General features: G+C 58.0%; 188 protein-coding genes, 5 tRNA genes, 5 pseudogenes and 1 riboswitch. Of the genes and pseudogenes, 66 read left to right on the top strand and 132 right to left on the bottom strand.

Annotated features, from left to right (window positions below; translation table 11 throughout):
- Positions 1-27 precede the first annotated feature (27 nt).
- Both AC4PS7_RS10175 and rlmKL read right to left on the bottom strand, forming a co-directional pair.
- A complete protein-coding gene (locus AC4PS7_RS10175; RefSeq protein ID WP_042571953.1) occupies positions 28-2,427 on the bottom strand; it encodes a sensor domain-containing diguanylate cyclase in 2,400 nt (799 codons plus the stop codon).
- Between the two features lie 199 nt (positions 2,428-2,626).
- Positions 2,627-4,891 carry a bifunctional 23S rRNA (guanine(2069)-N(7))-methyltransferase RlmK/23S rRNA (guanine(2445)-N(2))-methyltransferase RlmL gene (rlmKL, locus tag AC4PS7_RS10170; RefSeq protein WP_042571954.1) on the bottom strand — a complete coding sequence of 755 codons (2,265 nt, stop codon included), beginning with the start codon at positions 4,889-4,891 and terminating at the stop codon, positions 2,627-2,629.
- Between the two features lie 533 nt (positions 4,892-5,424).
- On the opposite strand from rlmKL, the gene rmf reads away from it, so the two are divergent.
- A complete protein-coding gene (gene rmf, locus AC4PS7_RS10165; RefSeq protein WP_002553055.1) occupies positions 5,425-5,640 on the top strand; it encodes a ribosome modulation factor in 216 nt (71 codons plus the stop codon).
- A gap of 227 nt (positions 5,641-5,867) precedes the next feature.
- On the opposite strand, the gene AC4PS7_RS10160 is transcribed toward rmf, so the two are convergent.
- The 5 genes from AC4PS7_RS10160 to sctC all read right to left on the bottom strand — a co-directional run bounded on the left by AC4PS7_RS10160 (position 5,868) and on the right by sctC (position 9,668).
- The gene (locus tag AC4PS7_RS10160; protein WP_010208511.1) at positions 5,868-6,887 is read right to left on the bottom strand and encodes a quinone-dependent dihydroorotate dehydrogenase; all 1,020 of its coding nucleotides are present in this window, start codon (positions 6,885-6,887) and stop codon (positions 5,868-5,870) included.
- A gap of 84 nt (positions 6,888-6,971) precedes the next feature.
- Positions 6,972-7,433, bottom strand: coding sequence for a transglycosylase SLT domain-containing protein (locus AC4PS7_RS10155; RefSeq protein ID WP_106119796.1), 462 nt, complete (start codon positions 7,431-7,433; stop codon positions 6,972-6,974).
- Positions 7,426-7,821, bottom strand: a complete 396-nt coding sequence (locus AC4PS7_RS10150) for a winged helix-turn-helix domain-containing protein (RefSeq protein WP_187517041.1) — start codon at positions 7,819-7,821, stop codon at positions 7,426-7,428. The genes AC4PS7_RS10155 and AC4PS7_RS10150 overlap by 8 nt, the downstream gene beginning before the upstream one ends.
- Before the next feature lie 155 nt (positions 7,822-7,976).
- Positions 7,977-8,201, bottom strand: a complete 225-nt coding sequence (locus AC4PS7_RS10145; RefSeq protein WP_010208506.1) for a FliM/FliN family flagellar motor switch protein — start codon at positions 8,199-8,201, stop codon at positions 7,977-7,979.
- Positions 8,202-8,216: 15 nt separating this feature from the next.
- Complete coding sequence (sctC, locus tag AC4PS7_RS10140; RefSeq protein ID WP_492179391.1) at positions 8,217-9,668, bottom strand: type III secretion system outer membrane ring subunit SctC; 1,452 nt, start codon at positions 9,666-9,668, stop codon at positions 8,217-8,219.
- Between the two features lie 251 nt (positions 9,669-9,919).
- Here sctC and AC4PS7_RS10135 point away from each other — a divergent pair, with 251 nt between their 5' ends.
- The 5 genes from AC4PS7_RS10135 to cobA all read left to right on the top strand — a co-directional run bounded on the left by AC4PS7_RS10135 (position 9,920) and on the right by cobA (position 15,544).
- The gene (locus AC4PS7_RS10135; protein WP_492179390.1) at positions 9,920-11,146 is read left to right on the top strand and encodes a CmpA/NrtA family ABC transporter substrate-binding protein; all 1,227 of its coding nucleotides are present in this window, start codon (positions 9,920-9,922) and stop codon (positions 11,144-11,146) included.
- A gap of 13 nt (positions 11,147-11,159) precedes the next feature.
- Positions 11,160-11,735 carry an ANTAR domain-containing response regulator gene (locus AC4PS7_RS10130; protein WP_457244136.1) on the top strand — a complete coding sequence of 192 codons (576 nt, stop codon included), beginning with the start codon at positions 11,160-11,162 and terminating at the stop codon, positions 11,733-11,735.
- Between the two features lie 157 nt (positions 11,736-11,892).
- Positions 11,893-13,104 (top strand): nitrate/nitrite transporter, encoded by a 1,212-nt coding sequence (locus tag AC4PS7_RS10125; RefSeq protein WP_010208500.1) that lies wholly within the window; start codon positions 11,893-11,895, stop codon positions 13,102-13,104.
- Positions 13,104-14,774: a bifunctional protein-serine/threonine kinase/phosphatase gene (locus tag AC4PS7_RS10120; RefSeq protein WP_457244137.1), complete on the top strand. Its 1,671-nt coding sequence runs from the start codon at positions 13,104-13,106 to the stop codon at positions 14,772-14,774. The genes AC4PS7_RS10125 and AC4PS7_RS10120 overlap by 1 nt, the downstream gene beginning before the upstream one ends.
- A 26-nt stretch (positions 14,775-14,800) precedes the next feature.
- The gene (gene cobA, locus AC4PS7_RS10115; protein ID WP_010208497.1) at positions 14,801-15,544 is read left to right on the top strand and encodes a uroporphyrinogen-III C-methyltransferase; all 744 of its coding nucleotides are present in this window, start codon (positions 14,801-14,803) and stop codon (positions 15,542-15,544) included.
- Positions 15,545-15,605: 61 nt separating this feature from the next.
- On the opposite strand, the gene AC4PS7_RS10110 is transcribed toward cobA, so the two are convergent.
- The 8 genes from AC4PS7_RS10110 to ppsA form a co-directional block, all read right to left on the bottom strand.
- The gene (locus AC4PS7_RS10110) at positions 15,606-16,586 is read right to left on the bottom strand and encodes an OmpA family protein (protein ID WP_010208496.1); all 981 of its coding nucleotides are present in this window, start codon (positions 16,584-16,586) and stop codon (positions 15,606-15,608) included.
- 107 nt (positions 16,587-16,693) lie between these two features.
- Positions 16,694-17,284, bottom strand: coding sequence for an RNA polymerase sigma factor SigX (sigX, locus tag AC4PS7_RS10105; RefSeq protein WP_010208495.1), 591 nt, complete (start codon positions 17,282-17,284; stop codon positions 16,694-16,696).
- 87 nt (positions 17,285-17,371) lie between these two features.
- Complete coding sequence (locus tag AC4PS7_RS10100; protein ID WP_003175519.1) at positions 17,372-18,196, bottom strand: mechanosensitive ion channel family protein; 825 nt, start codon at positions 18,194-18,196, stop codon at positions 17,372-17,374.
- A 2-nt stretch (positions 18,197-18,198) separates the two neighbouring features.
- Positions 18,199-18,444, bottom strand: a complete 246-nt coding sequence (locus AC4PS7_RS10095; protein ID WP_010208493.1) for a hypothetical protein — start codon at positions 18,442-18,444, stop codon at positions 18,199-18,201.
- An 86-nt stretch (positions 18,445-18,530) separates the two neighbouring features.
- Positions 18,531-19,526 carry a zinc transporter ZntB gene (locus AC4PS7_RS10090; protein WP_010208492.1) on the bottom strand — a complete coding sequence of 332 codons (996 nt, stop codon included), beginning with the start codon at positions 19,524-19,526 and terminating at the stop codon, positions 18,531-18,533.
- A 13-nt stretch (positions 19,527-19,539) separates the two neighbouring features.
- Positions 19,540-20,031 carry a ribonuclease E activity regulator RraA gene (rraA, locus tag AC4PS7_RS10085; protein WP_010208490.1) on the bottom strand — a complete coding sequence of 164 codons (492 nt, stop codon included), beginning with the start codon at positions 20,029-20,031 and terminating at the stop codon, positions 19,540-19,542.
- A gap of 188 nt (positions 20,032-20,219) precedes the next feature.
- Positions 20,220-21,209 (bottom strand): alpha/beta fold hydrolase, encoded by a 990-nt coding sequence (locus AC4PS7_RS10080; RefSeq protein ID WP_492179389.1) that lies wholly within the window; start codon positions 21,207-21,209, stop codon positions 20,220-20,222.
- Between the two features lie 106 nt (positions 21,210-21,315).
- Complete coding sequence (gene ppsA, locus AC4PS7_RS10075; protein WP_021491524.1) at positions 21,316-23,691, bottom strand: phosphoenolpyruvate synthase; 2,376 nt, start codon at positions 23,689-23,691, stop codon at positions 21,316-21,318.
- 178 nt (positions 23,692-23,869) lie between these two features.
- Between ppsA and ppsR the strand changes: the two genes are divergently transcribed.
- Positions 23,870-24,688 carry a posphoenolpyruvate synthetase regulatory kinase/phosphorylase PpsR gene (gene ppsR, locus AC4PS7_RS10070; protein WP_003193298.1) on the top strand — a complete coding sequence of 273 codons (819 nt, stop codon included), beginning with the start codon at positions 23,870-23,872 and terminating at the stop codon, positions 24,686-24,688.
- A 114-nt stretch (positions 24,689-24,802) separates the two neighbouring features.
- On the opposite strand, the gene AC4PS7_RS10065 is transcribed toward ppsR, so the two are convergent.
- The gene (locus AC4PS7_RS10065; RefSeq protein ID WP_021491523.1) at positions 24,803-26,227 is read right to left on the bottom strand and encodes an aminotransferase-like domain-containing protein; all 1,425 of its coding nucleotides are present in this window, start codon (positions 26,225-26,227) and stop codon (positions 24,803-24,805) included.
- Between the two features lie 160 nt (positions 26,228-26,387).
- On the opposite strand from AC4PS7_RS10065, the gene AC4PS7_RS10060 reads away from it, so the two are divergent.
- From AC4PS7_RS10060 to AC4PS7_RS10040, 5 genes are read left to right on the top strand one after another with little or no spacing between them, the layout of a single operon-like run.
- Positions 26,388-27,281: a DMT family transporter gene (locus AC4PS7_RS10060; RefSeq protein WP_162098521.1), complete on the top strand. Its 894-nt coding sequence runs from the start codon at positions 26,388-26,390 to the stop codon at positions 27,279-27,281.
- Positions 27,282-27,307: 26 nt separating this feature from the next.
- Entirely contained in the window at positions 27,308-29,170 is a 1,863-nt protein-coding gene (moeB, locus tag AC4PS7_RS10055; RefSeq protein WP_154974156.1) for a molybdopterin-synthase adenylyltransferase MoeB, read from the top strand.
- A 15-nt stretch (positions 29,171-29,185) separates the two neighbouring features.
- Positions 29,186-30,100 carry a PLP-dependent cysteine synthase family protein gene (locus AC4PS7_RS10050; RefSeq protein ID WP_029529061.1) on the top strand — a complete coding sequence of 305 codons (915 nt, stop codon included), beginning with the start codon at positions 29,186-29,188 and terminating at the stop codon, positions 30,098-30,100.
- A gap of 37 nt (positions 30,101-30,137) precedes the next feature.
- Positions 30,138-31,130 (top strand): serine O-acetyltransferase, encoded by a 993-nt coding sequence (locus AC4PS7_RS10045; protein WP_010208483.1) that lies wholly within the window; start codon positions 30,138-30,140, stop codon positions 31,128-31,130.
- A gap of 2 nt (positions 31,131-31,132) precedes the next feature.
- Positions 31,133-31,861, top strand: a complete 729-nt coding sequence (locus tag AC4PS7_RS10040; RefSeq protein WP_010208482.1) for an alanyl-tRNA editing protein — start codon at positions 31,133-31,135, stop codon at positions 31,859-31,861.
- Between the two features lie 136 nt (positions 31,862-31,997).
- On the opposite strand, the gene prpD is transcribed toward AC4PS7_RS10040, so the two are convergent.
- From prpD to AC4PS7_RS10010, 6 genes are all read right to left on the bottom strand, one after another.
- A complete protein-coding gene (gene prpD, locus AC4PS7_RS10035; RefSeq protein WP_021491519.1) occupies positions 31,998-33,482 on the bottom strand; it encodes a 2-methylcitrate dehydratase in 1,485 nt (494 codons plus the stop codon).
- 119 nt (positions 33,483-33,601) lie between these two features.
- A complete protein-coding gene (gene prpF / locus AC4PS7_RS10030) occupies positions 33,602-34,792 on the bottom strand; it encodes a 2-methylaconitate cis-trans isomerase PrpF (RefSeq protein WP_010208477.1) in 1,191 nt (396 codons plus the stop codon).
- A gap of 9 nt (positions 34,793-34,801) precedes the next feature.
- Complete coding sequence (gene acnD, locus AC4PS7_RS10025) at positions 34,802-37,396, bottom strand: Fe/S-dependent 2-methylisocitrate dehydratase AcnD (RefSeq protein ID WP_010208475.1); 2,595 nt, start codon at positions 37,394-37,396, stop codon at positions 34,802-34,804.
- Between the two features lie 196 nt (positions 37,397-37,592).
- Entirely contained in the window at positions 37,593-38,720 is a 1,128-nt protein-coding gene (prpC, locus tag AC4PS7_RS10020) for a bifunctional 2-methylcitrate synthase/citrate synthase (RefSeq protein ID WP_305375291.1), read from the bottom strand.
- Positions 38,721-38,760: 40 nt separating this feature from the next.
- Positions 38,761-39,654, bottom strand: a complete 894-nt coding sequence (prpB, locus tag AC4PS7_RS10015) for a methylisocitrate lyase (protein WP_021491517.1) — start codon at positions 39,652-39,654, stop codon at positions 38,761-38,763.
- The gene (locus AC4PS7_RS10010; RefSeq protein ID WP_021491516.1) at positions 39,654-40,364 is read right to left on the bottom strand and encodes a GntR family transcriptional regulator; all 711 of its coding nucleotides are present in this window, start codon (positions 40,362-40,364) and stop codon (positions 39,654-39,656) included. Before AC4PS7_RS10010 ends, prpB begins: the two co-directional genes overlap by 1 nt.
- Positions 40,365-40,636: 272 nt before the next feature.
- Here AC4PS7_RS10010 and rloA point away from each other — a divergent pair, with 272 nt between their 5' ends.
- From rloA to AC4PS7_RS09980, 6 genes are all read left to right on the top strand, one after another.
- Positions 40,637-41,173, top strand: coding sequence for a retropepsin-like aspartic peptidase RloA (gene rloA / locus AC4PS7_RS10005; protein ID WP_021491515.1), 537 nt, complete (start codon positions 40,637-40,639; stop codon positions 41,171-41,173).
- 5 nt (positions 41,174-41,178) lie between these two features.
- Complete coding sequence (gene rloB, locus AC4PS7_RS10000) at positions 41,179-42,711, top strand: osmotic stress tolerance membrane protein RloB (RefSeq protein ID WP_010208469.1); 1,533 nt, start codon at positions 41,179-41,181, stop codon at positions 42,709-42,711.
- Entirely contained in the window at positions 42,711-43,697 is a 987-nt protein-coding gene (locus AC4PS7_RS09995) for an alpha-L-glutamate ligase-like protein (RefSeq protein WP_010208468.1), read from the top strand. The genes rloB and AC4PS7_RS09995 overlap by 1 nt, the downstream gene beginning before the upstream one ends.
- Before the next feature lie 99 nt (positions 43,698-43,796).
- The gene (pabB, locus tag AC4PS7_RS09990) at positions 43,797-45,140 is read left to right on the top strand and encodes an aminodeoxychorismate synthase component I (protein ID WP_010208466.1); all 1,344 of its coding nucleotides are present in this window, start codon (positions 43,797-43,799) and stop codon (positions 45,138-45,140) included.
- A 229-nt stretch (positions 45,141-45,369) separates the two neighbouring features.
- Complete coding sequence (locus AC4PS7_RS09985) at positions 45,370-45,672, top strand: type II toxin-antitoxin system HigB family toxin (RefSeq protein WP_047540280.1); 303 nt, start codon at positions 45,370-45,372, stop codon at positions 45,670-45,672.
- Entirely contained in the window at positions 45,672-46,028 is a 357-nt protein-coding gene (locus tag AC4PS7_RS09980) for a helix-turn-helix domain-containing protein (RefSeq protein ID WP_010208463.1), read from the top strand. Before AC4PS7_RS09985 ends, AC4PS7_RS09980 begins: the two co-directional genes overlap by 1 nt.
- Positions 46,029-46,150: 122 nt before the next feature.
- Here AC4PS7_RS09980 and thrH read toward each other — a convergent pair whose 3' ends face one another.
- On the bottom strand, positions 46,151-46,768 hold the full coding sequence (thrH, locus tag AC4PS7_RS09975; RefSeq protein ID WP_010208462.1) for a bifunctional phosphoserine phosphatase/homoserine phosphotransferase ThrH: 618 nt from the start codon (positions 46,766-46,768) through the stop codon (positions 46,151-46,153).
- 152 nt (positions 46,769-46,920) lie between these two features.
- Between thrH and AC4PS7_RS09970 the strand changes: the two genes are divergently transcribed.
- The 3 genes from AC4PS7_RS09970 (at position 46,921) to AC4PS7_RS09960 (ending at position 50,388) form a co-directional block, all read left to right on the top strand.
- Complete coding sequence (locus AC4PS7_RS09970; protein WP_010208461.1) at positions 46,921-47,655, top strand: phosphoadenylyl-sulfate reductase; 735 nt, start codon at positions 46,921-46,923, stop codon at positions 47,653-47,655.
- 473 nt (positions 47,656-48,128) lie between these two features.
- Positions 48,129-49,658: an NCS1 family nucleobase:cation symporter-1 gene (locus tag AC4PS7_RS09965; RefSeq protein WP_047540275.1), complete on the top strand. Its 1,530-nt coding sequence runs from the start codon at positions 48,129-48,131 to the stop codon at positions 49,656-49,658.
- A gap of 13 nt (positions 49,659-49,671) precedes the next feature.
- Entirely contained in the window at positions 49,672-50,388 is a 717-nt protein-coding gene (locus AC4PS7_RS09960) for an aspartate/glutamate racemase family protein (RefSeq protein ID WP_021491510.1), read from the top strand.
- Here the strand turns inward: AC4PS7_RS09960 and AC4PS7_RS09955 are convergent.
- A complete protein-coding gene (locus AC4PS7_RS09955; RefSeq protein ID WP_044287679.1) occupies positions 50,369-51,298 on the bottom strand; it encodes a LysR family transcriptional regulator in 930 nt (309 codons plus the stop codon). The genes AC4PS7_RS09960 and AC4PS7_RS09955 overlap by 20 nt on opposite strands.
- A 126-nt stretch (positions 51,299-51,424) precedes the next feature.
- Between AC4PS7_RS09955 and AC4PS7_RS09950 the strand changes: the two genes are divergently transcribed.
- Entirely contained in the window at positions 51,425-52,171 is a 747-nt protein-coding gene (locus tag AC4PS7_RS09950) for a 3-oxoacyl-ACP reductase family protein (protein WP_069673242.1), read from the top strand.
- A 132-nt stretch (positions 52,172-52,303) separates the two neighbouring features.
- On the opposite strand, the gene AC4PS7_RS09945 is transcribed toward AC4PS7_RS09950, so the two are convergent.
- Positions 52,304-52,993: an HAD-IA family hydrolase gene (locus AC4PS7_RS09945; RefSeq protein ID WP_010208454.1), complete on the bottom strand. Its 690-nt coding sequence runs from the start codon at positions 52,991-52,993 to the stop codon at positions 52,304-52,306.
- Positions 52,994-53,100: 107 nt separating this feature from the next.
- On the opposite strand from AC4PS7_RS09945, the gene AC4PS7_RS09940 reads away from it, so the two are divergent.
- Positions 53,101-53,484: a DUF2784 domain-containing protein gene (locus AC4PS7_RS09940; protein WP_010208452.1), complete on the top strand. Its 384-nt coding sequence runs from the start codon at positions 53,101-53,103 to the stop codon at positions 53,482-53,484.
- On the opposite strand, the gene AC4PS7_RS09935 is transcribed toward AC4PS7_RS09940, so the two are convergent.
- Positions 53,444-54,412, bottom strand: coding sequence for an NAD-dependent epimerase/dehydratase family protein (locus AC4PS7_RS09935; protein WP_047540268.1), 969 nt, complete (start codon positions 54,410-54,412; stop codon positions 53,444-53,446). The two genes, AC4PS7_RS09940 and AC4PS7_RS09935, sit on opposite strands and share 41 nt — an antisense overlap.
- Positions 54,413-54,505: 93 nt before the next feature.
- On the opposite strand from AC4PS7_RS09935, the gene AC4PS7_RS09930 reads away from it, so the two are divergent.
- The 4 genes from AC4PS7_RS09930 (at position 54,506) to AC4PS7_RS09915 (ending at position 57,434) form a co-directional block, all read left to right on the top strand.
- Positions 54,506-55,390: a LysR family transcriptional regulator gene (locus tag AC4PS7_RS09930; protein ID WP_198831722.1), complete on the top strand. Its 885-nt coding sequence runs from the start codon at positions 54,506-54,508 to the stop codon at positions 55,388-55,390.
- Between the two features lie 54 nt (positions 55,391-55,444).
- Positions 55,445-56,023 carry a DUF4337 domain-containing protein gene (locus AC4PS7_RS09925; RefSeq protein WP_010208449.1) on the top strand — a complete coding sequence of 193 codons (579 nt, stop codon included), beginning with the start codon at positions 55,445-55,447 and terminating at the stop codon, positions 56,021-56,023.
- A 119-nt stretch (positions 56,024-56,142) separates the two neighbouring features.
- On the top strand, positions 56,143-56,775 hold the full coding sequence (locus AC4PS7_RS09920; protein ID WP_010208448.1) for a hypothetical protein: 633 nt from the start codon (positions 56,143-56,145) through the stop codon (positions 56,773-56,775).
- A gap of 389 nt (positions 56,776-57,164) precedes the next feature.
- Positions 57,165-57,434 (top strand): hypothetical protein, encoded by a 270-nt coding sequence (locus tag AC4PS7_RS09915; RefSeq protein WP_010208447.1) that lies wholly within the window; start codon positions 57,165-57,167, stop codon positions 57,432-57,434.
- 263 nt (positions 57,435-57,697) lie between these two features.
- On the opposite strand, the gene AC4PS7_RS09910 is transcribed toward AC4PS7_RS09915, so the two are convergent.
- Complete coding sequence (locus tag AC4PS7_RS09910) at positions 57,698-58,174, bottom strand: hypothetical protein (RefSeq protein WP_078734300.1); 477 nt, start codon at positions 58,172-58,174, stop codon at positions 57,698-57,700.
- Between the two features lie 314 nt (positions 58,175-58,488).
- Positions 58,489-58,578 (bottom strand) — tRNA-Ser (locus AC4PS7_RS09905).
- Between the two features lie 336 nt (positions 58,579-58,914).
- Here AC4PS7_RS09905 and AC4PS7_RS09900 point away from each other — a divergent pair.
- The 3 genes from AC4PS7_RS09900 to AC4PS7_RS09890 all read left to right on the top strand — a co-directional run bounded on the left by AC4PS7_RS09900 (position 58,915) and on the right by AC4PS7_RS09890 (position 61,658).
- Positions 58,915-59,607, top strand: a complete 693-nt coding sequence (locus tag AC4PS7_RS09900; protein WP_010208444.1) for a crotonase/enoyl-CoA hydratase family protein — start codon at positions 58,915-58,917, stop codon at positions 59,605-59,607.
- 212 nt (positions 59,608-59,819) lie between these two features.
- Entirely contained in the window at positions 59,820-60,548 is a 729-nt protein-coding gene (locus AC4PS7_RS09895; RefSeq protein ID WP_485621173.1) for a 1-acylglycerol-3-phosphate O-acyltransferase, read from the top strand.
- A gap of 138 nt (positions 60,549-60,686) precedes the next feature.
- The gene (locus tag AC4PS7_RS09890) at positions 60,687-61,658 is read left to right on the top strand and encodes a magnesium and cobalt transport protein CorA (RefSeq protein WP_010208441.1); all 972 of its coding nucleotides are present in this window, start codon (positions 60,687-60,689) and stop codon (positions 61,656-61,658) included.
- Here the strand turns inward: AC4PS7_RS09890 and AC4PS7_RS09885 are convergent.
- From AC4PS7_RS09885 to AC4PS7_RS09875, 3 genes are all read right to left on the bottom strand, one after another.
- On the bottom strand, positions 61,655-62,380 hold the full coding sequence (locus tag AC4PS7_RS09885) for an amidotransferase (protein WP_010208438.1): 726 nt from the start codon (positions 62,378-62,380) through the stop codon (positions 61,655-61,657). The genes AC4PS7_RS09890 and AC4PS7_RS09885 overlap by 4 nt on opposite strands.
- Positions 62,381-62,463: 83 nt before the next feature.
- Positions 62,464-64,611, bottom strand: coding sequence for a 3-hydroxyacyl-CoA dehydrogenase NAD-binding domain-containing protein (locus tag AC4PS7_RS09880; protein ID WP_045791727.1), 2,148 nt, complete (start codon positions 64,609-64,611; stop codon positions 62,464-62,466).
- A 16-nt stretch (positions 64,612-64,627) separates the two neighbouring features.
- Entirely contained in the window at positions 64,628-65,833 is a 1,206-nt protein-coding gene (locus tag AC4PS7_RS09875; protein ID WP_010208436.1) for an acetyl-CoA C-acetyltransferase, read from the bottom strand.
- Positions 65,834-66,479: 646 nt separating this feature from the next.
- On the opposite strand from AC4PS7_RS09875, the gene AC4PS7_RS09870 reads away from it, so the two are divergent.
- Positions 66,480-67,283 (top strand): c-type cytochrome, encoded by an 804-nt coding sequence (locus AC4PS7_RS09870; RefSeq protein WP_047540250.1) that lies wholly within the window; start codon positions 66,480-66,482, stop codon positions 67,281-67,283.
- A 132-nt stretch (positions 67,284-67,415) separates the two neighbouring features.
- Here the strand turns inward: AC4PS7_RS09870 and AC4PS7_RS09865 are convergent, their stop codons facing one another.
- The 14 genes from AC4PS7_RS09865 to AC4PS7_RS09800 form a co-directional block, all read right to left on the bottom strand.
- The gene (locus AC4PS7_RS09865) at positions 67,416-68,219 is read right to left on the bottom strand and encodes a transglutaminase family protein (RefSeq protein ID WP_010208433.1); all 804 of its coding nucleotides are present in this window, start codon (positions 68,217-68,219) and stop codon (positions 67,416-67,418) included.
- Positions 68,216-69,166 (bottom strand): alpha-E domain-containing protein, encoded by a 951-nt coding sequence (locus tag AC4PS7_RS09860; protein WP_010208431.1) that lies wholly within the window; start codon positions 69,164-69,166, stop codon positions 68,216-68,218. The genes AC4PS7_RS09865 and AC4PS7_RS09860 overlap by 4 nt, the downstream gene beginning before the upstream one ends.
- Positions 69,167-69,170: 4 nt before the next feature.
- A complete protein-coding gene (locus AC4PS7_RS09855) occupies positions 69,171-70,580 on the bottom strand; it encodes a circularly permuted type 2 ATP-grasp protein (RefSeq protein ID WP_021491497.1) in 1,410 nt (469 codons plus the stop codon).
- Positions 70,581-70,992: 412 nt separating this feature from the next.
- A complete protein-coding gene (locus AC4PS7_RS09850; RefSeq protein ID WP_010208429.1) occupies positions 70,993-71,334 on the bottom strand; it encodes a ribonuclease E inhibitor RraB in 342 nt (113 codons plus the stop codon).
- A gap of 213 nt (positions 71,335-71,547) precedes the next feature.
- Positions 71,548-71,784 (bottom strand): hypothetical protein, encoded by a 237-nt coding sequence (locus tag AC4PS7_RS09845; RefSeq protein WP_010208428.1) that lies wholly within the window; start codon positions 71,782-71,784, stop codon positions 71,548-71,550.
- Between the two features lie 103 nt (positions 71,785-71,887).
- Positions 71,888-72,493, bottom strand: coding sequence for an START domain-containing protein (locus AC4PS7_RS09840; RefSeq protein ID WP_010208426.1), 606 nt, complete (start codon positions 72,491-72,493; stop codon positions 71,888-71,890).
- A 41-nt stretch (positions 72,494-72,534) separates the two neighbouring features.
- Positions 72,535-72,789 (bottom strand): YkgJ family cysteine cluster protein, encoded by a 255-nt coding sequence (locus AC4PS7_RS09835; protein ID WP_183702613.1) that lies wholly within the window; start codon positions 72,787-72,789, stop codon positions 72,535-72,537.
- A 162-nt stretch (positions 72,790-72,951) separates the two neighbouring features.
- Complete coding sequence (locus AC4PS7_RS09830; protein WP_045791723.1) at positions 72,952-73,437, bottom strand: hypothetical protein; 486 nt, start codon at positions 73,435-73,437, stop codon at positions 72,952-72,954.
- Between the two features lie 104 nt (positions 73,438-73,541).
- A complete protein-coding gene (locus AC4PS7_RS09825; RefSeq protein WP_010208423.1) occupies positions 73,542-74,981 on the bottom strand; it encodes an aminotransferase-like domain-containing protein in 1,440 nt (479 codons plus the stop codon).
- Positions 74,982-75,251: 270 nt separating this feature from the next.
- On the bottom strand, positions 75,252-76,067 hold the full coding sequence (locus AC4PS7_RS09820) for an OmpA family protein (protein WP_010208422.1): 816 nt from the start codon (positions 76,065-76,067) through the stop codon (positions 75,252-75,254).
- A complete protein-coding gene (locus AC4PS7_RS09815; RefSeq protein WP_010208421.1) occupies positions 76,064-76,426 on the bottom strand; it encodes a DUF4398 domain-containing protein in 363 nt (120 codons plus the stop codon). Before AC4PS7_RS09815 ends, AC4PS7_RS09820 begins: the two co-directional genes overlap by 4 nt.
- 9 nt (positions 76,427-76,435) lie before the next feature.
- Entirely contained in the window at positions 76,436-77,251 is an 816-nt protein-coding gene (locus AC4PS7_RS09810; RefSeq protein ID WP_010208420.1) for a substrate-binding periplasmic protein, read from the bottom strand.
- Positions 77,252-77,321: 70 nt separating this feature from the next.
- Positions 77,322-78,251 (bottom strand): electron transfer flavoprotein subunit alpha/FixB family protein, encoded by a 930-nt coding sequence (locus AC4PS7_RS09805; protein WP_010208418.1) that lies wholly within the window; start codon positions 78,249-78,251, stop codon positions 77,322-77,324.
- Between the two features lie 2 nt (positions 78,252-78,253).
- Positions 78,254-79,003 carry an electron transfer flavoprotein subunit beta/FixA family protein gene (locus AC4PS7_RS09800; protein ID WP_010208417.1) on the bottom strand — a complete coding sequence of 250 codons (750 nt, stop codon included), beginning with the start codon at positions 79,001-79,003 and terminating at the stop codon, positions 78,254-78,256.
- A gap of 507 nt (positions 79,004-79,510) precedes the next feature.
- Between AC4PS7_RS09800 and AC4PS7_RS09795 the strand changes: the two genes are divergently transcribed.
- On the top strand, positions 79,511-81,175 hold the full coding sequence (locus AC4PS7_RS09795) for an electron transfer flavoprotein-ubiquinone oxidoreductase (RefSeq protein WP_492179388.1): 1,665 nt from the start codon (positions 79,511-79,513) through the stop codon (positions 81,173-81,175).
- Between the two features lie 177 nt (positions 81,176-81,352).
- On the opposite strand, the gene AC4PS7_RS09790 is transcribed toward AC4PS7_RS09795, so the two are convergent.
- Positions 81,353-82,246 carry an AraC family transcriptional regulator gene (locus AC4PS7_RS09790; RefSeq protein ID WP_010208414.1) on the bottom strand — a complete coding sequence of 298 codons (894 nt, stop codon included), beginning with the start codon at positions 82,244-82,246 and terminating at the stop codon, positions 81,353-81,355.
- Positions 82,247-82,428: 182 nt separating this feature from the next.
- Here AC4PS7_RS09790 and AC4PS7_RS09785 point away from each other — a divergent pair, with 182 nt between their 5' ends.
- The gene (locus tag AC4PS7_RS09785; protein ID WP_021491492.1) at positions 82,429-83,481 is read left to right on the top strand and encodes an NAD(P)-dependent alcohol dehydrogenase; all 1,053 of its coding nucleotides are present in this window, start codon (positions 82,429-82,431) and stop codon (positions 83,479-83,481) included.
- On the opposite strand, the gene AC4PS7_RS09780 is transcribed toward AC4PS7_RS09785, so the two are convergent.
- From AC4PS7_RS09780 to AC4PS7_RS09755, 6 genes are all read right to left on the bottom strand, one after another.
- Entirely contained in the window at positions 83,482-84,285 is an 804-nt protein-coding gene (locus AC4PS7_RS09780) for an IclR family transcriptional regulator (protein WP_010208412.1), read from the bottom strand.
- A 180-nt stretch (positions 84,286-84,465) separates the two neighbouring features.
- The gene (gene araH, locus AC4PS7_RS09775; RefSeq protein WP_029529058.1) at positions 84,466-85,431 is read right to left on the bottom strand and encodes an L-arabinose ABC transporter permease AraH; all 966 of its coding nucleotides are present in this window, start codon (positions 85,429-85,431) and stop codon (positions 84,466-84,468) included.
- A gap of 17 nt (positions 85,432-85,448) precedes the next feature.
- Positions 85,449-86,948, bottom strand: coding sequence for an L-arabinose ABC transporter ATP-binding protein AraG (gene araG, locus AC4PS7_RS09770; RefSeq protein ID WP_029529057.1), 1,500 nt, complete (start codon positions 86,946-86,948; stop codon positions 85,449-85,451).
- Positions 86,945-87,925: a substrate-binding domain-containing protein gene (locus tag AC4PS7_RS09765; protein WP_038453667.1), complete on the bottom strand. Its 981-nt coding sequence runs from the start codon at positions 87,923-87,925 to the stop codon at positions 86,945-86,947. The genes araG and AC4PS7_RS09765 overlap by 4 nt, the downstream gene beginning before the upstream one ends.
- 32 nt (positions 87,926-87,957) lie before the next feature.
- On the bottom strand, positions 87,958-88,779 hold the full coding sequence (locus AC4PS7_RS09760; RefSeq protein ID WP_010208408.1) for an SDR family oxidoreductase: 822 nt from the start codon (positions 88,777-88,779) through the stop codon (positions 87,958-87,960).
- Positions 88,780-89,048: 269 nt separating this feature from the next.
- Positions 89,049-89,528, bottom strand: a complete 480-nt coding sequence (locus tag AC4PS7_RS09755; protein ID WP_010208407.1) for a GNAT family N-acetyltransferase — start codon at positions 89,526-89,528, stop codon at positions 89,049-89,051.
- 190 nt (positions 89,529-89,718) lie between these two features.
- Between AC4PS7_RS09755 and AC4PS7_RS09750 the strand changes: the two genes are divergently transcribed.
- The 3 genes from AC4PS7_RS09750 to AC4PS7_RS09740 are packed head-to-tail and all read left to right on the top strand — an operon-like array spanning position 89,719 to position 90,800.
- Positions 89,719-90,051, top strand: a complete 333-nt coding sequence (locus AC4PS7_RS09750) for a hypothetical protein (RefSeq protein ID WP_010208406.1) — start codon at positions 89,719-89,721, stop codon at positions 90,049-90,051.
- A 50-nt stretch (positions 90,052-90,101) separates the two neighbouring features.
- A complete protein-coding gene (locus AC4PS7_RS09745; RefSeq protein WP_010208405.1) occupies positions 90,102-90,368 on the top strand; it encodes a hypothetical protein in 267 nt (88 codons plus the stop codon).
- 51 nt (positions 90,369-90,419) lie between these two features.
- Complete coding sequence (locus tag AC4PS7_RS09740; protein WP_010208403.1) at positions 90,420-90,800, top strand: termination factor Rho; 381 nt, start codon at positions 90,420-90,422, stop codon at positions 90,798-90,800.
- A 51-nt stretch (positions 90,801-90,851) separates the two neighbouring features.
- Here AC4PS7_RS09740 and AC4PS7_RS09735 read toward each other — a convergent pair whose 3' ends face one another.
- From AC4PS7_RS09735 to AC4PS7_RS09640, 20 genes are all read right to left on the bottom strand, one after another.
- The gene (locus AC4PS7_RS09735; protein WP_042571976.1) at positions 90,852-91,769 is read right to left on the bottom strand and encodes a PfkB family carbohydrate kinase; all 918 of its coding nucleotides are present in this window, start codon (positions 91,767-91,769) and stop codon (positions 90,852-90,854) included.
- Positions 91,762-93,228: a purine-cytosine permease family protein gene (locus tag AC4PS7_RS09730; RefSeq protein WP_010208400.1), complete on the bottom strand. Its 1,467-nt coding sequence runs from the start codon at positions 93,226-93,228 to the stop codon at positions 91,762-91,764. The genes AC4PS7_RS09735 and AC4PS7_RS09730 overlap by 8 nt, the downstream gene beginning before the upstream one ends.
- 190 nt (positions 93,229-93,418) lie before the next feature.
- Entirely contained in the window at positions 93,419-94,420 is a 1,002-nt protein-coding gene (locus AC4PS7_RS09725) for an ADP-ribosylglycohydrolase family protein (protein WP_010208399.1), read from the bottom strand.
- A complete protein-coding gene (locus AC4PS7_RS09720) occupies positions 94,417-95,130 on the bottom strand; it encodes a GntR family transcriptional regulator (RefSeq protein ID WP_021491488.1) in 714 nt (237 codons plus the stop codon). Before AC4PS7_RS09720 ends, AC4PS7_RS09725 begins: the two co-directional genes overlap by 4 nt.
- Positions 95,131-95,200: 70 nt before the next feature.
- Positions 95,201-95,761 carry a DUF1285 domain-containing protein gene (locus tag AC4PS7_RS09715; RefSeq protein ID WP_042571979.1) on the bottom strand — a complete coding sequence of 187 codons (561 nt, stop codon included), beginning with the start codon at positions 95,759-95,761 and terminating at the stop codon, positions 95,201-95,203.
- 16 nt (positions 95,762-95,777) lie between these two features.
- Positions 95,778-96,383, bottom strand: coding sequence for a DUF4823 domain-containing protein (locus AC4PS7_RS09710; RefSeq protein WP_010208396.1), 606 nt, complete (start codon positions 96,381-96,383; stop codon positions 95,778-95,780).
- A gap of 75 nt (positions 96,384-96,458) precedes the next feature.
- Entirely contained in the window at positions 96,459-97,427 is a 969-nt protein-coding gene (locus AC4PS7_RS09705) for a GTP 3',8-cyclase MoaA (RefSeq protein WP_010208395.1), read from the bottom strand.
- 115 nt (positions 97,428-97,542) lie between these two features.
- Positions 97,543-98,196, bottom strand: a complete 654-nt coding sequence (locus tag AC4PS7_RS09700) for a TetR/AcrR family transcriptional regulator (protein ID WP_010208394.1) — start codon at positions 98,194-98,196, stop codon at positions 97,543-97,545.
- A 445-nt stretch (positions 98,197-98,641) separates the two neighbouring features.
- Positions 98,642-99,427: a TatD family hydrolase gene (locus tag AC4PS7_RS09695; protein ID WP_044287709.1), complete on the bottom strand. Its 786-nt coding sequence runs from the start codon at positions 99,425-99,427 to the stop codon at positions 98,642-98,644.
- 63 nt (positions 99,428-99,490) lie between these two features.
- The gene (locus AC4PS7_RS09690) at positions 99,491-100,480 is read right to left on the bottom strand and encodes a DNA polymerase III subunit delta' (RefSeq protein ID WP_010208392.1); all 990 of its coding nucleotides are present in this window, start codon (positions 100,478-100,480) and stop codon (positions 99,491-99,493) included.
- Complete coding sequence (gene tmk, locus AC4PS7_RS09685) at positions 100,473-101,105, bottom strand: dTMP kinase (RefSeq protein WP_069673248.1); 633 nt, start codon at positions 101,103-101,105, stop codon at positions 100,473-100,475. The genes AC4PS7_RS09690 and tmk overlap by 8 nt, the downstream gene beginning before the upstream one ends.
- Before the next feature lie 19 nt (positions 101,106-101,124).
- Positions 101,125-102,270 carry an endolytic transglycosylase MltG gene (gene mltG, locus AC4PS7_RS09680; RefSeq protein ID WP_010208389.1) on the bottom strand — a complete coding sequence of 382 codons (1,146 nt, stop codon included), beginning with the start codon at positions 102,268-102,270 and terminating at the stop codon, positions 101,125-101,127.
- 1 nt (position 102,271) lies between these two features.
- Positions 102,272-103,087: an aminodeoxychorismate lyase gene (gene pabC, locus AC4PS7_RS09675; RefSeq protein WP_010208387.1), complete on the bottom strand. Its 816-nt coding sequence runs from the start codon at positions 103,085-103,087 to the stop codon at positions 102,272-102,274.
- On the bottom strand, positions 103,087-104,331 hold the full coding sequence (gene fabF, locus AC4PS7_RS09670) for a beta-ketoacyl-ACP synthase II (protein WP_010208386.1): 1,245 nt from the start codon (positions 104,329-104,331) through the stop codon (positions 103,087-103,089). Before fabF ends, pabC begins: the two co-directional genes overlap by 1 nt.
- Before the next feature lie 128 nt (positions 104,332-104,459).
- Positions 104,460-104,696 carry an acyl carrier protein gene (acpP, locus tag AC4PS7_RS09665; RefSeq protein ID WP_003175607.1) on the bottom strand — a complete coding sequence of 79 codons (237 nt, stop codon included), beginning with the start codon at positions 104,694-104,696 and terminating at the stop codon, positions 104,460-104,462.
- A gap of 191 nt (positions 104,697-104,887) precedes the next feature.
- Positions 104,888-105,631, bottom strand: a complete 744-nt coding sequence (gene fabG, locus AC4PS7_RS09660; RefSeq protein WP_005790544.1) for a 3-oxoacyl-ACP reductase FabG — start codon at positions 105,629-105,631, stop codon at positions 104,888-104,890.
- A gap of 24 nt (positions 105,632-105,655) precedes the next feature.
- Positions 105,656-106,594 (bottom strand): ACP S-malonyltransferase, encoded by a 939-nt coding sequence (fabD, locus tag AC4PS7_RS09655; RefSeq protein ID WP_021491483.1) that lies wholly within the window; start codon positions 106,592-106,594, stop codon positions 105,656-105,658.
- 126 nt (positions 106,595-106,720) lie between these two features.
- Positions 106,721-107,731 carry a phosphate acyltransferase PlsX gene (plsX, locus tag AC4PS7_RS09650; RefSeq protein WP_021491482.1) on the bottom strand — a complete coding sequence of 337 codons (1,011 nt, stop codon included), beginning with the start codon at positions 107,729-107,731 and terminating at the stop codon, positions 106,721-106,723.
- Positions 107,732-107,735: 4 nt separating this feature from the next.
- Positions 107,736-107,918, bottom strand: coding sequence for a 50S ribosomal protein L32 (rpmF, locus tag AC4PS7_RS09645; RefSeq protein WP_003179396.1), 183 nt, complete (start codon positions 107,916-107,918; stop codon positions 107,736-107,738).
- A gap of 13 nt (positions 107,919-107,931) precedes the next feature.
- Entirely contained in the window at positions 107,932-108,462 is a 531-nt protein-coding gene (locus tag AC4PS7_RS09640; RefSeq protein ID WP_010208374.1) for a YceD family protein, read from the bottom strand.
- A 105-nt stretch (positions 108,463-108,567) separates the two neighbouring features.
- On the opposite strand from AC4PS7_RS09640, the gene AC4PS7_RS09635 reads away from it, so the two are divergent.
- A complete protein-coding gene (locus AC4PS7_RS09635) occupies positions 108,568-109,146 on the top strand; it encodes a Maf family protein (RefSeq protein ID WP_010208372.1) in 579 nt (192 codons plus the stop codon).
- Between the two features lie 133 nt (positions 109,147-109,279).
- Here the strand turns inward: AC4PS7_RS09635 and AC4PS7_RS09630 are convergent, their stop codons facing one another.
- From AC4PS7_RS09630 to rluC, 3 genes are read right to left on the bottom strand one after another with little or no spacing between them, the layout of a single operon-like run.
- Positions 109,280-110,263: a S49 family peptidase gene (locus AC4PS7_RS09630; protein ID WP_010208371.1), complete on the bottom strand. Its 984-nt coding sequence runs from the start codon at positions 110,261-110,263 to the stop codon at positions 109,280-109,282.
- Between the two features lie 21 nt (positions 110,264-110,284).
- Positions 110,285-110,947 carry an HAD-IA family hydrolase gene (locus AC4PS7_RS09625; protein WP_042571981.1) on the bottom strand — a complete coding sequence of 221 codons (663 nt, stop codon included), beginning with the start codon at positions 110,945-110,947 and terminating at the stop codon, positions 110,285-110,287.
- Positions 110,934-111,893 carry a 23S rRNA pseudouridine(955/2504/2580) synthase RluC gene (rluC, locus tag AC4PS7_RS09620; protein WP_010208368.1) on the bottom strand — a complete coding sequence of 320 codons (960 nt, stop codon included), beginning with the start codon at positions 111,891-111,893 and terminating at the stop codon, positions 110,934-110,936. The genes AC4PS7_RS09625 and rluC overlap by 14 nt, the downstream gene beginning before the upstream one ends.
- 759 nt (positions 111,894-112,652) lie before the next feature.
- Between rluC and rne the strand changes: the two genes are divergently transcribed.
- Entirely contained in the window at positions 112,653-115,808 is a 3,156-nt protein-coding gene (gene rne / locus AC4PS7_RS09615; RefSeq protein ID WP_492179387.1) for a ribonuclease E, read from the top strand.
- 171 nt (positions 115,809-115,979) lie between these two features.
- On the opposite strand, the gene AC4PS7_RS09610 is transcribed toward rne, so the two are convergent.
- The 3 genes from AC4PS7_RS09610 to AC4PS7_RS09600 all read right to left on the bottom strand — a co-directional run bounded on the left by AC4PS7_RS09610 (position 115,980) and on the right by AC4PS7_RS09600 (position 119,025).
- Complete coding sequence (locus AC4PS7_RS09610) at positions 115,980-116,570, bottom strand: nucleotidyltransferase family protein (RefSeq protein ID WP_021491479.1); 591 nt, start codon at positions 116,568-116,570, stop codon at positions 115,980-115,982.
- Complete coding sequence (locus AC4PS7_RS09605) at positions 116,567-117,553, bottom strand: XdhC family protein (RefSeq protein ID WP_492179386.1); 987 nt, start codon at positions 117,551-117,553, stop codon at positions 116,567-116,569. Before AC4PS7_RS09605 ends, AC4PS7_RS09610 begins: the two co-directional genes overlap by 4 nt.
- 140 nt (positions 117,554-117,693) lie before the next feature.
- Positions 117,694-119,025 (bottom strand): dicarboxylate/amino acid:cation symporter, encoded by a 1,332-nt coding sequence (locus AC4PS7_RS09600; protein ID WP_010208364.1) that lies wholly within the window; start codon positions 119,023-119,025, stop codon positions 117,694-117,696.
- 339 nt (positions 119,026-119,364) lie between these two features.
- Between AC4PS7_RS09600 and AC4PS7_RS09595 the strand changes: the two genes are divergently transcribed.
- Positions 119,365-120,363 (top strand): AraC family transcriptional regulator, encoded by a 999-nt coding sequence (locus AC4PS7_RS09595; RefSeq protein ID WP_010208362.1) that lies wholly within the window; start codon positions 119,365-119,367, stop codon positions 120,361-120,363.
- A gap of 136 nt (positions 120,364-120,499) precedes the next feature.
- Here AC4PS7_RS09595 and AC4PS7_RS09590 read toward each other — a convergent pair whose 3' ends face one another.
- The 3 genes from AC4PS7_RS09590 to AC4PS7_RS09580 are packed head-to-tail and all read right to left on the bottom strand — an operon-like array spanning position 120,500 to position 122,847.
- The gene (locus tag AC4PS7_RS09590; protein WP_010208360.1) at positions 120,500-121,846 is read right to left on the bottom strand and encodes an ATP-binding protein; all 1,347 of its coding nucleotides are present in this window, start codon (positions 121,844-121,846) and stop codon (positions 120,500-120,502) included.
- Complete coding sequence (locus AC4PS7_RS09585; protein ID WP_010208358.1) at positions 121,843-122,520, bottom strand: response regulator; 678 nt, start codon at positions 122,518-122,520, stop codon at positions 121,843-121,845. The genes AC4PS7_RS09590 and AC4PS7_RS09585 overlap by 4 nt, the downstream gene beginning before the upstream one ends.
- 18 nt (positions 122,521-122,538) lie before the next feature.
- Complete coding sequence (locus AC4PS7_RS09580) at positions 122,539-122,847, bottom strand: hypothetical protein (protein ID WP_021491477.1); 309 nt, start codon at positions 122,845-122,847, stop codon at positions 122,539-122,541.
- Between the two features lie 146 nt (positions 122,848-122,993).
- On the opposite strand from AC4PS7_RS09580, the gene AC4PS7_RS09575 reads away from it, so the two are divergent.
- Positions 122,994-123,710: a 4'-phosphopantetheinyl transferase family protein gene (locus tag AC4PS7_RS09575; RefSeq protein ID WP_021491476.1), complete on the top strand. Its 717-nt coding sequence runs from the start codon at positions 122,994-122,996 to the stop codon at positions 123,708-123,710.
- On the opposite strand, the gene AC4PS7_RS09570 is transcribed toward AC4PS7_RS09575, so the two are convergent.
- Together AC4PS7_RS09570 and AC4PS7_RS09565 are read right to left on the bottom strand one after the other, a co-directional pair.
- On the bottom strand, positions 123,707-125,317 hold the full coding sequence (locus AC4PS7_RS09570; RefSeq protein ID WP_021491475.1) for an ATP-binding protein: 1,611 nt from the start codon (positions 125,315-125,317) through the stop codon (positions 123,707-123,709). The two genes, AC4PS7_RS09575 and AC4PS7_RS09570, sit on opposite strands and share 4 nt — an antisense overlap.
- Positions 125,314-126,039 (bottom strand): response regulator, encoded by a 726-nt coding sequence (locus tag AC4PS7_RS09565; RefSeq protein ID WP_010208352.1) that lies wholly within the window; start codon positions 126,037-126,039, stop codon positions 125,314-125,316. The genes AC4PS7_RS09570 and AC4PS7_RS09565 overlap by 4 nt, the downstream gene beginning before the upstream one ends.
- Before the next feature lie 553 nt (positions 126,040-126,592).
- Here AC4PS7_RS09565 and AC4PS7_RS09560 point away from each other — a divergent pair.
- Positions 126,593-129,490, top strand: coding sequence for a ribonucleoside-diphosphate reductase subunit alpha (locus AC4PS7_RS09560; protein ID WP_010208351.1), 2,898 nt, complete (start codon positions 126,593-126,595; stop codon positions 129,488-129,490).
- A 110-nt stretch (positions 129,491-129,600) separates the two neighbouring features.
- On the opposite strand, the gene AC4PS7_RS09555 is transcribed toward AC4PS7_RS09560, so the two are convergent.
- The 7 genes from AC4PS7_RS09555 to AC4PS7_RS09525 all read right to left on the bottom strand — a co-directional run bounded on the left by AC4PS7_RS09555 (position 129,601) and on the right by AC4PS7_RS09525 (position 135,910).
- Positions 129,601-130,677 carry a hypothetical protein gene (locus AC4PS7_RS09555; protein ID WP_044287725.1) on the bottom strand — a complete coding sequence of 359 codons (1,077 nt, stop codon included), beginning with the start codon at positions 130,675-130,677 and terminating at the stop codon, positions 129,601-129,603.
- A 182-nt stretch (positions 130,678-130,859) separates the two neighbouring features.
- Entirely contained in the window at positions 130,860-132,170 is a 1,311-nt protein-coding gene (gene flgE, locus AC4PS7_RS09550) for a flagellar hook protein FlgE (RefSeq protein ID WP_010208349.1), read from the bottom strand.
- 31 nt (positions 132,171-132,201) lie between these two features.
- On the bottom strand, positions 132,202-132,927 hold the full coding sequence (gene flgD, locus AC4PS7_RS09545) for a flagellar hook assembly protein FlgD (RefSeq protein WP_010208348.1): 726 nt from the start codon (positions 132,925-132,927) through the stop codon (positions 132,202-132,204).
- Between the two features lie 16 nt (positions 132,928-132,943).
- Complete coding sequence (gene flgC / locus AC4PS7_RS09540) at positions 132,944-133,387, bottom strand: flagellar basal body rod protein FlgC (protein WP_010208347.1); 444 nt, start codon at positions 133,385-133,387, stop codon at positions 132,944-132,946.
- A gap of 3 nt (positions 133,388-133,390) precedes the next feature.
- Positions 133,391-133,798: a flagellar basal body rod protein FlgB gene (gene flgB, locus AC4PS7_RS09535; protein ID WP_010208346.1), complete on the bottom strand. Its 408-nt coding sequence runs from the start codon at positions 133,796-133,798 to the stop codon at positions 133,391-133,393.
- Between the two features lie 307 nt (positions 133,799-134,105).
- Positions 134,106-134,933: a protein-glutamate O-methyltransferase CheR gene (gene cheR, locus AC4PS7_RS09530; protein ID WP_010208345.1), complete on the bottom strand. Its 828-nt coding sequence runs from the start codon at positions 134,931-134,933 to the stop codon at positions 134,106-134,108.
- Between the two features lie 44 nt (positions 134,934-134,977).
- Positions 134,978-135,910 carry a chemotaxis protein CheV gene (locus tag AC4PS7_RS09525; RefSeq protein WP_010208344.1) on the bottom strand — a complete coding sequence of 311 codons (933 nt, stop codon included), beginning with the start codon at positions 135,908-135,910 and terminating at the stop codon, positions 134,978-134,980.
- Between the two features lie 92 nt (positions 135,911-136,002).
- On the opposite strand from AC4PS7_RS09525, the gene flgA reads away from it, so the two are divergent.
- The 4 genes from flgA to AC4PS7_RS09505 all read left to right on the top strand — a co-directional run bounded on the left by flgA (position 136,003) and on the right by AC4PS7_RS09505 (position 138,597).
- A complete protein-coding gene (flgA, locus tag AC4PS7_RS09520) occupies positions 136,003-136,767 on the top strand; it encodes a flagellar basal body P-ring formation chaperone FlgA (RefSeq protein ID WP_032882708.1) in 765 nt (254 codons plus the stop codon).
- Positions 136,768-136,908: 141 nt separating this feature from the next.
- A complete protein-coding gene (flgM, locus tag AC4PS7_RS09515; protein WP_010208340.1) occupies positions 136,909-137,232 on the top strand; it encodes a flagellar biosynthesis anti-sigma factor FlgM in 324 nt (107 codons plus the stop codon).
- A 48-nt stretch (positions 137,233-137,280) separates the two neighbouring features.
- Positions 137,281-137,751, top strand: coding sequence for a flagella synthesis protein FlgN (locus AC4PS7_RS09510; protein WP_010208339.1), 471 nt, complete (start codon positions 137,281-137,283; stop codon positions 137,749-137,751).
- 96 nt (positions 137,752-137,847) lie between these two features.
- On the top strand, positions 137,848-138,597 hold the full coding sequence (locus AC4PS7_RS09505; protein WP_010208338.1) for a flagellar brake protein: 750 nt from the start codon (positions 137,848-137,850) through the stop codon (positions 138,595-138,597).
- A gap of 60 nt (positions 138,598-138,657) precedes the next feature.
- Here the strand turns inward: AC4PS7_RS09505 and AC4PS7_RS09500 are convergent, their stop codons facing one another.
- Positions 138,658-140,043: an MFS transporter gene (locus AC4PS7_RS09500; protein ID WP_305469407.1), complete on the bottom strand. Its 1,386-nt coding sequence runs from the start codon at positions 140,041-140,043 to the stop codon at positions 138,658-138,660.
- A gap of 438 nt (positions 140,044-140,481) precedes the next feature.
- Between AC4PS7_RS09500 and AC4PS7_RS09495 the strand changes: the two genes are divergently transcribed.
- On the top strand, positions 140,482-141,693 hold the full coding sequence (locus AC4PS7_RS09495) for a site-specific integrase (protein WP_492179385.1): 1,212 nt from the start codon (positions 140,482-140,484) through the stop codon (positions 141,691-141,693).
- Between the two features lie 11 nt (positions 141,694-141,704).
- Here AC4PS7_RS09495 and AC4PS7_RS09490 read toward each other — a convergent pair whose 3' ends face one another.
- Positions 141,705-142,247, bottom strand: coding sequence for a hypothetical protein (locus tag AC4PS7_RS09490; protein ID WP_492179384.1), 543 nt, complete (start codon positions 142,245-142,247; stop codon positions 141,705-141,707).
- A gap of 153 nt (positions 142,248-142,400) precedes the next feature.
- On the opposite strand from AC4PS7_RS09490, the gene AC4PS7_RS09485 reads away from it, so the two are divergent.
- Positions 142,401-142,601: a helix-turn-helix domain-containing protein gene (locus AC4PS7_RS09485; protein ID WP_141155825.1), complete on the top strand. Its 201-nt coding sequence runs from the start codon at positions 142,401-142,403 to the stop codon at positions 142,599-142,601.
- A 267-nt stretch (positions 142,602-142,868) separates the two neighbouring features.
- Here AC4PS7_RS09485 and AC4PS7_RS09480 read toward each other — a convergent pair.
- A protein-coding gene (locus tag AC4PS7_RS09480; protein ID WP_492179383.1) for an IS3 family transposase occupies positions 142,869-144,019 on the bottom strand; the annotation gives its coding sequence in 2 pieces (ribosomal slippage) (positions 142,869-143,776 and positions 143,776-144,019; 1,152 coding nt in all).
- Positions 144,020-144,710: 691 nt separating this feature from the next.
- On the opposite strand from AC4PS7_RS09480, the gene AC4PS7_RS09475 reads away from it, so the two are divergent.
- Positions 144,711-145,088 carry a transposase gene (locus tag AC4PS7_RS09475; RefSeq protein ID WP_492179382.1) on the top strand — a complete coding sequence of 126 codons (378 nt, stop codon included), beginning with the start codon at positions 144,711-144,713 and terminating at the stop codon, positions 145,086-145,088.
- Positions 145,089-145,591: 503 nt separating this feature from the next.
- Complete coding sequence (locus tag AC4PS7_RS09470; RefSeq protein WP_492179381.1) at positions 145,592-149,326, top strand: autotransporter domain-containing protein; 3,735 nt, start codon at positions 145,592-145,594, stop codon at positions 149,324-149,326.
- 883 nt (positions 149,327-150,209) lie between these two features.
- Here AC4PS7_RS09470 and AC4PS7_RS09465 read toward each other — a convergent pair.
- The 5 genes from AC4PS7_RS09465 to AC4PS7_RS09445 all read right to left on the bottom strand — a co-directional run bounded on the left by AC4PS7_RS09465 (position 150,210) and on the right by AC4PS7_RS09445 (position 159,114).
- Complete coding sequence (locus tag AC4PS7_RS09465) at positions 150,210-153,791, bottom strand: autotransporter domain-containing protein (RefSeq protein ID WP_492179380.1); 3,582 nt, start codon at positions 153,789-153,791, stop codon at positions 150,210-150,212.
- Between the two features lie 47 nt (positions 153,792-153,838).
- Positions 153,839-154,903 carry a fimbrial protein gene (locus AC4PS7_RS09460; protein ID WP_492179379.1) on the bottom strand — a complete coding sequence of 355 codons (1,065 nt, stop codon included), beginning with the start codon at positions 154,901-154,903 and terminating at the stop codon, positions 153,839-153,841.
- Between the two features lie 216 nt (positions 154,904-155,119).
- Positions 155,120-157,729 (bottom strand): fimbria/pilus outer membrane usher protein, encoded by a 2,610-nt coding sequence (locus AC4PS7_RS09455; protein ID WP_492179378.1) that lies wholly within the window; start codon positions 157,727-157,729, stop codon positions 155,120-155,122.
- A gap of 30 nt (positions 157,730-157,759) precedes the next feature.
- A complete protein-coding gene (locus AC4PS7_RS09450; protein ID WP_492179377.1) occupies positions 157,760-158,509 on the bottom strand; it encodes a fimbrial biogenesis chaperone in 750 nt (249 codons plus the stop codon).
- A gap of 68 nt (positions 158,510-158,577) precedes the next feature.
- Positions 158,578-159,114: a fimbrial protein gene (locus AC4PS7_RS09445; RefSeq protein ID WP_492179376.1), complete on the bottom strand. Its 537-nt coding sequence runs from the start codon at positions 159,112-159,114 to the stop codon at positions 158,578-158,580.
- A 473-nt stretch (positions 159,115-159,587) separates the two neighbouring features.
- Here AC4PS7_RS09445 and AC4PS7_RS09440 point away from each other — a divergent pair.
- Positions 159,588-160,206, top strand: a pseudogene (locus AC4PS7_RS09440) (IS66 family transposase); the annotation flags it as partial.
- Positions 160,207-160,291: 85 nt separating this feature from the next.
- Here the strand turns inward: AC4PS7_RS09440 and AC4PS7_RS09435 are convergent.
- The 5 genes from AC4PS7_RS09435 to AC4PS7_RS09415 form a co-directional block, all read right to left on the bottom strand.
- Positions 160,292-160,483, bottom strand: coding sequence for a hypothetical protein (locus AC4PS7_RS09435; protein WP_492179375.1), 192 nt, complete (start codon positions 160,481-160,483; stop codon positions 160,292-160,294).
- 508 nt (positions 160,484-160,991) lie between these two features.
- Positions 160,992-163,298, bottom strand: coding sequence for an ATP-binding protein (locus AC4PS7_RS09430; protein ID WP_492179374.1), 2,307 nt, complete (start codon positions 163,296-163,298; stop codon positions 160,992-160,994).
- An 80-nt stretch (positions 163,299-163,378) separates the two neighbouring features.
- Positions 163,379-165,763: an ATP-binding protein gene (locus AC4PS7_RS09425; protein WP_492179373.1), complete on the bottom strand. Its 2,385-nt coding sequence runs from the start codon at positions 165,761-165,763 to the stop codon at positions 163,379-163,381.
- 8 nt (positions 165,764-165,771) lie between these two features.
- Complete coding sequence (locus AC4PS7_RS09420; RefSeq protein ID WP_492179372.1) at positions 165,772-166,437, bottom strand: response regulator; 666 nt, start codon at positions 166,435-166,437, stop codon at positions 165,772-165,774.
- A 459-nt stretch (positions 166,438-166,896) separates the two neighbouring features.
- On the bottom strand, positions 166,897-168,315 hold the full coding sequence (locus tag AC4PS7_RS09415) for an EAL domain-containing protein (protein ID WP_492179371.1): 1,419 nt from the start codon (positions 168,313-168,315) through the stop codon (positions 166,897-166,899).
- A gap of 721 nt (positions 168,316-169,036) precedes the next feature.
- Here AC4PS7_RS09415 and AC4PS7_RS09410 point away from each other — a divergent pair.
- From AC4PS7_RS09410 to istB, 3 genes and pseudogenes are all read left to right on the top strand, one after another.
- Positions 169,037-169,165 (top strand): annotated as a pseudogene (locus tag AC4PS7_RS09410) (transposase); the annotation flags it as partial.
- Positions 169,166-169,308: 143 nt separating this feature from the next.
- Positions 169,309-170,813 (top strand): annotated as a pseudogene (istA, locus tag AC4PS7_RS09405) (IS21 family transposase).
- Entirely contained in the window at positions 170,806-171,609 is an 804-nt protein-coding gene (gene istB, locus AC4PS7_RS09400) for an IS21-like element ISPsy20 family helper ATPase IstB (protein WP_492179370.1), read from the top strand. The pseudogene istA and the gene istB overlap by 8 nt, the downstream one beginning before the upstream one ends.
- A gap of 1,562 nt (positions 171,610-173,171) precedes the next feature.
- Here the strand turns inward: istB and AC4PS7_RS09395 are convergent.
- Positions 173,172-173,579, bottom strand: coding sequence for a hypothetical protein (locus tag AC4PS7_RS09395; protein WP_492179369.1), 408 nt, complete (start codon positions 173,577-173,579; stop codon positions 173,172-173,174).
- 289 nt (positions 173,580-173,868) lie between these two features.
- Here AC4PS7_RS09395 and AC4PS7_RS09390 point away from each other — a divergent pair.
- Positions 173,869-175,003: pseudogene (locus AC4PS7_RS09390) on the top strand (IS3 family transposase).
- Between the two features lie 55 nt (positions 175,004-175,058).
- On the opposite strand, the gene AC4PS7_RS09385 reads toward AC4PS7_RS09390, so the two are convergent.
- The 4 genes from AC4PS7_RS09385 to AC4PS7_RS09370 form a co-directional block, all read right to left on the bottom strand.
- On the bottom strand, positions 175,059-175,721 hold the full coding sequence (locus AC4PS7_RS09385; RefSeq protein ID WP_492179368.1) for a recombinase family protein: 663 nt from the start codon (positions 175,719-175,721) through the stop codon (positions 175,059-175,061).
- A 258-nt stretch (positions 175,722-175,979) separates the two neighbouring features.
- Complete coding sequence (locus tag AC4PS7_RS09380) at positions 175,980-179,645, bottom strand: ATP-binding protein (RefSeq protein WP_492179367.1); 3,666 nt, start codon at positions 179,643-179,645, stop codon at positions 175,980-175,982.
- Positions 179,646-180,597: 952 nt separating this feature from the next.
- On the bottom strand, positions 180,598-181,650 hold the full coding sequence (locus AC4PS7_RS09375; protein WP_492179366.1) for a hypothetical protein: 1,053 nt from the start codon (positions 181,648-181,650) through the stop codon (positions 180,598-180,600).
- A 266-nt stretch (positions 181,651-181,916) separates the two neighbouring features.
- On the bottom strand, positions 181,917-182,135 hold the full coding sequence (locus AC4PS7_RS09370) for a helix-turn-helix domain-containing protein (RefSeq protein WP_219022576.1): 219 nt from the start codon (positions 182,133-182,135) through the stop codon (positions 181,917-181,919).
- A gap of 266 nt (positions 182,136-182,401) precedes the next feature.
- Here AC4PS7_RS09370 and AC4PS7_RS09365 point away from each other — a divergent pair, with 266 nt between their 5' ends.
- Positions 182,402-183,223 (top strand): hypothetical protein, encoded by an 822-nt coding sequence (locus AC4PS7_RS09365; protein WP_492179365.1) that lies wholly within the window; start codon positions 182,402-182,404, stop codon positions 183,221-183,223.
- Positions 183,224-183,365: 142 nt separating this feature from the next.
- A complete protein-coding gene (locus tag AC4PS7_RS09360) occupies positions 183,366-183,860 on the top strand; it encodes a hypothetical protein (RefSeq protein WP_492179364.1) in 495 nt (164 codons plus the stop codon).
- A 291-nt stretch (positions 183,861-184,151) separates the two neighbouring features.
- On the opposite strand, the gene AC4PS7_RS09355 is transcribed toward AC4PS7_RS09360, so the two are convergent.
- Entirely contained in the window at positions 184,152-186,803 is a 2,652-nt protein-coding gene (locus tag AC4PS7_RS09355) for an AAA family ATPase (RefSeq protein ID WP_492179363.1), read from the bottom strand.
- Between the two features lie 608 nt (positions 186,804-187,411).
- On the opposite strand from AC4PS7_RS09355, the gene AC4PS7_RS09350 reads away from it, so the two are divergent.
- Both AC4PS7_RS09350 and AC4PS7_RS09345 read left to right on the top strand, forming a co-directional pair.
- Positions 187,412-189,916, top strand: coding sequence for a hypothetical protein (locus tag AC4PS7_RS09350; protein WP_492179362.1), 2,505 nt, complete (start codon positions 187,412-187,414; stop codon positions 189,914-189,916).
- A gap of 994 nt (positions 189,917-190,910) precedes the next feature.
- Positions 190,911-191,204 carry a hypothetical protein gene (locus tag AC4PS7_RS09345; RefSeq protein ID WP_492179361.1) on the top strand — a complete coding sequence of 98 codons (294 nt, stop codon included), beginning with the start codon at positions 190,911-190,913 and terminating at the stop codon, positions 191,202-191,204.
- Between the two features lie 272 nt (positions 191,205-191,476).
- Here AC4PS7_RS09345 and AC4PS7_RS09340 read toward each other — a convergent pair.
- A tRNA-Arg gene (locus tag AC4PS7_RS09340) sits at positions 191,477-191,553 on the bottom strand.
- A gap of 325 nt (positions 191,554-191,878) precedes the next feature.
- Here AC4PS7_RS09340 and AC4PS7_RS09335 point away from each other — a divergent pair.
- From AC4PS7_RS09335 to AC4PS7_RS09325, 3 genes are all read left to right on the top strand, one after another.
- Positions 191,879-192,106, top strand: a complete 228-nt coding sequence (locus tag AC4PS7_RS09335) for a hypothetical protein (protein ID WP_010208335.1) — start codon at positions 191,879-191,881, stop codon at positions 192,104-192,106.
- Positions 192,107-192,116: 10 nt separating this feature from the next.
- Positions 192,117-192,296: a PA3371 family protein gene (locus tag AC4PS7_RS09330; protein WP_021491470.1), complete on the top strand. Its 180-nt coding sequence runs from the start codon at positions 192,117-192,119 to the stop codon at positions 192,294-192,296.
- 386 nt (positions 192,297-192,682) lie between these two features.
- Positions 192,683-193,009 (top strand): Arc family DNA-binding protein, encoded by a 327-nt coding sequence (locus AC4PS7_RS09325; protein WP_003175643.1) that lies wholly within the window; start codon positions 192,683-192,685, stop codon positions 193,007-193,009.
- 102 nt (positions 193,010-193,111) lie between these two features.
- Here AC4PS7_RS09325 and mgtE read toward each other — a convergent pair whose 3' ends face one another.
- From mgtE to ltaE, 8 genes are all read right to left on the bottom strand, one after another.
- Positions 193,112-194,554 (bottom strand): magnesium transporter, encoded by a 1,443-nt coding sequence (gene mgtE / locus AC4PS7_RS09320; RefSeq protein WP_010208332.1) that lies wholly within the window; start codon positions 194,552-194,554, stop codon positions 193,112-193,114.
- A 340-nt stretch (positions 194,555-194,894) separates the two neighbouring features.
- Positions 194,895-194,971, bottom strand: a tRNA-Arg gene (locus tag AC4PS7_RS09315).
- Positions 194,972-195,043: 72 nt separating this feature from the next.
- Positions 195,044-195,120 (bottom strand) — tRNA-Arg (locus tag AC4PS7_RS09310).
- Positions 195,121-195,228: 108 nt separating this feature from the next.
- Positions 195,229-195,319, bottom strand: a tRNA-Ser gene (locus AC4PS7_RS09305).
- 62 nt (positions 195,320-195,381) lie between these two features.
- Positions 195,382-195,570 carry a carbon storage regulator CsrA gene (csrA, locus tag AC4PS7_RS09300; protein ID WP_003175645.1) on the bottom strand — a complete coding sequence of 63 codons (189 nt, stop codon included), beginning with the start codon at positions 195,568-195,570 and terminating at the stop codon, positions 195,382-195,384.
- Between the two features lie 174 nt (positions 195,571-195,744).
- On the bottom strand, positions 195,745-196,986 hold the full coding sequence (locus tag AC4PS7_RS09295) for an aspartate kinase (RefSeq protein WP_010208327.1): 1,242 nt from the start codon (positions 196,984-196,986) through the stop codon (positions 195,745-195,747).
- 95 nt (positions 196,987-197,081) lie between these two features.
- Complete coding sequence (gene alaS, locus AC4PS7_RS09290) at positions 197,082-199,700, bottom strand: alanine--tRNA ligase (RefSeq protein ID WP_021491469.1); 2,619 nt, start codon at positions 199,698-199,700, stop codon at positions 197,082-197,084.
- Between the two features lie 146 nt (positions 199,701-199,846).
- Positions 199,847-200,851, bottom strand: a complete 1,005-nt coding sequence (ltaE, locus tag AC4PS7_RS09285) for a low-specificity L-threonine aldolase (RefSeq protein WP_029529053.1) — start codon at positions 200,849-200,851, stop codon at positions 199,847-199,849.
- A 189-nt stretch (positions 200,852-201,040) separates the two neighbouring features.
- Positions 201,041-201,210: riboswitch (FMN riboswitch) on the top strand.
- Positions 201,211-201,306: 96 nt separating this feature from the next.
- Here ltaE and AC4PS7_RS09280 point away from each other — a divergent pair.
- The gene (locus AC4PS7_RS09280) at positions 201,307-201,813 is read left to right on the top strand and encodes a 6,7-dimethyl-8-ribityllumazine synthase (protein WP_010208324.1); all 507 of its coding nucleotides are present in this window, start codon (positions 201,307-201,309) and stop codon (positions 201,811-201,813) included.
- A gap of 171 nt (positions 201,814-201,984) precedes the next feature.
- Entirely contained in the window at positions 201,985-203,529 is a 1,545-nt protein-coding gene (locus AC4PS7_RS09275; RefSeq protein ID WP_021491467.1) for a M91 family zinc metallopeptidase, read from the top strand.
- Between the two features lie 29 nt (positions 203,530-203,558).
- Here AC4PS7_RS09275 and astE read toward each other — a convergent pair whose 3' ends face one another.
- From astE to AC4PS7_RS09240, 7 genes are all read right to left on the bottom strand, one after another.
- Positions 203,559-204,563 carry a succinylglutamate desuccinylase gene (gene astE / locus AC4PS7_RS09270; protein WP_010208321.1) on the bottom strand — a complete coding sequence of 335 codons (1,005 nt, stop codon included), beginning with the start codon at positions 204,561-204,563 and terminating at the stop codon, positions 203,559-203,561.
- A gap of 11 nt (positions 204,564-204,574) precedes the next feature.
- Positions 204,575-204,865, bottom strand: a complete 291-nt coding sequence (locus AC4PS7_RS09265) for a hypothetical protein (RefSeq protein WP_003214319.1) — start codon at positions 204,863-204,865, stop codon at positions 204,575-204,577.
- Between the two features lie 39 nt (positions 204,866-204,904).
- The gene (astB, locus tag AC4PS7_RS09260) at positions 204,905-206,251 is read right to left on the bottom strand and encodes an N-succinylarginine dihydrolase (protein WP_010208320.1); all 1,347 of its coding nucleotides are present in this window, start codon (positions 206,249-206,251) and stop codon (positions 204,905-204,907) included.
- A gap of 152 nt (positions 206,252-206,403) precedes the next feature.
- Positions 206,404-207,873, bottom strand: coding sequence for a succinylglutamate-semialdehyde dehydrogenase (gene astD / locus AC4PS7_RS09255; protein ID WP_162483030.1), 1,470 nt, complete (start codon positions 207,871-207,873; stop codon positions 206,404-206,406).
- Positions 207,870-208,895: an arginine N-succinyltransferase gene (astA, locus tag AC4PS7_RS09250; protein ID WP_010208317.1), complete on the bottom strand. Its 1,026-nt coding sequence runs from the start codon at positions 208,893-208,895 to the stop codon at positions 207,870-207,872. Before astA ends, astD begins: the two co-directional genes overlap by 4 nt.
- Before the next feature lie 51 nt (positions 208,896-208,946).
- Positions 208,947-209,966 (bottom strand): arginine/ornithine succinyltransferase subunit alpha, encoded by a 1,020-nt coding sequence (gene aruF, locus AC4PS7_RS09245; RefSeq protein ID WP_003175655.1) that lies wholly within the window; start codon positions 209,964-209,966, stop codon positions 208,947-208,949.
- Between the two features lie 240 nt (positions 209,967-210,206).
- Positions 210,207-211,427: an aspartate aminotransferase family protein gene (locus AC4PS7_RS09240; protein WP_021491465.1), complete on the bottom strand. Its 1,221-nt coding sequence runs from the start codon at positions 211,425-211,427 to the stop codon at positions 210,207-210,209.
- 309 nt (positions 211,428-211,736) lie between these two features.
- Here AC4PS7_RS09240 and AC4PS7_RS09235 point away from each other — a divergent pair, with 309 nt between their 5' ends.
- On the top strand, positions 211,737-217,655 hold the full coding sequence (locus tag AC4PS7_RS09235; RefSeq protein WP_492179360.1) for a dermonecrotic toxin domain-containing protein: 5,919 nt from the start codon (positions 211,737-211,739) through the stop codon (positions 217,653-217,655).
- A gap of 14 nt (positions 217,656-217,669) precedes the next feature.
- Here AC4PS7_RS09235 and AC4PS7_RS09230 read toward each other — a convergent pair whose 3' ends face one another.
- The 7 genes from AC4PS7_RS09230 to acs form a co-directional block, all read right to left on the bottom strand.
- Positions 217,670-218,650 (bottom strand): GlxA family transcriptional regulator, encoded by a 981-nt coding sequence (locus tag AC4PS7_RS09230; RefSeq protein WP_010208312.1) that lies wholly within the window; start codon positions 218,648-218,650, stop codon positions 217,670-217,672.
- 245 nt (positions 218,651-218,895) lie between these two features.
- Complete coding sequence (locus tag AC4PS7_RS09225) at positions 218,896-219,660, bottom strand: ABC transporter ATP-binding protein (RefSeq protein WP_010208310.1); 765 nt, start codon at positions 219,658-219,660, stop codon at positions 218,896-218,898.
- Positions 219,661-219,687: 27 nt separating this feature from the next.
- On the bottom strand, positions 219,688-220,800 hold the full coding sequence (locus AC4PS7_RS09220) for a succinylglutamate desuccinylase/aspartoacylase family protein (RefSeq protein WP_021491462.1): 1,113 nt from the start codon (positions 220,798-220,800) through the stop codon (positions 219,688-219,690).
- A 1-nt stretch (position 220,801) separates the two neighbouring features.
- The gene (locus AC4PS7_RS09215) at positions 220,802-221,500 is read right to left on the bottom strand and encodes an ABC transporter permease (protein ID WP_010208307.1); all 699 of its coding nucleotides are present in this window, start codon (positions 221,498-221,500) and stop codon (positions 220,802-220,804) included.
- Complete coding sequence (locus AC4PS7_RS09210) at positions 221,497-222,186, bottom strand: ABC transporter permease (RefSeq protein WP_010208305.1); 690 nt, start codon at positions 222,184-222,186, stop codon at positions 221,497-221,499. Before AC4PS7_RS09210 ends, AC4PS7_RS09215 begins: the two co-directional genes overlap by 4 nt.
- A 91-nt stretch (positions 222,187-222,277) precedes the next feature.
- Positions 222,278-223,063 carry an ABC transporter substrate-binding protein gene (locus AC4PS7_RS09205; protein ID WP_010208303.1) on the bottom strand — a complete coding sequence of 262 codons (786 nt, stop codon included), beginning with the start codon at positions 223,061-223,063 and terminating at the stop codon, positions 222,278-222,280.
- A 695-nt stretch (positions 223,064-223,758) separates the two neighbouring features.
- Entirely contained in the window at positions 223,759-225,714 is a 1,956-nt protein-coding gene (gene acs / locus AC4PS7_RS09200; protein ID WP_010208301.1) for an acetate--CoA ligase, read from the bottom strand.
- 396 nt (positions 225,715-226,110) lie between these two features.
- Between acs and AC4PS7_RS09195 the strand changes: the two genes are divergently transcribed.
- Positions 226,111-226,380: a DUF2790 domain-containing protein gene (locus AC4PS7_RS09195; protein WP_021491461.1), complete on the top strand. Its 270-nt coding sequence runs from the start codon at positions 226,111-226,113 to the stop codon at positions 226,378-226,380.
- Positions 226,381-226,864: 484 nt separating this feature from the next.
- Positions 226,865-227,087, top strand: a pseudogene (locus AC4PS7_RS09190) (ribonucleotide-diphosphate reductase subunit beta); the annotation flags it as partial.

Below are 227,087 nucleotides of genomic sequence, written 5' to 3'. Positions count from 1 at the left end.
CCGCTCCCACATTGGCCTGCGGCGGTCTCAAGCACGCAAGCGCTCGGCTTCCACCCGGTCCCTGCCCGCCAGCTTGGCGACGTACACGGCCGAGTCGGCGCGCAACAGCAGCCCGTCGATGCCTTCATCGACCCGCCAACTGGCCACGCCAAAGCTGGCAGTGACGATACCGACTGGGTCCATCGGCGCACTGCGCAGCGACGCCCATAATTCCATGGCCAGGCTGTAGGCCTGTTCGCCATCGGTGTGCGGGCACAGCACCATGAATTCCTCGCCGCCCAGGCGACAGAACACGTCGGTGCGGCGCAGGCGCTGGCTGATGCGCCTGCACAGTTCCTGCAATACGCCATCGCCGACGGCGTGCCCGTGCTGGTCGTTGATGCGTTTGAAGTGATCGATATCAAGCATGATCACCGACAAGTTTCCCGAAGTGCGGTTGAGCCTCACCATCTCCGCCTTGAGACGATCCTGGAAGTAGCGTCGGTTATGGATTCCGGTCAGGGAGTCGGTGATGGAGAGCGCACGCAGTTCTTCTTCCACCCGCTTGAGATCGGAAATATCCGACACGTACCCATGCCACAACGTACCGCCTGTAGGTAACTCTTCCGGGGTCGCTTCACCCCGAATCCAACGCAGGCCCCGCTGCGGCAACACCACGCGGTATTCCTCGCGCCAATGGCTCAACTGCAACGCTGACAAGCGGATCGAAGCACGCACCCGCTCCGCATCCAACGGATGGATACGCTCGAAGACCCGCTTCGCATCCTGCTGCAATATATTGGGTTCGATTTCATAGATGTCGCGCATGCCGTCGCTGGCATAGATGAATTTCCAGTTGTCCTGGGGTTCCAGGGTGAACTGGAAGATCCCTCCGGGCACATGGGCGCTGAGTTTTTTGAGCAGGCGGTCGCGGGCCGCCAATGCCTCGTAGGCACGTTTCTGTTCGGTGATGTCCAGGTAAATTGCCAGGTGGCCGATCCATAAACCATGGTCGTCCAGCAACACCGTGGCCAGCATGTTGACGGTCAACTGGCTGCCATCCTCGCGGATCAGGGTCCACTCGTGGGCTTCATGCAGGTTGTCAGGGCTTTCCACCAGCATGGCTTGGCTCGCCGGGATGCGCTTGCCCAACGCCATACTCAGGCTCGCCGAGCGCGCTTCCAGCTCCGCCGCCACGTGCAGGCTTTCCAGGGTGTGCGTGCCCACCACTTGCTCGGCCTTGAAGCCCAGCATCTGCTCGGCACCGGCGTTGAAGGTATTGATGACGCCGCGCAGGTCGGTGGCAATGATCGCCACCTGGGTCGCGGCATTCAGCACGCTGCGCAATTGGCCATGGGCGCCGCGCAACTCCTGCTCGCGCAGGCGCAACTGGGCAGTGCGCTGCTCCACCAGCTTCAATGCGCGCTGACGCTGGCTCACCAGCACATAGAGCAAAGCACTGAGGAGCAGGCTGAGCAGGCCGCCCATGAACAGGATCGTGTTCAGCGAGGAGTGGTTGGCATGGTCGAATACCTGGCTCGGGCGCAGATTCAGGGCATACACGTGGTCACCCAGCGTCAGACGACGTGCGCCGACAAGGTCGCTGTCGCCCACCACATTGCTGGACTCGAAGAGCACGCGCTTCTGCAGGTCGGACGTGTCGATGATCTGCATCACCAGGTTGTCCCGGTCGGGCTTGGGCAAACCGTCTGCCACCAGCTGGCGCATGCTGATCACGGCCATCACATAACCAAAGGGCTCGTGCTGGGACTGATCAGAAGTGCCCAGGTGGCTGACCGGCGCCACCAGTAAAACCCCAGTGGCATAGACCGGCTCCACCCCCACCAATTGCATGGGCTGGGACACCGCCAGCCTGCCGGTCTTTTGTGCACGCTCAAGGGTTGAACGCCGCAGGGGCTGGGCCAGAAGATCAAAGCCGAAGGGCGCGCCCAACAAGCTTTGAGTCTGGCTGTACAACACCGGTACGTATTCGTCGCGCTCGGGCGCTGGGGCCAGCTCACCGGCCGAATTCAACTCACGGATGACAAAGGGTGTGCCGAGCTGGCTGGATACGTCTTGCTCGAACTGGCTGCGCTGTTCGCGATACACCCGTGGCGCCCAGGAGTAAGCGCGGGCACGCAGCAACAGGGGCTGGGCAAACCCGTCGAATTCTTCGCGGGACACAGTGTCGGAGTTGACGAAGAAGCGCCGCAGGCTGTTCAGCCGTTGCTCCTGGTCTTCGAAACGCTCCTGCAGGCGGGTGTAGCGCTCATTGACCAGCAACTGAAAGCGCTGGCGCACCTGCTGCTGATAGAGGTCGGAAGCTGCCCAGGCGACAATCGCCGTCAAGGTAAACCCTGCCAGTAACACCACTATTGCCACCAGCCAAGCCGACGCCTGCTCACTGATAAAGCCTAGGATTTTCGGGCGGACGGCTTGCAACGGCATAGGCAACACTCACAACGCCAGCGTGCGGGGGTGTCACTTTGGCTGGACCTTAAGTTATAGCCATCAGCCCCGTATTTGACCAGCCAAAAGAACTGTAGGAGCGAGCTTGCTCGCGAATAACTTGAAGACGCCGCGTTTATTCATGAAAACGCGTCGACAGTGAGTTTTTCGCGAGCAAGCTCGCTCCTACAGGGGGCGATCAGCGTGCGGTGATTTTCCATGCCCGATGGATCTTCGCATTGCGCGCAAAATCCGGGTCGATGGTCTTGTCGCTGATTTCCTCGACCGCATAACGTTCGCTGAGGTTGTCCTCCAGCGCGAACTTGCGGAAGTTGTTCGAGAAATACAGCACGCCGCCCGGTGCCAGGCGGGCCATGGCCAGGTCGAGCAACTGCACGTGGTCTCGTTGCACGTCGAAGATGCCTTCCATGCGCTTGGAGTTGGAGAAGGTCGGCGGGTCGATGAAGATCAGGTCGAACTCATCGCGGCTGGCCTCCAGCCACGCCATCACGTCACCCTGCTCCAGGCGGTTCTTGTCGGAGAAACCGTTGAGAGAGAAGTTGCGACGCGCCCAGTCCAGGTAGGTCTTGGACAGGTCGACACTGGTGGTGCTGCGTGCACCGCCCTTGGCCGCGTGCACACTGGCGGTCGCGGTGTAGCAGTACAGGTTGAGGAAACGCTTGCCGGCCGCTTCTTTCTGGATGCGCAGGCGCATCGGACGGTGGTCGAGGAACAGGCCGGTGTCCAGGTAGTCGGTGAGGTTGACCAGCAACTTCACGCCGCCTTCGCTGACTTCAGTGAACTTGCCCTGCGCACTCTGACGCTCGTACTGCTTGGTACCGCTCTGACGCTCGCGACGCTTGACCACCACGCGGCTCTTGTCGATGTTCAGCGCTTGGGGAATCGCCGCCAAGGCATCGAACATGCGCGCGGAGGCTTTTTCCGGATCGATGGATTTCGGCGCCGCGTATTCCTGCACGTGCACCCAATCGTGGTACAGGTCGATCGCCATGGAGTATTCCGGCATGTCGGCGTCGTACACACGGTAGCAATCCACACCTTCGCGCTTGGCCCACTTGCCTAGCAGCTTCAGATTTTTTTGCAGCCGGTTGGCAAACATCTGCCCGCCCTCGCTCAGGCGCGCCTGCTCGACGACAGGGGCCGGTGCGGGTTTGATCGGGTTGCCGTTCTTGTTGTACTGGCGCTCCTGCGGCTCAGCCGGGGCTTGATCGTAAGCGGCTTGCTCACGCTCAGCCTGGCGCTGCTCCGGGGTGCGACGCTCGCCGGTGACGAATTGGTCCGGATTGACCTTGATCAGCAGCAGCTTGCACGGCAACGCGCCGTTCCAGAACGAATACTGTTTGTGGCTGCGAATGCCCATGCGCTTGCCCAGGTCCGGCGCGCCAGTGAACACCGCCGCCTCCCAGCCCATGCACGCCTGGCGCAGACGCTCGCCGAGGTTCTGGTAGAGGTACAACAGGCTGGCTTCGTCACCCAGACGCTCGCCATAAGGCGGGTTACAGATGACCAGGCCTTTCTGGTTCTGGTCCGGGCGTGGCTCGAAGGTGCCGACTTCGCCCTGGTACACCTTGATCCAATGGCTTAAGCCTGCGCGCTCGATGTTGTTGCGCGCAGGTTGGATCAGCCGTGGGTCGGCTTCGTAGCCACGGATCCACAGCGGCGGCTTGTTCATGCCGACGGCGGCGCGTTCAGCCGCTTCCGCGTGCAGTTTCTTCCACAGCGCCGGGACGTGCCCAAGCCAGGTGGTGAAGCCCCACAGTTCACGATTCAGGTTGGGCGCCATGTCGGCGGCGATCATTGCGCCTTCCACCAGGAAGGTGCCCACGCCGCACATCGGGTCGCTCAGCGCGCCGCCTTCAGCAGCAATGCGCGGCCAGCCGGCACGGATCAGGATCGCGGCCGCCAGGTTTTCCTTCAACGGTGCAGCACCCTGCTGCAAACGATAACCACGCTGGTGCAGGCTGTGGCCGGACAGGTCGAGGGACAGGATCGCTTCGCCACGGTCCAGGCGCAGGTGGATGCGCAGGTCCGGGTTGATCTTGTCGATGGACGGGCGTTCGCCGGTCGGCGTACGCAGCTTGTCGACGATCGCATCCTTGACCTTCAGCGCGCCGAAGTGGGTGTTGTCGATGCCCGAGCCGTGGCCGCTGAATTCAACCGCCAGGGTACCGTCCGGCACCATATGGTCGGCCCACTCGATGTCCAGGACGCCGTGGTAGAGGTCTTCGGCGTCCTTCATCGGGAAGCGCTTGAGTACCAGCAGCACGCGGTTGGCAAGGCGCGACCAGAGGCACAGGCGGTAGGCGGTTTCCATGTCGGCCATGCCGCGCACGGCCGAGGTGTGCTCACGGGCTTCCTCAAGGCCAAGCCCGACGGCTTCCTCGATCAGCAGGCCTTCGAGGCCCTTGGGGCAGGTGAGGAAGAGTTCAAAACGGTCCGACATGGGGCATTCCAGGCTTTTCAGCAATAAATGAACGGGCGACGCATCGCCGGCTCGGTTTTCAATCAAGCACTTTTCTTGAAGAGTGCTCGCGTGGCACGAATGTGCCGTCCCACCCCTTTCCAACAGGCGCTTGGGCCTTTATTGACGGGGCAGATAAACAATTAGCCGTAACAAAAAGAAATATTCCGACCCTTCGTCGAATAATAACCGACTGCAACGGGCGGGTATTCTCACTAAAGGATTAAACCCATCCTCTATGCAGGGTGCATCATAGCTGGCTTTGCCCAACAAATGGGGCGAAAAGCCATCCCAGCTTATGGCTATAGCATCGTTATCGTTACGTGCTTATGACAAAACGATCATTGAATCCATGTGACCTATTGGTTAGAACTCAACACAGGTTGGCGCCGTAACGACGCCGACACTCAGGCTCGCCACGCCGGCAGCGAGCCCACCAACGGCAGAAAAACTCTGCCCGGCCTCAGACGAGGCCGAAGGATATCAAGACAGTCAACAAGTGAGGGAAACACCCTATGAGAAGACTTAAGCGTGATCCGTTGGAAAGAGCATTTTTACGCGGATATCAATATGGCGTTCATGGCAAATCCCGTGAGCTTTGCCCATTTACTCTACCGTCGGTACGCCAAGCCTGGATCAACGGCTGGCGAGAAGGACGCGGCGACAACTGGGACGGTATGACTGGCACTGCGGGCATCCACAGACTCAACGAACTTCACGCCGTCGGCTAATCAAGGGCAATTAATTCCGACATCACCATTTCTGAATATGTAACGACTTACCATGCACGCCCCATCCGGGCGGCGGGCTTCGGCCCAGGGGGCTCCTTAATGGAGCCCTTTTTATTGGCTGGAGAATAATCTGTGTGGGAGCGGGCTCACGAAAGCGGTAGGTCAGCCAGCCTATCTGTTACTGAATCACCGCTTTCGCGAACACGACCACTCCGACATGAGAAGCATCAGCGCAGGGCGGCAATCGCATCCACCGACTGGCGGATCAGGGCCGGCCCTTTGTAAATGAAACCGGAGTACAACTGCACCAGGCTGGCACCCGCGGCGATCTTCTCGGCCGCGTGCCTACCTTCGGTGATGCCACCGGCGGCGATGATCGGCAAGCGTCCAGCCAGTTCGGCGGCCAGCACCTTGACGATATGAGTGCTTTGCTCGCGCACCGGAGCACCCGACAGACCGCCCGCCTCGTCACCATGGGCCAGGCCTTCGACACCTACGCGGCTGAGGGTAGTGTTGGTCGCAATCACCGCGTCCATGCCCGAATCCACCAGGGCCTGGGCGACCAATACGGTTTCTTCGTCGCTCATGTCCGGGGCAATCTTGATGGCCAGCGGCACGCGCTTGCCATGGCGCACGGCCAGGTCTTCCTGGCGCTGACGCAGGGCTTCGAGCAGTTGCTTGAGCGAGTCCCCGAACTGCAGGCTGCGCAGGCCCGGGGTGTTGGGCGAGCTGACGTTGACCGTGACGTAGCTGGCGTGGGCGTAGACTTTGTCCAGGCAGATCAGGTAATCGTCGACGGCACGCTCGACCGGCGTATCGAAGTTCTTGCCGATATTGATACCGAGGATGCCCTTGTACTTCGCCGCCTGAACCCGCGACAGCAGATGATCAACGCCCAGGTTGTTGAAGCCCATGCGGTTGATGATCGCCTCGGCTTCCGGCAGGCGGAAAATGCGCGGCTTGGGGTTGCCCGGCTGCGGTCGCGGGGTCACGGTGCCGATTTCGACGAAACCGAAACCCAGCTGTGCAAAGCCATCGATGGCCGCGCCGTTTTTATCCAGGCCAGCCGCCAACCCGACCGGGTTGGGGAAATCGAGCCCCATCACCGAGACCGGCATTTTCGCCGGTGCCTTGCATACCAGGCCATTGAGCCCCAGGCGTCCACCGGCACCGATCAGGTCCAGGGACAGATCGTGGGAAGTTTCCGGGGAGAGTTTGAACAACAGCTGGCGGGCCAGGGTATACATGGGTGGGCTAGACTCGAAGGCGGCGAAAGGTGGCGGCGATTATAGCCGGGGTGACAGGGCACGCGCGAGGCGTGAACCTCAATGTCAGTAACGGTGCGCGACCAACTGCTCGTAATACGCCCAGATTTTCTGTGCATATTGCAGGCGCAGCGCCTCACGCTCGGGCCCGCCGCCTGTTCCCACGTTATAGGAACCCACAGCTGTCCAGTTGTAACCAAAACGCTGAATGAACTCGGCCAGGATCGAAGCCCCCACCTCAACCGACAAGCATGGCTCATTGATCAAGCGGTCCTCGGTAATACCTTGCTTGAGCAGACGTGGCAGATGAATGCTGTTGATCTGCATCAGCCCGATGTCCCGGGTGCCATTACGGTTGGCATGATTCATCGCTTGCGCACGATTACCCGACTCCACGACGGCGATTGCTTGCAGCAACTCCGGCTCGATTTGGTAGTGGCTGGCGGCCTCCTCCCAGCAGTAGGCCAACGCCTGATTACTGACCATCACAGCGCCCAGCAACAAGCCCTTCCTCCAGAACCTAGCCACGTTTCAACACACCCTGGCTGACGTGGCCGCAGGCCGAACACACTTGTTCCGCACAACCCGACACTGTGCTCACCGGACAGATAAAGCGATACCCCCGGCCGTAGATCGTCTTGATAAACCCCTTGTCGGCACCGAGGTACTTGCGCAGCGAATAAATGCAGCGCGTCAACGACTCCTCGGCAACCTCCCCCTGCGGCCAGCCCAGTTCCAGCAAGCGATCCTTGGTCATCAAGGCACCACCAGACACCAACAATAGCCGCAACACCTGCCATTCCTTAGGGGGTAACTGCACATCCGACCCTTCACCCGTCAGGCGACCGTGGTCATGCAGCTTCCAACGCGCAAAAACCAGGGTAATCGTCGCCCCTCCATCATCCTTGACAGCCATTGCTACCCCGACCTCCGACTAATGACATTGACGTCCTCATTCCAATCACTGGCCCATGTGCCCATGTCACCACTGTAAAAACCTGCCTCATGGCTCGCCCTAGGAAAAAACCCATACATCAGGCGGCGTTTGAAAAAGCACTGTAGGAGGTTTCGCTACCCTGCTCCTCCAGGCAGCCACGTCTGATACACCTCATGCAGTTCAACCCCTAGCCGGTCCTCTAACTGCACCAACTCGCCCAACGCCAGTAATTGCCCATTCACCCGAACCTCCACGCAGTGGATGATCTCTGGCATCAACGGCAACACCTTTCCGGGCGCAAAGGCTGCCAGGCGCCTGCGGCTGATCAGTTGTTCCTGTAGAAGAATTTCCAGATGCATGGGTTAACACCTTGTTTACGGTGAGACATCGCGCTGCGGCCTTACAAACGCACGCTGGACACGCTCATATTGCGCCGCAGTCATGGGCGGTGGTCCTCCCGCCTCTTCCAGCCCCTTCGACTCACTACCCACCGCCGTGGCCTGGATCACAAACAGGCGCGCCTGGGCCGGACGACCAGCCCCCCGCCCTTCTGATTCCCGTTGAAACGCCCCCAGCCACAGGCGCCTGGCCTGAGGCACTCGGACCACGCTGTTGATGCCGACTTGCCTCACCGCCGCGTTTTTCTCACGCTGGCTCGCCTCACTCATCAGGCGCCCTTCTTCCACCTCAAGACGCATCTCGATCTGGTTAGCCTCGACAAAACGCGGCAGTACGCTGACCTGGGTGCCATAACGCAGCGGTTTCCAGTCAGCGCGATCATCTCCGCGGGGTGGCAGGTAAAACGTATGGTTGTCCTGGAACACCGCCGGCACATTCTCCTGAGTGAGGATCACCGGCAGGGTCGTTACCTTCGCTCGTCGACGGCTCTCCAATGCACCGACCTTTGCCATAAGGTGGCTATCGTCCAAAGGAGCCAGGACTCGCGTGGTCGATGCCTTCGTTTCTTCGTCCCAGGCCAGGCCCAGCTTCTTCAATTCTTCGCGCTCAACATCCACCAGCCACAGCGAGACCTCGATCGCTCGCTTGGGGATGTCGAGTTCCGCCACCAGTTTCTGGATGAAGTTCACCTGGGCCGGCTTGCCCTTGATCAACAGACTGTTGCTATCCGGGTAAGCGATCACGCCGAGGCTCTTGTCCGAGAGCAACCCCTTGTGTTCGCCGGCCAGGAAGGTTTCGATCATCGACGCCATCCCCGGCACGGTGACCGGGTTAGCGCGCGTACCGTACTGCCGGTCTGCCACATCGGTATTGAGCACCTGGACGACGGCAAAGGACTGAGCGCCTACCCGCAACTCCGCTCTTTGCCGGTCCATCAACTGGGCCAGACGCAGCACCTGATCGATGTAATTCGGTGGACCGGACACATAGAACGTGCGCGCTCCGCTTTCCCGCAAGGGATAGCGTGACTCATCGAGGCCCGAGCGGCGCATGAGGCTACGCAGCCTGTCGACGGAAATGTGTCGCAAGGTGACCGCAGAGTTTTTGGCTTCGCCCGCGTCATAGACGTACAGCGCCTGCCCGTCGCTGTACCAGATCAACCCTTGTTGAAGTGCAAGCGCCTCCAGGGTCTGTTGTGGCGCATTGAAATCCAGGGCGGCGCTGAGACGTTTGCGTGCGACTTCGCGACTGACGACGATGGGTAACCCCAGTGGCTCCGAGAGTGCGGTGAGCACCGTGTACAGACTTTCGTCCTGAGCCTGGTAAAGCGTGCCCCAGGCCAGCGCACTTCCCAGCAACAGCGCAGAAAACAGCATCCAACGGCAGTACCGGCGGAAGGAAATCGTCGCGAGAAAGTCGGCGTGCACCGTGGGGAGTTCCTGGGTGATCGGGCATTGAAGGTGTGGCCATACTGAGAGCCCGCCCGCTTTCAATCTTGATGAAAAGTTGATGACTTTCCAGGCCCACTCACCCGTGGCATGTGCCTTGCTATGAACTCTGTATCAGAGCACGCGCCAATGGCGGAGCGAGCTTACGGACAAAGGCGTCGTTACCCGCATTGGCTTACACCGCCATCTGAGGGAACGACGCTTTTTTTTGAAAGAAAAGGTAGGTGTTGATGAACGATTCGGATGGCAACAGCCCGATGAACGACCCGCTGGCCTGGGTCAACGGCAGTGATGCACCGGAAAAAAGCAGTCTCGACCTGGGCTTCATGGCTTTGAGCGACTGCGCCTCAATGGTGGTGGCAGCCACCCAGGGCTTCGCTCAACCCTACGGCCTGACCTTGAACCTCAAGCGCCAAACGTCCTGGGCCAACCTGCGCGACAAACTGGTCAGCGGCGAGCTGGACGCCGCCCACAGCCTGTACGGGCTGATCTACGCCGTGCACTTGGGCATCGGCGGTGTCGCCCCCACCGACATGGCCGTGCTGATGGGGCTCAACCAGAACGGCCAGAGCATCAACCTGTCCCGCGGCTTGCAGCAACAAGGGGTGATCACTCCTGAGGCACTGGATCGCCACGTGCACCAAAGCCGAACAAAACTGACCTTCGCCCAGACGTTTCCCACAGGCACCCACGCCATGTGGTTGTATTACTGGCTGGCGAGCCAGGGCATTCACCCGTTGCAGGACGTGGACAGCGTGGTGGTCCCGCCGCCGCAAATGGTTGCGCACTTGCAAGCCGGACGCATCGATGGTTTTTGTGTCGGCGAGCCCTGGTGCGCCAGCGCGGTAAAGCAGAACCAAGGGTTTACCCTGGCGACGACCCAGGCGATCTGGCCGGATCATCCGGAAAAGGTGCTCGGCTGCACTCAGGCTTTCGTGGACCAGTATCCCAACACTGCACGCGTGCTGGTGATGGCGATCCTGGAGGCCAGCCGCTTTATCGAAGAAAGCAGCGAAAACCGCCGCTCCACCGCACAATTGCTCAGTGGCCGCGAATACCTCGACGCCCCGCTTGACTGCATCGAGCCGCGCCTGCTGGGGGCCTATGACGACGGCCTGGGCAATCACTGGCAGGATCCCCACGCGCTGCGATTTTTTGCCGACGGTGAAGTGAACCTGCCCTACCTCTCTGATGGCATGTGGTTCATGACCCAGTTCCGGCGGTGGGGTCTGTTGCGCGAAGACCCCGACTACCTCGGCGTTGCGCGCCAGGTGCAGCAACTGCCGCTGTATCGCCAGGCCGCCGATGCGCTGGGTATCGCCACAAAACACCCGGACATGCGCAGCAGCCAACTGATCGACGGCAAAGTCTGGGACGGCTCCGACCCCGCCGACTATGCCCGCAGTTTCCGCCTGCACGCCCTGGCCGATACCACCCACCGCCAAGCCTTGCGCTGACAGGAGGACGTCCATGCTGCGAATCCTGCTGATCAACGACACGCCGCGCAAAGTAGGCCGACTCAGGACTGCGCTGATCGAAGCCGGTTTTGACGTCATCGATGAGTCGGGCCTGACCATCGACCTGCCCGCGCGCGTCGAAACGGTGCGCCCGGATGTGATCCTGATCGATACCGAGTCACCGGGCCGCGATGTAATGGAGCAAGTGGTGCTGGTCAGTCGTGACCAACCCCGGCCCATCGTGATGTTCACCGACGAACACGACCCGAACGTGATGCGCCAGGCGATCAAGTCCGGCGTCAGCGCCTATATCGTCGAAGGCATCCAGGCCCAGCGCCTGCAGCCGATCCTTGACGTGGCCATGGCCCGATTCGAAAGCGATCAGGCCTTGCGCGCGCAGCTCCACGCGCGGGACCAACAGTTGGCCGAGCGCAAGCGCATCGAGTTGGCCAAGGGCATGTTGATGAAAATGAAGGACTGCAATGAGGAAGAGGCCTACACCCTGATGCGCCGCCAAGCCATGAGCCGCCAGCAGAAACTGATTCAGGTGGCAGAGCAGATTATCGCCATGAGTGAGCTGCTTGGCTGATGTGGCGCAGCTCTTGCTAAGGATTGATCACAGGTAGCCAACGGCGGTTGCCCCTCCACGACAAAGACGTCGCACACCCGGTTTGCTCACGCGAACCCGGTGGCGGCGTTTTTTCGTTTTGGCCTTCTTACAAGACTCCCAACCGTTGAGGTGCGTGATGAAATCAAGCTTCTGGAAATCCGGGCACACCCCGACCCTGTTTGCCGCGTTCCTGTATTTCGACCTGAGCTTTATGGTCTGGTACCTGCTGGGCCCACTGGCCGTGCAGATTGCCGCCGACCTGCACCTGACCACTCAACAACGCGGCCTGGTGGTCGCTACACCGATTCTCGCGGGCGCGGTGTTGCGCTTTCTGATGGGCATGCTGGCGGATAAGCTGTCGCCGAAGACGGCCGGCCTGATTGGCCAGGTGATTGTCATCTGCGCCCTGTTCGGCGCCTGGAAACTTGGGATCCACAGCTACGAACAAGCGCTGTTGCTGGGCTTGTTTCTCGGCATGGCCGGTGCATCGTTTGCGGTCGCACTGCCGCTAGCCTCCCAATGGTATCCGGCGGAACACCAGGGCAAAGCCATGGGCATCGCGGGCGCGGGCAACTCCGGCACGGTGTTCGCCGCGTTGCTGGCACCGGTATTGGCGGCCGCCTTTGGCTGGAGCAACGTGTTCGGCTTCGCGCTGATCCCCTTGGTGCTGACCCTGATTGTCTTTGCCTGGCTGGCGCGCAATGCACCAGAACGGCCGAAGGCCAAGTCCATGGCCGACTACTTCAAGGCCCTGGGCGACCGTGACAGCTGGTGGTTCATGTTTTTCTACAGCGTTACCTTTGGGGGCTTTATCGGCCTGGCCAGCGCCCTGCCCGGTTATTTCAACGACCAATACGGCCTGAGCCCGGTGACCGCTGGTTACTACACCGCCGCCTGTGTGTTTGGCGGTAGCCTGATGCGCCCACTGGGCGGCGCGCTGGCGGACCGCTTCGGCGGGATCCGTACGCTGCTGGGCATGTACAGCGTGGCGGCGATCTGTATCGCAGCGGTGGGTTTCAACCTACCGAGTCCCGTTGCTGCGCTCGCGCTCTTCGTCTGCACCATGCTGGGTCTCGGCGCAGGAAACGGCGCAGTGTTCCAACTCGTACCGCAGCGTTTCCGCCGTGAAATCGGCGTGATGACCGGCCTGATCGGCATGGCCGGCGGTATCGGCGGCTTTGCCTTGGCGGCGGGCATGGGTGCAATCAAGCAAAGCACCGGCAGCTATCAGCTGGCGTTGTGGTTGTTCGCCAGCCTGGGCGTGCTGGCCTGGTTCGGCCTGCACGGCGTGAAGCGTCGCTGGAGAACCACCTGGGGCTCGGCTGCCGTCACGGCTGCGCGGGTCTGATGAGCCTGCAACTGAGCGTCGCCCAGGCCAGTGTCATCGGCCCACGGACGGAAAATCAGGACGCGCTGCGGGTGGTCACGCCTGTGGCCGAACTGGCGGCGAGCAAAGGCTACTTATGTGCCATCGCCGATGGGGTGAGCCAGTGCGCCGACGGCGGCCTGGCTGCGCGCTCGACCTTGCAGGCGCTGGCCCTGGACTACTACGCCACGCCGCAAACCTGGGGCGTGGCCCAGGCCCTGGAGCGGTTGCTACTGGCACAGAATCGCTGGCTGCAAGCCAATGGCGGTGGCCAGCCTCTGTTGACCACCCTGAGTGCGCTGGTGTTTCGCGGCCAGCGTTTTACCCTGGCGCATGTCGGCGATTGTCGGGCGTATCGTTGGTTCGACGGCCAATTGCAGCGCATCACCGAGGATCACGTGTGGGAGCAACCGGGCATGCAGCACGTGCTCAAGCGCGCCCTTGGCCTGGATCAACATCTGGTGGTGGATTTTCTCGACGGTCAGCTGCGTGAAGGCGAATGTTTCCTGTTGGTCAGTGATGGCGTGTGGGCAACCCTGGGTGATCCCTGTATCCAGACGATTTTGCGCGAACAAACAGACATGGAATTGGCGGTCAACACCCTGGTGAATGCCGCGCACCTGGCAGGCAGCCAGGACAATGCCAGCGCGCTGCTCGTGCGTATCGACGCCCTCGGCGCAGCCACCCTCGGCGATGCGCTGGTGCAGTTGCAGCAATGGCCACTGCCGCCCTTGTTGAAAACCGGGCAACACTTTGAAGGCTGGCAGGTGGAAAGCGTATTGGCGCAGAGCCGGCAGTCATTGCTCTACCGCGTGCGCGATGCCCAGCAGCAACCCTGGCTGCTGAAAACCCTGCCCTTGAGCCGCGACGATGATCACGACGCCGGCCAGGCCTTACTGTCGGAGGAATGGTTTCTGCGGCGGGTTGCGGGGCGGGCGTTCCCTGAGGTCCATGCCGGTAGCGGGCGTCAGCATTTGTATTATGTGATGCGTGAGTATTCGGGCGAGACCCTGGCCGAACTGTTCCAGCGTCAAGGCCCACTGCCCTTGGCACAATGGCAGGCAATAGCCGAACGTCTGCTGCGGGCCGTGGGCATTTTGCACCGTCGGCAGATCCTGCATCGCGACCTCAAGCCCGAAAACCTGCTGCTGGGGGAAGACGGCGAATTACGTGTGTTGGATTTCGGCCTGGCGTATTGCCCAGGCCTGTCTGAAGACCACGTCCATGCGCTGCCCGGCACGCCTAGCTTTATTGCACCTGAAGCCTTCAACGGCGAGCGTCCTACGACTCAACAGGACTTATACAGCGTAGGCGTAACCTTGTATTACCTGCTGACCGGACATTACCCCTACGGCGAAATCGAGGCCTTCCAACGGCCCCGGTTCACTCAGCCTGTCAGCGCCAGCCGCTACCGCCCCGACCTGCCGGATTGGCTTCCCCTCAGCCTGGAACGGGCCGTGGCCGCCCATCCAGCCCATCGCTATGAAACCGCCGAAGAGTGGTTGCGCGTGCTGGAACAGGCTGACCGGCAGGAACTGAGTGTTCGCCCCAAGCCATTGCTGGAGCGTGAACCCTTGAAGGTCTGGCGCACGCTGGCGCTGCTTTCGCTGTTGATCAATCTGGTGCTGTTGTACTTACTCTTTCACCGCTGATGTCATCCCTGGACGAGGAACACCCTATGAATGCAAAAGTCTGGCTGGTGGGCGCGGGTCCGGGTGACCCGGAGTTGCTGACCCTCAAGGCGGTACGCGCCCTGCGTGAGGCCGATGTGGTGCTGATCGATGACTTGGTCAACCCGGCCGTGCTGGAACATTGCACGAACGCGCGGGTGGTCACCGTGGGGAAACGCGGTGGCTGCCGGTCGACCCCGCAAGATTTCATCCACCGGCTGATGCTGCGCTATACGCGCCAGGGCAAGTGCGTGGTACGCCTCAAAGGCGGCGACCCGTGCATTTTCGGACGCGGCGGTGAAGAGGCGATGTGGTTGCGTGAACGGGGCGTCGAGGTGGAGTTGGTCAACGGCATTACCGCAGGGTTGGCAGGCGCGACGAATTGCGCGGTGCCACTGACCTTGCGCGGCGTGAGTCGGGGCGTGACGCTGGTCACGGCGCATACCCAGGACGACAGCAGCCTGAATTGGCGTGCGCTGGCAGAAGGTGGGACAACCCTGGTGGTGTACATGGGCGTGGCGAAGCTGGAGGAAATTTGCCAGCAACTGCTGGACGGCGGGATGGCGGCGGATATGCCAGTGGCGATGATCGAGAACGCATCGCTGCCCCAGCAAAGGGAATGTCGCAGCGCGCTGTGGCGTATGCACGAAGATGCACAGGCATTTGCCTTGAAAAGCCCGGCCATCCTGGTGATTGGCCGTGTTGCAGCCCCAGGCCAGGCCGCTTGCCTCGCTCAGGCCGTGAGCGCCTGAGGCAAATCACAGGCGAAAAAAAAGCCCGGCCTAAGCCGGGCTTTTTTCTACCACTCAGTAATTACTGAGCTTGAGCTTCAACCGACGCTTCTACGCGACGGTTAACAGCGCGACCAGCTTCAGTTGCGTTGTCAGCAACTGGGCGGGACTCACCGTAACCTACTGCGGTGATACGGCTAGGAGCAACGCCGTCTTTAACCAAGACTTGCTTAACAGCGTCAGCACGACGCTGGGACAGCTTCTGGTTGTAAGCGTCTGGACCTACGGAGTCAGTGTGACCAGCAACTTCTACGTTGGTAGCTGGGTACTGAGCCATGAAGTCGGCCAGGTTTTTCACGTCGCCGTAGCTGTTAGGCTTAACAACGGATTTGTCGAAGTCGAACTTGACGTCCAGCTCAACACGAACAACCTGAGCAACTGGAGCTTCTGGCTCTGGAGTTGGCTCTGGAGCTGGTGCTGGGGTAGGAGCTGGAGCAACTGCGCCAGCGTTACCGCCGAAGTTCACGCCCAGGCCGACCAGTGCGGAGTAGTCCCACTTGCCGTTGTCCAGACCGTAGTCAGCTTCAACACCGGCACGAGCGTACAGGTTGTTGGTGAAGTAGTACTTCACGCCAGTACCAACGGTAGCGAAGGTAGTCTGGTCGCGACCGCTGTGGCCGTCAGCTTGAACGTTGGTACGGCTCTGGTGGCCGAAACCGCCCTCTACGTATGGACGCAGGCTGTCTACGCCAGCTTGACCGAAGTGATACTGGGCAACCAGGCTGCCGGTATCGCCTTTGATCTTCTGGTTACCAGTACCGTCGTTCGAACGGGTGTGGTTGGTCTTGTCGTAGGACAGGTTCAAGGACAGGTCGTCGGTCAGGAAGTAACCGATGCGAGCGCCAGGATTGAAGCCGTCTTCGATGTGCTTGACGCTATCGTTGTACTGCTTCTTGTAGAACAGCTCGCCTTCAACTGCGCCTTGGCCTTGTGCCAGAACGCCGAAAGAAGTAGCGGCAATAAGAGAACCAATGGCCAAGCCCAAGGTGTTTTTCAGTTTCATCCGTTAAATCCCCATCTGGTGATTGTAAAGCAGTCCCACAAACCGGGGGACAACTCGGCGACAAGTCTAACAGAACTTGCCTACACGTAAGAGATATTTGCCACGCACTAAGTTTCAGTCTCGCCCGCAAATTTCTCACGTAATTTATCAAGAGCACGTTTGTAACGCATTTTTGTAGCACTCAAACCCATGTGCATGATGTCAGCGATTTCCTGGAATTCTAGCTCTGCGACAAATCGTAGCACCAGAATTTCCCGGTCAATCGGGTTCACATACACCAACCAGCGATCAAGTCCACCCTTCTCCTCGGGTGCCGGCGCCTTTTCTTCAGACGCCTCCTCAAGGGGGTCAAGACTCAACGCGTCCATCAAGCGACGCTTTCGCCGTTCCTTCCGATACTGCGTGATGCACTCGTTGTACGTGATGCTGTATAGCCATGTCTTGAACTTCGATTTGCCCTCGAAGTTCTTCAGGCCGTACAGCACCTTGAGCATCACTTCCTGACAGACATCATCCGCATCTCTATCGTTCCCTAAATACCTTGAACAAACGTTGAACAAAGTGCGTTGATATCTGCGCATCAATTCTTCGTACGCGCGAGTTACGTGAAACAGCTCCGTGTGCGAGCGCGCGACCAACTCCTCATCAGAGAGCTCACGGGGGTCATAGCGCGTGGACAACGTTTGGGCTTTATTCAAAACAAGTCGTGCCGACAGTCAGGTCAATGTCCGCCACAACCCGGTCAGCCGGGCCAGCGGCGGCGTACATTAGCAGGGTTTGCCGGTTTAGCGGCTACTGACCTGCTGCTCCAGGAGAATCCGATTGGACAGCGACACCAGGTCTCCGTCATCGGTCAGCACCGTCGTCTTGACCGTACCGATCTCCTCAATTTGCCCTTCGACCTCGCCCACACGCACCTGTTGCCCAACCTGATATAACTCACGCACATAGATTCCCGCAAGAATCTGACCGGCAATTTCCCGGCTTCCCAAGCCCATGGCCAGCGCAACGGCCAGACCAACGGTAATCAAAACGATCACAATCACATGGTTGAGCAGGTCAGTCTTGACCTCCAACTGGCTGATCGCGACCGAAATACTGATGATGATCACCAGTCCCTGGGCGATTCGTCCCAGGCCGGCAGCATAATCCAAACCCACGCCTTCGGCAGCGCCGCGCACCAGCCCATTGGCCAGTTGCGCCAGCAAAACACCTACCAGCAATACCAGCGCGCCGCCGAAAACCTTCGGCAAATACAGCGCCAGCATGTCGAGCGTAGCTGAAACTCGCTCAAGTCCAAGCGATTGAGCCGCAGAAACCAGAAAAATCAGCAAAACAAACCAATAAACGATCTTGCCGATCAAGGTGGAGATCGGCACCTGCAGCCCTGCGCGACCCAGCAGCTTGGTCAGGCCGGTGCCTGCCATCAAGCGATCCAGGCCCAGTTTTGCGAGCAATTTGGACAGCAGGGTGTCAAGCAACTTGGCCACGACAAAGCCCAGCAACACCAGCACCAGGGCACCAAACAGGTTGGGAATGAAATTCGCCACCTTGGTCCACAATGCGGTCATCGCGGTGACCAGGCTCTGGGTCCAGAGATCAAGTTCCATATTCAATCAGCCTTATCAGCAGTGCGAGCAAGAGATTTACGACGGGACACGGGCGATACATGGGCCGAACCATTGTTCAGGGCCATCATCAGCGCCGGCACCCAACGGCCGAGCAGACCGAACAGGTCACCCGCCCCCACCTGACGGTTGGCGGTTTTCAACACGCGGCCCAGGCAAGCATCGTCGTCGCGGTTGGACGGCGAGGCATTGAGCATGTCACGCAAAGACTGTTCGAACGGATCGTGCATAAAAACCTCTCGCAAGTGTTTTAAAAGACGAGGGTAAAATTATTGGGGTCACATACGCCCCTTCCTACGTTCAGGTCATATTCAGCTCAAACCCAGCGCAGTCGTCGAAAAAGCCACCATTGTCCGAGCGCCACCGAGACCATTAACAGGCACGCAACCATGAATCCATAGGGGCTGGAGGAGAACGGAATCCCCCCCACATTGATCCCCAGCAGACCGGTCAAAAAACTCATCGGCAGAAAGATCCCGGTGATGATCCCGAAGCGGTACATGGTGCGATTCATGCGCACGCTCAAACGCCGGTCTTCAGCCTCCAGCACAAGCCCCACGCGCTCTCGGGTCAATTCGAGCTCTTCCAGATAGCGGGTCAGGCTGTTGTTCAATTCGTTCCAGTAGTCGGCATCGTCGTCACAGAACCACGGCAATTTGATCCGCGTGAGCTGGGCAAAAATATCCCGTTGCGGCGCCAAAAATCGCTTCAGCCCTGCGGCTCGTCGACGGATCTGCAGCACGCTGCCATGTTCCGGGGTATACCGTTCGTCGGTATCGAGTTTTTCTTCCTCTGCGTCGACGATTTCAGACAGGTCGGAGACCAAATCCTGCACTTTATTGGTCAGGTACTGCGCCATATAAAGGATGAGTTCCGACGCGGTCTTAGGCCCCTTGCCGTCCGCCAATTGCACCAACAGCTCGTCAGTGGCGCGCAACGGCCGCAGGCGCAGGGAAATAACGCGGCTGGCGGCAGCAAAGATGCGCACCGAGACCATGTCTTCCGGCTCTGCACCGGGGTTGAGGTTGACCCCGCGCAGGAACAGCAGCAATTCGGAGTCCGGCAGCGCCAACAGGCGCGGGCGGGTGTTCTCCTCCAGCAACAAGTCACAGGCAAATTCGCTCAAGCCGCTGGATTTGCGCAGCCAGGTCTGGGTTTGCGGGTGACTGCGATCCCAATGCAGCCACAGGCTTTCCTGGGGCTGCAGTTGCAATTCGTCGAGCTCAGTCCGGGCAATCGAACGCGCACCGCCTTTACCGTCCAGCACCAGGGCATGCACCAGGCCCCATTGCGCGTTTTCTTCCTCGAACATCCTTACCCCTGTCTTATTCAGGCATTTTCAGCGGGCTGGGGGAAACGATCACGCCATTGTTATCGGCGTAGATGTATTCACCCGGACGAAAGGTCACACCTGCGAACGTGACGACCACGTTCAGGTCGCCAATACCGCGCTTGTCAGTCTTCATCGGATGGCTGGCGAGGGCCTGTACGCCCAGATCTGTCTGGGCAATGACGTCAACATCACGGATGCAACCGTAGATCACCAGCCCTTCCCAGCCGTTCTTCGCCGCTTTCTCGGCGATCATATCGCCCAGCAGCGCGCGACGCAGGGAACCACCGCCGTCGACCACCAGCACCTTGCCGGCACCCGGCTGATCGGCTTGTTCCTTGACCAGGGAGTTATCTTCGAAACACTTGATGGTGACGATCTCGCCGCCGAAGGAGTCCCGGCCGCCGAAGTTGCTGAACATCGGTTCGAGCACCTGCACCAGGTCTGGGTAGGCGTCGCACAGGTCGGGGGTCACGTAATGGTTCATTGAAAAATTCCTTTCTGTCAAAGAAGTGTCTTTCGAAAGAAGCGCCAGCCCAAGCAGGTGCGAAACATCCCATCCGCCTCGCCGCAACGCAATAGCCACTGCGCGACTGAATATGACCAGAAGCGTTTAACGCGTCATATCTTAGCCGCAACCACACACAAGCGAAACGCCCTTGGCAGAGCACCGCCTCAAACCGCGGCCTGCACCTCGGCCTGTGCGCCTGACAGCGGTGTGAGCGGATCTTTCAGCCACTGCGCCACCAACGGCCACACTTCGGACTGGGCAGCCTTGCTGACGAGCATCTCCACATGCCCGAAATCCCCGGTAAAGCCTTGTTGTCGGCCCAGGCACAGGTACTGACGGTGCTCGGAGCCCATTTGCTCGAACAGCTTGCGACAGGCCCAGTCGGGGTCTTGATGATCCCCGGCTGCGCTGACGGCCAACAGCGGCACATCGACCTCGGCCAAGCCTTTCCACCAATCATTCTTGCCTTCGCCAAAGCGGCCAAACAGGCCATTCCAGCGCATAGCTTCGATCATCACGCCCGCCGGTTCGTCCTCGGGGCCCCGCTTCAGGCGCGAGCCAGAGACCTCGCCGAAGCGTTTCAACAGCAAGCGGCCTGTCCACTCCACCGGTGGCAGTTTCAACGGCCAATGAGTGCGACTGACCTGGCAGCCAAACAGCGCCACCGACGCCACAGCCGGCGCACCAAGGTGCTGCCCGCCAAGAGCGGCCGCCAAGCTGGTACCGCCCAGCGAATGGCCGATCCAATGGGGAATCTGCCCGCTTTGCTCACGCACGAATGCGCCGATGGCCGGCAAATCGTAACGCGCATAGTCAGCGACGCGGTTGCGCGCGTAGTCATGATTGCGCTTGGACAGGCCATGGCCGCGCATTTCCGGGATCCAGACATCAAACCCCTCGCGCGCCAAGTAAGCGCCCAGGCCGATACCCTTGGGCGAGTACCAGAAACGCCGATTGGAAAAACTGCCATGCAACAAAATGACCGGGATGCCCCGGTTTTCCGGGACATCGGCCAGGCCCAAACGGGTAACCGCCAGCTCGACGGTGCCGTCGGGACTGTTACCGGGTTTGAGCCGGTACACGTCTTCACTCAGGTCGCCACGACGTTCAGCGCTGATCAGGGCGACGGGAAACAGGTTGCTGCTGCTTTGCATAATGCTCTTGCACAAAAAAGGGCGGCGTCCAGAAGGAATTCCGCCCTGCACAGATAAGAATGCCGGTCACCCACAACGGGTGACCGGCACTTTTGACGTGACGGTCTTAGGCGGACGCTTGGCCTTCCGCCAGGAAGAACCAGGTTTCCAGCACGGAATCGGGGTTCAGCGAAACGCTTTCGATGCCCTGCTCCATCAGCCATTTGGCCAGGTCAGGGTGATCGGAAGGGCCTTGGCCGCAGATACCGATGTACTTGCCGGCCTTGTTGCAGGCCTGGATGGCATTGGCCAGCAGCTTCTTGACCGCAGGATTTCGCTCGTCGAACAGGTGCGCAATGATCCCGGAGTCACGGTCCAGGCCCAGGGTGAGCTGGGTCAGGTCGTTGGAGCCGATGGAGAAACCGTCGAAGAATTCCAGGAACTCCTCGGCCAGGATGGCGTTGGACGGCAGTTCACACATCATGATTACGCGCAGGCCGTTTTCGCCACGGGACAGGCCGTTTTCAGCCAGCAAGTCGACCACTTGGCTCGCCTCGCCCAGGGTACGCACGAACGGCACCATGATCTCGACGTTGGTCAGGCCCATCTCGTTGCGCACACGCTTGAGGGCGCGGCATTCCAGTTCGAAGCAGTCGCGGAACGCTTCGCTGATGTAACGCGAGGCGCCACGGAAACCCAGCATCGGGTTTTCTTCTTCCGGCTCATAGAGCTTGCCGCCGATCAGGTTGGCGTATTCGTTGGACTTGAAGTCCGACAGGCGCACGATGACCTTTTTCGGGTAGAACGCCGCCGCGAGGGTGCTGATGCCTTCCACCAGTTTCTCGACGTAGAAACCTACCGGGTCGTTGTAGCCGGCGATGCGCTTGTCGACGCTTTCCTTGATGTCCAGCGGCAGGCCGTCGTAGTTCAACAGGGCCTTGGGGTGCACGCCGATCATGCGATTGATGATGAACTCCAGGCGGGCCAGGCCCACACCGGCGTTCGGCAACTGCGCGAAGTCAAAGGCGCGGTCCGGGTTGCCGACGTTCATCATGATCTTGAACGGCAGGTCCGGCATGGCGTCGATGGAGTTTTGCTTGATATCGAAGCCCAGCTCACCTTCGAAGATGAAACCGGTGTCGCCTTCGGCACAGGAAACGGTGACGCCCTGGCCATCTTTGAGCAGTTGGGTCGCGTTGCCGCAGCCCACGACCGCAGGAATCCCAAGTTCACGGGCGATGATCGCCGCATGGCAGGTACGCCCGCCACGGTTGGTGACGATGGCGCTGGCGCGCTTCATCACCGGTTCCCAGTCCGGGTCGGTCATGTCGGAGACCAGTACGTCGCCTGGCTGGACTTTGTCCATCTCGGACACGTCCTTGATGATCCGCACCTTGCCGGCACCGATACGCTGGCCGATGGCACGGCCTTCCACCAGCACAGTGCCGGTTTCTTTGAGCAGGTAGCGCTCCATGACATTGGCCGAGGTACGGCTCTTCACGGTTTCCGGACGGGCCTGCACGATGTACAGCTTGCCGTCGTCACCGTCTTTGGCCCACTCGATGTCCATCGGGCACTTGTAGTGCTTTTCGATGATCATCGCTTGTTTGGCCAATTCGCTGACTTCAGCGTCGGTCAGGCAGAAACGCGCGCGTTCAGCCTTGTCGACTTCAACGGTTTTCACCGAGCGACCGGCCTTGGCCTCGTCGCCGTAGATCATCTTGATGGCCTTGCTGCCCAGGTTGCGGCGCAGGATGGCCGGGCGGCCCGCTTCGAGGGTGCCCTTGTGTACGTAGAATTCGTCGGGGTTGACCGCGCCTTGTACGACGGTTTCGCCCAGGCCGTAGGCGCCGGTGATGAACACCACATCACGGAAGCCCGATTCGGTATCGAGGGTGAACATCACGCCGGCGGTGCCGGTTTCCGAACGCACCATGCGCTGCACACCGGCAGACAGGGCCACCAGCTTGTGGTCGAAACCCTGGTGTACGCGGTAGGAAATGGCGCGATCGTTGAACAGCGAAGCGAATACTTCCTTGGCCGCGCGGATCACGTTTTCCACGCCGCGGATGTTCAGGAAAGTTTCTTGCTGGCCGGCGAAGGAGGCGTCCGGCAAGTCTTCGGCGGTGGCCGAGGAGCGCACGGCAACGGCGACGTCCGGGTTACCGGCCGACAGCGTGGCGAAGGCGGTGCGAATTTCTTCGTTGAGCTTCTCTGGGAACTCGGCTTCCATGATCCATTGGCGGATCTGGGCACCGGTCTTGGCCAGGGCATTGACGTCATCGACGTCCAGGGCGTCCAGCGCGGCGTGGATCTGAGCATTGAGGCCGCTCAGTTCGAGGAAATCGCGGTAAGCCTGGGCCGTGGTGGCGAAACCACCGGGCACCGACACACCAGCGCCTGCAAGATTACTGATCATCTCGCCGAGGGATGCGTTCTTGCCCCCCACGTGCTCTACATCATGGACGCCGAGCTTATCGAGGGAAACTACGTACTCTACCAAGGTGATCTCTCCACTAACTGTGTTGGAAAAGCTCAGGACGCCGGCTGCTCAGTAGGAGCGAGTACCAGCGCTTGTGGCCTGGACCTGGAAAATAAGTGAGAATGCGGCCCACTGCGGGACGGCAAAATCGCGCCTATCATATCCAAGATTCGCCATCAGCTTAAGGCCCAGGGCTCAAATGAAACGATCTGCTTTCTTTATCTCCGACGGCACGGGCATCACAGCCGAAACATTGGGTCAAAGCCTGCTCGCGCAGTTCGAAAACATTACCTTCGCCAAATTTACGCGGCCGTACATCGACAGCGTGGATAAAGCGCGGGCCATGGTACAACAAATCAATCTGGCGGCTGAAAAAGACGGTTTTCGTCCGATCATTTTCGACACCATCGTCAATCAAGACATTCGTGAGATTCTCGCAACGTCGAATGGTTTCATGATCGACATTTTCTCGACATTCCTGGCGCCACTGGAACAAGAGCTGAGTGAGCATTCGTCGTACTCGGTAGGAAAGTCCCATTCCATTGGGCACAACTCCAACTATATGGAGCGTATCGAGGCGGTGAACTTCGCCCTCGACAACGACGACGGCGCCCGCACCCACTACTACGACAAGGCCGACCTGATCCTGGTGGGCGTGTCCCGCTGCGGCAAAACGCCCACCTGTCTGTACATGGCCATGCAATTCGGCATCCGCGCGGCAAACTACCCGCTGACCGAAGACGACATGGAGCATTTGACGCTGCCGGCCGCCCTGCGTGCGCATTCGCATAAGCTGTTTGGGCTGACCATCGACCCGGACCGGCTGACGGCGATCCGCAATGAGCGCAAGCCCAACAGCCGGTATTCCAGCTATGCACAGTGCGAGTTCGAAGTCCGCGAAGTAGAAAATCTGTTCCGCCGCGAGAATATTGCGCATATCAATTCCACGCATTTTTCGGTGGAAGAGATTTCCGCGAAGATTCTGGTGGAGAAAGGCGTGGAGCGTAGATTCAAATAGTTGTGTCGTCCGGACCGGCCCTTCGCAGGCAAGCCAGCTCCCACATTTGACCGTGCTCCAGCCTACAACGCGGTCGAATGTGGGCGGGCTTGCTCGCGAAGAACGATCACGCAGTTATAGGTGAAACCTTCCACCGCCCTGCCCCAACGCGGTCGCCAGCGCATCAAACCCCGCCCTCAGCAACTGATCATCCCCCGACGTATTGCAGATACTCGCCCGAATGAACTGCGGCACCGCCGTCTGTCCCACGGCGAACGCCTCGGCGGTGGCGATCAGGTAATTATTCTGCTTGAGCTCCGCCTCAATTTCCGACGCTCGCCACGGCTCCGGCACTTCAATCCAGAAATGTGGGCTGTTGAGGTGGGTGCGGTATTCCAGCCCGGTCAGCAAGTCGCGCACCAAGGCTTTGCGTCGGCTGATCTCGTTGATTTGTTGGCGCAACAGGTATTCCGCCGTGCCGTTTTCGATCCACTGGGTAGCCAGTTCCAGGGTGACGGGCGTGGCCATCCAGCAAGTCGAACGCAGCGCCGCCGAAATACGGCTGACCAACGCCGGTGGCGCATGCACATAGCCCACACGCAGCCCGGCTGACACGGCTTTGCTGAGGCTGCTGATCAAAATCGTCCGTTCCGGGGCGAAATGACTGAGGGGCGGCGGCCGGTCTTCGACCAGTACACCGTGGGCTTCGTCTTCAAGAATCAGCAGATTGTGCTCGCGACACACTTTGACCAATGCTTCGCGGCGCGCCACCGAAAGTACCGCCGTGGTGGGGTTCTGAATAGTCGGGGTGCAGTACAGCGCTGAAACCCGGTGATTTCGACAGACTTCGTCCAGCGCACTCGGCAACACGCCTTCTTCGTCCATCTCCAGGCCGATCAACCGGATACCCAGCATCCGCGCAGCGGTGATCAGGCCCGGATACGTCAGTTGCTCGGTGACCACCGTATCGCCGGCCCGCAACAGCGCCATCATCGAGCACAGCAAGCCGTGCTGGCCGCCATTGACGCAAATAACTTGTTCGGGGATCGGGTGAAAATCACGCTGCACCAGCCATTGCGCGCCCGCTTCACGGTAGCGCGGCAGGCCGGCATCCGGGGTGTAGGCACTGATGTCCTGGAGGAATTTGGTGTTGGTCGACAGGGTCTGGAAGCTCTGGGCCAGGAAAACGGTCTCTTGACCCGGAATGTGCATATTGCGGCTCATGTCGAAGTACTGGCGCGGCTCTTCGCTGAAATTGCGAAAGCCTTCGTCGCGCTGGCGCTCCATTCCACGCTTGCGCACGAAGGTGCCGTCACCGACGCGCGCCACAACCAGCCCCAGGCGTTCCAGTTCGCCGTAGGCTCGGCTGATGGTGCCGATCGTCACACCCAGGTTGTCGGACAGCACCCGATGGGGCGGCAGTTTTCGTCCTGGTTCAATCAAGCCTTCAAGGATGCCCCGTTCCATGACATCGGACAGGCGCTTGTACTTCACGCCCTGACCGTTGGACAACCCCTCACGCATAATTGACACCATGTCAATATTTGTTTTGACAGCCATCTTTCGCCCTAATAGTGTGCTTTTACGGGTTCAATCGCCGAATTTTACAACTCATTACAAGCTCAATATAGAGTTCAATTCCGGCTCAGGGAAGCAATAAACGATGCCAATGTCCGCCGTTCTCGAAAACACCGCCAAGACCAAAACCCAAAAACAGTGGTTGGCCGGGCTGATCACCAGCGTGATGTTCCTGATCGTGTGCCTGAGTTGGGGCACCACGTGGCTGGGGATCAAGATCGCGGTGGAGAGCGTGCCGCCACTGACGTCCGCCGGTCTGCGCTTCCTGATCGCCTTCCCGTTGTTCCTGTGTTTTGCCATGGTGCGTCGCGAGCCGATCCTGTTCCCCCGTGAAAGCCGCTGGTTCTTCGTGTTCGTGACCCTGTCCTACTTCAGCGTGCCCTACTACCTGCTCAACTACGGCGAGATGCACGTGTCGTCCGGCCTTACGGCGCTGCTGTTCAGCTGCATGCCGGTGTTCATCCTGATCTTCTCCGCATTGTTCCTGCGCGAGCGCATCTACCTTTCCCAGGTGGTTGGCATCGGCATCGGTTTCGGCAGCCTCTACATGATCATCAAGAGCCAGGGCCTGCACCTGGACCATGCGGAGTTCTTCGGCGTACTGGCAATCCTCACCGCCGCGATCATGCATGCCCTGTGCTACGTGATTACCAAGCAGAAAGGCAGCGCGATCAGTGTGATCACCTACAACACCCTGCCCATCGGCATTGCCGGGCTGATGCTGTTCGTCGCCGGACTGTGGTTTGAAACGCCGACCTTCGAAGCCATCACTCTCCGTTCCTGGGGCGCGCTGTTCTACCTGGGCCTGGTGGCTTCGGTGGGCGGCTTCATCGTTTACTTCATGCTGCTCAAGCGCTTGAGCCCGATCATCCTGTCGTTTGTGTTCATCATCTTTCCGGTGTTCGCGGTCATCATCGGCGCCTGGTACGAAGGCGTATCGATTTCCCGCGACCTGATGCTGTATTCGGCCATCCTGCTGGCCGGTTTTGCGATCACCAAATTGCCGGTAGAAAAACTCCTGGCCAAGAAAAATTGACCCTTCTACAACCCTGCGAGAGAAACATGGACGTCCTCCGCCCAAAAGCCCTGGAACAGATCTACGCCCACGCCAGCCGCAGCTACCCCGAAGAATGCTGTGGCTTCGTCTTCGCCGACGGCAGCGTGTACCTGGGCAGCAATATCCAGAATGAGCTGCACCGCAAGCACCCCGAGATGTACCCGCGCAGCGCGGCCAACGGCTACACGTTTTCGGTGGCCGACACCCTGCTGATGAACAAGGCGTTTCGCAGCGACAACCCAGTGGTGGTGATCTACCACTCGCACCCGGATGTGGGTGCCTATTTCAGCGACGAAGACCAAGACAAGGCGCTGTTCATGGGTGAGCCGATCTACCCCGTCAGCTACCTGGTGGTCGACGTTCGCCGGGGCCAGGCGCTGGGCTCCAAGCTGTTTGCCTGGGATGGCAAGCATTTCGCTCTTCAACCTTTCAACGACCTGCACACGGAGTTGTCCATGAACGCTGTCTCTTTCCCCGACATTCTGGTTCGCGTGGCCAAGCTGCCGGAATCGACCCTTGAGGGCTCCGGATCGACATTGCGCGAAGTCATTGAAAACCTCTGCAGCAGTCACCCGCAGCTGCGCCCCCACCTGTTTCACGAAAAAAACCACCAGCTCAAGGAGCACTTCCTGTTCACTGCCGAGGAAGCATTGATCGGTGCTGATGACCCACTGCCGGAAAAAGCCAAAATCGAAGTGCTCCTGGCCACGTCCGGCGGCATGGACGTCGACGCGCTGAGTAATGAAGAAGTACAACGCTATGTGCGCCACATCACCCTGCCAGGCGTGGGTCGCGAAGGTCAGTTGAACCTCAAGAAAGCCAAGGTGCTGATCATCGGCACCGGCGGTCTGGGTTCGCCCATCAGCCTTTACCTTGCGGCTGCCGGCGTAGGCACCCTGGGACTGGTGGACTTCGATGTGGTCGAAAGCAGCAACCTGCAACGCCAGATCGTCCACGGCAACAGCACCCTCGGCATGCCCAAGGTGGAATCCGCCAGGCAGCGCTTGCAGGACCTGAACCGCCATATTCAGATCAACGCCCACGACACCGCCCTGAACGCCGACAACGCGCTGGAGCTGGTGGGCGCCTACGACCTGGTGATCGACGGCACCGACAATTTCGATACCCGCTACTTGGTCAACGACGCATGCGTGCAACTGGGTAAGCCCTTGGTGTACGGCGCGATCTACCGCTTCGACGGGCAGATCAGCGTGCTCAACTACAAAGGCGGGCCGTGCTACCGCTGCCTGTTCCCCAGCGCACCGCCTGCAGAACTCGCGCCCAATTGCAGTGCCGGTGGGGTGATCGGCGTGCTGCCCGGTGTGGTCGGGATGATCCAGGCCACCGAGGCCATCAAGCTACTGATCGGTATTGGTGAACCGTTATCCGGTCGTCTGATGCGCTTCGACGCGCTGGCGATGAAATTCAGTGAAATCCGCTTCAAGCGCCGCGCCGACTGCCCGTGCTGCTCAGCGCTGCGCCACAGCGAGACCCGGGCACCGGCCGCCTGCGCAGATACCATGCCCAGCCCACCGTCGCTGGCCGAAGAGCGCTATATCAAGCCGCAGGTACTCAAACAAGTACTCGAACACCACAGCAGCGCCGATGTGCTGTTGGATGTGCGCGACGCCAGCGAACTGGAAGTGTGCAAATTGCCGGGCGTGGTGCATATCCCGTTGGCCGAGCTGGACGGCCACCTGGACCGCCTCAGCCGGGACAACACCCACTACCTGATTTGCTACGCCGGCACCCGCGCGGAGCAAGCCGCAAGTACCTTGCTGGCAGCCGGTTTCGCCAATACCAAAGTCCTGCAGGGCGGCATGAAGCACTGGGTTCGCGATGTCGAACCCGACATGCCGTTGTATTGAGGCGAGGGCTGAATGATGTTGCATAACTCCATTCTCGACGTGATCGGCCAAACGCCGATCGTGCGCCTGGCGCAGTTTTCCGAAGACCTCGGCATCGAGGTCTACGCCAAGCTTGAGTCCCTTAACCCCGGTGGCAGCCACAAGGCGCGCATCGCCCTGGGCATGATCCTCGACGCCGAGCGCCGGGGCGTGCTGATCCGCGATTCCGGGCAGACCATCATCGAACCCAGTGGTGGCAACACCGGCATCGGCCTGGTGATGGCCGGCAATGTACTGGGCTACAAAGTGGTGTTGGTGATCCCCGATAACTACAGCCCCGAAAAGCAGAAGCTGCTGCGTTTATATGGGGCCAAGGTGGTGCTGTCGGACAGTCGCCTGGGTAACAATTCCCATGGCGAAAAGTGCATGGAACTGCAGCTGGAAAACCCCAGCTACGTGATGCTCAACCAGCAACGCAATGGCGCAAACCCACAGACCCATCGCGACACCACCGCACCGGAAATCCTGCGTGCCTTTGGCGAGAAACGCGCCGACTACTTTGTCTGCGGCATCGGCACTGGGGGGCATATCACCGGCATCGGCGAAACCCTGAAAACCGCCTGGCCGGAGCTGCGCGTCATGGGCGTGGAACCGGAAGAGTGCGACCTGCTGAAAAACCAGCACGCGCCGCATCACATCCAGGGCCTGTCGATCGGTTTGATCCCGAGCATCCTCAACCTGGACGTGATCGACGGCATGCTCAAGGTCTCGCGCCAGGACTGCATCGACATGATGAAACGCATCATGCGCACCGACGCCATCAGCCTGGGCCTGTCGTCCGCCGCCAACATGGTGGCCATCGCCAGGCTCGCCCCCGAACTTCCACCCGAAACGGTGGTGCTGACCATGGTCTACGACAATGCCGACAGCTACCTGCCCGGTTTCGAATAAACGGGTGTCCAGCCAACCAGAATGCGGGGGTGCCCCCATGGGCGGTTTTATCGACATGCAACAGCTGCACGATGAGTTGCTTACCCACCTCATCAAGACCCTCACACCCGCCCAAATGAAACAACTGGAACCGCACCTGGCCCCGCTGATCCAGAACGCCGCCCAGGCGGTGGCTGAGGACCTGATCGCCTATGCCTACCGTGATCCGGCCTCACGCGGCCGCGGCGATTTAATCCTGGAGTCCTACGCCTCGTTCAAGGCGGTACTGTATTATCGTCTGGCGCACCTGGTGTGGCATTTCCCGAACCAGACCAATAGTGTGTTTTCGCGCATTGCCCTCAAGCTGAGCAACCAGGGCAAGGTGCTTTCCGGTGCCGAGATTCACCCAGCGGCACGCATCGGCCGACGCTTCGTGCTGGACCACGGCTACGGCACGGTGATCGGCGAAACCTGCGAGATCGGCAACGACTGCTACATCCTCTGCGGCGTGACCCTGGGCGCCCGAGGCATCGCCAACAACCCCGACGGCAAGCGCCACCCACGCCTGGGCAACAACGTCGAGGTAGGCTCCGGTGCCCGCGTGCTGGGCTATGTGCTGATCGGCGATAACGTGTTTATAAGCCCGTCCTGCGTGATCACCCAGGACGTCCCCGCCGGCACCAAGGTGAAGGTGGTGAACCAGATCCAGCTGCAAAAAAACGATGAATCGGACCACAGCAACTACCTCGGAGCCTTCGCCCTGGAAGAGCGATTGCATGTGGTGGGCGAGATCAACGCCAGCCATAAGGTGACAGTGCTGGACGCCGACTTCCACCCTTTGCCGGGGCTGATGCTGGAGCCCACGGTGAAGGAGCGCCACCACCTGCAATTTCGCTTGCATCGCGTCGAGTCGGGCAGCCATTTACCGCGCTTGCCGCTGAACCTGAAAGTCTGCGGCCCGGAATTTGAAATTACCCTGCTCTCCCCCCCTGGCTTGAGTGCAATGGTGCGCTCCCTGCTGCAAGCCAGCCCACTGATTGTCGGAGGTTGAACATGTCCGTGCACACCATGGAAACCCTGGCGCTGTTCGACAGCGCGCCCTACCAGAATGCCTTCAGCGCCCGGGTGATTGCCGTCAGCGAACACGGCATCGCCCTGGAGCACACGTTGTTCTACCCCACTGGCGGCGGACAGCCAGGCGACACGGGCCATTTCACACTGGCGGACGGTACGCGAGTCGAGGTCACCGGCACTGTGCGCGATCCGGTACTGCGCTCGATCATCTGGCACCAGGTGGAACACTGCCCCACGCAGTTGACTGCAGGCGTACAAGTAGATGCAGGCCTCGATTGGGACCGGCGCTACCAGCACATGAAGATGCACACCTGCCTGCACCTGCTGTGCTCGATCATCGACGCACCGGTCACCGGCTGCAGCATCAGTGCGGACAAGGGCCGACTGGATTTCGACCTGCCGGAAATGACCCTCGATAAAGACAGCATCACCCGCGACCTCAATGCGCTGATCGAACAGGCCCACCCGGTGAAAACCCTGTCGATGCCGGCTTCCGAATACTCGACTCTGCTACAGATCACCCGCACACAGGCCGTGGCCCCGCCGGTGATTCAGGGGTCGGTAAGGGTGATTGAAATCGCCGGCATTGATATCCAGCCGTGTGGGGGCACCCATGTGATCAACACCGAAGAAATCGGCCGGGTGTTCTGCGAGAAGATCGAGAAGAAGAGCAAGCATAACCGCCGGGTAATCCTGCGATTCGAGTGAACACGGTCAACTGTGGGAGGGGGCTTGCCCCCGATTGCAGTCTGTCAGTTGAGGCAGCGGGCACTGCCCCACTGCTATCGGGGGCAGGCCCCCTCCCACATTCATAGGGTTTACACAGATGAATACGGGGTGTCTGCTAGATCACGAACAGGTCCACGAAGCGGTTCACTGGCGTTGCTTCAAGCCGTGCCTGGTCCTTGCACAGTGCAAAAATCTCGGCACTGCGCTGCCCGGTGAACCGCGTCGCCAGGTTGGCCTTGAACTTGTCTTCCAGCAACGGAATGCCCTCCACCCGACGACGGCGATGGCCAATCGGATATTCCACCGCCACCTGTTCCGTGCAGCTACCGTCCTTGAAAAACACCTGCACCGCATTGGCGATGGAACGCTTGTCGGCCTCCAGGTATTCGCGGCTGTAGCGTGGGTCTTCGACGATGACCATCTTGTCGCGCAACTGATCGATGATCGGATGGGCGGCGTGGAATTCGTCTTCGTACTGCTCGGCCACCAGGTTGCCGAACGCCAACGGCACGGCGGTCATGTATTGCAGGCAATGATCGCGGTCAGCGGCGTTGGCCAGTTGGCCGACCTTGGAGATGATGCGAATCGCCGATTCATGGGTGGTAATCACGATGCGGTCGATTTCATGCAGACGATCTTTCACCCATGGATGCAATGTCACCGCTGCTTCGCAGGCCGTTTGCGCATGGAATTCGGCGGGGAAGCTGATTTTGAACAGTACGTTTTCCATCACATAAGTGCCGTAAGGCTGGGACAGGCTGAACGCGCGTCTATCCTCCGGCTTGAGTGCCAGGTCCTTGTTGGTGTGGCTGAACAGCACGTCGTAGAACCCCCACTGCGGCGCGCTCAGTACGCCAGGAATCCCCATCTCGCCACGCATGGCGATATCCGCCAGACGTACGCCGCGACTCGACGCATCCCCCGCCGCCCAGGATTTTCGCGAGCCGGCATTCGGCGCATGCCGGTAAGTTCGCAATGCCTGCCCATCGACAAACGCATGGGACAAGGCTGCCAGCAATTGCTCACGGTTGGCGCCCATCAGCTTGGCGGTGACAGCCGTGGAGGCGACTTTCACCAGAAGTACATGGTCGAGGCCTACGCGGTTAAAAGAGTTTTCCAGGGCAATTACGCCCTGGATTTCGTGAGCCATGATCATCGCTTCCAGCACCGCGCGCACGGTCAACGGCACGTCGCCATTGGCCACGCGCTTTTGCGACAGATGATCAGCCACAGCGAGGATGCCGCCGAGGTTGTCCGAGGGGTGACCCCATTCGGCAGCGAGCCAGGTGTCGTTGTAGTCAAGCCAACGCACGATGCAGCCGATGTCCCACGCGGCCTTGACCGGATCCAACCGAAACGACGTGCCCGGCACCCGCGCGCCAAACGGCACCACCGTGCCCTCGACGATGGGCCCCAGGTGCTTGGTGCACTCGGGAAAGCGCAGGGCCAACAGGCCACAGCCCAGGGTGTCCATCAAGCAGTTGCGGGCGGTGTCCAGCGCATCCCGGGAGTCGATGCGGTAGTTGAGGACATAGTCAGCAATATCCTGCAGAACCTGGTCGTAGTCCGGGCGGTTGTTCTGGTCGACGTTGGCGCTCATGGCAGTTCTCCAAAAGGTAGGTGGGGTGACAGTCCTCGGGCTAACGGTTGATGGGGTCATGGCCGGTCTGATCGCCAGCCTTGGGATAGAAGCCCCCACTGTGGGAGCAGTATCGAACCTTAGAAAGCGTCGCCGGGAACGCGGACGAAACCTTCCATCAATACGCGCGCGCTGCGGCTCATGATGGCTTTCTTCACCACCCATTCGCCGTTGACCTGAGTGGCTTCAGCGCCCACGCGCAAGGTGCCGGACGGATGCCCGAACCGCACCGCGTTGCGCTCCACACCTCCGGCAGCCAGGTTGACCAAAGTCCCGGAAATCGCCGCCGCTGTGCCAATCGCCACCGCCGCCGTGCCCATCATCGCGTGGTGCAGCTTGCCCATGGACAGTGCGCGCACCAGCAGGTCGACATCCCCGGCATTGATTGCCTTGCCGCTGGACGCCACGTAGTCCGCAGGCTTGGCCACGAACGCCACCTTGGGGGTGTGCTGACGCTGGGCGGCTTCGTCCAGGTGTTTGATCAGGCCCATGCGCAAGGCGCCATACGCCCGCACGGTTTCAAACATGGCCAGGGCTTTCGGGTCGCTGTTGATCGCGCCTTGCAGCTCGGTGCCGGTGTAGCCGAGGTCTTCGGCGTTGATGAAGATCGTCGGGATACCAGCGTTGATCAGCGTGGCCTTGAAGGTGCCGACGCCGGGCACTTCCAGGTCGTCGATCAGATTGCCGGTGGGGAACATCGAACCACCGCCGCCCTCTTCTTCCGCCGCCGGGTCCATGAACTCCAACTGCACTTCGGCGGCCGGGAAGGTCACGCCGTCCAGTTCGAAATCACCGGTTTCCTGCACCGCGCCGTCAGTGATTGGCACGTGGGCAATGATGGTCTTGCCGATATTGGCCTGCCACACCCGCACCACCGCCACGCCGTTGTGGGGGACGCGGGCCGGGTCGACCAGCCCGGCGCTGATGGCAAAGGAACCGACCGCCGCCGACAAGTTGCCGCAGTTGCCGCTCCAGTCCACGAAGGGCTTGTCGATGGAGACCTGGCCGAACAGGTAGTCCACGTCATGATCGGCGCGGGTACTTTTGGCCAGGATCACCGTCTTGCTGGTGCTCGATGTCGCGCCGCCCATGCCGTCGATCTGTTTGTCGTAGGGATCGGGGCTGCCGATCACCCGCAACAGCAAGGCGTCGCGCGCAGCACCCGGCACCTGCGCCGATTCGGGCAGGTCCTGGAGGCTGAAAAACACGCCCTTGCTGGTGCCACCACGCATGTAGGTGGCGGGTATCTTGATTTGCGCTACGTGTGCCATGGTGTCCTCTCAGGCCGTCGCTGCCGATTCCAGGAAGTCCTGGGCAAAACGTTGCAACACGCCGCCCGCTTCGTAGATCGACACTTCTTCGGCGGTGTCCAGGCGGCAGGTCACCGGCACTTCGACACGTTCGCCATTCTTGCGGTTGATTACCAGGGTCAACTGCGCACGCGGAGTGCGTGCCCCCACCACGTCATAGGTTTCGCTGCCGTCGATCTTCAGGGTGTGGCGATCCGTGCCTGGCAGGAACTCCAGCGGCAGCACGCCCATGCCCACCAGGTTGGTGCGGTGGATGCGCTCGAAACCTTCGGCGGCAATCGCTTCCACACCCGCCAGGCGCACGCCCTTGGCCGCCCAGTCACGGGACGAGCCTTGGCCGTAGTCGGCGCCGGCGATGATGATCAGCGGCTGCTTGCGCTCCATGTAGGTTTCGATGGCTTCCCACATCCGCGTGACCTGGCCTTCCGGCTCGATCCGCGCCAGGGAACCCTGCTTGACCTTGCCGTTCTCAACCACCATTTCGTTGAACAGTTTCGGGTTGGCGAAGGTCGCGCGCTGCGCGGTCAAATGGTCGCCACGGTGCGTCGCGTAAGAGTTGAAGTCGACTTCCGGCAGGCCCATTTTCGCCAGGTATTCGCCGGCGGCGCTGTCGAGCATGATCGCATTCGACGGCGACAGATGGTCAGTGGTGATGTTGTCCGGCAGCACCGCCAGCGGGCGCATGCCCTTGAGCGGACGGGCACCGGCCAGCGCGCCTTCCCAGTAAGGCGGGCGACGGATGTAGGTGCTTTGCGGGCGCCAGTCATACAGCGGCGCGACTTTCGGGCCGGTGTCTTCGTGGATGGCAAACATCGGGATATACACCGCGCGGAACTGCTCCGGCTTGACCGAGGCCTTGACCACCGCGTCGATCTCTTCGTCGCTCGGCCAGATATCCTGCAGGCGGATTTCCTTGCCGTTGGCGTCGAGGCCGAGCACGTCTTTTTCGATGTCGAAACGGATGGTGCCGGCAATCGCATAGGCCACTACCAGCGGCGGCGAGGCGAGAAAGGCTTGCTTGGCATAGGGGTGGATACGCCCGTCGAAGTTGCGGTTACCCGAAAGCACGGCGGTGGCATACAGGTCGCGGTCGATGATTTCCTGCTGGATCACGGGGTCGAGCGCACCGGACATGCCGTTGCAGGTGGTGCAGGCAAATGCGACGACACCGAAACCGAGTTTTTCCAGCTCATGACCCAGGCCCGCTTCTTCCAGGTACATGGCCACGGTTTTCGAGCCGGGTGCCAGGGACGATTTGACCCACGGCTTGCGCGTCAGCCCCAGCTTGTTGGCATTGCGCGCCAGCAGGCCGGCGGCAATCACGTTGCGTGGGTTGCTGGTGTTGGTGCAACTGGTGATGGCTGCGATGATCACCGCGCCGTCGGGCATTTGGCCCGGCACTTCATCCCACTGACCGGAAATGCCCTTGGACGCCAGGTCGCTGGTGGCAACGCGGGCATGCGGGTTGCTTGGACCGGCCATGTTGCGCACGACGCTGGACAGGTCGAAAGTGAGGCCGCGCTCGTATTGCGCACCTTTCAGATCATCGGCCCACAGGCCGGTGTGGCGAGCGTATTGCTCCACCAAGGTGACTTGTTCGTCTTCACGGCCAGTGAGCTTGAGGTAGGCGATAGTCTGCTGGTCGATGTAGAACATCGCCGCAGTGGCGCCGTACTCCGGGGCCATGTTGGAAATGGTTGCGCGGTCGCCCAGGGTCAGTGCCGAAGCACCTTCGCCGAAGAACTCCAGCCAGGCACCGACCACTTTCTGTTTACGCAAGAACTCAGTCAGCGCCAGCACCATGTCAGTCGCGGTGATACCCGGCAACAGCTTGCCGGTGAGCTCCACACCAACGCTTTCCGGCAGGCGCATCCATGAGGCGCGGCCGAGCATCACACTTTCCGCTTCCAGGCCGCCGACGCCAATGGCGATCACGCCCAGCGCGTCTACGTGAGGCGTGTGGCTGTCAGTGCCGACGCAGGTGTCCGGGAACGCCACACCGTCGCGCACCTGGATCACCGGGGACATTTTCTCCAGGTTGATCTGGTGCATGATGCCGTTGCCGGGCGGGATCACGTCGACGTTCTTGAACGCCTTCTTGGTCCACTCGATAAAGTGGAAACGGTCTTCGTTGCGACGGTCTTCAATGGCGCGGTTTTTTTCGAACGCGTCCGGGTCGAACCCACCGGCTTCGACGGCCAGGGAGTGGTCGACGATCAGTTGGGTTGGCACCACCGGGTTGACCTGCGCCGGGTCACCGCCTTGCAGGGCAATGGCATCGCGCAGACCGGCGAGGTCGACCAGGGCGGTCTGGCCGAGGATGTCGTGGCACACCACACGCGCCGGGAACCACGGGAAGTCGAGGTCGCGCTTGCGCTCGATCAGTTGGCTCAGGGACGCGTTGAGGGTGGCCGGGTCGCAGCGACGCACCAGGTTTTCCGCGAGCACGCGGGAGGTGTAAGGCAACGTGGCGTAGGCGCCGGGACTGATTGCATCGACCGCCGCGCGGGCGTCGAAGTAATCCAGGCGGCTGCCGGGAAGCGGTTTGCGGAATTCAGTGTTCATCGTCAGGACTCGGTCACGGTGGTTGCAAAAGGAGCCCACGGATCCTGGGAGGCAATGCGATCAAAAGGTGGGAGCGGGCTTGCTCGCGAAGGCGGTTTAACAGTCGCCATGTGTTTGAATGACACACCGCTTTCGCGAGCAAGCCCGCTCCCACATTTTTGATCCGGTTTCACCCCGGGATCAGCGGTTTCTCCATTCAGCGACGTTCGATTGGCACGAACTTGCGCTGCTCTACGCCGGTGTATTCGGCGCTTGGACGGATGATGCGGTTGTTGGCGCGCTGTTCAAATACATGCGCGGCCCAGCCGGTGAGGCGTGAGCAGACGAAGATCGGGGTGAACAGCTTGGTCGGGATACCCATGAAGTGGTATGCCGAGGCATGGTAGAAGTCGGCATTGGGGAACAGTTTTTTCTGTTCCCACATGGTCTTGTCGATGGCTTCAGAGACCGGGAACAGCACCTTGTCACCCACCTCATCAGCGAGTTTTTTCGACCAGCCTTTGATCACTTCATTACGCGGGTCGCTGTCTTTGTAGATCGCGTGGCCGAAGCCCATGATCTTGTCCTTGCGCGCCAGCATGCCGAGAGTGCCTTTGACCGCTTCTTCAGCGGATGAGAAGCGCTCGATCATCTCCATCGCCGCTTCGTTGGCGCCGCCGTGCAGCGGGCCACGCAGGGAGCCGATAGCGGCAGTGACGCAGGAATACAGGTCGGACAGGGTCGAAGCACACACCCGCGCGGTAAAGGTCGAGGCGTTGAATTCGTGTTCCGCGTAGAGGATCAACGACACGTTCATGACCTTGACGTGCAACTCGCTCGGCTTCTTGCCGTGCAGCAGGTGCAGGAAGTGGCCGCCGATGGAAGGCTCGTCGGTCACGCAGTCGATGCGTTTGCCGTCGTGGCTGAAGCGGTACCAGTAGCACATGATCGCCGGGAAAGCGGCCAGCAGGCGGTCGGTGACGTCGCGCTGCACACTGAAGTCTTTCTCAGGTTCGATGTTGCCCAGGAACGAACAACCGGTGCGCATCACGTCCATCGGGTGGGCGTCGGCGGGGATGCGTTCCAGGACTTCCTTCAGCGCTTGCGGCAGGTCGCGCAGCTTGCTCAGCTTGGCGCTGTAGGCGGCCAGTTCGGTCTGGGTCGGCAATTCGCCGTACAGCAGCAAGTAGGCGACTTCCTCAAACTGCGCATCGGCGGCCAGTTCGCGCACGTCATAGCCGCGATAGGTCAGGCCGGCACCGGCCTGGCCCACGGTGGACAATGCGGTCTGCCCGGCCACCTGGCCGCGCAGGCCGGCCCCACTCAATACTTTTGCTTCAGCCATGTCGGTTCTCCAATCTTGAATTTATTAGGGAGGCTGTTTGTTACTTCTTGGCTGCAAACAGCGCGTCGAGCTTTTGCTCGAAGGTGTGGTAATCGATGCGATCGTAAAGCTCCATGCGGGTTTGCATGGTGTCGATCACATTCTGTTGGGTGCCGTCGCGACGGATCGCGGTGTAGACATTTTCGGCGGCCTTGTTCATGGCGCGGAAGGCCGAGAGCGGGTACAGCACGATGGAAACATCGGCAGATTTCAACTGTTCGGTGGTGTACAGCGGCGTGGCGCCGAACTCGGTGATGTTGGCCAGTATCGGCGCTTTCACACGGGACGCGAACAGCTTGTACATCTCAAGTTCAGTGATGGCTTCCGGGAATACCATGTCGGCGCCGGCCTCGATGCAAGCGGCGGCGCGCTCCAGGGCTGACTCCAAACCTTCGACGGCCAGGGCATCGGTGCGCGCCATGATCACGAAGCTGTCATCGGTGCGCGCATCCACGGCGGCCTTGATGCGGTCGACCATTTCCTGCTGGGACACGATTTCCTTGTTCGGACGGTGACCGCAGCGCTTGGCGCCCACCTGATCTTCGATATGGATCGCAGCCGCGCCGAACTTGATCATCGACTTGACGGTGCGCGCCACGTTGAACGCCGAGGAGCCGAAGCCGGTGTCGACGTCCACCAGCAGCGGCAGGTCGCACACGTCGGTGATGCGGCGTACGTCGGTCAGCACGTCATCCAGGCCGGTAATGCCCAGGTCCGGCACGCCGAGGGAACCGGCAGCTACGCCGCCACCCGACAGGTAGATCGCCTTGAACCCGGCGCGTTTGGCCAGCAGAGCGTGGTTGGCGTTGATCGCACCGACCACCTGCAAAGGATGCTCGCTGGCGACCGCGTCACGAAAACGCTGGCCTGGAGTCGTCTTATTATTGGAACTCATCATTCACCTCGTGATTGGGCAGTACCGTCCGGGAAGTGACGGGCAATGTTGCGTTTTGACGCGCCGATATGCCGGCGCATCAACAGTTCGGCCAGTTCACCGTCGCGATCGGCAATCGCGTCAAGAATGCGGTGGTGCTCGGCAAAGGCCTGGCGTGGACGATTGGGGGTGGCGGAAAACTGGATGCGGTACATGCGCACCAATTGGTACAGCTCGCCGCAGAGCATTTGGGTCAGAGTACGGTTACCGGCGCCTTGAATGATCCGGTAATGAAAGTCGAAGTCACCTTCCTGCTGGTAATAACCGAGGCCGGCCTGGAAGGCTTCGTCGCGTTCGTGGGTGTGCAGCACCTGGCGCAGCTCTTCGATTTCCGCGTCGGTCATGCGCTCGGCGGCCAGGCGACAGGCCATGCCTTCGAGGGATTCGCGGATTTCATAGAGTTCGACCAGCTCGGCATGGCTTAACGAAACCACGCGCGCGCCGACATGCGGCACGCGCACCAGCAGGCGCTGGCCTTCCAGGCGGTGAATCGCCTCGCGCAGCGGCCCACGGCTGATGCCGTAGGTGCGCGCCAGTTCCGGCTCGGAAATCTTGCTGCCGGGCGCGATCTCACCCTTGACGATGGCGGCCTGGATACGCCGGAAGACGTTCTCGGACATGGTCTGGGAATCGTCTTGCGCCACCACTGGGGATTCCAGCTGATCCAGCATATTGTCGACACCTTTAAAAGCAATGCCGCAAAAACTAGCCAATCAGCCCTGGATAGTCAAAGAATAAATGCACATTGTCGACAATCGTCTAATAACCGCTGTTGCACTCTTCCAGAGCATGGCCGCCTGCCAGCGCTGGCGCCAAAAAAGCATCATGTTAGAATGCACGCCACTTTTGCCTGACATCGCGAGATGAAACGGCGCACGAGGGAGCTTGCGCAGTAATGCCAGTCGCCTTGAATTGAACATCGCACTGCACCGCCTCGGGATTTATGAGACTCAAGCCCTTCCTTTTATTGACTTGCCTCCTGACCGCACCGGGCCTTGGCGTTGCCGCCGAGAAGACCGTGTATGGCCTCAACGAATATGCCCAACTGGCCGGGATCGACCTGGAAGTCGCCGCCAAACTGGACACCGGTGCCAAGACCGCCTCCCTCAGTGCCCGTGATATCAAGCGCTTCAAGCGCAACGGCGAATCCTGGGTGCGCTTCTACCTGGCCATCGACACCGCCCATTCCCACCCCATCGAACGCCCCCTGGCCCGCGTCAGCAAGATCAAGCGCCGCGCCGGTGACTACGACCCCGATGAGGACAAGAACTACACCGCCCGTCCGGTGATTGCCCTGGATATCTGCATGGGCACTGCTTTACGCAGCATCGAAGTGAACTTGACTGACCGCAGCGCTTTCCAATACCCGCTGCTGATCGGCTCCGAAGCGCTGAAACGCTTTGATGCGCTGGTCGACCCCAGTCTTAAATACGCAGCAGGCAAACCCGCCTGCGCCGCCGACGCTCATACCGCCGAGTAAACCGAATGCGCTCTCTGACCCTGCACCTGAAAATCCTGATCGCCATCCTGGTGGTGCTGGGTATTTCGGTCACCGCTTACCAGATCTTCGTGCTGGGGATCCCCGTCACCGAGGACGCCACCGACGACTTGTGGAACATCGACGCCAAGGTCGAGTTCGTCGCCAGCCCGAAAGACCCGGTGAAGATCCAGATGTTCGTGCCGCCCCTGAGCCGCGACTTCGTCAGCCTCAACGAGAGCTTCATCTCGAACAACTACGGCGTGAGCGTCAACCGCACCGATGGCAACCGCAAGGTGACCTGGTCGGCCCGCCGCGCCAAGGGCAACCAGACCCTGTATTACCGCCTGGTCCTCACCAAGCGTTACAGCGGTGAAAAGGTCAAGATCAAGGGCCCGACCTTCCGCGACAGCATTGCCGTGGAAGGCCCGGAAAAGATCGCTGCCGAAGCCCTGCTGGCGCCGATCCGCCAGCACTCGGCCGACGTCGAGACGTTTATCAGCGAAGCCATCAAGCGCACCAACAACCTCAACGATGACAACGTGAAGCTGTTGCTGGCGGGCGATCCGTCTACGCCGCACAAGGCCAAGATCGTCGAGTTGCTGCTGTCCATCGCCCACGTGCCGGTGGAAAAGGTCCACACCATCCGCCTGGTCGCCGACCAGCCGCAAACCCCGGAACTGTGGCTGCGCAGCTTCAACGGCAATGACTGGCTGTACTTCAACCCGGAAACCGGCGAACAAGGCCTGCCCGCCGACCGCCTGCTGTGGTGGACCGGCGATGAAAACCTGATCACCGTCGATGGCGGCAAGAAAGCCACGGTAACCTTCAGCCTGAACAACAGCGAGATGAACGCCATTCGCCTGGCCAAGCTGACCGACGAGAACACCGACGCCAACTTCCTCGAATACTCGCTGTATGGCCTGCCGCTGCAAACCCAGCAGACCTTCATGATCATGGTGATGATCCCGATCGGTGTGCTGGTGATCCTGATCCTGCGCAACCTGATCGGCTTGCAGACGCTGGGCACGTTCACGCCGGTGCTGATCGCCCTGGCGTTCCGAGAGACGCAGTTGGGCTTCGGGATTGTGCTGTTTACGATTATCACGGCGCTGGGGCTGTCCCTCAGGTCGTACCTGGAACACTTGAAGCTGCAGATGCTGCCAAGACTGTCGGTGGTGCTGACGTTCGTGGTAGTGCTGATCGCGGCCATCAGCCTGTTCAGCCATAAACTGGGGCTGGAGCGCGGGCTGTCGGTGGCGCTGTTCCCGATGGTGATCTTGACCATGACCATCGAACGCCTGTCGATCACCTGGGAAGAGCGTGGCGCCAACCATGCGCTGAAGGTGGCGATTGGCACGCTGTTCGCCGCGTCCCTGGCGCACCTGATCATGAGCGTGCCGGAGCTGATCTACTTTGTATTCACCTTCCCGGCCATCCTGCTGATTTTGGTGGGCTTCATGCTGGCCATGGGTCGTTATCGCGGCTACCGCTTGACCGAGCTGGTGCGTTTCAAGGCCTTCTTGAAGGCTGACCAGTAATGTTCGGTTTCTGGAAGACCTGGAAGGCGCTGGAAGCGCGGGGAATCATGGGCATCAACCGGCGTAATGCCGACTACGTGCTCAAGTACAACAAGCGCAGCCTGTACCCCATCGTGGATGACAAGATCATCACCAAGGAACGCGCACTGGCGGCCGGCATCCATGTGCCGGAAATGTACGGGGTGATTTCCACCGAGAAGGAAATCGACAAGCTCGACGAGATCATCGGCGGGCGCAGCGATTTCGTGATCAAACCAGCGCAAGGTGCCGGCGGTGACGGCATCCTGGTGGTGGCGGACCGCTTTGAAGGGCGCTATCGCACGGTGTCCGGCAAGATCATCAGCCACGAAGAGATCGAACATCAGATATCCAGCATCCTCACCGGCCTGTATTCACTCGGCGGCCACCGCGACCGCGCGTTGATTGAGTACCGCGTGGTGCCTGACCAGATCTTCAAGAGCATCAGCTATGAAGGCGTGCCGGACATCCGCATTATCGTGCTGATGGGCTACCCGGTGATGGCCATGCTGCGCTTGCCGACCCGTCAATCGGGCGGCAAGGCCAACCTGCACCAAGGCGCCATCGGCGTGGGTGTGGACCTCGCCACGGGCCTGACCCTGCGCGGCACCTGGCTCAACAACATCATCACCAAACACCCCGACACAACCAACGCGGTGGATGGCGTGCAACTGCCCAACTGGGACGGGTTCATGAAGCTTGCGGCGGGTTGCTATGAGTTGTGTGGGCTGGGGTACATCGGCGTGGACATGGTGCTGGACCAGGAAAAAGGTCCGCTGATTCTTGAGCTGAATGCGCGGCCGGGGCTGAATATCCAGATCGCCAACGACTGCGGTTTGACCCTGCGAACTCATGCAGTAGAGGCGCGGCTGGAAGAGCTGAACGCCGCTGGCGTGACGGAAACGCCGGAGGAGCGGGTGAAGTTTGCGCAGGAAATGTTTGGGCATATTCCGCCCGTAGAAGGTTAACGCGACTTTTCATCGCCTTATCCCCGACATCCCCTCTAGGAGCAAATCCTACAGGGGACTACAATCCCCTCCCCCGCGCCATTAGCTGATCCACCCCGCATGTCGACCTGCTCCGTATATACGCTGCCCTATCGGGCTAACCCCGCCGAGTATTTTGCGGCGATTCGCCATGCGCCTGGCGCGGTGCTGCTGGATAGCGGGCGACCGGCAGCCGAGCGTGGGCGGTATGACGTGTTAAGTGCCTGGCCACGTGCAACCTTGACGGTTTCACCTGACGAAAGTGGTAGTGACTTCCTGCAACGCTTGCGGAAAAGCCTTACCCAGTTGGGGAAAGCAGACCTGCCCACCGGGTGTGAACTGCCGTTTGCCGGCGGCCTGATCGGCTATTTGAGCTATGACTTCGGCCGGCACCTTGAGCAAATGCCACACCTTGCCGTGGACGATCTGCACCTGCCGGATGCGCGTTTCGGGCTGTATGCCTGGGCGCTGATCAGTGATCATCAGGCCCGGACCAGCCAGCTTGTGTTTCATCCCGCACTGGCGGAGACAGAGCGGCAACGCTTGATCACGCTGTTCGGCCGGCCGGTAGCCGACAACGCGGCGACCTTCAAACTTAACGGCCCCATGGCCCCGGACCTCACCGGTGAGGCCTACCGCCAGGCAATCGTGCGCATCCAGGACTACATCCAGGCCGGCGACTGCTATCAGGTCAACTTTGCCCAGCGCTTCCGTGCGTCGTGTGTCGGCGATCCCTGGGTCGCCTACTGCGCCCTGCGCGAAGCCTGCCCAACGCCGTTCTCCGGGTTCCAGAGCCTGCCGGACGACGGCGCGGTGCTGAGCCTGTCGCCCGAGCGTTTCGTGCATGTCAGCGAGCGCCGCGTCGAGACCCGCCCCATCAAAGGCACTCGCCCACGCGGTCTGACGCCCGAAGAGGACGCCGCCAACGCCGCCGAACTGCTGGCCAGTCCCAAAGACCGCGCCGAAAACCTGATGATCGTCGACCTGCTGCGCAACGACCTCGGCCGCACCTGCCGCACCGGCTCGGTGAGCGTGCCGGAACTGTTCAACCTGGAAAGCTACCCCAACGTGCACCACCTGGTGAGCAGCGTTATCGGCGAATTGGCCGACGGCAAAGACGCCCTCGACCTCATCGCCGGCAGCTTTCCCGGCGGCTCCATCACCGGCGCGCCGAAGATCCGCGCGATGCAGATCATCGACGAGCTGGAGCCGACGCGACGCGGGTTGTACTGCGGTTCGCTGGTGTACCTGGACGTGCGTGGCGAGATGGACAGCTCCATCGCCATCCGCAGCCTGCTGGTCAAGGATGGGCAGGTATGTTGCTGGGGGGGCGGCGGGATTGTCGCGGACTCGCAGTGGGAAGCGGAGTACCAGGAGTCGCTGACCAAGGTGAAGGTGTTGTTACACACTTTGGAAAACCTGTAGTCGCCAAGCCCCTCCTGGCTCTCGGACGCAAAGCCGCCCGGCAGGAAAAAACCTGAATCAGAACGTCTATGGACGACATTCGAGCTGGACGATAGCGTCCGGCTCGGACCGTCCACTAGCCGTCTGTGAGGGATCACATGAACCGACTGCTTACTCTTAAGAAATTGTTTCCGAGATTGCATCTCGATCCAACCGCGCCTATATTCTCCCAAATTGGGAGGATGAAGCGATGCGCATAATCGCTCTCTCAACCCTACGAATATTCTGGGAAAGCCACTCAGCTTGTTCCGACGCCAAAACACCGCTGGTCGAACTGTACCGTCATTTGGAGAAAGCCACTTACCCAACGCCGCAAGCACTCAAAGCAGAGCTTAGAGCGGCAAGTATCCTGAAAGGTGGCAGGGTTGCCTTCAACGTGGGCGGCAACAAATATCGAGTGATCATGGCGATCGATTATCAGCGCCAGCTTGGGTTCATACGTTTCGTGGGGACGCATGCGCAGTACGACCAGATCAACGCGGAGACCGTGTGATGAACATCAAACCTATACATTCCCAGGAAGACCTGACCGCGGCACTCACGCGCGTCGAGCAGCTATGGGGAGCCGAAGTCGGCTCACCGGAAGGTGACGAGCTCGAAATTCTTGCAGTCCTCATAGAGAAATACGAGGCAGAACATTATCCAATGCCACCTTCGGATCCGGTGGAAGCGATTAAATTTCGCATGGAGCAATTGGGCATGACCGCTCGGGATCTTGAGCCTTTCATCGGGACAAGCGGGCGTGTGTCCGAAGTATTGAATCACAAGCGCAAGCTGAGCTTGTCGATGATCAAGCGCCTGCATGAAGGCTTAAGTATTCCTTATGAGCGCTTGCTGGCTGGCGTCTGAAATTACAGTGTTTGTAAGGACCTCATTGCGGGCAAGCCCGGCTCCCACATTTTGACGTGTAAACCTGTTCACGTGTGGGCGCTGGCTTGCCTGTGAAGGGGCCACCAGCCTTGGCGAAAAACCTACAGGCTCAACGGCCGATTCGACGCCTTGATGAACGCCTGCTTCAGATCCTCGAACGTATGCACCGCCGGGAATTGCGGGAATTCGCGGATCACGTTCTCCGGCGCATGGAACAGAATCCCACAGTCGGCTTCGCCCAGCATGGTGGTGTCGTTGTAAGAGTCGCCGGCGGCGATCACCCGGTAGTACAGACTCTTGAAGGCCAGCACGGATTGGCGCTTCGGATCTTTCTGGCGCAGTTGGTAACTGACCACGCGATCGGTGTCGTCGGTAATCAGCCGATGGCACAGCAGGGTCGGGAAACCCAGTTGGCGCATCAGGGGTTGGGAAAATTCATAGAAGGTGTCGGACAGGATCACCACCTGGAAGCGCTCGCGCAGCCAGTTGACGAATTCGATGGCGCCGTCCAACGGCTTGAGAGTGGCGATCACTGCCTGGATGTCGGCGAGCTTGAGCCCGTGTTCGTCGAGGATGCGCAGGCGTTGCTTCATCAGCACGTCATAGTCGGGAATGTCCCGGGTAGTCGCCCGCAGGGATTCAATACCGGTTTTTTCGGCGAAGGCGATCCAGATTTCCGGAACCAGCACCCCTTCCAGGTCGAGACAGGCAATTTCCACAAGACACTCCCATTTGTAGTTTGTTGGTTGAGCGAGCAAAAGGACTGCCGAACTCTAGCGATTCAAGCTCACCGCCGCAACGCAGAGCGGATTTTGATACCATCGCTCCCCTATAGAGCGCTCAGCGCCACTGACCTGTAGGAACCGTCCTGATGAACCAAGCCTTCGACGTCGCTGAACTCGCCGCGACTTACGCCAACAAATCCGCCCAGGATATTCTCAAGCTGGCGTTCAGCCAGTTCGGTGATGACCTGTGGATTTCCTTCAGCGGTGCCGAGGACGTGGTGCTGGTCGACATGGCCTGGAAGCTGAACAAGAACGTCAAGGTATTCAGCCTCGACACCGGCCGCCTGCACCCGGAGACCTACCGGTTCATCGAGCAGGTACGCGAGTTCTACAAAATCGACATCGAGCTGATCTCGCCGGACCAGAGCAAGCTGGAACCCTTCGTCAAAGAGAAGGGCCTGTTCAGCTTCTATAAGGACGGCCATGGCGAATGCTGCGGCGTGCGCAAGATCGAGCCGCTGCGCCGCAAACTCGCAGGCGTGAATGCCTGGGCCACCGGCCAGCGCCGTGACCAGAGTCCCGGTACCCGCAGCCAAGTGGCGGCGCTGGAAATTGACACAGCCTTCTCCACCCCGGAACGCACGCTGTACAAGTTCAACCCGCTGGCGCAGATGACCAGTGAGGAAGTCTGGGGTTACATCCGCATGCTGGAGCTGCCGTACAACAGCCTGCATGAGCGCGGCTTTATCAGCATCGGCTGCGAGCCCTGCACCCGGCCGGTGCTGCCAAACCAGCATGAACGCGAAGGTCGCTGGTGGTGGGAAGAAGCCACGCAGAAGGAATGCGGCCTGCATGCCGGGAACATCATCAGCAAGGCCTAAGGGCTTCGCGATCAAGTAATCAATGTGGGAGCGGGCTTGCCCGCGATCGCGGTGGATCAGTCGCTATCTGCGTGACTGATTTTCCGTCATCGCGGGCAAGCCCGCTCCCACATTTGTTATGTGTTTAACGCTGAAGGTGTACACACAGATGTAACCATAGGTGGCATTTATGTGTGCAATTTCCTGTGATCCGCACCCTAACGTAACACCTCTATCCGCCCGCAGTTTCCCACCGTGCATCGCACGCTTCCCACAGCAAAATAAATAGCTGTTCAAACGGTCAATTTATATCGTTTGTAATTCAGATAGTTATTTCGAGAACATGCAAAAAGGAAATTACCTCCAGCTTTCATAGATCAAAAACTGGCACGTAAGTGGCTTAAGGTGAAATGCGCTTTGTATACAATAAATACAAAACATACATACACTTTGCCATCTGCGGCCTGGCTGCCGATGCGCTGGAGCCTGCCGGAATGCGTCCAAGCCTCTCGAACAATATCGCACTGGATCTGCCCTCCTCGCCCCTCAACCCCGAAGCGACAAGCCCCGGCCCCCTGGTGCTGAGCCCACGGCTGCACAACAAAGACCTGGCCCCGACCAAGGTCGAAGGCCGACGCTGGGGGCGCTACAGCATTTTTGCACTGTGGACCAACGACGTGCACAACATCGCCAACTATTCCTTCGCCATTGGCTTGTATGCCTTGGGTCTGGGCGGTTGGCAGATTCTGTTGTCCCTGGGTATCGGCGCGGCGCTGGTGTACTTCTTCATGAACCTGTCGGGTTATATGGGGCAGAAGACCGGTGTGCCGTTCCCAGTGATGAGTCGAATCAGCTTCGGCATCCATGGCGCGCAGATTCCGGCGTTGATCCGCGCAGTGATTGCGATTGCCTGGTTCGGTATCCAGACCTACCTGGCCTCGGTGGTTTTCCGCGTGTTGCTGACGGCAATTCATCCAGGTTTTGCCGACTATGACCACAACTCGATCCTGGGCCTGTCGTCCCTCGGCTGGGCCTGTTTTGTGACGATCTGGCTGGTGCAGCTGGTGATCCTGGCCTACGGCATGGAGATGGTGCGCCGCTACGAAGGCTTCGCCGGACCGGTGATTCTGCTGACGGTAGCGTCACTGGCCGGCTGGATGTACTTCCAGACGGGCGGGAACATCGCCTGGTCGATCCGCGACCCGCTGAGCGGCGGCGAGATGTGGCGCAATATCTTTGCCGGTGGCGCGCTGTGGCTGGCGATCTACGGCACGCTGATCCTCAATTTCTGCGACTTCGCCCGCTCTTCGCCGTGCCGCAAGACCATCCAGGTCGGCAATTTCTGGGGCCTGCCGGTGAATATCCTGGTGTTTGCCGCGATCACCGTGCTGCTGTGCGGCGGGCAATTCCAGCTTAACGGCCGGGTGATCGAAAGCCCCACTGAAATCATCGCGGCCATTCCCAGCACCTTTTTCCTGGTGCTCGGTTGCCTGGCGTTCCTGATCGTTACCGTGGCAGTGAACATCATGGCCAACTTCGTCGCACCAGCCTTTGTGCTGAGCAACCTGGCGCCCAAGTACCTGAACTTCCGCCGCGCGGGGTTGATCAGTGCCACCGTGGCGGTGCTGATCCTGCCGTGGAACCTCTACAACAGCCCGTTGGTGATTGTGTATTTCCTCTCCGGCCTGGGTGCCCTGCTGGGGCCGTTGTATGGGGTGATCATGGTTGATTACTGGCTGATCCGTAAAAGCCGGGTGGACGTGTTGCAGCTGTATAGCGAAGACCCAAATGGCGTTTATTACTACAGCCGTGGGGTCAATTTACGCGCGGTGGCAGCATTCATTCCCGCAGCCGTGATCGCCATTCTCCTGGCGCTGCTGCCCGGTTTCGCCAGTGTTTCACCGTTTTCCTGGATGTTTGGCGCTGGTATTGCAGGGTTGCTCTACCTGCTGATCGCCAAGCGTCAGCCGTTCTACGCCGATGTCAGCGGCGAAAGCATTGCAGTCGATAACGTCAGTCATTAATCAAGGACACTCCATGCGTATCCTCGTGGTCAACGTCAACACCACCGAATCCATCACTGAAACCATCGCCCAGCAGGCACGGGCTGTGGCTGCGCCGGGCACTGAGATTGTCGGGCTCACGCCCTACTTCGGCGCGGAGTCGGTGGAAGGCAACTTTGAAAGCTACCTGGCGGCCATCGCCGTGATGGACCGCGTGATGGCCTACGACCAGCCGTTCGACGCGGTGATCCAGGCCGGCTACGGTGAGCACGGCCGCGAAGGCTTGCAGGAGTTGCTCAACGTGCCGGTGGTGGACATCACCGAAGCGGCCGCCAGTACCGCGATGTTTCTGGGCCATGCCTATTCGGTGGTGACCACGCTGGACCGCACCGTGCCGCTGATCGAAGACCGCCTGAAACTGGCCGGCTTGTATCAACGCTGTGCCTCGGTACGGGCCAGCGGCATGGCAGTGCTGGAGTTGGAAGAAAACCCGCGGGCGGCGATGGAAGCCATCGTGCGCCAGGCGGAACTGGCCATCAGCGAAGACAAGGCTGAAGTGATCTGCCTGGGCTGCGGCGGCATGGCCGGGCTGGACGAGCAGATCCGCCAGCGCACCGGCGTGCCAGTGGTGGACGGCGTAACCGCCGCAGTGACCATCGCCGAATCGCTGGTGCGGTTGGGGTTGTCGACGTCGAAGATCAGGACTTATGCGACGCCAAGGCCGAAAAAAATCATCGGCTGGCCGCGTTAAAACGCTGGCTCAACTGCTGTTCGGCAAACTGCTCGATGATGAAATCCACAAACGCGCGGGTCTTGCCGGGTAGCAGTTTATGTTCGGCGTAGTAAATGGAGATGTTGCCGTCGTCGACGTACCAGTCGGGCAGCACCCGCACCACCGCGCCGCTGTCCAGAAACGGCACGGCCATGGGCATGCTCACTAGGGCGATGCCCAGGCCCTGCGCGCTGGCGCAGCAGGCAGCTTCAGAGTCGCTCATGGTCATTCTCGACTTAAGCACCAGCGGGCGGTGTTCACGCTCGGTGCTGGTCAACTGCCAGGAGCGTACGCGGCCGGTTTGGGGGGAGCGGATGAGAATCCCCGTGCAGCGCGCCAAGTCCTCTGGGGTCAATACCGGCGCGCGTCGCGCCAGGTAATCCGGCGACGCCACCAATACCCGATGTGCCGGTGTGAGTTTGCGCGCCACGACCCCCTGGGGCAGTTCAAAACCGCCGCCGATGGCCGCATCGAAACCTTGGCCGATCAGGTCCACCTGACGGTTATCGAAATGCCAATCCGGGCTGATGTCTGGAAAGCGCTGCATGAACTCCCCCAGCAGTGGCACCACATAGCGATTGCCAAACACGGTGCCCATGCTGACCTTGAGCGTCCCTACCGGCCGCCCTTCAGCGCTCGCCAGGTTGGCCATGGCGTTCTGGATGGTGGTGAGGCTACCGCTGACCTCTTCCAGAAACAGTTTTCCGGCTTCGGTCAGAGTGAGACGCCGAGTGCTGCGCTGGAACAATCTCACCCCCAGGCGCGCCTCCAGCTTGGCGACACTTTTGCCGACGGCTGCCGGGGTCAGGCTCAGGTGCCGGGCAGCCTCCGCAAAGCTGCCGCCTTCAGCGCTGCGCACGAAGCATTCGATACTGCCAAAGCTCTCCATATCGACTCACTCTAAACTTTTGGTTTACACAGACTATAGCAATCACGGTCTACCGGGAGGAACTGGCGAGGTCGATACTCGGCCCCAACAACAAGGCATCCCGCCTTGAACAGCTAGGAGATCGACATGACCACACAGAACCTCAGCGGCAAAGTCGCCTTGATCCAAGGCGGTTCTCGCGGCATCGGCGCCGCCATCGTCAAGCGCCTCGCGGCGCAGGGTGCAGCAGTCGCCTTTACTTACGTCAGCTCGGTCGCCAAGGCTGAAGAACTGCAGAACAGCGTGATCAGCGAAGGCGGCAAAGCCCTGGCGATCCACGCCGACAGCGCCGATGCCGGGGCGATCCGCAACGCCGTCAACGCCACCGTCGAAGCCTTTGGTCGCCTGGACATTCTGGTGAACAACGCCGGTGTGCTGGCCATCGCGCCGCTGGAAGATTTCAGGCTGGAAGATTTTGACCAGACGTTGGCGATCAACGTACGCAGCGTGTTTATCGCGACCCAGGAAGCGGCCAAGCATATGGGTGACGGCGGTCGGGTGATCAACATTGGTAGCACCAATGCCGAGCGCATGCCGTTTGGCGGTGGCGGCCCGTACGCCATGAGCAAGGCGGCGCTGGTGGGGTTGACCAAGGGCCTGGCGCGAGATCTGGGGCCACGCGGCATCACCATCAACAACGTGCAGCCTGGGCCGGTGGACACCGATATGAACCCGGCGAACAGCGATTTTGCCGAAAGCTTGATCGGGCTGATGGCGGTGGGGCGTTACGGGCATGTGGAAGAGATCGCCAGCTTTGTGGCTTACCTCGCAGGGCCGGAAGCGGGTTACATCACAGGTGCCAGTTTGACCATCGATGGTGGCTTCAGCGCCTAGTATTTCTTAAACACTGCAAAACCCTGTGGGATTGGGCTTGCCCGCGAAGGCTGAATATCGGTCACTGAATACATCGACTGATACACCGCTTTCGCGAGCAAGCTCGCTCCCACAGGGTTGACCGTGTTTGATTCAGGGACGGGGCGGCAAGCCATAGGCCGCCAGGTCAAAGTCCGCGAGCTTGCGGATGATCTGGTCGGCATGGTGGTACTTGCTGTCGGCCATGGCTTCATCCGGCACGGCGATGGCGGTCATGTGCGCGGCCTTGGCGGCGGTGACGCCAAACGGCGAGTCTTCGAACACCAGGCAGTCCTCGGGCGCAACGCCCAGGCGGCGGGCGGCGGTGAGGAAGATGTCCGGCGCAGGCTTGGCGGCACCGACTTCCGGGTCGTCAGCGGTGACGATGGTATCGAACAGGCCAAACCATTCGCGGTGCAGCGTGGTCTTGTGGCCGAACGAATTGCGCGACGAACTGGTGCCCACCGCAATCGGGATATTGTGCGCTTTCAAGTGCCGCACCAAAGCTTCAGCGCCAGGCATGCCCAATGCCTTGGGGAAGCGCTCGCTCATCAGCGGCTCGCGTATTTCCAGGAACTGCGCCGGTGTGATCGGCAAATCCAGCGCCTTCACCACGTAGTCAGCCAAGTCCTGGGCACCGCGCCCGATGATGTGCTGCTTGATGCCCCAATCGTAGGTACGGCCGTAGCGTTCGGCGATGATCTGCGTAACTTCGGTGTAGATGCCTTCGGTATCCAGCAACAACCCGTCCATATCGAAAATCACGGCCTTGATTGGACCGACTGCGGTACGCGGTGCATTCATCGCAACAGAACCTTGGGAGAGGACTAAAAGGATTCAGCACAATAACGGCCACGCTTGCCGGCAAGCAACCCTTTAGACTGTAGTCCCCTCCCTTCGAAGTACCCGCAATGCTCTTCCGTCTCGCTGCCGACAGCCTGGTGCTGTTTCACCTCACCTTTATCCTGTTCGTGCTGTTTGGCGGCTTGCTCGCGCTCAAGTGGCGCCGGGTAATCTGGCTGCATTTGCCGGCGGCCGCCTGGGGCGTGGCGGTGGAAGTGCTGCACCTGCCCTGCCCGTTGACCCGGTGGGAGAACCTGCTTCGTCACCTCGCCGGACAAGACGGTTACGGCGGTGGTTTTGTCGAGCATTACATCCTCACGCTGATCTACCCGGCGGGGCTGACCCCTGGGATTCAATTGGCGCTCGGGACGGTGGTGCTGCTGGTCAATATCGCGGTGTATGCGTGCTTGATCAGGCGTGCGCAGGCAAGCAACCAAGGTTGGCCAACGTAGCTTCCACCGCTGCTTCGAGCGGCGTATGCGGCTCATGGCCCAGGGCCGCCAACAGGCGTTGGTTATCCATGCGCAAGGGGGTTTGCCACAGGTAGCGCATCTCTTGCATCTCGCGCAGGGTGACGACAAAGGGTGCTGCCACTTTCAGCAACCACCACGGGAAACGATTGACGCGCGGTTGATGTCCCGTCCTACGCAGCATTACGCGCTGAATCGCTTGGACCATCTGTGTGCCATCCGCATCCACGTGCCCGGCCATGTGGAAGCAGGCGAAGGCGTCGAGGGTTGCTCGACGCTCAATCAGCTCGACCATCGTGCGCGCTACATCGGGCAGATACGCCCATTGATGCATCACACCCGGGGCACCTGGGTAGTTGACGACCTGCACCGGCTTTCCGGGCTTGACCAAACCCTGGGCAAACCAGTTGTTAGCCACCCGCGCGCCGAAAAAGTCCCCGGCGCGCACGATCAGCGCCCGCGCCCCCTGACGAGAGGCGTCCAGCAAGCGCTGCTCCAATTGCACGCGGATTGCGCCTTTGCGGGTCTGCGGGTGCTGAGGTGAATCCTCGTGCAACACCGGGAATGCATCCGGTCCGTAGTTATAGACCGTGCCGGGCAATACGATAGTGGCGCCTTCGACGAGGGCTGCTGCGATGGTGTTGTCGATCATCGGCAGCACCTGCTCCGCCCAATTGCGATAACCGGGTGGGTTGACTCCGTGCACGATGACCGCGCACCCACGGGCAGCCGCCAGTACCGCATCACGATTGAGCGCATCGCCTTCAACCCAGGTAAACGCTGCGTTCTGGCTGCGGGCTCTGTCGACATCACGGGTCAACGCACACACTTCCCAGCCTGCAGCACTCAGCTGTCGCGCCACTTCACCGCCTATCCCGCCGGTTGCACCCAGTACCAGAACCTTTTTCATGGCCTTCTCCCACAGTGGTTGGTGTGGCCATTTTGTGTGCAGTCTCGCTATAGATAAATTGCCGAACACAATGCAGTCGCTATACATTTATGCATGGCATCGACTATTGGTTGGGAGCTTTACCGATCGTTCCTCGGCGTGTTCAGGGAGGGATCGCTGTCGGGGGCCGCACGGCAGCTCGGCATTACACAGCCCACGGTCGGACGGCACATTGCCGCGCTGGAAACGGCGCTGGGCGTGGTGCTGTTTACCCGTTCACCGAACGGTTTGTTGCCCACATCACTGGCCCGCACCCTGCGCGCCCACGCCGAAACCATGGAGCGCACGGCAGCGGCGCTTGAACGTGCGGCCTCTTCTCAAGGCGACGACGTGCGCGGCGTGGTGCGCGTGTCCGCCAGTGAAGTGGTCGGCGTAGAAGTGCTGCCGCCGATCCTCACGCAATTGCGCCAGACTCACCCGCACCTCAGGGTCGAACTGGTCCTGACCAACCGCCTGAGCGACCTGCTGCAACTGGAAGCCGATATCGCCGTGCGCATGGTCCGTCCCAGCCAGGAACAACTGCTGGCGCGACGCATTGGCCTGATCGAAATCGGCCTGCATGCCCGCGATGATTACCTGCTAAAACACGGCACGCCCCTGCACATGCAAGACCTGGCCAGCCACTCAGTGATCGGCTTCGATCAGGAAAATGCGTTTATCCGCAGCCTGGCCATCAAGGGCTTCGAACGCAGCACCTTCGCCTGCAGCAGCGACAGCGACCTGGCGCAACTGGCCCTGATCCGCGCCGGCGCCGGCATCGGCGGCTGCCAGGTCCAACTGGCCAAGCGCGACCCACGCCTGCGCCGAGTCCTGCCGGAAGGCGTTGCACTCAGGCTGGACACCTGGGTGACGATGCACGAAGACCTGCGCAACAGCCCGCGCTGCCGCGTAATGTTCGACGCCCTGGTGGAAGGTTTGCAGCGTTACGTACAGGATTGAGACAGCTTCACTGGTGAAGAATCAGACTCCCTCAGTCCCTTCACAGACGCCACCATGTCCGAAGCCTTCGAAGTCCCCAGCCCCCACGAAAAACACCTCGAGCACACCACCGAACATGCCCACGGGCGAGGTGACAATTTCGCCAGCCGCATCGCCGTGATGACCGCCCTCATGGCGACTCTCGGCGCCATGCTCAGCTACCAGGCCGGCTCCACCGAAAGTGAAGCGGCCATGGACAAAAACAACGCCGCCATCATCAAGACCGAAGCCGCGAACCAGTGGAACTATTACCAGGCCAAATCCAGCCGGCAGAACCTTGCGGAACTGGCCACTCACATTCCCGGCGTGGATGCAGCGCATTACAAGGACGAGCTCGAACGCTACAAGCGCCAGAAGGAAGACGTGCGCAAACAAGCCGAAACGCTTGAAGCCACCTCAAAGGAATGGGATGAAAAATCGGAACAGGCACTGCACCAGCATCACCGCTGGGCCCAGGCAATGACCGCGATTCAGATCGCGATCTCGTTGGCGGCGATTACGTTGTTGACGAGGCGGGAATGGTTGAAGCGCCTGTCGTATGCGGCAGCGGGTGTGGCAGTGGTATTGGGCAGCCTGGCGTGGCTGCATATCTGACGCGGTGCAGTCAAAAGGTGGGGGTGGCTGTGGGGTTGAGGGCTTGGGTGTACGTACAAGCCTGACGCGCGGGGTGGTAGTCTTGCCCTCTCGAAAACGACAATGACAGGGAAGTACGAATGCGGAGTCTGTTTCTATTGCTGTGCTGTTTGTTAATCACCGCCTGTTCAAGCAATCCGACAACACTGTTTGAAGAACAAGTCAAAAACAGCAGCACGCCGTTAGCGCGAACCCCCTCTGAGGCCATGCGTAACACTCAAGCGGTGCCCATGCCGATCGACCCAGGGTGGCGGCCGCCCCAGTGGAAGATCACGGCCGAAGAACCGCGCATCCTGATCAACGGGATCCCGTCGAACTACCGATTATTCAGCGTAGCCTTAATAAAAGATAAACCCTTCCATATCGACGTTAACTCTTGGTGCGTCAACGCGTGCCTGGGATTCAGCAAATACGCCCTGAACCCTTATTTGATCCTGATGGACGCCCAAGGCAATGTGCAGGCTGAAGGCTTTGGCAAGGCGTCTGGCATCGTGGGGGTCATCAGCCAGGTCTTGAAAGGCACGGTGAAAAACAGCGGAACCTACTACCTTATCGTCGCAGCGGATAACCGTGCGCCAGGGGAAACCATTGTCATCGACAATGTACTGCTGATAGGCGCCGCAGCGAACCCGATAGCGCCGTTGCGCATCGGAATGGGCAGCTATCCATTTGGGTCGGTTGGGCCGTTATTGAATACGGAAGAGACACCTTAACCTGCGACGGTTGAGCGTGAAGAAAATAGGCCGGGTGTATATCCACTGAATCGGCTGTACTGGCCCTGATAATTGATTTGGGCAATTTCCTACGGCCTATTCAGAAGCGCCACTCTCCCACTTCAAATTCACCCCGCCTATAGTCCAACGGTCGCTCACAGGGCGACCGGGTTTGGCGACTCGACTACAAGATGGCAAAAGCTTCCCGGCAGATTTGCGGGATGCCCCTGCACGCAATAAGCTGCTTCATGGTAGCTGTGCGTGGGAGACCTTCGGGTCTGCCGGTCTTTGTCCGTTCTTGTCCCGGTTCGCCAACCTGCGTACAGCTGCCACCTTTTGTTTGGCGACAAATGCGTGGCTCACATCCTCTAAGTGAACGGACTTAAGGCATGAACCAATACATAGCACTCACCAGCAACGACAGCGCCACACCCGCCCTTTTCGTCGACACAACCGTCCCGTTGGAAATCCTTCTTGATGCCGCGAACTATCGAATCCGCTCGGTGACGCAGGTGCTTGAGAATCTTGCGCTACGTAGTGAGATAGGCAGCGATGCGGTGGTACTCAGCGACTTTGCCTTGCTGTGCTCAATTCCAATGCGCGACGGGTGTGACTTGCTGGATGTCATAGGCCGGCGAATGGATGTTCCGCTACCCTAGAAAATACTGCAGGTCGCTTTAGAGCTTTAGCGACCAGTTCCCCTGGCTTCGGAATAGCAATCCAGGGGGTTCTGGTTTACGAGGGCACACAAAAAGGCCGCCACACCAAGTCTAAGTGTGGGGGCTTTTTTACATAAGCGGCGTTCTATTCACCCGTCGGCAAATGCCACGATCGACCGAAGCGGTCGGTTGTATAGGGACAATGGATGAGGCAACCCACAGTAATGAAAGCTGCCGTACAAAGATTGAACTCAGCCCCTATTTTACTTTGTCTGATTGGCATTAAAGCTGATTCTAGAGGCAAACCAAACGCACACCAGTGAAGTAAACATCTCTAGAATTTCTTTAGGCTGGGTTGATTCCACGTACTCCGGCCCGCAGGCTTTCTTCAGGTATTGAGAGAGCGGAAGTAACTCAACACTACCTATTTTGAAGTCGATATTGTGACTGAGCTTATTCCGAAGGTTGTTCATATGCTTGATAGCGGGAATGGAGTTGTACTTCTCCGGATAACCATCTGAAGCAAGAAGCGAGACTTTTTGCCCAAACGACTGCCTAGAGGAATCCCAGTCCAGTTTGGAGTATTGGGACTTTAGGTACTCATCAAGGTAGTGCTCAATGATGAGATGGCAGGACAAAAAATAACCAATTAACTCGTAATTCAAGTTATCGAGGCGCTGCCACGTGAGTTTGCCATCGCGGATTTCACCTACTAAAGGTGGTAGGCTCATCTTGTTCATAGAAGGACTCAGTTTTTGATTCTACGGCCTGCACAGCTTGGTGCGGGGCTAGTGGGGAATTCGGCCTCACGAACTTCAGAGACGCCTTATCAAACTGGCATTCGTCGTTGATGAGCGGTGCGGAAAGCCTAGCTCACGTGGGACCGAACCGACTCTTGGCGCAAGCGAGGACGTTCGAGTCCATGGGCTCAGTATTTATGCACCAAAAAGGCGCACCATTCCCATGGTGGTCCCATGGGGCTATTTTTCAGGCGCCAAAAACCACAAACCCCCAACTTTCTCTAGGAAAATCAGGGGTTTGCGTTTTCGTAATTTGGCGGTGAAGGAGAGATTCGAACTCTCGATACAATTTCTTGTATACACACTTTCCAGGCGTGCTCCTTAAGCCACTCGGACACTTCACCGTATCCCGTCAAACCAGTTCAGTCTGTCGAGGCGCGCTAATGTAGTCGAAAGCCTTTCTGATGGCAAAGGTTTTTTTCAGAATTTTCATGCGGTTAGCCGGTTATGCCGATCCACGCCCGGCAAGGGGCGGTGATTGTGCCATTCTCAGGCATCGGCAGGATGGGTCTGGGGCGGTGATTGCGCCCTGCCCCCGGCTTTTCAAACGCCTATATGCGGGAAAAGTCTGACTGGGCAGTCAGTCACAGCGCTTTACCGGGGCGGGCGTGGTGGGTAACGTCTGCGCATGCACGTCTATTAGCTAGCCTTCTATAAAAAATCCTACAAGGAACCGCGTCATGAGTGAGTTGATTGCCTACCACCTCGAAGACGGTATCGCGACCCTGACCTTGAGCAACGGCAAGGTGAATGCCATTTCTCCGGCGGTGGTCAGTGCGTTTAATGAAGCGCTGGATCAGGCGGAGAAGGACCGGGCGGTGGTGGTGATCACCGGCACGCCGGGGATTCTGTCGGGTGGTTATGATTTGAAGGTGATGACCGCCGGCCCTAAAGAGGCGATCGGCCTGGTGACGTCCGGTTCGACCTTGGCACGCCGTCTGTTGTCGCACCCGTTTCCAGTGATTGTGGCGTGCCCTGGGCATGCGGTGGCCAAGGGTGCGTTCCTGCTGTTGTCAGCAGACTATCGGATTGGCGTGGAAGGCCCGTTCAGCATTGGCCTGAATGAAGTGGCGATCGGCATGACCATGCACCACGCCGGTATCGAGCTGGCGCGGGATCGTCTGCGTAAGTCGGCGTTCCATCGTTCGGTGATCAATGCCGAGATGTTTGACCCACAGGGCGCGTTGCAAGCCGGTTTCCTCGACAAGGTGGTGGCACCGGAAGAATTGCATGCGGCAGCCCTGGAAGCGGCGCGTCAGTTGAAGAAATTGAACATGAATGCTCACAAACACACCAAGTTGAAGGTGCGCAAAGCGCTGCTGGAAGCCCTGGACGATGCAATCATCCAGGACCAGGGGCATATCCTGAGCTAAGTCCTGCCCTTGATACGCCAGAGCCCGACCTTGAGTCGGGCTTTTTCTTACAAACAAATCCGAATCTTATCGAGCCGCTCTAGCCTGCCCGTGTCGGTAGATGCTGAAACATGCTCTTAAACATCGCTTATCTCCTACCTCTACAGGGCTAATTGCCGAATACAGTGCACATCCGTACACTGCGCCACCTTTTGTCCGGATAGGCTGTGTCGATGCTTTTTCTGCTGCGTATGTTGTTGATGGGCCTGCACTTTATGGTCGCCGGTGTGCTGGGCGTGTTGGTCGGTCTGTGTCGACCGTTCAACCCGGACAACAGTCGCCTGTGTGCTCGCCTCTACGCGCTGCCGGCCATGTGGATTCTGGGGCTGAACGTAAAGGCCGATGTGGACTCGCTGCGCCACAAGCCCGGCACCTGCGTGGTTATCGCCAACCATCAGTCCAACTATGACCTGTTTATGTTCGGTAACGTGGTGCCTTACCGCACCGTGTGTATCGCCAAGAAAAGCCTGAAATGGGTGCCGCTGTTCGGTCAGTTGTTCTGGCTGGCGGGTAACGTGCTGATCGACCGGGGCAATGCGTACAAGGCTCGCCGTGCGATGCTCACCACCACTCACACGTTGCAACATGAGGACACGTCGATCTGGGTGTTCCCGGAGGGCACGCGCAATTTGGGCAAGGGGTTGCTGCCGTTCAAGAAAGGCGCGTTCCATATGGCGATTGCGGCCGGTGTGCCGATCGTGCAGGTGTGTGTCAGCAATTACGTGACACATATGCAGCTCAATCGCTGGAACAGTGGGGATGTGCTCATACGGTCATTGCCGCCGATTCCTACCAACGGGATGACTCCGGATGACATCCCCGCGTTGATGCAGGCGTGTCATGCGCAGATGGAGGCGTGCATAGAGGAGATGGATCGCGAATTGGCACCGGGCCCTCTTTAACGCTTTGGAGCGGTTCGCCCCCCAGCACGAGCAAGCTCGTTCACCACAAAAAAGCTTGCCGCAACGGTAGCTACAACGGAACGCCATTCAGGCTAAGCTGCCCAACACCTGTCCTCCCAATAAGAAGCGATCAGCACCATGGGTAGAGTTGTTGCGGCCGCTGTCTACAGTGCCGGTAAGAAAGTCACGGATATCACCCTCGATGAAGGGGCGGCCTGGGCCGCCAAACCCAACCACTTTGTATGGATCGGTCTGGAAGAGCCTGACGCTCAGGAGCTCTCCAACCTGCAACGCCAGTTCAACCTGCATGAATTGGCCATCGAAGACGCCCTGGAAAAACACAGCCGCCCGAAGCTGGAAACCTTCGGCGATGCGCTGTTTATCGTCACCTACTCACCGGTGCGCGAAAACGGCAAGCTGGAGTTTATCGAGACCCATATCTTTGCCGGCAACGGCTATATCATCACCGCACGCAACGGGCACTCGGCGTCCTACGGTTTTGTGCGCCAGCGTTGTGAGGCACGGCCTCTGTTGCTGGAGCATGGGGAAGATTTCGTACTCTATGCGCTGCTGGATTTCGTCACCGAGAACTACCAACCGGTGAGCGAGGCGATCCATGCCGAGATCGATGAGCTGGAGCGCAATGTGCTGTGCAGTTCGCTGAGCGAGCGGGATATCCAGAAGATTCACGGCCTGCGTCGCGATGTGTTGCGGCTCAAGCGCTATGTGGCGCCGATGGTGGAGATCAGCCAGGAGCTGCAGAAACTCAACTTCCCGTTCATCGACAAAAACATGCGCCCGTATTTCCGTGATGTGCAGATCCACGTGACACGGCAGATGGAAGATCTCACCACCCTGCGCGATATCGCCAGCCAGACCATCGAGATCGGTGTACTGCTGGAGGCGTCGCGCCAGAGTGTGGTGCAGCGCAAGTTTGCTGCATGGGCGGCGATTCTCGCGTTCCCCACCGCGGTGGCAGGGATCTACGGGATGAACTTCCAGAACATGCCCGAGCTGCAATGGCACTACGGCTATTTTGCGGTGCTCGGGTTTATCGCGGTGGGTTGCACCAGCCTGTGGGCCAGTTTCAAGCGTTCGGGCTGGCTTTAAACCTGGGCCTCGGGCTTGTGCGCCACGAAACGCATCATCCATTCCGCCACGGTTGCGCCGTGGTGGTCGCGCTCCAGGCTGGCCACGCCGTTCGTGTAGACCTTTTCGCCCAATGTGGTCTGCAGAATCTCCAGCAACTCGCGGGAATAGTCGTGGACAAACTCCGGGTGACCTTGGAAGCACAGGACCTGGTCGCCGATGTGGTACGCGGCAAACGGGCAAAAGGCGCTGGAGGCGATGACCGTGGCATTGTCCGGCAGCGTGGTGACTTGGTCCTGGTGGCTGATCAGTAGCGTCAGCTCCTCCACTTCAGGGCTCATCCACGGTGTCTTGGCATCCAGCTTGTAGTCGTGAATGCCCATGCCCCAGCCCTGGCCGGCGCGTTCAGTCTTGCCGCCGAGCAACAGTGCCAGCAGTTGGTGGCCGAAGCAGATCCCGAGCAGCTTGTCGCCGCGCTCGTAACGTTCGAGCAGGTAGGTCTTGAGGGTCTGGATCCATGGGTCGGTGCCAAAGGAATCGGCCTTGCTGCCGGTCACCAGGTAGGCATCGAACACTTCATCGTCCGACGGGTATTCGCCGTTCACCACGTTGTACACGACAAACTCAGCGGGTATGGGCTGCTTGGAGAACAGGCGCTTGAACATCTGCCCGTACCCTTGGTATTGATCGATCAAGCCTGGACGCAGGATATCGGTTTCCAGGATACAGACGCGTAGCGACATAAAAAATACCTGACACGGTGATGGGAATATTGCACACCCCAGAGCCTGCCTTGAAATGCCCCTTCAAGGCAAGCCCCTCTTAGTCACCGGAACACGTCACCTTGCGCGGCTTTCTCCAGCAACAACGCGGGCGGCATGAAGCGTTCGCCATATTGCTCGGCCAGGTAGCGGGCGCGGGCAATGAAGTCGTTCAGCCCATATTGGTTGATGAACTGCAACGCGCCACCGCTCCAGGCCGCGAAGCCAATGCCGAAGATCGACCCCACGTTGGCGTCCGCCGTGGACATCAACACCCCCTCCTCCACACACCGTACGGTCTCGATGGCTTGGATAAACAGCAGGCGGTCGCGCACATCCTGTGGCGAGATACGTTGGTCGGGCCGTTCAAAGCGGCTTTTCAGCTCCGGCCACAGGTACTTGTGCCCGCCGCTGGGATAGTCATAGAAGCCGCCGCCCGCCGCCTTGCCCATGCGCTGGTATTCGTTGACCAGCAGATCGATCACCGCTGTCGCCGGATGTGTCGGCACGGCCTTGCCTTCCGCCTGCTGATCCTTCGCCGTCTGCTGCCGGATATGGCTCATCAGGCTGAGGGAAACTTCATCCGACACCGCTAACGGCCCTACCGGCATGCCGGCTTTGCGCGCTTCAGTCTCGATCATCGGCGCCGCTACGCCTTCGCCGAGCATGGCGATACCTTCGTTGGTGAAGGTGCCGAACACCCGCGAGGTGAAGAAGCCACGGCTGTCGTTGACCACGATCGGGGTTTTCTTGATTTGCAGTACGAAATCGAAACCACGGGCCAGGGTTTCGTCGCTGGTGCGCGCACCCTTGATGATTTCCACCAGGGGCATCTTGTCCACCGGGCTGAAGAAGTGCAGACCGATGAACCGGGTTTGATCCGGCACTGCCGTGGCCAGGCCGCTGATGGGCAAGGTGGAGGTGTTGGAGGCGATCACGGCGTCGGCACCGACCACACTTTGCGCGGCGGCTGAGACCTTGGCCTTGAGTTCGCGGTCTTCGAACACCGCTTCGATAATCAGGTCGCAACCGGCCAGGTCTTCATCGGTGGCCGTAGGATGAATCCGCGCCAAGAAGGTTTCCCGCTGTTCGGCGGTCAGTTGCCCACGGCTGACTTTCTTGTCCAGCAGTGCCGCCGAATGCGCCTTGCCCTTCTCGGCGGCCGCCAGGTTGATGTCCTTGAGCACCACCTCGATGCCTGCGCTGGCGCTGACGTAGGCGATGCCTGCGCCCATCATCCCTGCGCCGAGCACGCCGACTTTGCGCGTGACGTACGGCGCAAAACCTTGCGGCCGGGAGCTACCCGCGTTGATCTCATTGAGCTGGAACCAGAACGTGCCGATCATGTTCTTCGCCACCTGCCCCGTCACCAGTTCGGTGAAATAGCGGGTTTCAATCAGGTGCGCAGTATCAAAATCCACTTGGGCACCTTCGACGGCGGCACAGAGGATCTTCTCGGGCGCGGGGAAACAGCCCTGGGTCTTACTGCGCAGAATCGACGGCGCAATCGCCAGCATCTGCGCCACTTTGGGGCTCGACGGTGTACCGCCTGGGATCTGGTAGCCCTTATTGTCCCACGGTTGCTTGGCGTCCGGATTGGCCAGGATCCAGGCGCGGGACTTGGCCAACAGCTCGTCGCGATCCGCCGCCAGCTCATTTACCAGGCCGGCTTGCAGCGCCTGCTGCGGCCGCACTTTCTTGCCTTCGAGCAAATACGGCAAAGCCTTTTCCAACCCGAGCATGCGCACCATGCGCACCACCCCGCCGCCGCCCGGCAGCAAGCCCAGGGTGACTTCCGGCAGGCCAAGCTGCACCGATTTGTCGTCCAGCGCCACGCGGTAATGACACGCCAGGCAAATCTCCCAGCCGCCCCCCAGCGCCGCGCCATTGATGGCGGCCACCACGGGTTTACCGAGGGTTTCCAGGCGGCGCAGTTGCGCTTTCAGTTCCCGTACGCTGTCGTAGAAATCCTTGGCGTGGGCCTTGTCGACCTTGATCAGTTCATTCAGGTCGCCACCGGCAAAAAATGTCTTCTTGGCCGAGGTGATTACCACGCCGGCAAGGTCATCTTTTTGCGCTTCCAGACGCTCGACCATCGCCGCCATGGCCTCGCGGTACGCGCCGTTCATGGTGTTGGCGCTTTGGCCGGGCATGTCGAGGGTCAGCACCACGATGCCGTCCTGGCCTTTTTCGTAACGAATAGCTTGGGTCATGACAAATTCCTTGGGCTCAGAGGCGTTCGATAATGGTGGCGATGCCCATGCCACCGCCGACACACAAGGTGGCCAGGCCGTAGCGCTGCTGGCGCACTTCCAGTTCGTCGAGCAAGGTGCCGAGAATCGCGCAACCGGTGGCGCCCAGTGGGTGGCCCATGGCGATGGAGCCGCCATTCACGTTGACCCGCGCCGCGTCGATGCCCATGTCCTTGATGAACTTGAGCACCACCGAGGCAAAGGCTTCATTGACCTCAAACAAGTCGATGTCTTCGATTCGCAAGCCAGCCTTGGCCAGGGCCTTGCGCGTGGCGGGCGCAGGGCCGGTGAGCATGATGGTCGGGTCGGTACTGGTGACCGCCGTGGCGACGATACGCGCGCGGGGTTGCAGGCCCAGCTCGCGCCCCTTGGCCTCGGAGCCGATCAACATCAACGCGGCACCATCGACGATACCGGAGCTGTTGCCCGGTGTGTGCACATGGTGGATGCGCTCCACATGGCTGTAGACCCTCAACGCGGTTGCATCGAAGCCCATCTGCCCCATCATTTCGAAGCTGGGCTTGAGCTTGCCCAGGCCTTCCAGGGTGGAGTCGCCGCGGATGAATTCGTCATGGTCCAGCAGCACAATACCGTTCTGGTCCTGCACCGCGATCAGCGACTTGTTGAAGGAACCGTCCGCACGGGCCCTGGCCGCTTTCTGCTGCGAATGCAGGGCAAAGGCGTCGACGTCGTCGCGGGTGAACCCTTCCAGGGTGGCGATCAGGTCCGCGCCGATGCCCTGTGGGGTGAAATGGCTGTGCATATTGGTCTGCGGGTCGAGTACCCAAGCGCCACCGTCGCTGCCCATGGGCACGCGGGACATGGACTCGACCCCACCGACCACCACCAGGTCTTCGAAGCCGGAGCGCACCTTCATCGCGCCCACGTTGACGGCTTCCAGGCCCGAGGCGCAGAAGCGGTTGATCTGCACGCCGGCGACGCTGATGTCCCAGTCCGCCACCAGGGCGGCGGTCTTGGCGATGTCGGCGCCCTGGTCGCCGATCGGGGTCACGCAGCCGAGCACGATGTCGTCCACTTGGTGGGTGTCGAGGTCACTGCGCCGGGCCAATGCCGTAAGCAGGCCGGCCACCAGGTTCACCGGTTTGACACTGTGCAAGGCACCGTCGGCCTTGCCTTTGCCACGGGGCGTGCGTATCGCATCAAAGATCAAAGCTTGGGTCATGACGTCCTCGAACCGCTGTGCATGTGTGCCTCTACCTTAGGCCCGATTGACACGGTTTCAATGACGGATGCGCTCATTGCTTTTGACCCCCTCGCTCGGACGAACGGTAGTCTCCTAAGCGAATTGCCGGGTTAATCGTTTTAGCTGTCTAGCCAAGGCATTGGCGCCAAGATGGCGATATGCCTCATGCCTTTTTAAGCAGAAATGCTTATTAGCTGATATGAAATGAGTCTAAGCCACGAAGAACGAGGGCTCTAAGGTTGAATCAGTAGGAGGCTGCTGCCGGGTTTTGCTGGAGCGGCTGTAAGAAAAGCGACACGTCATCTCGCCATACTGAAAGACACCGGCATGCATTTGACGCTCAGGAATAACAACAAAAGGCAGTCAGCCATGTTTAAACATTCGAAAGTACGTCAGGCGGGACTTATTCTGTTCGCCACCACACTGATTCTGATTTTGCCCAACCTGACCAAGGTCATTGGGTGACCCCTCAACGCCTACATTCAGTGCCTTCACAGCACCGGGTTTGCAGCTTTTGGCAGCACCTGCCGGGACATTGCGCATAGCGGTCCTGCAGGGGCTGCCTTTTTGCGCGCCGATTTCCGGTATCGTGAGCGTCATCGCCACTTCACACCGGGCCTCCCTCTTGAAATCGATCTTCGCCCTCCTCGCCTTGCTGATCGCTCTTCCCGCTTCGGCAGCACAATTGACTCTCGAACTCGACCACACCAGCAAGACGTGGCAGACCGATGACCTGCTCACGCATCCCCAGGTGCAAACGGTGCAAATCGTCGATGACGTTTCCTACAAGCGCACTATGAGCTATCGCGCAGTGCCTTTGGCGTCGCTGCTGCCGGGGTTGAAACCTGAGAGCCACCTGCAAGCCATTGCCTTGGATGGGTTCGCCGCCGAACTCACGGCCGCGCCACTGCTGGAAACCCACGGCGCACGCGCCTGGCTGGCGGTGGAAGATCCTGCGCAACCCTGGCCGGCATTGGCGGAAGGCAAACCGAGTGCGGGACCGTTCTACCTGGTATGGACCGATCCGCAAGCCGGACACATCAGCCCTGAGCAGTGGCCGTTCCAGATCTCCAGGATCAAGCAATTGAAGACCGTGGCGGAGCGCTTTCCGGCGTTATTGCCTGACCCGAAACTGGCGGCCAACGACCCGATCAATCAGGGTTTTGCAGTGTTCCAAAAGAACTGCCTGGCCTGTCATCGGCTCAATGGTGCCGGTGATGCGCAGGTGGGGCCGGATTTGAATATTCCGTATAACCCCACCGAGTATTTCGGCGCCGATTTCCTCAAGCGCTACATCCGTGACCCGCAGAGTTTGCGGCACTGGCCGCAGGCGAAGATGCCGGCGTTTGCGGCCAGTGTGTTGCCGGACAGTGAGCTGGATTTGTTGGTGGGGTATTTGAAACACATGGCAGGGCGTAAGCAGCCATAAGCTTGGCGCATTCCCTCTGTGGGAGCGGGCTTGCTTGCGAATACGGTGTGTCAGTCAATAAATGTGTGGCTGACCCACCGTATTCGCGAGCAAGCCCGCTCCCACTGAGGGGGGAACGCTCCGCTCTGGAGATCATTGCTGTTGGACGGCGATCACCGGGGTCGGCGCCACAAACACCTTGGCATGCATCTGCTCATGCCCACCGCCACGGCGCATGCCGCGTACCGGGCAGGCATCGAGGTAATCCAACCCCACCGCCAGTTTCAAATGCCGCTCCGGCCGTGACAGCTGGTTGGTCACATCAAAGCTGTACCAGGCGTCATCCAGCCAGGCTTCGGCCCAGGCGTGACTGGCCAGGTGCGTGCTGTCCTCACTGTACAAATACCCCGACACATACCGCGCAGGGATCCCCAGGCTGCGCGCGCACGCCAGGAATGCATGGGTGTGATCCTGGCACACCCCCGCACGACCCGCGAACGCCTGGGCGGCACAGGTGTCGACTTCGGTGGCGCCGGGTGTGTAGACCATCGCCTGGTTGAGCGCATGCATCAGGTCGATCAACGCGGTGCGGTCACGACGTTGATGGCACTGCTGGTCGGCAAAACCGCGCAAGGCTTCGTCAGGTTCAGTCAGGCGGGTGCAACGCAGAAACGGGAACGCCGATTGGCTCTCATGTTCGGCCTCGCGCAATTCGTCGATGTCCACCTGGCCACGGGCGCCGATGATGATGGCGTCGTGGGGCTCATCCAAGGTCAGCACATGCAGGATGTTGCCGAACGGATCCACCTGGGCACGCACCGGGCGCGGCAGGTCGAGCTGCCAGCTGAGTACGCGCTGGCGCTCGCTGTCGTGGGGCGTAAGGCGCAAGTACTGGATGCTGGCACGCACCTGGTCTTCGTAGTGGTAGGTGGTTTCGTGGCTGATGGAGAGTCTCATGCCGCCTCCAGGTAGGAACTGTAGATGGCGTCGCCCAATTGGCGGACCAGGGGAATAAAGTCGGTCAGCCAGGCGTGCAGGCCTTCCTCGAGGATTTCATCGATGGCGGTGAAGCGCAGGCGCGCGTCCATCTCGGCGGCCAGGCGCTGGGCCGGCCGGCCGTTGAGGCCGGGCAGGCTGGCCAGGATCTGGTCGATCTCTTCACTGCAGGCGCGCAGCGAGCGCGGCACATCGGCGCGCAACAGCAACAACTCGGCGACTTGCCGCGCGCCGGGCGCATCGCGGTAGATCTCGGTGTAGGCCTCGAACGACGACAACGCGCGCAACAAGGCGCTCCACTGATAGTAGGCGTGCGCTGTGCCATCGGTGACGGCGTCGGCACGGTCGCCGGCCATTTCATAGCGGGCGTCCAGCAGGCGCAGCGTGTTGTCGGCACGCTCGATGAAAGTGCCCAGGCGAATGAAGCGAAATGCATCGTTACGCATGATGGTGCCGTAGGTGGCGCCGCGGAACAGATGAGAACGCTCTTTTACCCACTCACAGAACCGGCTCATGCCATAGCGGCTCAAGCCCTGCTGGGCGATATCGCGAATATCCAGCCAGGTGGCGTTGATGTTTTCCCACATATCGGCGGTAATTCGCCCACGCACTGCATGGGCGCTGGCCCGCGCGGCGCCAAGGCAACTGTAGATGCTGGCCGGGTTGGCAGCATCCAGCGCAAAGAAGTGCAACAGGCGTTCGGCGTGCAGCTCACCGTGACGTTCGTGGTAATCCTCCAGGGTGCCGGTGATCAACAGCGGCATGGCCAGTTCGTGCAGGCCATCGCCACGCCCGTCCTGGGGCATCAGCGACAGCGAATAGCTGACATCGAGCATGCGTGCGAGGTTTTCCGCACGCTCCAGGTAGCGCGACATCCAGTACAGATCCGAGGCAGTTCTACTCAACATGGCATCAGTCCTCGACCACCCAGGTGTCTTTGGTGCCGCCGCCCTGGGACGAGTTGACCACCAACGAGCCTTCGCGCAGTGCCACTCGGGTCAAGCCGCCAGGCACGACACGGGTTTCCTTGCCGGACAACACAAACGGGCGCAGGTCGATATGACGCGGCGCGATGCCGTTTTCGACAAAGGTCGGGCACGTGGATAAACACAGGGTCGGCTGGGCGATATAGGCGTGGGGCTTGGCCTTGATACGGGCGCGGAAGGCTTCGATTTCCGCAACGGTGGACGCTGGGCCCACCAGCATGCCGTAGCCGCCTGAGCCTTGGGTTTCCTTTACCACCAGGTCTGGCAGGTTGGCCAGCACGTGGGACAGTTCGTCGGGCTTACGGCACTGGAACGTCGGAACGTTCTTCAGGATGGGTTCTTCATCCAGGTAAAAACGGATCATCTCGGTGACGAAAGGGTATACCGACTTGTCATCCGCCACGCCGGTGCCAATCGCATTGGCCAGCACCACATTACCCGAGCGATAGGCCGCAAGCAGGCCCGGCACACCAAGCATGGACGCCGGGTTGAAAGCCAATGGGTCGAGGAACGCGTCATCGAGACGGCGGTAGATCACGTCCACGGCCTTGGGCCCGTCGGTAGTGCGCATGAAGACACGGTCATCGCGCACGAACAGATCGGCGCCCTCCACCAGTTCCACGCCCATTTCTCGCGCGAGAAAGGCATGTTCGAAGAACGCGCTGTTGAAACGGCCCGGCGTCAGCACGACCACGCTGGGATTATCCAGAGGGCTGGAGCTTTTCAAGGTGTCCAGCAACAGGTTGGGGTAGTGGTCGATGGGCGCGATGCGCTGGGCGGCGAACAGTTCGGGGAACAGGCGCATCATCATCTTACGGTCTTCGAGCATGTAGCTCACGCCGCTCGGTGTGCGCAGGTTGTCCTCGAGCACGTAATAGGTGCCGTCACCATCGCGTACGAGGTCGACGCCGGAGATGTGGGAATAAAGGTCACGATGCAGGTCCAAGCCCTGCATCGCCAACTGGTATTGCTCGTTGGCCAGCACCTGTTCGGCGGGAATGATTCCGGCCTTGATGATGCGCTGTTCGTGGTACAGATCGGCGAGAAACATGTTCAGCGCCTTGACCCGCTGGATACAGCCGCGCTCGACAATCCGCCATTCGCTGGCCGGAATACTGCGCGGGATGGTATCGAAAGGAATCAACCGCTCGGTGCCCTGCTCGTCGCCATAAAGCGTGAAGGTGATCCCGGCGCGGTGAAACAGCAAATCGGCCTCGCGTCGGCGCTGGGCCAACAGATCATCAGGGGTGTCGGCCAACCAGCGCGCGAACTCGCGGTAATGAGGCCGGACCTGGCCTGCCCCATCGTACATTTCATCGTAATAAGTGCGGATCATGCCGAACTCCTTGTCACCCGGGCGAAAGAACCATCGCAAGGCCCGTGCCAGCGGCATAAACACTTAAAAATCAGTGAGTTGAATTACAACCAGAATCCAGTCGCACCGTCCTGGTGCGCAGAATGCCCGGTGCACCGCCCGACGCTTCATCGCAATGCGGGCTTTGACTATCAACAGCATAGTCAGAGTTGATTTCACTGCCTGGCCAAGTCTGCGGATAATCGGCCCATCTGCTGAACAGGACACGTCCTAGCGCTTCAGCGAACCGCTCTTCCCTTTAAGCCACCCTCTTGGGTGGTTTTTTTTGCGCCCTGAAACATGTAGCAGCGAGGGCGATGTTGAGCATGCTGCACAAACAAAATCGGCCGACCCAAAAGGTCAGCCGACACGCTGTGCTGCTCATAAACTGCTGCTACATGGGTAACCCACGCACCTCCTGCTTCACGCCCCATCCCTCGATGATCCCGCCCAGCGGCTCGACCACCGCCCCGAAGTCCTGCTCGAAGTCTCCTATGCCATCGTAGGTGGCCGACATGATTTTACTCAGCTCCAGGTACCAGGCGCCGTCGTCGCGCGCACTGACCTGGGCATTCAGGGATTCCCCACGAAACTCACCCGCAGCCCTGCGCGCACGTTCCTCATCCGGGAAAATGGCGTAGAACTCGATGGGGTGAAAACGCGAGAAGTCGAAACCGCCTTCTTTCATGCGGCGCAGGACGTTGGTGCTGATGTCTTCTTGATAGGCTGTGCTCATGAAAAGTGCTCCTCGAATTGATGGATAGACTTTCCGTGCTTCCCGAAGCCCACGCCTTACTGGCGTGGGAACTACGGCAATAACTTCACCGCTGGAAAACAAGCATGTAGCTGACAAGACCAGAACCTAGCGATTCATTCGCTGATCTCCCTTGCAGAGTAGCGCGAAGCTTTCGCCTCCACCAGAGGGGTTTTAAGGGTGTACAGGGAATGTTCAGGCGGCGGGAGAGATGTCGAGAATCTGGATACCGTTCTGGTCTTTGAGGATCTTGAGCGTAGGTTCGGGCTGGCGGCCTTCGAAGTCGTTGAGATCGAGTTCGGCGGCAACGGGCACCAACTTGTTGCGAATCATGTGTGCCGCATCTTCGAGGCTGGGCTTCTGGTCGCAGGTGAACTGCTCGACGGACTTCACGCCGTGATCATCAACGAAGGTAATCTGCCACTTTTGCATCGGTGCCTCCTCGATAAAACCCGTGTGTGGGCTTACTTCTATCTGGACCTTGGGGGCTCGGCAAACGTTCCACCCAAGGTAGGAGACACCTGATCAACTGCGCTTACTTTTCAGCGCGTTCTTTCAAGGCTTTCAAGGTGTTGTACGGTGCGTCCACCACGAACTTGTTGGCCAGCCACGATGGCACGCTGCCGCCTGGCTCGGTGTGCACCTGGTAGGTGACTTCGGTTTGGTTGTCGCCTTTGGGCACCAGCTTCCAGAAGCCGTCGACCTGGGCGACACGTACGTAGCCTTTTTCTTCAGGCTTGTAGGTCGGCACACCTTCCAGCTTACGCGTCAGCGTGCCGTCGGCCGCCTTGGTCGTGGTGATATGCAGGTAGGAATCACGGTCCGTCACGGGAAACGGGGCTTTGAATTGGGTGTAGGTCCAACTCTCGTCGCCTTTCTTATCGACCAGCTTCTGGGACTTGCACTCGTGGATCCAGGCACAGGCACCGGCTACGTCTTCCTGGAGGGCGACGACTTTTGCCACTGGCGCCTTGATCACCGTTACACCGCGATACGCCTTGTATTTAGAGCCGGCAATTTCGCTCAGGGACACCTTGATACCGTCTTCGTCCTTGGCGACTTGCCAGTCCTCAGCCTGGGCAGTGGCAGCAAACAACACCGTAAAACCGCACAACACAGCCATTCGTTTCAGCGAACCCATTGTTGTATTCCTTATTGTTGAAGTTCCGATAGTAAAGCCCATCAAGCCGCCGTCATGTGCTCCCACCAGCCGATCAAACGGATCGCATCGGCCTGGTCGGTGCCGCAGACCTCGATATTCGCCTTGAAATCACTGCATACCGCCGGTCGCTCCGGCTGACCGAACAGCAGGCACAGTTGTTCGACCGACAGGTGCAGGCAGCGTTCGCCTGCCGGTTTGCCCTGTGGCATTCCGGGTAATGGCGAACTGATGGAGGGGGCGATGCAGCACGCGCCACAGCCTTCACGGCAATTCATGACCAGCAGGTCCTCGACGACTCAATGTGGATGGCCGGGCTAGGGTACGCCCTAAAACAGCCGTTTTAAAATGGCCTAACAGTGGTTTTTCGCAGAAAACAAAAGTGACTGATCAGTCTCCGACACATGGTCGGCGGTCGACGTCACCTTTGTGGGAAAAGTTTACTGCTTGAACTCGAAATCCAGCGCTGCACCTTCCACATCGCGCCGCTCTTCGTTGCGCAATTGCAGCCTCATCTCATTGCTGAGCAGGCGGCCGTTGATCTGGAATGCACTGTTGTCCGTAGGTTTCTCGCCAAACATCGGCGGCAGCAGGGGCACGCTTTTCGGCTTGGGCATGGTGCCAATGGGTTGCAAGTGCCTGACCATGTCAGAAGGCAGCGACAGGTCCAACTGTGCCGGTGGCAATTGTGTCTGCGCCACTTCGCGGGACGCCTTGGCCTTGGTGGCCGCCCGCCTTTTGGCGGCGGCGGTGGGTTTCTTCACCACTGGCGCTTTTTTTACGGGGGCCGTTTTTTTCGCCGGGGGCTTCTGCTCGGTACTGGCGGCGGGCTTGGTTTCGCTCACAGGGGCCGCCGCCAGCGCAGTGCCGACGTTGCACAGGCTTATCAGGCCAATCACGAAAACCGCACGAAAAATCGAAGTCATATTGCCTACAGCATTAACGGCAGAGGGCCATATGCTCGCTTGTTGTGCGCGGCATGACAAGCGCGGTGATTAGCTTGCTATAGGATTTGTCCCCTTTCCGTGCGTCACAGTCCGGCTGCGGTTTCCTGGCATAACTGGCTTGCCAGCATCCCCAAGGTCATCAGCGCCCGCTCTGCCTCGCGGTTCCACGGCGTACCGCAGTTGAGGCGAATGCAGTGGTTGAACTGCTCGGTGTTACTGAAGATCAGCCCCGGTGCAATGCTGATGCCCTGTTGCAGTGCGCGTACGTGCAGTTCCTGGGTGTTGACCCGTCCGGGCAAACTGACCCACAGGATGAAACCGCCGGTCGGACGTGTCATCTGTGTGCCTTCCGGGAAATATTGCTGCACCGCCAGTTGGAAGGCGCTGAGGTTCTTGCGGTACTCCTGGCGGATGTAACGCAGGTGGCGATCGTAGCCGCCGTTTTCCAGGTACGCAGCGACGCCCATCTGGGTCACGCTGCAGGCGGAGTGGGTGCTGAACATCTGCAAGCGCTGGATTTCCTGCTGGTACTTGCCGGCGATCATCCAACCGATGCGCACGCCGGGGGACAGCGTCTTGGAAAAGCTGGAGCAATAGATCACTCGATCCAGGCGGTCATAGGCCTTCAGGGCCTTGGTGCGGCCCAATTCGAACATCAGCTCACCGTAGATATCGTCCTCGACAATCTGGATATCGAAGTCCGACGCCAGGCGCAGCAACTGTTTCTGCCGTTCTTCGGGCATGGTGCCGCCCAACGGGTTGCTCAGCCGCGCGGTCAACACCAGCGCCTTGATCGACCATTGGTTGGCCGCCAATTGCAGCGCCTCCAAGCTCATGCCGGTGGACGGATCGCTGGGGATCTCGATGACTTTGAGGCCGAGCAGGTCGGCCAGTTGCAGCAAGCCGTAATAGGTCGGTGACTCTGCGGCAATCAGGTCGCCAGGCCGCGTCAACACCCGCAGCGACATCTGCAGGGCATCAACGCAACCGTGGGTGATCACCACTTCGGAAGGGTCCACCACCACACCGGCATCGCGCATGCGGATCGCCACCTGGCGGCGCAGCGGCTCGAAACCGGGGCTGAACATGTAACTGAATGCCCGTGGGCTCTGGAAGCGCGTGACCTTGGCCAACTGTTGGTGCAGCGCGCGTACCGGCAGGTAATCCACACTCGGCACGGCGGCGCCCAACGGGAACACACCTTCGCGGCGCGACTCACCCAGTACCTGCTGGATGATGCTGCTGCGGGTGACCAGACCCGGGCGTTCGACACGCGCGATGTCCGGCGTCGGCGCGGTGAGTGCGGGTGTCTGGTGCACGTAATAGCCGGACTGCGGCCGAGCGCGGATCAGCCCCTGGTCTTCCAGGTTAGCGTAGGCCTGCAACACCGTGGCGTGACTCACGTTCAACTGCGAGCTCATCTTGCGCACCGAAGGCACGCGCTCGCCCGGTTGATAGACACCGCGCCGGATATCCTCAGCCAGCTGCTGGGCGATACGTTGGTAAAGCAACAGATTGGTCATGACGCAGCACTCGATTTCACGGGTATTTTATTTTTGTGTGAAACATACCGGCACAGTTTAGAAGTGTACGGGGACAGTTGCCACAATAGTCGAGCGCGGGCGGGAGTGACAGTAAAAACTGTAAGGGTGGCGTACAGAGTTGTGGGGCTACTTCGAAAGAACGTGGGAGCGGGCTTGCTCGCGAAAACCGTTTGTCAGCCAATGAAATATCGACTGATATACCGCTTTCGCGAGCAAGCCCGCCCCCACATGTTGATCTATGCCAAGCGCCTAACGCGCGGCGCCGAGCTGGCCTTTCTCGTCAGAGAACACGATTTCCACCCGACGGTTCTGCGCCCTGCCCCGCTCGGAGGCGTTGGCTTCGACGGGATACTGGTCGCCATAGCCTTCGACCTGGATGCGTTTTTCGTCGATCCCCAGGTCTACCAGCACATCCGCCACTGACTGCGCGCGGTCGCGGGACAGTTTGAGGTTTTCCCGCTCACCGCCGGTATTGTCGGCGTAACCCTCGATGCGCACCACGCGCTTGGGGTTGAGTTGCAGGAACTGTACGATTTTCAACACCGTGCGGTTGGCCGAGTTTTTCAGCTCTGCTTCACCGGTATCGAACAGCACATCGCCCAGCGTCATCACCAGGCCGCGATCAGTCTGGGTAGTGGCCAAACTGGCGATCTGCTCTTCAAGCCATTTGCCCTGTTGCTGCACACTGATCAGCTTGTTTTCCCGCAGGGCCAATTGCAGGCGCTGGCGCTCCAGTTCGAGCTTGGCGCCACGCTCCTGGTTGAGCGCCTGTTCGGTGTGCTCGCGGGCGATGGCGCTGTAGCGCTGGCTCAGGTAGGCGTAATGCACCACGTCGGCGCCGCTGCCCCAGTAGCTGGACAAGCGGTCGGCGCGGGCCAGGGACTCACCGGCGCGGATCACGTCCTTGGGCGCAAAGCGCAGCACGTTGGCGTCTTCCTTGACCTGCTGGAAGTCGTTACCCGCCTGTTGCAAGGCCTGCTCGCTGTCGGGGTGGCTGGCGCAACCGCCCAACACGGCGGTGCCCAGGAGCACCGCACAGCTCAACCCGCGGATCATCCGGCTCATTGGGCTTCTCCCAACTGCAGTTGTTTGCGCAGGCGGGTGATACGGGTGTTGAGTACGTCCAATTGTTCCTGGCTCTTGCGGGTCAGCACTTGGGCCTCGGCCAGGCGAGCATCCAGCTCAGCTTGTTCGAGACGCATGCGCGCGTTTTTGTAGGATTGGTCGGCCATGCTCGACTTGGCCCGGGCGAACTTGGCTTCGGCCAGTTTCAATTCAGGCGATTCATCCGCGTTGGCACCCACGGCACTGGCTTGCTCCAAGGCTTGCTGGGTGAGGCGCATTTGTTCATTCGGCGCAGGATCGGCTGCACATCCCGCCAGAGCGACAACGGCGAGGGCCGCGAAAAGAGGTCGAAAAGTCACTGAAAATCCCTACTTTGTTGGGGTGCCGACGGGTTGCTGCAATTGCGCTTTCCAGCGTTCCAGATTGCTCTGCAACGCAGCTTGCGCCACACCGGACGCGGGCAATTCTGTCATCTTTTTGGCCAGCTGTCCGCGCAGCCACGGATCATTGCAGGCCGAGTTATGGGAAATCGCCAGGTACAGGCCCGGCTGGTCGATGGGTATATCCCGGGCAACCAGGTCGTTGCTCATGCCCAAGGTCTGCGCGATGGCCATACCGGAATAACGTCCGGCCAGCACGTAGTCCACCTCACCCAGCAGCAGTTTCTGGAATGCCGGCGTCAGCGACGGCAGGCGTTCCAGGCTCAGTTGCTCACTGGCGAAGGTTTCGAAGGCCGCGCTCAACCGCGCGCGCTCTGACACCGCGCCTGTGTGCCCGTGCAGGTCGGCGGCGGTGGCATAGTCCAGCGCCGAATCCTTGCGCGTCCACACCAGGTAGTCGAGTTGCACCAGCGCCGGGTGGATGTAGTCGAGCGTTTCCAGCTCACCCAGGTTCAGCGGCGCGTCGGCGAGGATGTCCATGCGCCCGCTGCGCACTTCCTCCAGGGCCAGGGAGCGTTTGCCACCGTAGAGCAGGTCGATTTTCAACCCGAGGTCCTTGCCCACTTGTTGCAATACATCGGCGGTGGCGCCGATCAGGTGCGTAGGGTCTTGCGGGTCGCGCCAGAGCAACGGCGGTGCATCCGGGCTGCCGGTGATCACCAGGCGATCGCATTTGCCGGCGGCCAACGACAGCGCAGGCAGTAATGTGAGGCCCATCAGTACAGCCCAGGGGCGCAATTCCATGGCGGGTGTCTCCAAGTCAAAAAAAAGCCCGGTCACAAGGACCGGGCTCTTTATAAGTGAAGCGACTAGATTAGACCAGCTTCTCCAACTCAGGGACGGCTTCGAACAAGTCCGCCACCAGGCCGTAATCGGCCACCTGGAAGATTGGCGCTTCTTCGTCCTTGTTGATCGCGACGATCACTTTGGAGTCTTTCATACCCGCCAAGTGCTGGATCGCGCCGGAGATACCAACGGCGATGTACAGCTGTGGCGCAACGATCTTGCCGGTCTGGCCGACCTGCATGTCGTTGGGTACGAAACCTGCGTCGACGGCCGCGCGGGAAGCGCCGACCGCAGCGCCCAGCTTGTCGGCCAGGGCGTACAGGTGCTTGAAGTTGTCACCGTTCTGCATGCCACGGCCGCCGGAAACGACGATCTTGGCAGCGGTCAGCTCTGGACGGTCCGACTTGGCCAGCTCTTCGCCAACAAAGCTGGACGTGCCAGCGTCGTGAGCAGCGGCAACGGCTTCAACGGTCGCCGAACCACCTTCGGCGGCAACCGGGTCGAAACCGGTGGCACGCACGGTGATGACTTTGACCGAAGCGTTGGACTGTACGGTCGCGATGGCGTTACCGGCATAGATCGGGCGCTTGAAGGTGTCAGCGCTTTCGACCGAGATGATCTCGGAGATCTGGTCAACGTCCAGCTGCGCAGCAACGCGTGGCAGGATGTTTTTGCCGTTGGACGTAGCGGCAGCCAGGATGTGGCTGTAGCTCTTGCCCAACTCGGCAACCAGTGGCGCAACGTTTTCCGGCAGCTGATGCGCGTAGGCGGCATTGTCAGCGTTCAGGACTTTGCTCACGCCAGCAATTTTGGCAGCGGCTTCAGCCACGGCGCCAGCGCCTTGGCCGGCAACCAGCACGTGAATGTCGCCACCGATTTTAGCGGCAGCGGCCACGGTGTTCAGGGTGGCCGGGGCCAGCACCTTGTTATCGTGTTCGGCGATTACGAGGATAGTCATGATCAGATCACCTTCGCTTCGTTTTTCAGTTTCTCGACCAACTCAGCAACAGACTTGACCTTGATACCCGCGCTGCGAGCAGCCGGTGCTTCAACCTTGACGGTCTTGTTGGTAGAGGCGGTGGAAACGCCCAAGGCATCCGGAGTCAGGGACTCAAGCGGCTTCTTCTTGGCTTTCATGATGTTTGGCAGGGACGCGTAGCGCGGCTCGTTCAAACGCAGGTCGGTGGTGACGATGGCTGGCAGTTTCAGGGAAACCGTCTGCGCGCCGCCGTCGATTTCACGGGTCACAGCTACGCTGTCGCCGTTCACTTCGACTTTGGAAGCGAAGGTGCCCTGGCCGTAACCGGTCAGCGCAGCCAGCATCTGGCCAGTCTGGTTGTTGTCGCTGTCGATGGCCTGTTTGCCAAGGATCACCAGCTGAGGCTGCTCCTTGTCGACAACGGCTTTGAGCAGCTTGGCAACGGCCAGGGAGGTCAGCTCTTCAGCGGACTCGACCAGGATGGCGCGGTCGGCGCCCAGTGCCAGGGCGGTACGCAACTGCTCTTGAGCGGTGGTAGGACCGATGGAAACCACGACGATTTCGGTCGCCACGCCTTTCTCTTTCAGGCGGACGGCTTCTTCCACAGCGATTTCGCAGAAAGGGTTCATCGACATCTTGACGTTAGCAAGGTCGACGCCGGAATTGTCCGCTTTAACGCGAACTTTCACGTTGTAATCGACAACGCGTTTGACAGCTACAAGAACCTTCATGGATTCCTCGTTACTCTCCGGTGAAAAGAAAGTCGCCTAGGCGAACCTGGCGGTTGATGCTCATCGGCACACAAGGGCACCTCCAAAAACGTCGGCGGATGACCTTGCTCACGGGAAATGGTGACCGTTCGTCAGCAGTGACTGAGAGGTCATTCTTTATCGCAGCGTGTAAACTGCGCGCCATTGTCTGGACGCGCGCCACCTGTCTTGCTTTTGGACGTGCTCTTGAAACCTGCAGTCTGCCTACGGTTAGCGCAAAACCGACCGTATATTGACCGGAACACCTATTCTGGTCAATACGGCAAAATAGCCAGTCATAAGCCGCACCACTTTGATTTACCTAGCCTGCGGGCAATTCAAACAAACGTTTGTATTGGACGCTGACAGTGGTGTAGATATAATGCGCCACCTAGAGAGAAAGGTGGGTCCTGCCGTTGCTGCAAGACGACACCGAACCTCCACCCATTAGAAAAAAAAGCCTGTTGAGCCTTGAGTAGGAGATAGCCTGTGGAACGCGAATACATGGAATTCGACGTGGTCATCGTCGGCGCTGGCCCGGCGGGACTGTCTGCCGCCTGCCGACTGAAGCAAAAGGCCGCCGAAGCCGGTAAGGAAATCAGCGTTTGCGTGGTCGAGAAAGGCTCCGAAGTCGGCGCGCATATCCTCTCCGGTGCCGTGTTCGAACCACGCGCCCTGAACGAACTGTTCCCGGACTGGAAAGAACTCGGCGCCCCGCTCAACACCCCGGTGGTGCGCGATGACATCTATGTACTGCGCAGCCCCGAAGCCTCCACCAAGGTGCCTGACTTCTTTGTGCCCAAGACCATGCACAACGAAGGCAACTACATCATTTCCCTGGGCAACCTGTGCCGCTGGCTCGCCCAGCAAGCCGAGAACCTCGGTGTGGAAGTCTATCCAGGCTTCGCCGCCCAGGAAGCGCTGTTCGACGAAAACGGCGTGGTCCGCGGCATCATCACCGGCGACCTCGGCGTCGACCGCGAAGGCAATCCGAAAGAAGGCGTCTATACCCCAGGCATGGAACTACGTGGCAAGTACACGCTGTTCGCGGAAGGTTGCCGTGGCCATATCGGCAAGCAACTGATCCAGCGCTTCAACCTGGACAGCGACGCCGACGCCCAGCATTACGGCATCGGCCTCAAGGAAATCTGGGAAATCGACCCAGCCAAGCACCAGCCTGGCCTGGTGGTGCACACCGCCGGTTGGCCGCTGGACATCATGAGCGCCGAAAACACAGGCGGCTCGTTCCTCTATCACCTGGAAAACAACCAGGTGGTGGTCGGCCTGATCGTCGACCTGTCTTACAGCAACACCTTCCTGTCGCCCTTCGATGAGTTCCAGCGCCTCAAGCATCACCCGGTGCTGGCCCAGTACCTGGAAGGCGGCAAGCGCATCAGCTACGGCGCCCGTGCCATCTGCAAAGGCGGCCTGAACTCGCTGCCGAAGATGGTCTTCAAGGGCGGCGCGCTGATCGGTTGCGACCTCGGCACCCTGAACTTCGCCAAGATCAAAGGCAGCCATACCGCAATGAAGTCCGGCATGCTCGCCGCCGACGCCGTGGCCGACCGCCTGTTCGCCGAATCCGAAGGCGGTGATGAGCTGACCGCTTACGCCGATAGTTTCAAATCGAGCTGGCTCTACGAAGAACTGTTCGCCAGCCGCAACTTCGGCCCGGCGATGCACAAGTTCGGCCCGATCATCGGCGCCGGCTTCAACTGGTTCGACCAGAACATCCTGGGCGGCAAGATGCCGTTCACGCTGCACGACACCAAGCCGGATTACGCCTGCCTCAAGCTGGCGAAAGACAGCAAGAAGATCGATTACCCGAAACCCGACGGCAAGCTGAGCTTCGACAAGCTGAGTTCGGTGTTCATCTCCGGCACCAACCATGAAGAAGAACAGCCGTGCCACTTGAAGTTGAAAGACCCGAGCATCCCGATCGGCACCAACCTGCCACTCTACGATGAACCGGCGCAGCGCTACTGCCCGGCGGGCGTGTATGAAGTGATCACCAAGGAAGACGGCGAGAAGCGTTTCCAGATCAACGCCCAGAACTGCGTGCACTGCAAGACCTGTGACATCAAGGACCCTTCGCAGAACATCACCTGGGTCACGCCGGAAGGCGCCGGTGGGCCGACTTACCCGAACATGTAAGTCCGTTGCTTGAACAAAAAGGCTCCCCGAACGGGAGCCTTTTTTATGGCCAACACACATCAACTGCGGGAGCGGGCTTGCGCGCGAAGGCGGTGGGTCAGATACAAGTTTGCTGACTGATACACCGCTTTCGCGAGCAAGCCCGCTCCCACATTGAGTGTGTTGTGCCTGAAGTCATCAGGCCGCCCGCTCCTCCCCGGGATTGCGCTCGAAGTAGCGCTTATATTCCCGGCTGAACTGCGACGTGCTCTGATACCCCACGCTATGCGCCGCCTGCGCCACCCCCATCCCTTCCACCAGCAGCAACTGTTGGGCCTTGAGCAAGCGCAAACGCTTCAGATACTGCACCGGCGACAACAACGTACAGCGCTTGAAGTGCTCATGAAAAGTCGACGCGCTCATGTGTGCATAGCCCGCCAGCGTCTCGATATTCAGCGGCTCGGCGTAATGGGCGTGCAGGTGATTCAACGACGTGGCAATCCGCGAAAACTGCCCTTGCTGTTCGACCAGCGCACGCAGCACATCGGCCTGCGGCCCGCGCAACGCGGTGAACAACAATTCGCGTACCCGCGCCGGGCCCATGATCCGGCTTTCCAGCGGATCGTGCAGGCACTGCAGCAGCCGTTCGACACACCCGCGCATGGCATCATCGAGCACCACCGAACTCATCGACTCCAGCGTCTGCGCCGTCGGCGGCGGCCCGGCCTGAATGCCCATGGCCATCACCAGTTCGCCCAACACCACGCGATCAATGCCCACCGTCACACCCAAAAGCGGTGCATCCGGCGCCATGGCAAACGTCTCGCACTCAAACGGCACCGGCATTGCCTGGATCAGGTAGTGCCCGGCGCCATACTCCAGTGTACGAGGCCCCAGGTAGGCGACTTTGCTGCCCTGGGCCACGAACATCAGGCTCGGCTCATAGATCTGCGGCCCGCGCGCCACGTCGCAACTGGCGCGCAGCACTTGAACGCCGGGCAGGTTAGTGGGGGAAAAACCGTCGCAGGGCGTGAGCCCCTCAATCAAGGCAACCAGTGTGGCGTTGGCGTCGAGATGGCGGGTGAGCAACATGGCAAAAAGCTTCGCGAAAAAGGGATGAGAACATCATCGCAGGTCTGGCGTCACATAGGCCCAAACACGGGGCACTCCCGGACGAATAGGCATGAGACTCGGAGCAATCACCATGGCCGTAGCCAGGGCTGGCGCGGAGAATGCGCCGCCTCACCTGTCATTGCTTTAGCGAGGTTTCCCCCATGTACACCGCCATCGGTTATGCCGCCCAGTCGGCCACCACGCCCCTCGCCCCCATGTCCTTCCAGCGCCGCAGCCCACGCGCCGATGACGTGGCGATCGAGATCTTGTACTGCGGCGTGTGCCACTCCGACATCCACCAGGCGCGCAACGAGTGGGGCATCGCGGTGTACCCGCTGATGCCCGGCCATGAGATCGTCGGCAAGGTAACCGCCGTCGGCGCCAACGTCACCGCACACAAAGTCGGCGACCTGGTTGGCGTGGGCTGCATGGTCGATTCGTGCCGTCATTGCGACGCCTGCCAAGCGGACCTGGAGCAATACTGCCTCGAAGGCCCGACCATGACCTACGCCACCCCGGACCGCGTCGACGGCAGCAACACCATGGGTGGCTACTCGGACAGCATCGTGGTCAGCGAGCACTTCGTGGTGAAGATCCCGGCCAAGCTCGACCTGGCCAGCGCCGCGCCGATCCTGTGCGCAGGCATCACCACCTACTCGCCGCTCAAGCACTACGGCGTGAAGGCCGGCGATAAAGTCGGTGTACTCGGCATGGGCGGCCTGGGCCATATGGGCATCAAGTTTGCCAAGGCCATGGGCGCGCAAGTGACGTTGTTCACCCGCTCGGCGAGCAAGGCCGAGGAAGGCCGCCGCCAGGGCGCCGATCATGTGATCGTGTCCACCGACGAAGCCCAGATGAAAGCCGCCGCCGGCAGCTTCGATTTCCTGCTGGACACCATCCCGGTGCAACACGACCTGAACCCCTACCTCGACGTGCTGCGCTTTGACGGCGTGCACATCCTGGTCGGCCTGATCGAACCGGTGGACCCGCCCGTGAACGCGGCCAAGCTGGTGTTGGGCCGCAAAGTCCTGGCCGGTTCCTTGATCGGTGGCATTGCCGAAACCCAGGAAGTCCTGGATTTCTGCGCCGAGCACGGCATCACCTGTGACATCGAAATGCTCGACATCCGCCACATCAACGAAGCCTATAGCCGCATGATCGCCGGCGATGTGAAGTACCGCTTTGTCATCGACATGGCGACCCTGAAGGCCTGATCAGGCCTTCGCCCCCAACTCCGCCGACAGCCGGGCTGCGACCTGTTTGACCACAGGGATCAGCTCGGCCATTTTCTCCAACGGCATGTAGGGCACGGTACTGGCGATGCTGATGCCGGCGATAATTCGCCGGCTGGCATCGCGCACCGGAGCCGCCACGCAACGGATCGACGGTTCGTTGTCTTCCAGGTCGAACGCATAACCGCCCACCACGTATTCATGCATGCGCTGCTCGAACTGCGCCCAGGATTGCTCCGGGTGCTGCGGCCATTGCTGACTTTTACCACCCGCCGGCAAGCTGACTTCGTACAGGCGCTGCCACTCTGCGACGCTGTCATCGAGCAGCAATGCCTTGCCGATCCCGGTGCGCGCCAGCGGCATGCGATGGCCGACCCGCGAACGCATTTCCGGACCATTGCGACCGGGGTTCTTGTGCAGGTACAGCACATCGTCGTATTCGCGGATCGCCAGGTGGATGGTATCGCCGGTCAGCGCCGACAACTCGTCCAGATAGGGGATGGCCAAGGTCACCAGCGGCAGTTCTTCCCGCGCCTGGAAACCCAGCTCGATCAACTTCGGCCCCAGCAGGTAACCGACCTGCGGCACCACGCGCAGGTAACGCTCCTCCACCAGGCAACTGGCCAGGCGGTGGGTGGTGCTGCGGGTGGTGCCGATGCGCTTGGCGATCTCTTTCAGATCCCGCGCACCGGCCGCCACCGCTTGCACCACGCCCAGGCCACGCAACAGGGTCTGGGTGCCGGTGGGGGCAGCGTCTTTGACGGGGGTGTGGGCGTTTTCCTGCATATCGGGCCTATTGGGAAGTACGAAAACGGCGCCATTATGGCAAATACCATCCTCCAGAACAGAGGAGATCCATTGTGGGAGCTGGCTTGCCTGCGATGAGGGAGTGTCAGTCAGTAAATTTGTAGGCTGGCACAGCCTGGCAAGCCAGTTCCCGCATGTTGATCGTCACATGGCAGGACGTCAGCGTTGCTTCATGCGGTCGATGATCACCGCCAGCAACAGGATCGAACCCCGGATCACATACTGGTAGAAGGTGTCGATGTTCTTCAGGTTCATCGCATTCTCGATGATCGCCAGAATCAGCACCCCGGCAATCACATGGCGGATCATGCCGATGCCGCCGCTCAACGACACCCCGCCCAGCACACAGGCAGAAATCACCGTCAGCTCAAAACCCTGGCCGATCATTGGCTGGCCCGAGGTCATGCGTGAGGCGAGGATCACTCCGGCCAAAGCGCCGATCAGGCCGTGCACGGCAAAGATGATGATCTTGGTGCGATCGACGTTCACCCCGGCCAGCAACGCCGCTTCCTGGTTGCCTCCGATGGCCATGGTGTTGCGCCCGTAGGTGGTGTAGTTGAGCAGCCAGCCAAAGAACACAAAACACAGCACGGTGATGATGATCGGCACCGGCACGCCCAGCAGCTGGCCGTTGCCGAACACAAAGAAACCTTCGTCCATCACGCCGACGGCCTTGCCGTTGGAGAAGATGTAAGCCAGGCCGCGCACGATCTGCATGGTCGCCAACGTTGCGATCAAGGCGTTGATGCGCAGCTTGGCGATGACAATACCGTTGATCAGCCCCACCACCAGCCCCATGGCCAGCGCGGCGGACACGCCGAGCACCACACTGTCGGTGTCGCGGATCACGATGCCCGCGACCACCCCGGCACAGGCAATCACCGAGCCCACCGACAAGTCGAAATGCCCCGACGCCAGACAGAACAACATGGTGCACGCAGCGATGCCCACCGTGGAAATCGCCAGGCCCAACCCGCGCATGTTCAGGGGCGACAGGAAGTTATCGATAAACAACGCACTGAGCACAAAGATGCTCAATGCAGCGAGCAACATCACCCAGTCATCGAGAAACTTGCGCTGGTTGAAACCCGGCCAGAAGCCCTTTGCAGTTTTTACCTCAGACATCATTCACCTCGAGTTCTTCAAGCCCGCGAACGCGGGAGAGCCAGTTGCAACAGCCGAGCTTCGTCCGCCTGATCGCGGGTCAGTTCGCCGGTCAAGGCGCCCTCGCTCATCACCAGGATGCGGTCGCTGATACCCATCACTTCCATCAGGTCGCTGGACACCACGATCACCGCAATACCGCTGGCGGCGAGGTTGTGGATGATCTGGTAGATCTCCGACTTGGCGCCGATATCGATGCCTCGGGTCGGCTCGTCCAACAACAGCACCTTCATCGGCATCGACAGCCAGCGGCCGAGAATGGCCTTCTGCTGGTTGCCGCCGGAGAGGTACATGATTTTCTGTTCGGCGTTAGGGGTCTTGACCTTCATCGCCTTGATCTGCCGATCAGCGTTGGTCGTTTCCCAGCCGTCACGCAGCAGCCAGCCAAAGGTGGAATGGGCACCGCGTGCGCTGATGTTGATGTTCTCGGCCACGCTGGACAGCGGAATGATGCCCTCCTTCTTGCGGTCTTCCGGGCACAGCAGCACGCCGGCGGCGATGGCATCGCGGGGTGACCGCAATTGCAGCGTTTGCCCGCAGAGTGCCAGGCTTCCAGCGGTGCTACGGGTCAAACCGCTCAGCAGCCGAAACAGCTCCGTGCGCCCCGCCCCGACCAATCCGAACAGGCCGAGAATCTCGCCCTTGTGCACGTTCAGGCTCACCGGTTCACGCAGGCCTGGCCCGAGTAAACCCTCGACCTTCAGCGCCACTTCGCCTTGTTCCCGTTGTCGATAATCGTAGATGTCCTGAATATCGCGACCGACCATGCAGGTCACTAACTGGTCGTGGCTCAGCGCATTCATGTCGTCGAAGGTGCGCACATAACGGCCGTCCTTGAAGACTGTCACCGCGTTGCAGATGCGGAATACTTCTTCCATGCGGTGCGACACATAGAGCACCACTTTGCCCTCATCGCGCAGGCGCGTGATGATCGCCATCAAACGGTCGATCTCCCGCGCCGACAGGCTGCTGGTGGGTTCGTCGAAGGCGATCACATGGGCACCACGGGACAGTGCCTTGGCGATTTCCACCAGTTGGCGTTGGCCAAGGGACAACCGACCGAGCTTTTCATCCGGATCGATTTCATCCGCCAGGCCTTTGAGGCAGGCCAACGCTTGCTTGCGCAACTGGCTGCGATTGACCACCCCGAAGCGCGTCGGCAAATGCCCAAGAAACAGATTCTCAGCGACGGTCATTTCCGGCACCAGATGCAACTCCTGGTGGATCACCGCCACGCCGCAGGCAATGCTATCGGCGGCGGACTTGAAGTCCATGGTCTGCTCGCCGATCTGCAACGTGCCGCTGCTGGGCAGGTAGGCACCGCCGAGGATCTTCAGCAGCGTCGACTTGCCCGCGCCGTTCTCGCCCATCAACGCATGCACCTCGCGCGGCCGCGCTTCAAAGCTGATCTGCGACAGGGCTTTCACACCGGGAAATTCTTTGCCGATGCCGTTGAAACGCAAGGCCGCGCCGATCATTTCCACAGCCCGATTTTGCTCAACTCTTCCTTGAAGTTGGCGCGGGTGATCAGGGTCACGTTGTCCAGGGCGGTGAACTTGGCCGGCTCGGTGCCTTGGGTGACCCACTCGAACATCGCGCTGGCAGTCTTGTAGCCGGAGGCGTCAGGGCTCAGCAACATCGAGCCGTAGAAGCCGGTGTCGGATTTTTTCAGTTCCTCAATCGCATCAGTGCCGTTGATGCCGACGCCTATCACGTTGGCCGCCTTGAACCCGGCGCTTTCGGTGGCCCGCACGCCGCCCAGCACGGTGCTGTCGTTCATGCCGCCGATGATCAGGTTTTTCGCACCGCTGGGCAGTTTCACCAGGGCCGAGTTGGTGGCGTCCATGCTGCCGGGCACGTCGAGGGTTTTCTGCGCGCTGAACAGAATGTGGTCAGCGGGCAGACCGGCGGCCTTGAGGCCTTCTACCGAACCGTCGGTGCGTTTCTTGCCGGTTTCCAGCTCGTCAAAGGTGTTGATGACGGCGTAGGTGTCCTTCCAGTCCCAGTTGCGATGCTTGGCTTCGGTGGCCATGGCTTCGCCTTGTTTCTGGCCGATCTTGTAGGCATCGAGGCCGACGTAGGGCACGTCTTCCATGGGCTTGCCCTTGGCGTCGACAAACCGGTCGTCCACCGCCAGCACTTTGAGGTTATTGAGTTTGGCCTTGGCCATGATCGCCGGGCCGAGGGACACGTCCGGCGGGCAGATCACAAAGCCCTTGGCGCCGTTGGCGGCAAGCGTATCGATGGCAGACAAGGTCTTCTCACCGTCAGGCACGGCGATCTTGATCACGGTGAAGCCCTGGTCCTTACCGGCTTTTTCGGCGAAGGCCCATTCGGTCTGGAACCAGGGTTCTTCAGCCTGTTTGACCAGGAAGCCGATCTTCACTTCCTCGGCGAGCGCCACGCTGCTGAACGCCATGGCCAGCGCCAGGGTGCCTAGAGTCTTCTTGAACATGGACCACCTCCTTCTTGTTATTGGAAAACGCTTTAGTCGTGGTACATCACAGAACGCCCGCCATCGATCATCAGGCAGGTTGCATTGATAAAGGGCGCCTCGTCGGTCGCCAGGAACAGTGCCGTCATCGCCACCTCGATCGGCTGGCCGATGCGCTTGGGCGGGTGCAGGTCGAAGGCGCGCTGGCGCTCGGCGTGAGGGTCGGGGAACCCGTTCCAGTAGTCGACGTTGAGCTGGGTTTCGATATAGCCCGGCGCGATGGCATTCACGCGGATGCCTTTGGGCGCGTATTCGATGCCGAGGGCGCGAGTCAGGCCGAGCAAGCCGTGCTTGGCCACGGGGTAGGGAAAGCAGCCGGGGATGATATGGCTGGAATGGGTGGAGGCAATGTTGATGATGTTGCCGATGCCTTGCTCGATCATGTGCGGCAACACCGCGCGGCAGCCGAACCAGGCACCGTCGAGGTCGATGGCGAAGCAGCGGCGCCAATCTTCGTCGGTCATTTCCAGCGGGTCGCGGAACACGTTGACCCCGGCGCAATTGACCAATACATCCACGCGACCAAAGCGTTCGATGGCCAGATTGACCAGCGCCTGCCATTGATCTTTTGAGGTGATGTCGACGGCTTGCGCGTAGATGTCCGCGCCGCGTTCACGCCAGTGGGCGGCAACCTTCTCGACCTTTTCGCCCTGGATATCCGCAATGATCAACCGCGCCTGCTGGGCCTGGAAGCACGCGACGATGGCCTCGCCAATGCCCTGGGCGGCGCCGGTGATGATCACCACTTTGCCGTTGAGCCGCTCGCCATAGGTTGGCTCGGGCACGGCGGGGAGTGACAAGGGTTGTGCCTGCATCGCTTCACCTGTTTTATTTTTGGTAGTGAGTGCTGATGCAGGCGACTATAAACCCATCATTTGAAATATCTCAATATATAAATTCTCATCCCATATATTGAGCACAGTCACAAAAATAATATGGGAGCGGGCCCGTGTGGGAGCTGGCTTGCCTGCGATACAGGCACCTCGGTTCTTCAGTTGCATCGAGGTGATGCTATCGCAGGCAAGCCAGCTCCCACACAAGCCCCGCTCCCACATTTTTGATCTTCAGTGTTTACAGAACGGTGCTAGCCCAGGGCGAAGTCCCGCAGCGCATCGCCTTCCATGCGATAGCGCACCCACTCTTCCTGCGGCTGGGCACCGATGGATTTGTAGAAGGCAATCGCCGGTTCGTTCCAGTCCAGCACACTCCACTCGAAGCGCCCGCAGCCGTTATCGAAAGCAATCTTCGCCAAGTGGCGCAACAGCTTCTTGCCCGCCCCGCCGCCGCGTTGTTCCGGGTTGATATAAAGGTCTTCCAGGTACAGGCAGTTGCTGCCCAGCCAAGTCGAATAGCTGAAGAAAAACACCGCAAAACCAATCGGCAAGCCGTCGCGCAAGCAGATCAGGCCATGGGCCGTGGCGCCCTCGCTGAACAGGCTGCGCTCGATATCCACCACGCTGGCGATCACTTCATGCCGGGCTTTCTCATACTCGGCAAGCTCGGTGATGAAAGTCAGGATCTGCGCAGCATCGCTGGGCACGGCGGGGCGAATCTCGATGGTCATGGGCGAGCCTTGGCAATTTCAAAGCACACATACTAAGGCGCTTTCATGACGAGTTGCAGCGCATTTTCGCGGTTACCGGCACACAAAATCTTACAGGTGACACAAGACCGTTCGTCGCCATCAAGGCACGAACACGAAACGAGGGCTGACCAATAGTAGGTAAGGACATTAATCATATGGAGACACCCTCATGAAAAATTCCAAGTTTGCCGCCCTCGCCCTCACTGGCCTGTTGTCTGCTGCGTCGCTGAGCGCCTTCGCCGCCAGCTCGACCACCGGACCGACCGATCCAACGCCTGACGCCACCACCGAGTCGCAGAAGTCCATGGGCACCGGCATGGACACCAACGGTGGTGCGGTCATCGATAACGGCGCTGACCCGCGCACCAAAGGCAATGACACCCAACGCCAAGCGCCTGCTGCCGTCGGTAACGGCAAAATGGGCCCGGCGATCAATCAGCCCAACATCAACAAGGGCGATGACTCCAACGTCCCAGGTGCACCAAAGCAACCTGCGCCTTGATCCATCGAACGCTAGACGAACACCGATCATCTCCCAATGAAGAGGTACGCATGAACGTCGATAGAAACCTTGAAAAAGAAGTCCTCACCCGCCTGCTTCACGCTCACCCGCAAGGCCTGGGCAAGGAGGTGCTGGATAACTACCGCGGCGAAAAAGAGGTCGCCAGTGTCTTGGCGTTTCTGCAGGACCGTGGGTTGATCAAGGATGGGCATGTGACCACCGACGACGCCGGTGAATATTCGTTGAACTTGCCGATCAAGCTGACCGCGTCCGGTGTGGATGAGGCGCGCAAGCTCGACGGTGCAGGCCCGCAGTAATTCATTTTTGTCTGGTCTGGCCCCGCTGCCGGGGCCAGTAGGAGTATCGCAATGCCTCTTGGAAGCAAAGCCAAATACACCGCCGCACAGAAGCGCAAAGCTGCTCGTATCGAAGAAAGTTATGAGCACAAAGGCGTACCCAAGGATGAAGCTGAAGCCCGTGCCTGGGCCACCGTGAACAAGCAGTCCGGCGGGGGCGAAAAGGCCGGCGGCTCGGGTCAGCGCAAAGCGCCGGCCAGGAAAGCCGCGGACCGGCAAGCATCAGCCAAGCGTGCCGCGGCCACCCGTGAGGGCCACCCACGCAGCAGCCGCGCTTCGCTGGCGACCCAGACCAAGGAAAGCCTGCTGAAAGAAGCGCGGGCCAAGGACATACCGGGCCGATCCAGCATGCGCAAGGATCAATTGATCGAAGCACTGCGCAAAGCCGGTTGAACAAAAAACCTGTAGGCGCGGGCAAGCCGGTGCCTACAGGTTTTGGTGTGTTTATTCGGTAAGAAGTGCGTCGACTTCGGCGGTGCCTGGAGACGTTGCAGGTCCCCAGCGTGTTACCGCCAAGGCTGCGGCTGCATTCGCTCGACGTGCCGCTTCAGCAGGCTTCAGCCCCTTCGCCAGGCCAGCAATAAATACCCCCGCATGCGCATCCCCGGCGCCATTGCTGTCCACTGCCAGCACCTTGAAGCCGGGCACATGCTCAACCGAGCCCGTTCGCCCTACCCAGCAGCCATTGGGCCCATCACGAACCACCAGCAGCGTTTCGGCGGGCAGGTGCTGGCTCAGCTCGGGCAGCGCGGCGGCGATATCCAATGCACCGGTAAAGGCCAGGGCTTCCGGGCCATTGCTGGTCCAGATGTCGATACGCGGTAATAACGTGCGCATCAAGGCCGAGTCCGGTGCCTTCACCAGCGGGCCTGGATCGAACACCACCACGATCTCCCGTGGCAACGCCAGTAACCAATCGATCAGCGGCTGCGCCTTGCCCTCCAGCAGCAAGCTATAGCCGCTGACGTATACATAGTCGTCAAGCTGCGGCACAACCCTGGCCAGGTCCTCGGCATTCAGCTCACCTTCGGCACCGATGTGGGAGATGAAGGTGCGCTCGGTGGTGGCTTCGGTCAGGGACACACACAAGCCGGTGTCCTTGCCAGCACTGGCGGCCAGGGCCATTTCAATGCCCTCGGCCTGCATCGCTGCACGGGCCAGGTCGCCAAAGCGCCCGTTACCGTGACGCCCCAGATAGACCACTGGCAGCCCGTTACGCCGAGCAGCGGCCATCACGTTGAAGCCACCGCCGGCCTCAAAGCTGGCCGATTGCGCCAGCACGTCGCCACCAGTGGCGGGTAAGGTATCGAGGGCCATGACCAAGTCGACGATGACCTGGCCGGTGTGCAGCAATCTAGACATTAGGACGCTCTACCAAAGCCGGGCGACGGTCAGCTGCGCCACCCAGTACTGCATAAATCCCGCCGGCCACCAGGAAGGTGACGATCCAGCCCAGACCGTTGTGGCCCAGCCAGGAGTCGGACAAAGGCCCGGCGAACCAGATGTTTTCGGCGGTGGTGCCAATGGTGGTGAAGCTGAAACCCAGCACGATCGCCACAGCCCAGGCGCCGAACGCACGCCATTCCACACCGCCGCGATACCAGTAGGCGCTGCTTGGGCTCACGTCCAGCAGGTCCTTGGGGCTGTAGTAGTGACGGTGGATCAGGTCAACCACGAAAATGCCGACCCACGCCGTGATCGGCACGGCCAGTAACGAGATGAAGGTGATGAACGGGCCGTAGAAGCTGTCGGCGATCAGCATGAAGTAGATCGAACCGGCGAAGATCGCCACGATGTCGACGATCACCGCATGCACGCGCTTGACCTTCAAGCCCAGGGTCAAGGTCGTGAGGCCTGCCGAGTACACCGACAGGTTGTTGGACAGCAGCAGCCCACCAAACGCGGTGATCAGGTACGGCACCGCCATCCAGGTCGGCAGCATGTCGCGGATCGCGACGATCGGGTCGGTTGCCGAGGCCAGGTCGTTGTTGCCCACCGACAGCAGACCGCCGAGGGTGATGAGCAACACCAGCGGAATGCCTGCACCAAACGCGGCCGATGCCACCAGGCGCACGGCGGTGACACTGCGGTGCTGGTAGCGCGACATGTCGGCACCGGCATTCGCCCACCCAATGCCGGTGCCGGCGGCCATGGTGCCGACGCCGATGATCATCGCGCTCAGCGGCGCCGGGGTCGCGTTGAACACCGCGCTCCAATCAATGGTCGCGCAGAGGAAGCCGCCGACCAGAATGTTCAAGGCACCGAACACATAGGTGGCCCACTTCTGGATCACCAGCAAGGTGGCGTGGCCCAGCCCGGACACCGACAGGGTCAGCAGCACGAAGATCGCGATAAAGATCAGGGTAAGCACCGGCGCGCTTTTCGCCTCGACCGGCGAACCAAACAGGATCGAACACAACGACAGCAGTACAAAGGCGGCCGTGGTGGTGTTGACGGTTTCCCAGCCCAGGCGCGACATCAGCGACACCAGCGTCGGCCCGATATTGCCACGCACGCCGAAGATGGCGCGGGAAAGGGTGAGGCTCGGCGCGCGTCCACGACGACCGGCGATGGAGATGATGCCCACCACCGCGAACGACCCGGCAGCGCCGAGGATCGCCACGATAATGGCCTGCCAGATCGCCAGGCCGCGAAACGCAACCAACGTGGCGCCGAGCGGTAAGCCAAGGATGCTGATATTGGCGGCGAACCACACCCAGAACAGTTGCAGCGGGTGCCCGTTGCACTCGCCTTCTGGGACCGGTTCGATGCCGCGTGTTTCCAATTGCCCGGCGCTCTGGCCGGAAGAAGTCGTGCTCATGAGGGGTGCTCCAAGTGCCTGTATTGTTGTGGTTGTGGCAGAGAATCAAAGCGTTAACCGGTCATCCTGACTCGACGCAATCAGTGTGGGAGCTGGCTTGCCTGCGATAGCGGTCAACCTGTTAGTGCATCAATGAATGACACACTGATATCGCAGGCAAGCCAGCGCCCAGATTTTTGCTCTGTGGTGTTCAGCGCAATTTGAGCAGCCCCAGAACCAGCGGCTGCAAATCCAGGCCATTGACCTGTTTGACCTGCTCGATCATCGCGTCAGGCCAGCACTGCATGCCCAGGCACGCACCCAGCATGGCGCCGAGAATGGCGGCAATCGTGTCAGTGTCACCGCCAAGGCTGGCGGCCAGGCACAACGCCTCCAACGCACTCATCTCACCCACCGCCACTTGTTGGGCAAGGGCGAACGACACCACCACCGACTCCTGGGACGCAACGGACGTACCGATCAATTCGTACAGCAGGTCGGCGAACAGGGCTTTGTCGCCGCTGCCGACACTCAACGTGCGCGCCCAACTGATGCGGGTGGAGATACGCCCGCCGGCAACCCAGTGACCGTGACCTTCCGCCTGCTGGGCAATCTGGGTGCCGATGTTCAGCGCTCCCCCCAGGTCCACGCCGTTGATACCGGCCGATACCACCGCCGCCACCGCCGCCGCGCTGGAGATTCCCAGCGTGGTGTTGTGGGTCACCTGACAGGCCTGGATCACCGCCTGGATAAATGTCGCCGGGTCGCTGACATCGGCGGCAATGCCTACCGGCGTGATGCGCATCGCAGCGCCGTTGGTGGTGCCGTAACGGCCGGACTCTTCCGGGGTGTGGCCGGCGAGGATCATGCTGATCGCACGCTGGGTCGAGGGGCCGAGCAAATCCTGCGAGCCCTTGGCACGCATCACCGCTTCCCATTCGATCAAACGCTGGGCAAGCACCGTCGGTTCGATGACGCCCTGCCCTTCGACCAGCAACTCACCCACCAGGATCGCCTGCTCGGTGTCATCCGTGATGGAACCGGCGGGCATGTTCGGTGCGATAGGCTGGTCGGCGTCGGCATCTTCCAGGCCGGTGATGCCGCCGAAACGCGCGCGGACTTGCTCGCGGCTCAAGGACTGGGTCGGCATGCCCAGGGCATCACCCAAGGCCAGGCCGTAGAAAGCGCCGATGGCGTGGTTGAGCGAGGTCATGTCGAACGTCCAAACTGGAGGTGCAGGCGAAAGTGCAGAGGATCGAGCAAGCTTTCCACATACTCCATGAAACGCTCGCGACGGTCATAGGTGGTTCGTGACGCCTTGAGAAACACTGTGCCTGCGGGACGGCCGAGCAACTCGGCATCTTCGTCACTGAGGGGTTCGGCACCGATCCACTGGTCACCTTCGGCACCGATAAAACCGTAGGCGGCCAGGGTGATGGTCAGGGAGTCATCGATCAGGCCGACTGTCGGCAGGCTTTCCAGGCCGCCGGACGCGGGCATCAATGAGCGTTCCAGGGATACCGACGTGCCATCGGTGGTACGGCGGCGGCGATCAAGGGCGATGAACTGGTCGCTGCCGAAGCGGCTGAACAGGTCGGGGCGGGTCACCGCTTCCAGGCGCAGGATGTCAGTGTTCACCCGCGCTCCGGTGTCGGCCAGGGCCTGGGCCCAACCGCTGCGTTGGTCGAGCACCATGCCGTCAAAGGTGACGATGGAACCGACGCCGCTCTGCGTGGCGATGTAGTTGCGCCGCTTCAGCTCGGCGAGGGCTTCGCGCAGGGTGCCACGGCTGACCGCAAATTCTTCGGCCAGTTGGTGCTCGCCCGGCAACAGGAAACCGTCGGCCATCATTCCACCTTCGATACGGCGGATGAGCTCGTCGACGACGCGTTTTTTCTTATCAAATCGGACATGTCTAATCATGTACAAATTGATAACCGAAAGTGCCCGATTCCAGCAAGCGAATTATTTCAGGGAAATAAAAAAACCGGCCTCAAGGTTCCAGGCCGATACGGAAAAACTCCCCGCCGCTCCAGACACCCAGCCAGTTCTGACCATTGATCGGACGGCTCACCGCCAGCTCCACCAATTGGTAAAAGGCATTGCGATGCACCAGGGCTTCGAGGTTGGTGCGCACCCGCAGATAGGGCGCAGGTTCCTGGGTAACCGGGTCGATCACCACCCGCAAGGGATGTTCAAGGCCCGCTTCGATCTGATCGTCCACGTTGGTGGTGAAGCGCAGTACCTGGCCGTCGCCCTGCCCTTCGACCTCCAGCGTAACCGCGACAAACGGCGCATCATCGACGCTGATGCCGACCTTTTCCACGGGAGTGACCAGGAAGTAGTCATCGCCATCGCGGCGAATGATGTTGGAGAACAGCTTGACCATCGGCTTACGCCCGATCGGCGTGCCCTGGTAGAACCAAGTGCCGTCGCGGGCGATGCGCATGTCGATGTTGCCGCAGAAGTCCGGGTTCCACAGATGTACCGGCGCCGGTCCCTTGCCCTTGGGCAGCTGGGCCAACAGATCGTTGGCCTTGGCGGAATCGGTCATAGCGTTCTCCTGGTGCTTATTGATCACTCATACCCAGCAGACTGCGGGCGTACTGCCTCAGCGGGCGGGCAATCAGATCTTCTGGCTTGTTGTCGTGGAACGTCAGTAAACCGCCACGACTGCGAATACGTGCAGTATCAATCAAATACTGGGTGCTGGTCTCGATCAACATGATCTGAATGACGCCGCTGTCCAGCCCGACACGGTCGAGAGCTTCCTGATCGGACCACTCATCGGCATTGCCGATACGGTCATCCGCCTTGGCGAAGCGGCAGTACAGCAGATAGTGAGCGCCGGCCGCACGGGCTTCGGACATTGCCTGCTCAAGACCTTCTGGCTGACGGGCACGACGCACCATTGGGAAATACTCGATGAAACCGTTGAAGGCTTCCTCAGCCACCACGTTCGGACGCGGATAAGCGCTACCCGGCGGTACGAAGGCGCCTTGGGCAATAAACACGAAAGAATCCGGCTGTATGCGAACCGAGGCGGTGCGACGGGTATCGCTGTGATCCAGCAAACCGGCATCGCTCATCTGATAGCGGGTGCCTTCGGCCATATCGCTGACGGTCATGCAACCACTCAGCGTCAACGACGCCAGCAACAAAACCAGACTACGCATCCTAATCCTCCAGAAGCCGGTGACGGAAAACCGGCGAATGGGCGTGAGATGCAGGTTCTGCGCCAGCTTGGAAGACTAGCCGCCGATGATCTTCATGATGGTCGCGCCCCCGGAGAAGGCAACTTCCTGCTTGTCGCCCAACGCCTTCATCAACAGGCCCTGCAACGCTGGCAGCGCTTGGTGGCGCGGTTTGTCCAGCAAGTCGCCGACATAGTGACGATTGCTCGACGACAGGCAGCCATGCAGCCAACCGGTGGACGACAACCGCAACCGCGAACAGGTACGGCAGAACGGCACGCTTTCGTTGGCAATCACCCCGAAGTAGCCCTTGCCAGGTATTTCATAACGTACCGCCGTCGCGTCAATGGGCGCGCTGGCTTGCAAGTATTCATGCTGTTCGCCGATCAGGCCCAACAGCTGTTGCAAGCTGACAAATTGCTGCAGGAACGCGTTGGAGTCCTTGGCCAGGTGGCCCATGCGCATCAGCTCGATAAAGCGCAGTTCATAACCGCGCGCCAGGCAGTATTCGAGCAGCGGCATTACCTGGTCGAGGTTCTGGCCGCGCAACGGCACCATGTTGACCTTGATCTTGATCCCGGCAGCACGGGCCTGGTCCATGCCGTCGAGTACGGTGGCCAGGTCGCCGCCACGGGCGATGCTGCGGAAGGCGTCCGCATCCAGGGTATCGAGGGAGACGTTGATGCGCTTGATCCCGGCCTCGACCAGCAGCGGCAGTTTGCGCGCCAGCAGTTGGCCGTTGGTGGTCAGGCTGATGTCACTGAGCCCCATCTGCCCGACGGCGCCCATGAAGGCTTCCAGCTTGGGGCTGACCAGCGGTTCACCGCCGGTGATGCGCAGGCGCTCAATGCCCGCCGCCTCGATCAGGTAAGCCACGCCACGGGCCATGGCCTCGGCCGAGAGTTCGTCCTGGGCAGCCACCAGCCGCTTGCCGTTAGGCACGCAGTAGGTACACGCGTAATTGCAGGCTGAGGTCAGGCTGATCCGCAAATTGCGAAAACGCCTGCCTTGACGATCAACGATCATGGATCACTCCGGCAGAGGATGATTCGGGCGCGCTAAAAGCTGACTGATAAATCAGCTTTTAGCAAGAGTCCATGCCTGAGTATATTCCTGGGGTACTACGCGTGGCAGCAAATCATTACGTGGCGGGCGTTTCAGCCGGTGGCTGCTCAGCGCTGTGCTTGCGCTTATTGCCCATGCGCACGCCGATGTCCATCAGGAATTGGAAGAAACCTTCCTGATCTTCCAGCACATTGCTCCAGAACGGCGAGTGGTACAGCGCCACGGCACCGTGCACCAAGGCCCAGGCGGCGCAGTAGTGGAAATACGGCGGCACGTCTTCCAGCTTGCCTTCGCTGATGCGGCCCTTGATCAACAGGGTCAGGCGCTCGAAGTTCGAAGCACGGATCTTGTGCAGTTCCTCGACCATCTCCGGTACCTGATGGCCCTTGACCACCTTCTCTTCCAAGCGGTCGAACAGGCGGTAGCGCTGCGGGTCACGCATACGGAACTCGAAGTAGGCGCGGGACAAGGCTTCCTTGTCCTTGTCCACATCGGCCGAATGCAGCAGTTCGTTCAAATCGCGCTCGTAGTCGAGCATCAGGCGAAGGTAGATTTCGGCCTTCGATTTAAAGTGCTTGTAGATCGTGCCTTTGCCGATACCCACGGCATCCGCGATCATCTCGACGGTGACGCTGTCTTCACCCTGTTCGAGGAACAGCTTGAGTGCGGTGTCGAGAATTTCCTGCTCACGGCGGCGAAACTCACGGACCTTACGGGGTTCTTTGTGCATGAGGAAGAGGTCTGCAAAGGTCAAAATAGGGAGGGTAACGCAGGGCCACGGATACGCGGCGATACGATTTACCCGGTACGAGGGATTATCCCGACTGAACGGTCGCTGGGCAATGCCTATGTGAACCCGAAACGCACTTTACTTTCAGTGCGCCAACGATTTCATGGATCCCAGTCAGAAATAACACGCAAAAACTGCCACCGTGCTCCTGTCCGATGAGAACTCAAGCGAAGCGCGCGTATTCCAAATCTGTTTAAAAAACGATCAGCCGCGACTGGACTGAATCGGATACTGATCAATACTTCAACTGTCGGCGCGACATCTCCCCCAAGTGAAGCGCCGACCTGGGTACCAACGGACCGCGTACCCTTGTTTTACTCCTAATGGTCTTAGCCCGGATTCCCCCCCCAGAAGCCGGGTTTTTTTTGCCTGCGATGTGGCCGCGTCAAACGGTTACATGAGCCAGCGGGAACAGGCGTTTGAAGTTCTCGGTAGTCTGTTCGGCAAAGCGCTCGTAGGACTCGCCGCGCAACATCGCCAGGTAATCCGCTACATCGCGCACGTATTCAGGCAGGTTCGGCTTGCCGCGATGAGGAATGGGCGCCAGGTACGGCGAGTCGGTTTCCACCAGCAGGCGGTCGGCCGGCACTTGGCGCGCGACATCACGCAGGGCGTCGGCATTGCGGAAGGTGACGATGCCCGAGAGGGAAATGTAGAACCCCAGGTCCAGGGCCGCCTTGGCCATGTCCCAGTCTTCGGTGAAGCAGTGCAACACGCCGGCCTGGGGCAGCGCGGCTTCGCGCAGCAAGGACAGGGTGTCAGCACGGGCGCCACGGGTGTGGACGATCACCGGTTTGCCGGTTTGCTGGGCGGCTTGCAGGTGCAAACGGAAGGAGGCCTGCTGCAACTCGGCGGCTTCGGGCTCGTAGTGATAATCCAGGCCGGTTTCGCCGATGGCAACCACGCGCGGGTGATTGAGCTCAGCCAGTAGCCAGTCCAGCGCAGGCGCTTCACCGGGCTTGAGGTCCAGCGGGTGTATACCCACCGAACAATCCACATCGGCATAGCGATCAGCCAGGGCTTTGACGTCAGCCGCGTTTTGCGCGCTGACGCCGATGCACAGGAAATGCCCTACCCCACGCTGGCGCGCAGCGTCGAGGGCCGCATCAAGGGAACCGCCGTGTTGGGCCAGGTCGAGGCGATCGAGGTGGCAATGGGAATCTACTAGCATAAGGCTCTACAACTTCAGTCACGAAAAGTGTCTGACCGACGATACACCTGTCGGCCACGGAATTTAACGGCGGCCAAGCAAGCCGACCCACTGCACCAGCAGCGCTTCGAGCAACAGCACGCGGTTGAGGTTGGCCTTGCCGAGCACCTTCTGGCGCTGGGCGAGGATCCAGTCCTGGATCGTCAGCACCTTGTCCTGGGCACTTTTCTGCGCCAGGTACTGCACCACCTTACGCATATCCGGCAAGCCCAGGCCACTTTCATCCTGAGTCAGCTGGTAGCGCAGGATCAGGCTCGACCAATCGCAGAACCAGTCGAACAGCAACAACAGGGGAATGTCCTTCCAGGCACTTTCGGCCAGTTGAGTGGCAGACACTTCCTGCTTGATCAGTTTCTTCACGCCATCCACCACCAGCGCGCGTTGCTCACGCACGCCCTGGGCTTGCAGCTTCACCGCCGCCAGGGGCGAGCCGGCCGCCAGGGTCAGCAGCTCGACCCGTTCATCCTGGCTGCACGCCGGCAACGCCTGCGCGAGCCATTCGAGGCTCATCGCCTCGCTCGGCAGCGGGCACGCCTGCTGCACGCAGCGGCTACGAATGGTCGGCAACAAGCGGCTGGACTGGTGGCTGACCAGCAACAATACGGTGTCGCCGGACGGTTCCTCCAGGCTCTTGAGCAAGGCGTTGGCGGCGTTGATGTTCATCGCCTCCACCGGCTCGATCAACACGACTTTGCGCCCGCCCATCTGCGCGGTCTGCACCACAAAGCTGACGAGGTCGCGCACTTGGTCGACCTTGATCGCCTTGTCGGCTTCCTCGGGTTCCAACAGGTAGTTATCCGGGTGGCTGCCGGCCTTGAGCAGCAGGCAGGATTTGCACTCGCCGCAGGCTTCCAGGTTGACCGGGCGCTGGCACAGCAGGCTAGCCATGAGGCGCTCGGCCAGGTCACGTTTACCGATACCCACCGGCCCATGCAACAGGTAGGCGTGGGCGTGCTGGGCACGGCCGGCCAGTTGTTGCCACAGGCTGTCCTGCCACGGGTAGGCTTCAGCCACGGGCGCGCTCCAGCAGTGTGGGCAACAGGCCGTCGATGGCGTGCTGCACCTGGGCCAGCGGTTGGGCGGCGTCCAGCAGGTAGTAACGCGCAGGTTCGGCCGCAGCCCGTTTGAGGAACGCCGTGCGTACCGCATCAAAGAAGGCCTGGCCTTCGAGCTCGAAACGGTCAAGGCGACCACGGGCGCTGGCACGGGCCAGGCCGACTTCCACCGGCAGGTCGAAGACCAGGGTCAGGTCAGGGCGCAGGTCGCCTTGGACGAAGGTTTCGAGCGTCGCGATGCGCTCCAGGGACAGGCCTCGGCCACCGCCCTGGTAGGCATAAGTGGAATCGGTGAATCGGTCGCAGATGACCACGGCACCGCGCGCCAGGGCCGGGCGAATCACTTCGGCCAAGTGCTGGGCACGGGCGGCGAACACCAGCAGGAGTTCGGTATCCGGGTTCATCTGCTCTTCACCCGGCGCCAGCAGCACCTCGCGTATACGCTCGGCCAGCGGCGTGCCGCCGGGCTCGCGGGTCAGCACCACTTCGATACCTTCGTGGCGCAAACGCTCGGCCAGGTAATCGCGGTTGGTGCTTTTGCCGGCGCCTTCGGGGCCTTCCAGGGTAATAAACAAGCCAGTCACAGGCAGTCCTTAGTCAGAATTATTGCGGGCTTTGCGGGGCGGCGGTGTCCGGCGCAGGCTCGGTCGGCTTTTCAACCGGCGCTTGCGCGGGCACATCCACCGCAGGCGTTGCGTCTTCCTCAGGCTTCACGGCAGGCGCAGGGCTGGAGCGGTAATCGGCCCGGCGCTTGAGCTGGAACTCCCGCACGGCGGCATTATGCGCATCCAGGTCATCGGAGAAAATATGGCTGCCGTCACCCCGCGCGACAAAATACAGGCTGCTGCCCGGCACCGGGTTAAGCGCGGCATGGATCGCCTCGCGCCCGACCATGGCAATGGGCGTCGGCGGCAGGCCGGCCACCATGTAGGTGTTATAGGGATTGGCTTCCTTGAGGTGAGCGCGGGTCAACTTGCCGTTGTAGCGCTCGCCCAGGCCATAGATCACCGTCGGGTCGGTCTGCAATAACATGCCGACCTTCAGGCGACGCACAAAGACACCGGCAATCTGCCCACGCTCTTCAGGCACGCCAGTCTCTTTCTCCACCAGGGAGGCCATGATCAGCGCTTGATAAGGGTCGGTGTACGGCGCATCGGCGGCACGCTTGCTCCACTCCTGAGCGAGTACATCGTCGAGGCGGTTGTAGGCTTTTTTCAGGAACTCGACGTCGGTCATGCCACGCACGAAGCGGTAGGTATCAGGGAAGAACCGACCTTCCGGGAACACGCCGGGGTGACCGAGCTTGTCCATGACCTCGGTGTCGCTCAGGCCTGCGAGGGTCTGCACGATCTTTTCATGCTTGGCCAGGGCCGAGCGCACCTGGCGGAAGTTCCAGCCTTCGACCAGGGTCAGGCTGTATTGCACCACTTCGCCACGCTGCCATAGGCCGATCAAGCCCTGCGCCGTCATGCCGGGGGTCATGCGGTATTCGCCGCTGTGCAGTGGCTGGCCGTCGAGGTTAAAGCGCCAGTACAGGCGCAACCAGAAGGCGCCATCCAGCACGCCATCGGCTTCCAGGCGATTGAAGGTGCCTGTGGGCGTTGCCCCCGCCGGCACGTCGAGCAATTGCTCCTGGGTCAGGTTCAAGGGCTGCTTCAAGGCAGCGTCGAATTTCCAGACGCCATAGCCCAACAGCAAAGCCGCCGAGAACAGACCGACCAGCAGCAGTACAACCAGTTTTCGTATCAACTCAAATTTCCAATAGCGCGCGAACAATGGCCTGCAGTTTACGGGTGAGCGGCCCAACCGGCCAGCTCATCGCAGCGTACCCGCGCACCGGCCAAATGCCATAAACGCTGTTGCACACAAAGACTTCGTCGGCCTGCTGCACCTGCTCAAGATCGATGTCGGCCACGGCCACCGGGATGCCCAGGCTTTGTGCCTGCGCCAGAATCTCGGCGCGCATCACACCGGCAACGCCGCAACGGGTCAGATCAGCGGTTAGTAACAAGCCGTTGCGCACTAGGAACAGGTTGCTGAATACGCCTTCTATGACGCGGCCGGACACATCCAGCATCAAGCCTTCAGCGTGCTCAGTGTCTTGCCACTCGGCGCGGGCGATCACCTGTTCGAGGCGATTGAGGTGCTTGAGACCGGCCAGCAACGGCTGTTCGGCCAAGCGGGTCGCACAGGCGAACAGACGGATGCCGTCGGCTGCATGGGCGTGGGGATAGGTAGCAGGCGGACTGCCCTGCAAGATGCGGCGCACCGGAGCGCCGAGGTTGATGCCATAACCGCGCAGGCTGTCGCCGCGGGTCAGGATCAATTTGAGAACACCGTCGCCGAGGGCGGCGGCATAGGCCAGCACTTCGCTGCGGATCAATTCACGATCCGCAACCAAGGCGAGGCGCCTGCACCCCTCATCGAGGCGTTGCAGGTGGCGGTCGAGCAGCACAGGCTGCCCGGCCCTGACGGCGATGGTCTCGAACAGCCCATCACCATACGCCAGGCCGCGATCTTTCAGGGGCACGCTGTCCGCTGGCTGACCGTCGACCCAGCTGTGCATCACTCGGCGAACCGGCGGAACACCAGGGAACCGTTGGTGCCACCAAAACCGAACGAGTTGGAGATCACCACGTCGATCGGCATCGGCTGTGCTTCGTGAGGCACGAAGTTCAGGTCACAGCCTTCATCCGGCTCATCCAGGTTGATGGTCGGTGGAGCGACCTGATCCTTGATGGCCATGACGCTGAAGATCGCCTCGACCGCGCCCGCTGCGCCCAGCAAGTGGCCGGTCATCGACTTGGTGGAGCTGACCGCCAGGTTGTAGGCGTGCTCGCCGAACACCGACTTGATGGCTTCGGCTTCAGCCAGGTCGCCGGTCGGGGTCGACGTGCCATGGGCGTTGATGTACTGCACTTGGTCCGCATTGACCTTCGCGTCGCGCAGGGCGTTGGTGATGCAACGCGCAGCACCGGCACCGTCGGACGGTGGCGAGGTCATGTGGTAAGCGTCGCCGCTCATGCCGAAGCCGATCAGCTCGGCGTAAATCGTGGCACCACGCGCCTTGGCGTGCTCCAACTCTTCCAGTACCAGCGCACCGGCACCGTCGGACAGTACGAAACCGTCACGGCCTTTGTCCCATGGACGGCTGGCACGGCTCGGCTCGTCATTACGGGTCGACAGCGCCCGGGAGGCACCGAAGCCGCCCATGCCCAGGCCGCAGGCCGCCATTTCGGCGCCGCCGGCAATCATCACGTCGGCTTCGTCATAGGCGATGTTGCGCGCCGCCATGCCGATGCAATGCGTGCCAGTGGTACACGCCGTGGCGATGGCGTAGTTAGGCCCCTGTGCGCCCAGGTGGATCGACAGGAAACCGGAAATCATATTGATGATCGATCCCGGGACGAAGAACGGTGAAATTCGACGAGGGCCGGAATCATGCAACGTGCGGCTGGTTTCTTCGATATTGGTCAAACCGCCAATACCCGAACCCATCGCCACGCCGATGCGATCACGGTTGGCGTCGGTGACTTCCAGGCCGGCATTACGCACTGCCTGAAAACCGGCTGCCAGGCCGTATTGAATGAACAGGTCGAGTTTGCGGGATTCTTTGACCGAGAGGTATTCCTCGACATTGAAACCCTTTACCGAGCCGCCAAAACGGGTGGAATAGGCAGAAAGGTCCGTGTGTTCGATCAGACCAATACCACTGTGGCCAGCCAGAATGCCCTGCCAACTGCTCGGCACATCCGTGCCCAGTGGCGACAACATACCCATACCGGTGACTACGACGCGTCTACGCGACACAGCACTCTCCTTTTTCTAATGACGACACTTTTGCTTCAACGTTTACTTTTGATCAGGGCTAAAGAAAAAACCGCACGCCGTTACAGCAGTGCGGTTTTTCCCTGAAAGCAAACGACGACTACAAACTATTACGCCTGGTGGCTAGTAACGTAGTCGATAGCAGCTTGAACAGTAGTGATTTTTTCAGCTTCTTCGTCCGGGATTTCGGTCTCGAATTCCTCTTCCAGAGCCATCACCAGCTCAACGGTGTCAAGGGAATCGGCACCCAGGTCTTCTACGAAGGAAGCAGTGTTGACCACTTCTTCTTCTTTAACGCCCAGTTGCTCGGCGACGATTTTCTTGACGCGCTCTTCGATGGTGCTCATACCTTGTTTAACTCCTAATGGACAAATTCAGGCAGCTGGCCAGTGGGTAAGTGTATAGAAAGCCATTTCAGCTTTTCAACTGAAAGCTTCACCCTGTACCCGGTCGGCCACCTGCCTATAAATTAAGTTGCAGCTTTATAACGGATTTTAGACAGCTCGTATGACATTTTTTTGAAGCGATCCGTCACAATTTAACTCATGTACATCCCGCCGTTCACCGGGATTGTAGCCCCAGTCACGTATGCCGCACCGTCGGATGCCAGGAAAGTGACCACATTCGCGATCTCTTGAGCCTGGCCCAAACGGCCCAGCGGAATCTGCGTCAGCAAGGCTTCACGCTGTGCTTCTGGCAGTTCGCGGGTCATATCGGTGTCGATGAACCCTGGGGCCACCGAGTTGACCGTAATCGACCGCGAGCCGACTTCACGTGCCAATGCACGGCTGAAACCTTCCAGACCGGCTTTGGCAGAGGCGTAGTTTACTTGGCCTGCGTTGCCCATGGCACCCACTACGGAGCCAATATTGATAATTCGACCCCAACGCGCCTTGGTCATGCCGCGCAAAACGCCCTTGGACAGGCGAAACAGACTGTTCAAGTTGGTGTCGACCACGTCGTACCACTCGTCGTCTTTCATGCGCATCATCAAGTTGTCGCGGGTGATACCGGCGTTGTTCACCAGAATCGCCGGCGCACCGAACTGTGCGGTGATCTCGGCCAGTACGGCAGCCACGGACTCATCACTGGTCACGTTCAGCTCAAGGCCGGTACCTTGCACGCCGTTTTCCTTCAGGGTCGCGGCGATACGCTCGGCGCCCGAAGCGGACGTAGCGGTGCCGATCACAACGGCGCCCTGACGGCCCAGTTCCAGGGCGATCGCCTGGCCAATGCCACGGCTTGCGCCGGTAACCAGTGCAACTTTACCTTGCAGACTCATGCAGGCTTCTCCTTAGTTCGGGGATTAGGCCAGTGCCGCGCGAGCGGCAGCGAAGGCATCCGGGGTATTGAGGTTGGCAGTCGACACGCCGTCGGCGCACCGCTTGTTCAGGCCGGCCAGGACTTTGCCCGGACCGCACTCGACCAGCTCGGTGGCGCCGTTGGCCGCCAGGGTCTGGACCGATTCAACCCAACGTACGGGCTTGTAGAGTTGCTCCAGCAGGTCGCGCTTGAGAGTGTCGAGGTCGGCAGCCACGGCTGCACTGACGTTCTGCACCAACGGGATCTGCGGTGCCTGCCAGTTGATGGCGGCGATGGACTCGGCAAAACGCTCGGCTGCCGGGCGCATCAGCTCACAGTGCGACGGCACGCTCACCGGCAACGGCAGCGCACGCTTGGCGCCACGGGCCTTGCAGCCTTCGATGGCACGCTCGACCGCCGCCTTGGCACCGGCGATGACCACCTGGCCAGGGGAGTTGAAGTTCACGGCGCTGACCACTTCGCCCTGGGCCGCTTCGGCACAGGCTTCGATCACCACGGCATCGTCCAGGCCCAGGATAGCGGCCATACCGCCCTGCCCGGCCGGAACGGCTTCTTGCATCAGTTGGCCACGGCGCTCGACCAGCTTGACCGCCTCACCGAGGGTCAGGCTGCCCGCTGCCACCAAGGCGCTGTATTCGCCCAGGCTGTGACCCGCGACAAATGCCGGACGCGCGCCGCCTTCCGCCAGCCACAAACGCCACAGGGCGATCGAAGCGGTCAGGATGGCCGGCTGGGTTTTATCGGTTTGATTGAGCTGCTCTTCCGGGCCTTGCTGGGTCAGTGCCCACAGGTCGTACCCCAGGGCGTCGGACGCTTCTTTAAAGGTGTCCAGGATCAGCGGGTATTGCGCGCCCAGCTCGGCCAACATGCCGAGGGACTGCGAACCCTGCCCTGGAAAGACGAATGCGAGGGATGTAGACATGTAACAAGCCCCTAATGATCTGGTCGTCGAAAATGCGCACGCCTACGGTGGGAGTGCACGAAACTGACAGATTGGATGGTCAATTGAACTGGCCGGTCACATTTAAGCACTCCCGAGCCGATTCGCCTAAGGCAACAGGTCCTCAAGACGGCCGTGCAAGCGTTGCGGCAGGTTTTCCTGGATCTCGATCAGGGCCCGCGCAATCGCGCTTTGAAAGCCTTCAACGCCCGCAGAACCATGGCTCTTCACCACAATGCCCTGCAAGCCCAGAAAACTCGCACCATTATGCCGCGCTGGCGCCAGGTCGGCCTGCAGGCGGCGCATCAACGGCAGCGCCAGGGCGCCGACCAGGCGCGACGCGAGGTTCTGCTTGAACAACGCCTCGATGCGCGTGGCGATCATGGTCGCCAGGCCTTCGCTGGATTTGAGCAGGATATTGCCGACAAAACCGTCGCACACCACCACATCCGCCTCACCGCGATACAAGCCGTCACCCTCGACAAAGCCGATGTAGTTCAAGCCGCGCGCACCCTGCAACAACGTAGCAGCAAGCTTGACCTGCTGGTTGCCCTTGATGTCTTCGGTACCGATATTCAGCAAGGCCACCCGCGGGCGGGCCACGCCAAGCGCTTCGGCGGCCACCGAGCCCATCACGGCGAACTGGAACAAGTGCTCGGCACTGCAATCGACATTCGCGCCCAGGTCCAGCAGTTGACAATAGCCCTTCTGCGTCGGAATCGCCGCCACCATGGCCGGCCGATCAATGCCGGGCAACGTTTTCAGCACAAAGCGCGACAGCGCCATCAGAGCCCCGGTGTTGCCGGCACTGACACAGGCTTGCACCTTGCCATCACGCAGCAGCTCAAGCGCCACCCGCATCGAAGAGTCGGGTTTGCCACGCAGGGCCGCCGCCGGCTTGTCATCCATGGTGATGGTTTCGCTGGCCGGCGTAATCGTCAGGCGCGCGCGATCCACCGCCGGATGGCTGGCAATCAGTTCTTCAAGGAGGGAGGGTTGACCGACGAGGGTCAGGTGCAGCGAGGGTGTAGCGGACAGGCTGGCAATGCAGGCCTGAACAATGCTGCGGGGACCGAAGTCCCCGCCCATTGCGTCTATCGCGATGACTAGAGCAGACAAGTGATTACTCGTCAGCGCCCTTGTCGATCACTTTACGGCCACGGTATACGCCTTCTGGCGATACGTGGTGACGCAGGTGAACTTCACCGGTGGTCTTTTCTACGGACAGGGTGCTTGCCTCGAGAGCGTCGTGCGAACGGCGCATGTCACGGGCGGAGCGGGATTTTTTGTTCTGCTGAACAGCCATAATTGATTAACTCCTAAACGTTTGGGTCACGCTTTAACTGCGCCAATACACTGAACGGGTTGGACCGCGTTACCTCGTCCTCGCTCGGTTCGGGCTCGTCATCGAGGCCCGCCGGCTGCTGGCATTCTTCCGGATGATGAGCAGGCACAATGGGCAAGGCGAGCAGAAGCTCCTCCTCGATCAGTGCATGCAGATCCAAAGGATCTTCGCCCAGTTCCAGCACGTCATAACCTTTCGGCAACGACTGGGTATTCGCACCCTCCTTCACCACAGCATAACTGCACTCGCTGTGGATCGGCAGGGTGACCAGCTCAAGACAACGCTGGCAAACCATTTTGACTTCGGTGTCGATAAAGCTGTGGATTACCACAGACTTACGTTCATCTCGTTCAAAAACGAATTTGGCCTGCACCCTACCGACAGTGTCGGAAAGCGGGTCGCAGAGTCTCTCCAAATCGGCCAGCAGCAACTCACCTTGAAGGGAAGTGCCACGATCAGCCAATTTGCGCGGGTCAACGTGAGGTGGAATCGGGTCATTCAACATAGGCGCAGCATTATAGGGATGCACCCAGCCATGTCAAAGGAAATTCAGCCCTGTGCGTCAGCCGGTCACCCCGCTAGAATCCCCGGCTGCCCTGAGGAGACGCCCATGCTGCCTTTATTACTCGCATCCAGCTCGGTTTATCGCCGGGAATTGCTGAGCCGCCTGCACCTGCCGTTCATCTGCAGCTCGCCGGATATCGACGAAAGCCACCGTGCGAATGAATCCGCCATTGAGCTGGTCAAGCGCCTGGCCGAAGAGAAGGCACGCGCGCTTGCGGCCAGCCATCCTGGGCATTTGATTATCGGCTCCGACCAGGTGGCTGCGCTCGACGGCCGGATCATCGGCAAGCCGCACACGTTCGAGAACGCGCGCGAACAACTGTTGGCCGCCAGCGGCAAGCGTGTCAGCTTCCTCACCGGCTTGGCGCTGCTGAACAGCAAGACAGGGCACTGCCAGGTGGACTGCGTACCTTTTACTGTGCACATGCGTGAGCTGGACGCTGAGCGCGTTGAGCGCTACCTGCGGATTGAGCAGCCGTACGACTGCGCGGGCAGCTTCAAGGCTGAGGGGCTGGGTGTGAGCCTGTTCCAGAGTACCGAAGGGCCGGATGCAACCAGCCTTATCGGCCTACCGCTGATCCGCCTAGTAGACATGCTACTGGTCGAAGGCGTGCAGATCCCTTAAGCCCACCACAAAACCAATTGTGGGAGCGGGCTTGCTCGCGAATGCGGTGTATCAGTCACTGATGTGCTGATTGAACCACCGCATTCGCGAGCAAGCCCGCTCCCACATTTTGAGCGATGCCAGCCTCAGGATTTCAGCGCAGAGTCGGACCCTGGAAGCCCATATACAGCGCCAGCTTCTCCGCCACACTCGCTCCGAGCTTCTTGGAGAACCGATCAAACGGCGATTCCTCAACCGTGAAATCCACCAACTCCTTCTCGCCAATCACATCCCGCGCCACCGAACTGGCACTGCCCAGCCCGTCGATCAAGCCAAGCGGCAACGCCTGCTCGCCCGACCACACCAGACCGGAGAACAGCTCGGGGTGGTCCTTATCCTTCAGGCGGTCGCCGCGCCCCTGCTTCACGCTGGCGATGAACTGGCGATGAGTGGTGTCGAGCACGCCCTGCCAGAACTGGGTTTCATCTGCCTTTTGTGGCTGGAACGGGTCGAGAAATGCCTTGTGCTCACCCGAGGTGTAGGTACGACGCTCCACCCCCAGCTTCTCCATGGTGCCGACAAAGCCATAACCGGCCGCCGTCACACCGATGGAACCCACCAGACTGGCCTTGTCGGCGTAGATCTGGTCAGCGGCACTGGCGATGTAATAGGCACCCGAAGCACCCAAGTCAGAAATCACGGCGTACAGCTTGATATCAGGGTGCAGAGCACGCAGGCGACGAATCTCGTCATACACATAACCGGACTGCACCGGACTCCCGCCAGGGCTGTTGATGCGCAGGATCACGCCCTTGACCTTGGGGTCTTCAAACGCGGCACGCAGGCTGCTGACGATATTGTCGGCGCTGGCGGGCTCCTTGTCGGCAATCACCCCGCGCACTTCGATAAGGGCGGTGTAGTTGGCACCCCGGGTAGCGCTTTTTTCCATGTCCATCAACGGGCTGAACAGCGCCAGCATGGCGATGAGCCAGATAAACGTCAGCAGCTTGAAGAATATCCCCCAACGCCGTGCACGACGCTGTTCCTGGACGCTGGCCAGGAGGGTCTTCTCCAGTAGCTTCCAGCTTTTATCATCGCTGTTTTCAGCCTTTTCGGGCGCTTTCCACTCGTCACTCATGCCATCAACCCCAACAAAGACTTATTGGGCCCGGCTGAGCCAGGCCTGCAATTCGGAAAAATGATCAATCGTCAGACGCGGCTCGTATTGCTGCAACGCCTCGGCAGCCTGGGCACCATAGCTGACCGCCACACTGTCCATGCCCGCATTGCGCGCCATCATCAGGTCGAAGGAAGCATCCCCCACCATCAGCGCCTGGCGTGGCGAGACGCCGCAATGGGCCAGGATCTGCTCCAACATCAGAGGGTGGGGCTTGCTGGCAGTTTCATCGGCGGCGCGGGTGATATCGAAATAATCTTCCCAGCCGTGAGCCTTGAGCACCCGGTCCAGCCCGCGACGCGCCTTGCCGGTGGCGACCGCCAGGTGATAACCCTCGGCGCGGAACGCCTCCAGGGACTGCACCACACCGTCGAACAGGGGCGAAGGCGTGGCCTCCAGGGCGATGTAGTGATCGGCGTAGTGATCACGAAAGGTGACCAGTTCAGCGTCGCTGATCTCGGGATACAAGGTGCGAATCGCCTCAGGCAGGCCCAGGCCGATGATGCCCTTGACTGCGTGATCCGTGCACGGCGCATAGCCCGAGCGGGTCGACGCTGCGTGCATCGATTCGACAATCCGGCCAATGGAGTTGGCCAGGGTGCCATCCCAGTCGAATATCAGCAGTTTGTAATCAAGGTGCGACACTCAAACGCTCCACGGTCTTGGCCCACATCTCATCGACCGGCGCCTGCAGCTTCAACTCGCCACCATCGGGCAGCGGCACAGTGAGCATGTAGGCATGCAGGAACAGGCGCTTGCCGCCCAGGTCACGGATTTCCTTGGAGAAATCCTCGTCACCGTATTTGGTATCGCCAGCGATGCAATGGCCCGCATGCAGGGTGTGCACGCGAATCTGGTGAGTACGGCCGGTTACCGGCTTGGCCTCGACCATGGTGGCGAAGTCACCGAAGCGGCGCAGCACCTTGAACAGGGTCAGGGCTTCTTTGCCCTCTTCGTCCACTTCCACCATGCGCTCGCCGGAACGCAGGTTGCTCTTCTGCAACGGCGCGCGGACGCTCTTGATGGAGCTGGCCCAGTTGCCGCGCACCAGCGCCATGTAGCGCTTGTCCACGCCATCGCCACGCAGGGCGGTGTGCAGGTGGCGCAACATGCTGCGCTTCTTGGCAATCATCAGCAGGCCGGAAGTGTCACGGTCCAGGCGGTGGACCAGCTCCAGCTCCTTGGCGTCCGGACGCAACTGACGAAAGGCTTCGATCACGCCGAAATTCAGGCCGCTGCCGCCGTGAACCGCAATGCCACAGGGCTTGTTGATCACGATCAGCTTGTTGTCTTCAAAGATGATCGACGCTTCAAGGCGCTGCAACAAGCCTTGGGCCAATGGCACGGGCTCATCACGCTCAGGCACGCGAACCGGCGGCACACGGACGATATCGCCCGCCTGCAACTTGTACTCGGGCTTGATCCGGCCTTTGTTCACCCGCACTTCACCTTTACGCAAGATGCGGTAAATCAAGGTCTTGGGCACGCCTTTGAGCCTGGCCAGGAGAAAATTGTCGATGCGTTGGCCGGCATATTCCGGCGAGACCTCGAGCAGCTGGACGCTGGGGGTCTGGGGGGCGGTAGTCGTCATGGCGGCGATGATAACAATTTTTTATGGAATTGAAGCACTTAATCATTGCTGCTATAGTCGCGAACGCCGCCAAAAGCGGCCTGGACAGAGGACATGCGGCAAACTGCCGGCCCTGACCATCGCAATTCATCAGGACGCGAGGCCGTCCTACGGGGCTTTCGCCACCCTGGAAGGCTCAAGATTGTAACAAGCGCAGGTGACATGAGGCCTGAAGCGAGTGCAGAAAGCAGAGTGAATACTCGCGTTCCGCGCCGATATTTACGGCCAGTTCACAAAGTGCAGTCAGTCTTGAACCAGACCACGGCGAATACTTCGGAAACAACGCCTGTTAAGAGCTGAGTGAGAGCGCAACCGCCCACACCTAGTCTTGTTTAGCCATGAGCGTGGACTCCCCATTGGAGAACACGGTAAATGCCAACCCGCTGCGGATTCTGCGCGCGGCAGCACCCGAATTATCAGGGATACGTGTAGGGTGGAGATGCACAACCGTCGGACCGTGTAGCACTAGGCTTATATTTAGACGCTTCATCTCGTCCACAGTCGCCGGTTGATTCCTCCTCCTGACCTTAGCTTTTGTTGAAGTGGTGCCTTTGTCACCACCGCTAACAAGCAGGACGCGTCCGTCGCGATACCGGCCCAATTGGCTGGTTTTTGCTGGACACTGGAGTGGCCAACCACTCTTGACGCACCTGACACCGACCGTGAGAAGTCGTGTGTGCCGAACGCCGTTTCCGGCAGCCCGGAAACCGACGGTACAACATGAAAAGAATGCTGATTAACGCAACTCAACCCGAAGAGTTGCGTGTTGCACTGGTAGATGGCCAACGCCTCTACGACCTGGACATCGAATCCGGTGCACGCGAGCAAAAGAAGGCCAACATCTATAAAGGCCGTATTACTCGCATCGAACCAAGCCTTGAGGCTGCCTTTGTCGATTTCGGCTCCGAGCGCCACGGCTTCCTGCCCCTCAAAGAAATCTCCCGCGAATACTTCAAGAAAGCCCCTGAAGGCCGCGTGAACATCAAGGACGTCCTGAGCGAAGGCCAGGAAGTCATTGTCCAGGTAGAAAAAGAAGAACGTGGCAACAAGGGCGCTGCCCTGACCACCTTCATCAGCCTGGCCGGCCGTTACCTGGTCCTGATGCCGAACAACCCACGTGCCGGCGGCATTTCCCGCCGCATCGAAGGCGAAGAGCGCAACGAACTGCGTGAAGCGCTGAACGGCCTGATTGCACCAGCCGACATGGGCCTGATCGTTCGCACTGCCGGCCTGGGCCGCAGCAGCGAAGAAATGCAGTGGGACCTCGACTACCTGCTGCAACTGTGGACCGCCATCAAAGAAGCGTCCCTGGATCGTTCCGCGCCGTTCCTGATCTACCAGGAAAGCAACGTGATCATCCGCGCCATCCGCGATTACCTGCGCCAGGACATCGGCGAAGTGCTGATCGACAGCGTTGAAGCCCAGGACGAAGCCCTGACCTTCATCCGCCAGGTGATGCCGCAATACGCCAGCAAGATCAAGCTGTACGAAGACAGCGTCCCGCTGTTCAACCGTTTCCAGATCGAAAGCCAGATCGAGACCGCCTTCCAGCGCGTGGTCGAACTGCCTTCCGGTGGCTCCATTGTGATCGACCCGACCGAAGCCCTGGTGTCCATCGACATCAACTCGGCGCGTGCGACCAAAGGCAGCGACATCGAAGAAACCGCCCTGCAGACCAACCTGGAAGCGGCTGAAGAAATCGCCCGCCAGCTGCGCCTGCGTGACATCGGCGGCCTGATCGTGATCGACTTCATCGACATGACCCCTGCCAAGAACCAGCGCGCCGTGGAAGAGAAAGTCCGCGAATGCCTGGAAGCTGACCGTGCCCGCGTACAGGTCGGCCGCATTTCGCGCTTTGGCCTGCTGGAAATGTCCCGTCAGCGCCTGCGTCCTTCCCTGGGCGAGAGCAGCGGCATCGTCTGCCCGCGTTGCAACGGCACCGGCATCATCCGTGACGTTGAATCGCTGTCCCTGGCGATCCTGCGCCTGATCGAAGAAGAAGCCCTGAAAGACCGCACCGCCGAAGTCCGCGCGCAAGTGCCGATCCCGGTTGCCGCCTTCCTGCTCAACGAAAAACGCAACTCGATCACCAAGATCGAACTGCGCACCCGTGCCCGTATCGTCATCCTGCCGAACGATCACCTCGAAACCCCGCACTTCGAAGTGCAGCGTCTGCGCGACGACAGCCCGGAAGCCCACAGCGGCCAGTCCAGCTACGAAATCGCCGCTGCCGCAGCCGAAGTGGAAGAAGTCCAGCCAGCCGCCGCGACCCGCACCCTGGTTCGCCAGGAAGCCGCGGTCAAGACCGCGCCGGCTCGCGCCAACGCTCCGGTGCCGACCGAAGTCGCCGCTCCGGTTGCCGCACCGGCCGCCCTGCCTGAACCAAGCCTGTTCAAAGGCCTGGTGAAGTCGCTGGTCAGCCTGTTCGCCACCAAGGAAGAGCCTGTTGCTCCGGTTGTGGTCGAAAAACCGGCTACCGAGCGTCCTGCGCGCAACGAAGAGCGTCGCAACGGTCGTCAGCAGAGCCGTAACCGCAACGGCCGCCGTGACGAAGAGCGCAAGCCGCGCGAAGAACGTGCGCCGCGTGAAGAACGCGCCCCACGCGAAGAGCGTGCACCTCGCGAACCCCGTGAAGAAACCCCGACCGTAGAACGTGCACCGCGTGAAGAGCGCGCACCGCGCACTCCACGTGCCCCACGCGAAGATCGCAAGCCACGTGGCGAGCGCGAAGAACGCGTGCGTGAACTGCGCGAGCCGCTGGACGCCGCGCCAGCCGCTGCCGGTGTTGCCGTTGCTGCTGAAGAACGCCCGGCCCGCCAGCCGCGTGAAGAGCGTGCGCCACGCGAAGAACGCCAACCTCGCGCCCCGCGTGAAGAGCGTCAACCACGTGCCGAACAAGCGGCTGCTGCCAGCGAAGAAGAGGTACTGACCGGCGAAGAGCAACTGCAGGAAGACGGTCAGGAAGGCGCCGAAGGCGATCGTCCACGCCGCCGCTCCCGTGGTCAGCGTCGTCGCAGCAACCGTCGTGAGCGTCAACGTGATGCCAACGGCAACGTGATCGAAGGCTCGGAAGAGACCGGCGAAAACACAGAAGCCGCTACCAGCGAACCGACTGGCGCCGAACTGGCTGCCGGCTTGGCCGTTACCGCTGCCGTTGCCAGCTCGGTCATCAGCGCACCGGCTGAAGCCCAGGCTCACGAGCAGGCTGAACGCGCTACCGCAGCGGTCGAAGACACCGTCACCGTGGAAGCACCGGTTGCCGAGACGCCAGCCGTTGAAGCACCTGCTGTTGAAGCGCCGGTTGCTGAAACGCCAGTCGTAGAAGCGTCGGCTGTCGAAGCACCGGTTGTCGAAGCCACCACCCCAATCGAAGCGCCGGCTGTTCCGGAAGTGGAAGTTGCCCCGGTTCAAGAAGCCCAGCCAGAAATTGAAGTGGCAGCGGTTGAACAAGCGCCAGTGGTTGAGCCTCAGCCAGTGGTCGAAGCAGCGGTTGTCGAAGCAGCCCCAGAAGTACGCGAAGTTCGTGAAGAACAGACCGCCTTCCAATGGACTGCCGAGCCTGCCGCACCGGTTGAAGCGTCAGAACCTGCCCCTGTGGTGGAAGAAGCGCCAGCGCCGGTTGCCGAAGTCGTGGTCGCCGAGCCAACCCCAGTGGTTGAGCCTGCTCCGGTCGTAGAACCTGCGCCCGTGGTTGAAGCTCCGGTAGTTGCCGAAGTGGCAGCACCGGTGGTTGAAGCAGCCCCGGTCAGTGCACTGACCGAAAACGGCCGTGCCCCGAACGACCCACGTGAAGTGCGTCGTCGTCGCAAGGAAGCTGAAGCCGCAGCAGCTGCCGCGGCACAGGAAGCAGAGCACGAGAGCAAACCTCTCGCCTGATTCCAGCAGCGACTAAAAAGCCCCGCCTGAGTGATCAGGCGGGGCTTTTTTATAACCATCTTGTAGATATCGTAGATTCACGGTGGGAGCGGGCTTGCTCGCGAATGCGCCGGGTCAGGCAGAGCTGCAGTGACTGACCCAGCGCATTCGCGAGCAAGCCCGCTCCCACATTTAGCCCGAGGTGAAACTCAGGGAGTGCGGCAGGTCGACATCCCATAACACGCCGGGGTCATTTACCTGCACCTGCCTCACTGCAGCGTGCGCAAACAACGGCTTGGCCCCACGATCACCGGTCAACGCCATCAGCCCCGGCCCAAATGCCTGGCTAAATGCCACAGGATGCCCATATTGCCCATCCTGCATCGGCACACTGATACCGCCCTCCTCCAGCCCATCGATCACCTGCTCAATGCTCGACGACCGAATAAACGGCATATCCCCCAACACCACCAGCCAGCCGTCCGCCGCAGCACTGGCTGCAACCGCCGCCGCAATACTGTCGCCCATGCCGGCTGAGCGCAGCAGCAGGACCTTGCAACCGCAGGCCTCGGCCAAACGAATCACTTCATGACGGTCCGGCGACGTCACCACCCAACGCTCAACCACAGTAGCCGGCAGATTCACCAGCACCTGCTCGACCACCGGCCGCGTCATGCCATCCAAGCCCACACAATCAGCCAGCAACTTATCCTGGCCAGCCCCCGCCACGGCGCGGAAGCGACTGCCCTGCCCCGCCGCGAGCACAATCGCAGTGACTGTCACTCAGCCACCACCGGCAATGGCTTCTTCTGCATCGGGGCCACACCGTTCTTGATCGCGACAATTTCCGCCATCAGCGACAACGCGATCTCCGACGGGGTGTGGCTGCCGATATGCAAGCCGATCGGCCCATGCAGGCGGGCGATCGCTTCCGCCGATAACCCCAGCGCGGCGAGGTTTTCCCGACGCTTCTGACTGTTGACCCGCGACCCCAGGGCGCCGATGTAGAACGCCGAGGAGTTCAGCGCCGTCAGCAAAGCCATATCATCCAGGCGCGGGTCATGGGTAAGGCACACAATGGCCGTGCGCTCATCGGTCTGGATGTTGAGCACAGCCTCATCGGGCATGCCCGGCACAAAGCGGCCGTGCTGTTCTTCCCAACCGTAGACGAACTCATCACGCGGGTCGCAGATCAACACCTCGAAATCCAGCAAGCGCGCCATCTCCGCCACGTAGCGTGACAGTTGCCCGGCACCGATCAACAGCAGGCGCCAGCGCGGGCCGTAGATGGCACGCAGGCGTTCGCCGTCGAAGGTGACCACATCGGTCTTGCTTGCACTGCTCAAGGTGACGTCACCACTGGCCAGGTCCAGCTCACGTGCGACGATCTGATGATCTTCACAGCGCCCCAGCAGTTCCGACACCCACGCCCAGTCGCGCACACGCTCTTCGGTCAGGCGCAAGGTGCCCCCACAGGGCAGGCCAAAACGCGCGGCTTCATCGCGGGTAACGCCGTAGGTCACCAACTGGACCGGCGGCCCGTCTGCAGGCAACCGGCCATCCTGCAGGCGTGCAATCAAGTCGTCCTCGATGCAGCCGCCCGACACCGAGCCGATCACCACCCCGTCCCCCCTCAGCGCCAGCATGGCGCCCGGTGGACGCGGGGCACTGCCCCAGGTCTGGACAACGCTGTACAACACCACTCGCTGCCCGGCACGGCGCCATTCGAGCACGCTGCGCAGGACGTTCAAATCCACACTGTCCACATAACCTCCTGCAAGCGTTACAACCTATTCACTTACTGTAAAACAAAAGCTGCCAAAGTAATGCGCCAGAAACACAAACGCCCCGAACCAGTCGGGGCGTTTGTACGTTGCTGTCGGCGTTAGTTCACGCCAGCAGCGGCTTACTTGACGACAGGTGCAGGGCCTTCGGCCACGCCCAGGTCATCCAGTTCGCGGGTTTCCGAGATACCGGTACCGCCGGACGCCAGCTCGCTTTGCAGCTTGTCGGTGTCCAGTTCCTTGACCCACTTGGCCACAACGATGGTGGCAACGGCGTTACCGACAAGGTTGGTCAGTGCGCGGGCTTCGGACATGAAGCGGTCGATACCCAGGATCAGCGCCAGGCCGGCAACCGGCAGGTGGCCTACGGCCGACAGGGTGGCAGCCAGTACGATGAAGCCCGAACCGGTCACGCCTGCAGCGCCTTTGGAGGACAGCAGCAGCACCAGCAGCAGCGTGATCTGGTGGGTAATGTCCATGTGGGTGTCAGTCGCCTGGGCGATGAACACGGCAGCCATGGTCAGGTAGATCGAAGTACCGTCGAGGTTGAAGGAGTAGCCGGTTGGAATCACCAGGCCTACTACGGATTTCTTCGCGCCCAGACGCTCCATCTTGATCAGCATGCGTGGCAGTGCGGACTCGGAAGACGAAGTACCCAGAACGATCAACAGCTCTTCACGGATGTAGCGGATCAGTTTGATCACGCTGAAACCGTGGGCGCGGCAGATACCACCCAGAACCACCAGCACGAACAGCAGGCAGGTGATGTAGAAGCAGATCATCAGCTGGCCCAGCTGCACCAGGGAACCTACGCCGTAGGCACCGATGGTGAACGCCATGGCGCCCAGGGCACCGATTGGCGCGAGCTTCATGATCATGTTGATGATGTTGAACATCACGTGGGCGAAGCGATCAATGAAGTCCAGCACCGGCTTGCCGTAGGCACCCAGGCGGTGCAGGGCGAAACCGAAGATCACCGAGAACATCAGCACTTGCAGGATGTCGCCGTTGGCGAAGGCGCCGACGATGGTGTTAGGGATCACATTGAGGATAAAGCCGACGATGCTCTGGTCTTTACCGGCGGTGACGTAGGCCGCCACTTTGGAGGCGTCCAGGGTCGCTACGTCGATGTGCATGCCGTTACCCGGTTGCACGACGTTTACCACGATCAGGCCAATCAGCAGCGCAACGGTAGACACGATCTCGAAGTACAGCAGCGCGTAGCCGCCGGTCTTGCCCACCGATTTCATGCTTTGCATGCCAGCGATGCCACTGACAACGGTGCAGAAGATGATCGGGGCGATGACCATTTTGATCAGTTTGATGAACCCGTCACCCAGCGGCTTGAGGGCCACACCGGTCTGCGGGTAGAAGTGACCGAGCAAAATACCGATAACGATTGCAACGATCACCTGGAAGTACAGGGATTTGTAGATTGGCTGACGAGTCGTCATTGCAAAGTTCCTCAATCGTCCCGTGTGGCAAATATCCGCCATTGCCCACGACACTTGAATTGCGAACCCTCCTGCACTGGAGGGATTTGTTGTTTGCGAGCCCTGTAGGAACAAGCCTGCGCTGTAATCCCTATCGCAAACGCCGTGCCACTTTGCTGAAAAGCCCTGAAGGCCCTTAGACATCAGGGCCTGGCGTTTTGAGACGCCCTCCCAGGCAGCGAAACAAGTGGCGGATTTCCGCCCACTCGACCCATCCCGTCCTACAATTTGGCGGATATCCGCCTTGTGACCGCAGCCGGGGCTGGCTACCATCGGCCCCTCCATGGACGAGGCCTCCGCATGCGTGAACGTACCATCGCCAGCCATTACGCCCGTGCGGCCCTCGGCGGGGCGCGTCGGGCCGGCTATGACTACTCGGGCCTGCTGCAACAAGTGGGCATCACCCCGGAACTGCTGACCGAACCCCGCGCCCGCATCGCGCCGGAGCAGTTCACTCGTTTGCTGCAAATGCTCTGGCTGGCGCTGGACGACGAATACCTGGGGTTCGCCGACGGTCCGAGTAAACGCGGCACTTTCGCCATGATGTGCCACGCGCTGATCCATTGCCGCACGCTGGAGAAGGCTCTGGAACGCGGCTTATTATTTTATAGCCTATTCCCACAAGGCCCGCGCTGGCAGCTGACACGCGAAGGCGAAATGGCCCGCTTGAGCCTAGACGACTCGCAGCTATGGGACCCGGAGCATTTCTTGAGCGAGTGCCTGCTGGTGATCTGGCATCGCCTGGGCAGTTGGCTGATCGGCCAACGCATCCGGCTGCACCAGGCCACCTTCAGCTACCCGCAGCCGGCTCACGCCAGCGAATATGACCTGCTGTTTCCCTGTGCCCAGGTATTCGGTGCACCGAACAGCAGCCTGGTGTTTCCCGCGCGTTACCTGAACCTGCCGCTGTTGCAGGATGAACGCACGCTCAAGCACTTCCTGGAACGCTCCCCCGCCGATCTGCTGTCGCGGCCGGACGAAGGCGACAGCTTGAGCAGCCAGCTACGCCGCTTGCTCAGCCGCGACCGCAGTCCCTGGCCGGACCTGGAAGCCGTCGCCCAGCACTTGCACATCAGCCCCCAGACCCTGCGCAGGCATTTGCGTGAAGAAGGCACCAGCTTTCAGGCACTCAAGGATGAGCTGCGGCGGGACATCGCCATCTATCATTTGGGCCGCGCAGACTTGTCGCTGCAGGAGATTGCCGAGCAGTTGGGCTTTTCCGAACCGTCGGCGTTTCATCGGGCGTTCAAGAAGTGGACGGGGCTGACACCGGGGGCTTACCGGGCCCAAGAGAGTTAGAGCTGTATGGCCTGGAAGACCCCCATCGCGGGCAAGCCCGGTTCCCACAGTGGATAGGGTTTACACATTGTGATTCGAACCCCATCCACTGTGGGAGCTGGCTTGCCTGCGAGGAGGCCCGCACGGCCAGTAACGATCACAAGGCCGGAAAATGAATCTTGAACGCCGCCCCGCCCAAAGGCGAATCGCCCAAGGTCAGCCGTGCACCGTAGCTTTCAATGATGTCCTTGACCACCGCCAAGCCGATCCCCTGCCCCGGATGCTGGCGGTCCAGCCGCTCGCCCCGCTGCAGAATCCGGGCGCGCTGATCCGGCGGCACACCTGGCCCATCATCCTCGATGCACAACTCGCTGCCTTCGAGGTTTTCCGCGAAGCTGATGCGCACCTCGCTCAAACATAAGCGGTAGGCGTTTTCCAGCAGGTTGCCGAGCAACTCCAGCAAAGCGCCCTTCTCAATCGGCACGTCGCACTCTTCCGGCAGCTCAAAGGACACCGTGACACGTTTGTCGCGGTAGACCTTGTCCAGCGTATCGCACAGGCTTTGCAACACCGGCTCCAGGCGCACCTGGTGACGCACCAGGCCGCTCTTGCGCAGGCTGGCGCGTTGCAGTTGGTAGCTGATCTGCTGGCTCATGCGCTCGATCTGCGATTGCAGCACCCAGGCCTGGTCGCGGTCTTCCGGGCGCTGGGCCATGTCTTCGCTCACACCTTGAAGTACCGCGAGCGGGGTTTTCAGGCTGTGGGCCAGGTCGTCGAGGGAGTCGCGGTAACGCGCCCGTTGCTCACGTTCGCTGTGCAGCAAGCGGTTGAGGGAACCGGTAAGGCGCAACAATTCACGGGGGTGTTGTTCGGATAGGCTTTCGCGGGTGCCACCTTCGATCTGGTCAAGTTCCTGGCTCAGGCGCCGCAGGGCCTGCAGGCCCCAAGTCAGGCCCAGCCACAGCAAGGTCAACAGCACCAGCAACGCTGCGCCGAAGCCCAGGTAGAGGTTTTCGCGCAGGCCTTCGAGGGTCAACTGGTATTCGCGCACCGGTTGCAGGGCGACAATACTGAACGCCGCGCTCTTGCCGCCCAGCAGCCGGACCTCGACGTCATAGACGAAGAATTCCTGGCCGTTGGCCTCACGGATCCGCGCGAATTCGTTACCGCGCCCGTCGTAGCGCGGCTTGTAGTTGATGTTTTCTTCCTTGGTCGCCCGCGAACGCCACACCAGATGGCCTTCGCGATCGTAGATATAGCCGAGCAGGCGGCTGTCGGTGAGGTTGAAGCGCTCGTCCGGCAATTGCGCCGGCATCAGCAGGCGGTTGTTTTCAACCCGTGCGGCAGAGATCAGCGTCGTGACGTCCGACGCCAGGCGCTGCTCGATGGAATCCTGCAACGCCAGGCTGAACGCCCCTTGCATGGCGGGCAACAAGCCCAGCATGAACAGCACGGCCAGGGTGGCGGCCGCCAGCATCAAGCGCACGCGAAGCGAGCGAATCAACGGCAGCGCTCGTTGAACAGGTAGCCGAGGCCACGCACGGTGTCGATCGGCTTGAACCCGGCCGGGCCTTCCAGCTTGCGACGCAGCCGGCCGACCAACACTTCGATGACATTCGGATCACGCTCGTCGTCATCCGGGTAGAGCTGTTCCATCAAGCGGTCCTTGGCGACTACCTGCTGGTGATGGCGCATCAGGTACTCAAGGATCCGATATTCGTAGGCCGTCAGCGCCAGGGGCTGTTCGTCGAGGGACGCCTGCTTGCGATTGAGGTCCAGCAGCAACGGGCCCGCAACAATCGTCGACTGGGTAAACCCGCTGGAGCGGCGCAGCAAGGCGTTCATCCGCGCCTCCAGTTCTTCGAACTGGAACGGCTTGACCACATAGTCATCAGCACCGGCTGCCAGGCCTTCGACCTTGTCCTGCCAGTTGCCACGCGCGGTGAGGATCAGGATCGGGAAGGTCTTGGCCTGGGTACGCAGTTGGCGGATCAGGTCCAGCCCCCCCATGCCGGGCAGGCCCAGGTCGATGATCGCCAGGTCATGGTTGAACTGCCCGGTCTGGTACAGGGCCTCTTCGGCATTGGCCACAGCCTCGACCACATGCCCGCTGTCGGTCAGGCGGGTAAACAGGTGATGACGCAGCAGCGCCTCATCTTCCACCACCAGCAATTTCATAAAGCTCTCCAAGGCAAATCAACTGTCCGACAGAGGGATATCATAGCGGCCCTGCAGGTCTTGCGGGCGCAGTTTAGTGCCATTGAACTGACCCGTCAGGTGTTCATAACCGGCGCGGTAGCCCGGCTGCGGGATTGCAAGGCCCAGGGACTGGCCCCAGGGCGCGGGTTGGCTGCCCACTTCTTCGAAGCTGACACGCTGGAGCATGGTGCTGGATTTCTTGGTTTTCTCACCGCCGAACGCGGCGAAGGCACCGTCGGCGGCCTGGACCCCGGCGGTGGCACTGAGCATGGTTAACGCCAACATCAGCTGTTTGATCGCAGTCATGGTGATACCTCTATGCGTTTGGCTGTTGCCTTTGTGTGAGTCCCAGACTACGCAGGCGCCCCTGAACTCCCCCTGAACAGGCTCTGAACCTCACCTGAACCGCAGCGGGCTATCCTGTTGCCCATCAACTCGGCAAAATACCGCCCATGAATTCCCTACCCGCTTGCTGCACCCCACTCGACGCCCATTGGCCGCTGCCCGTCCCCTTGCCGGGTACGGTGTTTCTCAGCACCCGCTTTGATCCGGCTTTATTGACGGCCGGCGATTTCCAGCGCAGCGCCGTGCCGCCTCCGGCCAGCATCCAGCGCTCGGTGGCCAAGCGTCAGGCCGAGTTCCTGGCCGGCCGACTGTGCGCCCGCGCCGCGCTGAAACAGCTGGATCACCTCAACTATATCCCCGCCATCGGTGAAGACCGTGCGCCGGTGTGGCCTGCGCATATCTGTGGCTCCATCACCCACAGCACCGGGCATGCCGCCGCGATTGTCGCGCACACGGCGCAATGGCGCGGGCTGGGGATGGACCTGGAGAATGTGCTGACACTGGAGCGGGCGGAGCGCTTGGCTGGGGAGATCCTCACGGCCGATGAACTGCAACGGATGGCGACGCTGCCGCGAGAACAGATCGCACAGCTGGTGACATTGACGTTTTCGGCCAAAGAGAGCCTGTTCAAGGCGCTGTACCCGATCGTGCAAAAGCGCTTCTATTTTGAGCATGCCGAAATGCTGGAGTGGTCCGACGCGGGCCAGTTACGGCTGCGGTTGCTGACAGACCTGTCCAGCGAGTGGTGCCACGGCAAAGAGCTGCACGCGCAGTTTTCGGTGAATGATGGGCAGTTGCTGAGCCTGGTCGCCATCCAGGCTTAGGTTTTCTCCTGATCCCTCGGCCAACTCAGACTGAAGCACGCCCCACCCAAATTGTTGCTCTTGCTGATCAACGCCCGCCCGCCGTGCCAATAGATAATCCGTCGCACGATCGACAGCCCCAACCCATGCCCGCCGGAGGCACGGGTGCGGCTGTCGTCCAGGCGCAGGAATGGCGTGAAAATGCGCTCCCAGGCACTCTCAGGCACACCGGGCCCATCATCTTCGACATCGATGCGGCAGCGCACCTGGCCCACCTGATAACTGATCAACACGTGGCCCTGGGCATGACGCATGGCATTGCTCACCAGGTTCTGCAACGCACGGTGCAGGTAACGTGGCTCAGCATCCACCCAGGCATCATCCCAATGGGCCGAAGACAGGCAAATGCCCCGGCTTACACTGACCTGCGGACGCAGTGGCGATAATTCGCCTATGACCTGATCGAGCAGCGCATCGAGGTCGACCCGCTGGAAATTCAACTCTGGCGAGCCTTGTTCCAGCCGCGCGTAAGTGAGCATTTCATCGACTAGGCCATCGAGGTCCTGGATATCGCTGTCCATGCCTTCCAGGTATTTGCGCCGCGCCTCGGCCGTGGTGGCATCACCAACCATCTCCAGGCCGAAACGCAAGCGCGCCACCGGCGTGCGCAATTCGTGGGACACCGCGCGCACCAGTTCACGCTGGATCGCCAGCAACTGCTGTAAGTGCTCGGCCATGCCATTGAAGGCGGCGGCCAGGCGCCCCACCGAGTCAGCACCACGGGCCGGTACGCGGACTTCCAGGTTGCCCTTGGCGATGCGGGTGGCGGCGGCTTCCAGGCCGCGCAGCCGCCGTTCAAGCTGGCGCACCAACAGATAGACGATCAAACCGATCAGGGTCAGGCCGATCAACGTAATCAGGATCAACCATTGCGCCGGGTAAGGGTTCATTTGATACAGCGGCCCGAGTTCCAGCACCCACGGCGTACCGACCATGCCGGCAAACACGCGGATCGAGTCGCCGCCCTTGCCCAGGGCCATCACCGTGTCGCCTTCAGAGACGCGGCGGCGCTGGTCTTCGTCCATGTCGGCCTGGTCGAGGGTCATCAAATGCATATCGAAGCCAAACCCCTTGGCTTCTTTTATATCCGCCAGGCGCTGCGGCTGTTCAGCCACGGGGAAGCGCACCAGCTCGTCGGCGAGCAGGTAGATCGTCGCACGCGCCAGCTGTTCGCTGATCTGCTGCACTTCCCCCATGAGCACAAGCTGCGCCTGATCATTGACCAAACGCAGTACTCGCGCGGCGTGGGGCCCGGTCTGCTCCACCAGCACCTGGCCGCGTTGCAGGCGATTGCGTTGGCTCAAATCCAGTTGCGCATCGGCCAGGGGGCGCAGTTCCAGCGGGATACCGAGCAAACGCTCCCACACCGCCAGGGCCCGTTGCCGCTCGATGGGGCTCATGGGTTGCAGGTTATCGCCCATCAAGGCGAAGGTGCCGTGGGCCAGGCGCTCGCGGTATTGGCCGCTGCGCACCTCGTTGAGCAGGTGCAGGGCCAGCACGCCGAGCAGCGCCACCAGGATCAGCGCCGCGCACATGCCACCGTAGATGCGCAGGAAGATCGAGTTCACAGCGGCATGTCGGCGGCGGCTTCGGGGACGAACAGATAGCCTTTGCTGCGGATGGTCTTGATCAGGCGCGGGTGGATCGGGTCGTCACCTATCTTGGGGCGTATGCGTGAGATACGCACGTCAATGGAGCGGTCCTGACCGTCATAGCCGATGCCGCGCAGGGCGATGAAGAGTTCTTCGCGGGACAAAATGCGCCCGGCATTGGCCACCAGCAGCCACAACAGGTCGAACTCGGCGCTGGTCAGCTCGATGCCGTCATTGTTCAGCCAGGCTTCACGCAGGGCGTTGTCTACCACCAAGGGGCCGAATTGCAGGCGGCGCTGGTTCTCCACGGCAACCGGTTCGGTCGGTTCGCTACGCCGCAGCAGGGCCTGGATGCGTGCCAGCAACAGGCGCGGGCGCACGGGTTTGCACACGTAATCGTCGGCTCCCATGTCCAGGCCCAGCACCTGGTCCATGTCATCGGTACGCGCGGTGAGCATCAGGATCACCCCGTCATAGCGCTGGCGCACCTTGCGGCAGATGCTCAAGCCGTCTTCGCCGGGCAGCATCAGGTCGAGGATCACCAGGTCCGGCTGTTCGGCGATGATGCGCGCCGCTGCCAGGGCGCCATCGCCTTCCACGGACACCTGCAGGCCATTGCTCTCCAGATACTCACGGGTCAATTCGGCCAGTCGCTGGTCGTCTTCGACTATCAATACCTGCCAGGCTTCTTGCTCCACGGGTGACCTCAATGTCTGTCATAAAAGGCGGGCATGATCTGGGTAACTGCGTAGCCCGATACGGTCGATTGTAGCCACGGGCCAGCCCTCAAACACAAGCCGGGAAATCCATTCGGTGATCGCGTTTTTTTGTGATAGGGTTCGCGCCCTTCGAAAATGGGCAGGTTGTTTTAAGCCCGAAACAATTAATGACAAACGGCGTAATCCAGCAGCAATGCGGCCTACACGCCCATTCAACCTTTCTTACACATTTTACCCACAGCGTTATCCACAGGTTACTGCGTTGCTAACCCCTCAAAAACGCATTATCTTGTACCTCGGCACTGAATAAGACCCTACATGTGGGGTTTTTCAAGAAAGCGCCCAACCACACAAGTGGCAAGAAATTCAAGCGTTTTATTGCTACCGCAGCATGGAACCAACCGATTTTCAGTAGACCAAACCGCTCACGCGGATGGCAGCTGTTTCCCATCCCCGATATGGAAAACGGTACGGGTGTTGCAGGAAGAGCCTGGCACTCGCAATCAAATATAGAACGTGGAGACAACCCCCCATGCAAACCGACACAACTCGCGAGAACCCGCAAGGCTCCGTGCAGCAGGCCGCCGATTCGAACCTGGATCTGTCAGCCACCGCACCCGGCCAATTGCGTGTGATCAAGCGTAACGGCACTGTCGTCCCTTACACCGATGACAAAATCACCGTCGCCATCACCAAAGCGTTTCTTGCAGTTGAGGGCGGCACCGCTGCTGCCTCGTCGCGCATCCACGACACCGTTGCCCGCCTGACCGAACAAGTCACCGCGACCTTCAAGCGTCGCATGCCTTCGGGCGGCACTATCCACATCGAAGAAATCCAGGACCAGGTCGAACTGGCCCTGATGCGTGCCGGCGAGCAGAAAGTTGCCCGCGACTACGTGATCTACCGTGATGCCCGCTCCAAGGAGCGCGCTGTACGTGCCCCGGCTGAAGAAGCCGCCGTACAGGCTCACCCATCGATCCGCATCACCCTGGCCGACGGCACTTTTGCGCCGCTGGACCTGGGTCGCCTGAACACCATCATCACCGAGGCCTGCGAAGGCCTGGAAGAAGTCGACGGTGACCTGATCCAGCGCGAAACCCTGAAGAACCTGTACGACGGCGTGGCCCTGACCGACGTCAACACCGCCCTGGTGATGACCGCCCGTACCCTGGTTGAACGCGAGCCGAACTACTCGTTCGTGACCGCGCGCCTGCTGATGGACACCCTGCGTGCCGAAGGCCTGGGCTTCCTGAAAGTCGCCGACAGCGCCACCCACCACGAAATGGCCGACCTGTACGCCAAGGCCCTGCCTGCCTACATCGCCAAGGGTATCGAATTCGAATTGCTGAACCCGATCCTGGCCACCTTCGACCTGGAAAAACTCGGCAAGGCGATCAACCACGAGCGTGACCAGCAGTTCACCTACCTGGGCCTGCAGACCCTGTACGACCGTTACTTCATCCACAAGGACGGTATCCGCTTCGAACTGCCGCAAGTGTTCTTCATGCGCGTGGCCATGGGCCTGGCGATTGAAGAGAAGCAGAAAGAAGACCGTGCCATCGAGTTCTACAACTTGTTGTCGTCCTTCGACTACATGTCGTCGACCCCAACCCTGTTCAACGCCGGCACCCTGCGTCCACAGCTGTCCAGCTGCTACCTGACCACCGTGCCGGATGACCTGTCGGGCATCTACCACGCGATCCACGACAACGCCATGTTGTCCAAATTCGCCGGCGGCCTGGGCAACGACTGGACCCCGGTGCGTGCACTGGGTTCGTACATCAAGGGCACCAACGGCAAGTCCCAGGGCGTTGTGCCCTTCCTGAAAGTCGTGAACGACACCGCCGTTGCGGTCAACCAGGGCGGCAAGCGCAAAGGCGCTGTATGTGCCTACCTGGAAACCTGGCACATGGACATCGAAGAGTTCATCGAGCTGCGCAAGAACACCGGTGATGATCGTCGTCGCACCCACGACATGAACACCGCCAACTGGATCCCTGACCTGTTCATGAAGCGTGTCTTCGATGACGGCAAATGGACCCTGTTCTCGCCATCCGAAGTCCCGGACCTGCACGACCTGACCGGTAAAGCCTTCGAAGAGCGCTACGAGTACTACGAAGCCCTCACCGAATACCCAGGCAAGGTCAAGCTGTTCAAGACCATCCAGGCCAAAGACCTGTGGCGCAAAATGCTGTCCATGCTGTTTGAAACCGGCCACCCATGGCTGACCTTCAAAGACCCGTGCAACCTGCGCAGCCCGCAGCAGCACGTGGGCGTGGTCCACAGTTCGAATCTGTGCACCGAGATCACCTTGAACACCAACAAGGACGAGATCGCCGTTTGCAACCTGGGCTCGATCAACCTGCCGAACCACATCGTCAACGGCAAGCTGGACACCGCCAAGCTGGAGCGCACCGTCAACACCGCAGTACGCATGCTCGATAACGTGATCGACATCAACTACTACTCGGTGCCACAGGCGCAGAACTCCAACTTCAAGCACCGTCCAGTGGGCCTGGGCATCATGGGCTTCCAGGACGCGCTGTACCTGCAGCACATTCCTTACGGTTCGGATGCTGCGGTCGAGTTCGCCGACAAGTCCATGGAAGCGGTCAGCTACTACGCGATCCAGGCTTCCTGCGACCTGGCCGACGAGCGCGGCGCCTACGAGACGTTCCAGGGTTCGCTGTGGTCCAAGGGCATCCTGCCGCTGGATTCGCAACAGATCCTGATCGAAGCCCGTGGCCAGAAGTACATCGACGTTGATCTGAACGAAACCCTGGACTGGGCGCCGGTACGTGCCCGCGTGCAGAAAGGTATTCGCAACTCCAACATCATGGCCATCGCACCGACCGCCACCATCGCCAACATCACCGGCGTATCGCAGTCGATCGAACCGACCTACCAGAACCTGTATGTGAAATCGAACCTGTCGGGCGAATTCACCGTGATCAACCCGTACCTGGTTCGCGACCTGAAAGCCCGCGGCCTGTGGGACTCGGTCATGATCAACGACCTGAAGTACTACGACGGTTCCGTGCAGCAGATCGAGCGCATCCCGCAAGAACTCAAAGAGCTCTACGCGACGGCCTTCGAAGTGGACACCAAGTGGATCGTTGACGCCGCCAGCCGTCGCCAGAAGTGGATCGACCAGGCCCAGTCCCTGAACCTCTACATCGCCGGCGCTTCGGGCAAGAAGCTGGACGTGACCTACCGCATGGCGTGGTACCGTGGCCTGAAAACCACTTACTACCTCCGCGCCCTGGCCGCGACCAGCACCGAGAAGTCGACCATCAACACCGGTAAGCTGAACGCTGTTTCCAGCGGTGGCAACCACGGTGATGATTCGGTGCTTGCAGCGCCAGCCGGCCCGGCGCCAGTGCCAAAGGCCTGCGCGATTGACGAGCCGGATTGCGAAGCTTGCCAATAAGCTGAGGCAGTTCCGGGTTTAATCACCCGGAACTGAAAAACCCCCGATATACCCCGGATTCACTGGGGTTTATCGGGGGTTTTTATTGGCCAGGACGAAAGACCGGAACCTCAGAACAACACGGTCGCCATACCCGACTGGGGCACCCCACCGCGTCGACCCCACAACTCAATTCGACCATCGATCACCGCCATCGAATGGCCTCCGTACTCCACCGTCCCCACCTTGCTGCTTCTCAAATCAGAGTCCGTCGCCGGCCTGTAGTGCCCCTTGAGACCCAAGCGGTTTAGCCCCTCGCGCGAGCCCTCACCATCGTTGAGGCTGTTCATTGCAGCCTGGAAGCTTCGCCCCGCCGTGCCATCGTTGTTTTCCATCTGTGCCCGCTTCGCGCTCGCTGCATACATGAAGTTGGCGTCCGTGATCATCTGCGGATCATCTCCCTTGAAACGAGCTTGAGTGGCAGCCTGCCTCAATTCATCTTTAGTAAAAGAAACCTTGACCCCATCTCGCATGGTCACGTCATAGCCACTGCCCGTCTCCCTCACCTCTTTGAACACGTCGGTGGGTTTCTGCCCGAACTGCATCATCGCGGCCTTGATTGACGAAACAGTCACGCAGTTTCCATCAGGCCCCTGGCTGAATCCGCTCCAGATATTGTCTGGCTTTTTACCTGGGTTACTGTTGTCAGGTTTGTAGTTGAAATATTTAGCACCCTCGGTAATGGGCTTGTTGCTCATGACGTCGGCGGGCCCAAAGCCTTGCGGGTTGACTCTATTGCCGCCTCCGCCTCCTCCACCCCCTCCGCCTCCACGTGGAGAGGGTGCTGGAGAGGGCGGCTCCAAAGGCGAATCATCTGGAAATAGATCCGGAAACAGGGCCTTCAGCCACGCCCACCAGGCATCAGCCTTATCTTTCTTCAGCTCCTCAAGGACCTCCTTGAATTTCTCGTCACCCAGTTCCCCTCGTACTTTATTCAGCTTGTCACGCAGATCCCGTACGACCTGGCTCTTTGACGTTTTCTCGGCATCTTCAATTTCTTTGAGCAACTGACTGATAGCTTGTTTATTGGACCCTACGTCCTGCGTTGTAGTGTCCGAACGACGTGCATCTACCGGGTAACTCCCACCCCAGGCAACGTTGCGACGTGCACCTCCAGCCTCTTGGGCGGATGCTGACGAACTCCACATACCAAACCCTCCCCATATGATCCAAACGGCCTACGCCTGAATGAGTGGAAGGAGCGATGTGATACGTTCCGGTAGTCGCGCGTCATCCCCTGACTACAGCAACGGTGGGAAAGGTCCTAAGGCCAAATGACACGCAAAAAAAAGCCCCTCTTTCGAGGGGCTTTCTATAGAGCACTACCGCATCACGTCATCTGAATGATGGTCTGCATGATGGTGCTCTGGGTGGAGATGGTCTTGGCGTTCGCCTGATAGTTGCTCTGGGCCTTGATCAGGTCTACCAGCTCGTTGGTCAGGTTGACGTTGGAGTTCTCCAGTGAGTTGGCCACGATCGAACCCAGGGTGCCCGCTTGCGGGGTGTCGTAACCTGGCTGGCCCGAAGCGAAGGTCTCTCTCCAGGAGGTACCGCCGGCAGGCTGCAGGCCTTGTTCGTTGTTGAAGCTGGCCAGAGAGATCTGGCCGATGGCCTTGCTCTGCTGGTTGCTGAACGTTGCGAACAGTACGCCGTTGCCGTCGATTTTCAGGCCGGTGATCTGGCCGGTGGCATAGCCATCGGTGACCGGTGGGTTGCGGTAGGTGGCCGAGTTGTACTGGGTGATGTTGGCCATGTTGACCGCGATACCGGTCGGGTTGGCATTGGCGCCGTTGGCCTTCCACACACCATCAGTCACAGTTCCAGGGACCCAACCGGTGATGGTCAGGGTCTTGTCGGACACACCGCCGGTCACGACACTGGTCAGCTTGCCATTGCCATCAAAGGTCAGTGCCGACGGTACTGGCGGGGTCGACGGAGTGCCGGTTGGCGCCGAACCGTTAGGGTTGCGGCCATCGATCAGGGTGTAGGCGTTCCACTTGTTACCGTCGGTTTTCACCAGGTACTGCACCATCGGGTGCGCGTTACCCTGGGAGTCGTACAACGTGGTGCTGTACTGGGTGGTAAAGGTGCTGGTGTCGTTCGGGTTGAACGGCTTGGCCGTCTGGTCGATCACCGGCTCCGAGGAGTTCAGGTTACTGGTGGAATCTACCTTGGTGGACGCCTTTGGCGGCAGGTTCGACAGGTTCAGTTGCAGGTCGGTCAGGCCGCCTTTGATGATCTTGCCGTCCGCATCCGCCGCATAACCTTGCAGGCGCGAAGTCCCGGTGTTGTTGGTGATGTAGCCGTCTTTGTCGGCACGGAAGGCACCGCTACGGGTGTATTCCAGCGAACCGTCGCTGCCCTTCTGCACGAAGAAGCCGCCGCCCTGGATCGCCATGTCCAGGATACCGCCGCTACCATTGACGTCGCCCTGGGTGAACTGCTGGGACACGGCCGCCAGGTTCACACCGTTGCCGATGCTGTTCTGGCCGGTGCCCAGTTTGGAGGCGGCGTAAATGTCCGCGAACTCCGCACGGGACGACTTGAAGCCCGTGGTCGCCACGTTGGCGATGTTGTTGCCGGTCACGTCCAGTTGTTTGTTGGCCGCATAGAGCCCGCTAAGGCCGATATTAAAAGACATGTTTCTCTCCCTCTGCCGTATTTAGCCGGCTCTATGTACCGATAGTCTGAATTTGCGACAGCTTGACGCTGCCCATGCCGCCTGCCAGGTTCAGCAGCATTTCGCCGCCGGTCTTGCTCAAGGTCACGCTCGTTACCGTTGCCGGCAGCGAAGTGCTCAGGGCGACGGCATCACCCTTGTCGTTCTTGGTGGTGGCATTGAAGGTGTAGGTGCCCGCAGGAGCGACCTCACCCTTGTCGTTTTTGCCATCCCAGATAAAGCTCTGGGTACCGGCGCTCTGGGCCCCCATTTCGATGGTGCGCACCACATTGCCGTCTTTGTCAGTGATCTTGACGGAGACATTGCCGGTCGCCGCTGTGACATCCACCGATCCGGTCATGCTCTTGCTGGTATCAACCATGGCCTTGTCGGTCTGGATGATGATCGAGCGCCCGACCAGCGACGACGCCTGCAGCGCTTGCGACGAGCTGAAGTTGCTGGAGATCGCATTCACCGAATCATTCAGGGTGTTGATGCCTTCCAGGCTGCTGAACTGCGCCAGTTGGGCCACGAACGCGCCGTTGTCTTGCGGCGACAGCGGGTTCTGGTTTTTCAGTTGGGTGACCAACAGCTGCAAGAACGCATCCTTGCCCAGCGATTGTTTGCCCGTGGCCTTATTGGCAGCATCAGTGACGCTGCTGTTGTCCTGGGCAGTTTTGACCTTGGAATTGAAAAGGTCCTGGACTGGCGTGTTGTTACTCGTATCAACGATGGCCATTATTTGGCGCCCCTTATCACTGACCCAGGGTCAGGACCTTCTGCATCATGGTTTTGGCAGTGTTCATCATTTCCGCATTGGTCTGGAACGAGCGGCTGGCGGAAATCATGTCGGCCATTTCCTCGACCACGTTGACGTTCGGGTAATAGACATAACCCTTTTCGTTCGCGGCGGGATGGTTGGGTTCGTAGCGGGCTTCAAGGTTGCTCTGGTCTTCGACCACACCCAGCACTTGCACGCCGGAGCCTGCGGCCCCCTGGTCCTGGAACAACGAATCACTGCCACCTGCCTGGCCGCCCTGGAACATGGTGGCGAACACCGGGTGACGGGCGCGGTAAGTCTGGTCAATGCTCGAAGACACGGTCTCGGCGTTGGCGATGTTACTGGCGACGGTGTTCAAGCGCGTGGTCTGCGCGCTCATGCCACTGCCGGCAATATTGAAAACACTGGACAGGGACATGGCTTACTCTCCACGCAGGGCTGACATCAGCCCTTTGAATTTGCTGTTAAGCAGGGTGAAGCTGGCCTGGAAGTTCACCGAGTTCTCGGCGTAGGCCGATTGCTCCAGCTGCGCGTCGACGGTGTTCTGGTCGATCGACGGCTGCATCGGCGTGCGATACAGCAGCGACTCGTCACCATTGCTCAGGCCTTGCGCTTCGATATGACGGCTGTTGGTCATGTTCAAGGCGAAGGTGCCGTTCTTGGTCTTGTCCTGCTGTGCAGCGAGCACGGCGGAGAAGTCCAAATCCCGAGCCTTGTAGTTCGGGGTGTCGGCGTTGGCAATGTTGTTGGCCAGGACTTCGGCACGCTGGGCGCGGAAGCCCAGGGCTTGTTCGTGGATACCGAGCGCTTTATCGAAGCTGATGCTCATGGTGGAAACCTTTAAGGGCTGACCTGCTGTTCGTTAACTGGGTTATAGCAAGGTGCATGCCAATCTACTGAAGGCCAGTAAATCAAGGGCTTGAGGGGAGATTGCCGGGTGGCAATGCCAGAAAAGCGGCAAACGCTTTCCGCGTGGCGCCAGTAAAGCGGCAATGGGGGGTTGCCGCTATTGGGAGGGTTGCCGCAAAACAAATGTGGGAGCGGGCTTGCTCGCGAATGCGGTGGAGCAGTCAACTTATCTATGACTGACAGACCTTATTCGCGAGCAAGCCCGCTCCCACATTTAGGTTTGCGTACTATTTGGCCTGGTAAATGATCCCAGGGCTGCACTGCACCATCTGATAATGGTCCGGCAGACCATTTAGCGCTTCCGAAGCGCCGAGGAACAGATAGCCGCCGCGCTTGAGCGTGCCATGGATGCGCAGCAGGATGTCTTTCTTCACTTCGGCCGAGAAGTAGATCAGCACGTTGCGGCAGAACACCATGTCGAACTTGCCCAGGCTGGCGTAGCTGTCGAGCAGGTTGAACGAGCGAAACTCCACACGGTTCTTGATCGGCGCCTTGACCGCCCAACGCCCAGCCCCTTTCGGGTCGAAGTAACGTTGCAGGCGTTCCTGGGACAAACCACGGCCCAGGGCCAGGCTGTCGTACTCGCCGGTCTTGCAATTGGTGAGCATGGTGCCGGAGAGGTCGGTGGCGACGATTTGCGCTCCGGCCTTCAACTGGCCCATGTTAGTCCGCTCAAACTCATCGATGGACATCGAAATCGAGTAGGGCTCCTGCCCCGAAGAGCAGGCGGCCGACCAGATCCGCAGGCGCTGGCCCGGGCTGGCCTTGATAGCCTCCGGCAGCACTTTGTTCTTGAGCACTTCAAAGGGGTAGGTGTCACGAAACCACAGGGTTTCGTTGGTGGTCATGGCATCGACCACCATCTCCTTGAGCCCGCTGCGCGGCTGCCCCTGGATGCGCTGAACCAGCTCACCCAACGACTTGATGCCCTGCTGCTCCATCAGTTTGTTGAGACGGCTGGATACCAGGTACTGCTTGTTTTCACCGAGCAATATGCCACAGGCTTTTTCCAGGAAGACCCGGAACTGCTCGAAATCCAAATTACCCGTAGACAATGATACCGCCTCTTAAATCGTGTGACCGCCAGGGGAAATGCCCCCTAGCCGTGATCTGCTGCCTTGATCCGGTCGACTACCCGGGATGCCAGGTCATCAGGACGGAATTTGGCCAGGAAGTCATCGGCACCGACCTTCTTGACCATCGCCTGGTTGAATACCCCCGACAACGAAGTATGCAGGATGATGTGCAATTTTTGCATGCGTGGATCGTTGCGTATCTCGGCCGTGAGGGTGTAGCCGTCCATTTCCGGCATCTCGATGTCGGAGATCATCATCAAGAATTCTTCTTCCGGCTTCTTGCCGTCGTCCACCAGCTTGCGCAGGTAATCCAACGCTTGGCGACCGTCGTTGAGGGCCACTACCTCCACGCCGACGGTCTGCAGGCAACGGGTCACCTGTTTACGCGCCACCGAGGAGTCGTCCACCGTCAGCACCCGCAGGGAAACGGCCTTGTGCGCGGTTTCGGCGTCCACCACCCCCACGGAAATCGTTTCCGAGGTCGGCGCCACTTCGGCGAGGATCTTCTCCACGTCGATGATTTCCACCAACTGGTTATCCACCCGTGTCACCGCCGTGAGGTAGTGATCGCGACCGGTGCCCTTGGGCGGCGGATGGATCTCTTCCCAGTTCATGTTGACGATGCGCTCCACCGAGCGCACCAGAAAACCCTGGGTCTTGGTGTTGTACTCGGTAATGATAACGAACGGGCTCTCACGGTCCTGCAATCCTGCCGAACCCGTGGCCAGGGCCAGGTCAAGAATCGGGATCGTCGCACCACGGATGTTGGCAACGCCACACACCACCGGGCTGGACTTGGGCATGATCGTCAACTTGGGGCATTGCAGCACTTCCCGCACCTTGAACACGTTGATGCCATACAGCTGCTTGCCATCCAGGCGAAAAAGCAACAACTCCAGGCGATTCTGCCCTACCAGCTGTGTGCGCTGGTTTACTGAATCCATTACTCCTGCCATGCCTTGACTCCCACGCTGAACCTTTGGCCATACCTATAAGGGCAGTGACGCGCACCAACGCTAAACGGCACGGCCTTTGCTATTTATTGGTCATGGATATTAAAACGACAGTTTCCCGACGCCCCATCCTGACACGGTTTCGCAGATTGCTCTGCGCACCGCTGGTGTTGCTTGCCCTAGGCCTGGGCACTACGGCCCGTGCGGACAACGTCACCTTGCCTGATCTACTTATCGGCGTCACCCAAGGCTTTCTTGAGTTCACTGTAGAAGATTATCTGGCGACCACCCAGACACCGGGGCGTTATGAAATCCAGGTCAACCAACTGGACCCGCGCTTGCGCATGCCAAAGTGCGACAAGGAATTGACAGCCACCCTGGAAAGCCCCGCTCAGCCGATTGGCCGGGTGACGGTCAAGGTGCGCTGCGACGGCGCCTCGCCCTGGACGGTGTTCGTGCCGGCCCAGGTGAAGCTGTTCCGTGATGTAGTGGTGGTGGCTCGCCCACTCAAGCGCACCGGGATCATCGATTTTGAGGACGTTGTACTACGCGAACGCGACATCAGCATGATCAGCCAGGGCTACCTGACGTCCCTCGACCAGGCCATCGGGCAAAAATTGACCCGACCAGTGGTCACTGACCAAGTCATCACTCTGGTGCATCTTGAGCAAGCCGAGGTGATTCGCAAGGGCGACCAAGTGGTGATTTCCGCCAGCAGCGGTGCGCTTCAAGTGAAGATGCCGGGGGAAGCGCTGTCCAACGGCGGCATGAGCGAACAGATTCGCGTCAAGAACCTCAACTCCAACCGCGTGATCAAAGCGCGGGTGACAGCCCCTGGGCAAGTCGAGGTCGCGTTATAGATTACTGGTACAGGACGCTGGGTTTTCCTACACTGTGCATGAGAAGTGCCGTGCGGAGATTTATTGTCATTCGCGCCTAAAGTTTGTCCGGGTATGGCCGAAAACATGGCAAGCGTCCAAATACCCAGAGGTTTTTTGATCATGGTCATCGATTTCAGTCGTTTAAATAACACCCCGACCACGTCGGCCCCTACGCGAGCTACTGGCACCAAGGACAGCGTAGAAGCCAAGGCCCAGCCACTGCCTGCCAAGGCGGAACAGGCCAGCGCCAGCCAGAGCGGGGAATCCGTACACCTGAGCAATGAGGCTCAACAGTTGCAGAAGGTCACTGACTCGCTGCGCGATCAACCGGTGGTCAATAAAGCCCGTGTGGCCGAATTGAAACAGGCAATCGCCGATGGCAGCTATCAAGTCGACAGCAACCGTGTAGCCAGCAAGCTGCTTAATTTCGAAGCCGAGCGCTAGGCAAAGGCCTGCGCCGGGCTTTTGGACGCTTAAACCCCAAGGCCAGCCATGCATCACGACGAAAATCTGCTTCAACTGATCATTGATGATCTAGCGCCGACACAACAGCTGCTCGAGCTGCTCAGGGAGGAATCCCTGGCCCTCTACGGCCGAGACATGCCCCTGTTGGAAGAAATCCTGGCGCGCAAGCAATCGCTGATTGTCCTGCTGGAACAGCACGGCAAGAAACGCAGCCAGATCCTGACCAGCCTGGGCCTGCCGGCAGACCATGACGGCCTGGCACAGTTGGCCAGCCACTCCACGGTTGGCGATCAATTGCTGGCCCAGAGCAAAGAACTCAATCAATTGCTCACCCAGTGCCAGGAAGCCAACCTGCTCAACGGTCAGTCGATCCAGCTTCAGCAAGCCACGACCGCCAACCAGTTGCGCATACTTCACGGCGGCGAGCCCCCGGCGCTTTACAACGCTCAAGGCTCCACCTCGCGCCTGGTCAAGCCAAGCACCCGCAGCCAAGCCTGACGCCGGATTACAGCGCGACCTATCCAAGGCGCGCCACATACTGGCAAAATGCCCGCTCTTGCGTGTAGTCGTATTTTGTCTGGAGATGGAAGAACCGTGTTCAACGCCCTTAATGCGGAAGATGCTCCGCAGCCACCCAAGGTCCTCACCACCCCTCTGGAAATCGCCAGCACTTTGCGGATGCTGCAAGACAGCCATGACCCGCTGATCATCACCTTCCATGAACGCAGCCAGCGCTTCCAGAGCTACCTGGTGGACGTCAATCGGGACAGCGGCACCCTGGCCCTGGATGAAATGATCCCCCGTGACGGCGAACGCTACCTGGAAAACGGTGAACCCTTCCGCATCGAAGGCTTCCACGAGGGTGTACGCGTTGCCTGGGAAAGCAACGGCAGCCTGAGCATCAGCGAAAAGGACGGCCACCGCATCTACACCGGCAACATGCCCGACGAAGTGGTCTACCATCAGCGCCGCAATGCCTTCCGCGCCGCCTTGAAGCTGGCACAACTGGTCAACATCGAGCTGGGTGGCGAGAAGCTCAAGGCGCCTATCAGCGGCAAGCTGCTGGATATTTCCGCCACTGGCTGCAAATTGCGCTTTGAAGGGGATATCTCCGAGCGACTGCAACTGGGCCAGGTCTATGACCGTTTTATCGCCGCCCTGCCCTTTGGCAGCATGACCACCGCTGTCGAACTGCGTTACCTGCATTTCGAAGAGAAGATCAACACGACCTTCGCCGGCGTGCGCTTCCACAACATGAGCGGCTTGGTGCAGCGCCAGGTCGAGCGGTTCGTGTACCAACTGCAACGCGAAGCACGTCGCTTCGACAAAGACGACGATTTTTAACACTTAACGATCGCGGCAAAAAAAACGGGCAGATCCTGATGGGATCTGCCCGTTTTGCATTCAGGGGCGCGCCCTGCTCAAGTCGTGAGGATGCTCGTCTGGCCCCACAGGCTCAGGCGGCCCGACAAAGGCTGGCTCCTCCACTTCTGGGGCCGGCTCGGCTTCCGGCTCAGGTTCCGGGACCGCAGTTTGCATTTGCTCCTGCACCACCGCCTCATCCACCCGCGGATCAAGTGCCGCTACCAACGGCGAGCTGGACATGCTGTCGGGCATCGCCACGTGGTGCAACGGTGCATCGTCCACCTGATGCAGGTTGGTCACCGCTTTGGGCCGAATACGCCACACCAGGATCAACGCACACAGGCTGAAAAACGCATACAGCATCTGGCTGCCGAACAGCTTCATCACCACACCGGCGAGCAACGGCCCGATACTGGCGCCGACGCCGTAGGTCACCAGCAGCATGGCCGTGAGCGATACACGGCGATCACCTTCCACATGGTCGTTGGAGAACGCTACCGCCAGCGGATAAAGACAGAACTGCACCAGGGAGCAGAGGAAGCCTGCGACAAACAGCACTTCCAGCGGCACCTGGGTCAATATCGCCAGCGGCAACGCCGCCACTGCCAGGCACAGGGCAAAGCAGCGGATCAGCAGCGCGCGATCATAGCGGTCCGACAGCCAGCCCAATGGCCACTGCACCACCAGCCCGGCAAAAATGCAGCTACCCATGAACAGGCCCACTTGCTCGGTGGTCAAGCCCTGTTGAGAAGCGTACAGCGGCGCCAGACCGTAGAACGAGCCGACGATCAACCCCGCCCCAAGCACAGTACTCAGCGACTGCGGCACGCGCTTGATAAAGAAGCGCGGCTCCATCGGCGCAGGATGCAGAGGCGCCGGGTGAATCCGTCGCGTCATGGCCACCGGCACCAGGCACAGGGCAAAGCACAGCGCGACCAGCATCAGCAATTCAAGACCGAGCTGAGGGTGCATGACCAGGATCAGTTGGCCGAGCACCAGGCCCAAGTAGGACGCGATCATATAGCCGCTGAACACCACACCACGCTGCTTGGCGTCGGCCTGCTCATTGAGCCAGCTCTCGATGACCATGTACTGGCACATCATGCCCAGGCCCACGATTACCCGCAGCACGATCCAGGCCGGCAACCAGTCGACCAGGCCGTGGCCCAACACCGCCGCGCCGACGATCCCGGCACAGGTGGCGTAAGCACGAATATGCCCGACCCGGGCAATCAGGCGGTGCCCGATCTTGCCGCCCAGGACCAGGCCAAAATAGTTGGCCGCCATCAGCGCACCGACCCACAGGCTGTCGACGTGGTCGGCCGCCAGGCGCAATGCCAGATAAGTACTGAGCAGGCCGGAGCCGATCAGCATCATCAAGGAGGCGAAATAAAGGGCTCGAAAAGATTTCCAGATCTGGCGCATCGGCGTTCCGAGCGGCTCCTTGCGGTGAGAGACAGGGCTATCGGCATGATAGTCCGGGGTGACTGGGTCCGGACAGGCGGTAGGCGCTGTTTCCGGGGATTATTTTGCTTAAAGACTCAGACGCTGTCCGGCTGCTCGCGGGATACACAGATTGCTATAAATACACGATGCCAGTGGTGTGAACCCAGAACCCAGGCAAGGTTCGACTCATCTTCGGAAAGCGCCCACAAAAAAGCCCCGCCAGAAGGAACTGTGCGGGGCCTTGTATCTGGTGTCCCAGGGCCGGTTCGAACGGCCAACCTTCCCCTTAGGAGGGCCAATTCTAGCCTAACAACCAAAGGGTAGCGCCTGTAATTACGGGGATTTCAGTCCGATTGCGTCCAAGGAGACAGATCCGTATAGTGTTTTTTGCACCCATATTGCACCCACGGAAATCAGGTGAAAGAAAAACTAACTGGCAAAATACTGTCTTCGCTGAAAGTCACCGGCAAGGAGTACGAAGTACACGACACCATCGTGATAGGCCTACACGTGCGTGTCACGGCAGCCGGAGCCAAGTCGTATATTGTCAGGTGGGGACGCGGTCGGAAAAAGGCGTTCGGACGAGTCGGTATGCTTACGCTCGACCAAGCCCGGCAGGAAGCAACTCAGTACCTATATGAAGCGCGCAAACACGGCGAGCCTCTTGCAGTCACCCACGGCAGAAAAGGTACTGCCCTCCCCTCGCTACGCGAGTTCATCGACGACACATATATGCCGTGGTTCAAGACTCACCACAAGGGCCACGCAAAAACGCTGCACACTTTAGACAACAATTTCGACACCATCATGGCTCAGCGGATCAACGCAATCACCGGTCGCGACCTTGAGCAGATCCGTACCACCTGGATGCAAGCTGGCAACAAGCCCTCGACTGTCAATCGCAAGATGGGCTCAATCAGTGGCGTGTTTAGCCGGGCGTTAGAATGGGAATACATCACCGCCCACCCAATGGCAAAACTGAAGCAGCGAAAAGTCGACTCCATCGGAGTGGTACGGTATTTGTCTGTAGACGAGGACAAACGCCTGCGCGCGGCATTAGATGCACGCCAAGACGAAATGCGACGTGAACGTGAAAGAGCAAACAAATGTCGAGAGTACAGAGGTAAGGAGCAAATGCAGAGCTTCCTAGACCTACAATTCACGGATCACCTGAAGCCGATGATTATCGTTTCGCTGAAGACTGGCATGAGACGTGGGGAGCTGTTTGACCTCAAATGGTCCTCGGTAAATTTCGACACAAAGACCATTACTGTCACTGGCAACACAACAAAAACCAGCGATACACGTCACATTCAAATGAATACGGAAGTCTTTACCGTCCTTGTAGAATGGAAAAAGCAATCAGGTGCGAGCCCCTATGTTTTTGCAAACCGAGAAGGCGGCCGCTTTGAAGACGTCAAAAGCGCATGGCTCAAACTACTCGAACGAGCCCAGGTGATAGGCTTTCGGTGGCATGACATGCGTCACGATTTCGCATCACGACTGGTGATGGCCGGAGTGCCGCTGAACACAGTGCGGGATCTGCTAGGCCATAGCGACATAAAGATGACATTGCGTTACGCACACTTGGCACCCGGAACCAAAGCAGCGGCTGTCGAGCTAATCTGAATTGAATGCTTTTAAGGCTTTGGCTCTATCATCTTTAGATATTCGCCAAAAGATGCTGATACCGACTTATTCTTAATCCGAAATTCAGCATAGTCCTCGAGCGACGGCATCAACCGATTGATCGTATTCAGATCAACTTTTGGAATTCTATACTCGCTCGTGTATTTGATAACACCTTCCGACTTGGGAAAGATCTCTGTATCCCCAGAAAATACATCCGACGACCACAGGATGGCTTCGACAACCATGTAGTCCTTCGGGCTCAACGCTTCACCTGCTAAAAAATAAGTCCGCAGTTTCTTGAGTATCTGCTCATCAGGTAAATGAGCCAACCGCAAAGCTTCTAGCAACCTCCAATCCCCACCATTCAAAACACGCTCGTCGACATCTACATCGACTTCTTGAACCTTGAATTTTGCCGCAGCTTCGAAAATCAAATCTTCAAGCACACGCGTTGAGGTTTTCTTCATCGCATTGGCCAACCCTTCAAGACAAGCCTTTGAGGTGGCGCTAACGCGCAGGTGAATTGTTTCTGCTTTCTTCCTGACTGCCATCGTCGAACTCCAGACGCCTGTGGATTTCGGCAAGGTTGCCACATCACACACGGACACACAATGAAAATGTGTTGACATAAATGTGGCACCACATTTATTGTGGCACCACTGATGCAACATCCCGTTGCGTCCTGAAGCCACATAGGCCGTTCAATGAACCAAAATAGCTCTCTAGATCCGATATCAGTCGGGGTGGAAGACGCCGCCCGTTTGATCGGCGTCGCCAGATCCATGTTCTACGAAATGATTGCTAATGGGGAGATTCATACTTTCAAGCTGGGCCGCCGGAGGCTGGTGCGCGTAAAAACACTAGAAGCGTTCATCAAACGACGGGCCCAGGAAAACAGCCGATGAACCTTCGTATAGTGGATTTTACTGGAAATTTGCTTGGCATATTGGTGCTGCCAGGAACTGTACTATTAGCAGATTTGGAAGCCCTCCGGCGCCTCGGTGCTCACAGAATTGAGGTAGTAACCCGCCAAGGTTACTGAAGGACCGGTTCATTGAAGGTAAGACTGTGACGGACGTGAATAGCGACCTCAACGTTTAAGGTCGCTGTTGACACGTCTAACTGGGTAATTGCATGGACTTGACCAATCATTTTGAATCGCCCCGGATTCTCTAGACACCTTGCAAGCTCATTGCGTAACGCTTTTCAAACTCTACCGGTGACAGCTGATTGTTGAAACCATGGCGGCGTTTTACGTTGTAGAACATCTCGATGTAATCGAACACATCACTCCGAGCATCCTCCCGCGTGGTGTAGATTTTTCGCTTGATCCGTTCCCGTTTCAGAAGCTGGAAAAAACTCTCGGCCACGGCGTTGTCATGACAGTTGCCTCGGCGACTCATGCTGGCAACCAAATTGTTTGCCTTCAAAAAGCTGCGCCAATCGGAGCTGCTGTACTGGCTGCCTTGATCGGAATGAACCATCACCTCTTGCTTCGGTTTACGCCTCCAAACCGCCATCAACAACGCATCAATAGCCAAATCACTGGTCATCTGCGACTTCATTGACCAGCCAACGACCTGCCGAGAAAACAGATCCAGTACCACCGCCAAATACAACCAGCCTTCATACGTACGAATGTACGTGATGTCGGTTACCCAAACCTTGTTGGGTTCCACGACATCGAACTGGCGCTTCAGCAAATTGGGTGAGACGACCGCCGGCTTACCGCCGTACTTTCCAGGGCGGCGTCGATAACCTGTCTGAGAACGCAGACCTTCAAGACGCATCAGCCTCGCCACACGATGACGACCACAATCCTCACCGACCTCGCGCAGATCGTCGTGGATTTTGCGATAGCCATAAACGCCGCCGCTCTCCAGCCAGGAATGCTTGATCAAACCCAGCAGTCGCTGGTCGTCTTTGGCGCGTACAGATTGCGGCTCAGACAGCCAGGCGTAATAACCGCTGGGATGGACTTTCAGCGTCAGGCAAAGCCGTCGAATCGAATAGTCGCCCGCGCGCTGCTTTATAAAGGCGTACTTCAGCCGCACTCCTTGGCAAAGTACGCGGCCGCCTTTTTTAATATGTCTCGCTCTTCAGTGACGCGCTTGAGTTCCGCTCGCAGACGACGCAGCTCAGCGTGCTGATCATCATCCTGTTGCCGTTCTTCTTGAGGTTTGCTGTAGCGCTTTATCCAGGCATAGAGGCTATGCGTCGACACGCCGAGACGGGCCGCTACCTCAGCGACAGGCAGCTTCTTTTCGGTCACTTGATTGACTGCTTGGATTTTGAATTCTTCGGGGTAACGCGGGTTGCTCATGGCACCTCCTAATTGGCCTCAGTTTAAGGCAAAGAGGTGTCTACGAAACCCGGGGCGATTCAGACAGTCAATAGCATCGCGCGCGTGGTAGCTGACCACTACAGGCTTGGCCTTGATGTACTCAGCGATCGCTTGTTGGAACCCATGGTGCTTGGTGGCCACGTAGGGCCCACAGTTACTGAGACCAAGGCCATGAATCGGCCCTACGCGTTCTTCCTGTATGCACTTGCGTACTGCTGCCCGAAGCACCGTCTCGTCAACGTCCCTGATCACTGGGCAAGTTAATGTACGACATAACCACAACTATCATTGTGTAATGGTGGCTTGGGTACCGCCTCATCTCAGCCCTGGCCACTGACAAGTCTTCGGATTGATTGTCCCATGACGATCGCAGGAAGCTCTTGATGTTAATCGGGCGATGCTGTCACAAATGCTCATATAGGCACAATGTCCGCAGTACCGGTCTCTGGGGGTAGACCGATCACCTGCTGCAAAACGTTGAGCTTGAATCACCCTGCTTTTGTAGACGCGTTCAAGCGTCAAGGAAGGGCTGCTAACCCTGCTTAACTGTCCGCTTTTGACCGACGGCTGCCGGTGACGACTGGCATCCATCGGCTGTGGATTCAACTGGTCATCGCCCCCCAACAAGCTGGTCACATCACGTACAAATGACTGGTCAAGTCGAATACAAATGGATGGTCAAGTCCATGCAATTACGAACCAAGAGCGCAGCGTGGTCGTTACTGCGGGCAATATGACAGATGTCACGCAGGTCGATAAGGTGCTGCACGGAGACGAAAACGTAGTCTGTGCCGATGCCGATTATACCGGACTGGATAAGTCCCACTCCCCCATAGCAGGAAGGTCACCTGGTTATCTGGCAGATAGAAGCCCGGCACAGCACCTACCAAAAACTGGGCTACCGCAGCGTTGTGGGCAGAGCCAAATGCAAGATCGAAATGCCAAGGCGCAGATAAGAGCGAAGGTCCAACACCCGTTCCGGGTGATCAAGCGCCAGTGCGGCTATGTGAAGACGCGGTTCCGTGATCAGGTCAATAACACAGCATAGCTGATAACACTGTTTGTGCTGTCGAATCCATGGATGGCTCGCGAACAGTTAATAAGCCATGCATGAGAGGTGCGACTGTAATTCGGGGAATAACCGCTGCGAGATGCTCGCAACGAATAGACCAACAATTAGTGAGTAATTTAAGTGTTTGGATCGACTCGCCACTCTCAAAATTGGCGGTGGCCGACGTCAGCCAGAAACACATGGCTACTTCAGAACCTCTTTAAGAGGTAGTTGCGTCCGCTTAATTTAGGTGGGCTCCATCGCCTTATGCGTTGGGATCAGAAAGACATTTTGGTCGGCGGGTACGCATCTCGTTCTGGCTGAGAGATCCACCAACTTTGAAAGTGTTGGAAAAACCGCCTCGCCGCCGCAGCTTGCTGATCGTTTTAGGAGTACTCCTATAGCTTTTCAATTGCATTATTGGCGATTGTCTCTGATGTCGAAATAAGACTCCGCAGACAATTGCACAAAAAAAACAAATTAAAAACACAAGGGACCACATGAAAAAAATATATAAAAAATTTTTCTCAAAATCAACAATATTGGCAACCATAGCATCCAATATTACAATACTTACACCAACAGTCCTTGCTGAAGAAACACCTTCAAAAAACTTCTCCATAAAATTCATGACATTCAACATATGGAATAGACACGAGAATTCCAGAATGTGGGCCCCACAAGAAGACGGTGTAGAGAGTCGTAAATACGCAGAGACTACAAAAAATTTATTTCACAAAGTTCTGCCAGACATTGTGGTTCTCCCCGAACTTTTCAACAATGGTCGCGTCAACTATAAGACGAGCATGAAGATTGGCAGCGACAAATACATATATGAATTCGAGCGCAATACGATTGACACCCTAAATGAGTCCAATTTAAAACAGAGTGGCTTCGTTAAGGCAAGAAGGAACCAGGATGAAGACATAAGAAAGGAGAAGGGTACGGGAAGTATTTTTTCTACGGTCCCTTCTGTTGATGAACCTGGAGATTCTATTCGCATTACTCCGGGTAATGGCTTTCCTGAATCCATTGTAAATGCCATACATTTAGACCACAGCGATGGGTTTGATCGCCGTCTGGCTGAGGCAAAAAAACTCAACGACGCTTCGAAGGCCAGCAATATACCGATAGTTTTGCTGGGTGACTTTAATGCGGGAGAAATTTCTGAGCGGGGATTGCACAGTAAGGATCAGCAATTACGAGTGATTGAAAATGCTGGTGGAAGCGAGCTGTACAGAAAGCTTGCGTATGAATACCTTGGCGATAAGGAGCTCTATAGGCCAGTCATTCAGAAATACCATATTGCCAAGAATATTGATCAATTGTCATGGTCGAATTGGGCAACAGCTTTGCGAAGCGATATAAGGAGTTCCGGAAAAAAAAGTATATTACAGGATGAGAATTACCCTGTCGAAAGCAATTATCCGGTCACAATAAGCACTCTCAAAAAGCAATATAAAATCTTCCGCCTTAATGAAAATAAGGAGAAGTACCAACCGAGTAAAGCTGAGGACGAGCGCGCTACCTGGCCGAGTGATGGCGAAATGTCAACTAATACTTCAACAGGCTGGGACCGGGCGACACTCGATCACATCCTTGTGTCATACCCCTTCGCAAAATGGATAGAGATTGCTGACGATGGTAAACCAACGGGCAATCTTAGTAAACTCGCCCGTGATGCTAACGGCAACTCACTCTCCGACCATGAACCCGTGGCACAGAACCTGCGCTGGACTGGACCGAGCCTTGAAGTATATGAGGGGAGCGGCGAGAGTAAAACAAGAATGGTATGGGGGAAGGAGGCCTACAACTTTTCAGGTAGAAATAAAAGGTATTATCTCACACGTAACAATTATCGCGACGATGTTGAAATTGGGCAGATCATAGATAGCGAAGACAATTTCGTATTTAGGAAATTGGATGTAGAAGAGAAGAAAACCATTCTCAATTGCAAGGGCGATGACGCGCGCTTCACACAAGCTGTTAAGGATCTATGTATTGATGATCATTCCTTTATCAGTGAAGTACTTGTAAAAGACGACGGGCTACTGATTGTTGATGAAGATGAAGCATTGGGGGGACGTAACGCCAAATTGCTCTTGACCAACGGTGGATTGAAGGTAGCTGGCACTTCAATGTCCAGTCTCGACCGTACAATTATACTTGAGCAGAACGGCTGGATCGATATCACGGAACTTGGTCGCGAGGTATCTGCAAATCAAACTTTGATAGGCTCGGGAAGCCTCACGAAATTGGGGGCAGGAACACTACGATTTTCATCAGCGAACAACTATACGGGAGGAACAGTTATCGAGGAGGGCATTCTCAGGTCCGACATTGCAGGTGGTTTTGTGAATAATACTGCCTATACCATTAATGGAGGTACGATTGACCTCAATGGATTTGACCTGACAGCTTCGAGGCTTGAAGGAAAAGGAGGCAGCCTAAAGCTTGGAACGGGTACACTGACTGTGGATCAGGCTGACGTTACACATTATGACGGCGCCATCACAGGGCTGGGAAGGTTGAGCAAAACAGGCAATGGGAAGCTCACTCTCAATGGACAAAATAGCTATACCGGTGAAACCTTGGTCAGTGCGGGGCATCTGAGCATCGGTGACAGCGACCACCCTCTCGCCCGCCTGCAAAGTACAGTAACCGTAGGCGAGGGCGCTAAACTCAGTGGTATCGGCACCCTGGGTGATTTAGTTATCAAGTCTGGCGGTATAATAGCGCCGGGCAACTCCATAGGCACCCTACGCACCGGAAATGTAACTTTCGATGCGAATTCGGTTTATAAAGTGGAAGTCGGTCCCGACGGACGCAGCGATAGGGTCGATAGTAGTGGGGTTGTGACGCTAAATGGCGGTAATATAAGAGTCTCTCTGGAGAATCACACCAACCTTCTCACAGCGGATGAGGCCAAAACGCTGGTTGGACAGACCTTCAATATTCTTACAGCCGAAAAGGGAATAGTGGGTCAGTTTTCATCCGTCACGCCTGACTACCTGTTCGTGAACACTCGGATTACCGAATCAGGGACACAGCAACAGCTCATTCCAGCTGCGCTTGATCCTTCCGCGCCAGATGTTCAATCCGGCCCGAAAGCGACCAGTCTGAGCGTCGCTATCGATCGAAACAGTATCAGCTTTGCCAGTGTGGCTCAGAGCGAAAATGAGCGTGCTGTCGCAACCGCGATTGAGCCATTATCGTTGGGAAATCCGGTGTATGAGAGCCTGTTGACTTCCCATAGCGCCGAACAGGCTCGTCAGGCATTCAAACAGCTGGACGGCCAGGTTCATGCTGATGTCGCCGCAGCACAGGTCGCTGACAGTCATTATATACGGGATGCGACCAATGCTCGCTTGCAACAAGCACAAGCATTGCGACGGCAAGGCAAGATTCATGACGATAACAGTAGCAGCGGTTGGGTGCAGTTGCTTGGAGGTCGCACACAGTATGAGTCCGATCACAACGCCTCCGCCTTCAGCTCATCTACTACCGGCGTCCTGCTGGGGTTGGACACTGATATCGCAGACGAATGGCGATTCGGCGGGGCGACGGGATATACCCAGACTCGCCTGGAGGGGACCTCCAAAAAGTCGTCCGACGCAGACAACTATCACCTGTCGGCCTATGGTGGGAAACGCTTCGAAAGCATTGCACTACGGTTCGGCGGAGCATCGACATGGCATCACATTGAAACTTCCCGTCACGTAAGCTACGGCAATCAATCGGCTCATCCAAAAGCCGCCTACAAGGCACGTACGGATCAGGTGTTTGGTGAGGTTGGCTATGTTGCGTGGTCAGGCTGGGAGCCTTTTGCGAATATGGCTTACGTTAACTTCCAGAGCGACTCGTTCCAGGAAAATGGAAAAGGAGCAGCATTGCGCTCTGGCAAGCAAAGTCATGACGCTATCGTCTCCACGACAGGCCTGCGCGGGCATGTTCAGTTACCCGTGGGTTCCAGTCGCTCGGTGAGGCTCCGCGGTGAGCTGGGATGGGAGCATCAGTACAAAGAACCTGACCGCACAAAAACAATGAAATTAATCGGCAGTGATACCGAGTTTGGAGTGAGTAGTGTGCAAGCGTCCCGAGACGGTGCGGTGGTCAAGGCCTCGGCAGAAATTAACCTGACCAAAGACAGTCTGGTGTCGCTGAACTACACCGGACAAGTATCCCGCCAGGATAGTAGCAATGCGCTCAACCTGGGGGTCAGCTTCCAGTTCTGACGCTGATATCGATGAGGGCATTGAGTTTTTCAGTGCCCTTAATTTTTTGGCACCTCATTTCGTGCCACTGACCGAAAACTACCCGAGTAAAAACTGTTCTGGTCATAAAAACTGACGCAAACGTTCAACTGCTTCTGCTCAATTTCCGGGCAGGCGAACACACGATCAGCATGGAAATGATGGGAGAAATCCGGCGAATAATTCTTCCGCGACTCGCCGCATCAGGCATGCCAAGTGCATCTTGCTGTCGAGAAAAACCATTCGAAAACGGGTCAGAGCGCCCAAAACCACTAAGCCGGCTTACTAACGGTGCGCAATCTATTTCACAAAGCGCTTGTGCAACCGCTCATGACCGATTGGTTTCGGGCAGAGCACAATCTTAGAAGTGCCAAAGCATTCTTAAATAGATCAAGAGTGCGAAGTATAACGACGGTTACAGACAGCTAATCGTTTTTGTTCACTCGTGGTTCGGCGAGCAAGACAAATCTTTACGGGCCTTCGTACCTCTGACCTTGGTACTCGGCGAGATGTCACTCCAATGGAGATCGAGTCATTACGCAAGCACTGGCGGAGAGATAGACTTTTTCAACTTTGGCATCGGGTCACACCATGAGGGAGCTAGCTCAAGAAAGAAGTCGGGAGGACAGCATCGAACATCAACTTGCGGCTTGGATATGAAGTTTATCGAGCTGGTACGGCGAAACGCCAGTGAAAGAGACTATGTCTGAAGATGCTGCCTATGCTGAGTAGGCAGCACCTTCAGATCTAGGTGCACAGCACCTCATCCAACTTGAACTGCGCCCCTGCCCCTTGTCGGGCCGGCTCGCTTTCGCGGCCGGCTTTAGCAACGAGGAAAGCTCGGCTAGAAGCTAGCCCGATTGCATCAAAACGTCCACGAACCAGACAACGAAATGGACTGGTCACGCATACCAGGCGCTCGTTCGGCCAAGTAATCCAGCCCCATCGACAGGCCATGCCTGGTTTGAACGTTGATGTTTCCGTTCAGTCGCAAGGTGTTCCGCTGTAAAGGCCGCCCAGCGATCGCAAAATCTTCGCCATGGGATTGGAACTGCATTTTCGTCTGGGTGGAAATATCCGATAGGGCATGCTTCCAGGCTGCGCCAGTCTGGAAGTTCACCGTCACCTCCTCGCTGAGCTGAACAGGATAGTTGACCCGCGCGCCCAGTGTGCCGGCATAGGCCTCTTGAACTTCGCGTTTGCCTTTCAAAGAGAACAGCTCTTTTTTCTCGGAGAAACCGGAAAGATCATGACGCGCATATGAGAGCCCGACGTAAGGCTCGGCACTCACTCCCCCCAAGTCCAGGTCGTAAGCCAGTTCCGTGAAGAGCTGCAGCGTGGTTCCATGGTAGTTGGCTTCAGGTGTCGAAACCCGGTCTTTGTAATGAATCCGCCGCTTGGTAGAAACATCGTGCCACGCCACATTTGCACCCAGGCTCGCAGTCAAGGCGTCATGGCGCTTGGCGCCATAGATCCCGAGGTCGTAGGTTTCAACATCGGCTGAGGCGAATGCTTGCGATATCGAAGTCTTCTGGTACCCACCGAACACACCAATGCTGATGTCCTCGATCTCCACGTCGGTTCCGAGAACGAAACCCTCGCTATTGCGGCTCAGGCTGGCAATACCACGGGTGCTTCTCGCCGAACCCTCGGAACCATACATGTGCCCCCAGGCCCCGCCCCCCATCAACCCCCTGCGAGTTTCATACAAACGATGGGTGACCGACGCTTGAGTATGGGATGAGCCCTGATCCAGAACCGTGGCAAGAGTGGGGTGGATATCTCCCGGCAGTGCCTTCGAGAACGCCATAAACTCGGAGCGTGACATCCCGAGGACCACTCGGTTTTCAAGAGTCAGTAGCCCGGATTCGCCGTCGTTCAGAAGAGCCTCGCTGATGGGCCTAGGGGCTCGAGCAGCAGGCATGGCCGATTCTTCAGGTTGGGAGGGAGCCGTTACCGCTACGGCTTCAGGCTCAACATCACTCGCAACATCTACCAACGGCGCTTGCGCCCCCCTTGGAGCCTCTGATTCGGCAGCTTGCCGCGCGTTTACCGTTGGAGTTACCTGCGTTGCTACGGCCGATGGAAGCAATTGTCCACAAGCTGCTTTGCCGTCCCCCCCTGTGCATAGGTCAGCAGGTCTGACATCGTTACGCAACAGAGACAAAGCCACAGCGTTAAGACCATATTTCAAGCTGGGTTCAAGGAAAGAAAAATTCGACGTGACGCTATCGAAACGCCCTTCCACACCTTTCTCTGCCGACAGGACCCTGTATGTGGTTTCGAAGTTGTAATCACCTGCTTCGGCATCGACTTGAACCTCGCCCCCTCTGATATACGCAGTACCGCCTGCCTCGATGCGATCACTCAGAGACGCAGCATTGACCTCCACCTTATACATAGACCCCTTATTGAAAATCACGTCTCCCGACACCTTCAACGTTCCGATGGAATTACCGGGGGCTACTGCCGCACCGTGCGCAAGCGTTATCGACCTGACCGCGCCCGAACCGTACACGAAGGCACCCTCATTGACGTTGACATCGACAGCTGACAACTGCCCATTGAGCCCCAACCCGCCGCGGTTCACCTCAGCACGCCCATCCATAATCACCTCGCCGGTCAGGTTCAATGATCCGCTTCCCGCTTTTACGAGTGTACCGATGCCATGGATTTCACTCTCGAATACCCGGTTGTCACTCCTGTTGAACTCCAATACCGAGTAATTGTAGATAGGCTTATCTATCCACCCTCTGTCGGTACCGTCGCCAATCTGCAAGACACCGTCATTGACTTGCAGAGCCATGACATTATTGTTCCCGCTCAACATCAGGCGGCCAGAACCACTCTTCAACAGCGCCCCGCCCGAGGCGTTGCCGCTGTACGTCAAGGTGGCATCTTTGTTCGCCACATCGATAGCCGCGCCACCTTTTCCCTCCTCTGCACCGATCAACAAGTCAGAAGTGAACGCTTGAGTATAGCTATTCGAATTGAGGTTCTCGGCAGCACTATCAAAGTACAACACGCCGCCGTCGATACGAACTTCACGTGACAAAGCGTCCGCAGCTTGTTGAAGGCTAAGGTCCAGAAGGCCGCCCTTGATTTGGTGCCTGACCTTGTCATTTTCCTGCACAGCGGTTATGTCGACAAACGCGTCGAAATAAGCGTTGTATCTTCTGCTTGGTGCGTCCACCCGGCTGAGCAGGGGGGTCAAAGGCGCTCGCAAGTAATCCGTGTAGGCAGTTGCGAAAACCCTACTTGTATTGACACTCGGATGAAGGTCATCCTGAGTGAGGTATCGGTCTTCTTTGGCATCCACGCCCCCCCTGCACTCGGTTACTGCGTTGCACGACAACTTCAGATCTCCATCGATACCATATCGCTCTCCCTGCTTGGCGATATGCCCAAGCATTTTGAATGTATCGAACAGTGTGATCGTAACCCCGGGCTGTCGTAACAACGCGCTTAGTACCATGGGCGTGGTTTTGGCATTGATATCGTCTGTTATATGTGAGATGTTGGTCCAGGCACTTTTAGCATCATTCGCATCACCGAGATGAAGAGCGTTTTTTTCGCCCTTTTTCCAATTCAGCAGTGTCGGCGTCAACCTGATATCCGGGATATTTCCGAACAGAATATTTTTTGCACCTAGGTCAATGATATCGGCCAGAAGTTTCTGCCTACCGTCTGCCAATTCTCTCTTAGCAATAACTGGCGACCTGGCACCGGTGTAGCCTTGTTCAATAACGTCGTTGCCGCCAGCCATGACAATGGCTAAATCATTGACACTAAAAACTCCTCCGCCTTCGCTGAAGCGCTTGGGTTGCTCTGTAATTTTATTTATCAACGTAATATTTCGCTCATCCATCTTCTTGAGCGTAGCATCTATGAATATATCAGCTCCCAATTTAGCGCCGATCTTGAAAACAAATGATAATCCCTCAATGAATGCGTTCACCCCTTGGCCAGCAATGGCTTTCTGAATATCCTTATTGGAGCCAGGAAACGTCGAAACCAGCTTGCCACCGCCTTGCGCCATATTCACATGAGCATCATTTTTTATGGATTGCTTACCCCCCTTACTGACAACCTCAACTTTAAAATTATTATTTAACAGCATAAAGCTGTCTGTCCAGTACATAGGGTTTGCGTTAATAAACGGCTCACCCAACAGTTGCTGCGCAAAATTACCAGCACCCGGCGTGAAAGGCGCACCGAGTGGCAACGCTAAAGGGAGGCCGTTGACGAGAAAACTCTTAGTGATATTACCGACATCGAGCTGACTATCGCCAAACAATACAACACGCGAATATCTTTTTTTGAAAACTGCACTGTCAACCCCGGCAGTATTCATCTGCACCTGGGCCCCTGCCTTTGCCATATCGTAAGCGACACATAGCGTGGACGATGCAATTAGAACAAACAGCATACTGGCTTTGCCTTTCATACATACTCCGTTTTTTTATTTTTATCGCTAAGTTGGCGCACTACTTATTACGGATAAATTATCGTGAAGTTCGCAGTGGCCTTGGCAGGACCAGGGGTCACTTTGCTCTCGGTCTGCAGATAACGGGCACGCAGGGGAATTGAATAGCTTGCTTCAGTGCTTCTAAGGAAAAGACCACTATCTTGGTCCTTTCCCAAGAACAACGGGCTGTCTTTGGTCGTGACGATCTGGATACCCACACCCGATGCGGCGCGCATCCCAGCCGTGGAAGCGGAGGCGTCGAGACGCAATACACCGTTACTCGCGTTGAGTGCAGGCAGGACTGAATCTATGCGAAACTTCAAAGTATTTTTACTCGGCCCGTTAAAGGCAGGACAATTCGTTAACTCGATTGAAAAATCTTTAGAAGACGCAGTGCTGCCGATGCCGGTAAAGACTCTGGCAGAGTGCACCCCCATGTCAACTTCTACAGGATTTGCCAAGCAGGTTTTTGATAAAACCGAAATATTCGGCTCAACTACGAGCCTAAAAATTTGCTGCGTCGTTTCTGATTGGAATCTCATTATAAGATCAGGAACATTAGTAACCCGACCTGATTTCACGCTACCAGTTTTCACAAAAACAACTTTAATTCGCGGATCATAAAATAACTTGCACAGAGTTTTTGCCTTACACTTGCCTTCAGTACTAGCATCTACAAAATCTCTCGACATGCTCAGCGTTTCTGAATCATATGCATCTCTTCGAGTATAGATATTAATGAAAGACACCCCTAATCCATCCACATTGGTTTTGTAGATTTTTTGGTACCCAGGGAAAACACCATCGACCTTGGCAACATCTGTCGGCACAAAATACACTTCCACGGTCTCGTCCGCCCTGTCAAATATACAGTTCAAACTTGGGGAATCTCTCCGATGCTTGTATTCTTGACTATAGACTTCACTTCCCAACCCCACTTTAGGCCCGACGTCAAGTCCCTGTACATTCAACGCCATCTCAACTTGCATTTTTCCGTTGCTCGTACAAATAACGCGAGCCATAGCTCCATTGACCACTGCGCACCCCATGACAAACAAAAATATCGCCTTAATCCAAACTGAACGCCTCATAATAAAATCCTCCGGACGTAAACCTTCGCATTACTGAGTGCCCAATAAATTCCGAGAATAAGCACGCACTGATACATGACCTGAAATTTCAGTGACACTTCCAGATGCCACCCTGTCTCTACTTTCAGAGGGCGGGACTACATGTGTTATTGCATTCGAACGTCATATTCGCCGGACTCGCATAAAACATCGGCTCCGCGCACGCGATCTCTTCAACTACAAGTGCGCATTTCGTAAAGGAGTCTTTCGAGTATGAGCCGAAGCGCCGTCAGCTACCTGCTTGCCGGCCGCACAAACAGCGTCCAGTTGTTGAAGCTGCTGCTCCTTGTCAGGTGCAGGGGGAATTACCAGCGCACACTGTTGTTGGGCTTTGCTTCCCCAGTTGACCAGCAGTTGCCGGGTCTCGGGCTTTATCCGCGCATACAATTGCCCGCCCTGCCCCACCGTCCCCACCGAAATACCCTCTGCGTCCACCACGCTGGCACCGAATGGCAAACTGCTGCCATTGTCCAGGCGTACATTGAGCAACACCGCACGCCCTTTGGTGGTGGTGTACTGCAGGTGCACCACGGCGCCGGAACGCGGAGCCACTTGCAGGCTGGTTTCGTTCAGTTCCACTTCCAGCGAGCTACCAATCGGATCAATGCCCACTTCATTGAGTTGATAAGGGCGCAGGTAGGGCACCACGGCATTGCCGTTGCCATCCAGCTTGAGACCTGGATATCCGGCTACCTTCGCCCCTACGGCGCCCGCCGCGCTGACGATCGCCATGGTTTCGCCGCGATAGGGTGTCAGCGTCACGCCGCCGGAGTGGGCAACCAAACTGCCACTGGCTCCCAGCGACATACTGGTATAGTTGGCACCACGCCCCAAGGAAGCGTTTAGGGTGGACTGGGCGCCCGCGTACTGGCCGTTGACCGAAGCGCTTTTCGTCTGGCTCGCGCCATCGTGGCTAAAATTCGCGCCATAACCGAATTGACGGTCTTCACCAGCGGAACCAGTGATCCCGACCTGCTGATCGAAATTGCCTTGTGCATCTCGGCCGATTTGAGCGGTCATTTGCGGACTGAAGACCGAAGCGCCAAACTCCAGCGGCATGCTCACCGTCAGCAAGAAGCTGTTTTGCATATCGCCCAGCCCCCTGCGACTGCGGTTGGCGTTCACACTGAAGGCCAACCGATCGAACTGTCTGCTGTAGCTGAGTTGGTACTGCACATCACTGCCTGGCAAGTTCCAGTAGTTCTGCGTGAAGCCACTTACCGCTACTTGTCCCCATGAGCCCAAGCTTTGGTCTGCAGTCACTGAAAAGCGGCTTCGCGGGCGCCCGAACTGACTGACGTCCCCGCCGCTCCGCTCAGCATCCAGTAGTTGCACCGCATTGGTGAAGTCAAGGTAGTCACGGGTGGAAAACCGGTAGGCTGCCACCGAGAAGTTGCTGCCAGTGCTAAGAATGTTCTTGTTATAAGTCAGCCGCAGGCTCTGGCCTCTGGCGGTGCCACTCGCCAATGTGGTCTGGGCATGAGTCATGTCCACGGCCATCGCGCCAATAGGGGTAGCAAAAGCCAAGCCCGATAGCACTGCCAGGTATTCTTCGCTTGACTGTACGCCCGCAAAGCCTGTGAACGTGTTGTTTAGACCATATTGCAGCGAACCTTGCAGCAGACGAGCCTGTTCGTTGATGTAGTTGTCTCGGGTTTGACCCGCCGTTAGGCTGAAGCGCGAGGTACCAGGCCGCAGCAGTTGGCTGACCGATGCATAGGGAACTGTAAAGCTCTGCTCGCTACCGTCCGCTTCGAGCACACTCACGTCCAGGTCGCCGCCGTACCCTGTGGCATACAGGTCGTCGATGACGAAAGCGCCAGGGGCTACGGTGGTTTCCGTCAGCACATTGCCACCCTGGCGGATGACTACCCGTGCATTGGTCCGCGCAATACCGCGAATGACCGGCGCGTAGCCGCGCAAAGAGTCGGGCAACATACGATCATCACTGGCCAGTTGCACGCCGCGGTATGACAACGTATCAAAGAGCTCCCCGCTGGTGATGGACTCGCCAACCGTCAACTGGCTTTTCAATGCCGTAACATCGCGCTGGGCATAGCTGTTCAGCGCCTGGTAGTCATTTCCTTGGCGGGATCGCCAGCTCATCGAACCATTATGACGCAGGCGCCAGTCCCCCAGATTGAGGCCAGCATTGAGCCCCAAGTATGCAGAGTCGTAGTCGCCGTTGCGCGTATGGTTTCGATTGCTGTTGAAGTTGTAGCTGAGCAGGCCGGCAGTGACCCCACTGTCCCACAACTCCGGGCTGACATAACCCCGTGCATTACGCTTGAGTGAAACTTGAGGGATGCTGAGTTCAAGCGTTTGATTCTCGGGCGAAAAACTCGCGGTGGCGCCTGGTACCAAACGCCCCAATGCCGGGCACCCCTCATTGTCGAGCGCCAGGACGGCCTCGGCCGCCAGCTTGGTCATTTCCAAGCCTTGACGCTCCAGCAGCTCTCGGCTCATGCAAACCACGGGGTTGCGACCATCGAGTTGAGCCTCGATACGAATGTCGTGACGAAAGCTCAACTGCCCGTTGAGTACCACGTCAGCGCGGTACACTCCCGGCATCACCGGGTTACCTGTCTGGTAAGCGCTGATATCCAGGTCGCGCGAGCCCTCGGGCAGGAATGCATCGTTGAACTGCACCTCCTGGGCCACCAAAAACGGCCCGTAGCAGGCGCCTACGCTGATGAAAAGCCCCTTCAAGACCGAAGCCTTTAGCGGATTCAAGGCGAAGTGGGAGCGCTTCCCCGGCAGAGCCCTGGGAAGGGATGGCTTATGCATAATTGGCTCGCGCTTAAAAATCGTTGAGGATTACTGAGAACTGAGCGCCTTGCGGACAGGAACCAGAGCGCCGTAGTCATTGATGGCATTGAACTGGACGTGAGCGGCAGCTCCCGGCCGGGCCTTGAGTGTCAACAGTGGAAAAGCACGCGTCTCACCTGGCGCGATCATCCCGTCCTCGCTGCGTTCACGCTTATCGTCATCGACAAGCTCGAGCTCTATCAGCGAGACATGGAAAGCCGACGGATTGAACGCCTGCAGCTCCCACCCTTGGCCGTTGCGGCCAGGAACCACATGCCATTGGACCTGTTCAATCGCATCGCTGGCAGTACCCACCAGCTTCTCCGGTCGGTAGAACAACTTGATCCGCGAGCGGAACGCCATCTGGAGGATATTCATGTCACCACCGTCTTGCGGCCTAGGCGGGATATCCAGGACGTTGAGCCAGAACACCGTTTCTTTGTCCTGTGCCATCGCAGCGCCAGTGAACATCACCCGCAACGTTTGCCCTTTACCAGGATCGATGCGCGCCACAGGAGGCGAGATCAGGAACGGGGCCTTGGACTGCGTAGGCGTCGATTCGACATTTCCGGTATCCAGCCATGATTGGGTCAATGCAGGCTGCGTGCCCGCATTGTCGAGCTTGACCGTTATTTCCTTTTGACCAGCCGGGTAAATCAGCCGGGTACCGGTAATCACCACACCCGCAGATGCCTGAGCGGCTTCAAGTGCTGCCAAGCCCACAAAAAGCAGGCGCATGAGTACAACTAAACGAATCATGGAATTGCCCCGTCGCTACCAGGACATGCACACCTTAGTCGCAAAGCGTGCATGCCCCTTGTTGCAACTTACTTATAATCGATGTTGTAAGTTACAGAACTCACCACTGTGCCCGGGCCGGTAGCTGCTTGCGCGAAGTATTGAACCGCATAAGGCAGGTCCGCCGACATGCTCTTCTCATCAAGAGCTATACGACTGGTGTTGGTTAACTGCTCCCCGCTTCCCGCTTTAATCGGCTTGCCATTAGTAGCATCAACCAGCTGCAGTTGAACTTTGGTAGCACTACCCGAGTTCTTCAGGTTACCGTTGGCAGGATCGACGGTGCCGCCAGCCTGGAAGAACGCAGCTGCCGTCTTAAGTGCGGCAGAGCAGTTATTGAGCTTGATATTGAAAGCGGTGAGACCTGCCACCTTTCCAGCCTCAGCCAGCTCCGAAGTAGCAAGCGTCGGCAGAGTGACGGTCGAGTTACCGCCACCGTTCACCGAGACCTGGCACGTCTCTGCCTTGAGCTCGCCGTTGAAATTGATAGTGCCGTCCGCAGCCATTGCAGCGGAGGTGATGGTAGCAGCGACCAGCATGGCAAGAGCGCAAGCTGTATATTTCATGAAAATACTCCGAAACAACTACATTCATAATTTAAGTGGAGGCCTATATAGCAGAGACACTCCTGTTCTGTTGCAGGCGCAATACTAGAGCTGATCTCATATGGATAAAATAGGAGCGCTCCTAAAAACAACAACTCGAAAATATTGACAAAACAGCGCCCAACACCCAGCAAGCATTAATATATTAACTCTTCAATAGGACTACTCCTAAAAAACAGAACCACTCAAACTTCATATTATTTTTATATATACTCGTGAGCATCCGACTAAATCACGTTCAAAAAAACAGCATTAAAGGCGATGATGTCCGCGTATTTTTAAGCGGACGTGAGAGCCCTTAACGTCAGGACTCCCATGCGGCAACAAACCTCTTACCACAAACAGTTCAACGCCCAAGTTGTTCAGGAATGCCTGCAACCCGGCACGACCATCTCCAGCCTTGCAATCATGCGCGTAACCTCAGCAGCTCCTAGAGCAGCAAGCTGGTGTGCGACGATTTTGCAGACTGCAAAACCGACTTCGAGAAAGGCATGACCCGAAATCGGCTTCACGGCTCACACCAGCCGCAAGTTTTTCGTTCTGCATGTGGCGAAAAAAAGCCAGTTGGCCGAACAGGCTCTGCATTTGATTGGCGGCTTGTACGAAGTTAAACGCCATGCGCGAGACATGAGTGATGAGGATCGTTGGCGAATACGCCAAGAAAAGGTTTCACTGCCAATACAGGCACTGCATGACTGGATGTTGGTCCAGCGAAATCTGGTACCGAACGGAACCGCGGCGGCTAAAGCCCTAGATTACAGCCTTAAACGCTGGATAGCGCTGACCCGCTACCTTGATGACAGGGCGGGGCCTATTGCCAACAATACGGTCGAAAACCGAATCCGACCGTGGGCACTTGGACGCTCGAACTGGTTGTTTGCCGGATCGCTAAGTAGCGGAAAAAGAGCGGCGGCAATCACGAGCTTGATCCAGTCTGCGTGCATGAATGGACATGATCCATATGCATATTTGAAAGACGTTCTCACACGCCTGCCTATTCAGCGAGTGAGCGAGATCGATCGGTTGCTCCCGCATAAGTGGCAAACTGTTTAATCAAGCAGGGCGAACACGCTAATGTTCAAGAGCACGGCCATTTGCGAATACTTCAACGAAAACGCAGGATGGTGTCAGCCTTCATTCAGACGACGCGCGCTCCCGCGCTCAACAGCGTGCCTGAGTAGAGTTTGGCGGCGCGGCGCTCGCGGATTCCTGGCAGCTCCTGAACGCCAAAGATCTCGCGATTGCTAACGGCAAGAAGTTTCCTTGCGAGATAAATTGCAGCAGTTTGGGGGCAAGCTTGATCAAGTACCCTATTTTTCAGGATCGGCATTCGGTACGGTCGACGCAGTTTTTGCCCCTGTGTTTAGTTACATCGACTTGCTGAGGTCGGTCGTATCCGATCCGATCTTCGACAATCTTCCCCGCGCATCAGCGTAGCGAGCGTCACTGGCAAACAGGCCACGCGTTATCTCTGCCGTGGGAGACGATTACGCCAAGCGATTCCAGCAGCACCTTGTTAAACAGCATGCAATACTCTCAGACTAGATGCGTTAAATCCGTCCGGCCAAATCGTCCAGACATGTTCAGAATTAATGGTGCAAAGAGCGTGTTTACCGGCTTCTTACTTCTTCTTTGCGGCGCCGGCTAGATGACTTGGCCGGACGCAGACAAATACTCGCGAACGGCGGTCGTGAAAAACCATACAGCGAGAAACGGTTGCCACGCTCGATATAACGAGTTGTACATCAGCACTCCTCGCATGTTCTCAAGCAATACGTCTTTATGATCGGCACTACTCATGCAAAGTATGAGTTATGCGCGGGCGTACCTCGACACCTCTAAGGAGCAGGCATGTTTCCTGGCACCTGCGCGGCGCTACACAGCTCAGTCCACTGCGTGAGCAACAGATGCAGTGGCGGCACAAAGTCCTCAGCAGGCCAATCGACGCGATCCCTCAACAATCGGTCGATCGCTTCGAGGGCGAGGGTGAGACGCGCGAAGACTTCAGGTTGCGCTATGCGCCATTGATGCAGAACCTGTGAAGCCCGGCTCTTGTCATGCATCGCCAACGCTTCGATGAGGTTGTTGATATGCGCGCGCAGATCAGGATAGAGCATTGTTGTTTCGAACTCGCCGCATTGGGTGGATTCCTCTGGCGTCAACGGCACATTGCACCACAACGCGATGATTTGCTCCAGTTGGCTTGACTGGACGGGCTTGATCAACAGGCCGTCCGCCCCTACATCGAAACAGTGTTCCAAGCTTTCATTCTCAGTAGACTCCCACAAGGCGATAATAGGAAGGTTGGGGCGCTGCCGTTGATGCTGCCATTCGCGCAAAGCCTCGACCAGGCTTGCGGCGCCACCGTCCAGCGAGCCCCAGTCCAGAAATGCCAGGCTAAACTCGTGCTTACACAATAGCGCCAGCCCCTGACCTGCATCGTCCGCAATCAACGTTTCGCACCCAGAGCGTTGGAGCAGTTCGACCAACGTCTGCCGTTGTAAGGTCGGCTTCTCGACCAACAGTACATGCACGCCAAGGGGCAGTACGGTATCAGCCATCAAAGTCTGCATCTGCTCGCTGCCGCAGACCGTATCGACACACGGAGCCAGAGTCCACGGCAGTATCATATCTATCTGAGAGCCCTTCCCCAGCTTGCTAGTGAGTGTTAGCTGGCCTTGCATTAGGCTTACCAGCCGTCGACAAAGCACCAGCCCCAGTCTCGTGCCTCTCATGCGCCTAGACGGCTGTTTGAAGCGCCAGGACGGTCGTAACAGCGAGCGCCGTGCCTGCCTGGACAGCCCTACACCTGTATCAACGACTCTAACAAGTACTTGCTCGTCCTCTCCTGCACCACCCAAACTCTGCAACTGCACTTGGACGCTTCCGGACTCGGTGTATTTGATCGCATTGGCAATCAGGTGCCGCAGCACTTGGGCAACACGACGATTGTCCAGCATCAGATACGGCAACTGGCTGTTCCCGGTCAGTGTCAGGTCAAGACCTTTTTCCTCGGCAGACTCCCGGAGGCTCTCGACCACCTCTTTGGCAAGCTCCCAAAGATCCGTGGGCTCAGGGTCAAGCTGAAGCTTTCCGGCCTCCATCTTGGAGATATCAAGCACATCATCCACCAAACTTAACAAGGTATGAGCACTGCTGATGGCGAGGCTGGCGAGTTTGCGCTGGTGCTCATCGAGCGGCGTGAGCTGCAACAATTCCATCGCAGCCATTACAGCGTTCATGGGCGATCGCACCTCATGACTCATCACCGCGAGGAACATTGCTTTATCCCGCTCTCCACGTGCAGCACGTATACGTTGAACACGGCTTTGCCAGGCCAACATCAGCAGCAATAGCGCGATGGCCAGCAGAAGCCACAATTCCGATTTGTAATGCTCGGTAATGGCTTGAATAGTCGGAATATCAACATCCAGTTCGGCCAGCCATTCTTCGTAAATCAGCTTACGCTCATCTGGATTGATGGAGGCTAGCACCTTATCCAAGATGGAAAACAATATGACATCAGTATCACGCACGGCCATGCTTACCCCTCTGTGCAACGAAGGAACCACGCCCGAAATCTGCAATACGCCTTTGTATTGGCGTGACAAATAAGGAATAACCAACCACTCAGAGGCAATGGCGGCATCGGCGCTTCCGTGATTGACCATCGCCAACATGTCCATCGCGTTTTTGGCACTGATCACCGTTACTCCAGGAATCTGACTTTTGAGAAAAGAGGCATAGCCTTCACGGTCGAGCATGACTAGCCGCTTACCGGCCAAATGCTCCAGCCCCACAAAAGGATTGTCAGAAAAGCCACTGACGAGGATGGTCGAACTGGTGTTATAGGGCTGTGTGTAGAGCATTCCGCGATCCACTTGGGGTTCGACAAAACTGCGCCGCGCTGACAAGACATCCACTTCCCCACTGAGCAGCAGGTCTTTTCGGAGGCTGCGCGTGGTGGTCCTGACCGGTTCGAATTGCAAACCGGTACGCCGTTCAATCAGCCGCAGGTATTTGGCGGACAGTCCTCGCAGCTCACCGCCGCTCATGTACTCGAATGGCTGAAGGTCATCGAAGACCCCGACGCGCAGCACTGGATGGGCAGAGATCCAGTCCCGCTCCTCCTGACTCAAAATCATGGGCACGGGGTCGACTTCCGCACGGACGCTACCCGCAACAGCCAATGACGCCAGCACAAACAACCAAAGGAATCGCCTATTCACGCCCCCCCCCTACAGCTAATCGACGAAAGACGGAGCACATCTAGTGGCATACCGTCGCTCGCGGTTTGCCAATGTTGAACGACTGATTGCAGCGCCCGAGCGTATGAGGGATCGTCCCAACCTCGGCCTTCGCGCAACAGTTCCTCCATCTGCCCTGCAGCATGGCCCAGCGCCGACAATTCCATAATCAATGCTGCTCCGCGCAGTCGATGGGCGAAGCGCAGTGCTTCAAGACGATCACATAACGCCACGGCGTAAATGAGATGCCCCAGGTCCCCGGCCATTTCCTCGCTCACTTCGGCCGACATCCGCAAAGGTGCGGCCGCAATCGGCCCCGGCAACGTCAGGCGAACATCGCACCAGCGCTCGATGACCTCACTCAGCTCTCCTAGGCGGATAGGTTTGCTCAGAACTTCATCCATTCCAGCCTCCCAGCAGCGTCTAGCATGCGGGCCACCCGTCGACGCAGAAATCGCGATGATCGGACAATGCACTCGCCCCAGCCGCAACTCGACGGCGCGCAGCTCGCGAGTCAGGCTGTAACCATCCTGATCGGGCAGTTCGCAGTCCATCAGTACCATGTCGAAGTCATGATCCTTGAACAGGGCCTTCGCCTGCGCGGCATCGGGCGCAATCACTGGGCAACAACCCAGACCACTGATCTGAGCCAGCAACACCTCCCGATTGGCACGGGTGTCCTCCACCACCAAGATCCACAGACCACCGAGGGATAGCGGTGTCAGCATGCCAGGTGCTTTCGACATTTCCTCCGTTTCAGCTGCAAAGTCCGCGGGCAGACAAAGCGTTACGGTAGTACCCACCCCCTGCTTGCTATCGAATGTCATGATGCCTTGCATTGCACTGATTATCTGCTGGCAAATAACCAGACCGAGTCCGGTACCGCCAACCTTCCTGTCATGCCGGGCTTGCGCATACGGCTGGAACAACAACGCCCCTGTCGACTCAGACACACCTTCGCCCGTATCGCGGACGACGATTTGCAGACTCTGAACGTTATCTAAAGAACGCAGCAGGCTGACCGCTACCTGTACGCCGCCGGTTTCAGTGAACTTGATCGCGTTGGAAAGCAGGTTGTGGATGACCTGAGTCAGCCGTGAACCGTCAAGTAACAACAGAGGTAAATGCGCAGGGACATCCAGCTCGAGTTTCAATTGCTTTTGCTGCGCCCGTAGACGATGCAGCCCCACCACCCCCTCCATCAATGCCCCAACTTCGGTAGGTTCGACCTCCAGCTGTCCAGCCAAGCCCCGTCCTGAAGTTTCCAAGACATTCAAACCGTCATCCAGCACGCGCTTCAATCCGGCTGCGCTACTATTTCCTAAATTGCAAAAGTGCCACTGCTGGGGATCGAGCCGGGAATGTAACAACAATTCCATCGCGGCAAGCACGGCATTCATGGGTGAACGAAGTTCACGATTTATATGGCGCAGCAACCTCGTTTTGTCCTGCTCGCTATGCGCCGCTCTGCGCCAGTGGCGGTAGCCACGCAACACGAATACCACCAAGCCGACAAATGCCAGGGTTGCCAGGATCAGGGCGTGCAAATAATGGCTGCTGATACTAATTAGCGTAGGCTCATCCACGTTCAGGTCGTGATACCACTTCTCATACATCGCCTTACGTTGCTCTCGCGAAACAGACCTCAGTACTTTCTCGAGAATCGACACCAGTTGCGTATTGTCAGCACGGACCGCCATACTCACCAACAGCAGTTGACTCCCAACCACCCCGGAAACCTCCAGCACCCCCTGAAACTGCCGATACAGATACGGCATGAGGAACGTTTCAGTGGCAACCACCGCATCGACGCTGCCATCTGCGACCCTGTTCAACATTTCCTCCGCCGATATACTCTTTATCAGGCGGGCATCAATCGACCGCTCAGCAAACATACGCTCGTAGTGCTCGACATCCGGAACCATCACGCTCTTACCGTGCAATTGATCAAGTTCGAAGATGTCTGGACGATCAACACGCGTAACGATAATCGGGGAGGTGGTGTTATAGACAAGCGTTTTGATCGCGGGATTGTCAGACTGGGATTCGAATTGCAGGTAGGAAGAAAGTAGATCAACCTGGCCGTCGAGGAGCATTTGCTGACGGACCGACGTGTTCTTGCCTGGCACGTACTGGAATTGTAGCCCTGTGGCGAGAGTGACGAACTCTAGGTAGTGTTTTGCCCGCCCTTTCAGCTCGCCTCCCACGAGGAACTCGAAAGGCACCAGGCGCTCGTCAACCCCCACCCGCAATATCGGATGCTGGGCGATCCAGCTACGTTCTTCCGGGCTGAGTTCGATCGGATTGGCTTGAATCAGAGGCGCAGTCCACATAAGCAGCCACAGCATCAGCGCCCTGCGCACGTTTCCCCTCATAGCGGGCTGATGATTTTATTGAGTTTAAAAAGTTCGTTGTTCGACGTCACGCCAAGCTTGCGAAACGCCGACGCTTTTTGAGCACTGATGGTCTTGAGACTGCGATTGAATTTCTTGGCAATTTCACTCACCGTCATACCCGCTAAGTAACAACGAATAACCTCCTGTTCACGGCTACTGAGTTCTGCCTGGGCGAAGGCGTCCGACGTGCCCATTACCTGTTTGGGCGGCTCGCTGGTGACCGCTTCAGCCAAACGATAGGTCATGACCGAACTGAGGTATACCGTACCGGACGCTACTTGACGAATCGCCTTGAGCAACTGCTGCATATCCTCACCCTTGCCAACGAAGCCCCGAGCACCGATACGCATAGCAAGGCTGACAGTCGCTGGATCGTGGTGCGCGGACAGCACTAAGACTTGGCAACTGGGGTATTTAACCCGCACAGCACGGATGAGCGAGGCGCCATCCAGTTCGTCTGGACCCAGCGAAAAATCCAGAATCAGAATATCCGCAGGGGACTCAGCAAGCCCGCCGATAAGATCGCGACTCCTTCCATAAACGCCAACGACCTTCAGATCCGTCTCAGCCGCCAGAGCCTCCACCAACCCATGCCTGACAACAGCATGGTCATCCAATAACGCAACACGTATAGATTTCATCGCGTTTTAACTCACTCAACCCAGCACGTACATCGCTGTCAAAAGGATAAATACAAGCAATACAACGCACAGCGTTCAAACGAGTATAAGCCGCAGTTGTAGATAGGCAAGCTGGTGCACTAGAAGCTTTTTAGTTTCCCTGCTTCGTAAACTTATGCATCTCACAACTGAATTTGTCTAAACCAATCGTCCGACTGCCCGCCCCTCAAAACCAAGTCAATTATTATTTCAGCCTTCTCCAACCGCAAGCAATTACCCTGCCATCCCGAGAGCAAGCAGCGCTTCCGCTCTCTGCATGTATGGCAACGACATTCGGCGGCAGGTAACCACGAGCCACAAACCGCGCGACTCGACATCTGCCAGTACTTGAGCGGGTCTGGCATGGATGGCGAATTGGATAGAGTTGAACTTCCCCAGACTTTTTATCTAGAGTGAAGAAAGCGCAACGACACTCGATGATTACATCCGTTTCTTCATGAAAATGATAAAGTCATCAAATTCCATGGGACGCGCCAAGGCATACCCTTGGCCAACTCGGCAACCTAATTGATGCAACATGGGAATCGTCGATTCATCTTCGATACCTTCAGCGACTACATTCGACGTCAGCAGCCGCGCCCAATTGACAAGACCACTGATTACCTTGCCCGAGGACGAGTGTTCTCCAAGAGCCCGGACAAATGACCCATCAATTTTCATTTCATCAAATGAAGTGTTGACCAGCAGGTTCATCGTTGCCGCCCCAACGCCAAAATCATCCAGTGATATCTGAAAGCCCTTGGCTCTGATAGCAGCCAACGCGGCGGACAGCAATAGCTCGTCCGGCTCGGGCACGTCCTCCGTCAACTCTAGCTTCAACAAACGTGTCGGCAAACCGACTCCACGCATGCGCGCTGCCAGCCGCTCAGCGAATTGCGGCGTACAGAGCGTCTTCGCCGAAGCATTGACAGCGATGGGAATCCAGCAGTTTTCTTGCTTGAGCGCGAGCATGACCTTGATTGCCCACATCTCCACCAAGCTAAATAACAAAAGATCCAACCCCAACCGGTTAACCAATGGGATCATCACGGAGGGCGGGATGTCACCAAATCGCGGATGCTTCCACCGTACCAGTGCTTCAGCCCCGACAACGCGCCGAGTCAATAGATCGAATTGTGGCTGGAACACGAAACGTAACCCTTCCCCAGTAGTAAGGGCAGTGATAATTTCATCTTCGGCCAATGAATCGAAAGTCGCTTGAACAGGCTCTGCATCGTTCTTAGCATGGATCAGCAGCGCCGCCTGCAAGGCATCCCTCAAGGCTGTTGCACCACATTGATGGAGGACTTCCACATGAATATCTGCGGCCTTGGCCAGACGCGCGAGGGACTCCAACGCAGTAATAGCCACCCCGCCCATGCACTTGATACTCGCTGCTTGCCCAATTGCGGAGAGCTCAAACGCGCGATTATCATCGCCTGGGCGCGCAAGCGCGATAATTGACGTCTCACCCATCCAGAACAGGCTGGGCAATCGTTCCAACTTACCGCTTTGATGCATGCGATTTAGCACGCTCAACAACAACAAGCCAGCATCGCAATCGGGACAAATCTGGCAAATGATCACATCGACAGAGTTTCTACTCAAATAAACTTCCAGTTCGCCCAGTGTGGCGAAGCTAGCCAAAAGCTTAATATCGTTAGCCTTAAGCATGCTCCTCATACGTTGAGCAGGAACTCCGTTCGCCGCCAATATAACGACGCGCAATGCTGCAAACGTGCTGGGCGCAATTATATTCAATCGCATAAAATAGTTTCCGTGTTTACTGCCTCCAATCAAGTTTATCTCCCCCTTCACAAAAAAAAATAAGACTGGGACTAAAAATATCGTTTCCGGCATTAGGCCCTGCTTGCGCGCATTGGCTTTCAATCAAGTCGGTTGGTTTTGAGGAGAGCCTCCTCTATCGAGCATATGCCTATCCGGCGGCTAGGCCTCGCAAGATAAATGCTACTCGACGAGCATGCTGGGTTGAACGCGGCATCGGAATACTCGTTTACATCCTGCTAGGTAGGTCGCACGGACTGATCATTTGCCCAATTTTGGCTGTGATGATTGCGGCTCGGTGACGATTTACATCAGCCATAGATACAAGTAACCCAGCGCTCGGAAAAATCAGACTAGTCCTATAGACGATGCATGCGCATAACCGGAAAGATTAATATCAGCTTCAGACTTAAATACCGACGACTAAGGTTATATCCATGCAGTCGATGATAGACATTCAAAACATACAACTGCATCTTATTGAATCAGCCGCAATAAATGAAAGTTGCGCAACAGATCTTCTTGACATCCTACACAAGCTTAACCATACAGAAGCTAGTAGTATCGTGTGCATCATAGAACAACTGCGCCGCGAAGCTCGATCTCTTCGGGCCATGTCTAAAAATTTGATATCGCGCCCTCACATTGACGCAGATAGGTGGACTGTGCGAATTATGGACAGTTGTTAACCCGTACAACTTAGTCAAGCAGGAAGCAATATGCGAACTGTACTGTAGTGGTCTAATGAAACCGGACACCCATTTAGGCGAGAATGCTCGCCAGATAGAGGTGTCTGATGACCAAACAACGTCGTTCTTTTTCCGCTGAATTCAAACGCGAGGCCGCAGGCCTAGTGCTCGATCAAGGCTATAGCCATATCGAAGCCAGCCGCTCGCTTGGTGTGGTTGAGTCCGCGTTGCGCCGCTAGGTTAATCAGCTTCAGCAGGAGCGCATGTTGCCGCTGACCGAAAACTGACCCAGTAGAGGCTGTTCTGCCGACTGAAAACTGACCCAGGTGTTCAACTGCTTCTGCTCACTTTTTGAGCAGGAGAACACAGGGTGATCAGCATGGAAATGTTGGGGAAAATCCGGCGGATGTACTTCCGCGACAAGCTCTCGTTGCATCAGATAGCCAAGCGTACCGGGCTTTCTAGAAACACCATCCGAAAATGGGTCAGAGCGCCCGAAGCCACTCAGCCGGCGTACCAACGGTGCGCAACCTTCAACAAACTCAGCCCTTTCCACGAGACGCTGGAACAGGCGCTCAAGGCCGATTCGTTCCGGCCAAAACACAACCGCAGGAGCGCCAAAGCGCTTTTCTTTTCGAGCAGATCAAGGCCGAGGGTTACGACGGCGGCTACAGCCAGCTCACGGCGTTTGTACGCTCTTGGCGAGGTGAGCAAGGCAAGTCTTTACGCGCTTTTGTACCGCTGACTTTTGCGCTCGGCGAGGCGTTTCAATTTGACTGGAGCGAAGAGAGTCTGCTGATCGGTGGCCTGTTTCGACGTATCCAGGTCTCCCACATGAAGCTGTGCGCCAGTCGCGCACTCTGGTTGGTTGCGTACCCCAGCCAAGGCCACGAGATGCTGTTTGATGCCCATACCCGTTCTTTTGGAGCGTTGGGTGGCGTGCCACGTCGCGGCATCTACGACAACATGAAAACGGCTGTCGACAAGGTCAACAAAGGCAAAGGCCGCACGGTCAACGCCTGGTTTTCCGTGATGCGCGCGCACTATCTGTTCGATCCGGACTTCTGCAACGTGGCCTCTGGCTGGGAGAAAGGCATCGTCGAAAAGAACGTGCAGGACAGCCGGAGACGAATCTGGCTCGATGCTCAAAACTGCATGTTCCATACCTTCGAGGAGCTGAACGTCTGGCTCGGCCAACGCTGTCGTACGCTCTGGGCCGAACTTGTACATCCGCAGTACAACGGTTTGACGGTGGCAGAAGTCCTGGAGCTGGAGCAGGCTGAAATGATGCCGATGCCGACGGTCTTTGATGGCTACGTGGAACGCACCGTCCGTGTCTCTAGCACCTGCCTGATCAGCGTGGCGCGCAATCGTTATTCGGTGCCTTGCGAGCGTGTTGGTCAGTGGGTCAGCAGCCGTTTGTACCCTTCGCGGATCGTGGTCATTGCCGACGAAACGGTGATCGCCAGCCATGAGCGCCTCTTTGATCGAGATCAGGTCAGTTTTGACTGGCAGCACTACATCCCACTCATCGAACGCAAGCCTGGTGCACTGCGCAATGGCGCGCCATTTGCTGATCTGCCAAAACCGTTACGGCTTCTCAAACGAGGGCGGAGGCGTCACACCAACGGTGATCGAATCATGATGCAGGTACTGGCTGCTGTGCCAATTGCGGGTCTCGAACCTGTGCTGGTGGCGGTGGAGCTGGTACTTGAATCGGGAAGTCTGAGCGCCGATCACATCCTCAATGTCCTTGCCCGCCTGACCTCCACCGCACCACCTCCCTGTGTAGAAACCAGCCTGCAACTCAAGGTCGCGCCTGTTGCCAATACGGCGCGCTACGACCGGCTCCGTACGACCGATGAGGAGAATCGCAATGCGTGACCTGATGACTGAACTCAAAGAACTGCGCCTGCACGGCATGGCCAGTGCTTGGGAAGAACTGGTATCTCAAGGAACAGCGTCGACGGCTTCATCGAAATGGCTGCTGGAACATCTGCTTCAGCAGGAACATGCAGATCGCGCGGTGCGCTCGGTGAATCATCAGATGAACATGGCAAAACTCCCCATGCACCGTGACTTAGCTGGCTTTGACTTCAGCGCTTCCAGCGCTGATGCCCGGCTGGTCAGCGATCTATCCAGCTTAGCGTTCACTGAAACCGCGCAGAATGTCGTGTTCATCGGCGGCCCTGGAACCGGGAAAACACACCTGGCCAGTGCCTCGGCTGTATCCGGAATTACGGCCCACAACAAACGCGTTCGCTTTTTCTCCACGGCGGATCTGGTCAATCTGCTGGAGCGTGAAAAGTACGATGGTAAGGCAGGCCGAATCGCCCATGGACTGCTACGAACAGACCTGGTGATACTCGATGAGCTGGGGTATTTGCCCTTCAGTCAAAGCGGCGGTGCCCTGTTATTTCACCTGCTGTCCAAACTGTACGAACACACCAGCGTGGTTATCACCACCAACCTGAGCGTCTCGGAATGGTCGAGTGTGTTTGGCGACGCCAAAATGACTACGGCGCTGCTGGATCGGCTGACACACCACTGCCATATCGTTGAAACAGGCAACGAGTCTTACCGCCTGCAACACAGCACATTGGCTGCCCAGACAAAGATCAAAACACGCGAACGAAAGCGAAAGGACGGAAATGATATCGAGGACGATGAGCCATTTTGATCCGCACCATAAATGCCCTGCTGCATGCGGTGGGGCTTGATGCGTCTTTAATCGGAACACTGCTGCTAAGCTTATCCACAATTGCTGGGACAGAAATCAGCAATCCGTCCTGGGTCAATTTTCAATCGGCAGGGTGGGTCAGTTTTCAATCAGCGCCAACAACTGGTACGCAAAGAGCTCGGCATGTGATATGTGAGCATCAAAAAAATAGAAAACGCAGCGCTCTCGCTTTCATCTCTCAATATCGGGTAATGGTGCATGGTTCTGGGAGGGGTCTGGAATCACTACAACTCGCATTAGCTACCAGAGCTAGTTAAGACAAAAGCGTGGAATAGCAAGAATACGAAGGGCTTTTATCGTGCCCGCAACCTCTTCTATGTTTCCATCTCACGCCCATGACTCGGCTCGCAGTGCAAGACACGCAAACCATGCTGGTAACCGCCCTCGAAGCGTTAAACAATCTGGTTGGGAGCGACAACATTGAAAAGCTTACTATCGCAATGTGAAAAAAACACAGACTAGGTGAACCGGATGATTAAAACCGGGGCGCCCCAGCTACATACGTCCACTTTTGGCCGATTTTTTGCCTGTCGCCGCAGTTTGCTTGGGTCAAGTCTAGCTCAGTCATAGAGATCAACGGGCTGGTCGAGTCCTGTGCAAACGGCTGGTCAAGTCCATGCAATTACGCAAAGGCAAAATCCCGTTCAAAGCCCGGGATTTGCAAGTGCCTCAAGGGCTACGGGATAAATGGTAACCCAAACAGCCCGATCCAGGATAGGTACTGATTTTCGACCTTTTTGAGCTGAATATGCTGAGGGGGTCAGCTATTCTCATCCAGGAAGAGCGCTCAGCGAACTGCTTCTCTTGGTTGGGGCTTTGTCACAGCAATAGCTGGATTGTTCAAACCCATAGTTGCCGGTGACCACCGGCAGAAACCGATCCAGGCTATTTGAAAACGGTTTAGAGCACGTTCGGCAGTCAGCAGCGGAAAGAAAATCGCGCTCATAAGTAAATTTCAGGTCTGTTGACTAACCAATACGCCAGTAGATTTAACGTAGCAACGCAGACTGCCAAACATTTCGTGCGCTTTCACGCAGCCCCGTATCCTGCTGAACGTGACAGGCCGGAATCGACACAGAATCGAGACGGGAACTAATCGACTTCAACTCAGAGTTGAATGCCATGCAAAAGCCAGTTTACGGCAAAGGGGAACAGAGCTTCGGCGTCAGGACCATAGCATCGTCCACAAACTCGACTGTCAATTCATCGCCTACATGTAGACCCATTTTTCCAGCAGATCTAGCGGCAGCCCCACGATTACTTCACAGCTCCATACCCTGCATCGATACACTCGACCGTCCAGCGTTCATTATCACTAACGCCTTCCAGCTTCTCATGTGACCGACAACATTACCCAATTGCCACTTTCGTAGGTATGGATAGAGTGCGACAGATGGTCAAGTGCAATGCTGCTTCGCGATTTGTAAAAAGGCACTGCCACTCTGGTTTCGCTGTTAGCACTCACTAACTCGACACCTAGCGAGCAAGATTAAGCCTTAGGGCTAGCCCTCTGAGGAGCCCCTCCTGGCCTTCGGTAGTGGTGTGGCCAACTGCCGGTTCGTAAGGCCGTGGCAGTATGCGTTGTATTGCCAGATGACGAACTGCTCCAGCAGGCGTTCATTTTCATGTCTAAGCCTCGCGTTTTCCTCCTCCAAACGCTTGATACGCTGCGCGGCCACTGTGAGCGAAGGTGGCACCTTGGCTTTGTCATTCATAACATCGCTTCTGCCTTTCTTATGCTGGAAGGCCTCTTGAATTTTCACATAGGCACTCAGTGTTTGACGTGTTGGACGCGTGCCAATCAGCGGAAGCAATGAGTCACACAAGGTTTCCGATATGAGCCGCCCCTGCCAGCCATCCAGCGCGTATAGGATCTTTTCGATATCTATCTCAGTCAGGTGTTTTGCCATGGCTCTCCCCTAATGCGTGATGCGTCTCGCCTTCCACACTTTCCGAAAGCTTGGGTTGCGAACTCTTTGCCGCTAATTCTCGCTTCAGCGGGCTGAACTCCTGGTCACACCTCAACCTGACAATGGCTCCCGGCACGATGTCATCAGACTGCAGCAGCGCGATTAGTTGGTCCGCTCGATCCAAGGTCTGTTTCTGGTGAACTGTCCACCGGTCAGCACCATAGTAGCCTGGACTGCCCCCGGCATCGTAGACATCTCCAGCCTGTGCTTTGAGCATAGGAGGAAGTTTATGAGCACCCAACGATTCACGCCGGAATTCAAGGCAGAAGCCGTGAGGCAAGTTATTGAACGCGGATACTCCGTTGCGGAAACAGCCGAGCGCCTCGGCGTTTCGACCCACAGCCTCTACAAATGGGTCAAAGCCGTGACGCCTGACAAAACCGAGAAACAGGCCAGCGAGTTGCTCGAAGCCAAAAGCGAGATTTTGCGGCTGCGAGCCCAAATGCGACGCTTGGAAGAAGAGCGCGACATATTAAAAAAAGCAGCGCGGTACTTCGCCAGGGAACCCGAGTGAAATACCGCTTTATGAACGAGCATCGGCATCAATACGCGATCACTACGCTGTGCCGGGTTTTGCAAGTTGCTCGTGCCGGGTTCTATCAATGGCTACACAAGCCTGTTTCTGACCGCGAAAAAGAGAATGGTCGGCTGTTAGGGCTGATCCGCGACTCCTATGCGGCCAGTCGAGGTGTGTATGGCGCACGGCGGGTGTTTGCTGACTTGCGCGAGGCTGGAGAAAGTTGCGGCAAGCACCGTGTCGCGGCACTGATGCGCACCAATAAAATCAAGGCGCTCAGAGGATATAAAGCCCCGCGCGCAATCAAAGGCAGACCATCGATCATTGCCCCCAATCGACTTAACCGGGCCTTCACTGTCGATGCCCCTAATAAGGCTTGGGTGACCGATATCACTTACATCCGAACGTGGCAGGGATGGCTATATCTGGCTGTCGTACTGGATCTCTACGCTCGCAAGGTGGTCGGCTGGTCAATGAAGCCAACGCTAGGCAAGGAGCTGGCGCTGGACGCGCTGCTCATGGCGGTATGGCGCCGTAAACCCAAAACCAGAGTCATCGTGCATTCGGACCAGGGTAGCCAATATGGTAGCGATGACTGGAAACGTTTTGTCTGGTCAACCACCTCGAGCCGAGTATGAGCCGCCGAGGAAACTGCTGGGACAATGCCGTGGCTGAGTCTTTTTTCAGTAGCCTGAAAAAAGAACGCATCCGCAAGAGGATCTACAAAACCCGGGACATGGCCCGTGCCGACGTATTCGATTACATTGAGGCGTTTTACAACCGAACGCGTCGTCACAGTCACCTGGGCGGCGTCAGTCCTGAGGCCTTTGAACATGCCTCACTTTGAGGCTGGAAAATGTCTACGGGAGCGGGGGTAGTCCAAGTGGAGTGCAATTTCGCATCTAACCATAAGACGATGAGGAGCTGAGCTCTTTTTTTATTCTGTAAACCGTGGCTTCTCCGACGTTCGCAGCTTCGGCAATCTCTTTGACTGTCATGTTTGAGGCCGATTGACCTTTGAGAAGCTTTTCAACCCGCTGCCATTTCTCAATGTTCTTCTGTTTCCCCACCGCTTTCCAAAAGGGATCAGCCGCTCTCTTGTTGGCAATACCTTGTCTGATCCGTTCGACGCGTTTTTCTTGATCAAGACGGGCCATCGTCGCCATTAGATCAATGAGTATGTTATTGATCACATGCATTACAGAGCCTGCAATGTCGCTGTGACCGTTGAAACCTTCGTTCAGATGCTCCCAACTAGTAGGCAGGTCGGCCACTACCAACCTCAAACCTTTTGAATTAATCGTCCCCTTTAGGGTTTCCCAATCCGTTTGGCTGAGCCGGGACAGACGATCCACCGATTCAACACATAAAACATGCCCAGGCTCCGCGCAAGTCAACAGCCTGTGGAGTTCAGGTCGTTGTAATTTGGTACCGGAGAAATTGTCGGCATAGATCCCAGCCACCACGTAATTTCGGCTCGCCGCGAAAGCCAGCAAAGCAGCGCGGGCCCGGTTCGCATCTTGATATTGTGTAGACGCTCTCAGATAGAGGTGTGCAAGGACCATGCAGAAAAGCTCTCATTAAGACATATAGATAGATAGTCCAATGATAATCTATCATTTGGAGATCTGCCAATACCTATATGATAGCCACCCTCGCTGCTCCAGCAATTCTCGTAAAGGTAGACTTATTTGATAGTTGGAAATGGGTTAGCGACGCAGCACACTGATACCGCTTGCGATCCCTTAGCCTGTTCAGCAGCACTCTTCCAGCTCACCCACTTGGATTCATTATCCCTACTCAGCCGATCGCAAAGCCGTTCGTCACTTCAAAGTTCTGTGAAACACTTCAAATCTGATCTTGTCTAGAATCGAATCCCCACCTTCGATAAAAGCGCTGATTTCTTTGAGTTGCGCAAACTGCGTCCGGTTAGCTTCCGAAGAAAATATTGGGTCTACTATAGATAGAGCTTCCACAGTGCCTTTGCTCTTTACCCACTGAAGAAGCGCAGGAAATATTTTCTCACGCTCAACCCCATTCCTTGCCTGTTTTTCAATCCATTGGTCGTGCCAAAAACGCGTACCGGCCAGAGCCTCTTCAATATCCGACATGTCTACGGATTCACGATTCAATAGGGCTGCTGACTTAGGAGAGCGCAACGCAAACAGGATAGGGTCTAGATTTTGTTTTCGAAACTGGAGCCAGTTGTTTTTGTTGCAGGTTTCCCACAGAACAAAAATATCACTTTCCGAAAGTAAGCTTAGATGGGGGCGAAGCGCGTCTAGTTGTGCACTTCGAGTGAGTACAGGACGATTAGACATAAACAAGCCCGCGGTAAAAGGAAAATGTTCCAAAAGTTTATGGGGGTCAGCGGCTTCCGCAATGGCCATGTTGGCGAGATTAACTAGCTTGGGTGTCGCCAAACACAGAGCTACGTGAACAAACTCTGGAATGCATTGAATTTTTGACCAAGAATTTAAGACCAATCGTTCCGCCGTAACGGAGTCGAGTCGCAAGACAAGCTCAGGAAACATCCAAAGGCCATTCTCGTCCTCCTCTAACGTGGACTCTTCAAGAGCATGAAGTGATGCTTCGAGCGCCGCAGTGAGCTCAACCGTCCAGATGTATCTTCCTGCCTGCCACCAATAACTTGGATCTTCTTCAATTTTCTTCAACAATTCCGGAATTACCGACAAATCAGCTCTTCGCGCTCGAGCCCAGACCGCAGCATCGTGAAGTACATCACCGACTTTAACATTACGCGCAATATCGAGATCTCCCGGAGCAACGCAAACTTCCCAAAGGGAAAATGAGGACTTGCGGAGGTAGGGGTCGTTATCGAGATTCATCGCTAAGTTAGCTAGATGCTGCTTGCTTTCAATGGACATGACCCGTCCATCTTTTTCTGTCTGACGACGCCACTCGTCCTTCAAAAAGTGGTCAACATATCCGCCAGTTCCAGCCGATTCTCGCGTACGCCCGGCAACGTATTCGACCCCGTGTTGGAGTGCAATAGGGTCATCAACCCCGCGTAGCATGTAGGTTATGGGCCATTCTAGAGCTTCGGATTGTTTGGCTCGCCATACAAAGTATGGCAACGCGGCGCGAGGGACATGATCACGAAACTTCCAAGAGATGCCATGAGCGGCCAATGAAGTCCGGTTCGTTTTGCCAAAAACGCTATCTTCTCGTTCCGGTAGAGCTTCCCAAGCATCGCATACGGGGCCAAGCGTGGTAGCCACTTCATCACCACAGGTATGCGCAGCGGCCCATAAAAAAGCTTCCAAATCCCGCTTTTCAGGATCTAATTGTCGCCATGCTGTACGCACAGCAGCCGAGAGTCTTGGCTCCGCAAGATATCCGGCTAAATACAGTGCACTACTTTTCGTATCGAAAATCGACGACTCCGGATCTACCAGGACTTTCTCAATGGCCCGCTCAAGTCCGCGGCCATATTTATTACGAACATGTTCCACGAGCTTATCTCTGCCGTTGACATTCACCCCGAAAGAGTAACTCGAGACCCAATTTAAACCTGCTGATAAGCTCCCATTGCGGAACTGAGCCTCGTACATATATGGATTAAAATCGTCCTGCGGGAACATGTACGTCAAGTCAAGGACATCTGGCGAGTCAATCTCGGAAAGGATTTGCAAGCCACGTGCTCGCCGGCTGTAGTATGCATTGGTCCGGGTGGCTGCCATGTTAATCCAAGCATCAATAACAGACGCTGTATGAGCAGTATAATCGCTCTTTCGCTGTACAGAATTCTTAAAGGCATGAAAGGCGACCAGCGGACTTTCGGACATCAAAGCATACAAACGGTTTGGGTCGAGGGCCGTAAGCGAAGCAGCAGTGCCCACGAACTCCGCAAAGTAGGGATCTGAAAGATAGGCAGCTTGATGATCAGCATTTATTTGGGTGGCGATGAAGTTGGCGAGCAGCGTGTGTAGAATGCGTCCATGTCGCAACTCAATGACTTCTGACCCACCCGCTTTGCTTAATCGCAAAACTCCCCCTTTGGCAACGAGATATCGCAGAGCGCTCAGATCATAGGAATTCAACCAAGCTTGTGCTTCGCGCCAAGTTGGTACCAGACAACGTTGATGCAACATCCCAGAAAGGAGTGCATTCACGGCGTTTTCAAGGTCAGTCGCGGTCAGTTCAGATGACAAAGCCACGTTATCTAACTCACGGCTAACATACTGCGCAATTACGTCTTGTGCCCGCGCAGAATGGGCAAAATCGTAAAGTCCAATTAGCAGAGGGTCGTGACCCAGCTCACGAGCGACTGCTGCAGCTGATAGATCATTTTGCGGATACCCCAATGCCAAGCCTCGGAGCCGCACTGCTTCTAAAGCCTCTTCTGTCGAATAAAGACCTACTACATGAACCATCCCGCCGTTTGTTAGCTCTTCTTTACTTTCCAGGCCCGCTAAAAACTTTGGCCAAATTGGACAAAGTAAGCGCCATTTCCGGAGCGGGTGACTATCGGATTGAGAGCTTCCTCGCAACGCCCAAGCAACCAGCTTATTCATCAAGCTCACAGTATTCTCAGCGCGGCTTATGTCCTCTACTACAACGACAAATGGCTTCAGCTCGCTACTTAGTTCAAGTGCTTTAAAACCTGCAAGCGGCTCCAACTCAGGGAGATAGCGTCGGAGCTCGATATCGATTGCTTCTTCTATAGAACCAGCGGCACGTACTGTTTGATCGCTCAGCACGATGCCTGGCTGCCCCTCAACTAAAGCCTGATGCAGGATTTCGAAACAGATAGTGGTTTTGCCCATACCAGAAGCGCCAGCGAGCAGTAAATGGCCCGTGCCTGCGAAACTTTGTTCTCGAGAAACCAAGGCATCTCTATTCGTCGCCGGCAGCCGCGCATTCAGACTTAACCTACCTATTCGAAGCAGTTCGCCCATCGACAGCAAGTTTGGCTGCACGCCAAGATAGGCACGGCGTATCGCTTGTCCTTCTGATGTCGTATCCAAATACTGTGCAATTCTCGACACTGACCAAACATCAAGAGTGACGTTGTGGGCACTGGCGAGGGCTTGAGCTTTGAGGCGGACTACCGTCGGCTCCTCTCTATTGCAAGTCAACGCTAACGTCGCCCTCAAATTAGGGTGCTGCTCCCGTAGCTTTACAATCTCCGCGAGTGCCTTGACCAAATCCCCGGGGGGCTGTGTTGGTTTGCCATTTGGTTTACGGGGCTTCACGGTAGAGGGGTTGTGCAGCCACTTTCTTTCAAGATCATCTCGGCTTGATGTTGTATGTGCCCCAGCAACAAACATGGACTCTCCATCAATGGTGACCCAGCCCAAGTTATCCAAAGGCGCCTTTACAGTCTTACCATCAGTATTTACCCCCTGATGCGACAGATTCGCATAGAGGTCAGGGTCAGCAGAGCGAAGCACCGATGTAGCAATGCGTTCAAACTGAGCTGCGTCAGTAATGGTCGCCAGTTGCTGAATTGTTTGGGTGGCCATGCCGTTCTCCCTGTATTTTTCTCGGTATAAAGCTGGTTAGCTTTTTTATAAGCAGTTTGATGGCTTTTCTGCGTGATAGCCGACTTCGATGCTAGACATACAAGGTTTGCTGTGAGCTTTATCCAGGCATACAGGCCGAGCGGTGAAATGGCTACTTCGACAATGGGTAGATTGCCTTCGGGAAACTCCGTGAGCGCTTCGATGTTGAATTCTCCGGGATAATGCTGACGGCTCACACACGTCCTTGGGTCTCGTCATGGATCGCAGGGCACTACGAACCAGGTACTATAAATAGCTCGTGCCGTTAAATTTAGAAGGGCATTGAGATAATAACATCACCATGACATCTGAATCGCCCCGGATTCCTCATCTCTACTGATCCTTGTCCATAGTGAATTGACCATTTATTTAGAATAGCGAAATGCCTCCATAACCACCACTATGTTAAAAAAATGCAGACAATTGGGCTCAGCCCCTCCCCGAGATAAACCGTTTACCTAATCATCATTGGATTTGCATAGGGGGCAAGGAGCGCTGTTTTCAGCTTGTACTGGCCGCGTATCTGTGACCGCTGCAAGTACTGCCTATCGAGTCGATCGTGCGATGCAGCGATTTGTCGATGTCGGGAGCGACCGCACCCGAGCGCCCGAGCCCACACCAAATGCTGTTGTCGGACGGTTTAAGGTAGACCCGGCTCATTTGGCCGAGTTGCTGCACGTCACGAACGTGCAAGAGCGAGCAAAGTCTTTCTCGCGAAAGAACGCCCTTGAGCAACTCATCGATGAAAAGCATGACATCTCTAGCGACAGAGTTCACCTAGCCCTCGACGACCTGCTCGAATCGTCGGGTCTTGAGGCTAACGCGGGCGAGATCCGTCAGCGGTCTGCGGAGTCTTCTACTTAGATACCAAAACTAAGATGGCACATGTTTCCAGCGCATTATCCGACTAGTATTATTCAGTTACCCATGCTCTATCAGGAAATTTCAGATAGGACTTCACCAACCGTCTAAACTTTTTCGTATCTAGAACTGCTCCATGGAGCACATCAAACGCGGTGTCGTACATGAGATCTTTGAAAACAGACCATGATTCGGGATCTTTAAGCATAGCCTGGCCGTACTTGATACGAATTAAATGCTCGTATTTACAATAGAACAATTTGTTGTAGGTAGCGCTTTGCTTTGCACGTTCCAATGCCATATAGCCGATGACCATTGTACATCTTATACTTTTAAGCATTTTACGGCTTTTCTTATTGTATTTAATGAATCGACTAATACTATCCATGTAAGCTAAAAACTTTGATTCCTTTCCTGGGTTAAAAATGTAAGGCCTAGTACGGGTGATATTGCCCCATTGCTCCGTCAAGTTTTTTAGGCTTCGTCCCATTAGCATGTCAAAATCCAAAGAAGAGTCGATGCCCAAGATCTTATTTACTGTGGAAAGTTTTCTCGATTTTCGTACAGATCGTATTTCGAGGTATTTCAGAAGTACGTCACCAAGGTATTTCTCAATCAAAACTAAGACATCATCAGATTTCATTCCTTTAGGTATACTCCATTTCGGCTCAAGGTCATTTTTGGAAATCGCGAGTCCGCCAGCTACGTATTTATTCCCAAATTTACGGTTTTGATGAGCTCCGCCATAAAACAAATTTTTACAATGAAACAGACCAATGAATTCTTTACCCTTTACAGGGCAAACGTGGCAAAGCTCGACATCCCCTTTTGGCTTATTTATAACAAGGTCCATAGTTTCTATAAACGTCTCTAGGCTATGACCATGAAGAATTTGAACCGTATTCGCTCTTTTACATTGGCCTACTAGATAAAGAAATTCTCTATTAAGCCTTAAATTCGACTTCCGCTTTGCTGAACGTTTCTTAAGAGCTGCTTTCTTTCGATTAAAATATTTATTGCAAATTTTGCTACAGTAAATTTTATTTTTGTCTTGTTTAGAGCCGCTTTCTATAAGCCTCTTGCATTCCAGACACTGCTTATTCATGACTACTACTCTTGATGGCGTAATCATTGTTTACAGTTTTATTTTAAGCCACCCCCATATCCGTACTAGCTCAGAAATGTGACGCTAACGTAGCTTGAATATATCTCAGAGCAAAGCAATGATATTTGAGCCTCATCACCATCTAAAACAACTTTACTTTTGGAAATTTTAGTTCTGCTTTCCGTAAAAAATACGGCATGAGAAACATGGCAAGCTTAGTTAACTTAGACTTCACATAAAAAATAGGAACTGTTCAAGCTAAAAAACTAAAGATCAGCGAATAGAGCTGACAGCTCGACATTCAGAGCATCGGCAAGCGTCTTAATGGCATCCAGGCTTGGATTGGCACCGCCTGTTTCGATTCTCGACATGTACGTACGAGCGAAGCCACACCTGTCCGCGAAGGCTTCTTGGGTCATGCCTGTGGCAAGACGAAGCTCACGTACTCGATGACCGAAGCGATGGCGTAGGGAGGGAGAGGGCATTCCCATATCGTGTGCCGATGTGATCTAATCGTGAACACACTAATCGTGACATTGGGTGTTTTATGATCAACTTTCAGAAAAAACCCTGGCCTCTGGCCCTTCCGGTTGTAGCCAGGTGCCTACCCTCTCTGCCTTCGATAGGGCAACTATTGCCAAAAAAATTGGTGTTAGGCTTTAGAGGCGATTAGATCCCGCATCTGATTGCTTTCCATGCAACTTCACTGCTACATAAAAATTCAATGTTAATGCTGATAAGGAAATTAGATATGCTCAGGGGTTTTGTGACTCTCTGCTTCACACTGCTATGTTCATTGTCTCAGGCTGCTTTGCCGCCTGCTCCCTTGACTATCTCGGCGGCTCAGGAGGTAGTAAACGAGTTCAGGGATCACTATGAGGATGACTTTAAATACGACATGTCCAGGGTTGCGAAGTCCGCATTCCCTACTCCCGAACAGTCATATGTGTATGCAAAATACATGAATAAAGCGTTCGCTAAGGCTGGTTATAGCCTGGACGAGACACTGTATGTTTTCTTCAAAACCGGCGGTATATCTGGTGGCACTGCTGGCAGCCCGAATGTTTTATTCATGCAAAAATTGAACCTCACACAATATGCCATTTCCCTAAAGAGTGCCGGTACTGCTAACGCATTCATTAAGGCCGACGCTGTTTCTGAAAGAACAATAGCGTATGCAAATGATGTTGCGATAGACGTTCCAATCGCCAATGGTGATTATGTAATTGATGCAACGCCGGGGTATTCGATACAAGGTTTTGAGAAATACAAAAGAGAGAACGGACGTTTTATAGGATACATCAAGCTCGGTATCGGTCCGTGGAAAGACTGGCTGTATTTTGAATCGGAAAGTCGAACGGGTGAACAATACGGAATTGGGATCGCACAAATTTCTGGGATTGATGGGAGGGAGCTGGAGGTAATGAAAGCCCTGAATGGTAAAAGAGTTAAAATGGAGGGCACTTATTTTATGGCCAAGGGGCAACAGCTAGGCGAGCTTGATGCCCAAGTCATGGCCATCGATCCAAGATTTCTGGACCTAAGCCATAAACTGATATTCAAAGTACTCTAAAAACCGCTACCGTACAGAATTAAAGTTACCACTCTTGCGTATCGAAGATGACGGACAAAATATTTTATTGAGTATCGTTATGTCGAACTCGATAACCTAACACCAAGGCAAAGCTAAACACGGCGCTTGGGGGATCAAGAGCATGATGTTTTTTTTCAAACAAGGAGCTTGTATGTATATATCAAGGTGTCTCGCAGTTGTTGCAATATCAAGCGTTTCCACTTTTGCACTTTCTCAGCAACTCACCTACTTCTCATACCAAGAAGGCGGATATGCTGGAAGAATGCTTGTTGCGAACGAGCTAGCGTTTGGTAATCCCGTGCAACCCATCGTTGTTCATATTCAGACTGTAGATACTAGCACTCATCACGAATGCGATGTTTGGGCCATGGAAAATACTGTATCTAGGATCCAGTCAAATGAAAAAATATCCACATCAATGCGGGTTGTAGATGAGCATAAAAACCCTAATGGTGAGACTTTTGATGTTGTGCTCGGAAAATCAGCAGCAATAATTACGTCGTCCGCTCCAAGTCAGAACTGCGGCGTTTCGGCGATGTTTTCCGGTCAATGGGTGCGCGTTCAAGAGGACGGCACCGGGGAGGGTGAACCGGAAAGCGAGCAAGATGCGATGTGAATAGTAAGTAATCTGCAAAAGAGAAAACTCCAAATCGGCTACCTTAGCTAATCAACGAACGTAAAGGCCTCCGCCGTGGGGAATCAGAGCGAGGCCTTTTTGTTCGCGCGCCGCCACGCTGCTGTTACTATTTCGGCAATGGCCGGGAAGGCATTGTGTGCGCTATTGATTTATATGGTCTCGGGAAATTTCTAACCTTACTCGTCCGAATGAAATATATTTATTTTCATTTTTATATAACAAGAGGGATACACTGGTGCAGTTTTCACTGCACCGGTGCTACTACTCCGATCACCCAATTGCACTGGTAGGGGCTTTTTTTAACGCCTTGAATGTTGCATCCGCAGATTTCCTTCGAGTCGCTATATCAGCCGCGAAAACTCTCAACGCATCAATATGGTTTTTGATTTCAAGTGGAGCCGGTCTGTTTTCTGAAAGCGCCCTTGATTTATGGTGGCCATACATCCAGTTGCTAGAGAGCGACATATTCGCAGTAATTTTAGTCGCATCCGTTGGTTCTACTGTGATGAGACCAATCCTGGTAGTCTGAACGCTATTCCTTCCTCGACTGACTATATCATAGAACAGATCCTGTTCAATTGAGGCCTCCCAAGCCTCTCTTAGTAAGCAGTAGAGCATAGCGGATTTATGATTATAGGCTAACATATCTGTTTCATAGAGCCCTTTGAACGAGTTTAGTTCCTGCTCTAAGTTCTGCGCTCTATTGGCTGTGCTCATTCCTCGCCATGGCGCCTCTACATGACAAAAACCAGAGTCTCTGCCATTTCGTCTAACTGTAAATGATGAGACGGCGGGACGATGACTAATTTCTAAAGCCATTTCGTCACACTTGCCATCGATTTCCATGATAAGCGCTAAATCATGGGTGAATATTATCAACTGTCTTGTTAGTGCTTCCCTGCATAACCTTGAAGCAATTTTTTCACGATAAATGTGATCAAGCGAACTAACAGGATCATCAAATACAATAGGAGCCGAATTAGAGAAAGTCTTTATCTCTGCAAGATATGCCGCAAGAGATACTACTTTTTGCTCTCCTTCGCTGAGAACTTTCCCAGGCTTTTGTGCACCAATGGAAAAACTGTGTGACGTATCACTATCTCTGACGATTGGAGCTATTTGGACGTCCAACGCTATACCGAGCTCATCCAGCTCTGCTGTAAAATTTTTTATGAAGTCAGGTGTGATTAATTGAGAGATAATTGACTTAGCTTTGCTAGAGAATCGCGTTTTTGTCTGTCGCAGAGAGTTGGTAGCAACTTCGACATTTTTGTTGCGCTTGAGGTTATCTATATAATTAATAATTTTTTCGGATGCGTCTGACAAAAATTTCTTGTTAGTTTTCTTTTCATGGCTTTTTTTGTCGAGCTCATGTTTTTCCGGGGCGATATTTTCTTGAAGCTCTTTCAATTTATTCTGAAGGCTTTCCGAGATGCTTTTGTTTATATTTTCGCCGGAAATGGGAAGCCCTTTATATTCTATATCTGTAGTCTGACCAGGTTTAAAAAAATCTTGTCTAGCCTTCAAGGTGCGAAAGGCTTCAGCCAGACCAAAGTCTGAACCTAAGATCTCGACCAGTTCATTACACAAAGGCTCGTATGCCTCTGACTCGGGTAAAGCTAAATTGAAGATTTCATCTTTTTTATTTTTTAGATTGGTGCAAGCTTGGTCATAAGTTACTTTGCTCTTGTCTTGCATAAAACGTTCAAAGCGTTCAAGACGATCTTTTGCATGGTCGTCAAGTGACTGCATGCAAAGAACGCACAGGGCGTCGTCACTGGTGTTCGGAAACTCACTATTGGTGTACGCATGGGAAATAGAAAACTCTCGAGCTGATTTGAAGAGCTCTTTCCAAGGGTCGGAATGGACTCCTTCTAATGGATCAGCTTTGTCCAAGGTGATCAGGGAGAGGTCGTAGGCTTTTTTGGCAGCGGCTTCAGCCTCTTGTAAACCTGTAATCTCTGATGATTTTGTTTCGTTTAATATTTTCGCAGCGGACGTTAGTCTTTGAATCGCTCTTGGTAGCCGTTCCGTTGAGATTTTATTTAGTTTAGCTATGGTTTTTACGGTCGTGCCGTTTTCGTAATCGGCGATGGAGCTAGTTAAGGTCGCTAGCTCAGTTGCGTCTTGTTGGCTCCAATTGAGGCTGTTCTTTATATCGGCAGTGTTAGTTTTGTCCGATAGACGGCCCAGCCAAGCTTGAGCCTCTACGTTGTCTTCTAAACCTTTTATAGTAGGCTTACTCGCATCTCGCAGCTTCAATTGAATTTTGTTTTTTACACTTTCTACTACTTGGGATACGTGGTCAAAAATATCTGCACCTCGTGGCTTGTATGTCACGCGGTTATTGTTATCAAGTAGGGTTTTTCCGCAATCGGTATCAAACACATTGATTGACGCTAATTCAGCGTGGTTTTTTCCCGGGGTCCAGATCCATTCTTCCCTATTGCCATTTTTTAGAAAACTTATGCGTGCGGATTGTTTGGATGTTTTTGGCTTATAAATATTGCTGAGCAGTGATGTTTCTACATGTTTTGCGAAACAAGCGTTTTTCAGTATACGGCTGTATCCTGACTTTCCGGAGCCATTTTCTCCATATATTAATGTTATTCCAGAATGCCCAAAGGGTAACTCGGCTTCTGAATGTATAGCGTTAATGTTCTCTACAAGGTCAATGCTACAAAGTTTTATAGGCTCGTCGGAAGTCTCGGTATTTTGGCCGTCCAGCTCATAGACGGGCGGAGAGCAATCTTTATTTTCGCCTTGGTCGTTTATACCGAAGGCGCAAAGCGCATTTTTCGCTACTTGTTCGAGCTGATCGGGGCTTAACGCTGGTTCTTGTAAAAGCCGACGGACAAGGTCTGCCTCCCATTCCGGCAGGTCGTTTGCCGCCCACTCCACGATTGCTTGGTAAGAGTTCATGCACAGTCCCTGTAGTGGCTTTTTGATACGTTTTACCTGTTGGAAGGCCCGTCGTCTAGACGTAACGAGACTGCTCAAACCTTGCCGCGAACGCTAACGGCTTTACTCAGGGCTAGATTGTCGGCTAGACCGGGGACTTCTCTGAGCGTAATGAGGTTACAGGCTGCTCGGATTCACAAGATGGCAGCACCCCAGATGGGGCTGCCCCAAGCCAAGGTAGATTGACGTTCCATATATTCCATGGGTGAAGAAAAATCGCTGTGTGAGCAGCCAGGTGTGATGGGGGCGATGAACGTAAAGCAGCAGAAACAACAAAGCGCACACAGGGCGGGCTTTGCGGCACGTTTCGTACGTCATAGGGAGACAACCAGAAATTTCATTTTGGTGCGCCCTGCGAGGTTCGAACCCACTCCCATTGGCTTCGGAGCCCTAAAAGTCAGCCTTTAGGATCAATGCGTTAGCTCGGATTAGCGGGTAAATCAAAGGATTGTGGCAGCGGAGTAAGTAGGTTTTCGCGGCGGTTAACAGCGCGAAGGTGGCAAATGTGTGGCACCAATGCAGATTACTGAGTTATTTTTAGCGGCCAACCACAGAGCAAAGCATAAAAAATGAACGAGCCTATAGAAACATTGGGATCAATCATCAAAGAAACTGAATGTCGAGCACTCAATGAGGCGGACACGCGCCATAAGGTAATAGACTTCATCATACATGATTTACTTTCTTGGCCTAGGAATAGGGTGTTTCATGAAGAACACATCCATGGCGGTTATGCTGATTATGTGTTTAAAAAGGCTAATGGAGATGACCTGCTTTTTATTGAGGCGAAGAAAGAAGGCGTTTTTTTTGAACTACCAATACCGCACAAAAACGGCGAAACATCTTGCTTTATACAAATAAGCAAGCTGTTAACAGATAAAAACATTAAGGCAGCAATGACCCAGGTCAGAACATATTGTTTTGATAGTGGTTCCGAGTTTGCTTGCATCACAAACGGGCATGAGTGGATTTTTTTTAAAAGCTTTGAAAAAGGCAAGAAGTGGGAGTCACTTCAAGCATTTGTTATCAGAAGCCTTAGCTATTTTGAAGTTGAGTATACAAAGGCAATTAACAACTTCTCGTTCATTGCCGTTAATGAGCATGCAACTCTTTCTACACTTCTAAATAGCGCCCACCCGAAGGATAGAGGGGTTTTTTTTCCAAAGGAGAAAATCCCATCGTACTCTCATACAATTACAGCCAATAGACTTGCTACATCTTTGAGGCCTATCGCTAGTTATTATTTTGGTGTAATTACGGACCATGACACTGAGTTCATGGAGCGATGCTATGTATCTCAAAGAGACTATCAGAGCACCCATGAAGGAATGCGTAGCATTTTACATGACTCACTTTCTCCCTACCTTGAATCGCACAACATCCAACAATTAGACGACACGGGCAAAGGCGGCAGACTGGGAGGAAAACTCACCAAAAATTTGAAAAATAAAAAGCAAGGTGATGTACTGGTTCTTTTTGGCGGTAAAGGCGCAGGTAAGTCAACTTTCATCAAGAGGTTGCTTCATCACAATCCACCAAGATGGTTGAAGGATCATGCAGTAATAGCCATTGTTGATTTACTTAAAGTTCCGGAAGACAAAACGGTCATTCGCGATTTGATTTGGGCCTCTTTAATCGTCGAAATTGATACAGATAATTTGTTGAGCTCAACGCGAGAAGAACTTGTTAACTCCCTATTTAAAGATAGATTTGAGATTGCTCTTAAGCAGGATCTATCGGGGCTCAGCGAGCAATCTGAAGCATTCAACATAAAGCTTAATCAACTTGTTTCTGATTGGAAGCTAGACAAAAAATATTGCGCCAAGAAAATTGTCGAGTACTGGAGCGAGAAAGATAAAGGGATAATTATTGTTGTTGATAACACCGACCAATACTCAACACTGATTCAAGATTTTTGCTTCTCATCGGCTCAAGAAATATCTAAAGAGCTTGGGTGCACAACTCTAATATCGATGAGGGAGGAGCGATTCTATAACTCTAAAATCCATGGTGTACTTGATGCATTCCAGAACTCTGGGTTTCACATAAGCTCGCCGCGACCTGCTGAGGTTTTTAAAAAACGATTAGAATATACCGCAAGCTTGCTTCAAGACGAGACAAGACGAGAAGCCATAATAGATATCTCTGATGATAAATTTATAACTGACTGCTGCACATACCTTGAAATTTTAAATAAAACATTTTCAAATGACTTATCACCACTGAATAATTTTCTTTCGGCTTGTGCTCATGGTGATATCAGGCTCTCATTGGATCTTTTCAGAAGTTTCTTGCTGTCAGGTTACACCAACGTTGATGAAATGATATCTGCTGGATCATGGAGCTTTCAGATACATCAGGTAATCAAGCCCGTAATGATTCCGACACGCTATTTTTATGATGAAAACCTTAGTGACATTCCCAACATATACCAGCTGAGATCGAACAGAAACAGCTCGCACTTTACTTCTCTCAGAATCTTACGAAAACTCGCCAAAACAATAGACTCCTCTACGCCATCTTATCTTTCTATTGCAGAGTTACGCTCGTACTTTGCGGAAGTTTTTAATATGCTCGAGGATTTTGAGAAAAACATGGACGTGTTATTGAAACACGGCTTTGTAGAGTCTAACAATCGCTTGGATCAGTACACTGAAAACGTTGATAGTGTAAAAATCACAAACTACGGTTTGTATATGATTAATGAGCTGGCATTTTACTTTGCGTATCTAGACCTGGTGTGTACGGATTGCGGAATTTATTCTGAACAAACGAGCAATTACTTAACAGAGGCTGCAAAAAAGGAATACGGCCTGTTTACAAAGGGGGATCGTGTCGCTCGAGTTCAGGTGAGGCTAGAAAGAGTCGAAGAGTTTATTAAGTATTTGAAGGTTGAAGAAGAAAGAGAAAAAGATTTTTATTCACTGGGTATGCCGGAAGAAGAGATGTTCACCTTCAAGGCTCTAGGGAATTTTGTACCTGAGCGAGAGAGGGTACTGAGAAGCGCGGCAAAACAAAAACCGAGCCAGCCTTCGGCTCGCAGGCCTTATAAGCATCGTCAGAAGCTGAAGTAAATAGCACTCGCTGGTTAGATTTTGCGGCGGATATGAATTTTTGATCGAGTCAATTTTCAATCCGCCTTCAGCAGCGCTTAATTTTTCTCTCTTTCACGTGTTCGGAATTTGGTGGGGGGAACTCAAGCAGGGGGAATGCGAGGAGTCAGCGCTAAACCGTGCTCGAACTGATCAGAGCTTAGGCAGTTGGCGCGCTCCCTAGGGCGTGAAATTATCGTCTGATTCTCAAGCTTGCTTCGGCACGGGCTCTTCCACGGTGATGTTGTAGTAAAGCTTCAACTTATACACCTCGCGCTGTCCCGTCACTTTGGCAAGCCCGATTAAGTTTGGCAGCTTTGTCGCAAGCCGGCAGGTGGACTCATGGCTTAGGTCGTGAAAGCGCAGATTAGCAGAAAGTCATCCAGGGCCCTTATCAGAGCGCCTTCGCAAACTCCTAAGTATATCGCTCTTACTTGCTCCAAACGCGCTTGAAGGCCCTCTTGAGGGCATCAGCAGTGGTGTGAAAGACTCGATCGCACAACGAACGCGGCAGATCTTTCAGCAGATGAATAACCTTTAGTGGGAGAGAGACGGCTATAGGCAGTCCGTTCTTGGTCGCGGGAAGATGGCGAGGTCCTGCGATCTAGATTCACATGCTTCCAACGCAGCTCAAAAACTCGCCACGGCGAATAGCGGTCTCAATTGCCGATTGAACGAAGGACCGTATCCACGGATTGTGCGAGGCCTCGGCATAGGTGCGGTCACACATCGCTCACGAAGCTCTAAAACGCCGAGGACGTATTGTCCTTCATTTGGATCGAGCCGTCGCGAGCGTTCGTCGTCGTAGCTTGGACGGCTGACTATGCTGACCAATTTCTATGACAGATGAATTCCCCAATAGCGGCGGGTAGCTTCAGTCACGCATTTGGGCAAGGCAAGCTCACACTCTACTGTACTGCCTTTCCGGATCTTCAGGCTCTCGTCACGGTAACGGGCAAAGTCCGAAGAGCTTAGGGTGGCAACGAAGCGTGTCGCCATCACTATGACGCTTGAGCGCTTCCAGGCGTTTGGCTTCCGAGCAAGCGCTTGTATGCTTCGGAGCAATCTCGGAAAAGTAGCCACCAATGAGTTGGTGAAGGTCGATGCGTTCTGCCTCGACAAGATAGACAAAAAACACCCCTGTAGATTGCGCTTTCGATATGCAAGCCCAGGCTTGGGCGTCGGATTTGGTTTTGAAGGTTTTGCGCTGGGCTGGGGGTCCCTGTACTGGGGGCTTTCGCTTCCTATTGATACCCGCAGCGATTCCTGATTGTTGCCATTTAGACCCTTCCCGCCATGTGCAAATGCGGAATTCATGACAAAAACGACTTTCAGGCCAAGGACAGATTCTTTAAGGAGCGCTTTCCCCTTTTAATTCGGGGGAAAGAAGGTGGTGCATCAGGCGGGTCCGCCCCTACATCTGCCTTCAGAGTGCAAACATGAGCGGCAACGTTCTTTATTTTAAAGCTATCGCCTGCACCCGCTCTGCACCCACGAAGCTTCTAATCATTTCATGCTAACGACTGAAAGCCTTGAAATATATGGTGTCCCAGGCGGGGTTCGAACCTGCAACCTTCCCCTTAGGAGGGGGATGCTCTATCCAATTGAGCTACTGGGACAAATGACAGCCGTCGTGCTGTGAGTGTGGCGACGGACGGCGTGCATGTTAACGGCCGAGGTGGGTTTTGTCATGTCGTCCGTGGGCTTTTTGAGTGTAGGCCGATAACTGCCTGATTAATCGTGAATCGGCCCCGGAAACACGGGCCCTTGAACCTATCGTGCAAAATGCACTCCACCAAAACGCCACCATTGCAAATTGCAACCTTTCAGGGCTTTAAAGTAGACTCAACTATCTGATTTTATTGAGTTATTAGATTGGCACGACACCTGCAACAGTTCTCCTACAAACCCAATAAGCCACGGCGTTAAGCGGAGAACATGACCATGAACAGTGCCCTTCTGTTAGCCCTCAACACCGTAGCCTTGGCTGCATTGCTGATGTTTCATTTTCAATCGACAGGCAGCAACGATCCCGCACAGATCAGCCAGGCAGTGCCCCATCACTTGCAACAACGCCCGCAACTGGCGGTGATGACACCGACTGCGCAATCGCCTGTACGCCTGACCCAAGACACTCAGTCCGCACCCGCTTCTGAACACTGGGTTTTCTGAGGAACCTCTGATGAACAAATTTGCCTGGCTGTTTTTGTGCCTGACCGCCGTAACAGGCATTCTGGGCTTGAACGCCGAACCCTCAGACAGCCAAACGACGGCCTTCATTGCCAGCGGCGTGTTCGCCAGCCTATCGCTGCTCACCTTGATCATGGGTCGACGCATCAAATTCGATCCAGTCCTGCGCTAACGCCCTGCCCCTCCCCCTACCTTATGTCGCCTCAGCCTCGCTAATCGGCAAATTGCCACTAGTCTTAAAGTTAAGGGCAAAAGGCCACTTTGCTATAGGATATGCGGCCTCAAACCCTGTGGTGGCATGGACTTACAGGAAGTTCCCGTGAAGCTTCACGGGTGGCAAAGTTTTCCAACCAGTCCGCAAAAATGCAAATGAGTGCTGGCATAAAGCCTTTAGGCAGTTCAATATTTGTCACAGAATTGACGCCAAGGAAATGTCAAATCTGAGGCATGATGCGGCCTCTTTGCAATTCAGGTTGAACTTTGGTCGTGAGCCTTGTCTTAACACTCATCTTGCGGCCAATTCCAAAAACCGCTCCCCTGAACTAACCGGTTAAATATATGCGCCCATTGAAACAGGCAATTTATTCCAGCCGTACGGCTGACAAGTTCGTCGTACGTCTGCCAGACGGAATGCGGGAACGCATTGCCGAGGTGGCTCGCAATCATCACCGCAGCATGAACTCCGAAATCATCGCGCGCCTGGAACAAAGCCTCATTCAGGAAGGTGCGCTGGGCGACGAGTTGAGCATGCGCCTGGACAGCCCCGAGCTGTCGCTGCACGAACGCGAACTGCTGCAGCGTTTTCGTCAGCTCTCCCACCGCCAGCAAAATGCTCTCGTCTCGCTTATCGCGCACGACGTTGAGGCGGCCGCAGAAGCCAATTGATTTGCAACTGAAAGCCGAAGCCAGCCATGTGCTGGCTTTTTTTTGCATGCCATTCGGGAAAAGGGTGTGAAGCGGGGGCAGATTTGCCCCCGCTGGATGGAATCAGAGCAGGAAGATCGTTGCCAAGCCGAGGAAGATGAAGAAGCCACCACTGTCGGTCATGGCCGTGATCATCACACTGGCGCCCATTGCCGGGTCGCGTCCAAGGCGGGCCAGGGTCATCGGGATTAACACCCCCATCAGCGCGGCCAACAGCAGGTTGAGGGTCATGGCGGCGGTCATCACCACGCCGAGCGACCAACTGCCATACAGCAAGTAGGCCACCACACCGATCACGCCACCCCACACCAGGCCGTTGATCAGGCCGACCGCCAACTCTTTGCGCAGCAGGCGCGACGAGTTCGCCGTACTCACTTGGTCCAGCGCCATGGCACGCACAATCATGGTAATCGTCTGGTTACCCGAGTTGCCGCCGATCCCGGCCACAATCGGCATGAGCGCTGCGAGCGCCACCAGCTTCTCGATCGAACCTTCGAACAGTCCAATAACCCGCGACGCGATGAAGGCAGTGATCAGGTTAATGGCCAGCCACGCCCAACGGTTATGCAGGGAACGCCAAACCGAGGCAAAAATATCTTCCTCTTCACGCAAACCTGCCATGTTGAGGACTTCGGTCTCACTCTCTTCACGAATCAGGTCGACCATTTCATCGATGGTCAAACGACCGATCAGCTTGCCGTTCTTGTCCACCACCGGCGCCGAGATCAAGTCATAACGCTCAAACGCCTGAGCAGCCTCGTACGCGTCTTCATCCGGATGGAAACTCACCGGGTCGCTGGCCATGACGTCGGCCACTTTCTTCTCAGGGTCGTTGACCAGCAGGCGCTTGATCGGCAACACGCCTTTGAGAATGCCTTCGTAATCGACCACGAACAGCTTGTCGGTATGACCCGGCAACTCTTTGAGACGACGCAGGTAACGCAAGACCACTTCCAAACTGACGTCTTCGCGGATGGTGACCATCTCGAAGTCCATCAGGGCGCCGACCTGGTCCTCGTCGTAGGACAACGCGGAGCGCACACGCTCACGCTGCTGGCCATCGAGGGCTTCCATCAGCTCATGGACAACATCACGGGGCAGTTCGGGGGCCAGGTCAGCCAGTTCGTCGGCGTCCATCTCCCTGGCCGCCGCCAAGAGCTCGTGATCGTCCATGTCGGCGATCAGGGTTTCACGGACCGAGTCGGATACTTCGAGCAGGATGTCGCCGTCGCGGTCGGCCTTGACCAACTGCCAGAGGGTCAGTCGATCGTCCAGCGGCAAGGCTTCGAGAATGTAGGCGACGTCGGCGGAGTGCAGGTCGTCGAGCTTGCGTTGCAGCTCAACGAGGTTTTGCCGGTGAACCAGGTTTTCGACCAGGTTGTTGTTCGGGCCATCCTGGCGATGCGTAAGGTCTTCGACCACACGCTGGCGCTGCAGCAGCTCGATGACTTGAGCCAGGCGATCCTGCAGGCTTTCTTGTGTTTTCTTTACTTCTACTTCGGTCATAGGCGAACTCCACTCCCAGCAGCGGGGCACGCCGGAAGGATCAATCAGTCAATTCATGATTGGTAAAACGGGGTACTGAGTAACTACTGGGTAAGTCCATGGAGGCATTCCACAAGCCCCGGCGGGGCTGACGGGCGCAATGATACACCGCCCGGCCACTTTAAACGTCAAAAAACTGGAAAGAACAAGCGCTTGCGAGCCAAAGCTGAGCATTGGCTGCATCTATGAACTGCGACGACGCAGTGCGGAAGGAAAACACATGGAGGCGAGAGAAAAACGAAAAATCCTACACAAACCCCAGACGGCAAAAAGCCCGCACTAGGCGGGCTTTTTGTTTGTATGGTGCACTCGACAGGATTCGAACCTGTGACCGCTCGGTTCGTAGCCGAGTACTCTATCCAGCTGAGCTACGAGTGCAGATTGTGTTTTTAGACCAGATCACAACTGGTTGTAACCGAATCACCTGCATTGCTGCAACTGACTCTTAAATGGTGCACTCGACAGGATTCGAACCTGTGACCGCTCGGTTCGTAGCCGAGTACTCTATCCAGCTGAGCTACGAGTGCATTTGTTGCCGCGCATTATAGGCCGTTCAATCTCTATGTAAAGCTATTTTTTCGTTTAGTTTCAACAACTTACCGAAAAAACCAGATTGCAACGTACTAAGCAAATAATGGCGGAGAACGGGGGATTCGAACCCCCGACACCCTTTTGAGGTGTACTCCCTTAGCAGGGGAGCGCCTTCGGCCACTCGGCCAGCTCTCCGCAACACGGGGCGTATATTAACCACGTTCATCCCCGTTTGCAAACATAAAAAACGATAAAAATTAAAGGCTTGGTTCTTCGTCCTTCTCTTTCTTGATCCGCAGGTAGATTTCCTCGCGGTGTACCGCCACCTCTTTCGGAGCGTTAACCCCGATACGCACTTGATTGCCTTTGACGCCGAGCACGGTCACGGTGATTTCGCCATCACCGATAATCAGGCTTTCTGCGCAACGACGAGTCAGAATCAGCATACCTTTCTCCTCACGCATTTCAGTTCAGGAACAACAGTCTGCAAAAAAAAGGCCTTCGACCTACAACCCAAAGGCCATAGTCCTACCGCCTAAGTATTGTCGAGCGCACGCAAAAGAACATGCGCCCTACAAAAAAAGGAAAGGCGCGGTAAACCGCGCCTTTCTGGCACTTCGTCACTCGCCCTGTCGGGCCGGAGCGTCCAGCTCAAAAGCGGTATGCAGCGCGCGTACAGCCAGTTCCAGGTACTTCTCTTCAATCACCACCGAGACCTTGATTTCCGAAGTGGAGATCATCTGGATGTTGATGCTTTCCTTGGCCAGGGCTTCGAACATACGGCTGGCAACGCCGGCATGGGAACGCATGCCCACACCCACGATCGACACCTTGGCAATCTTGGTATCGCCGACCACTTCACGGGCGCCGATTTCCTTCGCCGTGTTCTGCAGGATCCGCTCCGCCGCATCGTACTCGTTGCGGTGCACGGTGAAGGTGAAATCGGTGGTGTTATCGTGCGAAACGTTCTGCACGATCATGTCGACTTCAATGTTCGCGCCGCTGATCGGGCCCAGGATCTTGAACGCCACGCCCGGGGTGTCCGGCACGCCACGGATAGTCAGCTTGGCTTCATCACGGTTGAAAGCGATACCGGAAATGATCGGCTGTTCCATGGATTCCTCTTCATCAATAGTAATGAGGGTGCCCGGACCCTCTTTGAAGCTGTGCAATACGCGCAGCGGAACGTTGTACTTGCCGGCGAATTCCACCGCACGGATCTGCAAAACCTTGGAACCGAGGCTGGCCATTTCCAGCATCTCTTCAAAGGTGATCTTGTCCAGGCGCTGAGCCACGGACACCACACGCGGGTCAGTGGTGTAGACACCGTCCACATCGGTGTAGATCTGGCATTCATCGGCCTTGAGCGCCGCTGCCAGCGCCACGCCGGTGGTGTCCGAACCGCCACGGCCGAGGGTGGTGATGTTGCCCTGCTCGTCCACACCCTGGAAGCCCGCTACCACTACCACGCGACCGGCTTTCAGATCCGTACGGATTTTCTGATCGTCGATCTGCAGAATGCGCGCCTTGGTATGCGCGCTGTCGGTAAGGATGCGTACCTGGCTGCCAGTGTAGGACACCGCCGGCACACCGCGCTTGTTCAGCGCCATGGCCAGCAAGGCGATGGTCACCTGCTCGCCGGTGGACACGATCACATCCAGCTCACGCGGGAGCGGCTGTTGATCACCACTGATTGCCTTGGCCAGATCGATCAGGCGATTGGTCTCGCCGCTCATCGCCGACAGCACTACCACCAGGTCGTCGCCGGCATCGCGGAATTTCTTAACCTTGTCGGCCACCTGCTCGATTCTTTCGACAGAGCCGACCGAGGTGCCTCCAAATTTCTGTACGATCAAAGCCATTTCTAAGCCGCCTCAGCCCGTAAAGGGGCGCCTAATATTCAATCAACCAGCACCGAACAGGCCCGTGACTAGATCACGGGCCGGTTAACAATGCCTTAAATACCTGCCTCGACAAATGGCACGGTCAGGGCCAGGGCTGCGTCCAGGGCACCGGCGTCGACACCACCGCCTTGCGCCATGTCCGGACGACCACCGCCCTTCCCGCCCACTGCCGCGGCGGCTTGCTTCATCAAATCACCGGCCTTGAGTTGGCCAGTCAGGTCCTTGGTTACGCCGGCAACCAGAACGACCTTATCCTCATGGACACCGCCGAGCAGGATCACTGCGCGGCCGAGCTTGTTCTTCAACTGATCGACCAAAGCCAACAGCGCCTTGCCGTCCTGACCGTCCAGGCGTGCAGCCAGGACTTTCACATCCTTGACGTCCACCGCAGAAGCCGACAGATCGTCGCCTGCCGCGCTGGCCGCCTTGGCTTGCAACTGCTCCAGCTGTTTCTCCAGCGCGCGGTTGCGCTCCAGCACAGCGGACAGTTTGTCGATCAGGTTGTCGCGGCTGCCCTTGACCAGGCTGGCCGCTTCCTTGAGTTGTTCTTCAGCCGCATTGAGGTAGGCCAGGGCCGCAGCGCCGGTGACTGCCTCGATACGACGCACACCGGACGCCACGCCACCTTCGCTGATGATCTTCAGCAGGGCGATGTCGCCGGTACGGTTGGCGTGGATACCGCCACACAGTTCTACCGAGAAATCGCCGCCCATGCTCAATACGCGCACGCTGTCGCCGTACTTCTCGCCGAACAGCGCCATGGCGCCCTTGGCCTTGGCGGTCTCGATATCGGTTTCTTCGGTTTCGACTGCGGTGTTCTTGCGAATCTCGGCGTTGACGATGTCTTCCAGGGCCTTGATCTGCTCCGGCTTGATCGCTTCAAAGTGGCTGAAGTCGAAGCGCAGGCGCTGGCTGTCGACCAACGACCCTTTCTGCTGGACGTGCTCGCCCAGTACCTGGCGCAGCGCAGCGTGCAGCAAGTGCGTGGCCGAATGGTTCAGCGAGGTGGCGTGGCGCACATCGGCGTCCACTTGCGCCTCGACCGGCGAACCGACGGTCAGGCTGCCCGACGCCAACACACCGTGGTGCAGGAACGCGCCGCCCGTCTTGGTGGTGTCGCGTACGTCAAAACGTCCGGACGAGGCTTCAAGAAAACCACAGTCGCCGATCTGGCCACCTGACTCGGCGTAGAACGGCGTCTGGTCCAGAACCACCACGCCGTCATCCCCTTCGTTCAATACGTCGACCGACTGGCCTTCCTTATAGAGAGCAACCACTTTGGCCGCACCACGGGTGGCCTTGTAGCCGGTGAACTCGGTGGCCACGTCAACCTTGACCAGGCTGTTGTAGTCCATGCCGAACGAGCTGGCCGAACGTGCGCGCACACGCTGGGCTTCCATCTCGCGTTCGAAACCTTCCTCGTCGAGGGTCAGGTTGCGTTCACGGGCGATGTCGCCGGTCAAGTCCATCGGGAAACCGTAGGTGTCGTAGAGCTTGAACACCACGTCGCCCGGCACGACGGAGCCTTGCAGGTTGGCAAGGTCCTGTTCAAGGATCTTCAGGCCCTGTTCCAGGGTCTTGGCGAACTGCTCTTCTTCAGCTTTGAGCACGCGCTCGATATGCGCCTGGTTCTGCTTGAGTTCCGGGAAGGCTTCGCCCATCTCGGCCACCAGGGCCGCGACGATCTGATAGAAGAAGCTGCCGTTGGCACCCAGCTTGTTACCGTGACGGCAAGCACGACGGATGATGCGACGCAGCACATAGCCACGGCCTTCGTTGGACGGCAGCACGCCGTCGGCAATCAGGAAGCCGCAGGACCGGATATGGTCAGCCACGACTTTCAGCGAGGCCTGGTCTTCATTGGTGCAACCAATGGCCTTGGCCGCCGCGGCCAGCAGGCTTTGGAACAGGTCGATCTCGTAGTTGGAATGCACGTGCTGCATCACCGCACTGATCCGCTCCAGGCCCATACCGGTATCCACCGACGGCGCTGGCAACGGATGCAACACGCCGTCGGCGGTGCGGTTGAACTGCATGAACACGTTGTTCCAGATCTCGATGTAACGGTCGCCGTCTTCCTCTGGCGAGCCCGGTGGGCCGCCCCAGATGTCGGCGCCGTGGTCGTAGAAGATCTCGGTGCAAGGGCCGCACGGGCCGGTATCGCCCATGGTCCAGAAGTTGTCGGAGGCGTATGGAGCGCCTTTGTTGTCACCGATGCGCACCATGCGTTCAGCCGGTACGCCGACTTCTTTGGTCCAAATGTCGTAGGCCTCGTCATCGCTGGCGTAGACGGTAACCCAGAGTTTTTCCTTGGGCAGCTTCAGCACGCCGGTGAGGAAGGTCCAGGCGAAGTTGATCGCGTCTTGCTTGAAATAATCGCCAAAGCTGAAGTTGCCGAGCATTTCGAAAAAAGTGTGGTGACGGGCGGTGTAGCCGACGTTTTCCAGGTCGTTGTGCTTGCCACCGGCGCGGACGCATTTCTGGCTGCTGACGGCGCGGGTGTACGCGCGCTTTTCCTGGCCCAGGAAGCAGTCCTTGAACTGGTTCATCCCCGCATTGGTGAACAGCAGGGTTGGGTCATTGCCTGGGATCAAGGAGCTGGAGGCGACACGGGTGTGACCTTGCTCTTCGAAGAAGCGAAGGAAGGCTTCACGGATTTCTGCGCTTTTCATTAGGTTCTTCCACGGAGGCTGCGGCCAAAGGCCAGTGCGCAACATCATCAGACGGAGCGACGGCAAAGGGCCGCATTATATCGGCCCTTTGCCGGTGGTACAGCGTGTTTATACGATTGAAACGTTCAATTAGACGGTCTGCACTGTCATTTCCGCGAAAATTCGACGAATGTCTGCGCGACGCGCTCGATCTGCGCCCGACTGACATCCAAATGCGTGACCATGCGCAGGCGCGGGGCGGCGCTCAACGTGATCCCGCGTTCGGCGGCAAACGCCTTCAAGGCCTGGGCCTGGTCACCGATCTGCACATAGACCATGTTGGTCTGCACGGGCTCCACCTCATAACCGGCCTGGCGCAGGGCGTCGCCCAGCCAGTGGGCATTGGCGTGATCCTCCGCAAGACGCTGAACCTGATGATCCAAGGCGTACAACCCGGCCGCCGCCAGTGAACCGGCCTGGCGCATGCCACCACCCACCATCTTGCGCAGGCGCCGGGCCTTGGCGATCAACGCCGTGGAACCGCACAACACCGAGCCAATCGGTGCGCCCAGGCCTTTGGACAGGCACACCGACACCGAATCGAAATGTTGGGCGATCTCGCGCGCATCCACCCCCAGCTTGACCGCCGCGTTGTAGAGCCGCGCGCCATCCAGATGCAGGGCCAGATCATGCTCACGGGTGAACGCCCGCGCCTTTGCCAGGTAATCCAGCGGCAATACCTTGCCTTGCATGGTGTTTTCCAGCGCCAGCAAACGGGTGCGGGCGAAATGGAAGTCGTCGGGCTTGATCGCCGCGAGCACCTGGTCCAGGTCCAGCGAACCATCGGCCTGCACTTCCAGTGGTTGCGGCTGGATCGAACCGAGCACCGCCGCGCCACCGCCTTCGTATTTGTAGGTATGGGCCTGCTGACCGACGATGTACTCCTCGCCGCGCTCACAGTGGGCCATCAACGCCAACAGGTTGCTCATGGTGCCCGTCGGCACGAACAAGGCGGCGGCAAAGCCCAGGCGCTTGGCCAGTTCGGCTTCGAGGCGATTGACGCTGGGGTCCTCGCCATACACGTCATCGCCGCTGACGGCGGTGGCCATCGCGTCCCGCATGCCGGGGGTGGGTTGGGTCACGGTGTCGCTGCGCAGGTCGATCACAGACATGAAACAAGCCTCTGAGAAGTATTAAATTTCTTGTATCGATGATTACTGCGGGCAAAGCCTCGGAATATCAAGCCCCATCGTTGCTCAATCGAATACCAACCAAACAAACCGATATAGCTTATCGATACAGCGATCGTGCAGTTTTTGAAAAACCATGTTAAAAACTCTCCGCCGCCAGGGTTCTGGCGGCAACGTTCTCAGGGCGGGGTGCAATTCCCCACCGGCGGTAATTACACGCAATGTGTATAGCCCGCGAGCGCTTGGCGCCTCGAACTGCTCTTGCAGGACGGCGGCAAGGTCAGCAGACCCGGTGTGATCCCGGGGCCGACGGTCATAGTCCGGATGAAGAGAGAACGGGATTGGCACCTAAGGGCCGCGCACCTATTGTGTTCGCGTACCCTTAAATCCCATTCGATTCATAACGCCCTGTTTTTTTCTTAAACAGGAGTCAGAACATGCAACCTACCGCAATCGATAGCAAAAGCAAAAACCACCACGGCGAGCGCGTCGCGTTTATCCAGGCCTGCTGGCACAAGGATATTGTCGACCAATCGCGCAAAGGCTTCCTCGCCGAAATGATCGCCCAGGGCTACCAGGAATCGGACATCGATTTCTTCGAAGTCGGCGGCGCCTTTGAAATGCCCCTGCACGCCAAGCTGCTTGCCAAGACCGGTCGCTACGCCGGCATCGTTGCTGCCGCACTGGTGGTCGACGGTGGCATCTACCGCCACGAATTCGTTGCCCAATCGGTGGTGAGCGGCCTGATGCAGGTTCAGCTGGAAACCGAAGTGCCGGTGTTCTCGGTGTCCCTGACCCCGCATCACTTCCACGCCGGCAGCGAACACCAGACCTTCTTCTACGAGCACTTTGTGCACAAAGGCCAGGAAGCTGCACGTACCTGCGCCGACACGCTGCACAAGGTGCGCGCGATCCGTCGCAGTGAGCAAAAACTGGCCGTCTGACCCCCTCAGCCCGTCAAAGAAACGCCCCGGCAAGTGCTCTTGCCGGGGCGTTTTTTTATTGGGGTCTGGCTTCGCACTAATTAATTACCCCCCTGCCCCCTGCGCCTTTCTATTTAGTAACGCTGACGCGCCGTACCGGCGACATTACTTGTTAGATAGGGAGATCTTCGCATGACCATTGCAGGCCAATACGAACTGGAAATAAACCAGATAACCGCCCAGGGATTCCAGATCATTCATGGGGCAGCCTGGGGGCAGAGACCTGTCCCCCCCAGCAATAACGAGCATCCTGACGCACAGGGGAGCATTGAGGTGCTGCTGCATTCGAGCAACCAACTGACGATCGAACGCAGGGTGAGCGCAGATGCGGATCAACTGATAGTCACCACGCAGGACCACGATGACGTCATTGTTCTGCGAAAGTATGTGCCCGAATCGGGGGCGATTCACACGATTGCCGTCAACCGGTCACACGCCGCGCTGCCGTCCACGACCGTCACGCTTGAGGTCAACGACGCAAAGTACTGCATCATCCCCGCCAGCCGGGATCAGGCGTTGGTGGTCATCACTCAGGGCGGCTCAGACGTTGTGCAGATCGATGACAGGATCGAAAACCCCGTCATCGTTGACACCGGCGAAGGCAACGACTTTGTGATCAGCACTGCTCCCCTTGCCAACATTTCTACCGGACCGGGTCATGACAGCGTGACGGTCTTCCAAGGGTCGAGCCATATCGAAACCGGGCCCGGCGACGATATGATCCTGGCGAAGTTTGATGCCAACATCACTGCGTATGGTGGTCCAGGGGACGATGAAATAGTCGCCGCCGGCGCCTCCTTCATCGATGGTGGCGACGGCAATGACTTCATCATCGGCGGCCACGGCCACAGCATTCTCAGTGGCGGCCCAGGCGACGACCACATCGAAGCCGGCGACGCTACCAACGTCATTTTTGCCGGTGAAGGAAGGAATGAAGTCACCTTGCTCAAGCCTGATGACATGACGTACCACAGCCTCCTGACCGAGCTGTCCATCAAGTTCCCGACCTCATCAGAGGAGTGGGACAGACTGAACGCGTTTGCCCCTGGCGAACCGGCGACGGGCAACCTTCAGGTCGAGCCCGGGAATATCCAGGAGAGCGGAGTGACGGTCGTAGGTAGCCCGCAGTTCGTTGAGCGCATCAACGATGACCTGCGGCTGCTGAACACTTCCCCGACCGGCCGACAACTGCTGGCCGTGCTGCAGAGGGCGGCGCTCGAGAGTGGTATCCCGGTTGCGATCAATGAGCTCAGTGACACGCCATCCACCAGGTTCAGCGCTGACCCCGCGACCCGCGACGGTGCGTTTATAGAGAATGGCCATCCAGGCACGCCCTCTTATGGAGGGCAAATAGGGTTGAACACCACTGACACCCGCTCCCATCAACCCAGCATCATCGCGCTGTTCCACCAGCTATGCCACGCGTATAACCACATTACCGGCACGCGACTGCACGGGTTCAGTGAGGCGGCCGCGGACGGCAACCAAGCACGTATTCAGGTTTCCAACGAAGAACTTCAAGCCCTGGGCCTGCCAACGTCCGCCGAACCGTTCGACTTCGATAACGACCCGGCCACCGCCCCAACCACGACCAACCCCGAACCGTTCAGCGAGAACGGCTTGCGCAGGGAGTTGGGCTTGCCGCCGCGCTTGCTGAGTGAGCACTACACCCTCTGAAACCTGCGCTCATCGTCCAGGCATGCGCTTTAAGCCAGGCCTGCCTCGGTGGTCGGCACAATCAGGATGCCCGCGCGCAAGCCATTCTTCACCTTCGGGTTGGGGAAGATAATGCGCGCACCCTCCTCCTCGATCACCCAGCGGGTCTTGGCCACGTCTTCGGCCAACAGGTAGCCCTGGGCCAACGGCGAGAAGTTTTCGACATCGGCGGGCAGGTGCATCAGGAAGGCATCGCTGTGCTTGATGACTTCACGGGAGACGGCAAACAGTTGCAGGCCATCCAGACTCTCGGTTTCGGGCTCGGTGCCTTCGATGAGCTGCTTCAGGCGGGTTTCCAGGCGAGAGACGTCCACGCCCTGGTTCTGCCCGAACGGCCGCGCCTTGCCCAGTTCCAGGGTAAAGGCCTCAGCGTCGAGTTGCTCATAGGTAAACGCAGTGAAGGTGATCGAGGTCTTGTTCTGCAGCAGCACCGCTTGCATGCCGGCAGCGTTCAGGCGTGCCAACTGGTGGCGAGAATGCTGGCGACCGTCCTTCCAGGGGTACAGGGCGAACTGTTCGATCTTCGAGCCACGGATGGCGGTGTGCAGGTCGTAATGCAGGCGCGAACGGCCAGGCAGGCTGAAGAAGCTGCGGGCCAATTGCTCCAGCTCGGCGGCGCGCATGGCTTCGGGACCGATGTTTTTTTCATGACGGCCGTTGAACAGCCGGTTGACGTCCAGTTCGAGGTAACGCTCGCCGCGGCGCATGGCCTCAGGGTTGCCGAACAGGAACAGAATACGGGTGCGGGGCTTGATCTCCCCTCGGGCAATGCCATGCAACAGGCGGTCGAGCAGCTCGATCGGCGCGGTTTCGTTGCCATGGATGCCGGACGACAGCAGCAGGTCGCTGCCGTTGTCCTTCGCCTCAGGCGGGCGCACTTCAAGCGCGCCCTCGCTGAGCCAGCGCATCTGCACGCCGTCGACAGTCAGTTGAATTTTTTGCGCCGGTTCGCGACCGGCGAGGGTCAGTTCAAGCAGTTTGCCAAGGGCGAGCATACGCAGCTTCCTTAGTGGTTGCAGCCTGGGCCGTGGACGTGATCGTCGTCATCACCTTCAACGTCGGCCGGTTCCATTTCCAGTTGCAGGCTCATCAGGTTGGTGGCCAGTGGACGCATCAGCAGGTTGGCGTACTCGGCATCGCCTTCTTCCACGTCCACGCCGATCAGCAGTTGGCCACGGCCATCGTGCTGGATCCAGATTTCCTTGCCCTGCCAGACCACGGCGACGCGGGTGCAGGAGGTTTCCAGCTGGGTGCCGTCGGTGTCTTCAAGAATCAGTTTCAGGGTGTCGGTGGTCATAAATTAGCTCTCAGCCATAGGTCGTAAAAGAAGGTGGCGTTAATTGATCTGGAAAGGATAAACCGAGCCCAGTTTAAGGATTTGCGTCAGTTCATCCAATGCCGTCCGGCACTCCAACAGCAATTGCGGGTCTGCCAGGTCGGTTTCGCGCAGGCTGTCGCGGTAGTGCTTGTCGACCCACTGGGTGAGCGTGTCGTACAACGGCGCGGTCATGATAACGCCTGGATTCACCGCCGCCAGTTCCGTTTCATTCAACGCCACACGTAAACGCAGGCACGCCGGGCCACCGCCGTTCTGCATGCTTTGCTTGAGGTCGAACACCTTCACTTCACGGATCAGGCCACCGGTCGCGGTCAGGCTTTGCAAGTACTGCCAGACGCGCTCGTTGGCGCGGCATTCTTCCGGCACGATCAGCAGCATCGAGCCGTCGGCGCGGCTCAGCAACTGGCTGTTGAACAGGTAGGAACGTACCGCGTCTTCGACACTGACCTGAGCGCGGGGTACGCAGACGGACTGGAAGTTACCGCCCAACTTGCCCAGTTTGCCTTGCAGTTCGGCGAGCATCTGTTCGGTATTGAGAAAGGCATCCTCATGATAGAACAGCACTTCACCGTTACCCACTGCGATCACGTCGTTATGGAACACACCGGCATCGATCACCGCCGGGTTCTGCTGGGCGTACACCACGCCGTCATCTTTCAGGCCATGCAAACGTGCGACGGCTTGAGACGCCTCAAGCGTCTGGCGAGCAGGGTATTTCTGCGGCGCCGGGTAACGGGGATCGAACGCGCTGCGACCAAACACGAAGAATTCGACGCCCGCCTCGCCATATTCACGGCAGAAGCGTGTGTGGTTGGCCGCGCCTTCATCACCGAATTGCGCCACCGCCGGCAACGCGGCGTGGTGGGCGAAGTGTTTATCATCGGCAAACATCGCCCCCAGCACGCGACTGGTGGTCGGGTGTTCGATGCTGCGGTGGTACTTGCAGTTGAGGTTGGCGGCGGTGAAATGCACGCGTCCGTCAAAGGTGTCGGCACTTGGGCTGACGGTGGCGGCGTTGGCCACCCACATGCTCGACGCCGAGCAGCTCGCGACCAGCAACGGCATCGCATCCTTGGCCGCCTGCTGGATCACTTGGGCGTCGCTGCCGCTGAAACCCAGGTTGCGCAAGGCAGCCACATCAGGACGTTCCTGAGGCGCCAACACACCTTGGACAAAGCCCATGTCCATCAGGGCTTTCATCTTTTGCAGGCCCTGCAACGCCGCTTCCTTGGGGTTGGAATGCTGTTGGCTGTTGCTCTGGGACGCGACGTTGCCGAAGGACAAGCCGCCGTAGTTATGGGTCGGCCCCACTAGACCGTCAAAATTGACTTCATAGGATTTCATCGGCGAGGCTCCACGAACATCTGTTTTTATAGGCAATCTTCAGCACACCACAGATCCAATGCGGGAGCGGGCTTGCTCGCGAAAGCGGTGCACCAGTCACCTCATACATCAACTGACAGACCGCATTCGCGAGCAAGCCCGCTTCCACATTTTTAGACCAGTGTTATGCCCGGGGTCAGCGTGGCTGGCAATACCAGGCTCGGGGTCTCAAGCGAGGCCACCGGGTACGCGCAGTAATCCGCGGCGTAATACGCACTGGCGCGATGGTTGCCCGACGCCCCCACCCCACCGAACGGCGCGGTACTGGCGGCGCCGGTCAGCTGTTTGTTCCAGTTGACGATACCGGCGCGGCTTTCCAGCCAGAACTGCTGGTAGCGCGCTTCGGAGTCCGACAACAAACCAGCGGCCAGGCCGTACTGGGTGTTGTTGGCCTCGGCAATCGCCGCTTCAAAATCAGCGTAGCGGATCACCTGCAACAAGGGGCCGAACAGCTCCTCGTCTTCGCGTTCGGTGACGCCGGTCACGTCGATGATGCCAGGGGTCAGCAACGCGGCCTGGTCCTGGGGCTGGGTCATCTCCAGCAGCGCCACGGCGCCATTGGCCAACATCAGTTCCTGAGCGTCCATCAAGGCCTTGGCCGCTGCGAGGGAGATCACCGAGCCCATGAACGGCGCGGGTTGCTGATCAAATGCGCCCACCTCGATGGTCGAGCTGACCGCCACCAGGCGCGCCAGCAATGCGTCGCCCCAGGCGCCTTCCGGCACCAGCAAGCGGCGCGCACAGGTGCAGCGCTGGCCGGCAGAGATAAACGCCGACTGGATGATGGTGTAGACCGCTGCATCCACGTCGGCCACTTCGTCGACCACGAGCGGGTTGTTGCCGCCCATTTCCAGGGCCAGGATCTTGTCCGGACGCCCGGAGAATTGCTGATGCAGATGATTGCCGGTACGGCTGGAACCGGTGAAGAACAACCCGTCGATACCTGGGTTGGCCGCCAACGCGATGCCGGTTTCCCGCGCGCCTTGCAGCAGGTTCAATACGCCTGCCGGCAATCCGGCTTCGATCCAGCACTGCACGGTCAGCTCGGCAACCTTGGGGGTCAGCTCGCTCGGCTTGAACAGCACGGTATTGCCCGCCAGCAAGGCCGGGACGATATGCCCGTTCGGCAAGTGGCCAGGGAAGTTGTACGGGCCAAACACTGCCACCACACCGTGCGGCTTGTGGCGCAACACCGCAGTGGCGTCGCCCAGGGGGCCGCTCTTCTCGCCGGTACGCTCACGGTAGCTTTGCACCGAGATCGCGATCTTGTTCGCCATGCTGGTGACTTCGGTGGCCGACTCCCACAGCGGCTTGCCGGTTTCTTCCCCGATGCAACGGGCGATATCGTCGGCACGGCTTTTCAGGGTGGCAGCGAAGGCCTCCAGCACACTGATGCGCTCTTCCAGCGGACGCTTGGCCCACGCAGGGAACGCCTGGCGTGCGGCCTGCACAGCGGATTCGACCTGCTCGGCGGTGGCGCCATTGCCGGCCCACAGCACCTGCTGGGTCACCGGGTTGCGCGATTCAAACAGTTCACCCTGGCCGGCCAGCCAGCTCCCTGCGATATACAACGAATTCATTATTTCGACTCCCGAGCAGCGGACAACGGAACGGCACGCACTTGATCACCCACCACCAGTTGCAGGCGCTTGGCGGTCTGTGGATCGACCACCAGCGTGCCTGCCGCCAGACGGGCCGGTGCGGCGGTAATGCGGCACTCTTCACGCTTGCGGTTATGGATCAGGAACGGCGTGGCATCGTCCCCCGGCGTACCGATGGCCAACACCAGCGACTGGCTGTCACGCACGGCGCGGATCTTGGTGGTTTCACACTCCACCGCAGGTCCCGCGTCGAAGATGTCGACATAGCCCTGGTAGCTGAAGCCTTCGCTCTTGAGCATGCTCAAGGCGGGCTCAGTGTCCGGGTGGACCTTGCCGATCACATTGCGCGCGTCTTCAGACAGGAAGCAGCTGTACAGGGGAAACTTTGGCATCAGCTCGGCGATAAACGCCTTGTTGCCCACACCGGTGAGGTAATCGGCCTGGCTGAATTCCATCTTGAAGAAGTGCCGACCCAGGCTTTCCCAGAACGGCGAACGCCCGGCGTCGTTAGACACACCGCGCATCTCGGCGATGATCTTGTTGCCAAACAGGTGCGGGAATTCGGCGATAAACAGCAGACGTGCCTTGGCCAGCATGCGGCCGTTGAGGCCGGTGCGGTAATCTGCGTGCAGGAACAACGAACACAGCTCGGAATTGCCGGTGAGGTCGTTGGCCAGGAACAGCGTCGGGATCTCGCGGTAGATATTCAGCTCCTGGGAGGCGCTGACCGTCAGGCCGACCCGGAAGTTGTACCAGGGTTCACGCAGGCCAACGGCGCCGGCGATGGCGGAAATCCCCACCACGCGACCTTCGTCGTTTTCCAGCACGAACAGGTAGTCGGCATCACCACGCCCGGCGTCGCCGCGAAAGGTTTTCTCGGCCCAGCCTACCCGATGGGTCAGGCGCTCCTCGTTGGCCGGCAAGGTGGTGAGGCCAGTGCCGGTGCTGCGCGCCAGATCAATCAGGGCCGGTAAATCGCTGCTGCGTACGGGACGAACGATCATGCTATCTCCTCAGACGGGCCGCTGTTGTCAGCCACCCGCGAAACTCTCTTTTTAAACCGCTACCAGGCGCACGCTCGCGCCTTCGCCAACACCCAGGGCTTCGGCCGCTGCGAGGTCCAACGTCACCGGCTTGCCGGGCGCATAGTCCAGCTCCAGCATCACCGCGCGGTAATCCTGCAACTGTGCGTTGCTCACCAGATACTGGCGGCCGACACCCTTGACCATCTCACCGATCTTCACCGGCACCACGCGGCTCTGGGCAATCGAGCGAATGCCCGAGACCCGTGCATGCAGCGTCGGGCCACCGTCGAAGATGTCGATGTAGTGATCGGTCTCGAAGCCTTCACGCATGAGGATGTCGAAGGTGATCTGCGCACGCGGGTGTACCTGGCCCATGGCTTCCTGGGCTTCGTCCGGCAGCAGCGGCACATAGATCGGGTAATGCGGCATCAATTCGGCGAGGAAGGTGCGGCTTTTCAGCCCGCACAGGCGCTCGGCGGCGGCGTAATTGAGGTCGAAGAAGTTGCGGCCGATGGCGTCCCAGAACGGCGAGTCACCGTTCTCGTCGCTGTAGCCGACGATCTCGGTCACCACAGAGTCGGCAAAGCGCTCGGGATGGCTGGCGACGAACAGCAGGCGGCCACGGGAATTGAGTTCCGACCACGGCGACCCCACCAGCTCCGGCACCACGTAGAAACTGGTGAGCAGGCTGTTGCCGGTAAGGTCGTGGCACTGGGAAAGCACGTGGATCTTGTTGTGGATCTTCAGCTCGCGGGAGGCGTGCACGAAGGTCTCGTTACGGAAGCTGTAGAAGGGTTCCGAGTAGCCAGCCGAGGCGACGATGGCCGAGCAGCCGGCGAGCTTGCCGGTCTCGGTGTCTTCGAGCACGAAGAAATAACTCTCTTCGCCGTTGAAACTGACCTCTGCGGCGAAGGATGCTTCGCTGGCGGCGATCTTGTCGCTCAGTCGTTCCACATCGTCCGGCAAGGAGGTGACACCAATCGGGCTGTCCGCAGCCAGACGCTGTACCTCGCCCAGATCAGCCATTTGCGCGGGGCGCATCACCAGCATGGTGTCACTCCTTAACTCGAAAAACTCACAGGAAAAAATGCCGGACACGAGATCCAAGTTCACACACATTTCAATGTGCAAGCAGATCCCTGTGGGAGCTGGCTTGCCTGCGATGCAGGCACCTCGGTCTGTCAGTTGCACCGAAGTGATGCTATCGCAGGCAAGCCAGCTCCCACAGTTGACTCGGTCCGGCCTATAGAATTTTGCTCGACGCCTGATCGCCAGGCACCGATCGGTCCATCAGGCTTGCGTCAACGTCTTCACAGCACGTTCAAAACGGTCCAGGCCTTCCTTGATGTCCGCGTCTTCCACCACCAGGCTCGGCGCGAAACGCACCACGTCGGGGCCGGCTTGCAGGATCATCAGGTTTTCTTTCTCGGCCGCGTTGAACACGTCCTTGGCCTTGCCCTTGAACGCGTCGCTCAGCACGCAACCGAGCAGCAGGCCCATGCCGCGCACTTCGGTGAAGATACCGTACTGCTTGCCGATCTGCTCCAGGCGCGCCTTGAACAGGTCGTGCTTGGCATTCACGCCGGCCAGCACTTCAGGGGTGTTGATCACGTCGATCACCGCCTCGGCCACCGCACACGCCAGCGGGTTGCCGCCGTAGGTGGTGCCGTGGGTGCCGACCACCAGGTGCTTGGCCAACGCTTCGGTGGTGAGCATTGCCGCGATCGGGAAACCACCGCCCAGGCTCTTGGCGCTGGTGAGGATGTCCGGGGTCACGCCGTAGTGCTGGTAAGCGAACAGGTGGCCACTGCGGCCCATGCCGGTCTGCACTTCGTCGAACACCAGCAGCGCGTTGTTCGCGTCGCACAAGTCGCGGGCGCCTTGCAGGTAAGCCAGTTCGGCCGGCAGCACGCCGCCTTCGCCCTGGATCGGTTCCAATACAACGGCGCAGGTCTTATCCGACACGGCGGCTTTCAGCGCGTCCAGGTCGTTATAAGGAACGTGGGTGATACCGGTGATTTTAGGACCGAAACCATCGGAGTACTTGGACTGCCCACCGACGTTGACGGTGAACAGGGTACGGCCATGGAAGCTGTTGAGCGCCGCGATGATCTCGTATTTCTCGCTGCCGAAACGGTCGAACGCCACGCGACGGGCCAGCTTGAACGCGGCCTCGTTGGCCTCGGCGCCGGAGTTGCAGAAGAACACACGCTCGGCGAAGGTGGCGTCGATCAGCTTGTGGGCCAGGCGCAGGGCCGGCTCATTGGTGAAGACGTTGGAGACGTGCCACAGCTTGTGGGCCTGTTCGGTCAGCGCACCGACCAGCGCCGGATGGGCATGGCCCAATACGTTGACCGCGATGCCGCCGGCAAAGTCGATCAGCTCGCGACCCGCCTGGTCCCATACGCGCGAACCTTCGCCACGCACAGGGATGAATGCAGCCGGTGCGTAGTTAGGCACCATGACCTGGTCGAAATCGGCACGTTGCACCGGGGCTTGCTCAACGGACATCGGAGTCTCCTGAAGAGGAACGCCTGCCTGGAACTGGCGGGCGATGCAGGGATTGTAAGGACAGTTTTCAGCGCGGCCTTGCCGCCAAGCGACAACTTCTTATAGCGCCAACCCGCGATTTTGGCGGGTTTACGCCAATGCGACAAATAGCGTCGCAATGGCGCAGTTTAAACGCTCGCGTGTCCCAGCGGCAGGTGGTCGGGCAGGATAGCGGCAATGTAATCGGCAGCCGGCTATCTATCTACCTCCGGCCGACTGGCCGAAATTGTTCTGCTACTGCGCCTGTTCATCACGCAAAGGCGTATTCCAGTGACCTCACCCATTCAGCTCCCGGACGTGTCGGCATATCGCGACCTGCACCAGGATATCCTCATGCAAGCCGTGCCCGCGTGGCTGCCCACCCTTTCCCCGGCCAAGCGCACAGCGCTGAACAACGTTAAGCCAAGCATTCCGCAGTGGTACAAAACCGCGTCCCCCGACGCTCATGACACCCTGAAAAACCGAGTGAGTCGTGCCTGGGAGGCACAATCCAAGGTGGATCAGGCCATGGGCACCCTGAAATCGCCGCAGGCATTCGGGGCGCCCCTGCTCGCGCAGTTACTCAAACGGCGCTTTGGCATCGAACGTGACGTCGAGACCACGTATTTGCGCCTTTATATTCCCCTGACGATCCCATGGTTCTCGGTGCGCTCAGGCGCGGCAAGAACCTGGACCGTGTCATTGCTGGACGCGGCCCTGCACAACTTCGAAGCCGGCGAGGTATTTGAAGCGTCATCCGGCTTCATCACCAAGCCCACCAGCACCGGCCAATTCGACACGCTGCCTGCGCTCGACACACGCATCATGGTGGCGCAGTTCACCGCTTTGTGCCGCGAGCTGGACATCGGCGCCAAGTACCAACGCTACCTTGAGCAGTTCTTTGACTTCAACAACCCGCTGGCCATGGCCAGCCTGCAACTGAAGCTCAAGCACAGCCAGGCAGCAGACTTGAACGTCGCGCTGAAAATGGCCTGGATGAAAGGCGATCTGCACGATGATCAGTCCGTCACACGGTTGCAGCGCCTGCTCAACACCGACGACAACCCAAGCACCTGCTACCCACTGCAGTGCTACAACCTGAGCATCATGTCGACGGCGCTCACCGGCATCGTGCTGTTTGCCGAGAACATCGGCAGCCGGCATCCCGTAGGCGTTATCGCCTATATCCCCGACGACCCTTACGCACCGCTCAAGCAGTACCCCACTCTTGTCGACTTCATGACCGCCCTGGGCAACAACCTGCGCAGCGCCGAGTATCAACAATTCTTCAGCCGTTTCATCAGCCACGAAGAACGCGGCCTCTTCTTCGCCGACCTCAACCGCAGGCTGTCCAAGGTCACCTGGCACCCGCACACCCGCGGCGATCCACTGCCGTCCTGGCGCGAAACACCCATCGACCAGCCGCACCTGGCATTCCGCGCCACTGCGATCAGTGGGGATCTGTTCACCCACTTGTTTCAGACAAAACTCAGCAAGGTGTTCAGCGATGCCCGCGCCATCGCGGTGTCCACCGCCAGCGTCGACCAGCGAGTACGCTGGGAGCGCTGGGCCATCGTGCAGAAAGTCGCCTCGGCGATCCTGCAAATCGCGGCGCTCATCGTCGCCCCGTTTGTGCCGCCCGTGGGTTTGCTGATGCTTGGCTACAGCGCCTACCAAATGCTGGACGAGGCCTTCGAATGGGTCATCGACTGGGCGGTGGGCGACGTGACCGAGGCGTTCGCACATTTGCTGTCATTCGTAGAGCAAGGGATACAACTGGGCCTGTTCATCGCGGGTGCGCCCATTGCCGCGAGCGCCCTGCGCACGCTATTACCCGCTGATGCCATAAAGTTTTTCGACAGTTTCAAGCCTGTCGCTCTACCCGATGGCAAGACGCGGCTCTGGAAACCCGACCTCGCGCCCTACGCCCACGACCTCCGACTGGCGAGCCACTCCTACCCAAACGCCCAAGGGCTGCATGCCTACAACGGTAAAAACATCCTGCTGCTCGCGGACAAACCTTTCATGGTCGAGACCGATCCCATCACCCAGCAGCGCTACCTGCAACATCCCACCCGGAGCAATGCCTACCGCCCACCCCTGCTGAGCAACGACAAGGGCGCCTGGCTAAATGAGCTGGACACGCCGCTGAGCTGGGACAGCACCACCCTCATGAAACGCCAAGGTCCTAGAACCGCCGGGCTCAGTGATGAGCAGTTGGTCGCTGCTCGTCGTATCAGCGGCACCCGCGAAGGTGCGCTGCGCAAGATGTACGTCAACCAGCATCAGCCGCCCCCCTTGCTGACCGACACCGTTGATCGCTTCCGGATCGACCAGGCGTTACAGGACTTCATCGATCAAATGAACAGCGATGATCCGGCGATTTACCGACGGGCCGATGCGCAGTCCCAACTGCACCTGCTGGCCAACCTGGAGCTTTGGCCAAAAGCCAAGACCCTGCGTTTCCTTGACTCAAACGGCAGAACCGCCTGGGAGCTGCCCGGCGAAAAAAACGCCAGTGTGGTGCAGATACACGAAGCCCAGCTGAAACAAGATGTCGTGCTGGAAACGCTGCTGGAGGCCCTGGATGAGCCCCAACGCAAAACCTTGCTGGGGGAAGCATTCGGCGACCCGGTCACCTCCCTGAAAAATCGCGCGCTTAAACTCAGGAAACAACTGGCCGGGCGGGCCCAATCGCATCGAGCTGAACTGTTCGACACCCGCTACCAACAGCTGGAGCGCCCTATCACCCCTCGCCAACGGGCCATGATAGACAACACACCCGGATTGCCGCTCACCGCAGCCGACGCCCTGCTGGACACCGCCAACAGCCAGGAACTCAAGGCCGTTGACGAAGGCAAGATCCCCGTGCGCTTGAGCGAGTTGGCCCAATCGCTGCGGGATGAAGCCAGGGTGAACCATGCCTACGACGGCTTGTACCTCGACTCGACGGAGACCCTCGACACCCACCGACTGGCCTTGCACTCCCTGGAGAAATTGCCTGGCTGGGCAGGAAAAAAGCTGCGCATTGAGATCAGAAGCTCCACGCCCGAGGCCGCCCTCCTGGATGCCATCGGCAAACCGAAGGCACGCATCAAACGAACCCTGGTCCGTTCGCCCGACGGGCGTTACACCCCGCAAGACGACAGCGGCGAACTGTCCGGCGCGACCGACCTGTACAACGCGGTGCTGCAGGCCCTCCCCGATGCCGAGCGCAACGCCCTGGGCTTGCACATCGGCCAAGGCCCCGCTTTAAGGCTGGCCCTGCGCACCCATGCCCTGAAACGCGCGCCGTTGCGTACGCTGATCACCGCCGAACCCACACGCGCGCCCACCGACACCCGCACCCACCTGCGCCTGCTGGGCTTGGACAACTACCCGGCGGCACCGGCCGAACAGCACGACCTGCAGGCGCTGGCACGGGAACTGTATCCAGCCCACACCGATGAACAGATCGGCGAGATGATCCAAACGCTGGAGCGCCGTCCGGGCGGAGCCTTTGCGACATTAACGGCCCTGCGCCAGGAGTTTCAGCATCTGAATCGTGCCCTGGCCGACTGGGCCGCCCGCCCCCCGCACAGCTATCCGGGCACCGAGGTGAGCATGGGCCGTCAGGAATACAGTGACATGCGGCAAAACCGCGTCCTTTTCTGGCGTGAACTCTTAAGCGCCTGGCGCCGGGAAACCGAAACAGACGCCTACTTCGAGCATCCCAGCCAAAACGGTCAGACACTCAAATCGCACGCTATTTTGTATGGGGAGCTACCGGCGCTGCCGGCCAATTTCGAGCATATTTCCTTCCTTGAACTCAGTGGCAACCAGACAGCACTGACTAATATCGATGTTTTTTTGCGCAGCTTTCCGAACATTCGCCACCTCAGCATCACCCATGCCCAACTGGGTCAGCTGCCAGCCACTCTCAGCGCAATGCCGCGCCTCAACACGTTGATCCTCAGCAACTGCGCTATCACCCTGACGCCCGATAGCCTGAATACGCTGACAGCCATGAATAGACTTCGAACCCTGGACCTGTACAGCAACCCGCTGGGATTGTCTCCGAGCGTTGAACGCATGATTGATCTGCGCGCTCTGGACCTGTCCGAGACCGGTATTTCCAACCTCCCTGCCGGGCTGCTCAGTCGAGCATCGCTGGAGCTGGCGGTGCTGTCCAGAAACCGGATCACGCAGTTGCCTTCTGCGCTGTTCGACCTGCCCGCCGACACCTCGGCCACCTTCGACCTCTCGGGCAATCCCCTGTCGCGAGCGACCTTGGAGCAGGTAAAAAGTTATTACCAGCGAACAGGCCGCTATTGGGAAGTCGATGCCCTGGCAATCGATATTCAGCGCGTCAACACGCTCTTCCCGGACTTTAGCGTGAACGAAGTCAACCGCTTTCTCTTTGGCCTGCCCGGCACGATTGAAATAGGTCAGATCGAACTGGCACGGCTGGAAGTCGAATATGCCGACCTGTCCGACGGGCTTGATACGTGGGCACGACAGGCCCCCGCACCGGAGGAGCAAGCCCGGCGAGTGGCGTTCAAAGAGGAACTCCAAGCGTGCTGGCGCCGAGAAGGTGCATTGGATACGAGCAACCCACAGGCCATTTCCACGTTCACCGTGGAAAGCCCGCAGCCTGTGACTGGCACCTTCCCGTCACTCGACAGCGGCGTGTTCAGGCACGTGTCTTCATTGCACCTGAAGGGCGCGCAGGGTCCATTCCCGTTGCAGTCGCCGCTTTTTTTCAGAGGATTCCCGACCCTTAACCACTTATTCATCGAGGGGTATGTGATGGGCGATATCCCTGCTTCGGTATGGGACCTGCCGCAACTGTCATCCTTGCGCCTGCCCCGTTGCGCGCTCACCTTATCAACCGAGAGTGCCGCCTCACTCACCACGCTGAGCGAGCTGGCAACACTGGACTTGAGCCATAACACCGCTCTGGGGCAACTGCCGGATTTCAGCGCGCTGCCCAGACTTACCAGCATCGAACTTGAAGACACCGGCTTGACGGCAATCCCCGACGGCCTGCTGAAGGCCGTGGAGCGCCAACGCGTCAACCTGAGCAACAACCTGATCACCCAGATTCCCGACAGCGCGTTCAGGCTCCCCGACTCAGTAACCGCCGTCTTCGACCTCTCCCGCAACCCGCTGAACCGCTCGGGACTGATGCAGATCAAACGCCATTGCCAACGCACTGGCGAGCATTGGCGCGTCGATGCCCCAACGACGTCGCGAGAAAGGATCAAAGCGCTGTACCCCACCTTCACCGAACACGAAGCCAGCCGCTTCTTTTTCGAGCTGCCCGGTGACCTGGACGCGGCAGAGCCTGCCATCGAACAACTTGAAACCGAATACGCACAACTGCGCACTGACCTAGAAGAGTGGGTGGTGAATGTCCCAGAACGGCACCCCGTCGTGGACACACCATTGGATGAACAAACGCGGGCACAGGATCAGCTTAATCGCCGTGCATTCAAAACGGTGCTTGAAGCAGCCTGGCGCCGCGAAAGCGAACTGGACGACAACAATGACGACGTTCGGCCGACCCATAAGCTGACTTTTGAAATGCCGATACTGGGCGAGCTGCCCGAACTGAGCGCCCGGTTCGACCATGTGACAACACTCGACCTAGAAGGCAATGGCACCACCACCCGCATCGACGGACTGCTCAAATGCTTCCCCAAACTCAGGAGCCTGGTCATCACACGATTCAGTCTGGGCGAAATTCCCCTCACCGCACTCAGCCTGCCAGCGCTCAACGCCCTGAGCCTGACCGAGTCAGCTATCCGCTTGACACCCACCAGTGTCCACGCCCTGTCATGGATGAGCGGACTGGCGTACCTGGACCTGGGTGGCAACCGGCTGGGCCTCACGCCTGACGTCAGTCAACTGACCGAACTGGAAACGCTGTACCTGCCAGACACCGACATTACCCACCTCCCACAAGGGCTGTTCGCCTTGCACGAGTTGCGCAGCCTGGACTTGAGCGACAATTTGATCGAAGAGATTCCTGCAGACTTTCTGCAGCTGGCCACGCAGCTCGACACCGACTCAGACATCAGCGGCAACCCCTTGTCGGCATCGAGCCTGGATACGCTCAGGCACTACTACCTGCTGACCGGTGACGACTTAGCGGTGGCCGCAGCCGGGCTGGATGAGAACGGCAGTCCTTTGGTCAGGCCCCGTTCACCAGAGCCGATGGAGGAATAAGACCCCGCTGTCGATCAACCGCGCTCGGACGGTACCGACGACAACTCAAACGGGCTGCTGCTACGGCGCTGGTTGCGGTCTTCACGAGGGGTGGCGCCGAAAAAATTACGGTAGGCGCTGGAGAAGTGCGGCCCTGAGGAAAAACCGCACGACAGGCCGATCTGGATGATCGACTTGCTGGTTTGCATCAACATCTGGCGGGCCTTGTTCAGGCGCAGCTCCAGGTAGTACTGGCTGGGGACGCGATTGAGGTACTGCTTGAAGATCCGTTCGAGTTGTCGTCGCGACACGCACACATGCTGGGCGATTTCGTCGGTCGTCAGCGGCTCTTCAATGTTGGCTTCCATCAGCAGCACGGCCTGGGTCAGCTTGGGATGGCTGGATCCCAAGCGGTTTTGCAGCGGAATGCGCTGGCGTTCGCCACCTTCACGGATGCGTTCCACCACCAACTCTTCGGAGACCGCACCGGCCAGTTCGGCGCCATGATCACGGGCCAACACTGCCAGGAGCAGGTCGAGCACCGACATGCCACCGCAGGCGGTGAGTCGATCGCGGTCCCAGTCGAACAAATGGCTGGTGGCGATGACCTTGGGGAAACGCTCGGCAAAATCGTCCTGCCAGCGCCAGTGCACGGCGGCACGATAGCCGTCGAGCAGGCCGAGCTGGGCCAGCGGGTACACACCAGCCGACAAGCCACCGATCACGCATCCGGCGCGAACCAGTTGCTTGAGGGCGGTGCTCAATGGGGAGGCGATGACCGCGGGGGGTTCGTCCGCCAGCAGGAACAGCTTCTGGAAGCCCTCCAGCTTACCGCCCCACGGCTCGCCCGGCAGTTGCCAGGCGCCCTCGGTGGACGGCTCGGCTTGCAGGAACGACAGCTCGTAGACCACGTCCGGATGCACCCGCTGGGCAACGCGCAAGGCCTCCTCAGCCAGCGCAAGCGTCAGGGCTTTTGTGCTGGGCCAAATCAGGAAACCAATTTTATGGGCGGTCATGGAGTGCTATCCGAAGCGAGTAACGTAATGAAGACAAGGGCTAATGCTAGCCCGTAAACCAACACAAATCTTTAAAGCTGATGAATATCCAAATGTCGGAGCGGGCTTGCTCGCGAAGGCGGTACTTCAGCTACACATGTATCGACTGACACTCCGCTTCGCGAGCAAGCCGGCTCCCACAGGGGGCCTCGGCCAACCTGAAGACTGCCGAGCATGCACTACTTCAGTGCACAAAGCAGTCTTGATTATTTCAGGCTGCCCGAGAGGAACTGCTGCAAGCGCTCCGATTGTGGGTTCACCAGCACTTCACGCGGGTTGCCGCGCTCTTCGACGATACCTTTGTGCAGGAACACCAGTTGGTTCGAGACTTCACGGGCAAAGCCCATTTCGTGGGTCACCACCACCATGGTGCGGCCTTCCTGGGCCAGGTCCTGCATCACCTTGAGCACTTCACCGACCAGTTCCGGGTCGAGGGCCGAGGTGGGTTCGTCGAACAGCATCACCTCAGGTTCCATCGCCAGGGCCCGGGCGATGGCTACGCGCTGCTGCTCACCGCCGGACATGTGGCCAGGGAACGCATCCTTACGATGGCCCACGCCGACCTTGGCCAGGTAGTGCTCGGCCTTTTCACGGGCTTCTTTCTTCGACACGCCGAGCACGTGCACGGGCGCTTCCATCACGTTTTCAATCGCGGTCATGTGCGACCACAGGTTGAAATGCTGGAACACCATGGACAAGCGCGAACGCATGCGTTGCAGTTGCTTGGGGTCGGCGGCCTTCATGGCGCCGTCCTTGTTGGCCACCAGCTTCAGCTCTTCGTTGTTGAGCAGAATCTTGCCGGCGTGGGGTTGCTCCAGCAGGTTGATGCAGCGCAAAAAGGTACTTTTGCCTGAACCGCTGGAACCGATGATGCTGATCACATCACCGGCTGCAGCAGCCAGGGACACGCCTTTGAGCACTTCATGACTGCCATAGCGTTTATGCAGGTCTTGGACTTCAAGTTTGTACATGCGGTCGGTTCTCACAGAAACAGGTGGTCAGTCGTTGAGCAAGCGCCCGTGACGCAGCGCATCGCGCCCCGCCACCTTGGCCAGCCAGAAACCCGCTTGGGCATAACGTAGCCGTTCAACGGCAAACAACACCCCCGAGGTGCCCGCGCAAAGGGTGCTGACGCGGTCCTCCAAGGGGTCAATCACTTCAAAAATCGGTTCGCCTTTTTCGACCCACTCACCCGCTTTACGCAGGTAGCTGATCACGCCGGCGTGGGGCGCAAACAGTAATTCGGTGCCTTCGAAGGGCAGGCCTTCACAGGGTTCGAATTGTGGCGCGGGCCATTCGCCCTTGATCAACCCCTGCTCGGCGAGGAACGCGAGAATGCCTTCGGCGTGGAAGATCGCCTCGTCACGTCCCGTATCCGCCTGACCGCCCAATTCCAGCGTAGTCGCCAGGCAGGCCAGCGGGATCTGCGCCTCGGGGAATGCCTGGGACAGACGCAGCCACGGCAGCGAACAGGCTTCATCGAACGAGCTGCCGCCGGAGTCTTCCGCCAGCAGGCCGACTTTCACATTCAGGTGCGCCGACAGCGAACGCCACTGCGGCCAGTGCTGGGGCAATGCGTACATGTGCAGCGCGGCTTCGGCGTCGCAGTGCAGGTCGAGCACGACATCGGCGGTGCAGGCGTGGCTGAGCAGGATGCGCTGCATGCCTTGCAACTGGCTGTTCGGCTCGGGCAATGCGTTGAGCGCATCGGTCATCGCCTGGCGAATCATGCGCACGTTGGCGTGAGGATCATCCCCCAGCTTGCCCGTGAGCAACTTGGCCACCGGCTCGCTCAGCTCAACGAAATCGCGGTTGAAATTCTTGCCGCTGCCCACTTCGAAACGGCCCTGGTGGCTGCCTTGCAGCAACTGGCCCAGGCCCATCGGGTTGGCGACCGGCACCAGCTCGATCACGCCATTGAGCGCACCTTGCTGTTCCAGTTCGGTGAGGCGCTTCTTCAGCTCCCACGCGGCGCGCATCCCCGGCAACTCATCGGCGTGCAAGCTGGCCTGAATATAGGCCTTGCGTTCGCCCTGGCCGAAACGGAACACGCTCAGTTGGCGCTCGCACCCCAGGTGGCCCCAGGGCAACAGGTGATCGACACGTTCCATATCAGTGCTTCCGTGGAGCCAGGTAGCTCAGCCAGCGGCGCTCGGCCAACTTGAACAGGCGCACTAGGATGAAGGTCAGGCACAGGTAGAACACACCGGCGGTGATATAGGCTTCGAACGGCAGGTAGAACTGGGCGTTCACCGTGCGCGCGGCACCGGTGATGTCGATCAGGGTGACGATGGAGGCCAGGCTGGTGGTCTGCAGCATCATGATCACTTCGTTACTGTACTGCGGCAGCGCCCGACGCAAGGCCGATGGCAACAGGATGCGGCGGTACAGCTTATAGCGCGACATCCCCATCGCCTTGGCCGCTTCGATCTCGCCGTTGGGGGTGGCCTTGAGGCTGCCGGCAATGATCTCGGCGGTGTAGGCGCTGGTGTTGATCGCAAACGCCAGGCACGCGCAGAACGTGGCACTGGACAACAGCGGCCACAGGAAACTTTCGCGCACCGCTTCGAACTGGGCCAGGCCGTAATAGATCAGGAACAACTGCACCAGCATCGGCGTGCCACGGATCACATAGGTGTAGAGCCAGGCCGCGCCGTTGACAATCGGCTGCTTGGACACGCGCATCAAGCCCAAAGGCAAGGCAGCGAGCAAGCCGAAGAACAGCGAGATGGCGAGCAGTTTCAGGGTGGTCAGCAGCCCGCCAAGGTACAGCGGCATGGCCTCCCAGATGACGTTGTAGTCGAAGATCATAGATCAGCCGCCCTTACGCCTACCGAGTAGCGCTTCTCAAGATGACGCAAGGCCAGCAACGACACGCTGGTGATCACCAGGTACATCGCCGCCACTGCGAGGAAGAAGGTAAAAGGCTCGCGGGTGGCGTCTGCCGCCTGCTTGGCCTTGAACATCATGTCTTGCAGGCCCACCACCGAAATCAGCGCAGTGGCCTTGGTCAGTACCAGCCAGTTGTTGGTGAAGCCAGGGATCGCCAGACGGATCATCTGCGGCACCATCACCCGGAAAAACACCTGGAAACTGCTCATGCCATACGCCAGGCCGGCTTCGGCCTGACCCTTGGGAATGGCCATGAAGGCGCCACGGAAGGTTTCCGAGAGGTAGGCGCCAAAGATGAAACCCAGGGTGCCGATACCGGCGGCCAAGGGGTTCAAGTCGATATAGTCGTCGTAGCCGAGCATCGGCGCGACGCGGTTGAGCAAGTCCTGGCCGCCATAGAAAATCAGCAGGATCAGCACCAGGTCGGGGATCCCGCGGATCACCGTGGAGTACAAGTCACCCAGCCAGGCCAACCAGCGCACCGGCGACAGGCGTAACGCGACCCCGATCAGACCCAGAACAATGGCCAAGGCCATGGACGACAAGGCGAGCTGAAGCGTCAACCATGCGCCATCGAGGATGACGGCCCCGTAGCCTTTCAACATGATTCAGGTCCTCGAAAAGGGGGATGAAAAAATGGCGCAAACCTCAGGAATTCTGTTGCTTGCGCCATTTCGGACAGACAGCTGCGACGATTTACTGGGCTTCAGGGCCGTAAATGTCGAAGTTGAAGTACTTTTTCTCGATTTCTTTGTACTTGCCATTGGCACGGATCGCGGCGATGGCAGCGTTGATACGGTCCAGGTTTTCCTTGTCGCCCTTGCGTACCGCGATGCCTATGCCGTCACCGAAGTATTTGGCGTCGGTGAAGGCTGGGCCGGTGAACGCGTAGCCTTTGCCAGCCGGGGTATCGAGGAAACCTTCCTGCAGCAGGGTCGCGTCAGCCACGGTGCCGTCGAGGCGACCGGCTTCCACGTCCAGGTAGATTTCGTTCTGCGAGCTGTAAGGCACAATGGTTGCGCCTTTAGGCGCCAGGACTTCCTTGGCGAAACGATCGTGGATCGAACCGCGCTGTACGCCGATCTTCTTGCCCTTCAGTTCATCCAGGCTGTCGCTGACGGCGGTGCCTTCCTTCAATACCAGGCGCGCTGGGGTCAGGTAGTAGCGGTTGGTGAAGTCCACGGACTTCTTGCGGTCGTCAGTGATGGACATGGACGACAGGATCGCGTCGATCTTGCGCACTTTCAGCGCGGGGATCAGGCCGTCGAACTCTTGCTCGACCCAGGTGCACTTGACCTTCATCTCTTCGCACAGGGCGTTGCCGATATCGTAGTCAAAGCCGACGATACTGCCATCGGGCGCTTTGGAGGCAAACGGAGGGTAAGCCGCTTCGATACCAATTTTCAGAGGCTTGCCTTCAGCGAAAGCCTGCATGGACAGCACGGACAGCGCCAGGGCGCCCAACAGCACGAGTTTCTTCATCTTGGGACTCCATCGGTATAGGGCAAAACAGCAGTATGAGCCATGGCCCACGATGCGGCGTAAGGGAAACCGAATTGCGGTGCTGCGTCCCACACCAGCGACATACTGGAGACGACGAGCGAGTGATCGGCATTCTAACGACAGGCCGGAAGCCGATATTTCCTCAATGCGACAACAATTTACAGAAGCACCGAGAAAGCGGTTCCAGCTCATTGACAGCCTCTGAATTTTATGCAGAGACAAAAGACATTAAACCTGTAGATGCTGCAAGTTGCGGGCCTATTATTCGCAAACCCTTCTAGCACGGCAAGTCTGGCGTTTAATCTTATTTCTTGGAGCGTCTAAAACGCGGTTTTTCGGGGCATAGGCGTAGCCCTTTGCCTCAGGTTTGGGCGTGGGGTTACACATTTGCGTTCGACGGTAACATTCAGAAACCTCCTACGCGAGAAACCGATATTTATTGGGTTGCAGGTTATACCGGTCTTTCAGATCACTAACCGATACCTGCTCGCAGTACCCTCCCGATGTGGGAGCGGGCTTGCTCGCGAATGCGGCGGGTCAGTCAATACATCTTTGACTGATACACCGCATTCGCGAGCAAGCCCGCTCCCACAGGGATTTCAAGCGTTTGCCAGATCCCACAAAAAAGCCCCACTCGGCTCACACCGAATGGGGCTCTGTCCCATCAACCCGCCTTACGCGACGTTCATGGTCTTGTGCGTTTCAATCAAATGCGCGACCACACCCGGGTCCGCCAAGGTGGAAATGTCGCCCAACCCGTCGTACTCGCCCGTGGCAATCTTGCGCAAGATACGGCGCATGATTTTCCCCGAACGCGTCTTCGGCAAGCCCGGTGCCCACTGGATCACGTCCGGCGAAGCGATCGGACCGATTTCCTTGCGCACCCAGTTTTTCAGTTCCAGGCGCAGGGCTTCGTTCGGCTCTTCGCCATTTTTGAGCGTGACATACACATAGATGCCCTGGCCCTTGATGTCGTGCGGCACACCCACCACCGCCGCTTCGGCGACTTTCGGGTGGGCAACCATGGCGCTTTCGATCTCGGCGGTACCCATGCGGTGGCCGGACACGTTCAACACGTCGTCCACGCGGCCGGTGATCCAGTAGTAGCCATCCTCATCACGACGCGCACCGTCACCGGTGAAGTACATGCCACGGAAGGTCTTGAAGTAGGTGTCGACGAAACGGTCATGGTCGCCGAACAGCGTCCGCGCCTGGCCTGGCCACGAATCGAGGATCACCAGGTTGCCCTCGGCAGCCCCTTCGATCAGGTTGCCCAGGTTATCCACCAATGCCGGCACCACGCCGAAGAACGGACGCGCCGCCGAACCCGGCTTAAGCGCATGGGCGCCCGGCAGTGGGCTCATCATGTTGCCGCCGGTTTCGGTCTGCCACCAGGTATCGACAATCGGGCAACGGGATTGGCCGACGTTCTTGTAGTACCAGTCCCAGGCTTCCGGGTTGATCGGCTCGCCCACCGAACCCAGCAAACGCAGGCTGCTGCCATCGGCGCCTTCACAGGCAGCGGTGCCCGAAGCCATCATCGCGCGGATCGCGGTCGGTGCGGTGTAGAGGATGTTGACCTTGTGCTTGTCGACGATCTTCGCCACCCGCGTGATATCCGGGTAGTTCGGCACGCCTTCGAACAGCAGCGTGGTCGCGCCATTGGCCAGCGGCCCGTAGACGATATAGGTGTGGCCGGTGACCCAGCCGACGTCGGCGGTGCACCAGTAGATTTCACCTGGGCGGTAGTCGAACACGCGCTCATGGGTCAGGGCTGCGTACAACAGGTAGCCGCCGGTGGTGTGCTGCACGCCTTTAGGCTTGCCGGTTGAGCCAGAGGTATAAAGAATGAACAGCGCTTCTTCAGCCCCCATCTCTTTCGGCGCGCACACAGTGCCGGCCACTTTCATCAGGTCTTCGTACCAGATGTCGCGATGCTGGTTCCACTTGATGTTGCCATTGGTGCGCTTGCACACGATGACTTTCTGGATGCTGCTGGTTTCCGGGTTGGTCAGGGCGTCGTCGACGTTGGCCTTCAGCGGAATCTTCTTACCCGCGCGGATGCCTTCGTCGGCGGTGATCACTACCTTCGACTTACAGTCGATGATGCGACCGGCCAGGGCCTCCGGCGAGAAACCGCCGAACACCACGGAATGGATCGCACCGATGCGGGTACAGGCCAGCATGGCGACCACGGCTTCGGGGATCATCGGCATATAGATAGTCACCACGTCGCCGCGATGCACATCCTGACCGCGCAGGGCGTTGGCGAACTTGCAGACTTCTTCATGCAGCTCGCGGTAGGTGATGGTGCGGCTTTCGGAAGGGTCATCGCCTTCCCAGATGATCGCCGCCTGATCGCCGCGCTCGGCGAGGTGACGGTCCAGGCAGTTGTAGGAAACGTTCAGCGTGCCATCGGCGAACCACTTGATGTCGACATGGTGATCGTCGAACGAGGTCTGCTTCACCGTGGTGAAAGGCTTGATCCAGTCAAGGCGCTTGGCTTGCTCGCGCCAGAAGCCATCGGGGTTGACCACCGACTGCTGGTACATGGCCTTGTAGGTCGCCTCGTCGGTCAGCGTGTTGGCTGCTACTTCGGGGCGGACGGGGTACAGGGAAGCCGCACTCATCTTTCTTACCTCGGTGACATAGTTGTTGTTGTATGGCCCTGTTGTAGCCGGGGCCGACCTATAGAACCATTCGACGATGGTAGTAACAAGCCCCTACAAATTGCCCTGATATCGCCGTCTACACCTCTAGCCCGCGGGCTGCGGCGCTTCGCAGCTGTGTGAAAAAAGCTTTACCACGGGATTGTTACAAAAACCGCCAATAGTGTTTATCAAAAGTACGGGTATATGAATATAACCCGCAGGCCTAAAATCAACTCCGTCAACACGACACTGTGATTAACAACGCAACAGCCCCCACGAAGGCAACGTTAATCCGAACTTTCCAACCCTAAGTTACACACGTGGCCTCACAAGGGCCCCGTGACCCCACTCGCCCTGAATAAGGTATATAGAGAAATGAAAGCTTTAGTAGTTATGGCCCTCAGCAGCTTGTGCGTCACCGCCGCCCTGGCCGACGAAGCCCCGACTGACGTAGCTAGCCGCAACACCCCGATCGTTGAGGATTACACTTACAGCACCCACTTGGATGTTGCCAAAGTAGTGTCCATGAGCAGTATTCCGGAAGTGTGTGAAGTTGTACCGGTGAAGATGGAATATGAAGACTCACAAGGTCAGCGTCACATTCTTAATTACCATGTGATGGGCAATGGTTGTTCTAACGGCTAATTACCTGATTAGGTTGACCTGAACCCGATCTTATTCGCCGCAAGAAATCGTTCTTGCGGCAAAGAACCGGGCCCCTCCTCCCCTCGCTGCGCCCCCTCGAAAAAAATCCTGCCGCTCGTCCCTCCGGCCAACCCCAGCAAACCCGCGCTTTGGCTTGAAAAGCAGGCTTTTTGTCTGCGATCCGTGACCATCCGCCACAACACAAAGCCGATTTTTTCCCTATAATGCGCGTGTAAATCGGGCCTGCAATATCCCTTTACACTGGGATGAAGAGCCAGACCTGAGGCCTCCCGCTGGAGCAAGCACCTACCGCTCCGCACCTCAAGCCTCACGCAGAGCACCCGTAACCCTATTCCGTTTAATGCGTGCGCTAGCTGCAACAAACGATTCCTTAAGATCCACCGCGGCCTCAGGGCCGTGTGAACACCCAACCATCCGGTTTCACACGGGCACCTTTGAGCCCTCACGCAGGAGACGACACGTCATGCTGAGCTGGGACGAATTCGACAAAGAAGAAGAAGGCGAAGTAGCCACCAAAGGCGCCAACGCCGGCCACGCCACCGAAGCCAACATGGACCGCCTCGACGGTGACGGCGCCAAAGCCGCCCTCGAAGCCCGCGCCGTCACCGCCAGTGACTCCGCCGCCATCGTGCGCGCCAAGGCCGCCCTGGACAAACTCGACGTCGCCGAAGGCCTCGCCGAGCTGG

The sequence above is a fragment of the Pseudomonas sp. DW-iso3 genome (assembly GCF_058725305.1).
The sequence above is the reverse complement of the archived record's forward strand: the minus strand, read 5'-3'. Positions and strand labels throughout refer to the sequence as shown.

Coding starts and splice junctions, on each gene's coding strand:
- csrA (WP_003175645.1), bottom strand. CDS start 195,570: ATGCTGATTCTGACTCGTCGTTGCGCAGAAAGCCTGATTATCGGTGAT.
- prpF (WP_010208477.1), bottom strand. CDS start 34,792: ATGGCACACGTAGCGCAAATCAAGATACCCGCCACCTACATGCGTGGT.
- AC4PS7_RS09820 (WP_010208422.1), bottom strand. CDS start 76,067: ATGAGCCGGATGATCCGCGGGTTGAGCTGTGCGGTGCTCCTGGGCACC.
- AC4PS7_RS09475 (WP_492179382.1), top strand. CDS start 144,711: ATGGATGGTCAAGTCCATGCAATTACGAACCAAGAGCGCAGCGTGGTC.
- AC4PS7_RS09985 (WP_047540280.1), top strand. CDS start 45,370: ATGCGCATAATCGCTCTCTCAACCCTACGAATATTCTGGGAAAGCCAC.
- AC4PS7_RS09460 (WP_492179379.1), bottom strand. CDS start 154,903: ATGAGGCGTTCAGTTTGGATTAAGGCGATATTTTTGTTTGTCATGGGG.
- araH (WP_029529058.1), bottom strand. CDS start 85,431: ATGTCTGAGGTAAAAACTGCAAAGGGCTTCTGGCCGGGTTTCAACCAG.
- AC4PS7_RS09965 (WP_047540275.1), top strand. CDS start 48,129: ATGCGTCCAAGCCTCTCGAACAATATCGCACTGGATCTGCCCTCCTCG.
- AC4PS7_RS09365 (WP_492179365.1), top strand. CDS start 182,402: ATGCTCAGGGGTTTTGTGACTCTCTGCTTCACACTGCTATGTTCATTG.
- AC4PS7_RS10065 (WP_021491523.1), bottom strand. CDS start 26,227: ATGGCTGTCAAAACAAATATTGACATGGTGTCAATTATGCGTGAGGGG.
- AC4PS7_RS09230 (WP_010208312.1), bottom strand. CDS start 218,650: ATGACCGCCCATAAAATTGGTTTCCTGATTTGGCCCAGCACAAAAGCC.
- pabB (WP_010208466.1), top strand. CDS start 43,797: ATGTCGACCTGCTCCGTATATACGCTGCCCTATCGGGCTAACCCCGCC.
- AC4PS7_RS09950 (WP_069673242.1), top strand. CDS start 51,425: ATGACCACACAGAACCTCAGCGGCAAAGTCGCCTTGATCCAAGGCGGT.
- AC4PS7_RS09435 (WP_492179375.1), bottom strand. CDS start 160,483: ATGCCGATCCTGAAAAATAGGGTACTTGATCAAGCTTGCCCCCAAACT.
- AC4PS7_RS09240 (WP_021491465.1), bottom strand. CDS start 211,427: ATGTCCGTTGAGCAAGCCCCGGTGCAACGTGCCGATTTCGACCAGGTC.
- pabC (WP_010208387.1), bottom strand. CDS start 103,087: ATGCACAGCTGGGTCGACGGTCAGCCAGCGGACAGCGTGCCCCTGAAA.
- AC4PS7_RS09280 (WP_010208324.1), top strand. CDS start 201,307: ATGCAACCTACCGCAATCGATAGCAAAAGCAAAAACCACCACGGCGAG.
- AC4PS7_RS09940 (WP_010208452.1), top strand. CDS start 53,101: ATGCTCTTCCGTCTCGCTGCCGACAGCCTGGTGCTGTTTCACCTCACC.
- AC4PS7_RS10120 (WP_457244137.1), top strand. CDS start 13,104: ATGAGCCTGCAACTGAGCGTCGCCCAGGCCAGTGTCATCGGCCCACGG.
- astA (WP_010208317.1), bottom strand. CDS start 208,895: ATGATCGTTCGTCCCGTACGCAGCAGCGATTTACCGGCCCTGATTGAT.
- AC4PS7_RS09595 (WP_010208362.1), top strand. CDS start 119,365: ATGCGTGAACGTACCATCGCCAGCCATTACGCCCGTGCGGCCCTCGGC.
- AC4PS7_RS09860 (WP_010208431.1), bottom strand. CDS start 69,166: ATGTTGAGTAGAACTGCCTCGGATCTGTACTGGATGTCGCGCTACCTG.
- AC4PS7_RS09630 (WP_010208371.1), bottom strand. CDS start 110,263: ATGAGTGACGAGTGGAAAGCGCCCGAAAAGGCTGAAAACAGCGATGAT.
- prpD (WP_021491519.1), bottom strand. CDS start 33,482: ATGAGCGCCAACGTCGACCAGAACAACCGCCCGGACTACGACCAGGTT.
- flgC (WP_010208347.1), bottom strand. CDS start 133,387: ATGTCCCTGTCCAGTGTTTTCAATATTGCCGGCAGTGGCATGAGCGCG.
- AC4PS7_RS09635 (WP_010208372.1), top strand. CDS start 108,568: ATGCTGCCTTTATTACTCGCATCCAGCTCGGTTTATCGCCGGGAATTG.
- AC4PS7_RS09225 (WP_010208310.1), bottom strand. CDS start 219,660: ATGTACAAACTTGAAGTCCAAGACCTGCATAAACGCTATGGCAGTCAT.
- AC4PS7_RS09755 (WP_010208407.1), bottom strand. CDS start 89,528: ATGACCATCGAGATTCGCCCCGCCGTGCCCAGCGATGCTGCGCAGATC.
- AC4PS7_RS09925 (WP_010208449.1), top strand. CDS start 55,445: ATGTCCGAAGCCTTCGAAGTCCCCAGCCCCCACGAAAAACACCTCGAG.
- AC4PS7_RS10095 (WP_010208493.1), bottom strand. CDS start 18,444: ATGCACGATCCGTTCGAACAGTCTTTGCGTGACATGCTCAATGCCTCG.
- AC4PS7_RS09865 (WP_010208433.1), bottom strand. CDS start 68,219: ATGAGACTCTCCATCAGCCACGAAACCACCTACCACTACGAAGACCAG.
- rne (WP_492179387.1), top strand. CDS start 112,653: ATGAAAAGAATGCTGATTAACGCAACTCAACCCGAAGAGTTGCGTGTT.
- AC4PS7_RS09740 (WP_010208403.1), top strand. CDS start 90,420: ATGCCTCTTGGAAGCAAAGCCAAATACACCGCCGCACAGAAGCGCAAA.
- AC4PS7_RS09485 (WP_141155825.1), top strand. CDS start 142,401: ATGAACCAAAATAGCTCTCTAGATCCGATATCAGTCGGGGTGGAAGAC.
- AC4PS7_RS09375 (WP_492179366.1), bottom strand. CDS start 181,650: ATGAATAAGCAGTGTCTGGAATGCAAGAGGCTTATAGAAAGCGGCTCT.
- AC4PS7_RS09350 (WP_492179362.1), top strand. CDS start 187,412: ATGAACGAGCCTATAGAAACATTGGGATCAATCATCAAAGAAACTGAA.
- AC4PS7_RS09760 (WP_010208408.1), bottom strand. CDS start 88,779: ATGCAGGCACAACCCTTGTCACTCCCCGCCGTGCCCGAGCCAACCTAT.
- astB (WP_010208320.1), bottom strand. CDS start 206,251: ATGAAATCCTATGAAGTCAATTTTGACGGTCTAGTGGGGCCGACCCAT.
- AC4PS7_RS09195 (WP_021491461.1), top strand. CDS start 226,111: ATGAAAGCTTTAGTAGTTATGGCCCTCAGCAGCTTGTGCGTCACCGCC.
- rloA (WP_021491515.1), top strand. CDS start 40,637: ATGAGACTCAAGCCCTTCCTTTTATTGACTTGCCTCCTGACCGCACCG.
- flgE (WP_010208349.1), bottom strand. CDS start 132,170: ATGTCTTTTAATATCGGCCTTAGCGGGCTCTATGCGGCCAACAAACAA.
- AC4PS7_RS09600 (WP_010208364.1), bottom strand. CDS start 119,025: ATGACGACTCGTCAGCCAATCTACAAATCCCTGTACTTCCAGGTGATC.
- AC4PS7_RS09580 (WP_021491477.1), bottom strand. CDS start 122,847: ATGACTGCGATCAAACAGCTGATGTTGGCGTTAACCATGCTCAGTGCC.
- AC4PS7_RS09430 (WP_492179374.1), bottom strand. CDS start 163,298: ATGATTTTGAGTCAGGAGGAGCGGGACTGGATCTCTGCCCATCCAGTG.
- AC4PS7_RS09960 (WP_021491510.1), top strand. CDS start 49,672: ATGCGTATCCTCGTGGTCAACGTCAACACCACCGAATCCATCACTGAA.
- AC4PS7_RS09420 (WP_492179372.1), bottom strand. CDS start 166,437: ATGAAATCTATACGTGTTGCGTTATTGGATGACCATGCTGTTGTCAGG.
- aruF (WP_003175655.1), bottom strand. CDS start 209,966: ATGCTGGTGATGCGCCCCGCGCAAATGGCTGATCTGGGCGAGGTACAG.
- AC4PS7_RS09835 (WP_183702613.1), bottom strand. CDS start 72,789: ATGAATTGCCGTGAAGGCTGTGGCGCGTGCTGCATCGCCCCCTCCATC.
- AC4PS7_RS09945 (WP_010208454.1), bottom strand. CDS start 52,993: ATGAATGCACCGCGTACCGCAGTCGGTCCAATCAAGGCCGTGATTTTC.
- AC4PS7_RS09995 (WP_010208468.1), top strand. CDS start 42,711: ATGTTCGGTTTCTGGAAGACCTGGAAGGCGCTGGAAGCGCGGGGAATC.
- AC4PS7_RS10125 (WP_010208500.1), top strand. CDS start 11,893: ATGAAATCAAGCTTCTGGAAATCCGGGCACACCCCGACCCTGTTTGCC.
- AC4PS7_RS10175 (WP_042571953.1), bottom strand. CDS start 2,427: ATGCCGTTGCAAGCCGTCCGCCCGAAAATCCTAGGCTTTATCAGTGAG.
- AC4PS7_RS09500 (WP_305469407.1), bottom strand. CDS start 140,043: ATGCGCCAGATCTGGAAATCTTTTCGAGCCCTTTATTTCGCCTCCTTG.
- flgA (WP_032882708.1), top strand. CDS start 136,003: ATGGATATTAAAACGACAGTTTCCCGACGCCCCATCCTGACACGGTTT.
- AC4PS7_RS09785 (WP_021491492.1), top strand. CDS start 82,429: ATGTACACCGCCATCGGTTATGCCGCCCAGTCGGCCACCACGCCCCTC.
- AC4PS7_RS10135 (WP_492179390.1), top strand. CDS start 9,920: ATGAACGATTCGGATGGCAACAGCCCGATGAACGACCCGCTGGCCTGG.
- AC4PS7_RS09730 (WP_010208400.1), bottom strand. CDS start 93,228: ATGAGCACGACTTCTTCCGGCCAGAGCGCCGGGCAATTGGAAACACGC.
- AC4PS7_RS09890 (WP_010208441.1), top strand. CDS start 60,687: ATGGGTAGAGTTGTTGCGGCCGCTGTCTACAGTGCCGGTAAGAAAGTC.
- AC4PS7_RS09705 (WP_010208395.1), bottom strand. CDS start 97,427: ATGATCGTTGATCGTCAAGGCAGGCGTTTTCGCAATTTGCGGATCAGC.
- rpmF (WP_003179396.1), bottom strand. CDS start 107,918: ATGGCTGTTCAGCAGAACAAAAAATCCCGCTCCGCCCGTGACATGCGC.
- acnD (WP_010208475.1), bottom strand. CDS start 37,396: ATGAACACTGAATTCCGCAAACCGCTTCCCGGCAGCCGCCTGGATTAC.
- istB (WP_492179370.1), top strand. CDS start 170,806: ATGCGTGACCTGATGACTGAACTCAAAGAACTGCGCCTGCACGGCATG.
- AC4PS7_RS09710 (WP_010208396.1), bottom strand. CDS start 96,383: ATGCGTAGTCTGGTTTTGTTGCTGGCGTCGTTGACGCTGAGTGGTTGC.
- AC4PS7_RS09210 (WP_010208305.1), bottom strand. CDS start 222,186: ATGTTGAAAGGCTACGGGGCCGTCATCCTCGATGGCGCATGGTTGACG.
- AC4PS7_RS09640 (WP_010208374.1), bottom strand. CDS start 108,462: ATGTTGAATGACCCGATTCCACCTCACGTTGACCCGCGCAAATTGGCT.
- fabG (WP_005790544.1), bottom strand. CDS start 105,631: ATGAGTCTGCAAGGTAAAGTTGCACTGGTTACCGGCGCAAGCCGTGGC.
- rraA (WP_010208490.1), bottom strand. CDS start 20,031: ATGAACCATTACGTGACCCCCGACCTGTGCGACGCCTACCCAGACCTG.
- AC4PS7_RS09800 (WP_010208417.1), bottom strand. CDS start 79,003: ATGAAGGTTCTTGTAGCTGTCAAACGCGTTGTCGATTACAACGTGAAA.
- AC4PS7_RS09575 (WP_021491476.1), top strand. CDS start 122,994: ATGAATTCCCTACCCGCTTGCTGCACCCCACTCGACGCCCATTGGCCG.
- AC4PS7_RS09780 (WP_010208412.1), bottom strand. CDS start 84,285: ATGCAGGAAAACGCCCACACCCCCGTCAAAGACGCTGCCCCCACCGGC.
- AC4PS7_RS09585 (WP_010208358.1), bottom strand. CDS start 122,520: ATGAAATTGCTGGTGGTGGAAGATGAGGCGCTGCTGCGTCATCACCTG.
- AC4PS7_RS09980 (WP_010208463.1), top strand. CDS start 45,672: ATGAACATCAAACCTATACATTCCCAGGAAGACCTGACCGCGGCACTC.
- AC4PS7_RS09265 (WP_003214319.1), bottom strand. CDS start 204,865: ATGACCACCGACACCCTGAAACTGATTCTTGAAGACACCGACGGCACC.
- flgM (WP_010208340.1), top strand. CDS start 136,909: ATGGTCATCGATTTCAGTCGTTTAAATAACACCCCGACCACGTCGGCC.
- AC4PS7_RS09915 (WP_010208447.1), top strand. CDS start 57,165: ATGAACCAATACATAGCACTCACCAGCAACGACAGCGCCACACCCGCC.
- alaS (WP_021491469.1), bottom strand. CDS start 199,700: ATGAAAAGCGCAGAAATCCGTGAAGCCTTCCTTCGCTTCTTCGAAGAG.
- ppsR (WP_003193298.1), top strand. CDS start 23,870: ATGAAACGATCTGCTTTCTTTATCTCCGACGGCACGGGCATCACAGCC.
- AC4PS7_RS09555 (WP_044287725.1), bottom strand. CDS start 130,677: ATGTGGAGTTCGTCAGCATCCGCCCAAGAGGCTGGAGGTGCACGTCGC.
- AC4PS7_RS09450 (WP_492179377.1), bottom strand. CDS start 158,509: ATGATTCGTTTAGTTGTACTCATGCGCCTGCTTTTTGTGGGCTTGGCA.
- AC4PS7_RS09895 (WP_485621173.1), top strand. CDS start 59,820: ATGCTTTTTCTGCTGCGTATGTTGTTGATGGGCCTGCACTTTATGGTC.
- AC4PS7_RS10080 (WP_492179389.1), bottom strand. CDS start 21,209: ATGCAAAGCAGCAGCAACCTGTTTCCCGTCGCCCTGATCAGCGCTGAA.
- AC4PS7_RS09910 (WP_078734300.1), bottom strand. CDS start 58,174: ATGAACAAGATGAGCCTACCACCTTTAGTAGGTGAAATCCGCGATGGC.
- AC4PS7_RS09415 (WP_492179371.1), bottom strand. CDS start 168,315: ATGCCGGAAACGATATTTTTAGTCCCAGTCTTATTTTTTTTTGTGAAG.
- AC4PS7_RS09885 (WP_010208438.1), bottom strand. CDS start 62,380: ATGTCGCTACGCGTCTGTATCCTGGAAACCGATATCCTGCGTCCAGGC.
- prpC (WP_305375291.1), bottom strand. CDS start 38,720: ATGGCTGAAGCAAAAGTATTGAGTGGGGCCGGCCTGCGCGGCCAGGTG.
- AC4PS7_RS09735 (WP_042571976.1), bottom strand. CDS start 91,769: ATGTCTAGATTGCTGCACACCGGCCAGGTCATCGTCGACTTGGTCATG.
- AC4PS7_RS09935 (WP_047540268.1), bottom strand. CDS start 54,412: ATGAAAAAGGTTCTGGTACTGGGTGCAACCGGCGGGATAGGCGGTGAA.
- AC4PS7_RS09720 (WP_021491488.1), bottom strand. CDS start 95,130: ATGATTAGACATGTCCGATTTGATAAGAAAAAACGCGTCGTCGACGAG.
- AC4PS7_RS10010 (WP_021491516.1), bottom strand. CDS start 40,364: ATGCTGGATCAGCTGGAATCCCCAGTGGTGGCGCAAGACGATTCCCAG.
- AC4PS7_RS09725 (WP_010208399.1), bottom strand. CDS start 94,420: ATGACCTCGCTCAACCACGCCATCGGCGCTTTCTACGGCCTGGCCTTG.
- AC4PS7_RS10110 (WP_010208496.1), bottom strand. CDS start 16,586: ATGAAACTGAAAAACACCTTGGGCTTGGCCATTGGTTCTCTTATTGCC.
- AC4PS7_RS09715 (WP_042571979.1), bottom strand. CDS start 95,761: ATGACCGATTCCGCCAAGGCCAACGATCTGTTGGCCCAGCTGCCCAAG.
- rmf (WP_002553055.1), top strand. CDS start 5,425: ATGAGAAGACTTAAGCGTGATCCGTTGGAAAGAGCATTTTTACGCGGA.
- AC4PS7_RS09385 (WP_492179368.1), bottom strand. CDS start 175,721: ATGGTCCTTGCACACCTCTATCTGAGAGCGTCTACACAATATCAAGAT.
- AC4PS7_RS09825 (WP_010208423.1), bottom strand. CDS start 74,981: ATGACCAATCTGTTGCTTTACCAACGTATCGCCCAGCAGCTGGCTGAG.
- AC4PS7_RS09955 (WP_044287679.1), bottom strand. CDS start 51,298: ATGGAGAGCTTTGGCAGTATCGAATGCTTCGTGCGCAGCGCTGAAGGC.
- AC4PS7_RS09875 (WP_010208436.1), bottom strand. CDS start 65,833: ATGACCCAAGCTTTGATCTTTGATGCGATACGCACGCCCCGTGGCAAA.
- astE (WP_010208321.1), bottom strand. CDS start 204,563: ATGCTCGCCCTTGGCAAACTGCTTGAACTGACCCTCGCCGGTCGCGAA.
- prpB (WP_021491517.1), bottom strand. CDS start 39,654: ATGAGTTCCAATAATAAGACGACTCCAGGCCAGCGTTTTCGTGACGCG.
- AC4PS7_RS09745 (WP_010208405.1), top strand. CDS start 90,102: ATGAACGTCGATAGAAACCTTGAAAAAGAAGTCCTCACCCGCCTGCTT.
- ltaE (WP_029529053.1), bottom strand. CDS start 200,851: ATGTCTGTGATCGACCTGCGCAGCGACACCGTGACCCAACCCACCCCC.
- AC4PS7_RS09930 (WP_198831722.1), top strand. CDS start 54,506: ATGGCATCGACTATTGGTTGGGAGCTTTACCGATCGTTCCTCGGCGTG.
- AC4PS7_RS09330 (WP_021491470.1), top strand. CDS start 192,117: ATGAACAAATTTGCCTGGCTGTTTTTGTGCCTGACCGCCGTAACAGGC.
- AC4PS7_RS09215 (WP_010208307.1), bottom strand. CDS start 221,500: ATGATCTTCGACTACAACGTCATCTGGGAGGCCATGCCGCTGTACCTT.
- AC4PS7_RS09470 (WP_492179381.1), top strand. CDS start 145,592: ATGAAAAAAATATATAAAAAATTTTTCTCAAAATCAACAATATTGGCA.
- AC4PS7_RS09850 (WP_010208429.1), bottom strand. CDS start 71,334: ATGAGCACAGCCTATCAAGAAGACATCAGCACCAACGTCCTGCGCCGC.
- AC4PS7_RS09970 (WP_010208461.1), top strand. CDS start 46,921: ATGAACCAAGCCTTCGACGTCGCTGAACTCGCCGCGACTTACGCCAAC.
- AC4PS7_RS09220 (WP_021491462.1), bottom strand. CDS start 220,800: ATGGAACGTGTCGATCACCTGTTGCCCTGGGGCCACCTGGGGTGCGAG.
- AC4PS7_RS09370 (WP_219022576.1), bottom strand. CDS start 182,135: ATGCCCTCTCCCTCCCTACGCCATCGCTTCGGTCATCGAGTACGTGAG.
- rlmKL (WP_042571954.1), bottom strand. CDS start 4,891: ATGTCGGACCGTTTTGAACTCTTCCTCACCTGCCCCAAGGGCCTCGAA.
- AC4PS7_RS09855 (WP_021491497.1), bottom strand. CDS start 70,580: ATGATCCGCACTTATTACGATGAAATGTACGATGGGGCAGGCCAGGTC.
- AC4PS7_RS09205 (WP_010208303.1), bottom strand. CDS start 223,063: ATGAAGAAACTCGTGCTGTTGGGCGCCCTGGCGCTGTCCGTGCTGTCC.
- AC4PS7_RS09275 (WP_021491467.1), top strand. CDS start 201,985: ATGACCATTGCAGGCCAATACGAACTGGAAATAAACCAGATAACCGCC.
- AC4PS7_RS09805 (WP_010208418.1), bottom strand. CDS start 78,251: ATGACTATCCTCGTAATCGCCGAACACGATAACAAGGTGCTGGCCCCG.
- AC4PS7_RS09335 (WP_010208335.1), top strand. CDS start 191,879: ATGAACAGTGCCCTTCTGTTAGCCCTCAACACCGTAGCCTTGGCTGCA.
- fabD (WP_021491483.1), bottom strand. CDS start 106,594: ATGTCTACATCCCTCGCATTCGTCTTTCCAGGGCAGGGTTCGCAGTCC.
- AC4PS7_RS10050 (WP_029529061.1), top strand. CDS start 29,186: ATGTTGCATAACTCCATTCTCGACGTGATCGGCCAAACGCCGATCGTG.
- AC4PS7_RS09845 (WP_010208428.1), bottom strand. CDS start 71,784: ATGCAAAAGTGGCAGATTACCTTCGTTGATGATCACGGCGTGAAGTCC.
- AC4PS7_RS10150 (WP_187517041.1), bottom strand. CDS start 7,821: ATGGCTGTCAAGGATGATGGAGGGGCGACGATTACCCTGGTTTTTGCG.
- AC4PS7_RS10040 (WP_010208482.1), top strand. CDS start 31,133: ATGTCCGTGCACACCATGGAAACCCTGGCGCTGTTCGACAGCGCGCCC.
- AC4PS7_RS09830 (WP_045791723.1), bottom strand. CDS start 73,437: ATGACTTCGATTTTTCGTGCGGTTTTCGTGATTGGCCTGATAAGCCTG.
- AC4PS7_RS09700 (WP_010208394.1), bottom strand. CDS start 98,196: ATGCACAAAGAACCCCGTAAGGTCCGTGAGTTTCGCCGCCGTGAGCAG.
- AC4PS7_RS09765 (WP_038453667.1), bottom strand. CDS start 87,925: ATGTTCAAGAAGACTCTAGGCACCCTGGCGCTGGCCATGGCGTTCAGC.
- AC4PS7_RS09920 (WP_010208448.1), top strand. CDS start 56,143: ATGCGGAGTCTGTTTCTATTGCTGTGCTGTTTGTTAATCACCGCCTGT.
- AC4PS7_RS09525 (WP_010208344.1), bottom strand. CDS start 135,910: ATGGCAGGAGTAATGGATTCAGTAAACCAGCGCACACAGCTGGTAGGG.
- araG (WP_029529057.1), bottom strand. CDS start 86,948: ATGATCGGCGCGGCCTTGCGTTTCAACGGCATCGGCAAAGAATTTCCC.
- AC4PS7_RS10160 (WP_010208511.1), bottom strand. CDS start 6,887: ATGTATACCCTGGCCCGCCAGCTGTTGTTCAAACTCTCCCCGGAAACT.
- acs (WP_010208301.1), bottom strand. CDS start 225,714: ATGAGTGCGGCTTCCCTGTACCCCGTCCGCCCCGAAGTAGCAGCCAAC.
- AC4PS7_RS09900 (WP_010208444.1), top strand. CDS start 58,915: ATGAGTGAGTTGATTGCCTACCACCTCGAAGACGGTATCGCGACCCTG.
- AC4PS7_RS10045 (WP_010208483.1), top strand. CDS start 30,138: ATGGGCGGTTTTATCGACATGCAACAGCTGCACGATGAGTTGCTTACC.
- AC4PS7_RS09560 (WP_010208351.1), top strand. CDS start 126,593: ATGCAAACCGACACAACTCGCGAGAACCCGCAAGGCTCCGTGCAGCAG.
- flgD (WP_010208348.1), bottom strand. CDS start 132,927: ATGGCCATCGTTGATACGAGTAACAACACGCCAGTCCAGGACCTTTTC.
- AC4PS7_RS10145 (WP_010208506.1), bottom strand. CDS start 8,201: ATGCATCTGGAAATTCTTCTACAGGAACAACTGATCAGCCGCAGGCGC.
- AC4PS7_RS09455 (WP_492179378.1), bottom strand. CDS start 157,729: ATGCATAAGCCATCCCTTCCCAGGGCTCTGCCGGGGAAGCGCTCCCAC.
- AC4PS7_RS09840 (WP_010208426.1), bottom strand. CDS start 72,493: ATGGGTTCGCTGAAACGAATGGCTGTGTTGTGCGGTTTTACGGTGTTG.
- rloB (WP_010208469.1), top strand. CDS start 41,179: ATGCGCTCTCTGACCCTGCACCTGAAAATCCTGATCGCCATCCTGGTG.
- acpP (WP_003175607.1), bottom strand. CDS start 104,696: ATGAGCACCATCGAAGAGCGCGTCAAGAAAATCGTCGCCGAGCAACTG.
- AC4PS7_RS09510 (WP_010208339.1), top strand. CDS start 137,281: ATGCATCACGACGAAAATCTGCTTCAACTGATCATTGATGATCTAGCG.
- AC4PS7_RS09790 (WP_010208414.1), bottom strand. CDS start 82,246: ATGTTGCTCACCCGCCATCTCGACGCCAACGCCACACTGGTTGCCTTG.
- AC4PS7_RS10100 (WP_003175519.1), bottom strand. CDS start 18,196: ATGGAACTTGATCTCTGGACCCAGAGCCTGGTCACCGCGATGACCGCA.
- AC4PS7_RS09325 (WP_003175643.1), top strand. CDS start 192,683: ATGCGCCCATTGAAACAGGCAATTTATTCCAGCCGTACGGCTGACAAG.
- AC4PS7_RS10090 (WP_010208492.1), bottom strand. CDS start 19,526: ATGTTCGAGGAAGAAAACGCGCAATGGGGCCTGGTGCATGCCCTGGTG.
- AC4PS7_RS09355 (WP_492179363.1), bottom strand. CDS start 186,803: ATGAACTCTTACCAAGCAATCGTGGAGTGGGCGGCAAACGACCTGCCG.
- flgB (WP_010208346.1), bottom strand. CDS start 133,798: ATGAGCATCAGCTTCGATAAAGCGCTCGGTATCCACGAACAAGCCCTG.
- AC4PS7_RS09880 (WP_045791727.1), bottom strand. CDS start 64,611: ATGACCCAAGCTATTCGTTACGAAAAAGGCCAGGACGGCATCGTGGTG.
- AC4PS7_RS09295 (WP_010208327.1), bottom strand. CDS start 196,986: ATGGCTTTGATCGTACAGAAATTTGGAGGCACCTCGGTCGGCTCTGTC.
- AC4PS7_RS09490 (WP_492179384.1), bottom strand. CDS start 142,247: ATGGCAGTCAGGAAGAAAGCAGAAACAATTCACCTGCGCGTTAGCGCC.
- cobA (WP_010208497.1), top strand. CDS start 14,801: ATGAATGCAAAAGTCTGGCTGGTGGGCGCGGGTCCGGGTGACCCGGAG.
- AC4PS7_RS09380 (WP_492179367.1), bottom strand. CDS start 179,645: ATGGCCACCCAAACAATTCAGCAACTGGCGACCATTACTGACGCAGCT.
- AC4PS7_RS09360 (WP_492179364.1), top strand. CDS start 183,366: ATGATGTTTTTTTTCAAACAAGGAGCTTGTATGTATATATCAAGGTGT.
- AC4PS7_RS09465 (WP_492179380.1), bottom strand. CDS start 153,791: ATGAAAGGCAAAGCCAGTATGCTGTTTGTTCTAATTGCATCGTCCACG.
- rluC (WP_010208368.1), bottom strand. CDS start 111,893: ATGACGACTACCGCCCCCCAGACCCCCAGCGTCCAGCTGCTCGAGGTC.
- AC4PS7_RS09445 (WP_492179376.1), bottom strand. CDS start 159,114: ATGAAATATACAGCTTGCGCTCTTGCCATGCTGGTCGCTGCTACCATC.
- AC4PS7_RS10130 (WP_457244136.1), top strand. CDS start 11,160: ATGCTGCGAATCCTGCTGATCAACGACACGCCGCGCAAAGTAGGCCGA.
- AC4PS7_RS09750 (WP_010208406.1), top strand. CDS start 89,719: ATGAAAAATTCCAAGTTTGCCGCCCTCGCCCTCACTGGCCTGTTGTCT.
- mgtE (WP_010208332.1), bottom strand. CDS start 194,554: ATGACCGAAGTAGAAGTAAAGAAAACACAAGAAAGCCTGCAGGATCGC.
- AC4PS7_RS09395 (WP_492179369.1), bottom strand. CDS start 173,579: ATGGCAAAACACCTGACTGAGATAGATATCGAAAAGATCCTATACGCG.
- AC4PS7_RS09695 (WP_044287709.1), bottom strand. CDS start 99,427: ATGCTAGTAGATTCCCATTGCCACCTCGATCGCCTCGACCTGGCCCAA.
- AC4PS7_RS09810 (WP_010208420.1), bottom strand. CDS start 77,251: ATGGAATTGCGCCCCTGGGCTGTACTGATGGGCCTCACATTACTGCCT.
- moeB (WP_154974156.1), top strand. CDS start 27,308: ATGGACGTCCTCCGCCCAAAAGCCCTGGAACAGATCTACGCCCACGCC.